Origin of the sequence: Photobacterium rosenbergii (assembly GCF_033022775.1) — a bacterium.
GTDB lineage: Bacteria > Pseudomonadota > Gammaproteobacteria > Enterobacterales > Vibrionaceae > Photobacterium > Photobacterium rosenbergii_A.
Genome location: NZ_JAWJZI010000001.1, coordinates 1 through 230,686 on the forward strand (window position 1 = coordinate 1; position 230,686 = coordinate 230,686).

207 protein-coding genes and 2 pseudogenes (1 of these 209 cut by a window edge) are annotated in these 230,686 nt (G+C 44.1%); 123 read left to right on the top strand and 86 right to left on the bottom strand.

Going from position 1 to position 230,686, the window contains the following annotated elements:
- Positions 1-402: 402 nt before the first annotated feature.
- From R2X38_RS00005 to R2X38_RS00045, 9 genes are all read left to right on the top strand, one after another.
- Entirely contained in the window at positions 403-1,977 is a 1,575-nt protein-coding gene (locus R2X38_RS00005) for a BCCT family transporter (protein ID WP_317519903.1), read from the top strand.
- Between the two features lie 384 nt (positions 1,978-2,361).
- The gene (locus R2X38_RS00010; protein ID WP_317519905.1) at positions 2,362-3,087 is read left to right on the top strand and encodes an IclR family transcriptional regulator; all 726 of its coding nucleotides are present in this window, start codon (positions 2,362-2,364) and stop codon (positions 3,085-3,087) included.
- A gap of 104 nt (positions 3,088-3,191) precedes the next feature.
- Positions 3,192-4,151 (top strand): tripartite tricarboxylate transporter substrate binding protein, encoded by a 960-nt coding sequence (locus R2X38_RS00015; protein WP_317519907.1) that lies wholly within the window; start codon positions 3,192-3,194, stop codon positions 4,149-4,151.
- A 62-nt stretch (positions 4,152-4,213) separates the two neighbouring features.
- Positions 4,214-4,660: a tripartite tricarboxylate transporter TctB family protein gene (locus R2X38_RS00020; RefSeq protein WP_317519909.1), complete on the top strand. Its 447-nt coding sequence runs from the start codon at positions 4,214-4,216 to the stop codon at positions 4,658-4,660.
- Between the two features lie 9 nt (positions 4,661-4,669).
- Positions 4,670-6,163 (top strand): tripartite tricarboxylate transporter permease, encoded by a 1,494-nt coding sequence (locus R2X38_RS00025; RefSeq protein ID WP_317519911.1) that lies wholly within the window; start codon positions 4,670-4,672, stop codon positions 6,161-6,163.
- A 158-nt stretch (positions 6,164-6,321) separates the two neighbouring features.
- Complete coding sequence (locus R2X38_RS00030; RefSeq protein ID WP_317519913.1) at positions 6,322-7,467, top strand: mandelate racemase/muconate lactonizing enzyme family protein; 1,146 nt, start codon at positions 6,322-6,324, stop codon at positions 7,465-7,467.
- Entirely contained in the window at positions 7,468-8,379 is a 912-nt protein-coding gene (locus tag R2X38_RS00035; RefSeq protein ID WP_317519914.1) for a 2-dehydro-3-deoxygalactonokinase, read from the top strand.
- The gene (locus R2X38_RS00040) at positions 8,366-9,004 is read left to right on the top strand and encodes a 2-dehydro-3-deoxy-6-phosphogalactonate aldolase (RefSeq protein ID WP_317519917.1); all 639 of its coding nucleotides are present in this window, start codon (positions 8,366-8,368) and stop codon (positions 9,002-9,004) included. Before R2X38_RS00035 ends, R2X38_RS00040 begins: the two co-directional genes overlap by 14 nt.
- A 30-nt stretch (positions 9,005-9,034) precedes the next feature.
- The gene (locus R2X38_RS00045) at positions 9,035-9,763 is read left to right on the top strand and encodes an SDR family oxidoreductase (protein ID WP_317519919.1); all 729 of its coding nucleotides are present in this window, start codon (positions 9,035-9,037) and stop codon (positions 9,761-9,763) included.
- 88 nt (positions 9,764-9,851) lie between these two features.
- Here the strand turns inward: R2X38_RS00045 and R2X38_RS00050 are convergent, their stop codons facing one another.
- From R2X38_RS00050 to R2X38_RS00060, 3 genes are all read right to left on the bottom strand, one after another.
- Positions 9,852-10,595, bottom strand: coding sequence for a 3'-5' exonuclease (locus R2X38_RS00050; protein ID WP_317519921.1), 744 nt, complete (start codon positions 10,593-10,595; stop codon positions 9,852-9,854).
- Between the two features lie 8 nt (positions 10,596-10,603).
- The gene (locus tag R2X38_RS00055; RefSeq protein WP_317519924.1) at positions 10,604-12,484 is read right to left on the bottom strand and encodes a DUF294 nucleotidyltransferase-like domain-containing protein; all 1,881 of its coding nucleotides are present in this window, start codon (positions 12,482-12,484) and stop codon (positions 10,604-10,606) included.
- Positions 12,485-12,592: 108 nt separating this feature from the next.
- Complete coding sequence (locus tag R2X38_RS00060) at positions 12,593-13,342, bottom strand: helix-turn-helix transcriptional regulator (RefSeq protein ID WP_317519926.1); 750 nt, start codon at positions 13,340-13,342, stop codon at positions 12,593-12,595.
- Between the two features lie 149 nt (positions 13,343-13,491).
- Between R2X38_RS00060 and R2X38_RS00065 the strand changes: the two genes are divergently transcribed.
- The 4 genes from R2X38_RS00065 to R2X38_RS00080 all read left to right on the top strand — a co-directional run bounded on the left by R2X38_RS00065 (position 13,492) and on the right by R2X38_RS00080 (position 21,185).
- The gene (locus tag R2X38_RS00065) at positions 13,492-14,001 is read left to right on the top strand and encodes an N-acetyltransferase family protein (RefSeq protein ID WP_317519927.1); all 510 of its coding nucleotides are present in this window, start codon (positions 13,492-13,494) and stop codon (positions 13,999-14,001) included.
- Between the two features lie 220 nt (positions 14,002-14,221).
- Positions 14,222-14,986 (top strand): metal-dependent hydrolase, encoded by a 765-nt coding sequence (locus R2X38_RS00070; protein ID WP_317519929.1) that lies wholly within the window; start codon positions 14,222-14,224, stop codon positions 14,984-14,986.
- Positions 14,987-15,319: 333 nt separating this feature from the next.
- A complete protein-coding gene (locus R2X38_RS00075; RefSeq protein WP_317519931.1) occupies positions 15,320-16,786 on the top strand; it encodes a methyl-accepting chemotaxis protein in 1,467 nt (488 codons plus the stop codon).
- Positions 16,787-17,024: 238 nt separating this feature from the next.
- Positions 17,025-21,185, top strand: coding sequence for a hypothetical protein (locus R2X38_RS00080; RefSeq protein ID WP_317519933.1), 4,161 nt, complete (start codon positions 17,025-17,027; stop codon positions 21,183-21,185).
- 414 nt (positions 21,186-21,599) lie between these two features.
- On the opposite strand, the gene R2X38_RS00085 is transcribed toward R2X38_RS00080, so the two are convergent.
- Entirely contained in the window at positions 21,600-22,511 is a 912-nt protein-coding gene (locus R2X38_RS00085) for a sensor domain-containing diguanylate cyclase (RefSeq protein ID WP_317519934.1), read from the bottom strand.
- A 448-nt stretch (positions 22,512-22,959) separates the two neighbouring features.
- On the opposite strand from R2X38_RS00085, the gene R2X38_RS00090 reads away from it, so the two are divergent.
- Entirely contained in the window at positions 22,960-23,829 is an 870-nt protein-coding gene (locus R2X38_RS00090) for a VirK/YbjX family protein (protein WP_317519935.1), read from the top strand.
- 144 nt (positions 23,830-23,973) lie between these two features.
- On the opposite strand, the gene R2X38_RS00095 is transcribed toward R2X38_RS00090, so the two are convergent.
- Positions 23,974-24,162 (bottom strand): hypothetical protein, encoded by a 189-nt coding sequence (locus R2X38_RS00095; RefSeq protein ID WP_317519936.1) that lies wholly within the window; start codon positions 24,160-24,162, stop codon positions 23,974-23,976.
- Positions 24,163-24,398: 236 nt separating this feature from the next.
- Here R2X38_RS00095 and R2X38_RS00100 point away from each other — a divergent pair, with 236 nt between their 5' ends.
- The gene (locus R2X38_RS00100; RefSeq protein WP_317519937.1) at positions 24,399-24,869 is read left to right on the top strand and encodes an OsmC family protein; all 471 of its coding nucleotides are present in this window, start codon (positions 24,399-24,401) and stop codon (positions 24,867-24,869) included.
- A 95-nt stretch (positions 24,870-24,964) separates the two neighbouring features.
- Here R2X38_RS00100 and R2X38_RS00105 read toward each other — a convergent pair whose 3' ends face one another.
- Positions 24,965-25,216, bottom strand: a complete 252-nt coding sequence (locus R2X38_RS00105; protein ID WP_317519938.1) for a hypothetical protein — start codon at positions 25,214-25,216, stop codon at positions 24,965-24,967.
- Between the two features lie 252 nt (positions 25,217-25,468).
- Between R2X38_RS00105 and R2X38_RS00110 the strand changes: the two genes are divergently transcribed.
- The 3 genes from R2X38_RS00110 (at position 25,469) to R2X38_RS00120 (ending at position 28,374) form a co-directional block, all read left to right on the top strand.
- Complete coding sequence (locus R2X38_RS00110) at positions 25,469-26,398, top strand: putative 2-dehydropantoate 2-reductase (RefSeq protein ID WP_317519939.1); 930 nt, start codon at positions 25,469-25,471, stop codon at positions 26,396-26,398.
- A gap of 139 nt (positions 26,399-26,537) precedes the next feature.
- Complete coding sequence (locus R2X38_RS00115) at positions 26,538-27,779, top strand: DEAD/DEAH box helicase (protein ID WP_317519940.1); 1,242 nt, start codon at positions 26,538-26,540, stop codon at positions 27,777-27,779.
- A 115-nt stretch (positions 27,780-27,894) separates the two neighbouring features.
- Entirely contained in the window at positions 27,895-28,374 is a 480-nt protein-coding gene (locus R2X38_RS00120) for a peptide-methionine (S)-S-oxide reductase (RefSeq protein WP_317519941.1), read from the top strand.
- An 85-nt stretch (positions 28,375-28,459) separates the two neighbouring features.
- Here the strand turns inward: R2X38_RS00120 and trmY are convergent, their stop codons facing one another.
- The gene (gene trmY, locus R2X38_RS00125; protein WP_317519942.1) at positions 28,460-29,056 is read right to left on the bottom strand and encodes a tRNA (pseudouridine(54)-N(1))-methyltransferase TrmY; all 597 of its coding nucleotides are present in this window, start codon (positions 29,054-29,056) and stop codon (positions 28,460-28,462) included.
- Positions 29,057-29,410: 354 nt separating this feature from the next.
- Here trmY and R2X38_RS00130 point away from each other — a divergent pair, with 354 nt between their 5' ends.
- Positions 29,411-30,058, top strand: a complete 648-nt coding sequence (locus tag R2X38_RS00130; protein ID WP_317519943.1) for an HAD family phosphatase — start codon at positions 29,411-29,413, stop codon at positions 30,056-30,058.
- A 114-nt stretch (positions 30,059-30,172) separates the two neighbouring features.
- Here R2X38_RS00130 and R2X38_RS00135 read toward each other — a convergent pair whose 3' ends face one another.
- Entirely contained in the window at positions 30,173-31,192 is a 1,020-nt protein-coding gene (locus tag R2X38_RS00135) for a lactonase family protein (protein WP_317519944.1), read from the bottom strand.
- A gap of 226 nt (positions 31,193-31,418) precedes the next feature.
- On the opposite strand from R2X38_RS00135, the gene R2X38_RS00140 reads away from it, so the two are divergent.
- The 3 genes from R2X38_RS00140 (at position 31,419) to R2X38_RS00150 (ending at position 33,378) form a co-directional block, all read left to right on the top strand.
- Entirely contained in the window at positions 31,419-32,255 is an 837-nt protein-coding gene (locus R2X38_RS00140) for an AraC family transcriptional regulator (RefSeq protein WP_317519946.1), read from the top strand.
- A gap of 86 nt (positions 32,256-32,341) precedes the next feature.
- Positions 32,342-33,064: an AzlC family ABC transporter permease gene (locus R2X38_RS00145; protein WP_317519947.1), complete on the top strand. Its 723-nt coding sequence runs from the start codon at positions 32,342-32,344 to the stop codon at positions 33,062-33,064.
- Complete coding sequence (locus R2X38_RS00150) at positions 33,061-33,378, top strand: AzlD domain-containing protein (RefSeq protein WP_317519948.1); 318 nt, start codon at positions 33,061-33,063, stop codon at positions 33,376-33,378. Before R2X38_RS00145 ends, R2X38_RS00150 begins: the two co-directional genes overlap by 4 nt.
- Positions 33,379-33,439: 61 nt before the next feature.
- On the opposite strand, the gene R2X38_RS00155 is transcribed toward R2X38_RS00150, so the two are convergent.
- Positions 33,440-34,840 carry an MBL fold metallo-hydrolase gene (locus tag R2X38_RS00155; RefSeq protein WP_317519949.1) on the bottom strand — a complete coding sequence of 467 codons (1,401 nt, stop codon included), beginning with the start codon at positions 34,838-34,840 and terminating at the stop codon, positions 33,440-33,442.
- A gap of 90 nt (positions 34,841-34,930) precedes the next feature.
- Here R2X38_RS00155 and R2X38_RS00160 point away from each other — a divergent pair, with 90 nt between their 5' ends.
- Together R2X38_RS00160 and R2X38_RS00165 are read left to right on the top strand one after the other, a co-directional pair.
- A complete protein-coding gene (locus tag R2X38_RS00160; protein WP_317519950.1) occupies positions 34,931-35,650 on the top strand; it encodes a class I SAM-dependent methyltransferase in 720 nt (239 codons plus the stop codon).
- 287 nt (positions 35,651-35,937) lie between these two features.
- On the top strand, positions 35,938-36,471 hold the full coding sequence (locus R2X38_RS00165) for a thioesterase family protein (protein ID WP_317519952.1): 534 nt from the start codon (positions 35,938-35,940) through the stop codon (positions 36,469-36,471).
- Positions 36,472-36,541: 70 nt separating this feature from the next.
- Here the strand turns inward: R2X38_RS00165 and R2X38_RS00170 are convergent, their stop codons facing one another.
- Entirely contained in the window at positions 36,542-37,342 is an 801-nt protein-coding gene (locus tag R2X38_RS00170; protein WP_317519953.1) for a Cof-type HAD-IIB family hydrolase, read from the bottom strand.
- Between the two features lie 324 nt (positions 37,343-37,666).
- On the opposite strand from R2X38_RS00170, the gene R2X38_RS00175 reads away from it, so the two are divergent.
- Positions 37,667-39,106 (top strand): hypothetical protein, encoded by a 1,440-nt coding sequence (locus R2X38_RS00175; protein WP_317519954.1) that lies wholly within the window; start codon positions 37,667-37,669, stop codon positions 39,104-39,106.
- An 85-nt stretch (positions 39,107-39,191) separates the two neighbouring features.
- Positions 39,192-39,752, top strand: a complete 561-nt coding sequence (locus R2X38_RS00180) for a hypothetical protein (protein ID WP_317519955.1) — start codon at positions 39,192-39,194, stop codon at positions 39,750-39,752.
- Between the two features lie 129 nt (positions 39,753-39,881).
- On the opposite strand, the gene R2X38_RS00185 is transcribed toward R2X38_RS00180, so the two are convergent.
- Positions 39,882-40,505, bottom strand: coding sequence for a DsbA family protein (locus R2X38_RS00185; protein WP_317519957.1), 624 nt, complete (start codon positions 40,503-40,505; stop codon positions 39,882-39,884).
- 404 nt (positions 40,506-40,909) lie between these two features.
- A complete protein-coding gene (locus R2X38_RS00190) occupies positions 40,910-41,785 on the bottom strand; it encodes a WYL domain-containing protein (protein ID WP_317519958.1) in 876 nt (291 codons plus the stop codon).
- Between the two features lie 142 nt (positions 41,786-41,927).
- On the opposite strand from R2X38_RS00190, the gene R2X38_RS00195 reads away from it, so the two are divergent.
- The 5 genes from R2X38_RS00195 (at position 41,928) to R2X38_RS00215 (ending at position 48,982) form a co-directional block, all read left to right on the top strand.
- Positions 41,928-42,692 carry a Wadjet anti-phage system protein JetD domain-containing protein gene (locus R2X38_RS00195; RefSeq protein ID WP_317519960.1) on the top strand — a complete coding sequence of 255 codons (765 nt, stop codon included), beginning with the start codon at positions 41,928-41,930 and terminating at the stop codon, positions 42,690-42,692.
- 10 nt (positions 42,693-42,702) lie between these two features.
- The gene (locus R2X38_RS00200) at positions 42,703-45,618 is read left to right on the top strand and encodes a hypothetical protein (protein ID WP_317519961.1); all 2,916 of its coding nucleotides are present in this window, start codon (positions 42,703-42,705) and stop codon (positions 45,616-45,618) included.
- Positions 45,611-47,041, top strand: coding sequence for a hypothetical protein (locus R2X38_RS00205; RefSeq protein ID WP_317519962.1), 1,431 nt, complete (start codon positions 45,611-45,613; stop codon positions 47,039-47,041). The genes R2X38_RS00200 and R2X38_RS00205 overlap by 8 nt, the downstream gene beginning before the upstream one ends.
- On the top strand, positions 47,028-47,639 hold the full coding sequence (locus tag R2X38_RS00210) for a condensin complex protein MksE (RefSeq protein WP_069501894.1): 612 nt from the start codon (positions 47,028-47,030) through the stop codon (positions 47,637-47,639). Before R2X38_RS00205 ends, R2X38_RS00210 begins: the two co-directional genes overlap by 14 nt.
- A gap of 65 nt (positions 47,640-47,704) precedes the next feature.
- The gene (locus R2X38_RS00215; protein WP_317519963.1) at positions 47,705-48,982 is read left to right on the top strand and encodes a hypothetical protein; all 1,278 of its coding nucleotides are present in this window, start codon (positions 47,705-47,707) and stop codon (positions 48,980-48,982) included.
- 172 nt (positions 48,983-49,154) lie between these two features.
- Here R2X38_RS00215 and R2X38_RS00220 read toward each other — a convergent pair whose 3' ends face one another.
- The 10 genes from R2X38_RS00220 to R2X38_RS00265 all read right to left on the bottom strand — a co-directional run bounded on the left by R2X38_RS00220 (position 49,155) and on the right by R2X38_RS00265 (position 63,748).
- Positions 49,155-52,961: a hypothetical protein gene (locus R2X38_RS00220; RefSeq protein WP_317519965.1), complete on the bottom strand. Its 3,807-nt coding sequence runs from the start codon at positions 52,959-52,961 to the stop codon at positions 49,155-49,157.
- 49 nt (positions 52,962-53,010) lie between these two features.
- Complete coding sequence (locus R2X38_RS00225) at positions 53,011-53,883, bottom strand: hypothetical protein (RefSeq protein ID WP_102555069.1); 873 nt, start codon at positions 53,881-53,883, stop codon at positions 53,011-53,013.
- 1 nt (position 53,884) lies between these two features.
- On the bottom strand, positions 53,885-55,540 hold the full coding sequence (locus tag R2X38_RS00230; RefSeq protein ID WP_317519967.1) for an AAA family ATPase: 1,656 nt from the start codon (positions 55,538-55,540) through the stop codon (positions 53,885-53,887).
- Between the two features lie 177 nt (positions 55,541-55,717).
- Positions 55,718-56,191 (bottom strand): hypothetical protein, encoded by a 474-nt coding sequence (locus R2X38_RS00235; protein ID WP_317519968.1) that lies wholly within the window; start codon positions 56,189-56,191, stop codon positions 55,718-55,720.
- A gap of 41 nt (positions 56,192-56,232) precedes the next feature.
- Entirely contained in the window at positions 56,233-56,826 is a 594-nt protein-coding gene (locus tag R2X38_RS00240) for a hypothetical protein (RefSeq protein WP_317519969.1), read from the bottom strand.
- An 11-nt stretch (positions 56,827-56,837) separates the two neighbouring features.
- Complete coding sequence (locus tag R2X38_RS00245; protein WP_317519970.1) at positions 56,838-58,421, bottom strand: TnsD family Tn7-like transposition protein; 1,584 nt, start codon at positions 58,419-58,421, stop codon at positions 56,838-56,840.
- Positions 58,422-58,425: 4 nt separating this feature from the next.
- Positions 58,426-59,340: a TniQ family protein gene (locus R2X38_RS00250; RefSeq protein WP_140358108.1), complete on the bottom strand. Its 915-nt coding sequence runs from the start codon at positions 59,338-59,340 to the stop codon at positions 58,426-58,428.
- Positions 59,333-60,736: an ATP-binding protein gene (locus R2X38_RS00255; RefSeq protein ID WP_317519971.1), complete on the bottom strand. Its 1,404-nt coding sequence runs from the start codon at positions 60,734-60,736 to the stop codon at positions 59,333-59,335. Before R2X38_RS00255 ends, R2X38_RS00250 begins: the two co-directional genes overlap by 8 nt.
- An 8-nt stretch (positions 60,737-60,744) precedes the next feature.
- The gene (locus R2X38_RS00260) at positions 60,745-62,895 is read right to left on the bottom strand and encodes a Mu transposase C-terminal domain-containing protein (RefSeq protein WP_317519973.1); all 2,151 of its coding nucleotides are present in this window, start codon (positions 62,893-62,895) and stop codon (positions 60,745-60,747) included.
- Positions 62,885-63,748 carry a TnsA endonuclease N-terminal domain-containing protein gene (locus R2X38_RS00265; RefSeq protein ID WP_317519974.1) on the bottom strand — a complete coding sequence of 288 codons (864 nt, stop codon included), beginning with the start codon at positions 63,746-63,748 and terminating at the stop codon, positions 62,885-62,887. The genes R2X38_RS00260 and R2X38_RS00265 overlap by 11 nt, the downstream gene beginning before the upstream one ends.
- 1,041 nt (positions 63,749-64,789) lie before the next feature.
- On the opposite strand from R2X38_RS00265, the gene R2X38_RS00270 reads away from it, so the two are divergent.
- Together R2X38_RS00270 and R2X38_RS00275 are read left to right on the top strand one after the other, a co-directional pair.
- Positions 64,790-66,808 (top strand): ATP-binding protein, encoded by a 2,019-nt coding sequence (locus tag R2X38_RS00270; protein WP_317519975.1) that lies wholly within the window; start codon positions 64,790-64,792, stop codon positions 66,806-66,808.
- Positions 66,809-66,900: 92 nt separating this feature from the next.
- Positions 66,901-68,412 (top strand): SEC-C metal-binding domain-containing protein, encoded by a 1,512-nt coding sequence (locus tag R2X38_RS00275; RefSeq protein WP_317519976.1) that lies wholly within the window; start codon positions 66,901-66,903, stop codon positions 68,410-68,412.
- A 137-nt stretch (positions 68,413-68,549) separates the two neighbouring features.
- On the opposite strand, the gene gcvP is transcribed toward R2X38_RS00275, so the two are convergent.
- The 3 genes from gcvP to R2X38_RS00290 form a co-directional block, all read right to left on the bottom strand.
- Positions 68,550-71,429 carry an aminomethyl-transferring glycine dehydrogenase gene (gene gcvP, locus R2X38_RS00280; RefSeq protein WP_317519977.1) on the bottom strand — a complete coding sequence of 960 codons (2,880 nt, stop codon included), beginning with the start codon at positions 71,427-71,429 and terminating at the stop codon, positions 68,550-68,552.
- A gap of 128 nt (positions 71,430-71,557) precedes the next feature.
- A complete protein-coding gene (gene gcvH, locus R2X38_RS00285; RefSeq protein WP_317519978.1) occupies positions 71,558-71,938 on the bottom strand; it encodes a glycine cleavage system protein GcvH in 381 nt (126 codons plus the stop codon).
- Between the two features lie 108 nt (positions 71,939-72,046).
- Entirely contained in the window at positions 72,047-73,342 is a 1,296-nt protein-coding gene (locus R2X38_RS00290) for a serine hydroxymethyltransferase (protein ID WP_317519979.1), read from the bottom strand.
- 571 nt (positions 73,343-73,913) lie between these two features.
- Between R2X38_RS00290 and R2X38_RS00295 the strand changes: the two genes are divergently transcribed.
- The 3 genes from R2X38_RS00295 (at position 73,914) to R2X38_RS00305 (ending at position 76,516) form a co-directional block, all read left to right on the top strand.
- Positions 73,914-74,549 carry a helix-turn-helix domain-containing protein gene (locus tag R2X38_RS00295; RefSeq protein WP_411184341.1) on the top strand — a complete coding sequence of 212 codons (636 nt, stop codon included), beginning with the start codon at positions 73,914-73,916 and terminating at the stop codon, positions 74,547-74,549.
- Between the two features lie 365 nt (positions 74,550-74,914).
- Positions 74,915-76,033 carry a glycine cleavage system aminomethyltransferase GcvT gene (gene gcvT / locus R2X38_RS00300; protein WP_317519980.1) on the top strand — a complete coding sequence of 373 codons (1,119 nt, stop codon included), beginning with the start codon at positions 74,915-74,917 and terminating at the stop codon, positions 76,031-76,033.
- Positions 76,034-76,267: 234 nt separating this feature from the next.
- On the top strand, positions 76,268-76,516 hold the full coding sequence (locus R2X38_RS00305) for a hypothetical protein (RefSeq protein WP_317519981.1): 249 nt from the start codon (positions 76,268-76,270) through the stop codon (positions 76,514-76,516).
- Positions 76,517-77,036: 520 nt separating this feature from the next.
- Here the strand turns inward: R2X38_RS00305 and pdsS are convergent.
- Together pdsS and pdsR are read right to left on the bottom strand one after the other, a co-directional pair.
- Positions 77,037-79,268, bottom strand: a complete 2,232-nt coding sequence (pdsS, locus tag R2X38_RS00310) for a proteobacterial dedicated sortase system histidine kinase (RefSeq protein WP_317519982.1) — start codon at positions 79,266-79,268, stop codon at positions 77,037-77,039.
- Positions 79,268-79,954 (bottom strand): proteobacterial dedicated sortase system response regulator, encoded by a 687-nt coding sequence (gene pdsR, locus R2X38_RS00315; RefSeq protein WP_317519984.1) that lies wholly within the window; start codon positions 79,952-79,954, stop codon positions 79,268-79,270. The genes pdsS and pdsR overlap by 1 nt, the downstream gene beginning before the upstream one ends.
- A gap of 254 nt (positions 79,955-80,208) precedes the next feature.
- Between pdsR and pdsO the strand changes: the two genes are divergently transcribed.
- On the top strand, positions 80,209-80,961 hold the full coding sequence (gene pdsO, locus R2X38_RS00320; RefSeq protein WP_317519985.1) for a sortase-associated OmpA-like protein PdsO: 753 nt from the start codon (positions 80,209-80,211) through the stop codon (positions 80,959-80,961).
- A gap of 10 nt (positions 80,962-80,971) precedes the next feature.
- Complete coding sequence (locus R2X38_RS00325; RefSeq protein ID WP_317519986.1) at positions 80,972-81,235, top strand: hypothetical protein; 264 nt, start codon at positions 80,972-80,974, stop codon at positions 81,233-81,235.
- A gap of 166 nt (positions 81,236-81,401) precedes the next feature.
- On the opposite strand, the gene R2X38_RS00330 is transcribed toward R2X38_RS00325, so the two are convergent.
- Positions 81,402-82,340 (bottom strand): chemotaxis protein CheV, encoded by a 939-nt coding sequence (locus R2X38_RS00330; RefSeq protein ID WP_317519987.1) that lies wholly within the window; start codon positions 82,338-82,340, stop codon positions 81,402-81,404.
- A 348-nt stretch (positions 82,341-82,688) separates the two neighbouring features.
- On the opposite strand from R2X38_RS00330, the gene fdhF reads away from it, so the two are divergent.
- From fdhF to R2X38_RS00355, 5 genes are all read left to right on the top strand, one after another.
- Positions 82,689-86,843 (top strand): formate dehydrogenase subunit alpha, encoded by a 4,155-nt coding sequence (fdhF, locus tag R2X38_RS00335; RefSeq protein WP_317520877.1) that lies wholly within the window; start codon positions 82,689-82,691, stop codon positions 86,841-86,843.
- 379 nt (positions 86,844-87,222) lie between these two features.
- Positions 87,223-88,671, top strand: a complete 1,449-nt coding sequence (gene focA / locus R2X38_RS00340) for a formate transporter FocA (protein ID WP_317519989.1) — start codon at positions 87,223-87,225, stop codon at positions 88,669-88,671.
- Between the two features lie 448 nt (positions 88,672-89,119).
- Positions 89,120-89,488, top strand: a complete 369-nt coding sequence (locus R2X38_RS00345; protein WP_317519990.1) for an NADH:ubiquinone oxidoreductase — start codon at positions 89,120-89,122, stop codon at positions 89,486-89,488.
- A 250-nt stretch (positions 89,489-89,738) separates the two neighbouring features.
- Positions 89,739-91,451: an HTH-type transcriptional regulator SgrR gene (gene sgrR / locus R2X38_RS00350; RefSeq protein ID WP_317519992.1), complete on the top strand. Its 1,713-nt coding sequence runs from the start codon at positions 89,739-89,741 to the stop codon at positions 91,449-91,451.
- 154 nt (positions 91,452-91,605) lie between these two features.
- Positions 91,606-91,728, top strand: a complete 123-nt coding sequence (locus tag R2X38_RS00355; RefSeq protein ID WP_317519993.1) for a hypothetical protein — start codon at positions 91,606-91,608, stop codon at positions 91,726-91,728.
- Positions 91,729-91,795: 67 nt separating this feature from the next.
- Here R2X38_RS00355 and R2X38_RS00360 read toward each other — a convergent pair whose 3' ends face one another.
- On the bottom strand, positions 91,796-93,010 hold the full coding sequence (locus R2X38_RS00360; protein ID WP_317519995.1) for a D-alanyl-D-alanine carboxypeptidase family protein: 1,215 nt from the start codon (positions 93,008-93,010) through the stop codon (positions 91,796-91,798).
- A 159-nt stretch (positions 93,011-93,169) separates the two neighbouring features.
- Positions 93,170-93,703, bottom strand: a complete 534-nt coding sequence (locus R2X38_RS00365; protein WP_317519996.1) for a hypothetical protein — start codon at positions 93,701-93,703, stop codon at positions 93,170-93,172.
- A 304-nt stretch (positions 93,704-94,007) separates the two neighbouring features.
- On the opposite strand from R2X38_RS00365, the gene nhaD reads away from it, so the two are divergent.
- Together nhaD and R2X38_RS00375 are read left to right on the top strand one after the other, a co-directional pair.
- Positions 94,008-95,396 (top strand): sodium:proton antiporter NhaD, encoded by a 1,389-nt coding sequence (gene nhaD, locus R2X38_RS00370; RefSeq protein ID WP_317520878.1) that lies wholly within the window; start codon positions 94,008-94,010, stop codon positions 95,394-95,396.
- Positions 95,397-95,629: 233 nt separating this feature from the next.
- A complete protein-coding gene (locus R2X38_RS00375) occupies positions 95,630-96,283 on the top strand; it encodes a hypothetical protein (RefSeq protein ID WP_317519997.1) in 654 nt (217 codons plus the stop codon).
- Between the two features lie 113 nt (positions 96,284-96,396).
- On the opposite strand, the gene ltaE is transcribed toward R2X38_RS00375, so the two are convergent.
- Positions 96,397-97,407, bottom strand: a complete 1,011-nt coding sequence (ltaE, locus tag R2X38_RS00380; RefSeq protein ID WP_317519999.1) for a low-specificity L-threonine aldolase — start codon at positions 97,405-97,407, stop codon at positions 96,397-96,399.
- A 292-nt stretch (positions 97,408-97,699) separates the two neighbouring features.
- Here ltaE and R2X38_RS00385 point away from each other — a divergent pair, with 292 nt between their 5' ends.
- A complete protein-coding gene (locus tag R2X38_RS00385) occupies positions 97,700-98,002 on the top strand; it encodes a hypothetical protein (RefSeq protein WP_317520000.1) in 303 nt (100 codons plus the stop codon).
- Positions 98,003-98,073: 71 nt separating this feature from the next.
- Here R2X38_RS00385 and R2X38_RS00390 read toward each other — a convergent pair whose 3' ends face one another.
- Together R2X38_RS00390 and nagA are read right to left on the bottom strand one after the other, a co-directional pair.
- Complete coding sequence (locus R2X38_RS00390; protein ID WP_317520001.1) at positions 98,074-98,961, bottom strand: LysR family transcriptional regulator; 888 nt, start codon at positions 98,959-98,961, stop codon at positions 98,074-98,076.
- Between the two features lie 173 nt (positions 98,962-99,134).
- Positions 99,135-100,259: an N-acetylglucosamine-6-phosphate deacetylase gene (nagA, locus tag R2X38_RS00395; RefSeq protein WP_317520002.1), complete on the bottom strand. Its 1,125-nt coding sequence runs from the start codon at positions 100,257-100,259 to the stop codon at positions 99,135-99,137.
- Positions 100,260-100,488: 229 nt separating this feature from the next.
- On the opposite strand from nagA, the gene R2X38_RS00400 reads away from it, so the two are divergent.
- Positions 100,489-101,919: an MDR family MFS transporter gene (locus R2X38_RS00400; RefSeq protein ID WP_317520003.1), complete on the top strand. Its 1,431-nt coding sequence runs from the start codon at positions 100,489-100,491 to the stop codon at positions 101,917-101,919.
- Between the two features lie 136 nt (positions 101,920-102,055).
- The gene (locus tag R2X38_RS00405; RefSeq protein WP_317520004.1) at positions 102,056-102,817 is read left to right on the top strand and encodes a DmsC/YnfH family molybdoenzyme membrane anchor subunit; all 762 of its coding nucleotides are present in this window, start codon (positions 102,056-102,058) and stop codon (positions 102,815-102,817) included.
- Between the two features lie 72 nt (positions 102,818-102,889).
- On the opposite strand, the gene R2X38_RS00410 is transcribed toward R2X38_RS00405, so the two are convergent.
- Entirely contained in the window at positions 102,890-103,429 is a 540-nt protein-coding gene (locus R2X38_RS00410; protein ID WP_317520005.1) for a hydrolase, read from the bottom strand.
- Between the two features lie 78 nt (positions 103,430-103,507).
- On the bottom strand, positions 103,508-105,052 hold the full coding sequence (locus R2X38_RS00415) for a glutamate synthase-related protein (RefSeq protein WP_317520006.1): 1,545 nt from the start codon (positions 105,050-105,052) through the stop codon (positions 103,508-103,510).
- A 229-nt stretch (positions 105,053-105,281) separates the two neighbouring features.
- On the opposite strand from R2X38_RS00415, the gene R2X38_RS00420 reads away from it, so the two are divergent.
- Together R2X38_RS00420 and R2X38_RS00425 are read left to right on the top strand one after the other, a co-directional pair.
- Positions 105,282-105,974 carry a VC0807 family protein gene (locus R2X38_RS00420; protein WP_317520007.1) on the top strand — a complete coding sequence of 231 codons (693 nt, stop codon included), beginning with the start codon at positions 105,282-105,284 and terminating at the stop codon, positions 105,972-105,974.
- 185 nt (positions 105,975-106,159) lie between these two features.
- Positions 106,160-106,486: a peptidylprolyl isomerase gene (locus tag R2X38_RS00425; protein ID WP_317520008.1), complete on the top strand. Its 327-nt coding sequence runs from the start codon at positions 106,160-106,162 to the stop codon at positions 106,484-106,486.
- 424 nt (positions 106,487-106,910) lie between these two features.
- Here the strand turns inward: R2X38_RS00425 and R2X38_RS00430 are convergent, their stop codons facing one another.
- Together R2X38_RS00430 and R2X38_RS00435 are read right to left on the bottom strand one after the other, a co-directional pair.
- Positions 106,911-107,285: a hypothetical protein gene (locus tag R2X38_RS00430; RefSeq protein WP_317520010.1), complete on the bottom strand. Its 375-nt coding sequence runs from the start codon at positions 107,283-107,285 to the stop codon at positions 106,911-106,913.
- Between the two features lie 54 nt (positions 107,286-107,339).
- The gene (locus R2X38_RS00435; RefSeq protein ID WP_317520011.1) at positions 107,340-108,668 is read right to left on the bottom strand and encodes a transcriptional regulator; all 1,329 of its coding nucleotides are present in this window, start codon (positions 108,666-108,668) and stop codon (positions 107,340-107,342) included.
- 315 nt (positions 108,669-108,983) lie between these two features.
- Between R2X38_RS00435 and R2X38_RS00440 the strand changes: the two genes are divergently transcribed.
- The 3 genes from R2X38_RS00440 to R2X38_RS00450 all read left to right on the top strand — a co-directional run bounded on the left by R2X38_RS00440 (position 108,984) and on the right by R2X38_RS00450 (position 114,272).
- On the top strand, positions 108,984-110,216 hold the full coding sequence (locus tag R2X38_RS00440) for an autotransporter outer membrane beta-barrel domain-containing protein (RefSeq protein ID WP_317520012.1): 1,233 nt from the start codon (positions 108,984-108,986) through the stop codon (positions 110,214-110,216).
- A 310-nt stretch (positions 110,217-110,526) separates the two neighbouring features.
- On the top strand, positions 110,527-113,832 hold the full coding sequence (pulA, locus tag R2X38_RS00445) for a pullulanase-type alpha-1,6-glucosidase (RefSeq protein WP_317520013.1): 3,306 nt from the start codon (positions 110,527-110,529) through the stop codon (positions 113,830-113,832).
- A gap of 167 nt (positions 113,833-113,999) precedes the next feature.
- Positions 114,000-114,272, top strand: a complete 273-nt coding sequence (locus tag R2X38_RS00450; protein ID WP_317520014.1) for a hypothetical protein — start codon at positions 114,000-114,002, stop codon at positions 114,270-114,272.
- Between the two features lie 145 nt (positions 114,273-114,417).
- On the opposite strand, the gene R2X38_RS00455 is transcribed toward R2X38_RS00450, so the two are convergent.
- Entirely contained in the window at positions 114,418-114,930 is a 513-nt protein-coding gene (locus R2X38_RS00455) for a hypothetical protein (protein WP_317520015.1), read from the bottom strand.
- Positions 114,931-115,029: 99 nt separating this feature from the next.
- A complete protein-coding gene (locus tag R2X38_RS00460) occupies positions 115,030-116,010 on the bottom strand; it encodes a GlxA family transcriptional regulator (protein WP_317520016.1) in 981 nt (326 codons plus the stop codon).
- Between the two features lie 156 nt (positions 116,011-116,166).
- On the opposite strand from R2X38_RS00460, the gene R2X38_RS00465 reads away from it, so the two are divergent.
- A complete protein-coding gene (locus tag R2X38_RS00465; RefSeq protein WP_317520017.1) occupies positions 116,167-118,017 on the top strand; it encodes a beta-ketoacyl synthase in 1,851 nt (616 codons plus the stop codon).
- A gap of 132 nt (positions 118,018-118,149) precedes the next feature.
- A complete protein-coding gene (locus R2X38_RS00470; protein ID WP_317520018.1) occupies positions 118,150-119,058 on the top strand; it encodes a PfkB family carbohydrate kinase in 909 nt (302 codons plus the stop codon).
- Positions 119,059-119,135: 77 nt separating this feature from the next.
- Here R2X38_RS00470 and R2X38_RS00475 read toward each other — a convergent pair whose 3' ends face one another.
- Both R2X38_RS00475 and R2X38_RS00480 read right to left on the bottom strand, forming a co-directional pair.
- Positions 119,136-120,428, bottom strand: a complete 1,293-nt coding sequence (locus tag R2X38_RS00475) for a DEAD/DEAH box helicase (protein ID WP_317520019.1) — start codon at positions 120,426-120,428, stop codon at positions 119,136-119,138.
- Positions 120,429-120,724: 296 nt separating this feature from the next.
- The gene (locus tag R2X38_RS00480; protein ID WP_317520020.1) at positions 120,725-121,429 is read right to left on the bottom strand and encodes a glycerophosphoryl diester phosphodiesterase; all 705 of its coding nucleotides are present in this window, start codon (positions 121,427-121,429) and stop codon (positions 120,725-120,727) included.
- Between the two features lie 259 nt (positions 121,430-121,688).
- On the opposite strand from R2X38_RS00480, the gene R2X38_RS00485 reads away from it, so the two are divergent.
- From R2X38_RS00485 to R2X38_RS00505, 5 genes are all read left to right on the top strand, one after another.
- Complete coding sequence (locus R2X38_RS00485; protein WP_317520021.1) at positions 121,689-122,474, top strand: HAD-IIB family hydrolase; 786 nt, start codon at positions 121,689-121,691, stop codon at positions 122,472-122,474.
- 479 nt (positions 122,475-122,953) lie between these two features.
- Positions 122,954-123,310, top strand: a complete 357-nt coding sequence (locus tag R2X38_RS00490; RefSeq protein ID WP_317520022.1) for a YibL family ribosome-associated protein — start codon at positions 122,954-122,956, stop codon at positions 123,308-123,310.
- 222 nt (positions 123,311-123,532) lie between these two features.
- Positions 123,533-124,111: a nucleoside triphosphate pyrophosphohydrolase family protein gene (locus tag R2X38_RS00495; RefSeq protein ID WP_107296631.1), complete on the top strand. Its 579-nt coding sequence runs from the start codon at positions 123,533-123,535 to the stop codon at positions 124,109-124,111.
- A 107-nt stretch (positions 124,112-124,218) separates the two neighbouring features.
- Positions 124,219-125,571, top strand: coding sequence for an MATE family efflux transporter (locus R2X38_RS00500; RefSeq protein WP_317520023.1), 1,353 nt, complete (start codon positions 124,219-124,221; stop codon positions 125,569-125,571).
- Between the two features lie 65 nt (positions 125,572-125,636).
- Entirely contained in the window at positions 125,637-126,446 is an 810-nt protein-coding gene (locus R2X38_RS00505; RefSeq protein ID WP_317520024.1) for an alpha/beta fold hydrolase, read from the top strand.
- Positions 126,447-126,549: 103 nt separating this feature from the next.
- Here R2X38_RS00505 and R2X38_RS00510 read toward each other — a convergent pair whose 3' ends face one another.
- The 4 genes from R2X38_RS00510 to R2X38_RS00520 form a co-directional block, all read right to left on the bottom strand.
- Entirely contained in the window at positions 126,550-127,050 is a 501-nt protein-coding gene (locus tag R2X38_RS00510) for a hypothetical protein (protein WP_317520026.1), read from the bottom strand.
- 90 nt (positions 127,051-127,140) lie between these two features.
- Positions 127,141-127,719, bottom strand: a complete 579-nt coding sequence (locus tag R2X38_RS00515) for a nitroreductase family protein (protein ID WP_411184354.1) — start codon at positions 127,717-127,719, stop codon at positions 127,141-127,143.
- The gene (locus R2X38_RS26760) at positions 127,611-127,868 is read right to left on the bottom strand and encodes a nitroreductase family protein (RefSeq protein WP_411184356.1); all 258 of its coding nucleotides are present in this window, start codon (positions 127,866-127,868) and stop codon (positions 127,611-127,613) included. Before R2X38_RS26760 ends, R2X38_RS00515 begins: the two co-directional genes overlap by 109 nt.
- A gap of 76 nt (positions 127,869-127,944) precedes the next feature.
- Entirely contained in the window at positions 127,945-128,793 is an 849-nt protein-coding gene (locus tag R2X38_RS00520; protein ID WP_317520027.1) for a lipase family protein, read from the bottom strand.
- 270 nt (positions 128,794-129,063) lie between these two features.
- On the opposite strand from R2X38_RS00520, the gene R2X38_RS00525 reads away from it, so the two are divergent.
- The 5 genes from R2X38_RS00525 (at position 129,064) to R2X38_RS00545 (ending at position 133,584) form a co-directional block, all read left to right on the top strand.
- A complete protein-coding gene (locus tag R2X38_RS00525; protein WP_317520028.1) occupies positions 129,064-129,735 on the top strand; it encodes a hypothetical protein in 672 nt (223 codons plus the stop codon).
- Between the two features lie 181 nt (positions 129,736-129,916).
- Positions 129,917-130,402 (top strand): acyl-CoA thioesterase, encoded by a 486-nt coding sequence (locus R2X38_RS00530; protein WP_317520030.1) that lies wholly within the window; start codon positions 129,917-129,919, stop codon positions 130,400-130,402.
- 126 nt (positions 130,403-130,528) lie between these two features.
- Positions 130,529-131,173 (top strand): SDR family oxidoreductase, encoded by a 645-nt coding sequence (locus R2X38_RS00535; protein ID WP_317520031.1) that lies wholly within the window; start codon positions 130,529-130,531, stop codon positions 131,171-131,173.
- A gap of 144 nt (positions 131,174-131,317) precedes the next feature.
- Positions 131,318-132,451 carry an acyl-CoA desaturase gene (locus R2X38_RS00540; RefSeq protein WP_317520033.1) on the top strand — a complete coding sequence of 378 codons (1,134 nt, stop codon included), beginning with the start codon at positions 131,318-131,320 and terminating at the stop codon, positions 132,449-132,451.
- A 230-nt stretch (positions 132,452-132,681) separates the two neighbouring features.
- Positions 132,682-133,584, top strand: a complete 903-nt coding sequence (locus R2X38_RS00545) for a L,D-transpeptidase family protein (RefSeq protein WP_317520034.1) — start codon at positions 132,682-132,684, stop codon at positions 133,582-133,584.
- A 74-nt stretch (positions 133,585-133,658) separates the two neighbouring features.
- Here the strand turns inward: R2X38_RS00545 and R2X38_RS00550 are convergent, their stop codons facing one another.
- Entirely contained in the window at positions 133,659-134,342 is a 684-nt protein-coding gene (locus tag R2X38_RS00550; RefSeq protein ID WP_317520035.1) for a hypothetical protein, read from the bottom strand.
- 273 nt (positions 134,343-134,615) lie between these two features.
- Here R2X38_RS00550 and R2X38_RS00555 point away from each other — a divergent pair, with 273 nt between their 5' ends.
- Positions 134,616-135,725 carry a 1-acyl-sn-glycerol-3-phosphate acyltransferase gene (locus R2X38_RS00555; protein ID WP_317520037.1) on the top strand — a complete coding sequence of 370 codons (1,110 nt, stop codon included), beginning with the start codon at positions 134,616-134,618 and terminating at the stop codon, positions 135,723-135,725.
- 81 nt (positions 135,726-135,806) lie between these two features.
- Here the strand turns inward: R2X38_RS00555 and R2X38_RS00560 are convergent, their stop codons facing one another.
- The gene (locus R2X38_RS00560; protein WP_317520039.1) at positions 135,807-136,223 is read right to left on the bottom strand and encodes an OmpA family protein; all 417 of its coding nucleotides are present in this window, start codon (positions 136,221-136,223) and stop codon (positions 135,807-135,809) included.
- A 227-nt stretch (positions 136,224-136,450) separates the two neighbouring features.
- Complete coding sequence (locus R2X38_RS00565; RefSeq protein WP_317520040.1) at positions 136,451-137,377, bottom strand: LysR family transcriptional regulator; 927 nt, start codon at positions 137,375-137,377, stop codon at positions 136,451-136,453.
- A 414-nt stretch (positions 137,378-137,791) separates the two neighbouring features.
- On the opposite strand from R2X38_RS00565, the gene chrA reads away from it, so the two are divergent.
- Together chrA and R2X38_RS00575 are read left to right on the top strand one after the other, a co-directional pair.
- Positions 137,792-138,940 (top strand): chromate efflux transporter, encoded by a 1,149-nt coding sequence (chrA, locus tag R2X38_RS00570; RefSeq protein ID WP_317520041.1) that lies wholly within the window; start codon positions 137,792-137,794, stop codon positions 138,938-138,940.
- Between the two features lie 210 nt (positions 138,941-139,150).
- Positions 139,151-139,447 (top strand): hypothetical protein, encoded by a 297-nt coding sequence (locus R2X38_RS00575; RefSeq protein ID WP_317520042.1) that lies wholly within the window; start codon positions 139,151-139,153, stop codon positions 139,445-139,447.
- 34 nt (positions 139,448-139,481) lie between these two features.
- Here R2X38_RS00575 and R2X38_RS00580 read toward each other — a convergent pair whose 3' ends face one another.
- On the bottom strand, positions 139,482-140,018 hold the full coding sequence (locus tag R2X38_RS00580) for a DUF1439 domain-containing protein (RefSeq protein WP_317520043.1): 537 nt from the start codon (positions 140,016-140,018) through the stop codon (positions 139,482-139,484).
- 487 nt (positions 140,019-140,505) lie between these two features.
- The gene (gene rpoS / locus R2X38_RS00585; RefSeq protein WP_317520044.1) at positions 140,506-141,384 is read right to left on the bottom strand and encodes an RNA polymerase sigma factor RpoS; all 879 of its coding nucleotides are present in this window, start codon (positions 141,382-141,384) and stop codon (positions 140,506-140,508) included.
- Between the two features lie 347 nt (positions 141,385-141,731).
- Between rpoS and R2X38_RS00590 the strand changes: the two genes are divergently transcribed.
- Positions 141,732-142,178 (top strand): NUDIX hydrolase, encoded by a 447-nt coding sequence (locus tag R2X38_RS00590; protein WP_317520045.1) that lies wholly within the window; start codon positions 141,732-141,734, stop codon positions 142,176-142,178.
- Between the two features lie 39 nt (positions 142,179-142,217).
- Here R2X38_RS00590 and R2X38_RS00595 read toward each other — a convergent pair whose 3' ends face one another.
- The 3 genes from R2X38_RS00595 to R2X38_RS00605 form a co-directional block, all read right to left on the bottom strand.
- Positions 142,218-142,574, bottom strand: coding sequence for a hypothetical protein (locus R2X38_RS00595; RefSeq protein WP_317520046.1), 357 nt, complete (start codon positions 142,572-142,574; stop codon positions 142,218-142,220).
- Between the two features lie 127 nt (positions 142,575-142,701).
- Complete coding sequence (locus tag R2X38_RS00600; RefSeq protein WP_170114874.1) at positions 142,702-142,854, bottom strand: hypothetical protein; 153 nt, start codon at positions 142,852-142,854, stop codon at positions 142,702-142,704.
- Positions 142,855-143,056: 202 nt separating this feature from the next.
- Entirely contained in the window at positions 143,057-143,509 is a 453-nt protein-coding gene (locus R2X38_RS00605; RefSeq protein ID WP_317520048.1) for a hypothetical protein, read from the bottom strand.
- A 430-nt stretch (positions 143,510-143,939) separates the two neighbouring features.
- Here R2X38_RS00605 and R2X38_RS00610 point away from each other — a divergent pair, with 430 nt between their 5' ends.
- Entirely contained in the window at positions 143,940-144,881 is a 942-nt protein-coding gene (locus R2X38_RS00610; protein ID WP_317520049.1) for a trypsin-like peptidase domain-containing protein, read from the top strand.
- A 154-nt stretch (positions 144,882-145,035) separates the two neighbouring features.
- Here the strand turns inward: R2X38_RS00610 and R2X38_RS00615 are convergent.
- From R2X38_RS00615 to R2X38_RS26765, 3 genes and pseudogenes are all read right to left on the bottom strand, one after another.
- Positions 145,036-145,394, bottom strand: a pseudogene (locus tag R2X38_RS00615) (ISNCY family transposase); the annotation flags it as partial.
- 176 nt (positions 145,395-145,570) lie between these two features.
- Entirely contained in the window at positions 145,571-145,705 is a 135-nt protein-coding gene (locus R2X38_RS00620; RefSeq protein WP_317520050.1) for a hypothetical protein, read from the bottom strand.
- A 15-nt stretch (positions 145,706-145,720) separates the two neighbouring features.
- Positions 145,721-145,834, bottom strand: a pseudogene (locus R2X38_RS26765) (transcriptional regulator); the annotation flags it as partial.
- Positions 145,835-146,214: 380 nt separating this feature from the next.
- Here R2X38_RS26765 and R2X38_RS00625 point away from each other — a divergent pair.
- From R2X38_RS00625 to R2X38_RS00730, 22 genes are all read left to right on the top strand, one after another.
- Positions 146,215-146,439: a helix-turn-helix transcriptional regulator gene (locus R2X38_RS00625; protein ID WP_317520051.1), complete on the top strand. Its 225-nt coding sequence runs from the start codon at positions 146,215-146,217 to the stop codon at positions 146,437-146,439.
- Entirely contained in the window at positions 146,436-146,987 is a 552-nt protein-coding gene (locus R2X38_RS00630) for a 3'-5' exonuclease (protein WP_317520052.1), read from the top strand. Before R2X38_RS00625 ends, R2X38_RS00630 begins: the two co-directional genes overlap by 4 nt.
- Positions 146,980-147,270 (top strand): hypothetical protein, encoded by a 291-nt coding sequence (locus R2X38_RS00635; protein ID WP_317520053.1) that lies wholly within the window; start codon positions 146,980-146,982, stop codon positions 147,268-147,270. The genes R2X38_RS00630 and R2X38_RS00635 overlap by 8 nt, the downstream gene beginning before the upstream one ends.
- A complete protein-coding gene (locus R2X38_RS00640) occupies positions 147,270-148,952 on the top strand; it encodes a hypothetical protein (RefSeq protein ID WP_317520055.1) in 1,683 nt (560 codons plus the stop codon). The genes R2X38_RS00635 and R2X38_RS00640 overlap by 1 nt, the downstream gene beginning before the upstream one ends.
- A 13-nt stretch (positions 148,953-148,965) precedes the next feature.
- Positions 148,966-149,133, top strand: a complete 168-nt coding sequence (locus tag R2X38_RS00645; RefSeq protein WP_317520056.1) for a hypothetical protein — start codon at positions 148,966-148,968, stop codon at positions 149,131-149,133.
- Positions 149,126-149,578 carry a hypothetical protein gene (locus R2X38_RS00650; RefSeq protein ID WP_317520058.1) on the top strand — a complete coding sequence of 151 codons (453 nt, stop codon included), beginning with the start codon at positions 149,126-149,128 and terminating at the stop codon, positions 149,576-149,578. The genes R2X38_RS00645 and R2X38_RS00650 overlap by 8 nt, the downstream gene beginning before the upstream one ends.
- A gap of 24 nt (positions 149,579-149,602) precedes the next feature.
- Positions 149,603-150,085, top strand: coding sequence for a hypothetical protein (locus R2X38_RS00655; RefSeq protein WP_317520059.1), 483 nt, complete (start codon positions 149,603-149,605; stop codon positions 150,083-150,085).
- A 59-nt stretch (positions 150,086-150,144) separates the two neighbouring features.
- Positions 150,145-150,747, top strand: coding sequence for an ATP-binding protein (locus tag R2X38_RS00660; protein ID WP_317520879.1), 603 nt, complete (start codon positions 150,145-150,147; stop codon positions 150,745-150,747).
- Positions 150,748-150,913: 166 nt separating this feature from the next.
- The gene (locus tag R2X38_RS00665) at positions 150,914-151,270 is read left to right on the top strand and encodes a DUF6864 domain-containing function (protein ID WP_317520060.1); all 357 of its coding nucleotides are present in this window, start codon (positions 150,914-150,916) and stop codon (positions 151,268-151,270) included.
- Positions 151,263-151,592: a hypothetical protein gene (locus R2X38_RS00670; RefSeq protein ID WP_317520061.1), complete on the top strand. Its 330-nt coding sequence runs from the start codon at positions 151,263-151,265 to the stop codon at positions 151,590-151,592. Before R2X38_RS00665 ends, R2X38_RS00670 begins: the two co-directional genes overlap by 8 nt.
- Before the next feature lie 344 nt (positions 151,593-151,936).
- Positions 151,937-152,770 carry a major capsid protein P2 gene (locus R2X38_RS00675; RefSeq protein WP_317520062.1) on the top strand — a complete coding sequence of 278 codons (834 nt, stop codon included), beginning with the start codon at positions 151,937-151,939 and terminating at the stop codon, positions 152,768-152,770.
- A 9-nt stretch (positions 152,771-152,779) separates the two neighbouring features.
- Positions 152,780-153,055 (top strand): hypothetical protein, encoded by a 276-nt coding sequence (locus R2X38_RS00680; RefSeq protein ID WP_317520063.1) that lies wholly within the window; start codon positions 152,780-152,782, stop codon positions 153,053-153,055.
- Entirely contained in the window at positions 153,055-153,207 is a 153-nt protein-coding gene (locus R2X38_RS00685; protein WP_317520064.1) for a hypothetical protein, read from the top strand. The genes R2X38_RS00680 and R2X38_RS00685 overlap by 1 nt, the downstream gene beginning before the upstream one ends.
- Positions 153,204-153,410 (top strand): hypothetical protein, encoded by a 207-nt coding sequence (locus R2X38_RS00690; RefSeq protein ID WP_317520065.1) that lies wholly within the window; start codon positions 153,204-153,206, stop codon positions 153,408-153,410. The genes R2X38_RS00685 and R2X38_RS00690 overlap by 4 nt, the downstream gene beginning before the upstream one ends.
- Positions 153,410-153,832, top strand: a complete 423-nt coding sequence (locus R2X38_RS00695; RefSeq protein WP_317520066.1) for a hypothetical protein — start codon at positions 153,410-153,412, stop codon at positions 153,830-153,832. Before R2X38_RS00690 ends, R2X38_RS00695 begins: the two co-directional genes overlap by 1 nt.
- Before the next feature lie 2 nt (positions 153,833-153,834).
- Positions 153,835-154,140: a hypothetical protein gene (locus R2X38_RS00700; protein WP_317520067.1), complete on the top strand. Its 306-nt coding sequence runs from the start codon at positions 153,835-153,837 to the stop codon at positions 154,138-154,140.
- Complete coding sequence (locus R2X38_RS00705) at positions 154,140-154,766, top strand: chemotaxis protein (protein WP_317520069.1); 627 nt, start codon at positions 154,140-154,142, stop codon at positions 154,764-154,766. Before R2X38_RS00700 ends, R2X38_RS00705 begins: the two co-directional genes overlap by 1 nt.
- Positions 154,763-155,539: a hypothetical protein gene (locus R2X38_RS00710; RefSeq protein WP_317520070.1), complete on the top strand. Its 777-nt coding sequence runs from the start codon at positions 154,763-154,765 to the stop codon at positions 155,537-155,539. Before R2X38_RS00705 ends, R2X38_RS00710 begins: the two co-directional genes overlap by 4 nt.
- On the top strand, positions 155,536-156,642 hold the full coding sequence (locus tag R2X38_RS00715; protein ID WP_317520071.1) for a hypothetical protein: 1,107 nt from the start codon (positions 155,536-155,538) through the stop codon (positions 156,640-156,642). Before R2X38_RS00710 ends, R2X38_RS00715 begins: the two co-directional genes overlap by 4 nt.
- A complete protein-coding gene (locus R2X38_RS00720; protein WP_317520072.1) occupies positions 156,639-157,157 on the top strand; it encodes a virion protein in 519 nt (172 codons plus the stop codon). Before R2X38_RS00715 ends, R2X38_RS00720 begins: the two co-directional genes overlap by 4 nt.
- 94 nt (positions 157,158-157,251) lie before the next feature.
- Positions 157,252-157,449 (top strand): hypothetical protein, encoded by a 198-nt coding sequence (locus tag R2X38_RS00725; protein ID WP_317520073.1) that lies wholly within the window; start codon positions 157,252-157,254, stop codon positions 157,447-157,449.
- Positions 157,450-157,763: 314 nt separating this feature from the next.
- Complete coding sequence (locus tag R2X38_RS00730) at positions 157,764-158,225, top strand: hypothetical protein (RefSeq protein WP_317520074.1); 462 nt, start codon at positions 157,764-157,766, stop codon at positions 158,223-158,225.
- A gap of 46 nt (positions 158,226-158,271) precedes the next feature.
- Here the strand turns inward: R2X38_RS00730 and R2X38_RS00735 are convergent, their stop codons facing one another.
- Together R2X38_RS00735 and yciH are read right to left on the bottom strand one after the other, a co-directional pair.
- Positions 158,272-158,754 carry a phage protein gene (locus R2X38_RS00735; protein WP_317520075.1) on the bottom strand — a complete coding sequence of 161 codons (483 nt, stop codon included), beginning with the start codon at positions 158,752-158,754 and terminating at the stop codon, positions 158,272-158,274.
- A 571-nt stretch (positions 158,755-159,325) separates the two neighbouring features.
- Entirely contained in the window at positions 159,326-159,649 is a 324-nt protein-coding gene (yciH, locus tag R2X38_RS00740) for a stress response translation initiation inhibitor YciH (RefSeq protein ID WP_317520880.1), read from the bottom strand.
- Between the two features lie 117 nt (positions 159,650-159,766).
- Between yciH and R2X38_RS00745 the strand changes: the two genes are divergently transcribed.
- Together R2X38_RS00745 and R2X38_RS00750 are read left to right on the top strand one after the other, a co-directional pair.
- Complete coding sequence (locus R2X38_RS00745; protein WP_317520076.1) at positions 159,767-160,372, top strand: HAD family phosphatase; 606 nt, start codon at positions 159,767-159,769, stop codon at positions 160,370-160,372.
- Positions 160,373-160,462: 90 nt separating this feature from the next.
- Positions 160,463-160,978 carry an ATP-dependent zinc protease gene (locus R2X38_RS00750; RefSeq protein WP_317520077.1) on the top strand — a complete coding sequence of 172 codons (516 nt, stop codon included), beginning with the start codon at positions 160,463-160,465 and terminating at the stop codon, positions 160,976-160,978.
- Between the two features lie 48 nt (positions 160,979-161,026).
- On the opposite strand, the gene R2X38_RS00755 is transcribed toward R2X38_RS00750, so the two are convergent.
- Positions 161,027-161,416 (bottom strand): DUF3319 domain-containing protein, encoded by a 390-nt coding sequence (locus R2X38_RS00755; RefSeq protein WP_317520078.1) that lies wholly within the window; start codon positions 161,414-161,416, stop codon positions 161,027-161,029.
- A gap of 169 nt (positions 161,417-161,585) precedes the next feature.
- Between R2X38_RS00755 and R2X38_RS00760 the strand changes: the two genes are divergently transcribed.
- Positions 161,586-162,557, top strand: a complete 972-nt coding sequence (locus tag R2X38_RS00760; RefSeq protein ID WP_317520079.1) for a tyrosine-type recombinase/integrase — start codon at positions 161,586-161,588, stop codon at positions 162,555-162,557.
- A 74-nt stretch (positions 162,558-162,631) separates the two neighbouring features.
- On the opposite strand, the gene R2X38_RS00765 is transcribed toward R2X38_RS00760, so the two are convergent.
- From R2X38_RS00765 to R2X38_RS00780, 4 genes are all read right to left on the bottom strand, one after another.
- A complete protein-coding gene (locus tag R2X38_RS00765) occupies positions 162,632-163,273 on the bottom strand; it encodes a putative adenosine monophosphate-protein transferase Fic (RefSeq protein ID WP_317520080.1) in 642 nt (213 codons plus the stop codon).
- Complete coding sequence (locus R2X38_RS00770; protein WP_317520081.1) at positions 163,263-163,436, bottom strand: YhfG family protein; 174 nt, start codon at positions 163,434-163,436, stop codon at positions 163,263-163,265. Before R2X38_RS00770 ends, R2X38_RS00765 begins: the two co-directional genes overlap by 11 nt.
- A gap of 106 nt (positions 163,437-163,542) precedes the next feature.
- On the bottom strand, positions 163,543-164,535 hold the full coding sequence (locus R2X38_RS00775; protein ID WP_317520082.1) for a D-alanine--D-alanine ligase: 993 nt from the start codon (positions 164,533-164,535) through the stop codon (positions 163,543-163,545).
- Between the two features lie 264 nt (positions 164,536-164,799).
- The gene (locus R2X38_RS00780) at positions 164,800-165,327 is read right to left on the bottom strand and encodes an SPOR domain-containing protein (protein WP_317520083.1); all 528 of its coding nucleotides are present in this window, start codon (positions 165,325-165,327) and stop codon (positions 164,800-164,802) included.
- Between the two features lie 418 nt (positions 165,328-165,745).
- On the opposite strand from R2X38_RS00780, the gene R2X38_RS00785 reads away from it, so the two are divergent.
- Positions 165,746-166,255 (top strand): DUF2301 domain-containing membrane protein, encoded by a 510-nt coding sequence (locus tag R2X38_RS00785; RefSeq protein ID WP_317520084.1) that lies wholly within the window; start codon positions 165,746-165,748, stop codon positions 166,253-166,255.
- A gap of 193 nt (positions 166,256-166,448) precedes the next feature.
- Positions 166,449-169,148: a bifunctional acetate--CoA ligase family protein/GNAT family N-acetyltransferase gene (locus R2X38_RS00790; RefSeq protein ID WP_317520086.1), complete on the top strand. Its 2,700-nt coding sequence runs from the start codon at positions 166,449-166,451 to the stop codon at positions 169,146-169,148.
- A gap of 259 nt (positions 169,149-169,407) precedes the next feature.
- Here the strand turns inward: R2X38_RS00790 and R2X38_RS00795 are convergent, their stop codons facing one another.
- Positions 169,408-170,304, bottom strand: a complete 897-nt coding sequence (locus R2X38_RS00795) for a LysR family transcriptional regulator (protein WP_317520087.1) — start codon at positions 170,302-170,304, stop codon at positions 169,408-169,410.
- A 179-nt stretch (positions 170,305-170,483) separates the two neighbouring features.
- Here R2X38_RS00795 and R2X38_RS00800 point away from each other — a divergent pair, with 179 nt between their 5' ends.
- On the top strand, positions 170,484-171,323 hold the full coding sequence (locus R2X38_RS00800; protein ID WP_317520088.1) for a DUF4344 domain-containing metallopeptidase: 840 nt from the start codon (positions 170,484-170,486) through the stop codon (positions 171,321-171,323).
- 350 nt (positions 171,324-171,673) lie between these two features.
- Entirely contained in the window at positions 171,674-172,030 is a 357-nt protein-coding gene (locus R2X38_RS00805) for a hypothetical protein (RefSeq protein WP_317520089.1), read from the top strand.
- Between the two features lie 109 nt (positions 172,031-172,139).
- Here the strand turns inward: R2X38_RS00805 and R2X38_RS00810 are convergent, their stop codons facing one another.
- Positions 172,140-173,417, bottom strand: a complete 1,278-nt coding sequence (locus R2X38_RS00810) for a divalent metal cation transporter (RefSeq protein WP_317520090.1) — start codon at positions 173,415-173,417, stop codon at positions 172,140-172,142.
- Between the two features lie 388 nt (positions 173,418-173,805).
- Between R2X38_RS00810 and R2X38_RS00815 the strand changes: the two genes are divergently transcribed.
- The 4 genes from R2X38_RS00815 (at position 173,806) to R2X38_RS00830 (ending at position 178,867) form a co-directional block, all read left to right on the top strand.
- A complete protein-coding gene (locus R2X38_RS00815; RefSeq protein ID WP_317520092.1) occupies positions 173,806-177,120 on the top strand; it encodes a YdbH domain-containing protein in 3,315 nt (1,104 codons plus the stop codon).
- A gap of 104 nt (positions 177,121-177,224) precedes the next feature.
- The gene (locus R2X38_RS00820) at positions 177,225-177,440 is read left to right on the top strand and encodes a YnbE family lipoprotein (protein WP_317520093.1); all 216 of its coding nucleotides are present in this window, start codon (positions 177,225-177,227) and stop codon (positions 177,438-177,440) included.
- 18 nt (positions 177,441-177,458) lie between these two features.
- Positions 177,459-177,782, top strand: coding sequence for a YdbL family protein (locus tag R2X38_RS00825; RefSeq protein ID WP_317520094.1), 324 nt, complete (start codon positions 177,459-177,461; stop codon positions 177,780-177,782).
- Between the two features lie 137 nt (positions 177,783-177,919).
- Complete coding sequence (locus tag R2X38_RS00830; protein ID WP_317520095.1) at positions 177,920-178,867, top strand: YeiH family protein; 948 nt, start codon at positions 177,920-177,922, stop codon at positions 178,865-178,867.
- Positions 178,868-178,995: 128 nt separating this feature from the next.
- Here R2X38_RS00830 and R2X38_RS00835 read toward each other — a convergent pair whose 3' ends face one another.
- The 3 genes from R2X38_RS00835 to R2X38_RS00845 form a co-directional block, all read right to left on the bottom strand.
- Positions 178,996-179,259 (bottom strand): hypothetical protein, encoded by a 264-nt coding sequence (locus R2X38_RS00835; protein WP_317520096.1) that lies wholly within the window; start codon positions 179,257-179,259, stop codon positions 178,996-178,998.
- Positions 179,260-179,363: 104 nt separating this feature from the next.
- Positions 179,364-180,665 (bottom strand): Y-family DNA polymerase, encoded by a 1,302-nt coding sequence (locus R2X38_RS00840; protein ID WP_317520097.1) that lies wholly within the window; start codon positions 180,663-180,665, stop codon positions 179,364-179,366.
- A gap of 3 nt (positions 180,666-180,668) precedes the next feature.
- Positions 180,669-181,052: a translesion error-prone DNA polymerase V autoproteolytic subunit gene (locus tag R2X38_RS00845; RefSeq protein WP_317520098.1), complete on the bottom strand. Its 384-nt coding sequence runs from the start codon at positions 181,050-181,052 to the stop codon at positions 180,669-180,671.
- A 311-nt stretch (positions 181,053-181,363) separates the two neighbouring features.
- Between R2X38_RS00845 and R2X38_RS00850 the strand changes: the two genes are divergently transcribed.
- Positions 181,364-181,774 (top strand): SPOR domain-containing protein, encoded by a 411-nt coding sequence (locus R2X38_RS00850; RefSeq protein WP_317520099.1) that lies wholly within the window; start codon positions 181,364-181,366, stop codon positions 181,772-181,774.
- A gap of 59 nt (positions 181,775-181,833) precedes the next feature.
- Here R2X38_RS00850 and R2X38_RS00855 read toward each other — a convergent pair whose 3' ends face one another.
- From R2X38_RS00855 to R2X38_RS00865, 3 genes are all read right to left on the bottom strand, one after another.
- The gene (locus tag R2X38_RS00855) at positions 181,834-182,370 is read right to left on the bottom strand and encodes a GNAT family N-acetyltransferase (protein WP_317520100.1); all 537 of its coding nucleotides are present in this window, start codon (positions 182,368-182,370) and stop codon (positions 181,834-181,836) included.
- The gene (locus tag R2X38_RS00860; protein ID WP_317520101.1) at positions 182,371-182,640 is read right to left on the bottom strand and encodes a DUF1778 domain-containing protein; all 270 of its coding nucleotides are present in this window, start codon (positions 182,638-182,640) and stop codon (positions 182,371-182,373) included.
- Positions 182,641-182,746: 106 nt separating this feature from the next.
- Entirely contained in the window at positions 182,747-184,168 is a 1,422-nt protein-coding gene (locus R2X38_RS00865) for an MATE family efflux transporter (RefSeq protein WP_317520102.1), read from the bottom strand.
- Between the two features lie 252 nt (positions 184,169-184,420).
- On the opposite strand from R2X38_RS00865, the gene R2X38_RS00870 reads away from it, so the two are divergent.
- Complete coding sequence (locus R2X38_RS00870) at positions 184,421-185,383, top strand: LysR substrate-binding domain-containing protein (RefSeq protein WP_317520103.1); 963 nt, start codon at positions 184,421-184,423, stop codon at positions 185,381-185,383.
- A 19-nt stretch (positions 185,384-185,402) separates the two neighbouring features.
- Here R2X38_RS00870 and R2X38_RS00875 read toward each other — a convergent pair whose 3' ends face one another.
- Both R2X38_RS00875 and R2X38_RS00880 read right to left on the bottom strand, forming a co-directional pair.
- Complete coding sequence (locus tag R2X38_RS00875) at positions 185,403-186,332, bottom strand: electron transfer flavoprotein subunit alpha/FixB family protein (RefSeq protein ID WP_317520105.1); 930 nt, start codon at positions 186,330-186,332, stop codon at positions 185,403-185,405.
- Positions 186,332-187,105, bottom strand: a complete 774-nt coding sequence (locus R2X38_RS00880) for an electron transfer flavoprotein subunit beta/FixA family protein (RefSeq protein WP_317520106.1) — start codon at positions 187,103-187,105, stop codon at positions 186,332-186,334. The genes R2X38_RS00875 and R2X38_RS00880 overlap by 1 nt, the downstream gene beginning before the upstream one ends.
- 155 nt (positions 187,106-187,260) lie before the next feature.
- Here R2X38_RS00880 and R2X38_RS00885 point away from each other — a divergent pair, with 155 nt between their 5' ends.
- Positions 187,261-188,892, top strand: coding sequence for an electron transfer flavoprotein-ubiquinone oxidoreductase (locus tag R2X38_RS00885; protein ID WP_411184581.1), 1,632 nt, complete (start codon positions 187,261-187,263; stop codon positions 188,890-188,892).
- A gap of 11 nt (positions 188,893-188,903) precedes the next feature.
- On the opposite strand, the gene rlmF is transcribed toward R2X38_RS00885, so the two are convergent.
- Positions 188,904-189,959, bottom strand: a complete 1,056-nt coding sequence (gene rlmF / locus R2X38_RS00890) for a 23S rRNA (adenine(1618)-N(6))-methyltransferase RlmF (RefSeq protein WP_317520109.1) — start codon at positions 189,957-189,959, stop codon at positions 188,904-188,906.
- 270 nt (positions 189,960-190,229) lie between these two features.
- Between rlmF and R2X38_RS00895 the strand changes: the two genes are divergently transcribed.
- From R2X38_RS00895 to pelG, 7 genes are read left to right on the top strand one after another with little or no spacing between them, the layout of a single operon-like run.
- Positions 190,230-192,959: an endo alpha-1,4 polygalactosaminidase gene (locus R2X38_RS00895; RefSeq protein ID WP_317520111.1), complete on the top strand. Its 2,730-nt coding sequence runs from the start codon at positions 190,230-190,232 to the stop codon at positions 192,957-192,959.
- 31 nt (positions 192,960-192,990) lie between these two features.
- On the top strand, positions 192,991-196,497 hold the full coding sequence (locus tag R2X38_RS00900) for a tetratricopeptide repeat protein (protein WP_317520112.1): 3,507 nt from the start codon (positions 192,991-192,993) through the stop codon (positions 196,495-196,497).
- 30 nt (positions 196,498-196,527) lie between these two features.
- Positions 196,528-197,052: a hypothetical protein gene (locus tag R2X38_RS00905; protein WP_317520113.1), complete on the top strand. Its 525-nt coding sequence runs from the start codon at positions 196,528-196,530 to the stop codon at positions 197,050-197,052.
- A 41-nt stretch (positions 197,053-197,093) separates the two neighbouring features.
- Positions 197,094-198,440, top strand: coding sequence for a PelD GGDEF domain-containing protein (locus tag R2X38_RS00910; RefSeq protein ID WP_317520115.1), 1,347 nt, complete (start codon positions 197,094-197,096; stop codon positions 198,438-198,440).
- Complete coding sequence (locus R2X38_RS00915; RefSeq protein WP_317520117.1) at positions 198,403-199,371, top strand: hypothetical protein; 969 nt, start codon at positions 198,403-198,405, stop codon at positions 199,369-199,371. Before R2X38_RS00910 ends, R2X38_RS00915 begins: the two co-directional genes overlap by 38 nt.
- On the top strand, positions 199,368-200,912 hold the full coding sequence (pelF, locus tag R2X38_RS00920) for a GT4 family glycosyltransferase PelF (protein ID WP_317520118.1): 1,545 nt from the start codon (positions 199,368-199,370) through the stop codon (positions 200,910-200,912). Before R2X38_RS00915 ends, pelF begins: the two co-directional genes overlap by 4 nt.
- The gene (gene pelG, locus R2X38_RS00925) at positions 200,893-202,266 is read left to right on the top strand and encodes an exopolysaccharide Pel transporter PelG (protein WP_317520119.1); all 1,374 of its coding nucleotides are present in this window, start codon (positions 200,893-200,895) and stop codon (positions 202,264-202,266) included. Before pelF ends, pelG begins: the two co-directional genes overlap by 20 nt.
- 76 nt (positions 202,267-202,342) lie before the next feature.
- Here the strand turns inward: pelG and R2X38_RS00930 are convergent, their stop codons facing one another.
- Both R2X38_RS00930 and R2X38_RS00935 read right to left on the bottom strand, forming a co-directional pair.
- Complete coding sequence (locus R2X38_RS00930) at positions 202,343-203,116, bottom strand: slipin family protein (protein ID WP_317520120.1); 774 nt, start codon at positions 203,114-203,116, stop codon at positions 202,343-202,345.
- A 42-nt stretch (positions 203,117-203,158) separates the two neighbouring features.
- On the bottom strand, positions 203,159-204,556 hold the full coding sequence (locus R2X38_RS00935; RefSeq protein WP_317520121.1) for a nodulation protein NfeD: 1,398 nt from the start codon (positions 204,554-204,556) through the stop codon (positions 203,159-203,161).
- 287 nt (positions 204,557-204,843) lie between these two features.
- On the opposite strand from R2X38_RS00935, the gene R2X38_RS00940 reads away from it, so the two are divergent.
- On the top strand, positions 204,844-205,938 hold the full coding sequence (locus R2X38_RS00940) for a substrate-binding periplasmic protein (protein ID WP_317520122.1): 1,095 nt from the start codon (positions 204,844-204,846) through the stop codon (positions 205,936-205,938).
- 98 nt (positions 205,939-206,036) lie between these two features.
- On the opposite strand, the gene viaA is transcribed toward R2X38_RS00940, so the two are convergent.
- Both viaA and R2X38_RS00950 read right to left on the bottom strand, forming a co-directional pair.
- Positions 206,037-207,485, bottom strand: a complete 1,449-nt coding sequence (gene viaA, locus R2X38_RS00945; protein ID WP_317520123.1) for an ATPase RavA stimulator ViaA — start codon at positions 207,483-207,485, stop codon at positions 206,037-206,039.
- Positions 207,486-207,499: 14 nt separating this feature from the next.
- Positions 207,500-209,155, bottom strand: coding sequence for an ATPase RavA domain-containing protein (locus R2X38_RS00950; protein WP_317520124.1), 1,656 nt, complete (start codon positions 209,153-209,155; stop codon positions 207,500-207,502).
- Positions 209,156-209,678: 523 nt separating this feature from the next.
- On the opposite strand from R2X38_RS00950, the gene R2X38_RS00955 reads away from it, so the two are divergent.
- Positions 209,679-210,548 (top strand): GGDEF domain-containing protein, encoded by an 870-nt coding sequence (locus R2X38_RS00955; protein ID WP_317520125.1) that lies wholly within the window; start codon positions 209,679-209,681, stop codon positions 210,546-210,548.
- A 105-nt stretch (positions 210,549-210,653) separates the two neighbouring features.
- On the top strand, positions 210,654-211,472 hold the full coding sequence (locus R2X38_RS00960) for a phosphate ABC transporter substrate-binding protein (RefSeq protein WP_317520126.1): 819 nt from the start codon (positions 210,654-210,656) through the stop codon (positions 211,470-211,472).
- Positions 211,473-211,534: 62 nt separating this feature from the next.
- Here R2X38_RS00960 and R2X38_RS00965 read toward each other — a convergent pair whose 3' ends face one another.
- Positions 211,535-212,386, bottom strand: a complete 852-nt coding sequence (locus R2X38_RS00965; protein ID WP_317520127.1) for a sulfurtransferase — start codon at positions 212,384-212,386, stop codon at positions 211,535-211,537.
- 217 nt (positions 212,387-212,603) lie between these two features.
- Here R2X38_RS00965 and R2X38_RS00970 point away from each other — a divergent pair, with 217 nt between their 5' ends.
- Positions 212,604-213,596 (top strand): lipid A deacylase LpxR family protein, encoded by a 993-nt coding sequence (locus R2X38_RS00970; RefSeq protein WP_317520128.1) that lies wholly within the window; start codon positions 212,604-212,606, stop codon positions 213,594-213,596.
- Positions 213,597-213,692: 96 nt separating this feature from the next.
- On the opposite strand, the gene R2X38_RS00975 is transcribed toward R2X38_RS00970, so the two are convergent.
- On the bottom strand, positions 213,693-214,517 hold the full coding sequence (locus R2X38_RS00975; RefSeq protein WP_317520129.1) for a DUF5718 family protein: 825 nt from the start codon (positions 214,515-214,517) through the stop codon (positions 213,693-213,695).
- A 322-nt stretch (positions 214,518-214,839) separates the two neighbouring features.
- Here R2X38_RS00975 and R2X38_RS00980 point away from each other — a divergent pair, with 322 nt between their 5' ends.
- On the top strand, positions 214,840-215,934 hold the full coding sequence (locus R2X38_RS00980; RefSeq protein ID WP_317520131.1) for a serine protease: 1,095 nt from the start codon (positions 214,840-214,842) through the stop codon (positions 215,932-215,934).
- A 90-nt stretch (positions 215,935-216,024) separates the two neighbouring features.
- Here the strand turns inward: R2X38_RS00980 and R2X38_RS00985 are convergent, their stop codons facing one another.
- Both R2X38_RS00985 and R2X38_RS00990 read right to left on the bottom strand, forming a co-directional pair.
- Positions 216,025-219,177 (bottom strand): multidrug efflux RND transporter permease subunit, encoded by a 3,153-nt coding sequence (locus R2X38_RS00985; RefSeq protein WP_317520133.1) that lies wholly within the window; start codon positions 219,175-219,177, stop codon positions 216,025-216,027.
- A 2-nt stretch (positions 219,178-219,179) separates the two neighbouring features.
- Positions 219,180-220,301: an efflux RND transporter periplasmic adaptor subunit gene (locus tag R2X38_RS00990; protein ID WP_317520135.1), complete on the bottom strand. Its 1,122-nt coding sequence runs from the start codon at positions 220,299-220,301 to the stop codon at positions 219,180-219,182.
- Positions 220,302-220,636: 335 nt separating this feature from the next.
- Between R2X38_RS00990 and R2X38_RS00995 the strand changes: the two genes are divergently transcribed.
- Positions 220,637-221,590 (top strand): siroheme synthase, encoded by a 954-nt coding sequence (locus tag R2X38_RS00995; RefSeq protein ID WP_317520137.1) that lies wholly within the window; start codon positions 220,637-220,639, stop codon positions 221,588-221,590.
- Positions 221,591-221,635: 45 nt separating this feature from the next.
- Here R2X38_RS00995 and R2X38_RS01000 read toward each other — a convergent pair whose 3' ends face one another.
- A complete protein-coding gene (locus R2X38_RS01000) occupies positions 221,636-222,115 on the bottom strand; it encodes a DUF1097 domain-containing protein (protein WP_317520138.1) in 480 nt (159 codons plus the stop codon).
- A gap of 408 nt (positions 222,116-222,523) precedes the next feature.
- On the opposite strand from R2X38_RS01000, the gene nagZ reads away from it, so the two are divergent.
- Positions 222,524-223,528 carry a beta-N-acetylhexosaminidase gene (nagZ, locus tag R2X38_RS01005; RefSeq protein WP_317520139.1) on the top strand — a complete coding sequence of 335 codons (1,005 nt, stop codon included), beginning with the start codon at positions 222,524-222,526 and terminating at the stop codon, positions 223,526-223,528.
- An 896-nt stretch (positions 223,529-224,424) separates the two neighbouring features.
- Here the strand turns inward: nagZ and R2X38_RS01010 are convergent.
- Entirely contained in the window at positions 224,425-225,339 is a 915-nt protein-coding gene (locus R2X38_RS01010) for a cation diffusion facilitator family transporter (protein ID WP_317520140.1), read from the bottom strand.
- 369 nt (positions 225,340-225,708) lie between these two features.
- Positions 225,709-226,161: a hypothetical protein gene (locus tag R2X38_RS01015; RefSeq protein WP_317520141.1), complete on the bottom strand. Its 453-nt coding sequence runs from the start codon at positions 226,159-226,161 to the stop codon at positions 225,709-225,711.
- Positions 226,162-226,519: 358 nt separating this feature from the next.
- Between R2X38_RS01015 and pdhA the strand changes: the two genes are divergently transcribed.
- From pdhA to R2X38_RS01030, 3 genes are read left to right on the top strand one after another with little or no spacing between them, the layout of a single operon-like run.
- Complete coding sequence (gene pdhA / locus R2X38_RS01020) at positions 226,520-227,608, top strand: pyruvate dehydrogenase (acetyl-transferring) E1 component subunit alpha (RefSeq protein WP_317520142.1); 1,089 nt, start codon at positions 226,520-226,522, stop codon at positions 227,606-227,608.
- Positions 227,601-228,584 (top strand): alpha-ketoacid dehydrogenase subunit beta, encoded by a 984-nt coding sequence (locus R2X38_RS01025; RefSeq protein WP_317520143.1) that lies wholly within the window; start codon positions 227,601-227,603, stop codon positions 228,582-228,584. The genes pdhA and R2X38_RS01025 overlap by 8 nt, the downstream gene beginning before the upstream one ends.
- Positions 228,581-229,744 (top strand): dihydrolipoamide acetyltransferase family protein, encoded by a 1,164-nt coding sequence (locus R2X38_RS01030; RefSeq protein WP_317520144.1) that lies wholly within the window; start codon positions 228,581-228,583, stop codon positions 229,742-229,744. Before R2X38_RS01025 ends, R2X38_RS01030 begins: the two co-directional genes overlap by 4 nt.
- Positions 229,745-229,845: 101 nt before the next feature.
- Here the strand turns inward: R2X38_RS01030 and R2X38_RS01035 are convergent, their stop codons facing one another.
- Positions 229,846-230,686 carry the 3' portion of a DEAD/DEAH box helicase gene (locus R2X38_RS01035; RefSeq protein WP_317520145.1) on the bottom strand. It continues 500 nt past the right edge of the window, so only the last 841 of its 1,341 coding nucleotides appear in the window; its start codon lies off the right edge, out of view; its stop codon occupies positions 229,846-229,848.

Consider the following 230,686-nt stretch of genomic DNA (forward strand, 5'->3'; position numbering starts at 1 on the left):
CAAATCAAGGACCGTTCGTATCAGTAAAACCCGCTATGTGGTTCGCTCCAAACATCTTAATTGATAGGAGTTAGCCTCAGGGCCGTTTTTTTTCGTTTAGGCACCAGGCAAGCGAAAGCAATAATGATTAGTTCACAAAATAATTTACCTGTTGGATTATGCTTTTGATGAGCATAAAACTAACATTTTTTGGTTAAATCTTGTGCTTTAACCGTTGATTTATAGCAAAACTTGACACTCTAGGGGTGGAAATGGTTTGATCTACGTAATGTTTGATTATTTACAGGGCTAACTATTTTGTGCCGAGGCGCGACTGAGACATTATCTGGCCCATCAGTCTAATCTTACTGATAGGGCAGATAATGCTTCCGAAGTGCTTCGGCATACTTGTAGGAAAATACAATGAAAAAAGTTGATAGATATAGCATAGACAATACGGATTATACGGTAGGGCAGGATAACATCCAGAAATGGGGCTTTGATGTTCATAACCCTGTTTTCGGTACCAGTGCTGGTTTGATTGTTCTATTCATCGTAGCCATTTTGGTGAGTGACCCAACATCATCAAAAGCGGCATTGGATGGCATTAAAAATGGCATCATCAACAACTTCGATGCTTTGTTCCTTTGGTCAGGTAACATCTTCGTTATCTTCTGCCTAGGCCTTATTTTCTCTCCTTTCGGTAAAATCCGTATCGGTGGTCAAGATGCCGAAGCTGACTACTCTCGTATGTCTTGGCTGGCGATGCTTTTTGCAGCGGGTATGGGTATCGGCCTGATGTTCTGGAGTGTGGCAGAACCTGTGGCTTATTACACAGGTTGGTTTGGTACTCCGCTGAATGTTGATCCCAACACGCCGGCTGCGGTCGAGCTTGCATTGGGTGCAACAATGTATCACTGGGGTCTACACCCTTGGGCTATCTACGGTGTGGTCGCGCTTTCTCTGGCGTTCTTTGCCTACAATAAAGGCCTTCCTCTTTCCATCCGTTCCATTTTCTATCCAATCCTTGGCGATCGTGTATGGGGCTGGCCGGGTCACATCATTGATATCTTTGCTGTGCTTGCCACCTTGTTTGGCCTTGCAACCTCACTTGGCTTGGGCGCTCAGCAGGCAGCTAGCGGTATCGAACATGTATTCGGTATCTCAGGCGGTATTGGCCTTCAAATCGCCGTTATTGCGATTGTTACATTGCTAGCTGTTATCTCGGTTGCTCGTGGTATCGACGGTGGGGTTAAGCTGCTAAGTAACATCAACATGCTTGTTGCTTTGGCGCTACTGGTTTTCGTTGCATTGGCTGGCTTCGCTATCTCAATGGGCACAGTACCAACAACTGTTGCGGGTTATGCGAAAAACTTCTTTGCACTGAGTAACCCACATGGTCGTGAAGACCAAACTTGGCTACACGGTTGGACTATTTTCTACTGGGCTTGGTGGGTTTCTTGGTCACCATTTGTCGGTATGTTCATCGCACGTGTATCGAAAGGCCGTACTATCCGTGAATTCATGGTTGCAGTGCTGATTGTACCAACGCTAATCACTACGCTTTGGATGTCAGTATTCGGCGGCCAAGCGATTGATCAAGTGATCAACGGAGTCGGTGTGTTGGGCGAAAACGGTCTGACTTCTGTGCCGCTTGCGATGTTTGAAATGTTCGAATCACTACCGCTAAGTACATTGCTATCAGTAACGGCAATCATCTTGGTCATGGTGTTCTTCATCACTTCATCTGACTCAGGCTCACTGGTTATCGATAACATCACTGCTGGCGGTAAGATTGACTCGCCAATGCCGCAGCGTATCTTCTGGGCTTTCATTGAAGGTGCTGTTGCTGCAGTTCTACTTTACGTAGGTGGCACAGAAGCTATTGAAGCGCTGCAAGCAGGAGCTATTTCGACGGCATTGCCATTTGTCTTTATCTTGTTGCTAATGTGCGTAAGCTTGCTGATGGGCTTTAGCACTGAGAAATACAATAAGTAAAGTTTCTTGGTGGCATATAAATGCTGTCATGAAAGTTGACTGAATATACAAAAGGATCTGATTACATCAGATCCTTTTTTTATTCCGTTTGCACGAGATTAATAATTTTGTCTTGCAAGCTATAAATAGCTTGATAATGATATATTACTTCTTTTAATTCATTCTGTTATCTATTTCCCCACAGTGTTCAACCCTTCAAAATAAAGTCTTATTGCATACCCCAATATTTATCTACCCAAACAAAGAAAGCGAATTACTGCTTCACTTCTTCTGAAAATTCCACAATGTGGGAACAGCATATTACAAAGTGGAACGTGGATATTGATCACAATATTTTAACTTCATGTCCGTTATATTTTTTCTCGAAGGTTTTAAGGAGTGTATATGCTCAAGTCAAAGGGTAATCAGGCATTAGCAAAAGCATTTGATGTAGTCGATGCGATAGCAGCGGGTGATCGTCAGCTAAAAGATATCTGCATACGACTCGGTTTACCCAAATCGACGGTACATCGCATTTTGCAGGGCTTGATCGAAGCACGTTACGTCCGCGAGGTGAAAGGGATTGGCTTGGTGTTGGGAACCAAAGTGATCCAATTAGGTGTTCGTGCTCAACAAGATATGCCACTAAAGGAAATTGCAAAGCCTTACCTACGGGAGCTGTCATCTGTCACTAAAGAAACGGTGCACCTAGGTATTAAGGATGAGGATCAAATATTCTATTTAGACAAAATTCCAGGTCAGCGCACCATACAGCTTCGTTCTCAAGTTGGCGATCGTCTGCCTCTTTCTGCTACTGGCATCGGCAAAGCGCTAATGATAGATATGCCGAAAACAGAATGGGCACGCCTGATAAACGCACAAATTCCACATAGTGTTAATTCAATGATGAGTAGGATGGAAGAATACTCAAAGCATGACTATAGCTATGACTTGGAAGATAACGAAGATTTAGTTCGTTGTGTTGCAGTACCAATTAGAAATAAATATCACAATATCATTGCGGCAGTTTCTGTAACCAGTGTTAAAGAATATATGCCAGAAGAAAGGATGAAGGAGCTAATTCCGTTAATTACTAAATATTGTAAATCGATATCGGAGCAACTTAATTAATATTCGTATTTAAATACGTACTCTACTCCATATACAAACACAACTACCATTACCCATGCCTATTTATTTTTTAAATTGGGTCGTGTAATAATAAGAGGTCAAAAATGAAAAAGTTAATTACCGCTGTCATGATGTCTGCTGTATTTGCGGCAACCAGTATTTCAACTGCCACGGCAGCAAATAATTACCCTGATGGACCAGTAAAAATTATTGTACCTTATTCAGCGGGTGGTGGCTCAGACAGTGTGAGCCGTGCATTAGCAGAAGCACTGAAGCCTGATTTTCCAAAAGGTATCGCAGTAGAAAACAGGACGGGTGGTGCAGGTTCGATTGGCATGTCATATGGCATGAACTCAAAAGCTGACGGCACCATCGTGACCATGATTGCACCAGAGCTGGTTATGCTTCCTCACACTGGTAATGGTGGCGATATTGATTATAAAAAATTCAAGCCTCTTGCCATGGTTAACTCAGGCTACGCGGCAATTACAGTGCCTTCCGACTCACCTTATAAGAATCTAGACCAACTTATTGAGGGCGCTAAAACAAATAACCTTCTATTTGGTAACTCGGGGACTGGCTCAATTTGGCACCTAGCAGGCGCAGGTATGGAGCAAGCTGCTGGGGTTGAGTTTACTCATGTACCTTTCCAGGGCTCATCAGCGGCAATTACTTCACTACTTGGTCATCACCTAGATGGTGTATCTGTTTCTTACGCTGAAGTCGCGTCTCATGTCGAAGCGGGCACATTAAGAGCTTTGGCTGTTCTTGCGCCAAACCGCCTGAAAGACAATCCAGATGTCCCAACAGCGAAAGAGCTCGGCTATGACGTAGTTATCGGTACATGGCGTGGTTATGCGGTTCCAGCGAATACGCCAGAAGAGACAGTAGATTTTCTAACTAAGTCGATTCTTAATGCGGCAGAGACAGAGACCTTTGTTAAGTTCATGAACAATACTAACAATGATATTGAAGTCATCGGGACTGAGAAATTTGCTCAGAAAATTGCAAACGAAGATAACTTCTATAAGCAATTAATTGAAAGTATTGGTCTAAATAAATAACTGGCACTGTGGGTCAATGGCACAGGGTTAGTGCCATTGACCCATGCAGTTAGGAAGTCATTATGAGATATGGAAAGCTTGTTATATCAGCCATGTTTATGGCGCTATCCCTCTTTACGATATATTTTGCAAACCAGTTACCAGATTCTAGAGGAGGAGTGCCTGGCCCTGGTGTTTGGCCAATATTGATTTCGGCAATCATGTTTGTAGCGGCATTTATTGTTGGTATTGCGGCGCTTAGAGAAAAAGAAAACCTGCCTTTAGAGCTTCTCGGAGATAATCAAATACGCGTATACATCACCATGGTGGCGTTAGTTGTTTACTTCGTTTGCATGAATGTAATTGGTTTTGTGGTATCTACTTTTGTAATGCTATATGGATTTATTACTTGGTTTAGCAATTACAAGTTACTTCAAAGAATAGGTTTTTCGTTAGTTATTACTACCGTGGTTTACTGCATCTTTAACTATGTTCTGAAAGTCCCATTTAGATTCGGTATTTTATTTTAGGAGTTAATGATGTTAGCTGAAGCGTTAAATTTGGTTCTGCAACCATCTATTATCTTATATATAATACTTGGCGTTGCTGGTGGGATGTGTATAGGGTGCTTACCAGGGCTTACCACAACCATGGGTGTTGCTCTGGTATTGCCACTAACATTCGGAATGGATGCAGTACCTAGTATACTGTTGCTGATTGGTGTGTATGTTGGTGCAGTTTACGGTGGTTCAATGGCGGCTATTTTACTTAATACCCCAGGAACACCAGCCTCTGCAGCCACCGCTTTGGATGGCTATAAAATGGCCTGCAAAGGTGAGGCGGGAAGAGCGCTAGGTATTTCAACGACAAGTTCGTTTCTTGGTGGTTTAATTAGCTGCATATTTTTGATTTTAATCTCTCCGATATTGGCGAAGTTTGCTCTCAAGTTCAGCGCCCCTGAATTCTTTATGCTGGCCATGTTTGGTTTGTGCATTATCTCCTCGATATCCGGTAAATCTTTGCTGATAGGGTTACTCAGCGGTGGACTAGGTATTTTACTTGCCACGATAGGTATCGACGACATTACGGGCAATATGCGCTTTACCTTTGACTATATGAACCTTTACAGTGGCATTAATTTTATCCCTGTAATGATTGGTTTATTTGCGATGAGCCAAGCATTGATTGGGGTAGAAGACATACTGAAAAAGCCAAAGTCAACGGGCAAGATCACCCATGTTATTCCAAGACGCTCTGACTGGGGTGTCATTATCAAAAACAGTATTCCTTTCGGTTCATTAGGCGCGTTTATTGGCACTATCCCAGGCGTTGGTGCAGACATCGCTTCGTTTATTTCCTATGGTCAAGCGAAGAGTATTTCTAAGCATCCTGAAAAGTTTGGTACTGGTGTCCCTGAGGCAATTTCTGCGCCAGAAGCAGCCAATAATGGGGTAACGGGTGGGGCATTGATCCCTATGCTGACCTTAGGTGTACCGGGCGATGCTGTAGCCGCCATTATGATTGGTGCGTTAACAGTACAAGGCTTACAACCTGGTCCACTTTTATTTGCCAATGATGCACCCACTGTCTATGCGATATTTATTGGTTTGCTTATCGCTAACGTTTGTATGTTAGTGCTTGGCTTGAACAGTGTACGCATTTTTACCAAAGTGTTGTCTGTACCTAAAGCTGCGCTCGTACCGATTATTTTCTTGCTCTGTTTTGTTGGCTCTTATGCTTTAGCCAACAACATGTTTGATGTTGTTGTTATGCTGTTCTTCGGATTTCTTGGTTACTTTTTCCAGAAGCTGGAAATATCATCGTCACCGGTTATTCTTGGGTTAATTCTTGGACCTATGGCAGAGAGCAACTTCCGTCGAGCGTTACTTATGTCACGAGGCGATGCAAGTACATTCTTATCGACAGGAATCTGTTGGGTTTTCTTTATTCTTATCTTGGTTTCCTTGTTCTCACCATTAATAAAGAAAAAGTTTGCATCAAAGGGCAAGCATACTCATGGAGAGCAATATTAATTTTTATCGATATATAGAAATTAAAGCCTAGTTAATTATCTAGGACCATTACCAAGCACATAGTCAATGTTTAGGTGGTTTAGCTTCATGGGAAGCTAAACCTCAGGGTTTTGTTGTTCTCATCAAACGTTATTTTAAGTTTCAAGCAAGGTTAGGTTATGAAGATTATTGATGTTAAACCACATGCTATTTCCGTACCTTTAGATACGCCTTTTTATTTTTCCCAAGGGTGGGTACACAATCGAAGTGCAATGATAATTGAAGTCATTACTGATGAGGGGATTACTGGTTATGGTGAAGCGCTATGCCATGGCTTACAAAGTCCACACATTGCTGCTTCAATTGTAGAGCACACCTTTAAACCATTATTACTTGGCCGCAGTCCTTTTGACGTCGAAGTCCTTTGGGAGGAAATGTACAACACGACAAGACCTTTCGGTCAAGCTGGCGCAGCGGTTAATGCAATCAGTGGTGTTGATATCGCGTTGTGGGATGTTATCGGTAAGAGTCTGAATAAACCTATTCATCAGCTTATCGGTGGGGCGTTTAGAAAAGAAGTGACGCCTTACGCAACTGGTTTTTATCGAGTAGCTGAAGGCCATTACCCCAATGATTCTGTCGATGAAGCTTTCCGATATATCGAAGCAGGTTTTACTGCATTTAAATTAAAGATTGGTTTCGGTGTTGATGAAGACGTTAAGCTGATTCGTTCAATACGAGAGGCGGTGGGAGATAATGTACGAATTATGGCTGACGCCAATGGTGCATATAATGCCTCAACAGCCCGCCGCATCATTAAAGAGACAGAAGAATTTAATTTGTTCTTCTTGGAAGAGCTACTCGCGCCAGAAGATATTGGTGGATATCAAGAGATAAAAACGATGTCTAAAACACCTATTGCGGCAGGTGAACAGATCTTTGGCAAAATGGGCTATCGACCGTGGCTGGAAAGTCGTGCTCTAGACATTATCCAACCAGATTTGTGCTCGTCCGGTGGTATTACCGAGTGCAAGAAAATAGCTGCTATGGCACAAGCTAGTCATATCAATATGATCCCTCACGTTTGGGGTTCGGGGATTGGTATTGCCGCTTCGTTGCAATTTATCGCCTCACTGCCGAGTTCACCTCTCTCGCTTAATCCAGAGCAGCCCATGTTGGAGTTTGATCAATCTTCACACCCGTTCCGCAAGGATCTTATTTTTGATGGTATCCAAATGGAGAACGGAAAAGTGCAAATTTCGACTAAGCCGGGTATTGGTGTCGATGTAAATCCGGATGTTATCTATCAATATAAGGTTAATTAAATGAATAATTACAAAACGATAGATTGGATAATTTTAGACTGGGGGACCACTAATTTTCGTGCCTTTGCCATGAGTGAAGACGGTGAGTTAGTGGATAGAGTTGAACATAAGCTTGGCTTGCTGCAAGTGCAAGACGGTAACTTTGCTGACCAACTTCAGGCGGTGTTAAGTGATTGGTTGGGCGAGTTTGAACATCTACCTATTTATATGGCGGGGATGGTTGGTTCAGCCCAAGGGTGGGTGAATGTTCCTTATGTCAGTACTCCAGTTAAATTGGAAAACTTAGCAAGAAATACGCATCAATTTACTCTGCCATGGGGCGCTGAAGCGACAATTATTCCCGGTATAAGCCATTGTGATGAAAGTGGTAGTTACGATGTGATGCGTGGCGAGGAAGTGCAGTTATTCGGCTTGCTTGAAATAACCGGCAAATCAACCATAGAGGCTGCTTTTCCAGGAACGCACTGTAAACACTTACAACTCACCGATAATACGCTGTCTTCTTTTAAAACCTATATGACGGGTGAGCTATTTTCCGCCTTATCCGACCACACCATTTTAGGACGAGGGCTTCCAGAGCAATATCCGTCTAAGGCTGCGTTTGAGCGCGGGATATTGGAAAGTGAGGCTGGGAACTTAACCAACCAGATATTCAAGGCTCGTACCCACCGACTGTTTGGCCTATTAGATGATTCGGAGGTACACGAGTACCTGTCAGGATTGCTGATCGGCAATGAAATAAGAGAACTGAATACGCAGCATATTTACCTTATCGGCAGCAAATCTCTATGTATGCGATATGAAAGAACCTGCCAATTACTTAACAAAACCAGTGAGCATATAAGTGGCGATGAGAGTTTCCTTGCCGGAATGCTGAAAATTAAAGAGGCGATGAATAATGACTATGTGTAGTTTTGATCTTGCAGCTGAGCTTCCTTTGGTTGCAATACTCCGTGGGCTTGAACCAAGTAACTGTGTCCGCATTACTCAGATCTTGATTGAAGAAGGCTTCACCATGATCGAAGTCCCGCTGAACTCTCCAGATGCGCTTACCAGTATTGAGATTTTGGTTAAACATTTCGGTAGTGATTATTTGATTGGTGCCGGCACAGTGACATCGCTCGATAAAGCCCGAGCAGTGATAGAAACCGGAGCAAATTTGATAGTGACACCAAACTTCAACCAAGAGGTGGTTGAGTTATCTGTGGCTGCTAACTGCGTTACTTTCCCTGGTGTAGCGACACCAACAGAAGCCTTTGCGGCACTTGCTGCAGGAGCGACGGGTCTTAAATTATTCCCTATTCAGAGTTTGGGGTTAGTTGGCTTTAAGGCGTTAAAGTCAGTACTGCCTAAGGAGACGATTTGCCTACCAGTTGGAGGTATAGGCCCTACAGAAGAAAGCATGAAACCTTACCTGGATGCAGGTGCCAATGGATTTGGATTGGGCGCCGCGTTATTTAAGCCAGGTTTAACCGACGATGAAGTTAGAGCAAACGCAAAACAATTTAAACAAGCTTTCGAATCAGCAAAGGGCTAGTTGAGCGAGCCAAAATACGGAGATAAAAAGATGGCAAAATACTTAATCACTGGTGCTAGTACCGGAATTGGCGCGGAGACTGCCCGAAAATTAGCACAAGGCAATGAGTTGTTTTTGGTTTACAACCGCTCAAAAGGTAAAGCCGAGGACTTAGCAGTAGAGCTAGAGAATCGAGGAGCCAAAGTACACCTATTTCAGGCGAACCTAACCAGTGAAGCGGCGTGTATCAAGCTGTTTGAAGAGGTAGGCGAGGTAACTGATACTCTTGATGCGGTAGTTAACAATGCGGGTGGTATGGTTCAAAGGCAGGGGGTTGATGAGCTTTCCTGGGATACAATGTTAGATGTGTTCAACCTGAACACATTCTCACTGTTCAAAGTGACATCACTATCTGTTCCGTTTCTTAAAAACAGCGATAAAGCCTGTATTGTCAATGTAACATCTATTGTTGTTCGTCATGGTGGGCCAACTGCTACGCTATATGGGGCCGCTAAGGGAGCCGTTGACACTTTTACTCGTGGTGCTTGCCGTGAGCTAGCTCCTCACATAAGAGTGAATTCTGTTTCGCCAGGTGTCATAGAGACACCGTTCCACGATAAGGTGTCGACTGATGAACAGATGAAAACATGGGCCGAGAACAACCCGCTGCAGCGTAACGGAAAAGCGAACAATATCGCCGATGCGATTCACTTCTGTATCGAAAATGACTTCATCAATGGAGAAAGCATCGATATTAATGGTGGATTATTTGTTCGTTAACGCGCCAAGAATAGAGAAAAAAGCGCCGTCTTCATGACGGCGTTTTTATATGGGAGGACAGTTTCTTTATGGGTGAAGCATAAGCCTTTTATAACCAAATTTCCGAGATTGGTGTATCCGGAGAGAAATGATAGGCAATCTGTGCCTGCAACAATTCCGCTGTGGCCAGGGCATCGGTCATGGCATGGTGGGGAGGGTAATCCGGTAAACCATAGCGCTGGCGTGAACGAGCCAAACGAACAGAGCCTGGACGGTTACCTTTAAGACGGTTAATTAAGCCACCGTGATCACGTTGCTGAATTGCCATTTCAATCGCCATGGTATCGACAACAGGAAAGTGTATTCCTTCTTTCAAGCGGCTGAGTAATGCTTGGTTCATGAACTCACGTTCGATCTTCTGATAGTGGACAACAACAATTTTTCCCGCGAGCGCATTTAATACACGCTCTAGGATTTTGAGTAAATCAGGGGCGTTCTCGACTTCGGAGTCGGTGATACCGTGAATAATCACTGACTCTTCATTAAGAGGACGGTGTGGGTTCACCGTCCATTGTGCTGATTCGCGGCAGCGGATGCGCTGCAGGCTGAAAGGCACGAGACCGATACTGATGATCTCATCTTTCTTTGGGTCGAGCCCTGTCGTCTCGAAATCAAGTGCCACGAACGGCACTTCGCTTAGGGGAGTATCACCACTGACCATAGGCGTGGAGTAGAAACTTTTTAGTCTCTCATCATTAGCTTTGTTAAGCAGCGTCTGGAAAAACGTTGGCCAATCCGGCGTACTGCGAGTATTCAGCAGTTGTCGATGAGATTTTGGTTTGTTAACGGTCATACTGCTTATTAACGACGGTTACCTTGGTAGCGGAATTTAATAAAGTTTTGTGCATTACTTAGAATTTGGAATGCCGCCTTTAGGTTACGGCGTTCAAAATCTGACATGTTTTCCGGTTCGATACTGTTATCGGCTTCAATACCTGCTTCAATATCCAATGCTTGGTGGCGGATACGCACCATGTAGATCAATTCCATGGCATCACGTAAATCCTGGCCTCGCCCTTTAGGCAAGATGCCGGCTTCGATGACATCATCCAAACGCTCAAATGAGTTCTGCGACCGCGATCCTACAGCTAACGCATGGACACGGATCAAATCTGCCAACGGGGCAGTACCACGGCGTTTAAGGTTGATCGAGTTATTATGTCTGCCGTCTTTCTCCATTACGAAGTCTTTGAAGAAACCTAGTGGCGGAGTGCGGCTGATGGCGTTGCGTGCTAAACAGGCCAAGAAACGGTTATTTTTTCGGGCTCGACGAACCACAAAGCTATTGAGTTGCTCAGCCCATTTTTCACGGCCACATACACCAGACAAATCAAAGAAAATAGAGCTGTTAAGAAGAGCCTGTGGCTTTGGATTATCAATCCATTCGGCAAAACACTCTTCCCATTGTGAACGGGTTTTACGCCATTCCGGGTTGGTTGCCATGATATCACCTGTACAATAGCTGTAACCACATGCGGCCAAGCCATCACAGACAAATTTGGCGAACTTCTCAAAGTACTCACCGTGAAGTTTTTCATCGTAGCTGTCGTCAAGGATCAATGCGTTGTCTTGATCAGTAACGATGAGTTGTTCGTCCCTTGCCATTGAGCCCATTGCCATTAAACAAAATGGGATAGGGGCTGGGCCTAACTCTTCTTGTGCCAATTCAGCCAAGCGTTGCTTGAAGCTGCGCCCAATAACTGAAAGTGCACTACCTATCATGTGGGCGTTGGCATCTTCATTAACCATTCGGACAAAACAATGCTTAACTTCTTCAGATACAACCTTCAGCTCTTCAACGGTTTGCTGTTGGAAAATGGTACTTACCAGCAAAAGGCTGTTTTGGGACTCATATCGAACGATATCGGTGAGCCCAATAATACCTATTGGGTTCTTATTTCTTAGTACCGGAAGGTGATGAACATTGTAGCGAAGCATAGTAAGCATGGCTTCGAAGACATAGGCATTATAATCGAGCGAGATAAGCTCGGTGCTCATCACTTCGGATACCGGTGTTGAAGTATCCAAGCCTTTGGCAATAACACGGGAGCAAAGATCACGATCAGTAATGATACCAACCAGCGGATCATAATCGTCATCGTCACTGTCTTCGTTGGGTTCAACAATAAGCATTGCCGAGATATTCTCTTCTGCCATGGTCATGGCTGCAGTTTGAATGCTTTCATCTCGACTGATAGTGACAGGATCGCGCGACAGTAGAGTACGGACTTTTGAGGTAGTCAGATCGTTCTCTTCGGCTTGGGTTGATACGACATTACGTAGCCTTGCACTATCTTCAAGCTCGACAAAATCAGCAAAGGAATCAAACTCATCACATAGTTTGTTGAAGATATCTTCAGCGATACAGTAAACCAGCGTATCTTCAATAGCACGGGCAGGCATCCTGACCTTGTTGTTCATCAGAAGCCCCATTTGGCCGAACAAGTCACCTTCATCAATCCGGTTATATAGCTCTCCCTTACGACGATAGATCTCGACTGCACCGCTACGGATGAGAAAAAGATCATGAATTTCATCGCCAAAGTTCAAGATCATTGAGTCAGCACGGTAATAGGCAACTTCAATATTTAGGGCGATCTCTTTTAAAGACTCTTCCGGGAGTAGCTTAAAAGGGGGGTATTGGCTGATAAAGTTGAGGATTTCCAGCTGTTCGGCTTCCATGGTTTGATCCGTAATGCTTATGGAGTATGGCTACTAGTATACCTAATTCAGTCAAGATTGCTTGTGCCTGGGGGTGTTACTTCTTACTATATCACTGAAAAACAAAGACTAGATGACCAGTTCAGTATAGAGTTTATGTAATAAATGGTTTTGGTGTTTGCAGTCAAGCTTGTGCAGTATGCTTTTGATTTGGGATTTGGTGGTTTCTTTGGAAACGCCTCTGAACTGGGTGATTTCACTGCCATCGTAGCCTTTAGACAAGAGCTGGATCACTTGCCGCTCTGCAGGGGTTAAATCATCGGGTAGTTGTATGCTGCCATGGTGAAGCGGGGTTGTGCCAAACTGGTCAATGAGTTTTTGCGTTGAAAGGTAGAACTGTGACCATGGAATGAGTTCATCCATAAATTGCTGTAGCTGGATTTGGCTGCTAGGTGCAAAAGGGGTTGAATAGCGATGAAAAGTAAGCGCTTGTACCTCGTGTCTGCTTATAAAGCTATAACCACTGATGGAATATTTGACTGAAAGGGTTGGCAGCATGACGTCCCGAAACCATTCATCCTCTATGCGTTTGATAGGCAGCATGGACTGCAGCGGTACCATTTTGCCTTGAAAATGATGGGTAGAATAATGCTTTAGGTAGGCATCGTTATCTGAATGGCGATGGTAAAAGTCGAGTAGCTTGTCATCGATGCCAAAATGGAAAGTATGACCTAGTCCAAATTTGGGGGAAGGGCCAATAAACAGCACGCCGATATCAGCACCGATAGCATGGCATATCTCAGCTAGCACGCTGTTGATATCAGAAGGAGACTGTGCGGCTTCGATGAGTTTTCTCACCCAAATATTAGCTAAAGCCATATCAAACCTAATCCGTTAAGTCTTATAATGATTTTTGACAATAAAGAAATTGATTACAAAAAAAAGCGTGCATCTTGTGATCCTGATAGGTATATACCTAAATTACTTGGTTGTATGTGTACAGTTAACGGTGTGGCGAATAACGAAGAATGGAAGATATGCGTATAACATACTGCTCTTATGAACAACATGCAGGCGAGATGCTAGACATCTTTAATGATGCCATTTTGAATACTACGGCATTATATGAGTACGAGCCTCGAACCATGGCCGTTATGGAGCAGTGGTTTGAATCAAAAACACAGGGTGATTATCCCGTTATTGGCGCTTTTGATGATAATGGCCGACTGATGGGCTTTGCATCATTTGGTAAATTCAGGGAGCAGCCTGCTTTTCAGTTTACCGTTGAGCACAGCATTTATGTTTCTGGTGACTTCCGTGGTCAAGGGGTAGCCATGGAGTTGATGAAAACGATAATTGTTTTGGCTTCCCGCCAAGGTTACCGCTCATTAATTGGTGCAATAGACTTAGAGAATATTGCCAGTTTGCGTCTACACCAAAAATTTGGCTTTGAAGAAGTCGGTGTGATCAAGAATGCCGGTTATAAATTCGAACGATGGTTAGATTTGGCATTTTATCAGTTGGCTCTCGATATCTGATTTGTCAACGCGATGTCAAAAGCGACTAAAAAGTGATCACGCAGCCATGATGTGGCATTAAAATACTGTATTTTATTACAGTAATTGCCTTGTAATACGATATACTGGTTATTTATCCAGTTAACGAGACAATGGCAGTTATCAACGGATACTACAATTAGATTTGGCCTCAAAATGGCCGGAGTATAGGTTGTGTAACTGTCTTGTATATGTGATTACAGTGGCTAATTTCAACACACATCTTGGAACAGCCGCACTTACGAGTAGTTTGGCGGCTACAGCCCTGTTATCGGCAGGGCATATTGTACCGATAACTGCGCTATGGTTGATGCTTCTCGGCACAATCGGCGGTCTTCTGCCGGATATTGACTCAGACAATTCGACATCAATGAGTACGTTATTCCGGTTTTTTGGTGGCTTGATCACTTTTAGTTTTGTCGGTCATGTTTATCAACTGGTGTCGATGCTAGAGCTCATCATTTATAGCGGCTTCTGTTATTTGACAATCAGGTACAACTTCAAATCAACACTAGAAAAAATTACAGTTCACCGTGGTTGCTGTCATTCTTTAGCTTTTATTGCTGTTGCAGGGCTATTCACCGTGTGGCTTGTTTATTTATTGGGCTATAGCGATGTCACCGCTTGGTTATCCGGCTCCTTTCTGTTTTTTGGCGGGGTTGTGCATTTATTGCTCGACGAAGTATACAGTGTTGACTTAGCAAACCGCCGTTTAAAGCTATCCTTTGGCTCCGCGTTTAAGTTTTTCTCACCGAAAAACCCTTTCATCAGTGCTTTTCAGTGTCTACTGATAGCCATGTTATATCTCCATGGCCCCTCAATTGATAATACATGGAAGCATGTGAGCAATTGGAGCGAGTTCCGATTTAAACCTGATTGGCTAAATCGTGATGAAGTGATGCTCTTCTTTGATGAAGTGATCACCTCAACTCGAGAGGCGATGAGCCAAAGCTCCAAAGAGGGGTAGTGATAAAAGCGGTGTAATAACACCGCTTTCTTTTTTTAGCAAAGGACATTTATTTGACGCTGTGCGTCATGAATTTTACGGTGTAAGCGTATTGATAAAAATCAAAAAAAGAGTGCTAATTCATGGTAAAGTTGCATTCTCATTACGTTTTATTTTTTATTTTTTCTCATGCTCATAAATATTAATAATATATCTGTCAGGAAGCAGGTGCTTGTTCCGGTCTTGCTAATATGCGTAATTATGGCGATTGCTTTTGCCGTAGTAACAAAGGAATCACGTTCACAGCGAGCACAGACAAGCGAAACAACCTTTTCAGCTTTGCAGCAAAAAACCATGTCTCAACAGATACTTGAGAATAGTTTCGCCGCTCGCGTTAGTGCTATTTATGCCCTGTATGATCCTTCGGCATTTAATAGCCTTGATAGTGCAGTTAAGCAAAGTTTCAATGCGAACAGGGTATTGCTTGATACGCTTTCAGAAACAGCGTCTCTCGCTCAAAATGTCAACGCAGTAAAAGCAAAGATGGCAAACTATGAGCGCTTTTTAAATAGTGACTTAAAGCCGTTTGTTGCTCGTAAAAATAGCATTGGCGTTACGATGCAAGAATCAGAAATGCTGGCAACGAATTTCAGAGTAGTAGGAAGCGAGTTGATTCAATCGATTGATGATTTAACCATTGCTATCGATCAGTATGTTGAACAAGAAATTGCAGCAGTAGAAGCGGAATACCGCCAAATGATGCAAAGTATCATGCTGATTATGGCGGTGATGGTCATCAGTGGTTTAGTCATTGCGTGGGTAGTTTCTGGCCGAATGGTGAAACCTATCCTTGAAGTACGTGAAGTGCTAAAGCAGTTATCCTTAGGTAACTTGACTGATCGTGTACATGTTTTAGGCTCCAATGAAATCGGTGAGTTAAGTAGCGACTTGAATAACACACTGGAAAAGATGCAAGACACTATCGCCCATCTAAACCGTATTAGTGAAGAAGTGGCCGCTGCGTCAACTGAGCTTGCAGAAGTAATGAACAGCTCGCAGGCAAATGCCCAGCAAGAGATGGCAGAAATTGAACAAGTGGCTTCTGCGGTCAATGAGCTTTCAAGTACTGCTGACAATGTAAGCAGTAATGCACAAGATGCAGATTCCTGCGCTAAGCAAAGCCAGAGAATGGTTGATGAAGGACGAAACGTCTTTACCCAAAGTGAGCAATCTAACCAGGTAACTTCACAGAAGATGTCTGAAGCGGCTGATGTTGTGATGCACCTTCGAGAGCAGTCCGATCAAGTCAGCAAGGTTATTGAAGTAATTCAGGCCATTTCCGAGCAGACTAACCTTCTTGCGCTGAATGCGGCGATTGAAGCGGCGCGAGCAGGTGAGTCTGGTCGAGGCTTTGCCGTTGTTGCTGACGAAGTGCGCATGTTGGCAGCACGCACCCAAGAATCGACGCAAGAGATCCAGGCGATCATTGAAGATCTCCAGCGCCAGTCTGCGAATGCTAACGATGGAATGCAACAGTCACTGCAAATGCTGAAAGAGTCCGAAGAGCTAACCGGGTTAGCCAATGAAGTATTTGAAGGCATTACTGATGCGATCACCTCTATCGGTGATATGAATACCGAAGTGGCAACGGCGGCTGAACAACAGTCAATGGTGACGCAAGATATCAACAAGAACGTGGTGAATATGTCTGAGCTTGTTAACCAAAACGTGGTTGGTATTAGCCAGAGTGCAAGTGCCAGTGAAGAGTTATCACAGCTGGCAGAACAGCAGCGCAAACAGCTGGCGTTTTTCCGCTATTAAGGTCTGAGTGTTATTGCGAATTAAAAAAAGAAGCTTTGGCTTCTTTTTTTGTACCTGCTTTTTGTTGAGCTATATCAAACCAATTGATTATTTACTGCTTCTGATTCGTTTTATCCCCCGTGCGGGTGATGCGAGCAAAAAACATCCAGCATATAACCTCAGTAACAGCTCATAAATGCACAAAAAAAATGAGAACAACCTGAGCTGTATTGTGTAGAGGATAGACAAGGAAGCATGTATGAAACGGCACCCCATAGCTGTCGCAGTAGGGTTAGGCACCTTATTGACGCTAGCGGCTTGCAATGACGATAACAATTCCAATGTCGAGCAGCCAACACCAGAGCCTACAACATCCATGAGCGTTAAAGCGATAGATGGATATCTCCATAACGCGTTTGTTTGGTTGGATATAGATAAAGACTACCAGTTTGATCAAGGTACTGAGCCTAGTGGCCGAAGTGAAAACGGCATCGCAGCGTTGGATGTTAGTGGTGTCGAAAACCCGCAGTTGTATCCGGTAGTGGTAAAAGCGATAGAGAAGGAAACCATCGACCTTGATAACCCTGATGTGACGGTATCGAAGAGCTTTGTGATGTCGGCACCGAGTGGTAGCACCGTGGTATCGCCGCTTACGACGATGGTTGACTTTAAGATGCGCCAAGAAGGGCTTTCACAAGATGAAGCGAAGGCGGATGTGGCGCAGATGTTTGGTGTCGAGCCAGAGTTGTTAGACAGAGATTATGAAGACAAAGAGGCTGTTGGCGCTAGTGTTGCTGTTAAGTTAGTTAAACAATCCGCTAAATCCATTGTGACCGCGGGTGTATTGCCTGAATCTGAAGAAGAGCTGGATGAAAATAGTATTGATGCCATTGTTGCCGAGGCGATAGAGGACGGCAATCAGGTCGGTAATGCTTTGATAACCGACCGTGGTGAAGAACTCCCTGATGATTATGATTTTGAACGTGTAGTTAGTGAAGAGAATAAAACCGTCGAGGCTGATACAGACAGTGACGGTGTCACTGATTCAGAGGATGACTTCCCGAAAAACAGCGCTGAATGGGAAGATTTAGACGGTGATGGCCATGGTGACAACCTAGCCGATAAGTTCCCCAACAATAAAGATGAATGGGAGGATAAAGACGGCGATGGATACGGCGATAATCTCGCAGACAAGTTCCCTGATGACAAAACCGAGTGGGCTGACTTTGATTTAGATAAAATCGGGGATAACAGTGATCCCGATGATGATAACGACAACGTTGACGACCATCTTGATGCCTTTCCTTTCGATAAGAGTGAATGGCTTGATACCGATGACGACAAAATAGGGAATAATGCCGACCCAGATGATGACGGTGATGAAGTTAATGATGAAGATGATGCATTCCCTTTGGATAGCACTGAATGGCTAGACAGCGATTCAGATAAAGTTGGCGACAATAGCGATATCTACCCTTATGATCCTGAAAAGTCAGTGGCAGATGTAGTCACGCATTACGTATATACCTCGCCTATGTTCATCGATATCTTGATGGATGTGAGGACTCTTGATGTTGTTCACGACATAACCGTAGAAACGTTGAATAACACGGATATTCGCAAGACTGAAACTATTGCCTATACCGACTCCGAGTCAGGCACTCTGTTCGGCGAATGGGAGAGCCATGCGACTTATAAAGAGGATGGGAGCTTTGAACGTCATAGCTTCGGTTATTACGATTACAATCTAGACGGTAATATCCAATATGAAAGCCAATGGTTAGATATTGGGACATATTCTGAAAGTCAGGAAAGCTTCTGGCGCTATATTGATGAATCAGATGCTACTTCAGAAGGTGGCAGCAACGGTGTTAACCGAATATTTGATGACATCGATATAGCTTCTAACGTTGCCCTTGAAAAACTCGACGGTATTGATGCTGTGCAATACCTGACTGTCTCTACTTCAGGTCCGCAAGACGTTGTTACTACGGAAACAACACTCGAACAGTATGATTTAACAAATTGGGTATTTGGCGATAAAGATGGTGAGCTTAACTATAGTGCACAATCGACCTCAACGGCTAGCAGTGGGGTAGTCGTCGATTATCAAGATACTCGTGACTGGCAAGCAAATGGGGTTATCAACACTTTAATTGGCTTCTCGGTGCTCAATGAACAGCAATATACCTTCAGCCACTTCCGACCTATATGGGCAGCACCGCAACAGCCATATTTTGAAGAATATGCCCAATATAGTTTTGTACCCGATAAAGCCGATATCTTAGGGAACTATTGGTATGAAGTAACAACTGAATACGATCTTGCTGCTAACACTGAGGTTGTAAAAGGTTATCGTTACCTATTATCCGGCAGTGAAGGAAAACTGATAGACGAAGCTAATCCTTATGGGGTGAGGTTTAACTCCTTCAGTTTGACAAAAACAGCAATAACAGAATCAGAATACAATGAATCTGTTAGCTGGAATCACACGCCTGTCTCGGATGAGTATTTTGATTCTGCTGAAAACAATTTTACTGCTCAGCAGCCTGACGTTGGTCAAGACTACAAAGTCTTTATCAAGGGCGACAACGGCTTGTGGGTAGGTCATCGCTTTGCTGAATGGGGAAGCCTGCAAGTTACCGATTTAGCCAGCCAAGTAGAAACCTTGCGTAACGGTGGTTACGGGTTCGATGAAATAGACGAAACGCTTCTTCCTGGGCTGAGTAACTACAATGGCATGCTGTTAGATAAATCATTCCAGTATGACGCGTCAGGCGCTCCAAGGCAGTGGTATGTTGTGACGAGTAATGACCTGCTGACGCCAAATCCAGATGGGGAATATCAACTTGCCTCGCTTCAGCTTGTCCACGATGGTATTCAGCCAAACTGGCGGGTAGATGATACGCAAAGCGGCACGCTGGTGATTTCTGTTCCTCATACAGATAACCCGTGGAATTGGTTCAATGCGTATTGGCGGGCAATGGTTAATGCTGATGAAATCGATTTGGTTTCAGGCGCATGGAAAAGCTGGCTGGGTGAGTTTTATCTTACCCAAGACGAAGCGGAAATGGCGATCACCCAACACGGTCGGATCTGTAATCTAGGTAATACCGAGTGGGATGCTGCTGGACCGATAGGTAAGCCGCAATATAGTGATTATGCCGATATTCTTGAACAGTGTGTTTATGTGCAAACGACTGAGATTGATATAGCCGGTCAGTCATATTATTTGTTTAACGGTCAAGAGCTACAGCAATGGCACTTTGATGAGCAAGGCAACGGTAAGGTTGTGTTTGGCGATGATAGCGCAGCAGACTTCACTTGGCAGGTAAATAGTGATGGTGTTATTGAGATCACCTACGACTGGGGACCTGTTGATTACTTCGCGATTACAGGCAGTGATGATCAATATGTTGGGTTGAAAATATATAGCCAGTGGGACGAAGATGGCGAGGATCGTTTCAATATCTGGGCGGCAAGGGTAACGACCTATCCGCCAATGATAACGAGTTGTCCGGTAGACCAACAGGGGGCAACTCTGGAAGATTTCTATCAGGCTATAGAAACCTGCGGCGGATATAATGCTATCGAGGATGATTTCAATAATACACTAGCAGGCATGACCTATGTTCGAGTGAGAAGTGATGGCGATACACGCGCTTATCAGTTCCAAGAAAACGGCCAATTTAATTGGATCCGAGCTGGTGATTGGCGCTCAGCAGAAGGAACGTTTTGGGATATCACCAATGAAGGCTTCCTGAAAATTGTATCAGACGAGGGAAATGCCGATGAGTTCATGCTGTTGGCCCATCAACAATTCTACGACAATCAAAGTAGCTTTGTTGTGTATGAACAATATCTAGAAGACGATGAACTTCAACGTGATATTTGGAGCTTCGTTTTCCGGGAATATGAACAAGGTCAGCCACTTTCAATGTGCGAAAAAGGTGATACCCCATGGAATGATGCAGAGGATCAGCCTGCCAGTTATGCGACCGAACAGGATTATCAGGACGCGGTACAGCAATGCCTTGTATGGACAGATAACCGGATGCTGAAATTTACCGAAGATATGCTGATTGGTAAGAATGCTGATGAGGAGACTATTTGGCGTATAACAACGGATGAAGATGGGGAAACGATCCGCTTTAGCCCAGACCATACCGGTGCATTCATTGATCCAGAAGATGGTGATTTCCCATTTGATTGGCAACTGGTCGATGGACAAGTACGTATCACCATTACTCACCAGGACTATATTGGTTCGTCTGAGATACTAGCGATCACTGAATCTGATGGTATTCAGTTTGTCATCAAGTCATTCTGGATAGATACCTCTGGTGAGTGGATTAACCCACCACCAGTAGAAGGTGAAGGGGAGATTTTGGGGTATATATTAGAGCTTGAAAGTAAATAGTAATTGAAATGGGAGCCACAAGGCTCCCATCTTTATTTGATACTTATATAAGCCATAAAATTTTTATGTAGTTACTTCTTTAGGCTGTTAGTTCTTTGGGAGAAGTTTTAAAGATATTGAATACTTCACCACCGAAGTCCTTCACGTGATCCAAAGCCCACTTGTACACCAGATATAACTTCGTGAGGGTAATAAAGACTAAGTAAGCTTTACCGTAAAGTGTAGTTAGAAAATACTTAATTTTACTCCAAAGACTTTTCACTTTACTTGCAACCTCGTTGTTTATCGGACGAGATGAAGTGTAGGAAAAATCAACTAAAACAATTTATCAATTCGTGCCACTGATTATCGAAAAGTGTAGTGATAAATTAATGTTTGTATTTGATTTTATCTTATATGATTGGTTTTATTCAGTTATTTCTCATTGGGTATGATTGTTTTTTCATAAGAGATAACCTGGTCTTTGCCATGACGCTTAGCGTAAGCCAATGCGAGGTCGGCTTGGTGTAATACGGTTGCGGGTGAAGTCGCGGCGTCAATAAGGGTATTAACACCAATACTGATAGTGAAATTGATATGGCCTTCTGGGATACGGATATCTAACTTACTGACACGTCTGCGTAATCGTTCAGCCAGTAGCAATGCATATTGGTGTGATGTGTGGGGAAGAAGAATGATAAACTCTTCGCCGCCCCAACGACCAATAAAGTCAGCTTGGCGGATACTTGATTTGCAGCATTGTGAAAATAGACGTATGACCTCATCACCGGCTTGGTGGCCATAGCTGTCGTTGATCAGCTTGAAGTCGTCGATATCAATATACAGGCATGAGACTGGATAGTTGAACTTTTGAGCTTTTGCTAATTCGCTGCTCAATATAGACTCAAATCGATTGCGGTTGGTGAGCCCCGAAAGAGAGTCAATTGATGCTTGCTGTTCAAGTTGGTAAAAGTCGTTGTATTTTTCGGTGATATCAATGATCGCCAATTGAATCGCCATTTCACCTTTCCATTGCACAATAGACTCAGCAGCCAAAACGTGAGCCACTTTGCCAGAAGGTTTGGTGACTTTGAAAGTTTGTACCCGAGGTCGTGCTGAACCGGCCATCAAACGGTGATAATGTGCCAGGGCTAGCTCTGGGTTGATATCGACGATTAAACTCAGCAGGTTAGGTAGAGACATGTTGTCAGGTACTTCACCTATACCAATAATGTTGCATAGGTTCTCATCGACATAAAGGATTTTGAATTCGTCATGGATCAATATGCCGAAATCTGAGGCAAAAGTGTTATCAGGGTCAAGATGGATCTGAGGAAATTCAATCATCTAAGTTACTACTACCGTATACATCCATGGTAAGACCTAAATGGGCCAATAACTGCTTTGAGAAAAAGCATCAATACAGACAATATGTGATATTGATTCCAATATTTCAAGCTAAATTGCATTTCATAAGCAAGTTAATTCAGATAATCAGAGCTTTATCATCTTTTGTATAGTGAAGTATCGCATAAATGCGAGATTGTGCCTCGCAAAGGGCTGAGGAAAGCTGTTATTGCTTTTGAAGTGGGTAAAGCCTTGATATTGGTTACCGTACCTTGGTTTCTGCTTCTGGTAGCAAAGATGGCATTCTTTACACTTCCTTGTGTTGTTGGAAAGCACTATCAGGAATCCCCTCAATACAAGGCAGTACAAAGTAGTACATCATTGGTATTGAGTCATCGTGATTTGGTTCTTACTCTCTTAAAAAATGCTGTTTTATTTTTGGTGTGTAATGACTTTAATACGCGAAGCTTTTAGTACTTATAAAAATACTTGTCGTAATAAACCTAAGTGTATTGCTAAATACATATTGCGGGGGGTGATTCATCACAAGCCGTTGAAGCTTTTAAATGACAACTTCAGACATGGCGAAAGAGCACAAGTTTTTCGCAACCAGCCTGAATTTGCGCTAAAGGCAATGAGACCGTATTTAAGAACGGAGCTTAATCGCATACAAGCTGTTCAAGTTGTTATCAATCACCATGATTGGATAGACTCGAATATTAAACAAGAAGCTAGACACATCATTTATCAGAATGGCTTAACACTCCATACATTCAATGTTGATGAAGAAAATTATTCGATAAAATTACTCTTTTTAGATAACTACCGTCGAGAGGGTGAGCTTACGTTAGCATTGTGCGACAGCAGTGGAAATCGGCGCTATGTGATTACATTTACTGTACACGAAGGTAATGCCTACATCGGTGGTGTGCAAGGGAGTGTTGACAAGGATAATTTTAGTAAGCGATTCACCAAAACGGTTTATGGTATTCGTCCAAAAGCGTTTGTGGTGGAAGCATTAAGAGTTGTGCTGAACTATTTTAGTATCAATAATTTGTACGCAGTAAAGAATTCAGCCCATGTGTATTCAGATACACGCTATAAGAAAAAGCTAAATTTCAACTATGATCAGCTTTGGCAAGAGCAAAGTGGTGCTGACTTTAATGAATGGTATTATCAATTGCCATTGCATAGTGAAAGAAAAGAGATAGAGTCAGTAAAAAGGCCAAAACGCAAGATGTACAGGGAAAGATATTGTTGGCTTGATAATCTCAATAATGACTTAATTAAAGAGTTAGATAACATTTCTATACGCTAAGTAACTATTAGCCGAGTTTTGTAATTTAGATTCCAACCAAACCTAAAGTTACGATTGACAAATCGCAACTTTAGGTTTTCTTTATAACTAAATCATGAGTCTTGTTGGTGAATATCTGTTTTGCTATCCAAAGCTTTTATGTATCTACGTTTTTTCTTTATTGATACATTCCTCAAAATGGCGCTGAGCTTGATCGAGCTCAGCCATAAAGAAATCGATATTATCGTGATTTCCCACTAAAATGGCTTCATATAGTTTGTTTCTACAATCAATAAGTTTATCTTTCGCCTCTCTTTTTGCAAAGAGATTGCGTAAGCTGTCCGCTTGATCCATAAATCAACCTCGTATCGCAAATAACTTATGATCAGTACGTCTGCGGATACCTCTAACGGTACAATACAGCGATATAGCGCCTTTATGAAAATGATAGCATATCAAAGGGGGTGTGCCAGCGATATCACGTGACTGTCATCACGGTTTTACTATTGGTGATTCGAATCTGGAATATTGAGTTGCGCTAGGTGTATTGTATGTTTTGATATTGTTGGAAAATTTTATTTGGGATGGTAATGGATAAGCTTACTTTTGAAGCAAAAGTCGATTGGACTAAAGGGAAAGAGGAGCAATTTGTTGATAACAATTTCAGCAGGGCACACCTTTGGCATTTTGATGGTGGCTTGAGTGTGCCTGCATCATCATCCCATCACATCATTCCTATTCCACTCTCCAACCCGGACAATATCGATCCTGAACAAGCTTTTATTGCGGCTGTATCGAGTTGTCATATGATGGCACTTCTTACTATAGCCTCAAAGCGAAAGTATGTAGTTGAAAGTTATAGTGACAAAGCAATTGGTATTCTAGAAAGGGATAATTCAGGGAGGTCATCAATAACGAAAGTGACGCTCCGGCCTGTTATTCGATTCTCTGGCGCGAACGTACCCTCAAAGGATAACTTACGGAAACTACATAAAGTGGCTCACGATAACTGCTTCATTGCGAACTCAGTTAAGGCTGAGATCACCGTAGATATTTTGTAAGGGCAACTCTTGAGTGGGTCAACTGTGTTATATGCTAACAGTGTTAGTTGAAGATGCCGCCTTTGGTGGGTGGCGGCATTGGTAGGAGTCACGTATCAGTGAAGTGGTTTCTTCGGACCGTTACGAACAAGATCCTTGCCATTTTCATAAACTTCGTCAGTGACCCAGCGGCCCATCAGGAGTTGATGGTTATCATCAAGGACAGCGACAAAGTGGCGGCCATCGGCATTGTTGGTGGCAAGGGCAATGCCAGCGACATTGGTTAGACCCAAACCACCGTTTTCAACGGAAATAAGGAATGCTTCTAGCTCAGCCAAGGTGGTGATAACGTCATTTTCATTGATCATAATATTTATCTTTACTGAAAGTTTGTTGATGCATTTTACAGAGGATAGAGGAGAAATTGAATTTAGGTTGATTTGGTTGCTTATTTTTAATTCGACTTGAAATCAATCAATAAGCTTTTCATAACGGCGGTCTTGCTGCATTGCTCAAATCCTGTACAGTATTTGTTATGAATGTACTCAAGAAGTATATGCAGTAACAATTTGCCATCAGTTAAATCAGTACGGACATTTACGGAAAGGAGCACCGATTTAATGGAAAAGAATACGTATGCGGTGATAGGCTCTGGTGCTATTGGAGGCTATTACGGGGCTAGGCTCCATCATAGTGGTCACAATGTGCACTTTCTTTTCAATACTGATTACCAGTTTGTTTGCGAAAACGGCCTGAAAGTGGACTCGCATTATGGTGATTTTTCGATATCAGCCGATCAGCTTAATGCCTATGATTCGAGTCAATCTATACCGAAAGTTGATGTTGTGCTCGTCGCTTTGAAAACGACACAAAACGGCCTTTTAGAAACACTGATACGACCGCTACTCAAGCCGAAAACACTGGTTGTGCTGCTACAGAATGGGATAGGCGCTGAGCAGGATCTCTCTGCAAAGCTTGGGCTGAAACATATCGCTGGTGGTTTATGTTTTATTTGTTCCAACAAAATAGGCCCTGGTCATATCAATCATATCGATTACGGGCGTCTGACCCTTGGGGTTTATGGTGAGTCTGGCTTGCCAGCTCTCAATGATGTTGCGAATGATTTTAGAGAAAGTGGCGTTGAAGTCGATGTTGAAAACAGTATTATGGATGCCCGTTGGAAAAAGCTACTCTGGAATGTGCCTTTCAACGGCCTATCCTCAGTATTAGATACCGATACCGCCCAGATGATGAGCTGTCCTGAAATGGCGCAATTGGCAAAAGCGATAATGCTTGAAGTAAGGCAAGCCGCACAAGCAACAGGATCCGAACTCGAACTGTCTTTAATCGACACTATGCTGACCAACACGGCAAAGATGAAGCCTTACCTGACTAGTATGCTGTTAGACAAGCGCAATAACCGCGAAATGGAGCTGCAGTATATGTACAAGAATGTCTTGGATATCGCGGCCGAGAAGGGCGTTGCAATGCCCAAAACGGAAGCCCTTTACCAGCAACTGTCCTTTATAAACCGCCTAGACGTTAGGTAGATAGACGTGAGATAGATAGAAGTAAGGTAGAAAATTGATTTATATGCTGCGCAGTGGGTAAGTGTCTTGTCTGACTATAAAAACATGTTGTGGGCTGGTAGACTGCGTATCCAATTTTCTACTGTGATAGTTAATAATCATGACTTTTGCTTCACTGCAGCTAAACAAGCCGGTATTGGGTGCACTGCCAAGCCAGCTTACCAAACCAACCGACATTCAACGCCTTGCAATCCCTTCTATCCTCAAGGGTGGCGATTTGTTGGCACTGGCACAAACCGGAAGCGGTAAAACCTATGCTTTCGGCCTGCCTATGTTGCAGCGAGTGAATACCGAGCTCAAACAGGTTCAGGGTTTGGTCTTGGTGCCAACCCGTGAGCTCGCCTCCCAGGTGACTGATTCCTTGAAAAGTGTTGGCGTTAAGTTGGGTATACAGGTAGCCATGCTATGCGGTGGTGTAACTCCTGAGTACCAACAAGCAGAGATAGAGCAGGGTGCGCAAGTTGTCGTAGCGACGCCAGGGCGTTTGCTGGACTTTCTCAACAAAGGACTGATTTCGCTAAAATCCCTATCACAGTTTGTTCTTGATGAGGCAGACCGCCTTTTGGAGATGGGGTTTTGGCCTGATGTTCAGAAGATCTTTTCTTTCGCTCCGGCTGCGAGGCAGACCTTGCTGTTCTCAGCAACCCTGCCCGAAACGTTAGAGAAAGCTGCATTAGGTTTAATGTACAAACCTGAGCGTGTTACGGCAAACCAGCAAAATAGTGTGGTTGAAGAGATACATGAGCAGCTTTACTTGGTCAATAAAGGTAGCAAGCCTCAAGCTTTGATTGCCTTGTTGAAAGAAAATAACTGGCCGCAAGTATTGGTCTTTGTTGGAGAAAAGAAAGCTGCCGACAATCTGACAAAACGTCTGTCAAAAGCCGGAATCAGTGTAGATGCACTGCATGGTGATAAAGAGCAAGTTACACGAGAGCAGAGCTTGGCAGACTTTAAAGCACAAAAAACGCAGGTGCTAATCACCACTGATTTGCTATCGCGAGGCATCCATGTTGATGCGCTGCCAGTTGTGATCAACGCTGATCTTCCTGAAAACGCCGCTGTGTATGTTCACCGAGTAGGGCGAACAGCTCGCGCAGGTAATAAGGGGCTTGCTATATCCTTGGTATGTCACGGTGAATCGCTAGCCCTGAATGCTATCCGCCAGCTTACCGGAAGGCCGATGGAAACGACAGAGCTTAAAGGCTTCCCTGTAACGGACAAACCTGCAGATCCCACATCAAACACAGAACGTAAACGGCCACCACGCGATAAAAAAGCAAACCGCCGTAGCCAGGCTAAGCGTAGTATTAAGCAGTTCAAACCCAAAAGTAAAACGAGCTAATTTTCTTATCAGTTAAATAATTGATTTCAGCTATTCCATTTAGGAAAGTTAGCCAAATCCTTGCTACTGAGTAGTCAGTGGTTAGATAATCAGCCGGACAACTCAGGAGACAGGAATGGAACAGATTTACTTTGCTGGTGGCTGCCTTTGGGGTGTTCAGGAGTTTATGAAGCACCTACCCGGTGTGATTGCTACCGAGGCCGGCCGAGCAAATGGCACCACACATACAACACAAAGTGATTACGACGGTTACGCCGAATGCGTTCAGATCCAGTTTGACGCCAAGGTTGTGAGCATTGAGCAGTTAATGGACTACTTGTTCGAGATTATTGATCCCTACAGTATAAACAAGCAGGGTGAGGATGTCGGTCAAAAGTACCGTACAGGCGTGTATAGCAAAGACCCGGCACATCTTCTGTTAGCCCAAGAGTATATTAATGCTCGCGAAGATAAAGACCGTATCGCTGTCGAAGTGCTACCTTTGACCAATTATGTCAAGAGCGATGAAGAGCACCAGGATAGATTGACGCGTTTTCCTAACGACTATTGCCACATTCCGCTGGATTTACTGCACAAATACAAGAATGCAAAATGAAAAACCCGAGCCAATCTGATTGGCTCGGGCTTATTGTTTAAGGTCTATGTAGTTTAAGGCTTATGTTGTTATTCGCCTATGATAGCTACTCGCAAAGATCCAATTCGTTATGGATCAGCACCACACATTGAGAAGCGAAGATCATTTTTGGCCCTAAGCTGATCTTCTGGGTGCCGAGGCGTTCCAAGCTTTTGAATGTTTTCTTAGGCATTGGAATGTGGTCGGTCAATAGGAAACAGGAGTTGCCGCTGAACTCTTGTTCGCGGATTGAAGCCCCTTTCTTGTCCATCATGTATAGCTGGTAATCTTCAGCTAGATCTTTCACAAGCTTTTCGAAGCTGAGCGTGCGTACGGTAATACCAGGCTCGACTTGGCGTTCTTGCTCTTTGCTCATCCCACGTGATGTATCGAGTGCTTTAGCCACTTTGCTTAGCAGTGCTTGCTCATGGAAACCACCGATATTGGTCATTTCATTGGCAACAAACGTCACGGTACGGGAGAAGTCCTGTGTGCTTTCCAGTACCAGGTGAACAATTACATCTTCACGGTGTGATTGCGCCACAAAGATTGAATTCATTAGGGTGTGGGCCAAAATTTCGGTGTGAGCTTCTTGGCCAACTGAAGCCAGTAGTAGCTGGCTGTCGGTAGGAGCGGATCGGGCTCGTAATACAAAGGCGCGCATTGAAGAATGTCCTACAGAAAAAATTTACTTTGAAACAGGGCTCTGATTACTAGTCGAGAATTCCCGGCAATCAGAGGTGCAAGATTATCGCACCTTTGCTGTGAGATGTAACTGAAATAATGCCTAGCGTGGACCTTATCTGCCATTGATACCGTAATAAGGATCACCCGGTGAGTATAAGTGCGGCAACAGTCGCACTGAGGATTATTGTTTTAGTTGGTTTCAGGCGATGTATTGAGTGACGTTATTGTGTATCGGGTTAAGGCATACAATAATGTTATTTCGCTAATATTCAGGAAAAAGTTGTGCGCTTATGTCAAAATGCGCCGTCTCCACCAAGAAATCTGTAATGTAATGAACTATCAAGCTGCTATTTTCGATATGGATGGTTTGCTTCTCGATACGGAACGCGTCTGTATGCGTATCTTTAAAGAAGCATGTGAGGTACAAAACCTTCCATTTCATGAAGATGTTTACCTTTCTATCATCGGTCGTAATGCGGCGGGAATCGAGGTGATTTTCCGCAAAGCCTATGGCGATGATTTAGACCGTCTGCATAACGAGTGGCGTACTCGTTACACAGCAGTGGTAAAGCATCAAGCAATCCCGGTTAAAGAGGGAGTGATAGAGCTATTGGAGTGGCTTAAATCGCAAGGAACGCCGATTGCTATCGCGACGTCTACCGCCAAAGATGTTGCCAAAACAAAGTTAGAACTAGCGGGTATTGCCAAGTACTTTGATAACCTCACTACGGGGTGTGAAGTGGCTAACGGTAAGCCTCACCCAGAGATTTACCAACTTGCGGCCAGTCGGCTTAATGTAGAGCCTGAGCACTGTTTAGCTTTTGAAGACTCAAATAATGGTGTTCGCGCAGCCGTTGCTGCGAAAATGAAAACCTACCAAATTCCTGATTTGGTCGAGCCTTGCAATGAAGTGCGCCAGTTTGGACATGCTATTGCCCCTTCGCTATGCGATGTGCTAGCGGAATTAAAATCGGCATAGTCCTAAGCCCTAAACCCAAAAAGCCTCTGTTTAAATAGAGGCTTTTTTTGCTCGGGGACCTTAATCATAGTTCGATAACGGAGGCTGGGGCAGTTAAGCTGTTTTTTCCGTCATTCAAATTTCAACTAGGCAAACAGGCGCGTCAACGCTGCACTGGTAGCCTGTTGGGATGATTTCTCCCGTTTCCTGGTTACGATGATAACTCACGATGTTGTTCGAATGCTGGTTGGCAACGATAAGCCATCGACCATCTTCGGACAGGGTAAAATCTCTTGGAAATTGTCCATGGCAATCATAGGCATTGAGATGCTTTGGTTGCTTGCCAGAGATATCAAAGGCACTGATTTTGTTCTGTGCTCGGCAGGAAACATACAGGTATTTCTCATCCTCAGAGAGGCGAATAGATGATGCCGCTTCACCACTTTCCACACCCGGTAATAGCTCACATTGTTCCGTTACCTGCCAACTATCGCCTTGCCTGTCTATAGTGATAAGCGTTTCAGAGAGCTCACACACTACGTAAGCGCGACTTTCATTGTGGTTAAATACCATGTGGCGAGGCCCAGAACCAGCTGGCATGGCAAGGCTTTGAACTAATTGGAAGGAGTGCTTGTTGTCGTATTGGTAAAACCGAATCCGATCAGAGCCGAGATCAACAACGGCCAGTTGATTAGAATGTGCTAAGAAGGTGACCTGATGAGCATGAGGGGCTGTCTGCCGGTCAGTATTTGGCCCACAGCCATCCTCGTATAAATTTTCAATAGCCTGTAGGGGCCTTCCGCGATCATCGAGCAGATAAACAGACACATTTCCTGAGCCGTAGTTTGCAACAGCAAGGTAGGGTGCTTTGGTATCTAGATGACATGGGTAATCACCTGCGATAGGTAAGAAAGCATTGCCGAGTTCTGACGAAAACTGAAGTGCCGCACCTTCTTCTTGAGATATTTCACTAAAGCTATAGAGGCCATTAGCCGTGGTGGCTAGGTAAGAAGGATTTCGAAGCGAGGTTAAATTGTCACAGCGGGTGAGTTCGCCCGATGCAGGGTCTAACTTAATCTGGGCAATACCAGTACTGGTACTTGGTGCATCGGTATAGGTGCCGACATAAAAGTGCAGATGATTGTGAGTTGTCATGAACAGCCTTGAAAAACAACTAAAAAACTGCCCATACCATGCCTTTTGACCACGTCAACAGCAATGAGTTTAAGGCTTAATAGCGCCAAAATGTGAAGCAGTTGACTGGTTTGGCTGCAAATATTGTTTGTTGCTTCAATTGAGATTGATTTGAATAGGGCAATTTTGTACAAAATTCACAAAGGTCGTTAAGCTAGACTGGCATCACAGGAAAAGTGAGTGAGCAATGTCAGAGAAAACAAAGAAATTCAAAGAGGATGCGAGTTTCTCAATCGCCGATGAACTGGGCGGCCTTGAATTATTGCAGGCAAAATACAAGCGCCAGAATTTTTCACGCCACAGTCATGAAGGTTACACCATCGGGGTGATAGAAAAGGGGGCACAGCGTTTTTACCGCACCGGTGGCAACCATGTTGCGCCCAAAGATCATATCATCTTGGTCAATGCCGATGAGGTACACACCGGCCATGCTGCAACTGAAGGAGGGTGGGAATACAGGGCGATGTACCCGCTGCCAGAACAGTTTGCCGCGATGACAGAGGGGATAGGTCCCCATCCGTCAGTGCCGTACTTTCCTGAGCCCGTGGTACATGACCCCGAAGTTGCGCAGCAGCTACGTTTGGTCTTTTCTACCCTAGAAAACTCTGACAATCGTCTATTACGTGAAACCCTAGTCTATGGTGCGCTGGTTAAGCTAATGGCTAGGCACAGCAAAACCCGCAGTGAGTTTGAACCGCGGACTCGTGGTCAGAAGCAAGTGCTGTTGGTGAAAACGTTTCTTGATGATTTTCCTCAAGCAGATGTGTCATTGGAAGAGCTCGCTTCTTTAGCTGGCTATAGCCCATATTATTTAGTTCGGGCATTTCAAAAAGAGTTTGGTCTTCCACCCCATGCATACCAGATCCAAAGTCGCTTACGCTATGCTAGGAAGCTGCTGAAATCAGGACATTCAATTTCAGATGCCGCACAGGAAGCGGGTTTTCATGATCAGAGTCACTTCCATCGCCATTTCAAGCGTGCGATGGGCATAACCCCCAAGCAATTCACCAGCTCGGCAAATTAGCGGTGAGTCGGGCAATTTTGTACAAGTATTGATTACGTTTTTTTGGCGATATAAAGACATGATTTCGAAACAAAGAAGAAAGAGACATGGTGGATACAACGTTAGTGGATGATTTAGCCCAAAATCGAAGATCGCATTTATTTGGTCAGGGAGCTGTGGCCATGTTGCCACTGAGCATTGCGGTAATTCCATGGGGACTATTGGCAGGGTCTTTTGCAATTGATGCCGGACTGAACCCTTGGGAAAGCCAAGCGATGTCAGCCATTTTATTTGCGGGATCGGCGCAACTAGTGGCGACAGGCATGTTCAAGGCTGGCGCTGGCCTGCTTACCATGATGCTGGCGACGTTCTTTATTACCTCACGGCACTTTCTCTACAGCGTATCGATGCGAGAGAAAATCAGCCCGTTGCCATTGCGATGGCGTTTGGGGCTGGGTTTTCTTTTAACCGATGAGTTATTTGCCATTTGCGGCCAGCAATCAATAAAGCAATTTAACCGTTGGTATGCGTTAGGTGCGGGTTTGAGTTTTTATTTGGCGTGGAATGCGGCAACGCTGGTTGGGATTGTCGCTGGCAGTTATATCCCAGCGCTGAATGAGCTAGGACTCGAGTTTGCTGTTGCTGCAACGTTTATTGCCTTGGTGATACCGCATGTCATTAACCTTCCAGTGGTTTTCGCAGTATTGATTGCTTTAGGCTTATCAATCACCTTGAACTATTTCGATATTGGTGGGGCATTAATGATCGCAAGTCTGGGCGGCATGCTAGCTGGCTACTTTGCGGAAAAATGGCGAGGAGAGAAGGGATGATTATTTTATCGATTTTAGTGCTGACGTCGCTGGTATTTTTGAGTCGTTATTTGTTCCTAGAGCCTAAACTGCCACTCAAAATTAATCCTGAATTGCAGCGTTTGCTGAAATACTCAAGCCCAGCAGTACTGACAGCGATTTGGGCACCCATCGTGTTTATGCCCGAAGGGGAAGGGTTGTGGCTTACTTTTGATAATCCGTATCTGTTATCTGCAATACTGGCCGCAATCCTTGCCTGGAGAACAAAAAATGTACTGCTGACCACTGTTGTGAGTATGGTTGTGTTTCTGATATTGAACTTGCTGGTGTTTTAGCCTGCAAATACCGGAAATTAGCCATTTGGTTCTGTGATTATCATTCCGATACTACAAGTACTTATAGAGTAATGACTTCGCCAAGGCTGGGGATATAAGCATCCCATTGATAGTCTTGGATTAATCGTTGTTGTAGAACATCCATGGCCTCAGGCTCACCGTGAATCAGGAACAGGTGTGGGCGTTTGGGCTGGAAATTGCTCGCCCAACGGATGAGCTGATCTTGTCCGGCATGGGCTGAAAACCCGCCGAGGGTATGTATTTTTGCCTTGACCGAGATTTCCTCGCCGTAGATTTTGACTTGTGAAATGCCGTCGACCAGTGCCCGGCCGAGCGTACCCTGGGCCTGATAGCCGACGATGACCACGTGGGTATTGGGGAGCCATAGATTATGTTTGAGATGATGCAGAATCCGCCCTCCGGTACACATTCCACTACCTGCAATGATGATGGCACCATCATTGAGCGTGTTTAATTCCATCGATTCTTCTGGGGTCGGTGTATAAACCAGGCCCGGCAGCCATCTGTCCCAACCCTGTTTGATGAACTGTCGGAAATCGGGGTCATCGTCGTTGAACAGGCTTTGGTGGCGGCTGTACACATCACTGACTTTGATGGCCATGGGACTATCGATATAAACCGTGTGGCTATCTAGGCCGCCCTCGCGTTTGAGCTGGCCAAGCCAATAGATAAGATCTTGAGTTCGGCCAACCGCAAAAGACGGAATCAGAATATTGCCTCCTTTGTTTGCTGCGGTTTCGATAACCTTCTTGAACTCCTCCAGCGTTTCGGAGAGTGGCCGGTGATTTCGCTCACCATAGGTCGATTCGAGCAACAGGATGTCAGCCTCTGCGATTACTTCAGGATCGCTGAGCAACGGAGCGCAGTCATTGCCGAGATCGCCTGAAAAAACCAGCTTACGGTTGCCTTCCTCCGCTGCGATCCACAGCTCCACGATGGCTGAGCCGAGGACATGGCCGGCATCCCTAAAACGCAATTGGATCTCCGGGCAGACTTGTTGCTTTATCCCATAATTGATGCCAACTATCAGCTGCAGGGCCTGCTCTACGTCTTCCATGTCATATGGCGGCGTTTCCGGCTCTTTGCCTGCCCGCAACAGACGACGGTTTTTGCGCTCATAGTCACTGAGTATCAACGATGCCGCATCTCGATACATGATAGGCAGTAAGTCCCGGGTTGCGGAAGTGGTGTATACTGGGCCGTCATACCCACTTTTTACTAATAGCGGGACCATGCCTGAGTGATCCAAATGGGTATGTGAAATAATTACGCTGTCTATCGTGCGCGGATCGAAGCTGAAAGGCTGCTCATCTTCATCATCTCGTCGATCTGTCCCTTGCCGTATGCCACACTCTAGGAGCAACCGATGTTCCCCAGTTTCAATGAGATAGCATGAGCCTGTTACCTGTTGCGCTGCACCGAGAAAAGCTAAGGTTGCCATTGTCTGTTACTCGTAGAATGTTTTTATTAAACTAGGACAAGATGAAAAGAGAATCAAAATAATGCGTGTAATTAACACCGAGAAGGTACTATGAAATCAAAGATGTATTCTACGTTCGCCAGTGAATACGACGAAGTTATTCAAGACAACATCTACAATGCCCACTTGGAGCGGCCGACCCTGCAAGCAATGCTGCCAGCCCTAAATGGTCTTGATGTGCTCGATCTTGGCTGTGGCTCGGGAGTCTATGCAAAATACTTGCTTGAGCACGATGCCAAACATGTCACTTGTATTGATTACTCTGAAGAAATGGTTCAGTTGGTCACGAGCAAGGCACAAAACGCAGAGCTAACCGACAAGGTAATTGCCTATGCACAGGATCTTTCCAAAGGGTTACCGAAGGAAAAAGATGCCAGCGCTGATTTGGTCATCTCTCCATTGATGGTGCATTACTTGGAAGATCTTAACCCCTTGTTCAGTGATGTGAATCGTGTCTTGAGAGCGGGTGGTTCGTTTGTGTTTTCAACCCACCATCCGTTTGCCGATTTTGAATGCACGCAAAGCGGCAACTACTTCGAGCGCGAATTAGTGCAAGAAGAGTGGAATACAGTAGGTAAACCGGTTCAAGTTAGCTTCTATCGTCGCTCGCTGACCGAAATAATGAACGCGCTAACCCAGAATGGCTTGGTGATCACCCAGCTCTCTGAAGGTGAAGTGTCAGAGAAGGTCAAGGAAATGGATTCTGGCCGCTACGAGTACCTATCGAAGAACCCAAACTTCATTTTTATTAAGTGTCAAAAACTCGCTTAATCTATAGCGATTGATTTACCATCAGCTACGATCTGGTTTGGCTTATCGCTCCGTTAGCCGTTCTTGGGGTGACAGTTGGCTTGATTGTTTTTCAAACGCCGTTTGAGTTTATGGCGATATTGGGTGTTGCGCCTTTTTATCTTCAAATTTGGGTGGGCATCGACAGTTTGGTAACAATAATTCGTGGCATTTAGATGTTTTGCTCTATAGTGGTACCTGCCGTTGTCACTATTATCCGATATGTCAGTGGTTTATAACAAAGATAACAGTTAAAGGAAGAGCTGAATATGTACCCGTTTATGCGTCTAGCAAAAGTAATGTGGCAAGCCAAGCGAAACTCACCGGTTCACATTACCGACAAAAGTGAAATTTCTTTCTCCTGTCGCCCTTGGGATCTCGATATTTTTAATGAAATGAATAACGGCCGCGTGCTTACCTTGTATGACTTGGGGCGCACTGAGCTGGGGATTCGCTGTGGCTTGATGAAAACCTTGGCGAAAAAGCGGTGGGCATTAGTGGTAGCAGGTAGCTCGGTGCGTTATCGAAAACGCATTCATATGTTTCACAAAGTGAAAATGTACTCACAGTGCGTCGGCTGGGACGATAAATGGTTATATGTAGAGCAATCTATGTGGGTAGACGGCAAACCGTGTTCGTCTGTGTTGATTCGGGCGGGTGTGACTTCTAAAAAGGGCTTGGTTTCACCTAACGAACTGCTTGAAGCCATGAACGAACCGGTGAATACACCTATCTTGCCACAGTGGGTGACCGAATGGATTGACTCCGAACAGCACAGACCTTGGCCTCCTATTGGTCAGTAGTCAGCTTAAGCCCTTAAGAAAATAAACAGCGGAGAGCATAGCAGGGCTCTCCGGCTAGTTTCAATCAAGCTTAATCGAGCAACTCGCGCTTGATTACTGTCATTACACCCGCATCGCGATGGCTTGGTGCTGCGAAACGCGCAATCTCTTTCACTTTCGAGTGGGCATTTTCCATGGCATAAGAGTGGTAGCTTGCTTTGAGCATTTCCAGATCATTAAGGTAATCACCAAAGCTCATCGTCTGCTCAAAACTAAAACCAAGCGTATTCTGCAAGTGCTCGATTGCAGCACCTTTCGAAGCGACGGCATTCATTACATCAAGCCAGATTTTTGCACTGACCACCACCTGGTGGCTTTGACCAAACTCGCTATTAAAGCTTGGGAATACATGCTCTTCAGTGCCATCAAAATGGCAGATGGCGACTTTGATAAAGTCATCATCGACGTCCAAGAGGTCTTCCACATACTCGCAGCGGTGATAGTACTTTGCGAACTCTTTGAGAGCCTGTGGGTCTTGGGTTTCAATGTAGGCTGATTGCGTACCACACAACACAATATGCGCGCCGTCGATAGTTCGCGCCTGCTGAATAATCGATGAGATAGATGCTTTGTCGATTTCACAGCGGTACAACTCTTTACCTTGGTGCATCACCATGGTGCCATTTTCAGCAATAAACATCATATCATCGCTGACCGGAGCGAATGTTTCCATCAAGCTGTAATACTGACGACCCGATGCCGCAGCGAAAATAATATCGCGCTGCTCTAGCTGCTGGTATACCGAATAGAAATCTTCAGGTAGCTGGCTATTTTCATCGAGTAGGGTACCGTCCATATCGACGGCAATGAATTTGATGTTATTAGTTGGCATAGTTGACCGAGCTGTTGGCAATACAATGGAATTTAGTATGACAAATTACATGAGTCACAATTCTCTGCAAGTTTTTTCTTCGTTACAGCCTTTAGCCAATCCAATAATCTCAGCCGTGCCATAGTGTTAAATGTCATTAGCGACGTTTCAAGCTGTACTGGTGCCCGTTGAAATACACTAACAGAGGTTAGTGTTTATTATATGACCTCCCTCTCAAAAATTTATTCACCCATAGTCTAGGTTTTTATGCAGTTGTTTCAGCATTGAATTTTAATTATCACATTTCAATGTCTCAAGCTTAACGTGTATGAAAGGAGTGATTACATGATTGTGATATTTGTACATGGATGGAGCGTTACAGATACCAATACATATGGCCTTTTACCAGAAGCGATGGCAAAACAGTCAACTCTCTATGGGCTTGATATTGAAATAAAACATCTTTGGTTGGGAAGGTACATTAGTTTTAACGATACTGTGAACATGGGTGATATTGTACGTGCGTTTGATAGCGCACTTCGCGATGTTATCCCAGAAGGTAGTGATCCAGAAGCTGGTGGTATAGCCGAGTTTTCATGCATCACCCATTCAACGGGAGGGCCTGTTGTTCGAGAATGGTTGGATCGCTACTATGGAAGTGCTAATTTGTCCCAGAGCCCTCTACGTCATTTAATAATGCTAGCGCCGGCTAACCATGGCTCACCACTAGCAGCGCTCGGTAAGCAGAGGGTAGGTAGAATAAAGGCGTGGTTTGATGGGGTTGAACCCGGTCAATTGATACTCAATTGGTTATCATTGGGAAGTCAGCAGCAAATTGATTTATCAACCTCATACCTTGACTACAAACCAGTCGCTAATCATTTTTACCCATTTGTCTTAACAGGCCAATCCATCGATAAGAAGTTTTACGACTTCGTGAATAGCTATCTAGCCGAACCTGGCTCAGATGGGGTCGTCAGGGTTTCTGGCGCAAACATGAACTTCACTAAAGTTAAGCTAGTTGAATCTGATACTACAGATACCGTTGTTCATGGAACAGAAGAACTGGAAGTTAACTTGCTAAAGTTAGTTGATAGTGCCCAGCGTCCGGAACCTGTTGCTCTTGGGGTAATTCCTAATGCCAGCCATTCCGGCAAAGACAAGGGGATAATGCGAAGTATCATCAGCGACAAATCGAAGAAGCCGCAACTAGCCGAAATCCTAAAATGCTTGCAAGTTGATTCTGCCGCTAAATATAAGGCCAGGAAGCAGGCGCTAGCAGCGCTCACTCAACAAACACAAAAGAGTACTAAACGTTACTCTAACTTGGTTTTTGTTTTGACTGATGATCAATCAGAGCCGATTACCGACTACGACATCGTGCTACTAGGAGGCCAAGAACGTGACCCAAACAAGCTTACAAAAGGTTTTTTTGTCGACCGACAGAAAAACGCTGCCAGCCCCAATCACCTTATTTATTACATAAATTATGATGTGATCATCAAGAGCCAATTAACAGGTATCAGGATCATTGCTAGGCCAACCCAAGGCTTTAGTTTCTATCATGCTGTAGAGTATCGATTTGAACAAGAAGAGATCAACACACTGTTACAGCCCAATGAAACCCTATATGTAAGCATTGAGATTCAGCGTCGTGTCGACCAAGCCGTCTTTCTTTTGGATGAGGCGGGCGACCCGAAATTGCGCAAAGAAGGCGTGATATTTAAGCATGAAACACGACATGATTTTAAAAACCAGAAAGTGATTAATAAGCAGGTTGACTAATATTGGGTGGACTAATCTAGGGCGGCGTAGGGATTTGGCGCGCTGCCCTTAAGGTTACAGCTACTTAGGAAGGGAAGAAATAAGTATGAAAAGGATTTTAATCGGAATACTTATTGTTGGTGTCCAGGGCTGTGCGAGTGATCCCGTAACGACAGCAAGCACGCAGGATCAAATGTGCGTAGGAACGACAAAACTTAGCCATGAACTGAGTGACAAATTTATTGAAGTTCAAGACGCTGCATTACTGAGCCAGACCATTGGTAAGCCTCTTGAAGGGAAGTTATGTCAGGGACAAGTATATCAAAGCACTCAAGAAGTAACGATTTACCGAATTTGGAATAGTACTAACCCCGGGAGCCAACTGGGGCAATGGTGGTCATTTACACGCCCTGCAGGTAAGACTGCAGGTTATAGAGAAGCTTATGAAATCTGCTATCAATGGTCTCCGCTCGACAAGCTTGTACGATGCACTTTAAAGCCAGGAACAAGTATTGTGCTTGGCAATGGGCAAAGCGCCAAATGTTCAGAGTATTTAAGCTACCCAGTATCGGAGAAACAGCAGGTATTTATTGCTGATGCATCTGAAGTGACTCAAAGTTGTGTGAATTACGACAGTGTAATGGCTTGGGAGCGTGTTGAGGACTAGGTACTAGCTGAAAAGCGATCAATGCAGCAATTGATGTCGTTGCAGACATAGTCAATGGTATTATCGGTTGGGATTTGTTCTAGATCAGACGTATACAAAAAGGCGAACCATTTAGCTCGTATTTTGTTTTCAGCTTACGGTGACCTTTCTGATCTGGCCAATGGTTGTTTCGGCATTTTGATAATCAATGGGTAATTGGAATATTCTTCCTGAGGTTTCAATAAATAATGAAGGGAAACTACTGCCGCCGATCGAGCGGGCAAAGGCAATCTCATCTAATAAACGCTGGTGAGTCTGCTCTGAAAGAAAGTCAGTGTTGAATCGAGCCATATCTAAGCCCATATCTTGTGCTAATTTTTGAAGAACGTCGTTATCACTCGGGTTTTTGGCGTTAAGGTAGTAGGCTTCTTGAATAGCATTTAACATTGCTAGTTCATCGCCTTGAGAACGGGCAGCGAGAATTGCTCTACAGGCGGGATAAGTTGAGCGGCGAGGGGTGTTGTTAGCCCAAAACTCATAATTGAACTGGGTGCCAAGATAGCCCTCGATCTTCTTCCAGTAAGCCATAATCTGTTGTTGCATGATTTCGGGCATAGGCTCGTCAGAATCAGGGGCAAGGCCGCCAACAACATAGATGATTTCTACCTCATCAGATATGGCTTGGGTAATTTGTTCCCATGCTGGCTTGTATCCCCAGCACCAAGAGCACATGGGGTCGTAAACGTAATACAGCTTTGGCTTAGATGAGGGCATGTTCTTTCCTTCCTTGGTTGGGTGTTACTCGCGCTAATAGCAAAAAAATGGACAAACCGAAGTTTGCCCATTTTTGATAGGTTAGTCCAAATTAGTATTTGGTTACTACAAACCTGTTATCTTCATGATCACAGATAACTAAGATGGAAACTTACCAGCTTTCTAAATCAGCCATCTGGAATACCTCTGAAAAATAATCAAGTTGCAAACTCCCTCCGCCTAATGGCAAATGAAGCCATCAGGTTTGTTTAACTAAGTTGAAAACTCTCTCTTCAATAGAACTCTCTCATTTAGAGTGATTGTTCAGTTCGTAAAACCCGAACCGCACTTTACGAACCGCGAGTTTGTAATGAATCAGCCGCTTGTTTGTTTAAGCAACTCAATATGCTCAGGGCTTACTTACCTCAAGCTTTATCATCTTTGTTCTGTATAAATCCAGGTACTAGGGCTCGAATAGAGTCAACATGCTCTAGCTCGTGTCTATTCATCAACTGCAAGTTGAAGGCATGCGGCGGCAAAGAAGCATTAGGCGTGCAGTCTACGTGGAGGTCATTGAGCACGTAACCAGCTAACGCTTCGTTGCTTGTAATGTTTCGCACGTATTGACCCTCCATACCAAGATCAATAGCTAGGTCATTTCTATTTTCATGCTTAGAGTGCGGTGCAACACTTAGGACAACGTCACGGTTCCAAAGAGTATCGTCCTCTATAGTCTTGTCGTATGAGCAGTCAGTTTGTTCAGCCTTAAGAATTCTACTTATTCTAAAGCACAGGAATTTACGTCTTTTACTGTCCCAAGCACGGATGTGCCAAGCCCCAAGCCCTTTGAATAGAGAATGAGGTGTCAGGGTTCTAGTCTCGGTGCTAGTTGAGGAACTGTACAGGACAGAAATACAGTGCTTATTAAGGATCGACCTTGTGACTTGAGAGACGATATCAATGGATAGTGAATCCAACACTGTCGCAAAGCTGCTTACACCATAAGTTGTTACTGGAATGGAGTTAAGCTCCTGACCCCATGCTATTAACCTCAGAGCTGCTTCTGGGTCATGCTCAAAAGCTGGGCTAAACGATGCTGACTTCATGTATGCTCGCAAGCTTTCGTTGAAAACCGTGTTGTCGGGAAAACGTTCTTTGTAAGCATTAAAAGAACGGCTTGCTGTAGCAACGGCAATATCACCATGCTGAATAAGGTCGGAGCGATTCACTTTCCCAAAGAAGCAGAGATAGAAATCAATAAGCCTTAGTCGTTTGGTTTGCGGAGATTCGACACAACGCATAATGATTACCCTTATCAAAATGAACTGTACTAATTTACTCTAACGAATCATTTGATTCCAGTGTAATATGACACTAGTTGATTCTAGCAATGTTGCTTGACGTGTTACTTATGGTATAAATTTCTGGCTGTTGAGGACTACAATGAACGTCAATGACTACTTATCCAAGATCGAAGAAGGCTTGCCGATAAACTTGAAGGGGTTTATTGAGAGGCTTAGTTTGAAAGACCCTGAACAGTGGATGTCCATCTATAAAGCAAAGCGTGTAAGCAAAGGACATGTGCTAAAGGTGTTAGATGAGGAACGTCACACCTCATTCTATACAAAGGATATTTCAAGTCGAACCGATGGCGCTAAGCAAGGCAAATCACACGCTATTAATACAAGTTTTTCTCATATCCTCTTACTTAACACGACTAGTTTTCCGAATACTCCATATGTGATTGTTTCATCAGAAGGTGGGGTGATTAGTTCTTTACCCAAGCTGAACGATCAAGCTGTGGTCATTGAGAACATAGAGAATTTTTATCGGTACATGTCTTTTATGGAAAGCATAGGACGTGAAGAGTTGATTGAGCACACTGACTTTTTGTTTGGTGCAGGGACACAAATCAATAATAGCCTAAATTTAAAGTTTCTTACGAACTACAAACGGATCTACGTAGCGGGAGACTTAGATCTAGGTGGTCTGAAGATTTTTAGAACACTAGCAATGAACGTGTCAGATTGCCATTGGCTTTCGCCAGTTGATTGGGGCAAGTTTGAAGCGTTTTTCAATTTGAAGCCCAAGTCTGTTTCTGAATGGCGACAAGCGATTTCTATTGCCAGTGAGTTAAACCTCGAACAAGAAAAACAATTGTTACATACACATAGAGCATTTTTGGAACAAGAAGCCCTACTACCATAAGGATAAGATGATGGAAGATTTTCGCATAAGTATTTCAAGATTGATTGTTGTCGACTCTGTGGGGGTGGCTATCGCAGAAATCGATCTTAGAAATGGTGGGATCATAATTGCGAAGGGGAATGTTGGTAAAACATCAATACTTAATGCGATTCGGTTGTTTCTACTGCCAGAGACAAACTTCAAGAAGAGCTTTCAAAAGTTTGGGTTCATGAATAACAAAGGTGAACCTTATACGGATGATGAGAGTTATGAGCATTATTTCCCAAGTAGATCGAGTTTCTTGATTTTAGAATGTGAGAATTTTCTTGGCGGCCCAGTTCCACACTGTCAGATTCTGTATAGAGGTGAGTCTAAGTCTTACAAAAGGATGTTTACATCTCTTCCTTACCAGAACATAAAAGATCTATTTTGGGATTCAAGTGTTGGAGAAGATGGTATAGGAGGCGCAGTACAAAACCTATCGATCGACTATGTTAAGAAAGCATTAAAAGAAAGAGATCCTAAGCACTTTAAGACTATTGAGCGTCCTCAGGCAATCAAAGAAGCGCTGTATGCAAATGATTTACTTGATGTAAATGCTATGCGTTATTGCTTATTTCCATTGAGCAAGTTAGATGATGCCAGTATTAACTCCTTTAAAGCGTTAGTTAAGCTCCTGTTTGATATGAAGACTGGTTCCGATGCTGTTAGGCTGGCTATTGCCAACATCATTGAGTCTACTAAGAAAGAGCGTAAAGATGAATTAAGCCTTGATATCAATGAGTTTTTGAATAGAAACCAGATGCTTGGCGATAAGGAACTTCATCTACAGAAAGTAAAAAATCTAAAACCAAAATTTGAAGAACTTTCTATCTCGTACGCCACTTTAACAGACAACCAAAGTGCAGAAACTAAGTTGCTGCAATTTGATCGTGTGCTTAGAGGGGAGTTGGACTCTAAAGCTAAAGAACACAAGTTGCTTGAAGACCAGATACATTTGGCGCTTGAGCAGAACAAGAATGACCAAAAGTTTCGCGATGACGCACAACGACACCTCAATGAGTTGAAGGGAGCCCTTAAACAGGAAAGTGCGAAATTGGAGAAACTACAACCTCAGCTAGATACAGCGAAAAGGATCATCGATGATTACTTTGGAAAGCCTATTTCTGAAATTGAAGAGATCCTTGCTGAAGAGCTTTATGAAGAGGTATCCAATCTCGACAACTTAAAAGATGCATCTAAAAGGAAGGTGCGTATTGATCAATTGAAGACGTTGATAGCAGATGAAAATAGGCACATTAGAATACTTAATCGAAGCTTAGAGTTAAAAGAATTTTTCTTATCAAAGCAGTTAGAGAATGGCGACTATCAAATACTATCTTCGATAAATAGTATTATTTCCAAAGCTAACCCTGGTCGTAGGCTAACAGAAACAGAGTTAGATCGTTTTAAAGGATTTTTAGCTCTTTTTGAAAGAGATAATCAGCAATATCGTTTCTTTGATAGAACTCTAAATATTGCTAGTTTGATTGAAGAACATTCAACAGAAGAAGAGCTTGAGCAGAGAACTAAGAACTTAGCTGCTTTTGAGGATGAGTTGCATGAGTTAGAGAAAATTGGCAACCAAAGCGATATCCTTACTCAAACTGAAATAGCTAGGTTACAGCGTAAACTAGAACGATATGACAGTGAACTTACCAAAGTTAAGAGCTATGAGTTCAACCTCCAAACCGCTAACTATGCCAATGAGGAAGTACGTTTTTTAACCCAACAAGTTGAAGAAGCTGAAAACTCATTATCTAAAGCCCAAAATAGTCTAGACATATCTCAAAGGGAGCTAGCTGAATCAAAGGAGAGTTTAAGTAGCTTCAACTCAAATTTAGAAAAACTTAAAGGCTTGAGCCAGAGAGTGAGTAATAGCCTAGCTCGACATCAACTTGTAGATTTTCCACTGGAGAAGCTAAGTGTTGAAAGCGTTGAAGTGTCGGAAGAGTTTTTTGAAAGTCTGGAAAATGCACTATTAGCAAAAGTGCGGGCGCGTAGTGGCGTTATATCCAATATACATTTTTTGGTTAAAGAAGGTGTCATCGACAATGATGACGACTTGTTTACCGCGACTCTTTCTGATGAACAAATTCGTCATACATATAAACAGATTGAGTCCAAGTTTGTACATGTGGATGAAGAGATAGCTAATCTGAAAAGGCAGTTTGTTGCCCTTAAGAGTGAGATTCATGGAATCATTACTGAACTTGAGAAAAACCGACAGCTAATTGATAGCTTTGAAGGGTTTATTAACACTGAGTTTAAGAAAGCGACCATAAATGATTTATCGGAAGTAAAAGCTAAAATCGGTGTTAATAGTCGATTCGAAGCACTATTGGCAGAGGTAGCACACATTGACTTATATGCCGATAGCCGACTTTCAAGTGAGTTTGTGGATCGACTCAAGACCTTTAGTAAAGAGTTTTTTGATGAAGGCACGGCATCAACTTTAACTATGGAAAAGATACTCACGGGAATCAACTACCATGTTAAAAAACAGGGCGCGAAGAGTCTTGAGACAAAATCTCAGTCCACTTCGACAGTGATGCTAATAAACATCAAACTAGTTGAAGTGTTACTAAAATCTGTCCAGCAATCGAGCTGTAAAGTATTTTTCCCATTAATTATAGATGAGGGAGCTTCTGTAGATCTCTCGCAATTTCAGTGGCTTTTGCCACAACTCAATGAGTCGGGTTTTAGAGTACTAAGTGCATCTACACATTCAGTATCTAGTGAGTTGATATTACTCTTTGGCTACTACTTCAAAATTGACTCGATGAAAACAAGTCTTCCTTATCATCCTGAGCGTCAGATTGCCTTTACTAGTGAACCTGAGTACATCATTAAACCAAGCGTAGCGAAGGAAGATCAGATGTGTATTTTTGGAGAGACTGATGAATAGCCAAGTTCTAGATACACTTCCGACATTTAAGTTAATGATGGAGTATAAAGCCATCATGCTTGAGTCGATAAGGTCAATGGATACATATGGTGAATCGTATGTACGCGAATACGATTTTAATGCAGCTGTATTTAAGTGTCTCAAAACGCTGGAAGGAGATACAACTCAGCAAAATGCTGTCAGAGTAGCTTTTTCAAAGGATAATCTGATTAATTCACATATTTTGTCTGATTTTGATCATTTCGAAGGTGCTGGGAGGCTGTTTTTCGATAAAGCAGTACTGGACATTTTTAGACTGTTTGATAGAAGCTTAATCCAAGAACTTACCCATATAGAGTTAAACACAAGGCTTGTTGCATTAAGGGAGCTAACTGATAGGTTTGACAGTGGTAGCCTTGATTTTAACCCCCAAGACTTGGACTACAAGGAGGCATTGGGAGCTTTGTTTCGAGCTCTTGCTGCTCTGCAAAGTCTAATTCGTAGAAACCTTACTCGCATGGAAGATGTGAATAGGGACTTGAGCGAACAGAGTGAGAAAGCCCTGAAGGCTACCAACCCTAATGTCGTACAAGCATTACAAAAAGACAATATTGAACATATATCAAACCTTTTGGTGAGACATATCCTACCCACTAGAGCTTTTCTGGATGAGAAAGTGGTGCTTAGAGATGGGGCAAATTTATTGGCATGTCTGGAAAAGCTTAAAAGGTTGTTTGAAGTGCATAGTTTAGATAGTGAAGCTTCGACCATGCTCCGATATGCAATTTCATTTAATGCTTATCATAAAGACATAAGTCGTATATCTACATCTATTGATCAGTTCTTAGCTCGCTCAAGGAAAAGGCTCACCCAGTTTAATGCAATCGAAAATGCATTTTCTGAGTTAGTGGAATATTTAAAAGAAACACAACAGGACTTAAGGCGTAAAAGAATCAGTTCAGATTTTGCTCAAACATCAGGTTTGTTTTGTGGTTTGATGAACCAGCCTCGTCCCAAAGACCTCCGACTGAGTGATTCACAGTCGTACTTTAATAATATAACCACGGATATCACCACGAAGCTTGAAGATTACAAACTTGTTAATCAGCTTGATTTATCTCTTTTACAGAGCTCTAAAGATAATAGTTTAGACACGCGCTTGGAAAGGGTGAAACAGGTTAAGCAACTAATGTATTCGATGAGATTCGAGCATTGTGATGATTTAATAAAAGTAGTGAGCGATAGGCTAGAGGGCTTGTTGGACGATTACCAAATACTTGACCTTCTTGAAGCCCTAATGACTCTAAATTCAGTAGGCCAGTTAAACCTTCACAACCATCTTCCAAGAGTTACTAATACTTTTCATGAGATAACGGTAGGTGGTTATGTGTTTAAGTACAGAAAAATAAAATTGGAGGTACGAGAGACTTATGCATACGACTAATAACCTAATATCTAACACTTTCGACTATGCTGACCTCGAACTCAGTCAGCAAGTCTACTCCCAGTTCTCGTCTGGCAAAGTGATCACTAAGCGCATTTATGAAACATATACTCAGCAGTTTATTGAGAACCCTTTGTATACAGAGCTATATAAGCATTTGGATAGCCATTATAGCCTCCTTTACAAGCACATTGGGTTTGAGCTGGTTTTTAACTCTGGAGGCGAATTTTTTCACATTCGTAAAGATGATAGTTCAGAAGATGCGGACGAAAATGCTACTAAGGTACAAGCATTGCTTTTAGTGATAGCTAGGTTTTGGACTGATAAAAGTTTCGATCTAGATGATTTAGCCAATGAACATTTTGGCCTTAAAGCTAAACATATAGATGAGATCAAACGAAATGAGCAGTATGACCGTATTCGAGGGGCACTAATGCCAAAAGATGACTGGGATGCATGCGTGCGCTTTCTCTTGAATCGTAACTTTATGTACCGATGCGGTGATGGGCATTATGTAGTGAGTTCTGCGGGTATGTTTTTTATTCAACACCATGTAAAAAAATACGAATCTTCTATAAGTAGCCCAGAAAAACCTTAGCAAATAGATCCTATAAGAAAACGCATAACCTAATCGAGATAAGTATTGTTGGTAAAGGACTTCCTATGGAAAAACGAAAGATCAAGAGTATCGAGGAGCTTGAGCAATATTACGAAGAAGGCGGAAATCCTTGGTTTGACGCAGAGTTTTCCCCTCTGTCAAAAAGAATTATTAGTTTCTTAGGTGCAAAGGGTATGCACATGAACAAATGGTGGGTCAGAACACCGATGGATTGGAAGTGTCCTTCATGCTCACGAAACAAAAGCCAAATAGCGAAACTAGACCATCGAGGTTTTGCTTCATGCCATTTACATGAACACCATGACCATATGAAAGATGTGGTTAGAAGAAAGTTTGAAGAGATTTCCTCTGCACGAGACAAGGTTGTTGCAACAACACTCGCTGAAAGGTTCGCTGTTCGAACTTCCTATGCAGTCTCTGCGTATGACAACACTGTTATTTGTGCTGATTGTAATAAGGCTGATGGTATTGCAAAGAAGATGATTGGAGCTCATGACGATTTTTCGTTTTCACCAGAGGAAATAGCAAGGTTCGTGTTGTCACAGCCAAATAGAGAACATGCTATTGACATTGAATTAGCCAGAAAAATATGGGCAGATGGTTATGAGACGTTTAGCAAGAGAATGAAATTAGCGGAGTACATTGCAGGCTTAGCAGCCAGCGACTCTCATTGGTATCAGCCATCGCGAACAACAGCGAAGCAAACAAAAAAAAGTGCAGAATTTAAGTTTTCAAAGTGTGGACTTGATGAACTTCATTACGAACCAGAAAAACTGCTATACACAACAGTCCCTTTTAAAGGTAGTTTTTCATCTTGGAGGCTGGCTCCTAAGCCTTCAAATAATAGAAAGCCCACACAAGGGCAAATCGCTCACTTATCCCAGACTCGGGGACGATATTGGAATCGCTACGATGACGATTGGCATTGTCCTTGTTGTAAACGCTCAAAGTATGACTGTTTGAAGCCTTCAAAGCGCAACCCTTGGGTTTTTGAAGTTAAAGGGGTACTAGCATTTGACAAAAATGTAGTTTCTTATTCTAGTGAAGTTAAAGTATGTAATGAATGTCTCAATACAGCAAACTTGTTGGGGCGAGAGGCTATTGAAGAGGCTAAAGCTGATATGGGCAATCGAGAAGTCATGTTCCCCCACTGCCTCGTGAGCCTAGAGGAACTACAGGCAGTGGTTACTCCACGGGCTAACTCTTCCCATTTAATTGATAATCAATTAGCAGATAAAGTGCTATCAGGTGCAATCAATAGAATTGTGATGGATGAGTATTACTATTCGTCTAAGCATAAAGCTGCTTTGAATATGGCGTAGATACTGCGCAAAAGTATGCAAATTTTGGGGTTTGATATGTTTCTATTAGTACATTTTATGTGTACCGATAAGCAAGAAGGCGAACACTAGTGTGTTCGCCTTCTTGTAAACATGTATATGTAGACAACTAAAGTGTTTTAGTTCAGAGCAGAACTCCTACAGTTGACCCATATCAGGGTACCCAAGCAACTCTCTTGTTTTCAGCCATCATTTCCTCAAAAATTTCTCTACGATTTGATAATATGTTATCTCTAATCTTCATAACCCGCTTTCTTTGATCTTCGCTTCCATTTAGTCTGATAAGTACATGGCATATGTAATCACACGTTTGGAAATGAAAAGGCGGATGTGCTTCAACTATCTCAACTGTACTGTCAATTATACCTCTTTCCATGGAGGTTCCTTGATCTTTCAGATTTTTGAATAAATTGAGAAGCAGGTTATCTGGGTACATATAATCATAAAACGAGTCTATGTATTCTGCTGGTAACCATTCATCAATCTCACTGATTGTGTCCAAGTATAAGCCAGACGTTTCGGCCATTTTGATTAGCCAAGAGTTCCGCATACTTTCATCTGGTGCGCTACCTAGCAGTGCAGCCCAAGCTAGGGGGCGGTATTCGCCACATGAGTAGACGGCATATGCGAGTAGAATTTCAAAAATCTGACTTAGGTACTTGGTACCAACGCATTTTATTGAGCTAGATATTATAAGGTCATTTTCCCGATATTTAATTAGATATCTGAAGCATTTTAAATATAGAGGGTGGGCTGGGTTATACAATATTGACAACAAGAGCTCATGCCAAACGTTTCTATGACTTGATTCAGTTGGAACGGAAGCGCCATTTCTATCGAAGTATGTAGTAATCAATATTTCCAGAAAGCTTGTATCTAGGCTTTGTAATTCTTCTAAAGATAGTTCTAGAACATTATCTTTCATTACTAGTTGTGTCAGTGATTTAGGTGCGTCATCCCGTACTAGCACGGTTGCATGTAACCACTTTTGGTCGTCTCTATTTACCAAAAGAGACTTTTTTATTAGGCTCCTCTCTTCCTCTGTTAACTTAGACCAAGATGCGATGAGTGTTGATAGTATGTCTGTAGAACGCTCTGTACTATTTACCCTGAGCAAGAGCTCTATATGCCGTTGCCGAAATTCACTATACACCTCTGGCAAGTCCATGATGTATTTAGTAACGGCAGTGTCATAACCTCCTCCGTCACCTAGGCTATCTTTTACTCTTATTAGTTCGACCCATTCACTAATTATTGGAATGATAGGTTCGTAGCCATAAGCCTCAAGTGCTTCATGAACTACATTATCTAACCTTCCAAAGCGAACAAAAACACCTCTATGAACATTCCTTAACACTGTAGGGAGCAAGCAAAAAAATATTTGCCAAGGAGGATTCGAGCCAGTTACTTCGACTCTATTGAACTGTAGCAGCTCGGGTAAAATTATCGCAGAAGCCAATGGAGACTCTACCATTACTTTGAGATTGGATAAGAGCTGTTTGCGGCGCACAACCTCTATGTCGTCCCAATTTGCCACAATCGTTTCGTACACAGCTTCTGCTACAGAAGGGTGTTTATCATTAAAAATTCGGTGTAGTACCGTTTCGTCATTAGCTCTGTTCTCTCCAAGCCAAATCTTTGTCGCCAATGCACGAATTTGACCTTCATCGAGAGATAACATTCGCATCATACCTATTGTATGAAGGTCTTTGGGGTTTCTTCTGCAATAGTTGAGAGCATCAAAGGCAACCTTCGGTGTAAAATCAAAAAATTGCTTGCTGTTTAAGCTTTCGAGGATGTCAGCCGTTTGTTCTGATACCTCAAATATCCCCAATGACTTAAAGACGTCTGTGTCGATTACAATGTCTTCTCCCATAGGGTACCAAGGATAGCCGTTGTGCCAATTGGCGTCAGCTAAACTACTGAATGATACAGAAGACAGCCATTCTGCCTGCTTTTCTAGGTGTTTCTTGTTTAATTCAGGGGCAACAGCTATTAAAGTGTCAAAGCAAACATCTCTTGTAGATGGGTAACTTGAACTTAAGCCTTCAATAGCTAAGTCGACGATCTCTTCTTTAAACTTTTGTTTGTCTGATGAATGGTAAATCCATCTTAGGTTTTTCGCAGTGGATGTAGATGTTGCAGGTGATAGACAAAAAATACCATTACTCAAGTGCGCGAGTAACGATTTCCAGTTACTTCTTGAGTTAGTATTAATAATCGATTCTGCTGCTGCACGATAGAATGGGTGTGTGAAAGAAATTTTATCGTCATCATCCCACTTAGTCATTTTCTTATCTTCTAGTTTATCTAAAGAACCAACATACTCTTCAGATAAGTCAGTATTGCTAGAATATACAGGGAACTGTTGAACATCTGTCTTCTTACTATTTCCAAAACTTGAACCAATCGCTAGTATTTTGGAATAACCATACTCTTTGTCTGCCTTGTTCTGTAAAACATACGATAACTCTGTTTCATGTATTGGATTCAATCCGTTAGTTGTAAGCGCTAGCCCCATTAGTAAGGGTTTGTGCCCTTCATCATCAAGGGCTCTACCTAAATCCGATGAGCTTTTACGCGAAAAACGCATTATTTCGTCAACGTTGGATGAAGGTTTTATTTTTTCGTACTCTGTTAAAAGGTATTCGAGACTGCCAAGCTCAATGTCGCTTAAACCGCTACTGAGATTAGTTAAGACGGTGAAGTACAGTTCTTCTGGTAGTTGTGTCCTTTCATTGGATTGTTCCCAGAACTTTTCTAGAAAAGACTCTGGGTAGGAACTCAAGTCGTTCCAACGTTTTGCTGCGACGCGTATGTCTTGTAATTGACTTTGCCCTGAAATTTCAAGCAACCGCTCTTGCCCCTGAGATATGATTATCTTTCTGTTGGTACTAGGGACGTAGGGAAGCTTATTCTTTAATTCCTGCCAAATTTGATGTGGATTGTTTGCTAAACGACTGCCACCTAGAGGATCATCAACTATTACCAAGCGAGGGCCATCAACTGGGTCTTCTAAAAAACGAAAAGCTTCGAAAATATCGTCAGTACGTTTGACTCTGTAACCTTGATCTTGGAATGATGCTGCGATCCACATAGCTGTATAACTTTTACCAACTCTAGGTTTACCCGAGAGTAGAAGGGAGTTCTCATGAGTCAGCAAGTTTTTGAGGATATTTTCATCACCTCTTTGAATATAATTGCTAGGCCTTAGGGAAACGCTAGAGACATTCTTTAAGTACTGAGTGATCTTAGCGATGACATTTTCTTGGGATTCTTTAGCTGCTTTTATGTATTCAGAGGACTTTCTAATAACTTCTTCGAAATAGTCATCAGGGATGTGGTACCTAGAGCGCAATGATATGTGAATGTTTTCTTTGACTAAGTTTTCACGTTCATTATCTATTATGATTAGCCTTTTCAAGGCGTCTCTGACTTCTTTTACATTAAAGTTTTTAATAATGCGTTGTGTATGCTCTTTTCGATCATTTTTTAGTTTCGTACCTCCAAAACTGTCTACTAGGCTTTGGAATTCAAGATTCAAAGCCTCAGCATCCTTCAACGTAAAGCTATGCTTATGAGGTGATAGATCCCACTCCCCAGTCGGCAAATATTTCAGTAACTGATCAGTTGCGCGGCCTGACATTACGAGTACTACACACAGGTTACTCTCTTTAATCAGTCTTTCAAAAAGGCAGTTTTCATGGCGACGGTCTGGGAAATGAAGTAAGCATTCGGCGACGAAATTAAGAGTCACCGCTTCCATTGCGCCTTTTACTTGTACTTCGAACTTTTTGAGCGCTCCGTCATTGCCTTTATACGTAAATGCAGCGTCTTCACCACCGTGAGGTTCGATAAGAAAGCTAATATCTTTTTCTTCTTCAGTTTTTAGTACAAAATCTAAGCATACTAAATCTTGGAATTCATATTTTTTAGGCCCGATTGTCGCGATTGTTGTCATTCTGCCTCCCTTAAGGTAGCTCGGTGCTTAGTATTGAGTTGGAAAGTGCCTAGACTAATGGGTCAATAGCACCGCTTTTAATGCCGTTGAATCTGTGAACTAACCAAGCCTTCACATCTTCAGAGCGGTAGATACCATGGATGAATATCGAATACCAATTGTTAGGAGTTTGATGTTCTTCATCTTTGTCCTCAAGCGTTTCAAGTAGGTAAGTGTCCAGCTCATCAATGGTTAAGTTAGCTGCTGTTCGTGGTATTGAGGAAATGATAACTCTCGGGTTTCTTCTCATGGATTGCCACTTCTCTTCCATCCAGTGAATAGCAGTTGACCTTTTAACCACAGTGTCGATATGGAAAGAGATTGTTTCTTCAGCGGTGCCTTCAACAGGAAGAGGGACAATATTGATAACAGGTTCTTCATAATTCCCGCTGTAATCCGTACTTATTATGCGTGATGTAAGGCAGTTGTCATAATAGGGATGCAGAACTCGTTGATTTTGAAGCTGACCTTTTACATCATTTCTACGCTTTGAATTGCAATCACATGCTGGTACTAAATTGCGAGAGTAAATAATCCATTCAGGATAGTCGGCTTGAGGAAGGAAGTGATCCAATGTGGCTGTTTTTAAACTACCACAAAACGGACAAACATCAGGAGAGCCTTTCGCTCGTAGCTCTTTGATATATTGTAAGTCTGAATAGGGGCTTTTGTAGTGGTACTCAAGTTTATTAGTTAAATCATTTGAAATAGTCCCACCAACGCACGCCCATGGGTTTCCATCGTTATTTGCATAGCGGGTATATTGAAGGCGCATTTGGTCATATTCATTGGTAATGAAAGGTTGACATGCAATTCCAGGAGAGTTTTTCATCGTTTCGAGAATATCAAGGTCGTTTACCTCTGGAAGTGGTAGTTTTTTCATATCATTGACTCACTAGTTTCACTTTAATACTTTGTAGCATCTCGGTAGGTAGGATACTCCCGTACTTTTTCTTAATGTCATCGTATGAAAGGTTCTTTATATTGGCTTTTCTTATGACTTTTTGTGATAGCGAATTGCCATAGTCCTCATCGAAAACAAAGTGAGAAATATCTCCGATATTTGCTCCAAATGTTTTTAGTCTAGGGTTCAATATTTGGATTTCTTCATTATTGAATTTTTTAAAAACATGCACTTGTTCTCTTGTAACTTCTCTAACGAAATAGGCTGAGTGAGTTGCAATAAGTGCGTATGAGCCAGTTTTCTCTAGGATGTTATCCAGTAAGGTAATGAAGTCAGATATCATGCTCGGGTGAAGGTGTGTCTCTGGTTCGTCTAGAAGTACGAAAGAACCATTTTCTATATGCAAACATGCAAGCAAAGCAAATTTAAAGAAGGATAATTGACCGCTACTAAGAGGGTACTCACCATCTTCCCCTGCAATGGTTGGTTCAACGTTATCTGAAATATTTGCCCAAATTTGTAGTCTTCGCTCTTCGTTCCAACCAGAATGGAGCTTTTTCAATGAGACGCTTTCACGCCCTTCAAAATCCTTTGCTAGAGGAACTCTTAGCTTATCAATAGGTAGGGTGGACTTGATCGCCTCAATGAAAATATCCCAGCGTTCCAAGTTGCTTATTGAATCGTCCATTCTGGCTAATTGAACAATACTTTTGCCTATTGTTCGGCTAGTTTTTGAACGACTATTTCGAGTCAATAGGAGCCTACGATAATGTAACTTAGGGTTCTTGATTGAATCGGTTGGATAGGTATTTGTAGTTTCACCTGGAGTTCCGATTGCTAGAAGACGGCTAATCATTGGTCTTTTAGATTCACTTGTAGGGTCAATCAGTTCGTCTAAATATTGGCGTTGTTGTAATGCGGCACGGACAAAATGATTGAGAGACTGGCTTTTACCCAATCCATTTTCTCCAATGAGAATATTAATGCGTTTTGGAACTAGGTCACTGTTACCAAATCTAAGTTCTAACTCATGTTCGTTCAAAAAACCGTCCAGTTTGAACTTTAAGTTAAGAGTATTTGATATGTAGTCTAGGTTTTCAAAGTCTAAGCCTTTGAGTATATCTCCCGCGTTGTAGAAAGCGAAGAATGGCTCTGAATTTCTCATAAATGATTTCTGAAATACTTCACTGTTTTGCGCTGCTTCGAGCCAGGGGGCATCTTTCTCTTGTTCATTTGTGTAAACGAGGTCATTAAGTGAGTTCAATATTTTCGAAGCCATTGGTACGCCAACGTCTCTAACAATATTTCGGTATTCTCCAATACTCGGAAGTAAGCTGAAGAAGAAGTCAGCTTTTGCGTTCTTGTCTGATATGGACGTAATCTGATTGCCAAGACCAGTATAACTAATATCATCCTTTTCCCGTTCATCTTGCACTGCGATTAGAACACTACCACTTATGATTTGGTCATCCTCCAGTTTAACAACGAATAACCCATGTGTTTTGTACTTAAAGTCATTCCAACCCTCGTCTGTGGGCCAAACGTAGATAATATTCTTGTCGTAACTGCCAACTTTTCTTTGCTTAGAGCTAAACTCAACTTTGAATGGTTTTGCTAGTGAATTTTCATTGTCCATATCTGACTAATCTGCGGTACGTGAGTTACTGGGATACTCGATTATACCATTGGTTTTATATTCGTTATCGTTATTCCTATCAAAAATTATTATGTTTCAATTATGTAGAGTCCAAGGTTAGAGTGGCGTAACGGGACTGTTTTAACGAAATATCATTCTCGTGAGAGTTTTCAATTGTTAGGTTTTTACCTTCGCGATTACTCTTTCATCTGACTTCAACCAGTCCTCAACGAACACCTCAAACAAAGGGTCATCAATCAAGTCACAGGGTTTGGCGGTTACGTATTTATGACTTTGCGCTTCTGCTGAGAGCAATCTCTCGTAGCCCTCTAAGTCGCCGTTATCTAGGTACTTGGAAACTAATGCTGGTGGAGCAACTGCTCGCTCCACCAATACCGATTTTTCGGAGATCATCCAAAGTAGAATATCAGTGTCGTCTCGGCCTTCTCGTATGAGGCTAAGATTGTTTTTGAGATTATCTATAAGATTAAAATGCTCATCGAACTGAAAGGACGGGTAGTACCTCCAGCCGTTCACATTGATACAAAGAGCGTTGTGCTGCTCTTCGGGTAATTCCTCATGAGAAATTAGTTCTAGGCCGTTGAGAAGCGAGACAATAGCTTTTAATCGCTTAGTTTCGAGCTTATTCATCAGATCTCCTCACAGCGATCATTGCGTTGGTCATCATACGGTTAATTTTCGTCGGTTGAGTCTTGGTCATCTTCCAATTTGTTACATTCAGCGATAACTTCTCGGTGACGTCTTTGTTTTTCTTTGTTTTCTTCTTTTTGTGCTTCAATACGCCTGATGTCTGAAAACCACACAAGCCATTCATTCAATGTTATAGATTTGCTCTCAACAGCGATTTGATTAAATGTGAGCATGTAATCACAGAACATGTTGAACACTTTCGCTTCATCGTCTCTTCTTAAGAGTGATGCAGGGCTAGCTGTGACATAGTTACGACTTTGCTCAAACAACTTTTCGGCTTTCATGTATTGCTTCATGCGTGCCTTGAGGAAAGCTGGGCGCCTAACAGGTACTTTGTAATCCCAAATTTGATAAGTTCTTTCAGTAAAGAACCACTTAACTGAGTTTTCTTGTTTGATGATCTTAATCAGGTCAAGACGTGGTGCTAGGTACGGATGAATGTCTCCATTTTCATCAAACTGCTCTCTCGGATAGAGTCTTGCATTATTAAGAGTCACAAACATCGCGATGTCACGTAAGCGAGGTTTGACTTCGTGTGCTTCGAAAACTTGTTTGAATGTACCGAGAAATTTCATAGTAATTGTTCCTAATTTTTGGATTTTGAGACGACTTTTTCCGCTTGCCTAACCGAAAGGGGTAGGCGTTTTCTGTTTTTGATTAATGAGTGTTGTGAGTCCACCTGCCTTTCGACGTGTGAAACTGAAGTAGCCGTCTTTACGTGTTGCTTAATTTGTTTAGCCAGCTTTTTATCTATCTGATTCCAATCAATAGATTGATGGTACTTAGCAGCCTCTCGTTTTGGTAAGTGCTGGTTTAGCCAGTCCTTGTCATATCGAAATAGCCACATGTAGCAACTGCTCGAATGTTTAATCTCTGTCCGAGTTAATGTTGGATTCTGGGAAATGATCTTCTGGAGTGTTTGACGATATTGATGTCGTTTTTGGCAGAACCAGAGTCGTTTTCTCCATGCGGATAATCCTGACATCGCATTTATTTGCTGTTCTACAGTACCAACGCTAACACCGCATAATTTGGCGATATCTCGTCTATGAATCCCGCGAAAAGCGAGTCTCAATATTTGGTCGACTAATGCATCGTTGAGTCTTTTAAATCGATGCTTGATTGTGACCCCATTGCGTTGCGCCATGGCTGCCAGAAAGCCAACCGAACATCCTGTCGCCTTGGCGACAGAACGAAGCGAGTTTCCTGAGGCCAACTCGGATAGAAAGACACGAGGCTTATGAGATTCCCGACTACAATAGTTCGAGACCTGAGCAGTTTGTCGAAAGTAACACTTGGCGTTCTTCGCAAAGAAAGCACCAACCAATGCATGCTGTATGTAATGGTTGTAGTGGTCGTTTAGGAGAAGGCACCTTAAGAAATTGAATTTATATAGCTTCGAAGGCAGTAGCTTTGCACCAGCAAATAGAGGAGCCCAAAAGTCTTGTAGACGATTGACGGCTTCTGATTGCCTGATCTGTCCTTTCGGAGTTAACAAATGGGTCTTAATCATCCAAGATGAGTGAGAGGGTGTAGCAATATGCTCGTATCGACGTTCGCATTCATAGCGATGCCAACTACTGATGAATTGCGATAACCTCAACGCTCGTTCTAAGCAAAGATCAGAACCATGGAAACATCTATCGTAAGGTGTTGGTGGTAGTTCGATGCGTTTGTTAAGGCCATCGGCATCTGTCGGTGTATATTGCAGCCAATAAGCATGCTTTGGACAAACGAACATACCGCAATACTGATGTACGGTACGCCAAATACCATGCCCCCATTTCAATGTGTCTTCCTCAAGGCATTGCGGACAGAACTTTAGTGCGCTGCTAAACCTTAACCGAGAAGAAGTAGTACGTGATAAGACCGCGATGTGACTGCCATCATTGCTCAACAGGTGCAATCTAAGTCTTGCTTTGCTTTTGTTATCTTGAAGGCAAGCGCCGACAACAGGGAAACAAGTACTGTTAAACAACAACCTTTCCGCATCTATTGAAGTCTGTTTGGCAACTTGTTCGAGCATGCAAGGAAGCTGGGGGTTAATGCGAACATCTGTGCGCCCTAGGAGAGCTCGGTTATTTTCGCGTAGCGAGCGTCTTGGTGAGGCTGCGTGGTGTCGCGCAACAAGGCTATAAAAGGCTTCACCAGCTATTTCGTGCAGGTACATAGGTCTATAACTGTCCTGTAGCAACCAGCATGAGAATGTAGATCAGTGGTGGACTAAATCTGTTTGTTGAAGTCGATAAAAATAAGCGTGTAGTCCTCATAGTGGGAGAAATTATGTGATCATTTACCTTCCTCGTGTTCGAGAAGTACTGCTCTAGAGCGCCTTTCCCTAGAGTCACGAAAATCTCTTTGTACCAATCGCCACAAGCTTTCTTAAAAGCCAACGTTTCAGTTTGCTCAAGCGTAAATCCGATGTGTGCCAACGTATTTTGTTGCACTGATTCAAGGCATAGGGTGAGCGTTTGATCATTTAACGCCAACATAAGCTGTTCAACTTTTAGCATTGTTTCATCATAGTACGCTCCCTGACTTGTCATGCTGGAACCACAGCTCGGACAGATTAATGCTGGGGTTTGCATTCGACTAAGATTCTTTACAGTGTAAGTGCATGAAGAACAGCTATTAATGAGCCCCGTTCCGTGTTTGTAGCAGTGAAAAACACCCTGTAGTTGGTGCTGTTGGTGAAAATATGAAATACCAACAGTATCTAAGTCTTCAGAAATGCAGTCTTTGCAGTAACGCCAAAAGCGATTATGTACCGTTTGGGATTGTGTGAAGTCGATGTCATATGGCTTTCCTTTCAAAAACAATGGTAGCTCGCGTTTCTCTCGCTCGTTGAGGAAAGACTCGATGACGTTACCGTGCATATGCATTTGCCAAATCGAACGATTGTCATCATTAAGAATATTCATCAGTATGGCGTCTAGGTCAGACATGACTGTAACTGGCGACGCACTGAAATTTGCCAGCCCTACACGTTTTGCTGAAGTAGCAAAAGTGCCAAAAGGGGACATAGTATGAACTCGGCTAAGGAAGCTTCTTAGGTGTTCGTTCGGTAGTAGGTACAAGATGTTATTCATACTTTCTAGCCTGCGCTAGTAAGGCTTCAGGAGTTAAGTTCTCTAGCATTTCTTGGTCTTTCTCAGTAAGGTTTGCGGCAGAACGAGAGCTTCTAATGGATTTCTTATAGACTTGGTTGCCGTCAATATCTGAGCCACTTTCAGAAAACAAATCCTGTTGAACCGAGTGCAATTGAGATAAAGGGTTGCAATCCTCATATTTATAAAATTGACCACGCTTTAGTGCCGTTAATGCGCCTGAGACCAAGAGAAATTGTTCTTTGAATACATGGTCTAGAGCAGCCATGCTTAGGTCTTGATTGTTTGGTGTTAGATAAGTCAGATAAGACAATGTGGCCTTTATTAGGCTGCTCGCGATAGCAGGGATCCCTGCTGATAAGTAGTGAACATGGCGTGTTAGAGTATCAATGTCAGTTGTCTGATTCTTAAGTAATTGTGTCGGGCACATTTGCTTAATGAAGCGTTTCCAAAACGAACTTTCAACATCACATTGCTCTAAGATTAGCGACCCTGTCTTTCCAATTCGCCTAGCGGCAGTCATCTCTTTAGAAAACAGATTAAGTGTTGATAGTGTCCCGACGAGTAATAGTGGTACACCAACCTTGTTAAACAACTCTTCCACGAACTTTAGTGTGGCGTTCTCGTTGTTACCGACTTTCTCGTACTGTCGAGTTTCAGATAGGTTCTGAGCTTCATCTAGAACAATAATCCCAACACCATGGATGAGTAGAGCCTTACGAACCGCAATCATTAGTGCTGTAACTGAGCTTTTCTGATGTGATTCGTAATAATTCTCACCAGTTACCGAATCGATGGACTCAAGAATCCTCCAGAGTAGTGCACGCTGCCCGCGAGCTGTTGGGATATCGATCTTGAGCCAGACAATCTGTTCGTAGATGAACTTTTTTCCTTGGTACTCTTGATGTGAAATGACTTGAGGAATGGCAGACAAGATGCTTTCTACCATCGCTGACTTTCCGCGACCTGATAGACCTGCTACCAAAAAACTCTGCTGATTTGCTGTTTGCTTTAGAGTGCGCTCTTGCCCTTCAGGTATTTCAATAGAGTCGGCAAATTGCAATTGTTTAATATCGCCATACACCAAAGGGTTGCGATAGATATAGCCTCGCTCAATCATGCGAAATACGGTGTCATAAAGGCGTGGGGCTTCATCCTGAACAACATAGCACTCAGATAGGTTATCAATGAATGTTCTGGTGTAGTAACCATGATGCTCAGTAGGGAGCGAACTGACATCAATCATCATGTCAGGAGATAGTGTTGTTGCCTGGATAAATTGTTTAGGTAGCAATGGCATTCCAAGCGCTTCAATCAGAGGATTTTGTGCCATCTGAGAGTTAGGGTGAGGTATATAATTAGCTATCATCTTGTTCATCATCAAAGTCAAAAAAAATCAGGTGTTTCCAAGTGTTGGGTATTCTTTTTAGCAGTGGAGCTAGCGTTATCTTCGGAACTTAACGTTGCTGCTATTTGCTCAGATTGTTTGCTGCGTTCAATAGAAGAGACGATACTCTTTCGTTCTTTGATACCTGTCTGGATAGACTTTGCTGACGATGTTTTTAAGTATCGAGCGTCAGCTTTTGCTTGTTTATCGATTTCATCCAGTTTGTTTAAGAACTCAATTTTGTTAGCGAATGAATGTTCTTCATGAAGGCTTTGTTTTTGTTTGGTTAATTCGATTTCATGAAGGGTCGATTGCCAAATTTGATTACGATACGCTTCAGAGCGATCAGTGAGTTCTAAAGTAATTAGTTCGTTAGACTCAGGGTCTTTACACCAAATAAAGTTCGTTGAATTTTGGTCGTATCGAACTTCCACTGTGTATCGGCCAAAATTACGAGCTTTGTCTAACCATTGTTTATGAATGATTTTGTTAGCGCTGTAATACAGCCCCTTAAAGTAAACGCCCTCCATTCTCACAGTCGCCTTGTCAGCAGGTAGCAATGCGAAACGAAGTCGCTCTTCAGGAATCTGAGCTGGCGGTATCATCATTTCTTCTAGCCCGTAGAGATATAAGTCTCTAGGAGAGAAACCAACATCATCACGAGACATCTCGAAGTTATGGTTGTTCTTTCTAAGGCGGTTGTTATTGGTATAAATGATTGTCCTTATGAGCTTTTCCATGAATGCTTCGAAGGACATCGACGCTTTTCTAGAAGCGTGTTGCTCTTCCTTGCTGGGTACTTTCATGACTTGACCAGGCACAAATCGAACAGCATTTTGATGAAAAATATCAAATGCTTTCTCGACAGTTCCTTTACAATCCCCGCGATGATACGGAGCGAAACTGGCGATTGATAAGCCAATTTCACCCTTAAGCATGCTTTCAATGTTACGGTCTGTATACTCGGAACCTCGATCCATGACTAACTGTGAGCAGACATGGTGGCACGGCCATTCGTTTTCAGTAATTTCAACGCCATAGCGTTTAGCAAACTGGACTTTGTTGGTAAAAGCATTGAAAAGGGCTTGTGATGCTCCCGTCCAATCTGGGCCGTGAAAACAAGCATGAGTGCCAACAAACATGCCAGACCACGTATCTACAACTAGATAGATCACAGGGCGTCCCGTGGCTAACTGATTGGTTTTGTCGTAGGGGTAGCGTATGTATTGATCAACGACTGTTGCATCTATTTCATAGCGGCTTGTGGGGCCACGAACACCCTGTCGAGCGAGGCCTGCACGGCCTCGGAAGTCTTTTTGAAAATTGGTCGTGCCGACAGCCTTCCTTATCAATTCAAGTTGATCTACGTTTTGTTTAAAATGATATTTAAATGCATTTCGTGAAATGAGTTTGGCCCTTGGAACAGGTAAAGCTATCTCATGTGCTTCTTCAATCATTGGTTTAACACGTGCATACATGAACTTGCGTGTAAACTGATCGTAAAGGTCACTCAGCCTAGCTTTGCCACCGTTTGGAATGGTTTTAGCAAATCGTCGAATATGTTTAATGTTTTGCTGAGTGACTCCACGATAAGGACTTCCATATCTGGTTTTCGGGCCACTTTTGCCTAACTCAGGGTCTTGGTCAAATGACGGTGCTTCAGGTAAAGACTGATTCGTTCCGCAATTTCTCCACAGAGGGAGTAGAGCATTGACATGAGAACCGTAATACCAGTAACGATTTAAAATTTTTGCTACATAACTGCGGCTGCGACCTGATGTTTCTATCAATCGATGTAAGATTGAACAGCTATCGATAAAAAGATAGTTGTAACGTAGTTCGTCGTTATCGATTAACGGGGCAATAATGTTGAAGCTGCTATCTCTGCGTTGTAACCACTTTCTGCGCTTCTTATCCTTCAGTAACTCTTCGTCCGACATGTATAGGTAAGGGCTAAAGGAATGCTCTAGCACTTTCCATTTGCCCAGTTCTATTTGGCTCAACGTATCACTTAGCATAATCGTATGAGGCCTTTTAGGTCGTTCAACATTGAGCTGAGTGACAGCAATCAGGTCGAGGTCTTGGCAAATATCTACGATAAGATATTCAAGCCCTTTTTTGTCATCGACCAATTTTTGATTAATTCTCATCGTGTTGCGTAATCATCATTACAGGGCGAAAAACTTCTATGCGCTCATTCAGGTCAACGTCTAGTTGACCTGAATACGCAAGATGTTGAAAGATCTCCAATGCAGCAAGTTCGGTTACATCGTGTACTAATGATGCGTGATTCAAATGCTGCTTTAGAGTTTTCTCTGGGGTGTTTATAAGGCTTCTGGTTAGAGTGTTTAACATCCCTTCGCGCAGTGGGCCTTCGATTTGACTCTCGCGTATATGATGGTAGGTCTCTCTAAGCCATTGAAGGTTGTATGTTTTGTTGGGGTTTAAGTCTTCATCTGTTATTTGCGTTAGATGATGGTTATAACGCCCCCAGTACATCTCTTCAATTTTGAACTTTTGTTGGGTTCGTGTGACTTTTTGGGGAGACTCAAATTCAGTACTTAGAGCTGAGCTCGGTTTATAGTTATACGGCTGAATGCCAAGCTGGTCTCTCGTCGCATCATACAAGGTGACAACGAAATCCGTGGTCATGGTTGCAGCAGGAATATCTTTACCATCCCTTTCTTTGTATTTAGCAGGGTGCCGATAATTCAGATGTTTAGCCCACTTGAGAGTTTCATTTATCGGTAATGGGTATTGTTCTTGTATATCCAAGACTTCAGGATCGTGCTCAAGATGAAAGAATAGAGCAAGCTCACCTAAGCTGAATAAGTGATGGCAGCGTTTCGTCTTGTGACTGAAAACAATATGAGATAGACCGACACTATTTGAACGTCGAACTGTAATATATGGCTCGTACTCACCATTCTTAATCTTCTTTAGGTGTTTTTCTAATTTTCTGAGCTCATAGTTTGTTATGTATGGTTGCTTAACTATTTTCATATGCCTAACCCTCACTTACTAATATATTGTTAGCAGCCTTTCTAGGGTTTGTCTAACTGGTTGTGCGTCTAAGCTGCTGTAAATAAAGGATTTATTATAACTTATATAATTAGATTAGAGCTTAGGGAGCTGAATTAGAATAGCTTGTAATTCAATGTGATATTTGAAGGTATACATGGAATTTGCAGTTTTTCATTAGGCTTATTTATTATTCCTTATATAAATCGATATAGAATATAATGTCCTTATATTTCATTGCTTTAAAAAAGAATTGTTCACGGATCGTACATTTGGAAATCTGACTCAAAAAGAACTGATAAAACATGCAAATTTATTGGTCTGGTTGCTTATTTTCGACAGAGTTAGATATCTTTTTTAAAGGGGCTAATATTACAAACGTGTGATGATTAGTTAGGCTTGGTTATGGTTAGCGCAGAAAGATTTATCAGTATGGCATGGGAACTAGAGCTCACCATCTGCTCATTGATAACTGAGCATACACCAGAGGGCTACTTGGATGTGTGTAGAGACCGAGCTAAGAGTAGAGGCATAGATGTCTTTAATCTGAACTTTAATGAGTATGAATCCCCCCTAGCTGCTTTCGCAGCAGAAGAGAATCGAGAACTGGTTGCTACTTTGGAAGGTTGTAGACGCAAGACACTTGTCATCTTTGAAGGAGCTGACGCGCTGGCACCTTTGGAGTGTAATGAGACGTTTTGGTTAAGATCTTTTCTGGTTAATAGCGATGCTAGTGAGCTTGTTGTTATTTTCTTGGTTACAAGTGAGGGGAAGGTAAGGTTGTTTCAGGATACTGAGGGAGCGTTCTATCGAGATTGTGTACGTTTAAACTAGATAACAACCCAATATGACTTACTTTTAATCATTTAGTTTGAAGCCTTTAGTTTGAAGCCTTGGACATTTTTCACATAGCCAGAATTGCTAAGTGTAAACAAAGCTTATTGAAGTTTGACTACATGCAAATATTCATCAGAACTCATATGTTATCATGGAGAAATAACGACAAATTAGGTAGTTGGCAGAATGAGTTATAATGAGTTTGTTGGCACGGCTGAGATAACAGATCAAGGCATACGTAAACATTTTACTAAATGGAAGAAAGTTCCTTTACAGTCGGTTATTGAATTAGTCGCAAACGGTTTTGATGCTAATGCTAAAACTGTCCATGTAGACATAGAATACAGTGAAATGGATGGCTTGGTGTCGGTATCGGTACTCGATGATGGCACTGGTATTGATATTGGCTCCTGTGATGAACACTTTTCTAGGTTTTACGAATCATCCAAAAAAGACGATGATGATTTACAAGGAGCCCATGGTCGTGGACGTTTAGCGTTTCATCTTCTATGCAATGATGCTATTTGGTTTACCAAAAGAAGTGAGGGCAAGAACGCTAAGATCTCAATTCAAAACGGAACTTTAAGAGAGTTTAGAGCAGCAGAGTTGACAGAAAGAGAGCAGATTGCGGCGTTACAAAACTCTGAACATGGGACTTATGTTCAACTCTCTAACTTCACGACCAATTTGCCTACAATAGATGTTATTACCGCTAAGCTTCAGTGTGAGTTTGGCTGGCGATTAGCCCTCAATAAGAACAGAAAGTTATATCTCAATGGTGAGGAAGTTGAAGTCCCTGATAATCAATTGGTTAAGAAAAAATTCCAGATAGAGGATGAGTCTTTTTACGTTTCTTTTGTCCGCTGGTTTGATAAACCAGGTGTTGAGAAATCGTACAATTACTTAGTCAATTCTGATGGAAGAGTTGTATTTAGGCAGCTTAGCAGCTTTAACAAGAAAACTGATTTCTATTTAAGTACATACACATCCTCTAAATGGATTCGCACTTTTGATAAGTATTCTAGTAGTCTGAACTTTACCAATGAGCCTTTAGCTAACCCTAATAGCCCAATCTATAAGGAGCTTTTAAAAAGAATTTATCAGGTTAGTTCAGAGATCTATGAGCAGTTTCAGATAGAACAGGTTGAAATGCAGATAGCCCTATATGAAAACAAGGGCTTCTTTCCAGAGCATAGTAACCTCTCTGATGACGAACGAGCTTGGCGTCGAAAAAACATTAAAAGCGTTGTTCGAGAGATCTACGTAGCTGACCCAACTCTTTTTAGAAACTTAAAACCTAAACAAGCGAAAATCCTCATAGCTTTGTTAGATAAAGTTCTAGTTTCAAATGAAAATGATGATCTTCTGGATGTTTTAGAGTGTGTTCTAGGACTTGAGGGTGAAAAGCTAAGTACCTTGTCTAACCAGCTCTCGAAAACATCTTTGGAGAATGTGATTGCCACCATAGAAGTGCTTCAAAAACGTGATATGGCGGTTTATAAATTGAGAGAGTTGATGGTTAGGCATTATAAGGAAGTGCTTGAAACACCTGATTTGCAACAGATCATCGAAAAGAACACGTGGTTGTTCGGAAATCAATATTCATTAATTGGAGCCGAAGAGGCAGATTTTCAGAAAATAGCAGTAGAGTTGAGAAACCACGTTAAGGGAATTAATACTCTAGATGAGGAAGATTTCGAACACAAAGACCTTGAAGAAGGACTCAATGTTGAAGGTGTGAGGCGACAAGTAGACTTATTTCTTGCCCGTAAAATGATGGCATTCGACTCCTCCAATCGTCCTTATTTTAAATGCACGATCATTGAAATTAAAAAGCCTAGCGTAGCTCTGAATCGAAAGCATTTAAATCAGATAAAGGACTACGCAAGGATCATTGCTCAACATGTCGGTTTCTCAGACCAAAAGATGAAGTTTGAGTTGATTCTTGTGGGAAGAAAAGTATCAGATAGTGATTACGACATCCCTTCTGCACTTGAAACCGCTGAAGAGAAAAATGAACCAGGGCTAGTATTTAGCCAAGATAAGGGGCGGATTAAAGGGTTTGTAAAAACGTGGGCAACTATTTTCGATGAGTTTGAATTATCGAACCACTATTTGCTGGAAAAACTCAAGCTAAAGAGAGATTCCCTAGAAGGCGAAACGTCAGTCTCGTTAGTCTCAACTCTTCAAGAGGAAGAATCCTGAGAATGAGCATGTGAGTGTTGAATAGTATGTATAGTTTTCGATATATATTTGGCTTAAAGCTAATATTATCAGTAACTTAATGTAGTCTAAAGATGTTAAAACCAATTATAAAAGAAGATGGTGTAACCACCAGAGAACGATATTTAGCAAAGCTAACTTCATCCAAGTTCTTTGGGCTATGGTCTTATCCAAATGTTTATACAGATGAAGGGTTGTCTAAAAATGGGCAGGGTAAAGAGCTTTGTGACTTGTTAGTCGTCTCAGGCGATACTGCAATAATCTTTTCTGATAAAGACATTAAATTTAGTGTTGAGAAAGGGGAAGACGTTGCTTGGAAGCGTTGGTTTAAAAAAGCTGTGACCAAGTCTGCACAGCAGCTATATGGGGCGGAAAAGTGGCTATTGCAACATTCGACTAGGGTTTTCTTGGACAAACAGTGTACTAGCAAGTTCCCTTTAGAGCTAAGTTCTATAAAAAAAATACATTTAATTGCTGTTACGTGTAATACAGCTAGCTACATAAAGCGAAGTTTTAACAGTCGCAGTGGGTCTCTGATTCAACAGTATCATATGGATACTCATAAGTGCATGGAACAACCTTTTCATATAGGAGATTTATATCCTGATAAAAGATTTATTCATGTGTTAGATGAAGTAAGTCTTGATATTGTGCTGACTGAAATTGATACGATTACTGATTTCATACACTACTTAGATGAAAAAGTACGTGTAATCAGGAACAAGGAGCTATCTTGGGCAACTGGAGAAGAGGAAATAGTATGTGCGTACTTACGAAATCGTTATTCTTCGCAAGAAAACAATTTGGGGAAAATAGCACCACCAGTAGAGAGTGACAAAAAATTAGGAATGGCTTTATGTGATGGATTATGGGATGAGTTTAAGAGCTCGGATATCTATTCCGTTACCAAAAGCTACTTTAAACAAGGCAGTACACTGGATACTTTGTTAGAGCGTTTTTCTTCGCATATTCTTGAGGGTAATGTCGGTATTGCAGCAGACAAGCCTTTTAGCACACATGAACAAGCTGTTAGAGAGCTAGCTTTAGAACCTCGTATGTCTAGAGCAAAGTTATCACATGCTTTTTCAGATAAATTGATGGAAGTACCTCAGGACAAGAGAAGCTCTAGGCTAATTCGGTCAGATTATTTTGAAAAAAAATTATACGTTTTCCTGTTTTTGCCTAGAGATGATGAACAAAGTGATATTGAGTATAGAGATGAAAGGCAGCAGTTCAGTAACGCGTATGCTCTAGTAGCTAAACTAATACACCCTCACATCACTAAGGTTGTATTAATTGCTACTGATACATATGGCACAGTTAGAACATCTGAAGATATTTATTGTTTTAACTTCGATAGACCATTGGAAACGGAAGAAAAAATACTAGCTCGAAAGCTTCAAAAAGAAGAGGGGATTCTTAAAAAGGCAAAGACTGGATTCAACAGACCTAACTGGCTTAAGGCAATAAAGAAAAGCACACGCAAAGATAGCTCTAAGAACTACAAGAATGTAAAACCAAAGCGTAATGAACCTTGTGCATGTGGTTCAGGTAAGAAATACAAAAAGTGCTGTATGCCAGCTTGAAAAACATAAGGCGAATCAAGAACAAGAAAGGCGAACCATTTGGTTCGCCTTTTGTTATTCAAGTTAGTTTCCAACTTAGTTATCGGTTTCCAACTCGGTTATCACAGTTTCCAACTTGGTTATCTGTGATCATCACTCTAGTCTTCGATGTAGTTCTCAATGCCTGGGCAAGAACAAACTAGGTTACGGTCACCGAACACGTTATCAACGCGGTTTACTGTTGGCCAGTATTTCGCATCTTTAGTCTGTGCTGATGGGAAGCAAGCAAGTTCGCGGCTGTAGCTGCGGTTCCATTCAGCGTCCATCATGTCAGCTTGGGTGTGCGGGGCGTTAACCAGCGGGTTGTCTTTCAGATCCCACTCGCCATCATGAACACGGGCGATTTCATGGCGGATAGCAATCATGGCGTCGCAGAAGCGGTCTAGCTCTGCAATGTCTTCAGACTCCGTTGGCTCAATCATTAGCGTACCCGCAACTGGGAACGACATGGTTGGCGCGTGGAAGCCGTAGTCCATCAAACGCTTAGCAACATCTTCTTCAGAGATACCTGACGCTTCTTTGATTGGGCGAATGTCGATAATACATTCGTGCGCAATGCGGCCGTGTGTACCACGGTATAGCACAGGGTAGTGCGGACGTAGGCGTTCCATAACGTAGTTAGCGTTCAGGATGGCCAGCTTGGTTGCTTCCGTCAAACCTTCTTCGCCCATCATCGCAATGTAAGCGTAAGAGATTGGTAGGATTGACGCAGAGCCAAGGTCTGCAGCAGATACTGCGTATTGTGGCTGTTCAGCTTCAGTGTTCTCAACGTGACCCGGTAGGAACGGAGCAAGGTGAGATTTAACACCGATAGGACCCATACCAGGACCGCCACCACCGTGTGGAATACAGAAGGTCTTGTGCAGGTTAAGGTGAGAAACGTCAGAGCCAATGAAGCCAGGGCTAGTTAGGCCAACCTGTGCGTTCATGTTTGCGCCGTCTAGGTAAACCTGACCACCCGCTTCATGAACAAGCTCACATACTTCCTGTACGGCTTCTTCATATACACCGTGCGTAGACGGGTAGGTGATCATGATGCAAGACAGGTTGTCACGGTGCTTTTCGATCTTCGATTTAAGATCTTCTACATCGATGTTGCCCTGGTCATCACAGCCAACTACCACAACTTTCATTGAAACCATTGCCGCTGATGCTGGGTTAGTACCGTGCGCAGAGCTTGGGATCAAACAAACATTACGGTGTGCGTCGCCATTGGCTTCGTGGTAACGCTGGATTGCGATAAGACCTGCATATTCACCCTGAGCACCAGAGTTTGGCTGTAGAGAGAATGCATCGTAGCCCGTGATTTCACAAAGCATCTTGGACAGGTTGTCTGCTAACTCAGCATAACCTTTCGCTTGGTCTGCAGGCGCAAATGGGTGCAGGGCACCAAACTCTGGCCAAGTTACTGGAATCATCTCTGCAGCAGCATTTAGCTTCATGGTACAGCTACCCAGCGGGATCATGCCATGAGTTAGCGAGTAATCTTTGTTTTCCAGTTTCTTCATGTAACGCATCATTAGCGTTTCACTGTGGTACTGGTTGAACACTGGGTGAGTCAGGTACTGGCTGGTACGACGGCAGCTTTCAGGGATAGCAGCAAACTCGTCGCTAGCAATGTCGGCTGTGAACATTGATGCTTTCAGGTTTTCACCGCTGAATAGAGCCAATAGCTCTTCGATGTCGGCAACCTTGGTAGTTTCGTCAATGCTAATACCCAACTGAGCGTCGTACTTACGAAGGTTGATGCCAGCATCAAGCGCCTTGTTGTAGAACTCAGTCGTTTTCTTGCCTGTGTTCAGTGTCAGGGTATCGAAGAAGCTGTCGTTGGCTAGTTCGATGCCTGAGTTGCGAAGACCTGCTGCAAGGATAGCGGTTAGGTGGTGTACACGGCGGCCGATTTTGCGTAGGCCTTCAGGGCCGTGGTATAGCGCATAGAAGGCTGCCATGTTGGCAAGTAGCGCCTGAGCGGTACAGATGTTAGACGTCGCTTTCTCACGGCGGATATGCTGCTCACGCGTCTGCATTGCCATACGTAGTGCTTGGTTGTCACGGGAATCTTTAGACACACCGATAACTCGGCCAGGCATAGTACGCTTATGCTTGTCTTTGGTAGCCATAAAGCCAGCGTGTGGACCACCAAAGCCCATAGGTACGCCGAAGCGTTGTGCTGAGCCAATAACTACGTCTGCGCCCATTTCACCCGGTGCTTTTAGCAGGGTAAGGGCCAGTAGGTCTGAAGCAACCGCTACCAAGGTTTTCTTGGCGTGGGCAGCTTCGATAATGTCTGTGAGATCTTGTACGTTACCGGTAGTACCAGGGTACTGAACCAATGCACCGAATACGTCGTGCTGGTCAAGATCTTGGATATCACCGCGAATGATTTCGATACCGATGTAACCGGCACGAGTCAGGACAACATCAACGGTTTGAGGGTGCAAGTCGTTAGATACGAAGAACGCCTTGCTCTTGTTTTTGCTCGCGCGCTGACACAGGGTCATGGCTTCGGCTGCTGCTGTTGCTTCATCCAGAAGTGATGCGTTAGCCAGCTCCATGCCGGTCAGATCCATGATCACCTGCTGGTAGTTAAGCAGTGATTCTAGGCGGCCCTGCGAGATTTCTGGCTGGTAAGGAGTGTAAGCCGTGTACCAACCTGGGTTTTCCAATACGTTGCGTAGAATAACGTTCGGAGTAAAGGTGTTGTAGTAACCCTGACCGATAAAGCTGCGGTTGATGATGTTTTTGCTGGCGATAGCTTTAAGAGAGGCCAGCATGTCCGCTTCGCTTTGTGGCAGGTCGAGCTGCATTGCCCCTGGTAGGCGAATTGCAGCCGGAACCGTTTCATCGATTAGCTGATCGACGCTTGAAGCGCCAATGGTTTCCAGCATGATTTTTTGTTGTGCCGAATCCGGGCCATTGTGACGACCTGCAAATTCTTTATCGTCACTTAGAGCATTTAGAAGAGTCATGTCGGTCATGGTTCTTTCCTGAACAGTTACTACCTATTGCATTGAGCATATTGCAATAGCTTTGGGTCATCGAGTTGTTGAGCGAGTATCAGTGTTAAATGGGCTTTCAGGTATTTAACACAGAAAGCCCGGCTCAATCAGTCTTCTTCGATGTTCGCTAGGTATTTCTCAGCGTCGATCAGGTTGGAGAGTTCTTCAACATCCTGAATCTTGATTTTAGCAATCCAGCCGCCTTCATACGGTTCTTCGTTTACAAGCTCAGGGCTGTCTTCCAGCTCCTCGTTCACTTCAACGATTTCACCTGTAATAGGCGCGTAGATATCAGAAGCAGCCTTGACTGACTCAACCAGAGAGAAAGACTCGCCAGCTTCTGTTGAGTCGCCAACTTCCGGCAGGTCAACAAATACAACATCACCAAGAAGACCCTGAGCGTGGTCAGAGATACCCATAGTGATAGTGCCGTCACCATTGTCTCGAACCCACTCGTGGCTTTCAGCGAACTTCAGTGTATTTTCCATTTGTAACTCCTTGCGCAATCTTTCCGCAGATTTTATTAGTTGTTTCAGCGACTGGCTTTACCAGCCGCTAGGTTTATATCAGTGTGTTAGTAAACTTTATTGCTCAGCTTATTGGTAAAGAGGGAAGCGGCTGCAAAGTTTTTGCACCTGCTGCTTCACTTTCTGTTCAACGGCGCTGTTGTCTTCTGGGTTTGCTGCCAAACCGTCAAGTACATCGCCGATCCATTGACCAATTTGCTTAAATTCTTCAGCACCAAAGCCACGGCTCGTACCCGCTGGTGTACCGAGGCGGATACCTGAAGTGACCATTGGTTTTTCAGGATCAAAAGGTATACCGTTTTTGTTACAGGTAATGCCTGCACGCTCCAGTGCTTCTTCAACTTGGTTGCCTTTCAGGCCTTTCGGGCGTAGGTCAACCAGCATCAAATGTGTGTCGGTACCGTTAGTGACGATATCGCAACCGCGAGCTTGCAGTACTTCTGCCAAGACTTTCGCGTTGTTGATCACATTCTTGATATATAACTTAAATTCAGGCTCTAGTGCTTCACCCAATGCAACCGCTTTACCAGCGATAACGTGCATTAGCGGGCCACCTTGAAGACCAGGGAAAACCGCAGAGTTGATCTTCTTATTGATATCTTCATGGTTGGTCAGGATCATACCGCCACGAGGACCGCGAAGCGTTTTGTGTGTTGTGGTCGTAATAACGTGGGCATGAGGAATTGGGCTAGGGTGTTCACCTGCAGCGATAAGGCCTGCGATGTGCGCCATATCAACCATTAGGTATGCGCCGACTTCATCCGCAATCGCACGGAATTTAGCAAAGTCAATCTGGCGAGGGATGGCTGAGCCACCCGCGATAATCATTTTCGGCTGGCTTTCGATAGCAAGTTGGCGAACCTGCTCGTAATCAATCTCACAAGTCTCTTTATCTACGCCGTATTGAACCGCATCAAACCATTTGCCTGACAGAGCAGGGCGTGCCCCGTGCGTTAGGTGACCACCCGCATCAAGCGACATACCCAAAATTGTGTCGCCTGGCTGAAGAAGAGCTAGCATCACCGCACCATTAGCCTGGGCACCTGAGTGAGGCTGAACGTTGACGTATTCACATTGGAAAAGTTGCTTGGCGCGGGCAATAGCGATGCGTTCTACTTCGTCGACATGCTCACAACCACCGTAGTAACGGCGACCAGCATAACCTTCAGCATACTTGTTGGTTAGACAGCTGCCTTGGGCCTGCATTACCGCTTTAGACACAATGTTCTCTGATGCAATCAACTCGATCTGCTGGTTTTGGCGTGTTAGTTCTGCAGCAATACCTGCGTTTACCGCCCCATCAACCTCTGCAAGATGGGTTGAGAAGAACACTTCTAAATCGTGGTTTTGGTATGAAGCTTTCATTTCACGTTATCCTCTAATCGCGCTCTTAAAGGTCATCCCTTGTTCCGAGCCAAAGCGTGTATCGTTGTTATGGATATTTGTCGTTACACGTTGCTGATTACCAGTAATACGCGTTGAGTAAACGTATCACCTAACAACTGCATAACATGCCTTACTATAGATAGCCGATTAAACGAAAATTTCCAATAGTGGAACATCATGTACTTTAATACTCACAATCTTACGCAAACGTTTGCCTTTTGCAAACTAAATTTCTAATATGGTGTTAACTTTTTTCTAAAGAGTGGCTTGGTGCTAACTGTGTAGAAAAGGTTAAATTTGTATGCCAACCCTTGTTGTGTAAGGGATTATGACGTTCTACAACGTATTTGCAAAGGTGCTGGATTTAACTTAGTTATGCATTTTAATGTGTGATTCAATGCGAGAGGAACGTTTGATTTTTGTTCTGTTTCCTTTTGGAAACTAAATTTCAAATATGATGCATTGGTCATATTTTTTTTACCTATGTACTTTTATGTTTCCGAGTTGCTATGCCAGAATGAAGAAAGTGTCGTTACCAGGGAGGGAAGTAATGAGTGACGAACAGCAGGTTGATGTTTATCCATCAATGACCGTCGTAAAAGAGTTCGAGTCCGACAAGGCAGATAAGATTGAGCCAATGCAACTAGGAAAGCGGCTCAAAGAAATTCGTATGGCACATGGCCTGACTCTTGAGGAAGCCAGCAAGCGGACGGGGTTGGCTCGCTCGACATTATCAAAAATAGAAAACGAACAAATTTCTCCTACCTTTCAAGCAATGCAGAAACTAGCAGGTGGGTTAGAGATTGATATTCCACAGCTTTTTGCGCCACCTAAACAGCTAAAGGCTACGGGGCGTAGGGATATTACCCGTAAGGAACAAGGTAAGCCGCACCCGACAACGACGTATGAACATGAGTTATTGGCAACCCAGTTAACCAATAAGAAGATGATGCCTTTTAAATCAAAAGTACGAGCGCGGGCTTTTGAGGATTACAGTGATTGGATTCGTCACGATGGCGAAGAGTTCTTGTTGGTGCTAGATGGTGAGATCACCTTTTATTCAGAGTTCTATGAGCCAGTGAATCTAAGTGAAGGGGACTCTGTCTATTACGATGCCAATATGGGTCATATGTTGACATCTGTCAGTGAAGAGGATGCATTAATACTGTGGGTTACCGCCTCTTAAGTGACCGTGTAACTTTAGGGTTTTGAGATAAGATCGCCAAGGAAACTACTTTGTACAATAAAGAGTTCTTTGTTGATGATGTTTTGCATGGTTATTGAATATCACCAAATGGCCTTCTGATTGTTAAAGCTATTGAGTGATTTAACAATTGTTGACTTGCTTGGGAAGAAAGGGAGCTTACTGTGAGGCTCCTTTTATTTTGAAAAAGTGTTAACTCAAGATTATTTGCCTATGATTCAAATGTGTGATGTAGCACGGTTGAATGATAGGAAACTTTGTTTACTATAAGAAACCATCTATAACATGGTTGTAACAGCTGATATGGAGTATCGCCGCATTGCTCGCGGTGTATGGAGTAAAATCGTATGTCACAAGAATTACTGGTAACACCACTACACGCACTACACATTGAAATGGGCGCCAAGATGGTTCCTTTCGCTGGTTATGATATGCCGGTTCAGTATGCGCTAGGTGTACGTAAAGAACATATCCATTGCCGTGAGTCGGCTGGTCTATTCGATGTATCACACATGGGGCAACTTCGCCTACACGGTGCAAACGCAGCAAAAGCGATTGAGTCACTGGTGCCTGTTGATATTATCGACCTGCCTGAAGGCAAGCAGCGTTATGCGTTCTTCACCAATGAGCAGGGTGGTATCCTTGATGACTTGATGGTGACTAATTTCGGTGATCACCTGTTCGTCGTCGTGAATGCGGCATGTAAAGAACAAGATATTGCTCATATCAAAGCGCACCTTCCTGAAGATGTCACACTGGAAATCATTGAAGACCGTGCTCTGCTGGCACTACAAGGCCCTAAAGCTGCGCAGGTATTGGCTCGCTTAAACCCAGTTGTTAGCGACATGATTTTCATGGATGCGGCAAAAGTTGAATTATTGGGTGTTGAATGTCTAGTCAGCCGCTCTGGTTACACTGGCGAAGATGGCTATGAAATCTCTGTGCCTTCGGATAAGGCAGAAGCGCTAGCACGTGAATTGCTAGGACAAGAAGAGGTTGAGTGGATTGGTCTTGGTGCTCGTGATTCGCTGCGCCTTGAATGTGGCCTATGTTTATACGGTCATGACATCGATACGACAACAACACCAGTCGAAGGTAGCCTGTTATGGGGCATTAGCAAACCTCGCCGCGCTGATGGTGAGCGTGCTGGCGGTTTCCCTGGTGCTGATATCATTCTTGAGCAGATCAAAACTAAAGATATCGCTCGAAAACGTGTCGGCTTGGTTGGTCAATCAAAAGCGCCAGTACGAGAAGGCAGCAAGTTGTTTGATGCCGATGATAATGAAATTGGTGTTGTAACATCGGGTACTTTTGGCCCAACGAAAGGAGCTCCGGTCGCGATGGGTTATGTCAAAACAGACCTAGCAGTTATCGGTACTGAGATTTTCGCAGAAGTTCGTGGCAAGAAACTGCCAATGACTGTTGAAAAAATGCCCTTTGTTCCTCAAAACTACTACCGTGGCTAATCAATAACTTTTCAATAAAACATTGGAGTTATTAGATTTCTTCATCGATTTTAAAAGGAGCCAGCAAGGCTCCTTTTTTGTCTCATTTTGTCTCAAAGTCAGGCTGGAAAAAAAAGCTGAAATCAACTTTGCTTTAGTTATGGCGGTGCCAATTAAGCTGAGGTTGTTATGCAAGTTGTTTGTTTAGTGAAGAACGTTAGCTCACTTAAGAATCGAGCATCGAGGTATATCTCGATGGTTGTTTTGGCTATGACCGTGTCATTTGGCCTTTCAGCCGAGTCTTTGTTGATGGGGTTCGATGAGTATATGGATAGGTGCATGTCCTCTTATGGTCAGGACAAGGTCACACGCTCCGTTTGTGAAAATCAATATAGAGCTATTGAGAAAAAAGAACAGGAAATATTTGCTCAAACCAATGATTTTGAAAATGAGATATGGCGAGAAGATAATAAGAACGATGAAAAAGTGCGAGAAAATAATTAATAACTTTTTCAATACTGTTAATGAGTTCAGCTTGATGAGTTCAGGTGGTTTCTTTTCGCCTAGCTTTTCCTGCTAATCTGAAATCCTTTTCTGAATGAAAGCTGTCTGCTTGGTCGATTTATTTGTAAATTGACATACAGTACAAGTCTGTTTGTGTCTGTGATAAATCAACAAGTTAACATATTGATTGTTATCAATGGCTTAGGGTGATTCCTTCCGTTTCAAAACTCAGAGTAATTTATTGTATGCAATTTAACTGTTCAGCTTATATTTAGCCGATAGGCGTACTATCTATAAGGTAAATTAAACACCTGATGACAGTTCGGTTTATTTATCATGGTTACGATAAATAAATTGCTTTCATTAACCCTTGTGAGTGTATGGTTATGCGGCATTATTTGACTAAGTTTCCATTGTTTGTTCGTGAGCAATTAAATATGCGAGAAATGTTATTCGAGATCCTGTTAGTGATTGTAGCAATATCTGCGGCAATTGGTTTGTTTACCGCTGCTGTTATGGCCTAGTTGCTTGATTCTTCCTCTAGCGTCACTGTTGGTAGCATGACGCAGACTTCAACACCCAGATTATCTTTGCGATTCCTTAACAGAATCTTTCCCTGATGGTAGTCCGTTATCAAGCGAGCGATGAACAGCCCAAGCCCCAGATGTGGTTTATCATGCTTACTTTGACTGCGGACAGACACCATAGAGTTCAGCAGTTGATCGCCCATCTCTTGTGGAAGTAGTGGACCTTTGTTACTGACTATCAAGCAAGCTTGGTTATGGGTGTGTGACAGTGTCACATTGATAGGATCATTATCTTGACTAAAGTCGACAGCGTTTGAAATTAGCTTGTCGAGTAATTGGGCTAGGTAATCCGGTGCGCCATCAACCATTACAGGCTCAGTACCAGCATCAATATTAAAGAGCTGATCTTTGTACGCCATTTGGTAACCTTGCATACACCCCTCCACAAGTTTGTTAAGCGGGAAAAGTTCTTTTTCAGCACCTTGAAGACTCTGCTCTATGCGGGTGGCTTCTGTCATGCTCGACAATATCGTGTTTAACCTCTGAACACCTTCCTGGGCTCTATCTATGTATCGCTTGGCGTCTTCATCTTGTTCATGCATTGATAGGTTTTCAATGGATGAACGAACAACAGCAACCGGAGTACGTAATTCATGAGATAGCCTTGATGAAAGGTTCTCAAGATAATGGTTGTATTGGCCTAGGCGATTAACCATACCGGCTAGGCTACGACTCAGGTCGCCAATCTCATCACTTTCACTCGTAGCTGTAATGGTATGTTGTATTTTACCTTGGCTGTCGATGGCACTTTCAGCTTCATTACGAAGCTTTCTTATACGGCGCGAGATATTAGAGGCAAACAAGAAAAGCGTCAGGGTCCCAACCACAATGATGGCGATCAGTGCGTTGAGTAGCTTCTCAAGGGCACGATTACGCAATGTTTGGATACCGATGGTCGACTCTTCTGCAACAACCGCACCCATTACGTTGTCACCTAACCAGATCGGGTAGGCGGCAGCCAGTATCATTGCTTTACCATCACTTGAATGTCGCCAGTGTGAATAGCCGCGCCCTTGTAGCGCCTGCGATATATGGACGCCTTCGACTCTAGCGGCATCTTTTAGAGAGTCCTGGAATTCGGTTGGCTCGTTGATGAGGTAACGGTAGTAGAGGGGATGTAGCCATTTTTGTTCTAATGCCGCCCACCAAGAGTCATTGTCATCGCCATATTTAACTGATGATGACCAAACCCCGTTAGAGTCCTGGATGTCGCCGGTTTGGGCTAAGACGCGTTGGTGCCGGTCTATTACCCAAATCCGTGAGCTGGTGTGGCCCATACCTTTAAGGATATTTTCAATCTCCGGTGAGGGAATAAGCACAGTGCCCAGTTTGCTAACCTGATTGGTGTTCGAGGTACCGATAATGGTTTCAATTTCACGGTTGCTGGTGTTATTAACATCGTAGAAAGCAAAGCCTAGCTTGCTACCTAGCATTTCCACGGGGATGCGCAGCTCAATGTTATAGCCAGTATCAGTGGTATGCCAATAACCCTGTATTTGGCTCTCAAGTGCCAAATCGGCAGGGTTGGAGATCTCTCCATTGATATGCCAAGCATTAAACCAACCGTCTTCGTACACTGAGACGACATAGCGTTGGAAATCACCGCTGGGCGTTGTCATTGCAATGATCAGATGATCATTGCGATCAACTCTTGCTGAACCTTTCCGTCGCATAACAGGCTTCTTGTCATTGACTTCAAACATGGCGTAGAGGTAACCCTCATATTTACCGACCATATGATTGAAATGAACACTGGATCTTTGGTAGGGCCAACGACTGAATTGAATATATTCGCGATCATAGTTAACAACTTGTTCTGTGTAGTCGGCCCAGTCATTGATTTTCCCATCCAGCTTAATGGCTGATGTCAGTTCGTAGGCATAAAGATCTCGCCCTTTTTGTACCGATTGCAAAAAGCTGGCCTGATCACTAAACAGGTTTGGACGCTCGTTAAGTGCGGTTGCAACTGCCCTAGTCGTACCTACCAAGGTTTGCTCTTGGCCTTGACGAAGCAATTTCTCCATCTCAAGAATGTAGTTATAACCAATCCAAGGTAAGGTCAGTAGCAAGCACGCGATTAGGGTGATTTTTGTACGCAAACCAAAGGATGGCTTTAGTCTTGTTAGTTCGAAATCGGGCACTAGAGCCATTAAACGTTTGAGCATTAAGCCCCCCAGCGGTAGCCCATGCCATAAACGGTATTGATACAGTCGAAAGAAGAGTCAAACTGCATGAACTTCTTACGGATCCGCTTGATGTGAGAGGTGATAGTGCTGTCATCGACAACGACTTGGGCTTCGTCCATTAAATCATGGCGGCTTTTCACGTGCCCAGGGCGCTTGGCAAGGGCATAGACCATCCAGAATTCAGTCACAGTAAGCTCTACCAGGTTTTGCTGCCAGAACACTTGCATCTTGTTTTTGTCGATGGAGAGATCGCCATGCTGGATCAGCTCTACTTTATCGGTTGGTTGCTGCATCAGATCGCTACGACGGAACAAGGCCGCAATGCGGGCAATCAAATGCGGCAGGCTGATATCCTTTGTGAGGTAATCATCAGCGCCCATGCGTAAACCACATACCGTATCGAAATCGCTGTCCCGTGCAGTGAGAAAGATAATAGGCAGGGTGGGTGATAGCGCCCTTAATGATTGACATAAGGTAAAACCGCCGTCTATTTCATCTTGCAAGCCGATATCGATAATGGCCAAATCGGGCAGTTCGTTCTCAAAGGCCGCTTGGGCATCAGGGCGATTGTCAAAGCCTTGCACATCGTAGCCGTGTTTTTTCAACACATCGATGTAGTTTTCACGGATGGCTTTTTCATCTTCGACAATGACAATTTTCTTCATGACCTATTACCTATACCGCTATTGGTAAAATATTGTGAACAGTATTAATGCTGTGACTATACAACAATCTAGCTGATAGAAAAGGCTTGTTGGGGCAATCAGGGCAATTGCCATTTTTTTGCCACAATTGATCATTACATTGCCTTTTTTTGCGCCCCGATTCGCCAGATCGGTTTGCTTTAATAACCTCATCGAAACGACACAGCGACTCAAACAGTTTGTCGGAACACAATACATTAGATGAGGACATCACAATGAAAAAGCAGCTTATCTCAACACTAATCGCAACAACGCTAATGGCCTCTTTGGTATCTCCAATCGCGACGGCCAATGACAACACAGACGATAGCTACAAAGTGGGTGAACAAGAACAGCTTATTGGCTTAGGTTCTGGTGCTGCATTCGGCGCCATTGTCGGTGGGCCAGTCGGTGCGGTAGTCGGCGCTATGGTGGGCGGCATTGTGGGTACTGCGGTTGGTCAAGACGAGCAAATCAAAGCTCAAGATGAAGAGTTGGGTGAGCTGGTTGCCCGCAATACTGAGCTCGAGCGAATCAGCCGGAAATATAATCAAGCTCAAATTGAAATTGCCCGATTAGAGCAAGATAAATACGACCTGATGAACCACCAAGACCGTCAGCTAGACTTAGCGCTCGAAATGAATGTTCACTTCAGAACCGGTTCTGCAGAAATCGAACCTCTGTTCAAAGCACAGCTAGACGAAATCGCCGAGATCATGAAGCAGGCACCAGATATTCGCTGGGAGTTGTCAGGCTATTCTGACCGCCGCGGAAGCACCGAACGCAATCTTGCTTTGTCAGAGCAACGTGTAGAAGCGGTTAGACAGTATTTAGAAACCCAAGGTGTTGAAGGCGTCCAGCTTTATGCAAGTGCCTATGGTGATCAAGAGCCGCTAAAGCATGAACAAAACTTCGAAGGTGACTTCTTTGACCGCCGAGTGACCTTGCGTAGTTCAAGTGACAATGTCAGCACGGCAAAAAGCCACTAAGAGGTGAGTAATGACAGAACAACAAAAGCTGAAAGTCAAAGAGGAGGCACCTAGCTGGGTGCTTTCCTTCCTGATCACTCTGTTGCTCACCATGCAACTGACCGTTAGGGCCGATGATATTACCGCTCAAAAGATTGATATTGTTGGCGGAGAAACACTCTATGCTTGGGATGAAAACTGGCAGGAAGTGGATACCGAGCAGCACATACACCGCTTACCTAACAAAACTGAAAGTACGCTTGGAATACTGTCAAAAGAGGTAGGGCAGAAATGATGAATGAAATCGTTTGGTATGAACTGTTACTTAAAGTCTCATTACTTCATTTCAGCCTTATCTATTGCTGATACAAATGAAAAGAAAAGGAGGAAAACGAACCGGAGATAGTAATGATATGCTCGCCCTTGGCTTACAGGGAATTCTCAAGGGCGAGCTTATGTGGTTAAAGGATCTGTTTCAGCCGGTCTTGAACCACTTCGACGAGAAGGTCGGGTTGAAACTTGGAGATGAAACGGTCACAACCGACTTTTTTCACCATTGCCTCATTGAAATTACCACTTAGTGAGGTGTTTAAAGCAATATGTAAATCTCGCATTCTTGGGTCATTGCGAATTTCATGGGTCAGTTTGTAGCCGTCCATTTCGGGCATTTCAGCATCGGTGAACATCATCAGCAGTTCATCGTTAAGGTTGATGCCTTTGTCACACCAACTTTTCAGCATATTCAATGCATGCAGGCCGTTATGCGCCTCAATAACCTCCAAGCCTAGCTGGGAAAGGGTTTCTCTTATTTGCCCGCGAGCTGTCGATGAGTCATCCACGATTAACACTTTACGACCATTGAAGTGGTTGAGCAGAGATTGATCCAGCACCTCTTGGGAGATTTGCGTGTCGTAATCAATGATTTCTGCCAGCACCTTCTCGACATCGATGATACTGACTAAGCGCTCTGCTTCGTCTTTTTTGATTTTGGTTATGGCCGTCAGGTAGTTGTTTTTTCCAACCTGGCTTGGCGGCGGCTGAATATCTTGCCAAGTCATATTCATGATGTTCATCACTTGGCCCACAAGGAAAGCCTGTACCGAACGGTTGTATTCGGTGATGATGATATTACTCTCTTCATCGCAATCACCATTTCGCATACCAATCGCCCTGCGTAAATCAATCACAGGAATAGAAGCGCCGCGAATATTAGCCACTCCGCTGATATTAGGGTGTGAGCCTGGTAGTTGGTTTAACCTTGGGCGTTTTACGACTTCTTTTATCTTGAACACATTAATGGCGAACAACTGAGAGGTGTGAAGCCGGAAGATGAGTAGTTCTAAGCGGTTTTCACCAACGAGGTTGGTTCGCTGGTCAACAGAGTCGAGTATATTGGTCATTAAATGTGCAAGAAGTCAGTAATATTAAATTTATCAATATATTATCTCAGTGTCATTGTCTTGTCTAAGTCAGAGTTATTGAAAGCAATAAAAAGCTAGAACAGATCCGACTTCATTAATTAATTTACGAAATAAATACCCGAAATGTTTCAAATCAAAGAATTTGATTCTGCGGGCAGATAATCTGGCCTAATAACTAAAAAAGATGATCGACTAAACCCAATATAAAATTACTGGTTATCATCCTGAGTGCTGTGCTGCTTCTCCCTATAAACAAGAAGTTAGCTATTTAAAGAGCCTATGAAACTCATAATAAAGGCACAGTGCCAGCAACAGAAAGAGGCAACTATGAGCAATGTCACGATAGACGGTCAGGTTCTGGCTACTGACGGTCAATTGTCAATTCTTGAACTCGCTCAACAGTTCGAGATTGAAATCCCATCTCTGTGTGGGCTTAATAAAAATGGTGAAAAAGTACCATGTGATTTGTGTGTGGTAGATATTGAAGGCCAAGGTATTCAGCGTGCATGTGAAGTGACTGCGACACCTGATATGGTGATCACGACGCAGAGCGAAGTACTATCTGAGCGCCGCCGCCAATCACTTAACCGTATTATGTCAGATCACTATGCAGACTGTGAGGCTCCTTGCCAAACCGCATGTCCTGCTGGTGTCGATATTCAGTCCTATCTGTACCATATTTCCCAAAACGACCATCAGAAAGCCGTCGAGGTGATCAAGCGCACCTTGCCGATGCCGCTGTCTATCGGTCGTGTTTGTCCTGCATTCTGTGAGACTGAGTGTCGTCGTGGCATTGTCGATGAGCCAATCGCAATCCGCCAACTGAAACGTCACGCTGCCGATATTGATCTTGAAGCGCAAGAGCAGTACGTACCACCGCGTAAAGCTGATAAGGGCAAGAATGTTGCCATTATTGGTAGTGGACCAGGTGGCTTGAGCTGTGGTTATTATCTCAGTAATGAGGGTTACAACGTCACAGTTTTTGAATCGATGCCAAAAGCGGGTGGTTGGCTGCGTTATGGTATTCCCGAGTATCGCCTACCAAAAGCGATTCTTGATAAAGAAATTGAGCTTATTTGCCGAAATGGTATGAAGGTAAAAACTAACACCAAACTAGGTAAAGACTTCTTGTTGTCTGAGCTTACTACACAGTATGACGCTGTTTGTTTGGCTGTAGGTGCATCCCAAGCGGTTGAAATGAACTACCCGGGTAGTGATCAAGACGGTTGCTACCTAGGTGTCGATTACCTTAAAGACTATGTAACGACACAAAACTACACCACGGGTAAGAAAGTCGCCGTTATTGGTGGTGGTAATACTGCGATTGACTGCGCGCGTACCGCGGTACGTGCTGGTGCAGATACCACCCTGATTTACCGTCGAACCCGTGATGAAATGCCAGCAGAAGACTACGAGATTGTTGAAGCTGAGCACGAAGGCGTGAAGTTCCATTTCCTGACCAACCCGGTTGAAAACATTGCTGATAGTAATGGTCGAGTCACGGAAATCAAACTCGAAAAAATGGCATTGGGTGAGCCGGATGCGTCAGGCCGCCGCCGCCCGGAAGCGACGGGTGAGTACTTTGTTGAGCATTTTGATACAGTAATTTCAGCAGTATCGCAAAAGCCGGATCTGTCTTTCCTTGACAATGACACCATTGAATTACCGGTTACTCGCTGGCTAACCCTTGAGTCAAACGACAGCACCATGCACTCCGGTGTGGAAAACATCTTCAGTATTGGTGACTTCCGTCGCGGTTCGGCGACGGCTATTGAAGCTGTTGCGGATGGCCGTGTAGCGGCAGAGGCGATTGACCGTTTCTTTAATGGCGATATGGAGCATATTCCTGTTAAGCCATATAACTCGCAGAAAGCGGCCAAGGTTAAAGATGTGGATCCTAAGCAGTTTGAAGGGATCCAGAAGGCCATGCGCTCGATCATGCCAGAGCTTACTAGCGAGCAACGCCAGCTGAACTTCGCTGAAGTTGAAACAGGCTTTGTGAACGAAGAAGCGATGCGTGAAGCCGCGCGCTGCCTGGAGTGTGGCTGCCAGGCCAATACCGACTGTAAGCTCCGTGATTTTGCGACTGAATATAAGGTCGACAAAGATGAGCTGGATATGTCTAGTTGCCAGAAGTTCGCCGTAGATGACAGCTCTGAATTTATTGTCTTCGATGCCAATCGCTGTATCAGTTGTGGCCAGTGTGTTGATACCTGTAACAACAAAGCTGTTCACGGTGTGCTGGGCTTCATGAAAGACGCTGAAGGCAATAGCGCCAAGCGTCCAGAGTGCCGTCCGGGCTTTGAAAACGGCTACAGCATGGGCGACTCAAACTGTGTTCAGTGTGGTGCTTGTGTACAGGTCTGTCCGACTGGCGCATTAACCGATGCCCGTGATAAGTCACAGGGCCGTATCGAAATGCTTAAGCCGGTCGATACCATTTGTACTTACTGTGGTGTGGGTTGTAAGGTCACCATGTATGTGGATGAGCTGACAGATAAGATCCGCTACGTTCAGGGTGCAAAAGACTCGCCAGTTAACCAGGGCATGCTTTGTGTTAAAGGTCGCTTTGGCTTTGACTTTATCCAAAGTGAAGAGCGTCTAAGCCAGCCGCTGATCCGTAAAGACGGTGAACTGCAGCCTGCTAGCTGGGAGGAAGCGATTTCACTGATTGCCGATAAATTCTCTTCAATCAAGAAAGAGTCGGGCGGTAATGCATTGGCTGGTTTCTCGTCAGCGAAAACCACTAATGAAGATAACTTCGCCTTCCAGAAGTTTATTCGCCGTGAGTTTGGTACTAACAATGTCGACCACTGTGCGCGTTTGTGTCACTCCACAACGGTGACTGGCCTAGAGGCTTCGCTCGGCAGTGGGGCAATGACCAATGATATTCCGAGTATTGCCCACTCTGATCTGATCTTCATTATCGGTTCGGATACGACTTCAGCTCACCCGATTATCGCCTCGCACATCAAGCAGGCGCTTCGTAAGGGCACTGCACGTTTGGTCGTTGCGGATCCTAAGAAGGTCGATATTGCCGATCACTCAGAGCTATACGTTGCGCATCGCCCGGGTACTGACGTGATGCTGCTAAACGGTATCATGCAGCAAATCATCAAGAACGGTTGGCAAGATCAAAGCTATATCGAACAGCGCGTTGAGGGTTATGAACACCTTAAAGCTGAAGTAATGAGTGACGCTTACGCGCCGGATAAAGTTGAACTGGTCACCGGTGTGAAACAAGCTGATTTGCTCAAGTTAGCGGAGGCGATTGGTACGGCCAAACGTACGGCGATTTACTATTCAATGGGTATTACCCAGCATACGACGGGTCACGATAACGTACGTTCGATTGCGAACCTACAGTTGTTATGCGGCAACATTGGTATTGAGGGTGGCGGTATCAACCCGCTTCGTGGTCAATCGAATGTTCAGGGTGCTTGTGACATGGGTGCGTTGCCTTGGGATTTCCCTGGCTATCAGAAGGTGACCAATAAAGAAGCACATGCCAAGTTTGCCAAAGCATGGGATCGCCCAGACTTGTCTGCTGAGCTTGGTTTGACCCTGACTGAGATTATCGATGCAGCCTGTAAGAAGGAAGTGCGCGGCTTGTATGTGATGGGTGAGAACCCTGTGTTGAGTGATCCAGACCAGAAACACGTATTGGAAGCTATCGAAAAGCTCGATTTCTTGGTCGTGCAGGATATTTTCATGACTGAGACAGCCCAGCTGGCGGATGTCGTGCTTCCTGCATACTCGTTCGCTGAGAAGGCTGGTCATTTTACCAATACCGAACGTCGTGTGCAGCGCTTAAACCCTGCTGTTAATGCGCCGGGGCAGGCAATGGAAGATTGGAAGATCATTCAGAATATTGCTAATGCGATGGGGAGTGACTGGGCTTATCAGTCGGTAGAAGAGATTACGGCAGAGATTAATGCGCTAACACCGCAATATGCTGGCATTACATGGGATCGAGTTGGTAAGGACGGTCTGCAGTGGCCGTGCCGTGATGAAAATCATCCAGGTACTCGAGTAATGCACCAAGAAAAATTCGTCCGTGGTGAAAAAGCAGAAATGGCTGCCATACCTTTCTTGTATGCAGCTGAGCTCCCGGATGAAGAGTATCCAATGGTACTGTCAACGGGCCGTTTGTTGGAGCAGTTCCATACCGGAACCATGACACGTAAAACCAAAGGCTTGGATAATCTTGCAGGTCCAAGGGTGATGATCTCTGTATTTGATGCAGAGCGGTTAGGTGTGTCAAACGGCGAAATGCTGACTTTATCAACCCGACGTGGTTCGATTAATGCGCCGGCATTTGTCACCAAGCGAATTCAGCCAAATGTTGTATTTGTGCCATTCCATTTTGTGGAATCAGCGGCAAACAAACTGACGGTTTCAGCCACAGACCCATACGCCAAGATCCCTGAATTCAAGGTTGCAGCGGTAAGGGTTGAGAAAGCGTTAGAGCTTGTCGAATAAGCCATTCACCACATAACATAATTGAAAAGCACTCATTTTTTTGAGTGCTTTTTTTTGCTTGTGAAAATCAAATGGTGATATATCTCACAAAAAATGCATGTGAGAGGAGTATCATATTCTTATCGGTTATGTTGATTCACTACATCCTTCTCTTGTAATAAGAGATCTTTTATAAACATTTCAAATCATTGCTACTCCCTACGAAATTGTAATCATACATTGCAAATTTTTAATATAAGAAAAATTTGTTTGGCATTATAATGCTATCAGTTTTTTTTATTCACGCATTTATTCACTCTTTGACCTGCCAGATTGAGCTTACAGCTCTATCCGATGGTGACTCTTTTTTGGATAAAAATGCGTAACACTTGGGGTAAGCATGAGTTACGGAGATACCAGCAATAATCAACTGTTCTCGCCTATGGAAATGATGGCGGAAGCGGAGAAGTTTGCTCTTAGCAAAGCAAAGAAGACCAGCAGCATGACGCTGGGATTAGCGATGATGGCTGGCGCATTTATCGGGTTGGCATTTGTATTTTATATCACTGTAACAACAGGTAGTGCGTCTGCTGGATGGGGCCTGAGCCGCTTAGTCGGTGGTATGGTTTTCAGTATGGGGTTGATTCTCATAGTGCTCTGTGGTGGTGAATTATTCACAAGCTCGGTACTTTCCAGTATTTCATGGGCAAACCGACAGATCACATTAAAGAAAATGTTATCGCTTTGGGGCAAGGTCTATATCGGTAACTTTTTCGGTGCCATGTTCATGCTTATGCTTATCACTGGTGGTGGTCTGTTTCTATTGAACCATGGTCAGTGGGGTCTTAATGCCCTTAACATTGCCCAACACAAGCTTCATCATACCCCTATTCAGGCATTTACCTTGGGCGTGCTGTGTAATTTACTGGTTTGTTTAGCTATTTGGATGACTTTCAGTTCAGCAAACGCATTAACCAAAGCCGTGTTGATGATATTGCCCGTTTCCATGTTCGTCTCAAGTGGTTTTGAGCACTCCGTAGCCAATATGTTTATGGTGCCGCTTGGTATTGTTATTCAACACTTCGCGCCTGAGCAATTCTGGCAAATGGTAGGGGCGGATCCGCAACAGTACAGTGATCTGAATATCAATAACTTTCTGTTTGCGAATCTGATACCTGTTACCCTCGGCAACATTGTGGGTGGGGCAGTATTGGTCGGGCTAGCTAATTGGTGTATTTTCCGTCGTCCTCAACTCAAAGCGACCAACGTAACATCAATTTCCCAAAGTGTAGAACTCTCAATTGCCAAGGAGGTGGACATGCTCTCACATGTAACGGTAAAGGACCTGGTTGATTTACATCCACTTACATTATCGGCTGATCTATCGGTGCCGAAAGCCGTAGATTTAATGACAGATCAACAGTTATCAGGAGCTCCTGTCTGTGATGTCAATGGGCACTTGATTGGATTCTTATCAATGTTCGATGTTATGAAAGAGCTCTGGTACAAGGATTATCAACCAGCCAAAGAAACTAAAGTAGTCGATTTGATGAGTAGCGATGTGGTTGCTGTAGATATCAATGATCGTCTGGTCGATTTGATTGAATACTTGTGTATTGATAAAGACTTGCTTTACCCAAGCTCTGACATGGGGATAGCAACCAGCGTGACGTCCTTATCACTAGAGGAGCGCGTAAAAGCATTGAAAGCCAGTAAGCCCCGTGTTCTACCTGTGCTGCAAGATGGTCAATTTGTCGGTGTGATTACACGCGATGGTCTAATGGCAGAATTACGCAAGGTATACCATGATGTCGCATTGGCTGAAGTGAAAAAGCTTGAGATCGCATAAATCTATACACTAGATGTGTGAAATTTATGATTGATAAAACACCCAGTTTTACTGGGTGTTTTTTTATATCCGTCACAAAATGAAGCGTCACATAACTGCAAGATTAAATTCCATATTTAATGCTAAATGTTTTTAATTAACGAAATTGAACTCTAAGATTTCAACAAAGCGGGGCGGTAAGTTAGATGTAACCAATGAAACTTGGCCTGTTGACACTATTTCTTACACTTTTAATGTTTTGTTACGTGATTTTAACAAGTCAACAGTAAACTCATATTTGGTAGATACTTAGGGTGTTACAAAATGTAAATTAATGAAAGTTAAGGTTAAATGCTATGTGCTACAAAGCGTCAGGGTGTATGCATTTTGATCGTAAAGTGGGAAAATGCACGTATTAGCTTAAAGTACATTGAAAGGACGCAATTCTAACTTTCTCAAAGAGGTGTCTATGAAGTTCGGTTTGATTTTTTTGTTGTCTGCCGTTGCTGGTGTTCTATCTGGTGAGCATTTTCACTCTTTTCTAGTCGGTTTTGGCGTTGCCTCGGTGGCTGTCGGCGCGGGCTATTGGCTTGCGTTTCGTTGTTCTACGCGATATCCACAACTTGCTTTGCTGATGCTTCTCATGGGGCTGATGGCAAAAATAGGTGTCACGATTGCTGGTGTGATGTGGGGGCTGGAATCGGATCTTATTAACTCTCCATTTGTATTCTCATTATCGTACCTATTCTTCTCTGTCGTAGTGACATATATGTACGCCAAATGGCGAGAATTTCAGATGTCACGTACGGCTGTAACGCTGACTGCTAAAACTGCCTAAATCAATACGTAAAGAAAAACGGGCCTCGGGCCCGTTTTTTTGTGTCTGGGAGTAGCGTTTAAGGGATGCTAGGATTAGCTTTCGCGAGGGGGAGGCGGCATAGAATCACTCAGGAGCTATTTTTTGGGGGTTCTACAGAGTAGAGAAATAACTTTACTATGCCGCCATGTACCTATTGGGTACAAAGATATTTTTACGCTAAAATAGGAAACCTAAAACAGAAGAAACAATAAAAATAGGTTCCTCTTTTATGAGTGGTCAACGTCTAAAAGTCCAATTCCAACGTCTGTACAATCACTTCTCGGGTCAAGATGCCGATACCAACCTTCAGGACATTGCTGAAGTATTGTTTTGTACGCGTCGAAACGTGCGTATGGTCATTAATAAGATGGTCGACAAGGGGTGGATCGATTGGAAGCCGGCTGTTGGTCGTGGTAAGCAATCAAGGTTGACCTTTTGTAGTACCGACAATGAATTGCAACTCATGCATGCAAGAAAGTTGGTGGCAGAAGGAAAGCTGGAACCCGCGCTAGAGGCCCTAGAGCACAATGCTGACAAACTTGCCCAGATCATCCAAGAGCAGTTAGGCCATACCACTGCACACGGTAAACAGATCGTGCGGCTGCCATACTACCGCGCCTTCAGTAATCTTAACCCGCTGCAACCGCTGCGTCGCTCCGAGCAACATTTGGTGCGCCAGGTCTTTAATGGCCTTACAAGAATAAACGAGGAAAAAGAGGAAGTAGAAGGCGATTTAGCCCATCATTGGGAGGCATTAACACCCCGCCATTGGCGCTTTTACATCAGGCCCTCAGTTCGCTTCCACGATGGCCGCATATTAAGCAGCGACGATATTATCGCTACGTTCCATCAGGTTAAACAGCATCGCTTGTTTAATCATATTAAAGATATCCAAGCGCCATTCACCCATACCATTGATTTCTTTTTAGCTGAAGATGATCACCGCTTTCCAGATCTGCTCACCAACTTGATTGCGATGATTCAGCCTGCAGATGCCGATATGAATAACCCAAATGTGTTGTTCCCGATTGGTACTGGCCCTTATAAAGTGATCCAGAATGACAGTAAGCGTTTCAAGCTGGAAGCGTCTGATCAGTATTTTGGCTTTAGGGCACTGATTGACATCGTCGATATCTGGATGCTGTCTGAAGTGGCGTCGTGTTATCTGCAACCTGCCACTGATGCCAGCCAGCTAGGTGGGGTAAGTGTATCCACTCGATTGAAACTCGATGAGGGGTGCAACTTCCTTTTATTTAACCGTAATAGTGGACTACCTGCCGATCCTGAGTGGTTAAAATACCTAAAAGGGCGTTTAACGGCACTGCAGTTGTTACAGCGGTTGAATAAAGATCAAATCGGCGATTTCCGCCTGACGAATGCTTATGGGATCTTGCCAGGATGGACGCATGTTCCTCTGCATTCGGAACCGGTTCAGTCTCCGCCTTCTAAGCGTATTGTGACGATTGCTTTTGCATGTCAGCACCCTGTCTACCCTCATGTCGCCAAAGCCATCCAAGAGATCCTGGCTGAGGACGGTATCAAATTACGTATGATTGAGCTAACGACCACAGAGATAGCGTTGGGAAAACATAGCCAGAAAATTGATTTTTGGTTGGGTGGGATGAGCCTGATGAACTACCGAGATGACGCTCTACTATCTTGGTTTTTTAACTTTGACCATATTGCCAGAGCCATGCCAAAAGAGGAGTTTCAACTTCTAGAGCAGGAAGTTATGAAGTGGCGGGCTAATCCTGATCAACCTTCTCCTTGCCAAGATCTCGGTGCTAAACTCGTCGAGTTTGGTCAAGTCATGCCACTGTTCCATAACTGGTTGGGTGTAGATGACACTGGAGCAGTGCAGGGTATGCAGTCTAATTCTATGGGCTGGTTTGATTTCAAGTCAGTCTGGATGAAACCTGACCATGAAGAAAGTGCCTTTTAGTGAGGTGTTTTTCATCCAATTGAATCTTCATATATCTAACACTTTTCATTCATAGTTCTGACATCCGTACTGATTACAAAATAGCAATACCTTATCACTTCTGTTACAGCAATGGAGTGGCACGGTATCGTTATTACTAGCATGGAGAGTCACAATGTTTGAGTTTGATCCGAATGATATTGAGCTTAACGACAGCGAACTGTGGGACGAAAATCAGGATGAGATAGAATTTGACGACTGGTTTGAGTCTGAAGATCTAGACGATGATTACGAGTAGCCCTAATTAACAAACAGAGAACAGGCCGGTGTCTGTTCCCTGTTTAAACGCTACGTAAATCATTTTTCTAGGTTTGATTAACCGTGGCTTTTAACGTTTCATTTTGGTCACTAAACCATTGATTGATTGGCCGCCAAACCACATCAAACATCGATTTATACCATGGTGCTTCTTCAACCGCTCCTTTCGACAAGAGGGGTTGCTCGGCGATGATTTCATCTTGTATGTACCAGACTACTTTGCCGACTTCCTGGCCCTGGGCAATGGGTGCTTCAAGGTTGTCGTAGTGGATGCTGTATTCCACATTCTTTCTCTGTCTACGAGGAATGGTAACCTTGCCACCCGATGCAACTTCTACCTCTACCGTTGACGGACTACCGTACCAAACACGTAGGGGCATGAGTTGATCTTGGCTGAAGTTTGGTTCGATATCTTGATAGAAGCGGAAACCCCAGGTTAGAAGCTTCTTGCTTTCAGTACGTCGCGCGTTGGCACTGTCTGTACCGAGTACAACCGCGATCAAGCGTTGGCCATTTTGCTCTGCTGAAGAGACAAGACTATAACCGGCTTGCTTGGTGTAACCGGTTTTGACGCCATCGACATTGATAGTCGTATCCCACAGTAGGGCATTTCGATTACCTTGCTTTATTTTGCCAAAGGTAAAAGACTTTTCTTTGAACAGTAAGTACATGTCAGGCAAATCAGTAATTAATGCTTTGGTTAGCAATGCCATATCATAGGCTGTCGTTTGCTGTTCAGAGGAATCAAGTCCATGCGGGTTAGTAAAGTAGGTGTCCTGCATACCTACTTTTTCCGCGTACTTGTTCATCATTTCAATGAATGCAGATTGATGGCCAGCCACATGTTCGGCGAGAGCAACAGTGGCATCATTACCTGATGAGATAATGACGCCCCGGTTGAGATCATCGACGGTGACCTGATCGCCTACATTGAGGAACATTTTTGATGAGCCGGGGAATTTCTTGCCCCATGCATTTTCACTGACGACGACCATATCATTTGCAGCAATATGACCCGTTCGAATTTCTTGACCAACCACATAACTGGTCATGATTTTAACTAAGCTGGCAGGGGCATGTGGTGCATTGATGTTCTCGCCGGCGATAACCTGGCCGGTATCGTAACTCATCAATATCCAAGACTGGGCGGCAACTTCAGGTGGAGAGGGAAGATAATCGGCATAACTGTGAGAGGCGACTATTAATGAAAAGGCACTCAATGCCAGTCTGCGGCAAGCTTTCGCTATGGAAGGAAGTGTCATTGGATAAACCCCGTTTCTGCTGCATAGTTGCACTTTTCAGCATAGTAAAAATCTACAGATACGAACTATTTTGATTCATTCCATACGAGGTTTTTATGTAATGTCTCATCGCTGAGACTTCGTAATTCTGTTTTACACCAACACATTAGAGTGTAAATCTCAGTGAGAGGCTCTGATTACTGAACCCAACGATAAGTTTTGGTGGTTTATTGACTGCATAAAATGCACATGGTCATTGATTAGGTGCTGACTTTCTTCTTGCCATGATGATTTGGCTTGTTGCTGACAGAATTCCAGCATGCTGATGATCTGTAACTCGAGTTTCTTAATACACCAACGTTTAACTGCTTCATCTTGCTCAGGTGCAATCGCGAGTGTTTGAATTTTACTGTAGCAAAACTGTTTGTATCGAAAAGCAAGATTGCTATCACCAGATTGTTGGTAGAAGTGCTCCAATCGCTGGCAGAGTTCAACCCAATATGCAATGGCTTCGTTTTGGCTGTCGGTAATGACGGGGCCAAACATGACTTGTGGCGCATCATTGAGTAGCTGGATTGCTGGGTGAATACCATTTATCGAGTTCAAATCTAATTTGCTGACTTTTTCCAGCCAACCATCAATGCTGTGATTCTTCTCAAGGTCGGTATTTTCAAGGTCACAGTTCTCAAAATCGTCGCTTTCAAGGTCAGCCATGTGATTGCGTCCTATTTTTTCTTCAAGACATCACTATCACTTTAGTAAAAAAGACGTAATGCACGAGTGGTGGCAAGGAAGTGCGATGGATTACATGCAAAATAATACTGAAATCTGACTCAACTCACGTATGTTTGTTTGATGTTAACTGTCTGTTGTAATATTTACTAACATATTGGATTGGTTCACGTAAATGTCTTCAAGGAATGTGTAGACTATCGCTAGATTAATCACTCAGGGAGTTGAGTCGCGAATGAAATGGTTACGAGGAAGTATGTTAATTGGGGGTGTTGCAGTAGCCCTAATGGCATCAAGCAGTGCTTTTGCTGCGGTATCGGGCACTGATCTAACCCAGTCTACAGTGGGTTATGCCTCATTGATTATTTTTGGTCTTGCCTATTGCCTAGTGATGGGGGAAGAATACCTTCAATTGAGAAAATCGAAGCCGGTGCTATTAGCCGCAGGCATTATTTGGCTGATGATAGGTTTTGTTTATCAACAGCAAGGGCAAATTGAACTGGCAAAATCGGCATTAGAGCACAACCTATTGGAATATGCTGAGTTATTGCTGTTCTTACTGGTTGCAATGACATATATCAGTGCGATGGAAGAGCGTCGTTTGTTCGACTCGTTACAAGCTTGGATGGTCAGTAAAGGTTTTAACTTCAGAAGCTTATTTTGGCTGACTGGTTTCTTGTCTTTCGTTATCTCACCCATCGCCGATAACCTAACAACAGCACTGTTGATGTGCGCAGTAGTAATGAAAGTTGGGGGGAGTAACCTTCGATTTATCAATATTGCCTGTATTAATATTGTTGTAGCGGCTAATGCAGGCGGGGCATTTAGCCCCTTTGGTGATATCACGACCTTGATGGTATGGCAGGCGGGCTTGGTGGCATTTACCCAGTTCCTCGATTTGTTTATTCCAGCATTGGTCAATTACCTTATCCCTGCGCTTATTATGTCGTTCTTTGTGCCTAAGACGCGACCTAATACGACCAGCGAGTATGTAGAATTGAAGCGAGGAGCAAGACGTATTGTGTTCCTATTCATCATGACAATTGCAACGGCTGTTAGTTTCCATGCCTGGGTCCATTTCCCTCCGGTGATTGGCATGATGATGGGTTTGGCTTACTTGCAGTTCTTCGGTTTCTACCTTCGTAAAACCCTACCGCGTTCACTAGAGAGGAAAACGGCACTGGCGATAGCGAACAACGACGAAGAAGCTTTGAAACGTATTGGTTCAGTAGTGCCGTTTGATGTCTTTAAGCGGGTATCGCATGCCGAGTGGGATACATTATTATTTTTCTATGGTGTCGTGATGTGCGTGGGTGGCTTGAGTTTATTAGGCTACCTCGGCTTGGTTTCTGAGGTCATGTATTCTCAATGGAATCCCGTCTGGGCTAATGTGATGGTCGGATTATTGTCCGCGATTGTCGATAATATTCCTGTGATGTTTGCCGTATTGACGATGCAGCCGGAACTGTCTTTGGGCAACTGGCTATTGGTGACTTTGACTGCCGGTGTCGGTGGTAGCTTACTGTCGATTGGTTCTGCAGCAGGTGTCGCCCTAATGGGGGCCGCACATGGTAAATATACTTTCTTTGGGCATTTGAAGTGGATGCCCGTAATTGCACTAGGATATGTGGCAAGCATCTTATGTCACTTATTGATAAACAATCATTTATTCTAAAAACAGTAGCCTAATTTTGCTCATGAAGTGGAGTGATTAAATATTGCACGAGGAAGCAAAAGATAGTAATTAGAAAGTGTGTAGAACATCACTAAAGAATAATGAAATGTAAGCCCAGCATTTGCTGGGCTTTTTTTTGGGTAATTGTCGTGCTTAACTATATATACCCAAGTTACATCTATCTTGAAGTAGCTTGGGTATATTATAAGCTGTAGTAGTCATAGGAATGGCGCATGAAGAAATATGGATGTTATGTAGTTGGCGCATTGACGCTTTGTTCGGGATCTCTTGCCCATGCAATGGACTTGGAAACCTTTTTTAGGGTGCCTAGTGTAAAATTAGGTGTCGCAAAAAGCACAGGTAATGTCGATATATCCAAGGACGGAGAGTTTAACGACATTCCGTTTAATTCATCAAATTTGGTCACACCCGTTATCTCCCTTATACAATCGCCGTATTTTTTCTCTGAAACGACCCGCTGGGGTTACCACACAGAGTTATCAGCAAGCTACTTTGATCTTGATTATGATGACGATGATGATGACCAATTTAATGGCGGGGATTATAAGGGGTATTCAGTTAGTTTTACGCCGGTGCTGTTTTACCAATGGGGCGATCGTAAACTCTGCTCAACGTGTAAAAGTTGGCGCATAGAGCTTGGTGCTGGTGTTCATTATCTCAATGCTGATGGGAAGTTAAAAAATGCGGATAATAGTCAAATTAAGTTTGACTCATCTGGCTTTGGATTCAACTCCCATCTAGGGACGGTGGTTAACTACAAGAAGTGGGAACTGGGACTGAGATTAGTTGCACCAACCAGAGTGGATGATGGTGACATCAAGGTAGAGCACGGCATCTCATCTGTCAGCCTTGGCTATCGGTTCTAGCAATACGTCACACTTAAACATTACTTTAACAATGGTTTATACAAGGCGCTTAATGGTATTAACATTAAGCGCCTTTACATTTAGGGAAGAGTTACACCCTCAAGCTCTGCTAATTAAGCTAGGGCAATATCCAGCTCTTTCAGGAAAGTATCAATATCGTCACCAGAAATATCAATATGGGTGACCAGTCGCATTGGGTTTCCAGGGGTGATAATGATGTCCTTTTCTTTTAGCTTTGCAGCCAGTGCCGGTTGGTCGATAGTTGGATCGACTTTGGCAAACACAATGTTGGTTTGGACAACATCGGTATTGACCTTAAAGCCGGGGACGCGATTAAGGCCTTCAGCTAGTGTTTTCGCGTTGGTATGATCATCAGCCAAACGATCGACGTGCTCAGTCAATGCGATTTTAGCAGCAGCGGCCAAGATGCCAGCCTGACGCATGCCGCCACCTAGCACTTTTCGCCAACGTCGGACACGTGAAATAAAGGCTTTGTCGCCGAGTACCAGAGAACCAATGGGTGCACCTAGTCCTTTAGACAGGCAAACTGTCATAGAGTCAAAGTACTGGCTAATTTCTTTGATATCGACTCCAAGAGCGACTGCCGCGTTATAGACCCGAGCGCCATCCAAGTGCAGCTTGAGGTTATGCTGGTTTACAAACTCTCTTGCTTGAGCCATATATGACAAAGGCAGTACCTTACCATTAATTGTATTCTCAAGGCTCAGAAGGCGGGTACGCGCGAAGTGCGCATCATCCGGCTTAATGGCAGCTGCGAGTTTAGTAAAAGGAATCGTACCATCCTTTTCGTTTTCAATAGGCTGAGGCTGTATTGAGCCGAGAACAGCTGCACCACCACCTTCAAACATATAGTTATGGGCCTGCTGGCCGCATAGGTATTCATCACCGCGTTCACAGTGTGCCATTAGCGATAATAAATTCGCTTGTGTACCAGAGCTGCAAAATAGAGCACTTTCAAAACCATGACGCTCTGCTGCCCATTGCTCTAGATCATTAACGGTAGGATCGTCACCATACACGTCATCACCAACCAGTGCATTGGCCATTGCATCACGCATGGCTTGTGTCGGGCGGGTGACGGTGTCAGAACGAAAATCTATCATGGCTACTTCCTTGGTTTATACAGTTTGCGTTTAACACTTTGCCAGAAACAAAACAAAGTGAATAGAAATCTATGCCATGATTTTGCTCGGATAGCGAAAATTTGATACCGAGCAAGAAAATGATTGAATAATTGTTATCCTTTCGTGAATTTTCATTTTCTGCCTGCTGGTTTAGCTAGACTTAAGATGAAGCAAGACTGGGGGCGTTGCTTTGCAGCGTTATTCAGCAATTTTACGTTGTAGGTTTGCTGGAGCGAAGATCCATGGCGTAGGTCAGATAGGAGGCTGTCATATGTTGGCTGAGCATAGGCATTTCATTTTACCTGGAGAATCAAGATTGCATGCGGATGTCACCGTAAGTCCGGTTGGCGAACTTGAAGTTAATATTCTTGAACAAAATAGCCATTTGAGTGGTGAATTTGATCAGCTCTATTTCTATTCGGAAGGTAAAAAAACGGAACTTGTTTGCAAAAGTCAGCAGCAAAAGGATGATGTGCAATGGCACTTGCCTTTGTCGAGTGCTGATGCACGAGAACTCGCCAAGTTGATAGAACTTGCTGAGGAAGAATATGAAATTTTGATGCGTGATCTATAGCGAGTTATCTACATTAGGTGTGACGACTTTTCTTTTAATCCTGCTTGGAAAGCAGGATTTTTTCTTGGCGTTTAATCCTGACTCAGTAGCAGGGTAATGGTCGCGATAATATGCTGATAGCGTTTAGGAAGAGGACGGTGTTGTTTCCTGAGTAAATACAACTCTTGTTTAACAGTGTTAGCTAGAGGGAGCGTTTTGATTTTATCTTGATAACTAAACTGACTAACCGCTTTTTCTGGCAATACAGTAAAGCCAAGTCCTTTTGAAACCGGTAGTAGGATTTGATTGAGCTGATTGATATAACCTGATTTTGTAATCTTGTTAAAGTCAAAATGACTATCAGTGAAATTTGCCATATGTACCTGTTGGAGATAGTGCTTTCCATCAGGGTGATTAATGAACCCAAACGAGTAGAGAGATTCTTTGTCTAACTTCTCGTCTGGATAGTTGGCAGGCACTACGAGGCAGAGCGCTTCTTGTCCTATTTCCGATTGTTCAAAATACGGATCATCCAATGAATGAGTAATGATCCCGATATCAAATTGGCTACTCTTGATCCCTTCTATGATCCTATGATTCGGTGCTGATTCTAGATGAATACTGATAGCAGGGTGGTTTTGTTGGTGATGAAGTAAGTGGGGGTAGAGAAACATAGCTAGCGAGCCCGAGCAAGCCACGTAGCATTCACCACTTAAAGGATCATCTGCCAATAGTTGTCCCAGTAATTGTTTTTCATCTTCTTGTCGTTTTACACCGTACTGGTAAAGCTGTTGACCCGCAGGTGTGAGTTCAAATCGTTTACCTACACGCTTGATAAGTGGTGTACCGGCCTGCTCTTCGAGCTTTTTGATGTGCTGGCTGACGCCCGGTTGGGTCATGAAGAGTTTTTCTGCAGTTTGTGTGAAGTGGCCGACTTCAACCAAGGTAATAAAAGTATGCAGCCATTGGGTATTTAGCATGGCAGATAATGAACTGTGAAAGATTAAGTTAGTTGATTAGTACCATTTGATTATCAAGCACGTCAAGCAGATACCCAGACAGGTATCTGCTTGACGTGTTAAGAAAGGGCTTTGATATTAGGTCAGAAATATAGCTTTAGTTATCTAGTGTTAATAAATCTATGAGGTCAGTGTTACAAGCGTTTGGTACCCATCTGGTAGACAGCGCATACCTCATTGTGATCGTTTAGCAACGTGATGTTGGCTTTATAGCCAGGTGATAGCAGGCCATACTGGTCGTCAATACCTGCGGCTTTTGCAGGGTATAAGCTAGCCATACGAAGGGCTTCTGCACGACTGAGTCCTACATGCTGAATGAGGTTTTTGACCCCTTCAATCATTGTGATAGCTGCACCTGCAATGGTTCCATCGGCGTAATGACACTTTCCGTCAGTGACATAGGCGATGGTCCCGGCCATGTTATATTCCGTCATGTCAGTACCCGCGGGGGCCACGGCGTCGGTAACCATAAATAGTTTTTCACCTAGTTGCTGGTGGGCAATCCGAACGGATGCATACGAAGAGTGAATACCATCGACGATAATGCCAGCATGGGGCTTTTTATCGAAAATATAGCCGACGGTACCAGGCTCACGGGAGCCGAGAGGAGTCATGGCATTATATAGATGCGTAGCCATTTTGAGGTTATTCTTGGCTGTTAGCTGGTGATAGTCGGCATTGGTGTGACCCAGTGAGACAGTGATTCCCGCATTATTGAGAATATCGATAACTTCCTGGGACGTGTTTTCCGGAGCAAGAGTAACCACGGAGATATGCTTGGCATTATCAGCTAAGTAGTGTGCCGTTAACTCATCCAGGATACGAATGTGGCTTTCGTCATGAGCGCCTTTTTTTTCTTTGCTAATAAATGGGCCTTCAAGGTGTAAACCGATGATGCCTTCGTTTTCATGATTCTCTATACCAGCAACCAGCTCTACTGCTTTGCACATTGTCTCATGCTTGCTGGTGATCAGCGTTGGTAAGTATTGTGTGGTACCACTCTGAATGTTGGTTTCATTCATTGTATCTAGCGTTTGCTTTGAAATATCGACATTTAGCATTACGCCACCACAGCCATTGAGCTGCAGGTCAATAAAACCCGCTGTTGCAGTCAGATTCTGACCATCATGCACCGTTTCCGGTAAGTTAGCATTGTCCATTGGAACGATGGCCTCAATGGTATCGCCATTTACAATAATTGCTTGGTTCTCAAGGATATCTTGGCCGTTAAAAACATTAATATTTGTGATAGCGTACATAGGCGTCCCAACTCTTGAAGCGGTATAGAATAAGTGAATGCGTAACCTGGCGAATAAGCAAATCTGTGTAAGATTGCTCTAACTTATTTTTGTTTAAAAAATAAGTTAGAGCAATGGATGGCGTTTGTCAATGCCCTGCGAGATATTAATGAGAGCTTATGCTCCATAATCTTCTGTTTTCGTAATCAAATGTTTGATTTATCCTTGTGGCGCATTCATAGGAGAGCATATGTCGCCTAAAACGATTTTTGCCAGCGTTGCATTGGTTATTGCGCTGGGTTCATTAGAGAAAAGTATTGTTACAACACCACTGCCAATTATTGGTGAAGAGTTAGGAGCCGGACAAGCCCTGACCTGGGTAGTCACCGCCTATTTGTTGGCAGCAACGGCGGTATTGCCCGTTTACGGGAAGTTGAGTGATATTTTTGGCAGGGTCAAGATGCTCAATATCAGCGTGGCATTGTTCTTGTTGGGCTCCGTTGCCTGCGCGATTGCCCAAGACTTGCCAACCTTGTTGGCGGCGAGGGTATTACAAGGCATTGGTGGTGGTGGTCTGATTGCGCTGGCATTCACGGTTATTGCAGACTGTATTCCAGCCCGTGAAGTCGGGAAGTACCAGGGCTATATCTCAGCAGTGTACGCTGCGTCGAGTATTGCAGGGCCGCTGTTGGGCGGATACTTCGCCGAACATCTCAGTTGGCGCTGGGTTTTCTGGATTAATCTACCTCTTGGTGCCGTGGCCTTGTGGATGATCAATACTAATCTCAAGCATTTGAGCAAAGGGCGGGATAGCCGCTTTGACTGGGCGGGTGCCGGTTTGTTGATGACCATTACCACATTGTTGCTGTTGTTGATGTCACCGGATATTGCGATCAGCCAAGCTAGCTTAATTATTGCAACAGTTGTTGTCATGATAATGTTCATGGTTGTAGAGAAGCGGGTATCCGATCCTATTCTTCCTGCACGTTTGTTTAACCTTCCCGGATATCTTATCAGTGTGTTGCTCATCATGTGTTCGCAGCTTCTGATGTTTGCGGTATTGGTGTATTTACCTCTGCAAATGCAATGGCAGCATGGCATGACGGCGTCAGCAAGTGGTCTTATCATGATGGTGTTTATGATGAGCATTACCAGTGGGGCATACCTAGGTGGTAAGCGAATAGCCAAAACGGGCTTGTATAAATCCCTGGTGGTTTTGGGCTTTGCGCTGTCCGTTGCTGCAGTTTTTCTCCTCTATCAAGGTTTGTTGATGACGGTTGCATTGGCATTTGCCGGATTGGGCTTGGGACTGACATTGCCGAGCTTGAATGTTGTGGTGCAGAATGTACTCCCTCCTCAGGATCGGGGGATAGGGCTTTCTATGTTTGGTTATGGCCGTGAATTCGGTGGTGCGATTGGTGTTGCATTTTGTGCAGCGCTATTTCATATCAAAGTACCTGTTCTTGTAGGTGAAGGAGGCACGGATGGCCTTGCCCAATTTGATTCAATCGCCCTGGGCCAAGGCTTTACTATGACCTATGGCGGTTTGGTGATTGTTGCTTTGGTTTCTTTGGTGGTGGCGATGGTATGTTTGAAAGCTCAGCCGCTGTCTAATGATGTCGCTAAGCCCAAGCGTTCCTATAAGCCAGAGCGGTCAAATAAGCCAGAGAGCTTAGACTAATCCCACCATTCATATCGATTTGATAGCCCTGTTGGCCTGCTAGCAGGGCTTTTTTGTGGACAAATTATTGCTGTCAGGCACAATACGCCGCCTTATGTTTTAAATATCGTCACATAGTGTGGCGACGAGGTGAGTCATGGCATGGTTTGAGTGGCCATTAATTCTTTCTAGTGTGTTAACCCAATTGGCAATTGGTGCATTTATTGTTCTAGGTATAGCGCTGTTTTCGGGCAAGCTGTGTTTCGGTCAAGCAGATAGACTTCATCGCACCATGCCTGTTTTATGGCTCATGCTATTTTGTGCACTCTTGCTGCGCGAGCTCAATTTGATGCTTGCGAACCCCGCTGATGGTTACAGCCTTGGTTTTGAAGCACTTATAGCTATCACATTTTTTGCCTCCGCTTTGATGTACTGGTTTGCTGAAAAAGCCTTGGTAGGCTCAGAGGCTTTTCGTAAATGCTGTTTGGCCCTAGCCGTTGTTGTAGGTACTGGCTATTTGCTTAATGGTTTGATGATGCGCAGTGAGCAATGGCTTGTCGCCTCGCACTTTTTGGCAACAACACTATGCGGGGGGACGCTACTTGCCCATGCCTGCCTTATCAGAGCTAAGCACAAAGTCGTTGAGTTTGATCGGGTTTTCCCCCTTGCCGGCGCAGTTACCGCAATGATTTGTTTGCTGACAGGTTTGCCGCAGCTAGGGGAGCTATCGAGTCAAATTGAAACGGGTGGGGCAATCATGCCTTTCATTGCTCAAGTGGTGAGTCTGGGCTTATTGCTGGCAGCCGTGGGGGTTTGGTATATGCCTATTGTTACAAAGAGCAAGCCTGTTATGAGTGTAATGACTTTTGCGTTGGCTTTGATTGGTTTCTCGTCATATTTTGCCGGGGTTGGTTATTAGCGAGCCAAAAAGAAAATCGCGATGTCATTATTTACACTGGCATCGCGGTTTTTGTATTTACAAGCTAAGTAGCTATTTCACAACGCTGAGAATTTCCCTAAATCGCTCACCTTCGGCAACTTCCTGAAGTTCAAAAATCAGCATTTCAGCAGTCGTCAAAGACGCACCAAATTGTTGCATCTTCTGTAGGGCGACCTGTTTATTCGTTGGGTTGCGTGACGATACAGCATCGGCAACAACCTCGACATGATAATCTGCTTCAAGTAGTTGGCGAACCGTTTGGTAAACACAAATATGGGCTTCGATACCGACGACAACAACGTTCTTACAGCCTGATGCTGCTAATGCTTCGACAAATTTAGGTTCGCGATAACAGCTAAAGCTATTTTTTGCGATTGGGGTGTGATCATGGAGATGATCTGAAATCTGTGGAATCGTTGGTCCTAGCTTATGTGGAATTTGTTCAACCCAGATAATCGGGATATCCAGAATCTTGGCGCCTTTGACAACGGTTTCCAAACTTTTGAAAAGCGTTTCTTTGTTATCCATAATTTGAGCCAGTTTACCCTGGACATCAACTATCACAAGTGCTGTATCGTTTGTTGTAAGCATATGAATATCCACTCATTAGTTAAGCTTTTACCATATAGGAATTTCTGCGAGATTGAAAAGGCCACCTTCGCAAAATTCCTATTCACGTTGTTTAAAGCCTGAATATTCAATACCTGCAAGCTTGGCCATGTCACTATTCCAAGTGGCTAAATCATCTTGGTTGAACTGGTTGAGATGATGATGACCGCAGGCTCTGGCCATTACTTGCATTAATTCCGTTGATGCAGTTAAGAAGTTAGCAAGCTTGGTAGCGGCAATGTTGGGGTCGAGCTTTTTACGAAGCTCTGGGTTCTGGGTGGCAATACCGGCAGGGCAGTTGTTGGTATTACAGATCCGCGCGCCAACGCAGCCTATTGCCTGCATGGCGCTATTCGCTAGAGCAATACCATCAGCGCCAAGGGCCAAGGCTTTGATAAAATCTGTCGGTGTACGCAAACCACCCGTAATGATGAGTGTTACGTCGCCAGTCATGCCTTGTTTGTCGAGGAAATATCGAGCCCGGGCTAAGGCGGGAATGGTAGGCACACTGATATGATCGCGGAAAATTTCAGGTGCGGCACCGGTACCGCCACCGCGACCATCGAGAATGATGTAATCAGCACCTGCTTCTAGTGCAAATCCCATATCTCGTTCAATATGGTTTGCACTGAGCTTAAACCCAATAGGGATCCCGCCAGTGATCACTCTTACATTTTCAGCAAATGCTGCAAAGTCACGGGGAGTTTTGAGATCTTTAAATGTAGGCGGGGAGATTGCATCCGTCCCTTCTTCTAGGCATCGGGTCTTGGCTATTTTACCGGTATTTTTAATCGCAGGGAGGTGACCGCCTGTGCCGGTTTTTGCACCTTGTCCGCCTTTGAAGTGAAAGGCTTGGATTTTCTTCAATAAGCCTTCGTGATAGCCGAACATAGCGCTGGCAAGCTCATAGAAGTACCTGCTGTTGGCTTGCTGCTCCTCTGCGAGCATGCCACCTTCGCCTGAGCAAATCCCAGTGCCAACTTTCTCAGCCCCCATTGCCAGCGCTGTTTTGGCTTCTTCTGACAGTGCACCGAAACTCATGTCCGACACGAAAAGTGGCATACTTAATACCAGTGGCTTTTTCGCTTTGGGACCAATGACTAGCTCTGTGCCCACCTTGGCATCTTCCATCAGTGGTTTACTGGCCATTTGTGCCACCATGATCTGTATATCATCCCAATCAGGCAGTTTATATCTAGGTACCCCCATGGCGGTCATCGCGCCGTGATGGCCAAGATTAGTTAAGCCTTCTCGGGCGAGTTGATGGATGTATTCGACGGTGGGTTCTTCTTTGGTCGCTATGGCAGGAGGTAGTTCATCAGCACTGGATCTAACGCCGGGGCCCTCTTGCCCAATGTCAGTATCTCCGAATTGCTGGTGGGTTCCATCGCAAAAAGGGGCGTTCCCAGTATGCTTGCAAGCACAAAGGAAAGCATCGCCATCTTTCTCCGCTTTGAAGCTCATAGGCTTAAAATCAGTGGTTTGATGAGAACCATCACAGAATGGCTGCTTTGAAGAACGTCCACAGGTGCAGAAGTAATAGGTTTGACCTTTTTCCAGGTTAACTTTGCTCGGCTTGATATTAGCAACCACGGGCTTACTCATCTAACGCTCCAACAAATATAGGCACAAGGATGCTCAAAGTATGGGAGACGATAGGCATATTTGCATAATTGGCAATGGTGCGGAAAATGTTCTATCAATTGGAAATACACGATAGCTTTGCTTAAATCGAATAGGGGATTTAATCTTTTGTAACGGTCAGCTACTTTACAGTTGACGCATTTCACGGAACAATGCAGATGTTTACGTTTAGAGAACTTTGTAAAATATTATGACGGAAAAGAAAGCTAGCCCTTTTAACGATTTGATTTTTAATGTCATCGTGCCTTCAGTTGTACTAATGAAGCTCAGTGGTGATGAATACCTTGGCTCTGTTGGCGCACTTTTAGTTGCTTTGGCTTTTCCGGTTGTACTGGGTGGCTATGAGCTGATTAAGTACAAAAAGTTTAACTTTATCTCGTTGTTAGGTTTTGTCAGTGTGTTGCTGACTGGCGGTATCGGCCTTTTGCAACTTGACCCGAAATGGTTAGCAGTGAAAGAAGCGTTGATCCCAGGCCTTATCGGTATCGGTGTGTTTGCTTCAACATTCACTAAATACCCAGTTGTTAGCAAGATGCTGTTTAACGAAACGGTTTTGAATCTCCCTCTTATCAATCAAAAGCTGCATGAGTTCGGCCGAAAGAGTGACTTTGACCGCCGTTTACTGACTTCAAACTACTTGTTTGCAGGAACCTTCGTTTTTTCATCTGTGATGAACTACGTGTTGGCTAAGATGATTGTGACAAGCCCTGCAGGTACTCAGGCCTTCAATGAAGAGTTGGGGCGTTTGACCTTGGTAAGCTATCCGGCGATTGCTATTCCATCAATGCTGATGATGATGGGCATTTTCTTCTATATGTGGCGTCAGATACGTCAGATGACGCAGCTAGAAACTGCAGAAATTCTCAAGACTGAACAAGAATAGCAGTCAGTTTTGGATAGAAAGCCAGCACATCTGCTGGCTTTTTTGTACCTGAATAAATCCCAAGTTGGTTGCAAAGCAAGAGACGTGTATAGTTCAGGCCAATCGCTTTTACGTATATTGCTGTATGTAAGGGCAAGATAGATTTAGTCGTGCTGCAATGGCAGCATTGAATGATGAGGTAGTCCATGGCTCGCACAGCGCATGCTTTACATATCTTGGTGAAACACAAAGAACTGGCTGAGGATATTCTTCAGCAACTGAAGAAAGGTGCCAAATTTCAGGCTTTAGCGAAGAAGCACTCAACGTGTCCATCTGGTAAGAAGGGCGGGGACTTGGGCGAATTCCGTAAAGGCCAGATGGTGCCGCAGTTCGATAAAGCCGTTTTTTCGAATAAAGCGATCAGCACCAGTGAAGCACTTAAGTTGAAGTCGCCTGAGCTTCGAGGCGTGATCCCAGAAGTCGTAAAGACTAAATTTGGTTGGCATGTCATCAAGGTGCTGTACACAGTTTAGTGCAGTGTTTAGTTGAAAAAAGGCGCATTGTGCGCCTTTTTTGTGGCTTGTCAGTTATCTGATTGGCGAGGAAACTCAATGACTGCAGCTTTACTTTGACGAGTGTCTGACCATCTTAAAATAGCCGAATAGTAATACCGAACGAGAGTGATCCAAAGAGCCGTTATAATACAGCCTGCTAACACCAAGCTTCCCTCAACTAGTGTTGCTGGCGATTGGATTAAGATCACAGAGAGGAGCAAACCTACAGTGATGAGACCGAATAAAGGTTTGAACGTAAGCTCAAAGAAAGTCCTAAGATGGTAGAAAAAAAGATATATACCTTGTTTTATATGCATTAATTTTCCCCTTCCTTGAATAACACTGGCCACCTGTAGTTTTGTTAACATAGTATTTACATTTTGCATTCACTGCAATAGTGTTATCACTCACTATATTCGGTAGAAGAAGGTAGCGATTGTGCAGATAAAGGGTTGGGGCACTTGGTATCAAGTAGTCTTAATGTTCTATCGTGCAGTGTGACATCTTTAGCAATGTCTGGATACAGCTGACGAAAATACTCCAGACATAATGTGGACGCGTTGATAGTGGCCATCATCTCATCTTGTGACCTTGTCACTTTATCTAGATCATTAGATGCTTGTGCACCATTAAGTTGACGTAGAGATTTTTCAGCCTGTTGGTAGGGTACCTCAAGGCAGAAACAGATTTCATCGGCAGCTTTTTCGAGCTGGCTGTTAGCCTGTGAGTGCATTGACAAGAGTCCGAGAAGAAATAGCACATTAGTATCGCTTATCATACAACCTCCTCTCAGAGTGACCTGGTAATTATATACCAACTTGAAAAATGGTGTTCAGGGGCAGGCTGGCTTGTTTTCAAAAACAATTGACAGCTTAGAGCATTTATCTCCGAGGATGAATCGGTTGAAAACATTGTCATTACTTCCTTCTTTGATAAACCAATGGAATCCATAGCCTTCAGATAGCCACAGCTGGAGGTGGGGTTGGCGGTAAAGCAGGTAGCTAATGTATTGTTCAACATCTACATAAAAATCATTTGTCAGTGTCTCTAGCGGGCCGGGTGGTTTTATACCGAGTTTGGCTTTATCTGCTGAGCTAAGTACCCAATAGAAGTACTCTGGGTAATTGGTTACTGTAATGAGGAAGGGCATTTTACTTTCAGATTCCATAATTGCACGTCCGCCACGGAAAGAGGCTGCAATGTATTCACTTTGATCGCTATTAGGACGGTAGTTAATTGAGGTAAATAGCCAAGTGGAATCGTCAACTTGATTAACGAAGTGGTGTGATAGGTTCGTAGTAAAGTAACCATCTTCAAGGAATATATTATAGGACTTAACACCAGATTGCATGGTGGTATTATCCTTTAGTACATTCATTGCCGCCAATGGTGGTACCTGTGGGAGGTATTTATCAAGTAGCTCCCATAATGTACTGAGCTCCGAGTGTTTGAAGCTAATCGCGTGTGCTGTATCAATATCACAGCCATCTGGTGTTTTAGTGCAAATGGCAATAGAAAACTCGTCATCAAGTTTGTGGATGAACATTAGCTTATTATCTAGATTGGCTGGCTTGAAAAAAAGTTCATTGGCTTGCAGCAAGTAATCAAAGTCATCTTGTTTCATTGACAAAAAGATAATGGTGTTGTTTTTGTTGTCATTTATCAGCTTGTACTTATATTCAGTTGGCCAGTTTGTATAGAGCAAAGCAGCCAATACGCCAAAGGCGGCAATGATTAATCCCGTGATCAGATAACGCTTGTTATGTAAATACGTTTTCTTTCTAACTGGCTTTGGAATATCTGTAATGCCGCAAAGCTCTTCATTCGACACAAATCGCTGGATTTTAATTTGATAACCTAAGCGAGGAACTAATTCAATGACTTGACCAACTTCTTTTTCTTTGAGTTTAATTCGCAAAGTCCGAATGGTTTGAAAAAGGGAAGTCTCGGCCACCTCTTTTCTTACCCAGCCCGCAGAGAGTAATTCTTTTTTGCTGACCATGTTCGGTGCCTCAATGATCAGTTTGTAGAGAACACCTTTTTCTGCTCTATTTAGAGAAATACTACCAACCGTTGTGAATAGCGTTTTTTTTTCGCAGTCAAAGAAATAATTCTCTGAAATTTGTGCTATGTGAGCCGTAGCTTTAACTTTCTCAGACATGAAGTGCACTCAGTGTCATAGTTGTCTAAATAAAAGGAATATTAAAAAGTAAATATTGATATAAGTCTCTATTTATTTGGGTGATTTTGCCACACATCAAGATTTGCGACCACTTAAAAAAACATAACTGTACTCATCAAAAAGACAAAATCCCTCAAAGATAAAAAGTTTTAATATCAAAAAAAAGAGAAGTGTTTATTTTTTGCGACTAAAGGTTAGTTCCTACTTCCCGCCGCCATCCGCTAACTACACTGAAATCATAGCCACAGAGCAGTAAAGAAAACAAAGTGGCATGAAATTTTTTGGGGGCAAAATATGTTTGCGTCAGTCAATAGGGCACCATCCAGCCTGCCCGTCATTTACATTGTACTCGTAGTAGCGTCAGGAAGCGCCATTGGCTCGGATTTTTTTGATGGAACAATTACCAAAAAGCTATCTGCTGAAGTCGATACGGCAATGGCTGAAATCAAAGGTATGGCTAGCCACGTACGTGGTGATAAGGTTGATAAAAAGTACCGATCTTTAAATAATTACGCCACGTCACCGGGTGTCAGGCATTCGGTCTCTAGTAATCGCAATTCATCCACTTATGTTCCTTTATACAGTAATGATCCGCTTTCTGGTTACGCACCACCTGGTTTGCCTGAACAATCATTATCTGATTCTGGAGTATTCGGAAAAGGAGATCACTCACAGCTAGCCGGTTATATCCGTGTCGATAATACTATACTCGGTGATAATGCCTCGTTTAATAAATCGTCTGAGCAAGAACACAGCGGCTATTCGTTGACCTTGGGTGGCGATTACCTATTCCAAAACCAATATCTTTTTGGTTTAACTCTTGGATTGCCGTTCTACAAACCCATGGCTGAGGGAAGTGATACCGAAATCGATGGGCTGATTGCATCAGGGTATTTCACCTATTTTCAGGACTCATGGTTTGTGGACTTCAATGCCAGCTATGCGGTGATGGATAATGACATCGAACGTCAAGTAACGTTATACACTGATCCTGTGATCAACAATGCTAATGAAGCAGATTCAGATATCTGGGTGTTTTCAGTAGGAACAGGTTACATCTTTGACTACAACTACCTGCACCTGGCATTTGAAAGTAGTTTGCAATACACGCTGTCTGATACCGATCGTTATGAAGAGAGGTTAGCGCTCAGCAATTCGAGTTATCTTTTCTCCAAGATTGAAGATGTTGACGCGCTGGAATCTACTATGTTGATCACCGGAATGAGCATTTCTCATCCTTTCCGGACACCGTTCGGCGTTTTCCAGCCCTATGCAAAAGGTTATCTACATTATGATATCGCTAGTGGCAAAGAGCGGATAATATCCCAATTAAAATCCAACTATTCAGGCAGTATCTTACCCATTGTTGTTGAGTCTAATGATGATGTATATGGACGGGTGCATTTGGGGATATCTGGTGCACTGAGCAAGGATTGGTATGGGTATGCAGAAGCTAGCCAACTGGTGTGGCATGATGACTTATCGGCTTATACCATCTCTGTCGGGTTGAGTATGGCGTTGGATTAGAAAACAAAATTACGTGAAATACTATCCACCCGGCGCTTGCCGGGTTTTCTTCGTCTAAGCTGATATTTTTTTAATTTCAATGCATTACAAATGGTAAGCCTAATAGTGTAGTGTGACTCTCCGCATATTATGCAGGCTATACAAACAGTGACATTAAGCCAAGATGTTATGAACTGTTGTTAATAAACTACATTTTGGTGCTTTTGATCACAGAATGCAGAGCCTGAGATTCAGTATTGTTCACGTCATAATTAAAACTCAAATTTTATACTTCCCCCCATAAAATTATGAGTATAAAGGGAAAAATCTCGTGAACTTTAAATTATCAACGGTTGCCAAGGCCGTCATACCGCTGTGCTCTACGTTTATGTTCATTGGCTTAAGCAGTCACAGTATCGCATCCGAAGATGTAAAATTTGATACGACTAAGCCACCGAAGATCAAAATTAAGCTACCTAAGACAGATGGACCTACCGCATTTCTGCCTGAAAGTGGTTCAGTCGAGGAGCCGATTCAAGCCGGAGATAATGAAGCCGTTATTTATATGGTTGCCAGAAACGGTGAGAGTAATTCACTGGGTAATTATAGTGGTTACAGTCTTCATGTCTGGAATGACGGTAATTGCGACCGCGCAGCAGAAGTCAATTCAGGCTGGGGTGACGCATCAATTACACCGGATGGCGAAGATGAGTTTGGTCCTTACTGGAAAATGCCGCTAAAAGATGGCAATACAGAATGTATCAACTTCATTATTCGGGATGAACATTTGAGCAATATGTCGGGTAGTGATGCAAAGATTGATTTTGTTGAAATTCCCGATAGAACTGCTTCCTATGTAACAGGGAGCCCGACAGCTTATGATGAGCGTGGTGATGCTTACGTTAAGCTGTTCGGCGTCGCTAATGCTGAAGCGCATTTAGTTGAGGGGCACACTCTGATTTGGGATGGTGCAGATTCTGCTGATGAAGTCAGGCTGTATGTAGAACTAGACGGTGGTTTTTCACCTGATAGCGACAATGAATATAATGCTGACTACATCGTACTCAAACCAACAGTGCTGAGTGCTGAAGTCAAAGCTCAATTCCCACACCTTGCTGACAAGCAAGCCTATTCGATCGATAAAAAGGTCGACATGCGTCCAGTGATAAAAGCGGAATTGGCCGCGCTAGCTGTCGATGAAACAGGCTTAGTGCTAAATGGTACTAAAGTCCAACCCGCAGGTGCATTTGACCAGTTGTTTGCAAAGCATGCTCAGAAAGTCGACTTTGGTGCCACAGTAAAAGGTCGCCATACTACGTTTAATGTTTGGGCACCTTCGGCTCAAAATGTTGTTGCCGTTCTGTTTGATAGCAACAAAGAAGAAATCGGCCGACTTCAGATGAAATATAAAGAGAAGTCTGGTGTTTGGTCACTCAAAACAAACAAGGCGCCAAGCGGTACGTATTTCCGATACCTTGTTGATGTTTTCCATCCGGTATCCGGCAAGGTAGAAAGTTATCAAGTTACAGATCCTTATTCACTGAGCTTATCGATGAATTCGGAGTTTAGTCAGGTCATTGATCTTGATGATCCTGCTCTGAAACCTAAAGGTTGGGATGATCTGCAACGGCCGATTGATCAGTCTAACCCAGCACAATTTGTGATTTATGAATCGCATGTCCGTGATTTTTCAGCGCAAGATGAATCAACAGCAGATAACGCCCGTGGTAAGTTTGTTGCGTTTACCCAGCAAGATTCAGTTCCAGTCCAGCATTTGAAATCTTTGAGTGAAAATGGGGTTACTCATTTGCACCTATTGCCAATCTTCGACATCGCTACCATTAACGAAGATCCCAACCAGGTAGCAAACATCGAAGACTCCTTTGCCAAACTATGTGATGTCAACATTGACGTGAAAACGTCGAAATTCAGTGGTTACTGTTCAAGCGACATGAAGATTGCTGAAGTATTGGCAGAGGTTAAACAGGACGATTCTCCAGAGAACCCTGTGGTACAGGAGCTAAACCGCTATGTATCCGATGTCGATAGCTTTAACTGGGGTTACGACCCATTCCATTACACAGTGCCAGAAGGGTCTTACTCGACTAACCCGGATGGTCCGCAGCGCATACTTGAATTGCGTGAAGCCGTTATGTCAATCAAGAATGACATTGGTATGAATGTGGTGATGGATGTGGTTTATAACCATACCAACTCAGCGGGGCCTGAAGCACGCACCTCAGTACTTGATAAGCTTGTGCCTTGGTATTACCAACGTTTGAATCCTGTAACTGGCAATGTTGAAAATTCTACCTGCTGTTCAAATACCGCTCCTGAGCGAGCTATGTTCGAGAAGATGATCAGTGATTCGCTGGTGGTGTGGTCGCGCGATTATAAAATCGACTCATTCCGGTTCGACTTGATGGGTCATCATCCATTGGATCAGATGCAGCGTTCTTTGCTCGAAGTCCAGAAGGTTGATCCGAATACTTACTTCTACGGTGAAGGCTGGAACTTCGGCGAAGTAGAAAATGATGCATTGTTTGTCCAAGCGACCCAACCGAACCTCGGCGGTACAGGTATCGGTAGTTTTTCTGACCGCTTGCGTGATGCGGTTCGAGGCGGTAGCCCGTTTGACAGCAAAGAGGGTATTCGCAAAACCCAAGGGTTTGGTAACGGCGCTTATGTTCAGAAAAATGAAATCAGCGAAGTGACTAAAGAAGATGCGTTCCATTTAGCAGATCTAACTCGTCTAGGAATGGCCGGTAACCTGAAAGATTTCAAGATGATTGATTCGACAGGGGCTGTTATCACCGGAGAGCAGCTGGATTACAACGGCGCACCTGCAGGCTATGCCGTTGATCCAACGGAAATACAGAATTACGTGTCTAAGCACGATAACCAAACGCTGTGGGACAATAACCAATACAAAATTGGTTACGCTGTGACAACAGAAGAGCGTGTGCGCATGCAGGCTGTCTCGTTAGCGACTGCAATGCTGGGTCAAGGCATGCCATTTACCCACATGGGTTCTGAATTGCTGCGTTCGAAATCAATGCAGCGTGACTCTTATGATTCTGGTGACTGGTATAACTTAGTCGACTTTACCCTCAATGATAACAATTGGGATAAAGGCTTACCTCGTAAAGACAAGGATGGTGATAACTACGAACTGATTGAGCAGGTGATTACCTCTGCTGGAGATAATGCTCAGCCAAGTCATGAAGATATGGCCAATATGGTTGAATACTTCAAAGAGCTGGCACTGCTCCGAAAATCATACCCAATGATTTCATTGGGTACTGGTGAGGAAGTGAAAAACCGTGTTGATTTCCACAATACAGGGAGCTCACAAACGCCAGGCTTGATTGTTATGTCTATTGATAACGGTGTTGCTTCTGGTGCTGATCTTGATAGCAAGCTTGATGGGCTAGTGGTTGTGATTAATGCTTCACCGGCTGAGCAAGAAATCAATTTGGCAAAAGAGCTGACGCTAAGCCCATACCATACTTCGGACTTAAGCTCTGATGTGACTGATGGCGATATTGCGAAGGTACCAGCTTGGACACCTGCAGTGTTTGAAATTAAACGAGAAAACGGTGTTCGTGGAACAGGTATCCCTGTAGCCGCAAAATAATAAATATTTAAATGTTAATCTAAGGCCCTCTTTTTAGAGGGCTTTTTTTCTTATATTCGTATGGCTAATGACTTTAAGTACAAAGATAAACACATTGTTCATCATTGGTTCATTTTCGCTGCTATACACTGCAAAGCATGAAAGTACGATAGAAAAGAAGGTTAGCGATGAAAAATACACTTACCAGCATTTTTGCTTTAGTACTGGGTTTCTTTACTGTGACATTCGCGGCTGTCATGGGGCTATTCATCGGATTGGGTACACTGATTGCGAGACCGTTTATCAGAAAGAAAATCAACGCTGCTTATGAAGAAGCGTTGAAACAACAGGGATATACCCAGCAGGACTTCAGTCAGGCACAAAGCGGTTCGACTATTGACGGCGAATATGAGGACATTACCCACGAAGCACCTCATGGCTCGAAGCAGTCAATTGCTTGAAATAAATCGGCTTGAAATAAATCAGATTAGAAGAACGCCAGCTTATGAAGCTGGCGTTTTTTATGAGCGCTATTTTTCGTTATATCAAGGACACTTCTTTTGAGGGCGCTATATTTCTAGGTTATTTTTATCAAGGTCTTTGCTTTCAAGGTCTATGGTGACTTTTGACGCAGGCGAGAAAGTCGGCTACGTCCTTTTCATTGGCGTTAAACCGATACTTCTTTTCATTACCGCGTAACTCAAAGTGGCCATTATCTTCTTTAATCAAGGTTGCGAAGACATCGAAGGCTTGTTTGTCACTGGTACCTCCCAACATGACAAACCTTCCCACAGTATGTTTATTGCCGTTGTTACGCCAGTTGGTGGTGAAGACTTCAACAGGGCTGCCAGAGCGATAGTAGTGGATGTTCTCAAAACCCGTAGGGTGTTTGATATCTGTTTTCAGATCGACATAGCGATGACGCATCGTGTTATTGGTTATAACGGCTATCTGCAAATCAGGGGTGAAGGTATTTTGCTGGCTTTTGGTAAGGTGGTACATATCAAGGCGGCACATGCCTTCATTGTTGAGTGTTCCACTGGTAGGTTGGATCTTGGCACTGACTCCAGCACTAGCTAGGATTGAAATAAGCAAAAAAGCGAATGTGAGATGCTTCATACAACTGCCCCTGAAAACGTCTTTTCAAAGCATAGTGATTCATACTCTTTGCCCCCTGTCTTAATTTAGCTACAAACATAAAAATCTTTCTATCTTCATTCAAGGGTTGTAAATCTTGGTCTTCACCATTCTTCGGTATTGGCTCGGGCTCATGCTGAAGTGTTGCTGGAAACGAGTCGAAAAGTGGTATGCATCTTTGTATCCAACTTGTTCGGCAACCTCTTGTACCGACATGCCAAAATCTCGCAGCAATTGCTGAGCTGCATCCATTCTTAATCGCTGAAGGTGTTGATGCGGTGTTTCACCGACTTGGTCTTTAAATTTGCGATTGAATGTTCGCAGCGGAACACCACATTGATCAGCGATACTTTGTGCAGTGATTGGGCTGGTGAGGTTTCGCTTCATCCAATCTTGCGCAAGGGCTATCGACTCGTCGAACTGTAGTTGTCCGCCAATCTGATAAAACGGTTGCTGTGTGGATTTAGAAATTTCATGACCAAAATGGGTTTCAATAGTTTGCGCTGTTTTTTGGCCGAAATACTCAGTGATCAGGTAGAGGATCATTTCCGATTGTGAGTTGATACTGGTTGTACAGTAAATACCGTCGGCTGCGGTAATCGAAGCCTGGCGGTTTAAAATCACCTTAGGGTAGCGATTTGCAAAGGTATCAAAGAAGTACCAGTGAGTTGTCGCTACTTGTCCGTTGAGTAATCCCGTTTCAGCTAACCAGGCCACACCGGTGCCAGTAGCAACCAACTTGGCACCTTTTTGATATTGAGCTTTCAGCCAGGGAATGATCTCTGGCGATCGGCGAATAGACTGCTGTGGATTTCCCCACATTGGAGGCAGGATCAATATATCGAAGGTGTGCAGATCGTCATCATAAGTAATATCAGGCTGAAGTTTGAGCCCTGCCGTGACTTTGGTGGGTTCTAACCTAGGTGCAATGAGCTTGATTGAAAATGGCTGATCTCGCTGTTGTCTTCGAGATCGTAGACTCGCCGCAGAGCTAAGCATCTCGGCTGCTAGGGAGATACCTGTTATTAAAGCTCGTTCGTAGAGGAGAAATCCAATTTTCATTTTTATCAGGGGCCTATCAAACAAATAAATAGTGATGATTTGGCTAAGCTTAATATTATTTGGCATTTATGTCAGATAAATTGGCATAAATGGCAGGTGAATGAACAGTGTAAATTGGTAATCTATGTGCTCTTCAATTTTGAGAGCAGGTTCAGGATGTCAAAATTACCGCTAATTGTAGGCTTCGGTGGTATCAATGCCGCTGGTCGTAGTTCGGGTTTTCATAGCTATAAGCGCATGGTTTCAGATGTGCTTACCGACCAAGATATGGCGACTACTTGGCAGGACCTTGCGAACCGTATGGGGCTTTCTGAAGGTTCAGCATTCGATCCAGAAATTATCGAGGCAATTAAAGCGGGTACGTTGGTTAGACGTATTGAATCGTTTGACCCTGATAGCTTGCGCTATCAATACAAAGCGGCGCTAAATGGCGGCCAAGAAACGATCTCGTTCACGTTACGCAAGTCAAAATTGCCAACACGCATTCCTGAAAACTGGCAAGTGGAAGAGCAGGGTAGCAAAGTAACGATCACGGTAACGGGTGAGCTGAATGCTTTGCTTGAAGATCGTGTTTCATTTCCGGTTACCAGTGGTGGCAACATTCCTCGTGGTTTTGACCCAGCTCAGCTTTATAACTCCCGTTTTCATCCCCGTGGCCTGACTCTAACGGTTTATGGCGCGTCAGATGCGCTGAACTCACTGGGTATGGATTGGGATGAAGTGCTCAAGCATATCAAACCGGATCAAGTTTCTGTCTATGCGGGTAGTGCGTTAGCGCAGGTGGATGATAACTCATTGTCTGGCATGTTAGCTGCACCTTTGACTGGCGGCCGTGTCAGTTCAAAAATGATGGCTTTATCGCTTGCGGAAATGCCAGCTGACTTCATCAATGGGTATGTGATAAACAGCATTGGTACCACGGGTACGAGCATGGGGGCCTGTGCCACATTCTTGTATAACCTGCGTCAAGGCATGCTGGATATTCAGCAAGGTAAGTCGCGAGTGGCTATTGTTGGTAATGCTGAAGCACCAGTAGTTGCTGAGATCATGGAAGGTTTCCGTGTGATGGGCGCATTGGCTGAAGATGCCCAGCTTAAGGCTTTGGATAACAGTGATACTGTTGATAATCGACGTGCTTGCAGACCTTTTTCTTCGAATGCAGGTTTCACCATGGCAGAATCAGCCCAGTTTGTGGTGCTGATGGATGATGAACTGGCACTCGAGCTTGGTGCAAGTATTTATGGTTCAGTAGCAGATGTGTTCATCAATGCTGATGCCAATAAAAAATCAATCTCTGCTCCGGGTGTGGGTAACTATGTCACTGTCGCCAAAGCAGCGGCATTAGCTAAAGCGATCCTTGGCCCTGATGGTGTTAAGCAGACTTATGTGCAGGCGCACGGTACAGGTACTCCACAGAACCGAGTTACTGAAAGCCATATCCTGAATGAAGTCGCGAAGACGTTCAGCATCGATAGTTGGCCAGTGACAGCGATTAAGTCATATGTTGGTCATTCAATGAGCTCTGCACCTGGTGATCAGCTGATAGCATCGTTAGGCGTATGGCAATACGGCTGGATCCCGGGGATCAAAACGATCGACCATGTTGCTGAAGATGTACACCAGTCGAATTTGAACATACTGACTGATCACCATTTCGCAGGTGAACATGGCGAGGACTATAAAGCAGTGATCCTTAATGCCAAAGGCTTTGGTGGCAACAACGCTTCCAGCCTTGTGCTTTCTCCGCAGCAAACGATGACAATGTTGGCGAAGAAATACAGCAAGGATAAAATTGCGGCATACTGTTACAAGAATGAGTCAGTCTCTCTTCAGGCGGCTGCAAATGATAAGTCTGCTTGTGAGGGTGAAGAAAACATCCGCTACCACTTTGGTGAGAGTGTCATGGACGAATCATCCGTTGAGATGACAACGGATTCGGTAAAGCTTTCCGGGTTTGCTGAGTCAATTCCACTAGCGACGGTTAACCCTTATGCCGATTACAGTTAATTCACTACATCGTTTGGAAGTTAACCAATAAAGTGGGGAAGTTAACGAATAAAAACCGCAGTTCATACACTGCGGTTTTTTTATGATAGTTTGGCAGATAAGAGTATTACAACAATACAGGAGTCATAAACGTTGGCTAATGTTATGTTGGTTGCTAACTTGAACTGTGATCGGGTTTTGCAACTTAAAGAACCACTTCAGGCTGGTGGTAGGCACCATTATCAGGATTTAGGCCGTCGTTTAGGTGGTGGAGGGGCAAATACTGGCTTAGCGCTAGTGTATGCCGGCCATCAAGTATCATTGGTTAGCCAAGTGGGACGTGACGAAACGGCGGATTGGCTACTTGCTGAGGCGAGCTTAAAAGGGCTCAATTGCTCTCTGTTACAGCGTAACGATATTGTCACTCCAGAACTGATGTTATTGATGACACCTGACGGTGAACGTACGATTATCCGCCCTGAACGACCGGCTTTCACTTTGGGTACTGCACCAGACTTTACCAAGTGGGATGCTATCTACATTAATTCCAGTGCTGATGGCGTAGCACTATGGGCGAGGAAAGCGCTTGAGGCGAACAAAAACAAGCAAAGTTTAAAGAATCGTCAGGTTTTGGTTGTTGCTCAACTACCCAAAAGTCTCGATCCTCGTCCATGCCAAGTACTTATCACCTCACGTTCGGATCTAGAGGCTCATCTTTTATCATCGGGCGATGCAGTAAAGATCAGCGATATTTCTGCTTTTGATTATGCAAGAACGGTTGCCGGTGAAGCGCTTGAGTTTTTTATTGTGACTGATGGGGCAAACGGCACGACTGTTTACACAGAGTTTGGGCCAGAGTTTGTTGCAGCTCAAGCAGTGGATGTAGTCGATACTACCGGTGCAGGAGATGCCTACGCTGCAGGGGTGATTCATGGCTTGCTTGCCAGCTTAAGTATTACCGAGTCGATGGCAGTAGGTACACAGTGGGCATCCATTGCGGTAGCAACAAAGAGTTCTGTACCAGGAGATGAATTTCAAGCTTATTTGGCGCAGAGCGAATAATCGTAGATTCGTGTTAAATGGAAAAAGAAAGGGTTAGCCATTGGCTAACCCTTTTAGTCTTGTTGGGTGAAAACTGATTATTTTTTCAGTTTTGTCACTCTAGACTTGTTCAGTACGGCGCGGCGCAGTCGAGCACGGCGTTCTGCATCAGACTGATCCGCTGGGTTATTAGTACGACCTTTGCGATCACGGAATGCCGCTTTGTTGTGGATTTTATCCAGCAGTGCATCACGGCTTTTCGGCTCATAACCCGTAAGTTGAATACGTTTAATGCGTTGTTTGATCAGGTTTTCAACCTGCTGAAGTGTTAGTTCTTCTTCACGACTAACAAAAGATACAGCATGACCTTGAAGACCTGCACGACCAGTACGACCAATACGGTGAACGTAGTCTTCAGCCAAGAAAGGCATGTCAAAGTTAACTACGTGCGGTAGGCCTTGGATATCCAAGCCTCGTGCTGCCACTTCGGTTGCCACCATCACACGTGCTTTGCCTTCCTTGAACTCATCCAGGGCACGACGACGGGCACTTTGTGCTTTATCACCGTGACAAAGGACTGTTTTGATGCCATCAAGCTTAAGTTCTTTCACCAGCTCATTGGCTGTTTCTTTGTAATTAACGAAAACCAGCACTTGCTTCCAGTTTTTCTTACCGATCAATTCAGACAGCAACTCGCGCTTGCGATCTTGGTCAACAGGGTAAACAACGTGAGCAACCGTGTCAGCGGTAGCATTTTCTGGGCTAACTGAAATACGCTTTGGTTTGCGGGTAATGTCGTTTGCCAGCTTATTCATCTGTGCAGAGAAAGTCGCAGAGAACAGCATGGTTTGTGGGTGATTGCGGATGTCACCCATTATCACTCGAATATCAGAGATGAAACCCATATCCAGCATACGGTCAGCTTCATCAAACACTAAGAACTCAAGGTTAGCAAGTGTGACATTGCTTAGTTCCATGTGCTCAAGCAGGCGGCCTGGAGTGGCAACCAAAATATCCAAACCCGGTTCAAGCTTTTTCTCTTGAGAGCCCATCTTGGTACCACCGTAAACAGCAGCAACCGAGATGTCTGTATATTTGGTGTAGTCCTCGATGTTCTTGGCAATCTGAGCAACCAATTCGCGGGTTGGTGCCAAAATAAGTGCACGAACATTGAAGCGGCTACGCGGCTTAGGGTTGTCCAGAATTTGCTGGATGATCGGTAGAGAGAAAGCGGCTGTTTTACCGGTACCTGTTTGGGCATTGGCAAGAATATCGTTTCCTCGACGAGCGTGTGGGATCGCTTGTTGTTGGATTGGAGTTAATTTCTCATAGCCGCACTCGGTAAGTGCGCGAACAATATCCTGAGAAAAGTTTTGTGATGCAAATGACATTCTTCTTTCCTAAAGCAGACGGCTGAGCCTGACAAAAATATGGCCGAAGATTATAGATGAATATTAGACATATGTGGGGACTAATTTGGAAAAAATGATGTTAATTTCGGCAGTTGGTGTGTGTTTAACGAGGGTATAGCTTGATGATCTTGCTGGAACTGACCTCTGGCTAGGTAGATTTCGCTGTTCTCATGGGCTTCCAGAATCAGGGCTCGGTGGGCGAGGAGCTGGTTTTGGCGGTGATTTAATTCCATTTTTAGTACCAATTATTATATTCAGCAATCATGTTGAGATGATTAATACCTATCCGGTGCATCGGTAATGATGTTGTCTACACCCATGTCAAAAAAATGCTGTGCTTTATCGGCCTTGTTCAAGGTCCAGATATTTAGCACATAACCGCTATCTTTGATGCTTTTAGCAATAGCAGGCGTCAAAATGCGGTGATCGATATGGACACTATAAGGCTGGCTTGCTGCAATAGAGGTCAAGCTATAGTCGTTCCACACTTCACAAATGAACCCTCGACGTACTTCAGGCATTTGCTGTTGGCATAACTCTAACGCTCGCTTTTGAAAGCTGGAGAAAAGTAGCTTTTCGATTGGAAAAGCTTTTTCTTTAATCAAAGCAACAACAGCATTAACAAGAGGCGCGGTGTGTTCATCATGATGGATTTTCAACTCAAGGTTGAGGGTCAGATCATGCGCTAAGCAGGTATCAAGAACCTCGCTGAGTGTCGGGATTTTCTCTTTTGAGAATTCTGTGCTAAACCAGCTTCCCGCATCGAGAGATTTCAACTGCGCTAGAGTTAAGTCAGCGATATTGCCTTTGCCGTCTGTGCAGCGGTTGACTGTTTCATCATGGAAGACAACAGGAATACCATCAGCACTTAATTGGGTATCGATTTCTACCCAGCTCACGCCGGCTTCGGCTGCTTTTTGGATACTGATAAGCGTGTTTTCGGGAGCTAGGGCTGCGGCACCGCGATGACCAGTGATCATGATATACCTATGTTGAATGTTGATGTTCAATTGAAAATTAGTATATACCCAAGCTACTTCAAGATAAGGTAACTTGGGTATAACAGTATTCGTCTAATGTGACCGTATTCTGACTTTCAATATTCGTTCCGTTATTTGGATATTTACTGTTGACTAAACTTGTTGGTTATATGGCCAGATGTTCTTGCAGAATATGCTGTAACTCGATTCCCTTGCTAAATCAATGTCTAGGGAATCACCTATAAAGATTGAGGTTTATATGAATTCGCAAGAGATAGTGCTTTCACCAGAGTGGAAAGACATTGAATGGGTACTGACGGATGTTGATGACACCTTGACTTGGCAAGGGCAACTACCACCTGAAGCGCTAATTGCCCTGCAAAATCTGCGTGAGGCAGGCAAGAAAGTGATTGCGGTTACCGGTGCATGTGCTGGCTGGGGCGATCATATTGCCCAGCTTTGGCCTGTCGATGCGGTACTGGCTGAAAATGGTGCCGTGATCATGGAGAAGAAAGATGGCTTTTTGACGCTTCGATCCGACGTACCTATCGAAGATATTCGCAACACGCAGCAGCGCCTTAAAGTAGAGATTGAGGCAATTCTTACTGACTATCCTGAGTTGAATCTGACGCTGGACCAAGCATACCGTATTTGCGAAGTGGCGATTGATATCGGCCAAAATCGTCCTAAGGTGGATAGTGAAACGGTGAATCAAATTGTTAGTCGTATTCACGCCTTGGGAGCCAGTGCGACTGCAAGCTCTATTCATATCAATGCATGGTATGGCGACCATTCAAAGAAAGACACAGCAACGGCTTTTTTAAAAGATAAAGGTTTGTCGGATCAACAGATCAAGCAGACTGCTTGCTACGTGGGTGATTCGATGAATGATCAGTACATGTTTGAGTTGTTGCCCAAAAGCGTTGGGGTGGCAAATATCAAACATTACTGGGATCAGCTGCAGTTTAAGCCAAAAGTGGTGATGTCAATGCCAGGCGGTTTTGGTTTTGCAGAATTCTCTGAAAAGCTCCTCAATCTGAAATGATTAAGAAAAACAGGCCATTAGTGGCCTGTTTTTTTTACTGGTTGTCCGTTTCTTTACTTCCACCAATCGCAATGAATATCTTTCGTTTGCATTTGGGGCAGTAAAACTTGTATTTGCTTTTATGAGTTATATGGCGCTCTATAAAGCTCCGCTTTATTCGGGTGTTTGCAATCTGCATCCCACAGTCTTTACACATATCCTTATGTTAACCTCTACCGTCGTTTTATTGGCTTATTGTCCAAATTATTGACACTGTGAATATGAGAGCAAAATACCGCCGATATCGCAATGCACTCTGTATCAAAAATAAGACACATAGAGGGAAAGCCTTGTTAGGAACTCTTTGAATACCCAAACAATGAAGACATTTTTTGTCAGATTCTTCGCCCAAAGTGTGACGGTTGTTATATAATCAGCGGTCAAGCAATTTACCCACGCATTTTGTGAAAGGGTCTTGCGAAGAAAGATAAGGTAACTACATGAATTTAAATAAAGAGCTCCAGAGTCTAAATAACCGTTTAGATAAACTTCGTCGTAAGTTGGCTGGAGCACAAGAGCGCGGTGATCAGGCGATTGCCGGCCAGGCGACACAAGAAATCGAGACCATTACCAAAAAAATTAATAAAGTTAAGCACCAGACCAAGCGTCAACTTAACAAAAAAGGGTCTGATGTGAAGTCTCTGCCTTTCAACCGCCCACTGACTAAAGCTGAGCAATCCGACATGGGTAAGCTTAAGAAATCAGTGAAAGGCCTTGTTGTTGTTCACCCGATGACGGCTCTTGGTCGTGAAATGGGTATCACTGTTGTTACTGGTTTCGCACCGAAAGAGTTTTAATCGGCTTAACAAGATTTTTGTCTATCAGCTTGAGTCATCTCGCTGATAAGCATATAGCTAGGGAGCTACAGGCTCCCTTGTTCTGAATTTTTCCAATCCTAACAAATTACTGGATGTCGCCTATTATTCGTAAACTGGATGCTATCAGGGTAGAAGGCACTCAGTATTACCGTTAATTATTCAGTAGTTTATGTGGGTTACACTGACTTAAAGGAAAGTTGCATGAAGCTGTCTGTTTTGGATCAAGCACTGTTCGATCACCTTTACCGTGATATTCGTGAATTTCGTAATACCTTTGACTTGGATATCGAGTCGCCTTCCAGTTTGAACGAACAGGCTGATGCACTACACACATCGCTGGCTGTTGAAGAGCTGACCGAGCTTGCTGAAGCGGATTCTCTTGTAGAACAAGCAGATGCAATTGTTGATTCGGTTTATGTACTGATGGGCCGTTTGGTTCACCTAGGTGATGATAAGGTAGAATCAAATGTTGGTATCAGCTATCTGATTGACCTGCTACTTCAGATTGCTAAGCGTCTAGGCTTTGATTTTGTTTCTTGCTGGGATGAAGTGCATTCGAGCAATATGAGCAAAGTATGCCGTAACGAAACTGAGTTCGAAGAAACTAAAGCTTTCTATGCCAAACAAGGTGTAGAAATTGTCGGTAGCCAGAAAGGCGAGTTTATCATCGCTAAGTGTGCTAAAGATGTTGATCTTGGTGGCAAGCTAGTTCGCCAAGGTAAAGTACTGAAATCAGTCTACTACCGTCCAGCAGATCTAGTTAAGCTGGTGACAGCGTAACTTAAGTCGGCAACAATAAAGCTCGGTAAGGTGAGAACAACGTATTCTTACTGCCGAGCTTTTTTGTACATAGACTTTAATAATCCAAAATAAAGATATTTAACACTATGCCTTCAAAATCAGAAACTCAGCCTTCTTCTGAAACGTCTCTAGGCCGTCAGCTTTTCGATATGACTTGGCCAATGTTATTTGGCGTACTCTCTCTGATGAGCTTCCAACTGGTTGATAGTGCTTTTATTGGTCAGTTAGGTGTGTTGCCGCTTGCTGCTCAGGGCTTTACGCTGCCGATGCAAATGGTGATTATCGGTCTTCAGGTTGGTCTTGGCATTGCTACCACGTCCTTGATATCGCGAGTGTTGGGAAGTGGTGATTACCACCGCGCTAAACAATTGGGTGGGCTAGTGGTTATTACTGGTGCCCTCAGTGTTTTGCTAATCTGCCTATTTATCTGGCACGCACGCGGAGGCATCTTGCAACTGCTAAGCGCTCCACAAGATGTATACCCAGTGATAGATAGTTACTGGCCTGCATGGCTGGCAAGTTCATGGAGTGGTGCCATGTTGTACTTCGCTTACAGTTTGTGTCGTGCCAATGGGAATACCATGCTGCCGGGAATCATGATGGTAGTAACCAGCTTACTGAATATGGCACTTGATCCTTTGTTCATCTTTACCTTTGATATGGGGCTAGTTGGCGCCGCTTGGGCAACGGTTGTTGCCTTCGGTGTCGGTATGATTGCGGTGTACCCCAAGGTAATACAACGCCACTGGTTGAGCTTTGAATGGAAGGGCTTGGATATTTTCGCCTCGATGAAAGAGTTAGTGAATATCATGGCACCAGCAATGCTCAGCCAATTATTGCCGCCTGTATCGTCAATGTTGGCAACCAAATTAGTTGCAGGGTTTGGTGCCGCGACCGTTGCTGCTTGGGCATTGGGTTCAAGATTGGAGTTCTTCTCTATCGTCATTATCTTAGCGCTGACCATGTCCATGCCGCCAATGGTTGGCCGATGGTTGGGCAAAGGTGAGATTGCTAAGATTAAGTCATTGGTTTCACTATCGGTGAAGTTCGTTTTGGTATGGCAGTTGGCAATAGCCGTTCTTCTGTTCATCACGCTTGCACCTTTGACGGATCTACTCACCAGTGAAGATGCGGTCGGCGATATTCTTGCTATTCATTTAACTTGGGTACCGCTGAGTCTTGGTCCCTTGGGTATCTGTATGTTGATGGTTTCTATCTGTAACGCACTAACCATGCCAATGCGCGCTTTGGCGATTTCGGCACTTCGTCTGTTTGTTTGTTTCTTGCCGCTACTTTGGGTTGGTGCGGAATATGGCGGCATTCAGGGGCTATTTATTGGTGCTATGATCGGCAATGTGATGGCAGGTGTTGTAGCTTGGATTGCCTATCAGCGAGGCATACGCGCAGTAGAAACTAAGTTTGCTAACAGCACGACGTAATAACGTAATATGCCCAAGTAATTAGGGTATAAATTATAACGAAAACAAAAGTTGGAATGGAACGTATGAAAACTTTTACTCTTAATGCGCAGACAATGCATTATCAGGATATCGGTGAAGGCCCTGTGCTTGTGTTCGGGCATAGTTATTTGTGGGATAGCACTATGTGGGCGCCGCAGGTGGAAGTGCTCAGTAAGTCCTATCGTTGTATCGTGCCGGACTTTTGGGGGCATGGTAGCTCTTCAGTTGTGCCAGAATCAACTCATACACTCAGTGATTATGCCAATGATGTTCTGGCACTTCTTGATCATTTGGACATTGATACGTTTTCCCTCATTGGTTTGTCTTCCGGGGGAATGTGGGCAACCGAGCTTGTGATTAACGCCCCGGCACGGGTTAAGAGCTTGGTATTGATGGATACCTTTGTTGGTCTAGAACCTGAAGTCGTTCACACCAAGTATCTTGCCAAGATGGCCGAAATGGAAGAACACGCGGCACTGACTCCTGATATCGTTCAGTTCTTTGATGAGCGACAGTTTGCAACATTAGACAGAAACCATCCAATTCGCCATGGCTTCCGTGAAAACCTGCTATCAGCCACGAAGGATAAAGCGCATGCCCTGGCAAAGGCTGGTCGAATGGTATTCGGTCGTCGTGATATGTTCGAAGATGCAGAGATGTTTGCGTTGCCAACGTTAATCATGGTTGGCGCACAAGATGCGATGCGTCCAGTGCTAGAGTCTCAGCTTATGCATGATGGTATCACTGGCAGTGAGTTTGTTCTTATCCCGAATGCTGGCCATATCAGTAACCTAGAGCAGCCCGAATTTGTCACTGAAAAGTTGGTCGCGTTTTTATCCAAGCATGCCGGCTAACATGATTTAACTCGAATAGTTAACTCGAACAGGTAGATACTAAAGAGCCAGTCATTATTGACTGGCTCTTTTTGTAATAGATATTTTTGCTGGCAGAAGAATATTAGTTCATTTGCTCACAGTAAAGCGGTTGGCTTACTGCCTTGGCTGCCAAAGCCTGCTGCATCTCACTGATCAGTGCAGATTGATTAGGTAAGGGAAGTGCAGCTACATCGCAAATCAAACTGCCGTGCTCGTCATCATGGAAGATCATACCACACGCTGCCGGTTTACCTTTGAAGAAGCCGACAAATAACTGCGCAGGTGAATTTTCTTCAAACATGATTTGTGTAAGGTATTCAATCAAGGCTTCTTTGTCAGATTCGTTTTGCCAACGGTTAGCAAGAACAAGCGAGTATCGAATTGTGAGAGGATGGCAGTCTACTGGGTAGATGGTCAGTGACAGTGAGCTTTCGGATTCAGGGGGTTGATAAGGACCAAAATTTAATGATTCCTGGGCTGCATGGTATAAGGCAAGACCTTTTTCACTGAGTGGGGTTGGGAACTCCGCATCGGTGATATGGCTTGCCATCCACCGGTTTTTTCGTTCGATGAGTTGTTTCATCTGGACTACTGACCGTTCTTTTTGCTTTGATTGCCAACACCATACCCCAAAAGGAACCTTCTGGGTATGGCTTGAGATGTATTTGCTTAATTAATGACTGATTATAACCTCATCGTTGGCAACACGATGTCTTTCGCTATAAATACCATCATCAGCACGTTTGCCGCAGCTTACGATCATGGTGATTTCAGCGTCCTTATGTAGTCCTAGAAGCGCTTTAGCGCGCTTGGAATCAAAGCCTTCCATCGGGCAGGTATCATATCCTTCGGCTCGCATTGCTGTCATAAACGTCATGGCCGCCAGGGAACTGCTTTTGTGAAGGCATACGCGTACATCTGCTTTGCTGACTTCGCGCACCATTGGCTTGTTGAAACCAAGGACATGACTGAGGATCTTTCTGCCAAAACCGAAGATCCCAAAGCGATCATTGTTATAAACGAAAGGGATCAACTTTTCATAATATTTCAGCGCTCGCTTTGATGTGGCATCCTCACGACCTTCGAAAGCCCCTCGGATTGTTGCTGCATTCATCTCTGCTCGGCCTTTCCACTTATGTGGTGTCACAACAAAAGCGACCAGTTCATTGGCTGTTTTGGCAGCGTTTTGTCCCATGCAATATCGTGCAAGTTGTTCACGTTTGTCTTCGCTAACGACACGTGGAATTCCCATAATTGCATGTTTGAGCTATTGGGAGAGAGAATAGCTAACTCAAGAGAGCGGGTAACTGCTTGATGGTCGAATGGTGCTGATTGGTCGTATTTACGCACTGAGCGTCGCGAGTGGATGATTTCCGATAATACAGTAGTTGATTCAGACATATTGGTTGATAAAGTAAAAAGCCTGCTCTCACTATACCTGTTTTATCAACCTCTCCAAAGTTGATGCCATCATTTACTAGTGTTTATCAAAGAAGTCTTTGTTCCGGATGTACTTATTCATGTAATGGTAGGTAATGGGCCTGAGTAACCAACTCACAATAGAGCGGTATAACCTCGCCATGGTGGGTGTATCTTCATAAATCTTGCCATTATGAAGCCAAAGGACTTTTCCAACATGCCAAAACATGAAGGGAATAGGCGGAAGAAAGGTCACAATGTCCAAGTCACAACATATACGGTACGTGCGTGTAGCTAGTGGGTAATGCTGTTTGAAATTCCAGAAACCGGTAGCGGGTTGGCCAAATGTCACAATCCGTTTAATTGCGGCGGGTTGATGTTGGTATAGCCGGTGTGCGACTAGAATTGCCATTGCGCCTCCTGAAGAATGACCAGTGAAAGTTATTCTTTTACCCTTCTGTATAAGGGGAAGTAGCACGGATTCTATCTGCTCATACAAGGTAAGCGCAGTTTGCTTTAGTTTTTTTTCGCTAGCCTGCATGAACTCAGCGTTCATGGCGTCACTTAAATGAGGATTTGGCTTGATGGTGTTGGCTTTGCTATGCTGCTCAAGCAAAGAGTAATACCCCCAGTGAACATGACACTCTCGCTCACCGGAACGAATCTTTTTTGGGAAAAAAGCCAAATTGATCAACCAGTCCCAAACGCTTTGAGACCCTTTGAACACCACGACAACTTCATTTCTTTCTCCCCATAGAACACGAATGATAGTGCGGCCCCAACGGTCTGTGATTTCATGGCGACCATTCTTATCGAATCCATACAAGGTGTGGTTAAAGGTTGTGGGGTACGCGAGGTTACAAAGAATGGCATAGCGTTCATATTGATATCGCTTCAAAGGTTTCATTAAACGCTGTTCCTCACCGCATAGATGACTAAAACATATAGCTTAAGTATGTGACATTTCTAATAAGGATTCGGCTTGATAATGATCACTGTGTGAAATAAAAACTGTCATCCAAGCCTTGTAAGATGAATAAATCATTGCATATAGATCAAATTTTATGAAATACCTTGCTTAATATTTGTCCAATGGCGTAGCAATTTGATATAAGAATAGATGGCTGGATTTTCATGCTTTTTTAACTATTTAGTAGATACATGGCAGGAACACATGATGGATTATGATGTTAACTCTCACCCCTTTATGAAATTTAGCGAAGCGGCTCAACCTGAGGCGTTCGTTAAACACTTTCAACAAATGATGTTAGCTGGCAAAGCGATCGAGACCATGACGGTTGATAGCACTAAGCGTATGCTTGAACAAAGCTATCAGCAAAGCCTCAAACTGATTGAGGAGATGGATAAGCAATTTGTTAGTAAACAAGATCAACAACAATCCTTGTGCTTCCCTTTTGATCTTATGGATCAAATGACAAGGAATATGACCGACCAATGGAATGCGTTAGCGGGTTTACCAACCAGCGCGAGTGAGGTTTTTGAACAAGAGTTAGAACTGGCCAAGGCAAAAGAAGCTGACTTATTGGCTCAGTTATCTGCTCAGGAAGGAAAAATCGAATCAATGACTACCTCCTTGGCTGCAAGCGAAGAGGCCGTAACCAAAGCGACAAGAGCAAAGCAAACAGCACAGCGTAATGCGCGCAAAGCTAAAGCCGAGCTAGAAGCGGCTACAGAAACAACTAAACAGCTTGAGGAGCAAGTCAATTTGCTTGAAGCTGAAAAGGTAGTTGCTCATCAAAATAATCAATCACTTAATAAACAGAATGCTGAATTGAAGCAACAAATTGCGAAATTACAAAGCCAGTTGGAAGCCGTTAGCCAAAGCTAATGATCGTTTTGTTTATCGTATACATATAAAGCGCCTTCGGGCGCTTTTTCTTTTTAAATCAACAATACTTAATTCGTGAACTATCTATGTGTTTCTTGTTGTCTTTGTGTTAATACTAATAACAATAATACGCAGTTAATTGAAGCCCTTGATAAAGGCTTAACAAGGGAAAGGAGATACTATGAGTAATAGACAGCGGGAAGTCACACTACGTTTTTTGGCCGAGCCGGGTGATGTTAATTTCGGCGGTAAAGTGCATGGTGGCGCCGTAATGAAATGGATCGACCTGGCCGCTTATGCGTGCTCGGCGGGGTGGAGCGGCAAATACTGCATAACGGCTTATGCTGGTGGCATTCGATTCGTAAAGCCTATTCATGTAGGCAACCTTGTAGAAGTGACTGCAAAAGTCATTTATACAGGGCGCTCTTCTATGCATATTGCGATAGATGTTCAGGCGAGTGATCCAAAAGAGCTGAAAAACCAGCTGACCACCCATTGTATCGTGATTATGGTTGCCGTGGATGAACAGGGCCAGCCTGCAGATGTTCCTGAATGGGTTCCGCAAACCGATGAAGATAAAGTACTTAGAGAATCAGCTATTAAATTGATGAACATGCGTAAGGAAATCGGTGAGGAAATGGAAGCGCATGTGAAGTATATAAAGTGATCAAACGGATAATGTAAATAGGCTATAGAACTTGGGATAGATCAACGAATTGATTGGAAATAAAGACAAAACAGTAATGATAGTTATAATCATTACTGTTTAATTTGTTCGAAATGGAAGTAATCAATGAATCCTGTTGTTTTGTTTGGTGCAAGCCGTGGCCTTGGCTTTGAGGTTGCTCGTTATTTTCGTGAGCAGGGCGTAGATGTGTATGCAATGGTCCGTAAACCAGAAAGTGCATCAGCGCTCGAAGCTATCGGTGTAAGTGTTGTTCTGGGTGATGCGCTTGAGCAAGCTAGCGTCAATACGTTGTTGGATTTGGCACCAGAAAATGCAGTTGCTGTATCTACGATGGGGAGCTTTCAAGCCGAGGTACCCGTTGATTATATCGGTCACCGTTTAGTGATTGATGAATTGGAACAACGAAATATTCGTCGATTCGTTATGGTGACTTCACTGGGATGTGGTGATTCGTGGGCTTATTTGTCTGATAAAGCTAAAGCCGTATTTGGTAAAGCAGTTCGTGAAAAGAGCCTTGCTGAATCATGGTTATCAACAAGCCGATTGGATTTCACCATACTTCGTCCAGGCGGATTGCAAGATGGGAAAGTGACTGAGCAAGGTCATCTTTCACAAAATGGTGAAGTGCATGGTTTAATCACTCGTGCTGAAGTGGCCCGGCTCATTTATCAAGTATTATCTGATGAAGATGCAGTTGGACAAATCTATTCCTGTGTTGACCCAGTTTTCACCAGTAACTTTAAGCGATAAACAATTTTATTCGAGAGAGTTGAACTTCAAAAGCCATCAGTAATGATGGCTTTTTTTGTTGCTAGATGTTTAACCAATTGACGTAAAAGTTAATGAAGGCTATTCTGGCTTACAGTTGTACGCTCAATGGATAGGATCAAAAGGATGACCTCTACCAAACCTCCTGTATTGTGGTTAAATGTTGCAATTTTCACCGTTACATTCCTTATTGCTATTATAGCAACCCCTCTTCATGCATATTTTGTCGGCTTTGATGCTGCACAATGGCTTATGTTGCTATTTGCTTTCTCGTTTTGTGGCATGTCTATAACGGCGGGTTACCATCGGTTATGGTCACACAAAACGTATGAAGCCAATGCTGTTGTCAGGTTTATTTTTGCTATTGGCGGTGCTTTTGCTCTGCAAAACAGTATTCTGCACTGGTCTTCGGATCATCGCATTCACCATCGTTATGTTGATAATAATGACAAAGACCCATATTCCGCCAAGATGGGCTTCTTCTATAGCCATATCGGCTGGATGCTAAGAGAGTATCAAGCAAGCCGATACAGTGATTACTCAAATTGCCGAGACTTACAGAAAGACAAAATCGTAATGTGGCAGCATAAGTATTATGTACCTTTGGCCATTGTGACTAATTTTGGCATACCTTTCGCTTTTGGCCTGATCCATGGGGATGTTTGGGGGGCGTTATTGTTGGTTGGCGTCGTGCGTTTGGTGCTGAGTCACCACACGACGTTTTTCATTAACTCATTGGCGCATGTATGGGGCTCTCAACCATATACGGAAAAGAATAGTGCACGTGATAATGGCCTGCTGGCCTTGCTGACATTTGGTGAGGGTTATCATAACTTCCATCATATCTTTGAAAATGACTACCGCAATGGTATTCGCTGGTGGCAGTTTGATCCGACAAAATGGTTAATCAAATCTTTGTCATGGCTTGGCGCAACGAAAAACTTGCGAACTAGCCCAGAGGATCGGATTGAAAAAGCGAAAGCCAGAATGCTTCACAAGCGTGTTCAAGAGACGTTGATGGGCAGTGTAGAAAGTAAAGCTACTGAGCTGAAACTGGCTCGGCTTGATGAAGAATACGAATTATTGCTGAAAAAAATTGCCGATTATTATGGGGCTAAAAAGCGCTTAATTGAGCTCAAGAAGAAGAAATTGCTTAAGAGTTATGAGAATTTTGAATTTTTACAGCAATATAATGAAATGAAGCGAATGCTCGAGGAGCAGCGAAAATCCTGGCAACAACTAACTGCACAATATGTGTGAAAATAGTTAGATAGCTTGTAAAAGGCGGGGAATTTCCCCGCCTTTTTTTGACTTGTTGATTGGTCACAAGTTAAGCTCTCAGGAAATCATTGACGTTTTGTTGACGTAGCGATGCAAGGTCACCAGTAGAATTGTCAAAAGTTGTCTCATTTTTGCAAAGGCAGTTATTCATAGAATTAAGCAGAATGGGATTTGCCATAATTAGGGGATGTATAGATGGAGGTACTGGTGTGAGACGCTTGTTGTTAATGCTACTCGCTGGTGTAATGTCGTGCTCTGTTCAAGCGGTTGAATATCAAAAGCCGGATGCCGACAGTAAATTAGTTGGCGTTATGGAGTACTACCAGGTCGTCAGAGGTGACAGTCTGCTGGATATTGCCAACAAATATAATATTGGCTTATTACAGTTGATGGCTGCTAATCCAGGCGTGGATCCATTTTTACCTACGCCGGGGTCACTGTTAACTGTTCCTATGCAACTGGTACTGCCTAATGCGAAGCGGCAGGGTATAGTGATTAATCTAGCTGAGCTTCGTTTGTACTATTTTCCCAAGGACAGCGAGAAAATGTACGTATTTCCTATCGGGATCGGTCGTGTAGGGCGTGAGACGCCTAAGATGACGACGAGTATCAGTCAAATGATTGAAAACCCGACTTGGACGCCGACAGCAAACATTCGAAAAGAATACCGTGAGAAACACAACATTGAGCTTCCAGGGGTTGTGCCGGCAGGCCCAGAAAACCCGCTAGGTGAGTACGCAATGCGTCTTTCATATGGTAGTGGCCAATACTTGATCCATGGAACCAATAAAGACTTTGGTATAGGTATGCGAGTAAGTTCAGGCTGTATCCGCATGAACCCATGGGATGTTGAATGGTTATTTACTCAAGTTGGTCGTGGTACTCGAGTGCAGATCATCAACCAACCGGTGAAGCATACGGTAGAGCCTGATGGCAGTGTGTATGTCGAAGTGCACGAACCACTATCGAGAAGTGAAAACCAAAAAGGTGAGTTTAAGACTGTTAAAGCACCTGATAGCCTTAAAGCTGAAGTGGCGGGAAGTGATGACGCTTACCAGAACCTTGAAGTTGCTTTGCTTAAGCAGTCTGGTGTACCTCAGAGATTGAATTAATCTCTTCTGAGATTCGATATTGATAAAAAGCCACCGCAAGGTGGCTTTTTGCTTATGGAGTGATGCAATACGAATTACAGCGCCTGGCCTAAAATAGGCGTGGCTAGCGAAGAAATCATCTCTGGTGAGGTGTTAAGTGTCTCGGCGATTTGAGGTAGCTTTCGGCCTGAACGAGATAACTTAAGTGCTTCACGCAAAAGGACACAAGCCTCAATTTCTTTTACTGAGAACCCAGTATAATTGGTGATCGCTTCTAGTGCTTTGTTGTCTGTGACCTTGTCACCTTTAAGCAGTGAAGTCATGCATAATTGATGGTGACCGTTCAAGGTTGGGCTGGTCGATTTGCTGTTTACTTTGAGCTTAGCAACCTGATCGGCCAATACTCGCAAAAGATTGCCGCTTTCGCCTTCTAGTGATACTTCATTACCCATTTTTAGCCATTTGTTGAGCTCTTTTGAAACTGCAGAAATAAGCGGTGTGATTCTAAAGAAACCCGCTTCACGACAGATAGGCATAGTTAGACGTGGTGAGAACTCAACCTTGTTATAAGTTGAGCCAGGCATGATAGTCACAGCGTGAAGACAGTCAAACGGGATAAAGAAACCGTTGCTGGCAGTCACTGTGTATTCGGCTTTGCCTAAACGAACAAATGCGCACCCTGAAGTCATGATAAGCATGTAGGCAGTATGACTTTTTTTCCTAGAGCCGACGTCTAAAAAAGTGTGTTGATGCAGTGAATAATCAATAGCCTGTTTCATAGTAAATCTCTAGCAAATTAGCTGACACATGTTGTGCGCTTTTATTGTAAGCGTCAACTGATCGCTTGATTTTAACAGATAAATGGTGGTTTTTTGGCAAGAAATGCTAGCAGTTAGGCAGACTTTGCTTCATCTAAAGGGTAAAGTGCTTGAATATAATACAGTTTAATCTGGTAGGACCTCCAACCATCATGTTGTTTGGGGTATGTCATTGGGTAAATCTAATAAATCTGCGTAAAATGTCGCAGTTTTTTCAACATATGAAGCATTACAGTGCAGTCTAATAACGATATCTACAAAGAAATTCGCCCGTATAATGACGATGAAGTCAGTGGGGCTATTACGCGTCTGGTAAACGATAAAGAATTCATAAATGCCATCCTTAACTACCGTTTCCCGCAATTATCAGGTGTGTTTGGGTGGCTGTTAACGCCGCTAATTAAACGATTCCTTATAAGTAAATGGTCGAACATCAAAACTGTCGATGATGTACAACGCCAAATAGCGAAGTATATGCATGCGACGATTGATCATTCATGTGACGGCGTCACCTTTAGTGGGTTGGATAACTTAGACCCTAACAAGTCCTATCTCTTTGTGTCGAATCACAGGGATATTGCCATGGATCCAGCCATGGTGAACTGGTGCCTTTTTAACAATGGGTTTAATACCGTTCGCATTGCAATCGGTGACAACCTGCTGAAAAAACCATGTGCCACTGAACTAATGCGACTGAATAAGAGTTTCATCGTTAAGCGCTCTGCCAAAGGGCCACGCGAGATGATGAAAGCATTAGGTTTGCTTTCAAGCTATATTTCGCACTCATTAGAGACAGGTAATTCGATCTGGATAGCGCAAAAGGAAGGTCGTGCGAAGGATGGTAACGATAAAACTGATCCTGCTATCTTGAAGATGTTTTACATGGACGGTCGTAAACAGAAGATTGATTTTTCTGAATATATGTCGCAGTTGAACATCGTACCGGTCGCTATCTCTTACGAAAACGATCCATGTGATGTCGCTAAAGCTAAAGAACTCTACCAGAAAGAAACTGAAGGTCGTTACGAGAAAGGTGAGTTTGAAGATATTGAGAGTATCATCCAGGGCATTGTTGGTCAGAAGCGACGTATTCACGTAAGTTTTGGTGGTGTGATTGGAACTGGCTTTGAAACACCAGAATCTTTGGCTGAAGAAATCGATCGCCAAATCACGACCAATTACCACCTTTTCCCAGCCAATTACATTGCTGCGGGCATGTCTGATAGTTCTGTGAACGAGGCTGAAATTGCTAGGTTTAACGAAAAGTTCGTTGATCTGCCAGAGGGCGTCATAGCCATTCTTAAGCAGATGTATGCAATACCCGCCCAGAAAAAGCAGAAGTAATTAAAAAAGCAGCCAACAGGCTGCTTTTTTAATGCCGAGAGAAATTCTTAGACTTAAGTCATTTGGGTATAGCGGCCTGAGTTAGAATTTCGCATCATTGGTTGGACTAAGTGTTCGCACTATCGATTTTGGTGACAAGACTTCGACACGGCGGTTGCGTTGCTTATCGACAGGACGGGTACCTGCGGTTAGTGGCTCTGTACTTCCTGCAGACACGATTTGGATTCTTTCTTCTTCGACCCCAAAAACAGATGATATATAAATCGCTACCGTAAATGCCCGCTCGTAAGATAGCCCGACATTATCGTCTTCATTGGTGAAATCATCGCCGTGCCCGACAACAATCACGTAGCTGTCAGGATGCTGGCGTAATCTAACGGCAATAGGGTCGAGGAGTAGCTGACCTTCAGGGGTTAAGTCGTAACTCTCCATATCAAAATAAACAGTGGTACGAAGTTCCGGTAATTCAGTTAGCAGAATTTGAGCATTAGGTACCACATTTTCACTAGTACTCGATTGTGTTGAGGGAGGGGGCGCGACGCTGTCACTACCATTGCCGCAACCTAAAGCAAAACTTACGAGCACAAAGACGAGTGCGCGAAGATATGAAGTGATAGACGATGCTAGTGTTTTCAAACCAACTAAACCTAATTCTAAAGTCATATATGTTAGGTTTAGCTGATTTGAAGCGAATCACAACTGCGAAAGTAAGATATCGAGGCTGATCAACGAGCTAAGGGGTTCGGTGTTCGGTAAGGAGGAACAGACATACGATCAGCCATGAAATCTATAAATGAGCGAACCTTAGGCGCGAGGTATTTTCGGCGGGGATACACAGCGTAAATTGGCAGCTCAACATCAGCTTTCCACTCTGGGAGTAACTGCACCAATTTACCAGTCTCAATTTCATCGGTGATCAGGTAAGTCGCAAGATATGCGATCCCAAGGCCTGACATTGCAGCATCAAGCACTGCAGGTGCATTATCAATACGGTAATTACCACGAGCACGGATTGATTGCCTAACACCATCTCTGGTGAACTCCCAGTTGATATATTTTCGCTCACGGCTTTGATAGGTAATACAGTTATGTTGGCGTAAATCCCCAGGTACTTTAGGCGCACCATGCTCTTTTATATATTCTGGGGAAGCCACTACTGCAAAGTGACAATCTGCAAGGCGGCGGGCAACCATCCCTTCGGGAGGATGTTCATGGATTGCGACCCAGCAATCAAAGCCTTCTTCGAGTAGGTTAGGGCGGTGATCAAAAAGACTCACCTCTAATTCCAACCCTGGATGTTCTTTTTGAAACTCGGCCAATGCAGAAGTGATGTGGGGGTTGCCGAATGACTGAGCGATACCAATTCGTAATACACCCTTAATTTCATTCCTATAACCTGCAACAAGCGCTTCAGCTTCATTTACCGTATCTAGTAGTTGTTGACCGTATTCAGCATATTGAAGGCCTATCTCGGTTAGAGCGACTGTGCGTGTACTGCGCTGTACAAGCTGACAACCGAGTCGCTCTTCCAAAAAGCGGATTTGCTTACTGACTTGAGATTTTGAAATCCCGAGGCGTTCTGCAGCCCTTGTAAAATTTTGCTCATGGCCGACAGTGGCAAGGATCACCATTTGTTGCAGATTTTCTAGCATAGCTCAGACCAACTTCATGTTAACAAAAGGATTATACCACTGAACGCTAATAGTGAGAATCACTGTAAAACTCATGTGACGATGGTCATTTAAGGTTTTGAACAGTTGGTCGTGAATAGAGATATAGATATCTATTTGACACATATGACTGGTGTGGATCGTTGAAATAATATCAAGGGTTTAAAAATCTAGATTATAAACACGATAAATCAATTGGTTATCACTTATTGTTTTCATGGGTGGATAATGGATTGCAAGAGTAAACGATACAGTTAATGTTATATGATCTTGAATCGACAGATTAAAGTTTAGGCAATTTTAGAATAATTAATGAAATAGATGGGTGAGATTAAATTGAACGATTTTATTCATTTAACGAGTGGCTATATTATCTGAACCTCATTAGGAGGTTTTATGTTCAAAGTAATGTGGCAGTTTTTTCTGCTAGGTCTTTATAGTTTCGGCGGCCCTGCTGCTCATATTGGCTATTTTCAACGAGAGTTCGTGCAGAACAAGAAGTGGCTGACCGATCAAGACTTTACCCAAGCCGTTGCCTTGTGTCAGTTCTTACCCGGACCGGCTAGTAGTCAGCTAGGAATGTTTGTTGGTTTTAAGAGAGCTGGCTATTTGGGGGCTCTAGCGGCATTTGTTGGATTCACATTTCCGTCATTCTTATTACTGACCTTTTTGGCAATTGGTAATCAGCAGTACAGCGATGTAGCGTTTATTGACACGGTTATCCAAGCCGCTAAGTTGTTAGCTGTTGTTGTGGTCGCTGATGCTATGTGGGGAATGGTAAAGAAAAATATCACCAGCAAACTAACAGCTGCTGTTGCAATCGCGACGGCGATTAGTGTTTTTGTCACTTCAGGTTTACTTGGCCAGATTGTTCCTATCTTACTGGCGGCTTGCTTGGGCTTTGTAATTTCACTTCAGAAGCAGCAGAACCTTGATGGTAAGGTGAGTCAACCAATAATAAAACCTCATCTAAGTATTGTCGGTGTTTTTGCCATTTTGCTCTTAGGTTTACCGTTGCTTGCTGGACAATCAGAACTACTTAACCTAATCAATGTTTTCTATCAAGCGGGTAGTTTTGTTTTTGGTGGGGGGCACGTTGTTCTTCCGCTCCTGGAGCCAATGATGGAAGGTATGGTTGAACCCGATACCTTCTTGAGTGCTTATGCGTCTGCGCAGTTAGTACCTGGGCCGATGTTCACCATGGCAAGTTACCTAGGTGCATCAACTATCGCAGATAGCCCGTTTATTGGTAGCCTACTAGCAACCATAGCGGTATTCTTGCCAGGAAGTTTGTTACTTTTTGCATTCCTGCCGGCATGGAGTGCATTGTTCAAACACCAACGCCTGCAAGAGTCGATTCTATTGGTCAACGCATGTGTTGTCGGCTTGCTGGGCAGTGCATTTATTCATCCAGTTGTTTCAACGTCGATAAGCTCTTTGTTTGATGTAATTGCAGTTCTTGTCGGCTTCTATCTGCTTAAGTATCGCAAAATTCCTGTTTGGGGGGTGATCATATTGTTGGTGGGTTACCAATCCATAATGTAAGCAAATAATAGTGATCTAAAGAATACACAGCTTTCGGGCTGTGTTGTTTTACCTTCTAACGCACTATAACTTTTAATCTGTAATTGAAAAACAAACATACATTACAGACAATATGGCCAAATAGGATGTTTAATGCTGATTAAGGTAAAGTTAAGAAACTGCTGATAAAGTAGCATCAAATAATTATTACGCATTGGTCAAGTTAACCATATGAAAAATCAAAGAAAAATAAGGCCAAATCTTACAAATTATGATGTTATAGAAATTCTTGAAAGGGAATTGCGCGAGGCTGAAAAGCGCATATTTAAGAAAACAATTTTAGCGGTAAGTGCTGGGGTTGTTTGCTTAATTCTGTTTATAACCATTTTCGTACGTTCAAACAGTACAATAATCAGGGATTACGCTGCTGAAGCAATGAGGAAATCATTCGAAGCAGAGCGAGCAGTACACATCATCGATGAAGCAGCCGGCACTCATTTTTTAGAGCAGGCAAAAGAGAGAAATTAAAAGGAGAGCACCAGAGAAAGGTGCTATTCTTTCTTTATATCTGTATCACCAATTCGTGATTTTTAATCAGTAATTCAGGGCGGGCCGTTTTGAGCATTGACTGCTTAAAGTCCTCATCACTTAACCGATAAACAGGCCTTGTCAGTAAATATTGCCCAACCATCTCAATAATTGGAGATAGCAATTGTTTACTTGGCAGATTTAGCTCATTCGGCTGAATGTCGATTTCTTCGACACTTAAATCATTAAGAAAAATAGCGCCTTCCTCTTTGTCGTAGTAGGGAATGGCACTAAAACTCACTTTAATTTGTAAATCCTGAGTGCTTTGGCCCTGGATCGAAATCTGTGCTTTTGAGTCTGCATCAAGGTTAACTCTATCACTTGAGACTCGTCCGATACCTACTTTTACATTTTCGAATTTAATGTTGGCATGAGCGAGCCCTTTAATACCAACTGTTCTTTCAAAGCCACTTCTATCATCAAGGTAATCCTGAATCTCCCGCTCAGTGACACTGTAACTCGCACACGAAGATAAAATCAGTGATAGAAATAGGGCATAGATGATTTTCACAATAGAGCCTCACACCTTTATAGTATCCATAAAAGCGTATCAGAGAGTGATTGTATCAAATGTGCATAACCGAGATTATCCTCGGCTATGTCTTCGCTTAGAAGCAAGTTTTGAACTGGTGCTTGTATAATTTATTCAACTGCTTATGGTACTTAGCACCTTTCTGGGATGTATAACCACTGCGCATTTCTTTCTGAATTGACTCAATTTTTTTAGTCACTTTCTTGCACTCTTTGCTTTTCTTAGATGCAGAGTGAGCAAATCCGCCATAACATAAAATGATTAAAGAGATAACTAATAAAGTTTTTGATTTCATATAGCCAACAGATTAAGTTCTAAAGTTGTTGACACTATATGGTAAGGATAACATCGTTAAAATGTTTGGTTTTAATGACTAGGCGTTGAGTCGAAGAAATGTGAAATGATTTTACTGACGATTACAAATAAATAAGCCCTCTGTAAGGAGGGCCTATAAGCCTCGGTAGGGCTATGCTGTTTCTGCAAATAGTAACTCTAAGTCGTAATTTTCACGACTTAGCGTATTTTTAAGCTTTTTCAGTGAGCTGACTTGAAGTTGTCGAATACGTTCGCGTGTTAGGCCTACTTCATCAGCAACTTGCTGAAGTGTTTGTGCTTCATAGCCTAACAGCCCGAAACGGCGGCATAGGATCTCTCTATCTCGTTCGTTTAAGCTTTCTAGCATTGCTATTGCAAGCTTGCTGATGTCTTGTTTATCAAGTTCGTTCTCTGGTTTTACTCCGTCATCATCGGCAATAAATGCTGAGATGGTTTGAGAACCTGAATCATCAGAAATTTGTTGGTCGATAGAAACGACAGGGGCATCATAGGCAAGCACGTTTGAAATATCTTCAACGGAGCGCTCTAGTTTTGCCGCTATCTCTTCTTGGCTTGGTTCCTGATTCGTCGTTTTCATCAACTGCTTGTGAGTACGTAGAATCGTGTTGATTTCTTTAGATACATGAACAGGTAGTCGGATAGTTCGTGCCTGGTTGTGGATAGAACGCTCTATGGTTTGCTTAATCCACCATGTCGCATAGGTAGAAAAGCGGAACCCACGTTCTGGGTCAAACTTCTCAACCGCAGTGATTAAACCGATATTTCCTTCATCGATGAGATCACTTAGTGACATGCCGCTATTACGGTACTTTTTGGCAATGCTGACAACGAGGCGCAGGTTACTTTCAATCATTGTTGCCTTAGCAAATGTATCGCCTCGGAGGCATTTTCTGCTGTAAAGAATCTCTTCTTCTTTGGTCAGTAAAGGTTTGTGCGCGATTTCTTGTAGATACAGATGAATAACATCAGCATCGAAACCATTATTTAGTTCTTGTGATTTGATATCCATATCTTACCCCTAACAATGACAACCCAAAATGTTATGTGTTTGTTTTAATTTGTTACATCTACACACTAACATGAACAGTATGCATATGCCATTGAGGTATGCTGAGTTTTGATATAAAAGCAAGAATATGTCGCGTTATTCTATTGACAAAGTGTTTTCCTTTGCTAATGAAATACCTTAAGGTTAAAACCTCCAAGGCGAAAACTTAGATCAGAACATATACTGACTATTGTCCAATTAATCAGTATGTTGTGCACATATAGTTGACGTTGTTAGCCCCTTTGTTCATAAAATATATCGTAAATATAACTCACTTAAGTCTTTCAAAATGTCTCAGAGAGGTCAGTATGGAACTGAAAACAAACCTGGTGTCAGGAGTCGTTTTGAGTATACATAACAGCCAAGTTATGATGTTAATGTTAAAACGAAACTATGATGAATACTGGTGTAATGTCGCAGGTAAAATCGAGCCAGGAGAAAAGGCACCTCAAGCTTTCTTACGTGAGCTTTCTGAAGAAACTCAACTTTATGCATCTGAGCTTTATAACGCCGACTATATACAACAATTCTATTATCCAAAAACCGATCAAATCATCATGGCGATTGGATTTGTTGTCTTTTGCACATCCGAGCTAGAGGTTATGTTGAACCATGAACATACTGAATACCGTTGGTGTTCATTAGAAGAGGCCATAACTTTGGCACCGTTTCCCAACCAGCAGCAATTCTACAGACATGTGTGGAAGCACTTTGTAAATGCAGTGCCATCACCACAACTTAAAATAGTTCTCTAGAATGACTCAAGATTTTGACCGTCACTCCGTGCCATTTGATTAGTCATCAGCGCAAGTGGATGTCCAAGGGATAATTTTCAATCGTTCGAATGGGATAGGGTTGCCGGACTTATCGCTGACTCCATAGGTTCCATGTTCCATATGTGATAAGGCTCTTTCTATCAATGACAAGGTTTCAGTGTACTGTTCCACAAGCCCCATTGCTCGGTCAGCTTCTTCTCGAATATTTGCTGCAGCAGCAACATCTGTCACTGAGCAGTCTTCCTTCTTCGCGATAACTTGGTTAAGTTTGATGATCTCATCTTTAAAGTGAGACTTTTTTGAGAGTAAGTCTTCATGCAGTTGCATCAGTTTATCATCATCAAGCTCAGAGTCGGGATGGAAGGCAATACCCATATGCTAATCCTTTATTCATTAATTAAGTTTACAATGAATGTAGCGTGTATATGTAAGTATAGATTTTTATAATTGAAACGAAAAAAGGTAGCCGTAGCTACCTTTCTGAATTTTTTGAGAGCATGAATTATGCTTTTTTAAGGTCTTGTGCAGGGTAAGTCAGTGTCATGCCATCAACTTTAACATGAATGTAGAAGCCGCCACTGCTAATGCCAGTAACAACCATCTCACCTAGCTCAATACCTTTAGTTGCAACTACACGATCTTCTTCAGCAAACATTATAACACCTTGTTTATTAACAATAAGATTGAATTATCTATGGCGCTATTAAAGCAGAGTACCTATGTTTCAACTAATCGATTTTCTACTTGTGATGATAAGATTATTTGATGAAGATGAGATGTATGGCCGATGATTAATTAAACACATAGACAACACAATGGCACTATGCGTGAATGGACCTACAATAAGAAATTCACACTTAATAGTCGCTAAGACAAATCAAATATGATTCGTAGGCGTCGTATAGCTTGTCTTCTAGTAACGTGGCTATGGTTTCAGTGTGTAATAGCGTTTCGTTTTGTTCCGTGACTTTGCCAGCGAGCACAGGGTTATCAATGGTAATGAGAATCTTGTCATCCACTACTTGTGATTCCAGCTTAGCGGTGAATGATTCATTACCTGTACTCAGTTTTATGCTGGAATTAAAAGATAAAGCCCAGGACTGAGTTAAGTCAGAAATATAGATGAACGGTTGGTTTTGTGACGGAACAAAAAATAGCTCACTCGCACAAATTTTTGATGCCTCATACGCGGTATAAGAATCACCAATGATCGTTTTTGAAATAGGCTTTACTGGCGTTGTTTGCAGACTCGCGCCAGCATAAGCCGAAATTGAGGAAACGATAATGGTTACAATGGTTAACTTATTCATTGAGTACCTTGGTAAGCAAATAAACCGCTTGAGGATGTGGGCTCGATAACCTCAAATAGTCGATGATAAACAGTTGAATTGTAGATATAAAAAAAGCCATTTCATATCCTACGAAATGTGCTTTGGGCTACTGATCACAACTATTGTAGTTTGAACCAGTATCTTCAACTCATCCTAACAATCAGCGGTTGTAGAGTAGGGAAGTCATGATGAGAGCCTGTTACGAGCAGTTAAGGCACATGAATCCGTACTGGATGAGTTTTAGAAGATATTAGAATAGCATGAAAAACGTATCCTCAAGCTTGAATGACTGAATGATAAAACCGATGTAAATTGATAACTACCACATTTTATCTTTATTAAACATGATATTATCGAGTTAAAATGCATAGGGTTTTATAATAGCACTCATATATTCACGTGGATAATAATGAACAATAAATCATTCAAATATGGCATTGTAGCAATGTCGGTAGCTTTGATAGCAGGATGCCAAACAACGGTAAGTAGCGCGGATAACCTTTACAACCAGTATAGAGCGAAGCCAAATAATAAAGCATTTGCTATCGGGACAAATAACGTAGCAGGCGCAGCTTGGGGGTCACCAACAACATCCGAAGCAGTAGCGCTTGCGAAGAAGACTTGTGTTGATTCAGGTGGTAATAATTGCAGTGTAACAGAAGTTAATGGTAATCCAGTTTCTACACAAGCAGAGGCATCGACGGTCAACAATTTTAATATTGTTTCACAAGGTACTGTTTATAGAGCCAATACTTATAAAAAAGGGTCTGGTTTTTTTGTCAATCACGTTAACATCTTAACAACAAGTGACATGATCGATGATTGTGCAAAAATTAATTATGAGCGCTCAGGTCAATTACTTGAAACAACAGTTGTCCGTGTAGATAAACGTAACAATATTGCTGTACTTAAAGCACTAACACCAAACGAATCTTACGCGACAATTAGCTTGAATAAGCAAACCATTCAAGGTGATCGTGCTTATACCTATGGCTATGTTCTTTCAGATGTTGTGAATGCTAAGACACCAACATACCAAGGCAAAATCACTGACGGCATCATTAGCTCTGCATCAGGAAGCAAGAATGATGTAAGAATTATGAAAACCACAAATTCGGTTGATCAAGGTAACGTTGGTGGCCCGGTAATTGCCGAGAATGGCGCCGTCATTGGACTGGTTACAGATGACATTAAGAAAGAGTCTATTAAATCTTCGATGTTTACAATTTTCCTAAATGAATCAAGCATTGACTACAAAACGACTTCAGATAAGAAATCTCTACCACCTTCGAAGATTGCCGAGAAGAGTAAGCAATTTTCTGTACCGTTAGTTTGTCTGAATCAAGCCTAAGATATTATGCCCGCAATCGCGGGCTTTTTTACGCCTGAACAAAAAAGGCTAGGGAGCTGATGCGCTGCGCCGGGCAATGAGTTTTTCCCTTGCTTTGCGACAAGCTTTTTTGTCTTTGGGTACGGTCTCTTGTTGAGGCTGCCTAAAGCGGCGTACTGCGACCTTCGAACCAGTCATGGGGGGAACCGTCGATTTGAATCAGCTCTCCCAAACAATCACGCCGGTGACGAGGTTGATAAACTCGCGGCTTGCGTTTGGTATGGGGAACCCAAAGACCATCAGCGATCATCCATTGGCGTAAGGTCTCCAATGAAATTGAATTCCATGATGCTCGCTGAGTTTTTCGTGGGCTAACGTTGGACCAAAGTCAGGGTATCTCAGATTGAGCAAACTCAAACAACGGTGTACCTGACGAACGCTGAGTGAAAGGATACGTGCAGCATCGGAACGACGAATACGGTGTTCACACACATCGCGGATAGCACTCAGGCGTAAAATCTCTTTATCATTCATGGTTACCAACATCTTCAGTTCATCTCACACAGATCAGACAGGGTCTGATCAACATAGGAAAAACAGGACATTTTCACTTTGTAGAAAAGAGACACTTTAGCTTTGTGGCTACATCAATCTTTCAATCTTCTGTTAGTGCGCATTATGTATAGTAAGGTTAAGTTGCTAAAGCATTTCTATACAGCACTTTTCTCACTTAACGCATTGATGAAACGAGGGTTTTCATATATGTCTTTTAACAATTCATGAACAACTTTTTGATCATCAATTTCAAGTAAATCAGCAACTTGGAAAGCAATATCCCAATCCATGTGAGACTTCCTTTTCATCCAATTACTGACTCTGGCTGTACTTACGCCCAATTTCTTAGCAAGTTGGTAGTCTGAGCCCAGTTTATACCTAGCTTTCACCATGTTAAGCAATTCAATTGTGTAAGTCATAAGTAACGCTTTTTTAACCCTTAATTTGTTAAATAATAGGCGAACATAATGTCATTTCCCACAGCAACAGCCTGTTGTCAGTAACAAGAAATTACTAGTAACCTATTCCCACGAAATGCAATTACTTGCTTATAGGGATACTAGCAAATGGATACTTCAACTTTAACAACTCGCAACCCAATACATCGACCCTGTCCAGATATGGCAGGGTGCATTGACCCAAAACCTGAGCTGACAAAACGATCACTCGATACGGTTCGTCAACTTCGAGAGAAGTTTGGCTTCAAAACCTCCAAACAACGCGCCACTGAGCAGAGACAGTACCTCAAACAACTAGCCGTCTTTCAACACAACCGTGATTTGATGGCAGGAGGTGCAAGATGATTACTAAAGAAAAGGCCATGAAAACTTGTGCCGAGATATTGAAGAAGGCCCGTAAACAATCCGGTATGAGTCAGTCTAATTTTATTAAGCATTACAAACTGAATATTAAACAAGGAACATATTCACGTTGGGAAAACGGTACTTATAAAATTCCTGCTTATGTCCTGTTACGTATTGGGGCTATTCAGCCCGTTGATTTGAGTGATGGGGGTGAGAAATGAAACCTATTAGCCTAGATAATGCCGTAATTCTGGATACTGAAACCACTGGCCTTAACGACTTTGCCGAAATCGTTGAGCTATCGGTGATGGACGCTAAAACAGGTCAACCGTTGTTAGATACATTGGTGATGCCAGCCCAGCTAGTACCCGGCGAAGCAATGGCAATCCATGGCATTACTAACCGTATGTTGGTTGGCGCGTCTACGTTCCCAATTGTATATAAGCAATTAGCTCAAGCCATCAAAGGGCGTGATGTTCTGATTTATAACGCCGCTTTTGATGTTCGCCTAATCCGCCAAAGCCTCAATCGTTATGGCATAGATTTACTGCCATTTAAAACCCAATGCGTAATGGAGTGGTATGCAGAGTTCTTTGGGGAGTGGAATGAATACCACGGTAACTACAAATGGCAAAGTCTGACAAACGCCGCAGTTCAACAAGGCATTGATATTTCAGACTTGAAAGCCCACCGAGCAATGGCAGATTGTGAAATTACACGCAGGTTATTACTTGCAGTTAATGAGCAGCTCGGAGGCAAACATGACTAATTTAAACCTAATCCCTAAGCAAGTAGCCAAAGCCCCCAAGTTGGGGGCGGCGGTTTCTTCTATGCCGTTGCACGAAGTTGCAATCCCATTGGATAAACCTGTAACTGCCGACTTCATGTCTAAACACGCTCTTGTTGAGTGGCAGCATTCTATGAAGATGGTGAAGCACCATCGACGCTTGGGCGATAAAGAAGGAGCTGCATTCTTTCTTAATGATGCTGCCGAGTTTCGCCGCATTTATGTAGCGTTCCGGCGAGCTGTCAATGATATGGGAGGGCTTTGATGCTCCCCATAAACGATCTCTTGTATGTGGCTGGCGCCGTCCAGCCACATGACATTACCCAAAAGAACATTGCCAGCCATGAAGCTGGTTTTTTTGGTTCCAATTCTGCCGAGTGGTTAAAACACGAGCAGCAAAAACTTAATCAGTTTGCCCAACTTCACTATGTGCGCACTAAAGGTTTCGCCAAGCAAGGGCGTGAATTATACGCTGAACACACCCGCGAAGCGGCGGCACGAAGTGACGGAGACAATAGGCTTGTCCAAGGGCGCAAAAGTCCGACACACCCGAAAGTGGTTAATTTATCCAGCCGTGTGGGCAGGCTACGCAAGGCACAGCGCCGTGATATCGAATTGGTTAGCACCGAGTCCCACTACAACCATGAGCGCCTGTATGATCTTCCTGATGCGCCTTCGGACAAGCGATTATCAACCGTCCGGCTGATGCACCGTGAATGGTCGGGCAGCTACCGCATTTTGCACCATACCCAAACCCGTCCGGGCGATGCACCAGACCCACAAAGCGGGGAGCGCTATACAGAAAAATTAACCCAGCGTGCCGTCACTAAAATTTTTGAGTCAGGCGCTTATGTTGCCGCATGCGAGGGCGGATTTACCACGTTCCTGACCCTAACTTTCACCATGGAACAACGCAACGCTATCTTTGGTGGTGAAACCACGTTAGGCCGTGAAGTCTCACGCTTTCTTGATGGCATCAAAAAGATGTTCCAGCGTGGCTGGCAAGGGATTGATGCCGACGGTGAACAGTTCGAGCTCGACGGCATTGAAGAGCCATTCCATTACATATGGGTGGCCGAGTGCCCGGCCAATGAACACGGTGAACCCAACCCGCATGTTCATCTCATTATGAACTGGCAGGTTGATAAACAACATTTTCAAGCCTGGTCCGAACGGTTAGAGGGGATTTGGGGGAATGGGTTCGCCCACTTGGAGCGAATCCGCCAACCCAAAGCGGCCGGCTCTTACATTATTAAGGCCGTAGGCTATGCCGCCAAAGGCGAGAACGCCGACCAAGGGCTTATCAAAGGCAACCGCTATAACATTGCCCGTTGTAGCCGGGCTCCCGGTTGGGATTGCTTGGCAAATTTTGAAGCCCACAACATGGCCGCGATCATCAAAGAGTGTGGCTATCGGTTGGAACATTGGAAAAAGCCACTGCAGCGCAGTCTTTACCGCCTCGAAAAGAAAAAAGAGCAGGCTATCAAGGCCAAAGCCATTGCGAAAAAAGCCAAACGGCCCAAGGCAGCAATCCAAAAGCTGACTGCCTTAATTGCCCGGCTTGAAGGCCAGCAACAAGCCATAAATAACCAAATCAAAGACCGCGGTATCCATGCCAGCACTAAGAACCGTTTTTGTCTGTCGTTCGAAGGCGAAGAGGCCGAAGACAAAGCCTATGACTTTCTGCTTTGGGCGGCAGGTGCGCGTGGCTGGTCGATGCAATCAACAGACGATGACCCCGATTATCACCAAAACGTATCCGAGGCCCGAGCAACTGCCCAACGAGAGTACCGCCAACAGTACCAGCGCTTTTTGCTCAAACAGGCTTATTGGAAATCCGTCTTGAATGACCCGCTTGCTCCAAACAGGGAAGAACCAACCGAACTTGAACTATCAGCCGCTAAAGCTGATCTCGAGTGGTACCAAAATCAGCAACTAGCCGCGTAAAGGACGTTAACAAATGGAAGAACTGAACCAAATCACTGACCAGCTTAAAGGCGAAGTAAACAAGGCGGCGAAAAACCCGTTCGCTAGCAAAATCATGTCTCCGCTTCGTTTGGTGCTGGTCTGGATGAATGGCGTAAATCAAAAACTCATGGAACTAGAGCAAAGGGGGAAACATGGCTGAATCAATGCCCGTTCGTGCGTCGGCCAACAAAGTAGAAGGAGTTAATCGGTGTGAGTGCGGCAATGTCCGCACCATCCACCGGGCGAGGGGCAAACGCTCCAAGTACCTGTATGCGATTTGTGACGACTGCGGCACCAACCAGCAAACCGGAAAATATTGGCAGTCTCGCTTTGAGCAGCATTACCCAAGTATTGAAGCGCTGCACCAAGCCGAACAAGCCGCGCCAGTTGTGGAATCGGAAGGCGAACCCGAGCCGAATATCGAACCGGAACAAACCGAGCTTGATGCCGAAATACTGCAAGCAGTAATCGAGGCTGAACCACAACCAAGCCAAACCGAATCCGAACCAGATACCCAACCGGATGCAAAACCGTCCGGTTGGAAGTCAGTGATTGCGGGGGTTGTGCTTGGCGCGCTTACTGGCGGCATGATTGCCCGCTTTTAACCTAAACAAACCGAGAGATATAGTATGGATACCGAAAACCTAGCCGCCAATGATGACGAGCTAAATACTGATGTAGGTCTGGAAAGCCACAACGAGCAAGACGAGAAAGATTTCATCAACAGCTTAGATGATGACTTTGATCCAACCGCCGCCGATACCCAAGTACAGCAGCAGGAAATTGAAACGCAAGCCGCTGGCGCGATGGTCTTTGTCGGCTTGATGACCATCGAGCAGACCATGAAAACCATGGTTCACCCACGGTTTGAATTTGACCCAAAGCAGGCCGAAAGCGTAGCCGAAAAGATTGCACCGCTAATAGTAAAATACGGCGGCAATCCTCCACCGTGGCTGGCGAAGTACATGGATGAAATCATGGCCGTGGCCGCGATTGGGATGCTTTCGCTTTCCAGTTACATGCAGGTGCGAACCCTCAAGGCCGAAGATATCGAACTGGCTAAAAAGGCTAAGAAAGCGGCCAATGATGACCAACAGCAGGAGGCCGCTTGAAACTACAACCTATCAACCAAAACAATGCGCTGAGTAATCATCATGTCTATGTGGTTGGTATGTCTGGCTGCGGGAAAACCTCCGCAGCCAAAAAGCTGTTTATCAAACCGACCGACCAAGTTGCCATCTTTGACCCACTTGGCGACTACGAAGGCGAACTGGCCGGGCGCAAGGTTCGCAGCTACGCCACATTGAAAGCCTTTGCTGCTGCGCTGATTGCTGGGCGTAAAACCAACCAGGGTTTCAAGATTGCGTACTATCCAAAGCATGAAACCACTGAGGAAGATTTCGACAAATTCTGCATGGTGGTGTGGGGCGTGGGGAACGGCAAGCACAAGAAACCACTAAAGGTGATCTGCGAAGAAGTAGCCGAACATACTAGCACCGCAGGCAAGGCGACGGGCTACCACGGCAAAATCTTGAGGCTAGGGCGCAAGTTTGGCCTGCATTCCATCAACATGTTTCAGCGTGGGCAGGAAGTCTCGAAAACCATCATTGATAACTGCCAATTCGCGTGTGTGATGATGCAAAAAGCCGATGATAGTGCGAGGTACTTGCAACAGAAAACGGGGATACCGGCGAATGAGATAGTTAGTCTAGAAAAGCTTGAGTATGTGCTTCAGGACGGAAAGAAGTGGGAGAAAAATACAATTCGGTGGTAATAAACCACAACCTGTATCATTCCTTATAAGTGATAAATTAGATAGCGATATGTTGAAAAATTCAATATATCGAGCTGTTTGGGCTCTAGATTTACTTCATGTACTACTAATGGCTTGTATTTATGGTATAACTCATTCGGATAGAAATTAAGGCTTTGGATAAAAAATGAACAATCACGATATTCCTGTATCTGTTTCTACTAATGGGTTAGAAGTTATTGCGTCAGGCTTGGTGCACCTTACTACTCCTGATGTCTCCTTTAAAGTTGGAGACTTAGATATTCGCTTTATATTTCAGAATGATAAAGGTGAAGGGCGATATGAGGGTAAAGTTGAAAATGGTATATTAACCATCAACTTATTTAACTTTAGTAGTGCGATAGGAGAGGGTAACCCTGTTCCTCTTTCTATAGCAACAATCAAAGGTCGTGAGTTATTTGTTACATATTATGTTAACACATTTAATAATGGGCCGTTGCGAGAATTTCACTATACATTCATGTTAGGGGGCACAAGTGAGTGAGGAGCAGACAAAATTCACATTTGAGCAACCTGATATAAAACCTTTATCGACAAAAAAGGATGTTCAAGTAACTGATCGCCCGCTTGTTGGCAAAATCGCGAACCAAATTGGCACAGGCCAAAATGCTAAAGATTCATTCATTTGGATGACAATAACGTGGAGTTTTTATATTTCTACTGGCCTGTCGCTTGCTTTTTTCTTTCGCTCCTTGCTACCCGGTTTTGACGGTGTTGAAACGCTTGAAAGTATAAAAAATATTTGGTCAATTTTTACGCCAATTATAACTTTAGCCCTTGGTTACGCTTTTGGTAAAGGGCAGTAAAGCCCAAAACAGCCAAGCGTGACGCATTACACTAAGCTGTTTAGGTTTGTCTTGGTGATTTCATCGTGGCAAATTTTATAGTGGCAATAGTTTAAAACCAATCACATTTTTAAAAGCCCGCTAACCTATAGCCTTAGCGGGCTTTTTTGTGCTTGCCTTAAAACCAAATCGCTTGCTTTCCTGTTGGGGAACTTTTGTTAACCAACAGAGAGCAAACATCATGAGTGCAAAAACTAAGGGCTATGTGATCACTGGCGTGATCGCGTTAATGGTCGCTGGCGCGGTTGTCTGGGCATCGAATAACGTTGATGCCGTCGAAGACGCAATCGGGTAAGGGGCGCATTATGGAATTAGTGCAAACCCCATTCGCGCCACGTCCCAAAGAGCTAGACCCGGTAGAGGGTGTAGGTTGGGGCAACCGTGCATCGCTGCGTCTGGTATCTGGCCCGACGTATCACAGCATTGAGCTGGTTACGGATATTACTGATCCAACCGACATCGAACGAGTTGAAGTGTCGTTGAATGGTTCGGCCAAAATCAATGTAACAGGCGAAACGCTGGTTAAACTGCAAGCCCACCGCAAGAACTACGCCCAAGATGGGCGCTATGTCATTTCCTTTGGTGATGCCACGCTGCGCACCAAAATTGGTGTACGCCAAACCGACCTTGTCACCTTGGGTGGCGAAATTTGGTTTGTGTATATCACCCTCAAGTCAAAACCAGCCGGAACCACACCGCCAAGTATCCGCGCCCGTGCCCATGTGCTGCCTGCACAATCGGTGCGTTACTACATGCCGCGTATTTACGAGCTAACGTGGTTTGCCTCGGCAACAGGCCGCACCCCTTTTGATTTCTCCGAGCGAAGCCCGGCACTGAACCTCAAGCGCATTCATTTCCTTGATGACTCGGTTGAACGCGTTCGCGTTTTGCGTGACAGCTTCGAAGAAATGAACGTCACCAAAGAAGATAACGCCTACGACTTAGCGCAGGCCAAGAAAGAGCAAAACCCTGAGTGGTTCAGCCTCGACTTCATCCGTTATGGCTTTGGTGCTGACGGCATGTTGAATACTGCCGCCCGCAGCCAGCTCGCTTTCGAACTGGATAAATCCGCCGTTGGTAGTGTGCCGGTAATTGTTGAAGCCGTCGAACAGGTGAACGCATTGCCATCCAAAGGCTAAGGGGGCGCGATGAGTCTACTCGATACAGTCGGTGAAACACTGGGCGGGATTTGGGATACCGCCAGCGATGGTGGCGAAGCCTGGTTAAATTCTTGGTTCGATAACGAGGCTGAAAAAGTCTCGTCAGCCGCACCGGAAGAAAACCGCACGCCGCAGCACAAAGAGCCAGCCCAACAACCAACCGGGCAGCCGATCTATACCATGATGCCGGGCAATACCTCGATGATGATCATGGGCGGAAGCATTGCCTTGCTGGCTCTGGTCATGCTGCTAAGGGGAAAATGATGCCGTTTCTATTTTGGCCTCTATTGGCAGGCACCGTCGGCTATATCTCCGGGTTATTTACCGGGGAAAAAGTCGGGCGCACCGTGCGCATATTGGCGGCGGTGATCATGGGGCTGTGGCTTTATGACATTGTGATGGGGAAGAAAGCATGATGAATATTCCCGGTCTAACCAATTCCGGCAGTATGCCGATTAACGCGGGCGGCGGCGCAGCGGGTCCATCAGGCGTTCATAGCCAAAATGAATCCGCCTTGCGTGTTGGGGGGATCAGTATGGGCGGTGGTTCGCTGCCTATCTGGCTGCTATTCGCTATTGGGGCAACCGCTTTGTGGCTGCTTATCAAAGGAGGTCGGTAATGTACTTTCGATTGATACGCCCATCAGCACCCGATTTTCTTGCCCACCTTGACCAAATCAAGCCTGCATTTGCGGGCTCTGATACACCGAAGGCGGAATTTGACGAGGTGAAATCCATGGTTCGTGCCAAGGAAGTCAGCTTTTACCTGTTGACGGGTAAAGGGGTCAAGCTGTGGTTTATCAGCCGTGTGCAGGATGGCCGCTATCACATCATTGCCATGACTGGCCGAGGGTTGGGAGAAGCAGCAAGCCATATCATCGAGCGTGTTGCAGCCTGTGGCTATGCGGCAATCACCTATCACACCTACCGCAAGGGAATGCGGCGGATATTGGATAAGTTTGGTTTCAAGCAGGTTGAACAGGTCAGGGAGTTCAACGGCACGCAGGAAACCGTCCATCAACTTGATATTGAGGGAGCATAGGGATGGGTAAATCATCAGTAAAAAGTGCCAAGGCTCCGGCTACTAAGAAGCCGACGACCAAAGCCCCGGCAGTGACTAGTAATGCCCGCCGTCCCCGCCGTGGGCGTGCCCAAGCGACCCGGGTTACAGCACGGCCAAGCGGTGGCAAGGGAAGGCGCCCCACCTTGGCCGAAAACTTCCGGGGCAAATCCGGAGGTGGTTCATCAAGTGGGGCAAAAACAGCGAAAGGGAATCTGGCGAGGCGTGAAAACATCTCGGAATTACGGACAACCAGCCTGTCCAAGACAAAGCGTATGCGGAGGTCTTAATGGGTAAGGGAGGAAGGAGTTCCAGCTCTAACACAACCACGAATACCAATACCAGCGGCCAGAACGCCATCGACGGCGATAACCTTGGTGTATCTATTGCGGGCGTCAATGATTCCAATGTTAACGTTTCGATGACTATGACCGACCACGGCGCCATGCAACGGGCTTCTGATTTGTCAGAGTTGGCACTGCTCAGTAATGCCGATGTGACCGAAGAAGCCCTTTGGGGGATGGCTGATGTCAGTGAAGCCGCGTTGGAAATGGGAGAGCGGTCAGTTGATAAAGCCCTTGGCTTTGGACAGGACGCTATGGACGAAGCCATGAGCTTTGGCCGTGACTCTCTCGAGGGGGCATTGATGTTTGGCAATGAAGCCATGCAGCTCAATGCCGAGGTGAGCAACAACGCCATTGATGAAGTGAGCCAAGCGCACCATGAAAACCTGCAGATGATCGCCGGACTGGCAGGAAACCAAGCAGCTCAAAATACCGAGAACTTGGAAGCCTTAAAGGGATTGGCAGAAATGAACGCCGATGGCGGCCAAGTGGCAACCAGCCGCCAGATGACCATTGTTGTTGGTCTGGTCATGACATTCATGGCGATCATGATGCTTGGAGGTAAGCGATGAATTTTCACCAAGTGATGCAACCGCGCCAGCGTTCGCAGTTCCAAGCCGTGGGCGAGTTTCTGTATGTCGAGGCGTGTACAGAGTCGGTCTCTATCACCACCGAGCGCGGCGATTACCGCCTGAAGCAGGGCGCTCAGATTATCGACCCACAACTGACAGGCCGTGTGACCGTGGAGAACATGGGTGAGGCGGGCACGGTGACGATTATCTGTGGTTTTGGCCGCTATATCCCGCCGACAGACGGGCAGCAAGTGGCGGTAACCCAACTGCCTTCAGTGACCCTGTCACCCAATCAGCAGGTCAATATCGGTCAGTTGCCACAAGTGGCATTGGTTGACGGGCAGGCGGTGGTGGTGTCGCAACTGCCGAAGGTGCAGCTTGAGCCCGACCAGTCCGTGACCGTGTCACAACTACCAAGCGTATCGTTGGCTGAAGGCCAGCAAGTGGCGGTGACGGAACTCCCACGGGTGAAGTTTGAGAGTGGGCAGGCGGTTCGCGTCTATGCCACCACGCCAATGCTCACCAAGCCCGTGGGTGGCGAGAGCATGACAACCAGTGAGTTGGCCATTACCGAGGGCATCGCAGAACTGATTGCCAACACGTCACGCTGTCACGTTTTACTTAAAGCCAGTTCAACCAACGCCGATGCAATCACGCTCGGTACTGGCTGGACATTGGCAGCAGGCGAACAGCTCAAACTTGAAACCACCGCCGCCCTGAGTTTTGCGGGCACTGACGGTGATGCAATCCAAATTATCGAGGTCACACGATGACAGATAAAACATTAAAAGAACGTCTGCCCGTTGGCAGCCCACGAAACAAAGTTGAATATCTGGCGGACGAGTTCGAAAAAACGGCGAATGATTTGTACAGCCGATTGGGTGATAAGGCGGTAAATTTGCTTTCTAACCCCAACTTTACTGAGTTTCTAACGAAGTACAGACCATCTACGGTTGAAGCGAATACACTCATTACTGCAAGCAATGTTCCAGATATATCTCGTGGGACTAAAAATGGTAGGGGTTCAACATTACTCGCTCCATATTGGGCGGTTGAGCATCAAGTAGATGAGTATCTAAGTTTTAATCACTACATTCAGAGAGGCGGTGATGAAATAAAGCCTCACCTAAACCCAGAATGTGGAGAGCTGCATCTTAGTGGTGATACTACGCTATATCAAACTCTAAATATTCCGCTTGGTGGTTCTCTTCACAATGAGGTTAAAGCTAGGGTATCACTCTTTAATCTATCCCCGGGGACTAAAATCACGGTGGGAGTGCGGGATATTAACCTTGAGAATAAAGGACCGTTCTTAGACGGTAATGTTTTCCATTGGTTTGAGACGATTGAATATAACGATGAGTTTGTCGCTGACACTCCAAAAACCTTCGATTTTGAGCCATTCCTTGTTGGCTATCATGGGTGGTGGTTCAATCCAACAAAGGTCTTTTATATCAGAATAGAAAACCCTAGCTCTAGGCTATATGCTATTGAAAGTGCTCAACTATGGCATTCTAAAATTTATGGGAAATCCCCAGATTCCTTTACTCATAATCATGCCCCAAATGCTTATTACGACTTTCCAGCAGAAAGCCCGATTGATGTTTTTTACGACTTACCGATAGAGTTTCTAGGTAATAACAAAATAAGGTTTTCTCGCTCAAGGCCAATAGATGCGCCCTATGGTCTTTTGAACCATATGATATTCACTGGAGAGAGGTACGACTCTGAATTTAGGGTGCTCGAAATTGATCCTTCGAGTGTAACGATACAGATTAACTCTGAACAGTATGAGCACTATCGAGAGCATGGAGAACATATCCTGTATTGCTGTCAGTACAGCAAAATGCCTATAGGGCTTGGGTTCTACGAATGAAATGGCTGATAGCACTAGCCATGGTGCTGTTATGGCTCAACAGCCGCAAGGGGCTGGTTAGCGCAAGTGACCAGCCACGCCAACCGACGAACAACACAGGAATGAACGAAGACATGACCACAGGCATGCCGCGGGGTATCCGCAACAACAACCCGCTGAATATCGAATACAGCAAGCACAACAACTGGCGCGGCCAAGTGTCCAGCGATGGCCGATTTGTGATTTTCGAAGATGATAAATGGGGCTTCCGTGCGGCGGCTCGTATCCTGCGCAGCTATCAAAAGCGCGGGGTAACGACCATCAACGAGATTATCCATACCTTCGCGCCGAGCCATGAAAATGACAGCGACCATTACGCCAATATGGTTGCCACGTGGACGGGCTACGACAAATACCAGGTTCTGGATGCGACCAACGACAATACGGCGGCGGTACTGATTCAGGCCATGGCCCGGATGGAAGTTGGCCGCCAATATCCCATCAATGAAGTGATGGAAGGAGTCGCACTGGCATGACAACTAAGAAAGCCGCTACTTCGGTAGCACTCAGCGTTGCAGGTGTCGTTATCGGTGCCTACACACTCAAATTTCTACGTAAAAAGGGATGGTTATGATTGATTTGAAACAGTCCAGTACCAAAACAGGTTTGATGTTACTTGGCAGTGCCACCGTTGGTTTACTAACAGGTAATAGTGATTTGGTCACCGTGACAATCGGTGAATCTGGTGCGCAATTGGGCGGTACAATTCCCGCCATAGCCGCGATGATGATCGGTTTATTCGACACGGTTCGCAAAGAAAAAGGTTAGGGGGTTCGGATGGGTGAACTGATAAAATTATTTAGTGAGTTGGGGGTAACGCCTCCAACTTTGATCATCTGCTATTTGTTATTTCGTTCTGTTAAAGCGCATGAATCAGTGTTGGGTGAGTTAAAACACATGATAGCCCAACATGAAACGCGAATTCTTAAGCTTGAATGGGAAAAAGAGTCATAATTTCATTACTATATAATAAGCGTGTCAAAATATTGATGTGGAAATTAGCCTTGTTGATAAATTAGTTGTACGTTTAGCTTGTTGATCAGATAGTCAGCAGATTAGCTAATTTATAAAGGATGATATTCATGTATAAAATAATGGGGATATTAGCTCTATCAATATGTTTCAGTAGTACTGCAAGAGCAGAAGTAACTGAACTGGATGTATTGAAAGCTACACCTGCAACCAAGTACGAACTTGGTATGTTCCAACTACAGCTCATGGCACAAGCTTTTAACCATAAGTATTCGGGTGAAAGAGTTAATGGAACAAAGTTCGACATTAAAGATCTTAATGTTATCGAGAGTAATGATAGTTTTGGGCTAATCTTTAGCTACGAAGGCCGCTCAAAATACATGACGGTGGAAAATTGCATCTACATTCATGATGAAAAGACAAAGAAAACATTTTCACCTGCTTTAATTGTCGAAAAACTATGGCCATCATTGAGCAATAAACAGCATGAACAACTTATGAAAAATGTCTCTTTAAGCACACAGTTAGTTGATGAGGACAATGCAAGCTTCACGCAGACTTGTGGCAGTTAATCAGGATTAGCCCGCAACTGCGGGCTTTTTTACGCCTGAGCAAAGGCTAGGGAGCTGATGCGCTGCGCCGGGCATTGAGTTTATCCCTGGCTTTGCGGCAGGCTTTCTTTTTGTCCTTGGGAATGGTTTCTTGCTGGGGCTGTTTGATTCTGCGGCCGCCACGAAACGGCAATGGTGTAACCACATTGGTTCGCACCGGGACATAGTCCAGCTCATACATCCGGCACAAGGCATGATAGCGATCATAACGGAGTGCCCAAGAGTCCAGTTCTTTGGGGCTGAACTGGCGGCCTTCGGGGGTAATGATGATGCAGCGGTGCTCATCAATCCGAAAACCTTGCCAGCGGGTATCATCGGGCAGATAGCCACGGGCTTTAATGATGAGAAGTTTTTCGGCCATCGGGTTCACGTCGATTTTTCCCGTGAGCCATCGTTTGACAGTGATTGGCCGGACGTGAAACCACGCGGAAGCCTCAGCGATGTTGTCGAAGTGACGCCAGAACAGCTTGACGAAGGATTCATGTAGCATGATGTGCCTCGCAAAATTTATCGTTTATAAAAGTTATTTCCGATTAATCAAACGCAGGTTGATAGAGCACGCCGATAATACCTAGCCAACAACAGCAACCGGGCGAAACCCAGCGTTTGTGGGCACAGGACGGTACCGAAAGTTGAGCGGGATAAAAAGCGAGAGGTTTTGATTTAATTAACTGTTTCCAAAGCATTTTGAGACTCCTTAAAGTGAAGTTTCTAAGCTGACACAAATGTCCTAAATCAAATGTTAAAAAAACACCACTCAGTACGTATTATGTATATTATGTTAAATTAGGTATCTATATATAATGCCTTTTATTGGTGCGTACAGTGTTTCCACTGTTTCTAACCCACTCTTTGCTATCAATTTAAATTTCTCTTTTCAATGACACTGTCACTTCGAACCAATTTAACCGTAATGCCGATTTACCATAAAGTAGATAATTTGCAGATAAGCAAAATGTCTTTCGCAGAATGCGTTCGTCAGTTTGCTTTCGTGAAAATTATCTAAGAAAAAGCCCCAAGCTCTGCTTAGGGCTAAATTCGTGGTAATGCCGACAAATGAATTAGCCGCCAGCCAGTTTTACTGTGTGGCCTTTTTTCTCAAGCGCAGCTTTGATTGCATCACGCTTATCGCCTTGGATTTCGATGTTGCCATCTTTAACTGAGCCACCACAGCCACACACTTTTTTCAGTTCGGCAGCTAGCAACTTCAATTGTGCATCTTCTAAGTCTAGGCCCGTTACGATACAAACTCCTTTACCTTTACGGCCTTTTGTCTGGCGTTGAATTCGGACAATACCATCGCCTTTAGGACGTTGCGGTGCTGGTTTGTCTTCTTTAATGCGACCAGTTTCTGTTGAAAATACCAAGCGGCTGTTGTCGTTCATGGGAAAATCTCGTTTAATTTCTTGGATCTGTGAACCAGGTAATATCTTGCGATTTCTCATTTGAATCTCACCTGAACCAGAATACTATCAATAATAGGTACTGTAACGGAAACAGTTATGATTAAAAACGTTATTTTTGATTTTGGCGCTGTACTGTTCGAATGGAACCCTGCAAAAATTGTCTCGACATTTACAGATTCTAAGGACGAACAAGCACTATTACTTGAACACGTTCTCAACCATCCAGACTGGCTTTCGCTAGACCGTGGGACCATGCTTATGGCTGAAGCCATTCCACGCTGTGCAGCACGAGTTAATCTACCTGAGTCTAGGATGGAAGATTTCTTCGAACACATCCAGAGCAGCCTTCATTTGATTGATGAAACGTACGATTTAGTCAACCAAGTCTTGAGCCTTAATTTTTCTGCTTACTTTCTCACAAACATGAGCAGCGCCTTCTTTGAAAAGCTAAATGAGCGCCATGGTCTGTATCAGCTTTTTGATGGCGGCTTGGTCTCGGGCAAAGAGCTTACCATTAAACCGGAAGCCGAGATTTTTGAATTGCTGTGCCAACGATTTGATATTGATCCGAGCGAATCACTCTTCATTGATGATCAACCGAAAAACCTCGATGCCGCTAAAGCATTTGGTTTTGAAGTGTTTCAGTTTAAATCACCTCCAGAAAGCTGTACCAGTATTCGTAATTTGCTAAATATTAACTAGAATTTTTCTTAACAGGATGAAATTCATTTAACATTCATCTGAAAAATGGCATATTGCCTCTTAATTTGTACCTAATAGTCAGGAGTTTTCGTGAAAAGACTTTTTATCCCAGCAATGTTGTTATTCTCTGTTATGGGTTCCAATCTTGCCTTGGCTGAATCAAAAAGTGACGATTCGAAATCGATTGTAGGTCAAGTCGAAACAATCAAAGTTTATGATTTAGATATCGATTATCTCGCACGAATTGATACTGGCGCAGCAACAACCTCTATTCATGCCAAGGATATTAAGGTGGTTGGTGATGAAAGCGACAGTGATAACATGCGCGATCACCTTGGCCATACCGTTGAATTCACTTCTATCAATGAGAAAGGTGAAGAAGCAACCTATAAAGGTAAAATCGTTAAAGTCAGCAAAATCCGTAACGCACAAGGCGTTGAAAGACGTTATGCCGTCAAGATGGACCTGGGCTGGAACGGTGAGCATAAGACTGTTGCTGTGAACCTTCGTGACAGAAGTAAATTAGAATACAAACTCCTTATCGGTCGTAACTGGCTAGAAGGTGACTATTTAGTCGACGTTGAGAAACTCGATGAAAACGATTAATTGATTTGCAGCGAGCTTATAAAAAAACGCCCTACTCTGGGCGTTTTTTTATTGCTGCTTGTTCTGCTGCAGCTTAGCGATTACCAAGTCTAAATGCTTTTTTATTGCTGTTGGAGAACCTTTCAACAGCTTGCTGCCTAACATGACATACCAGCCATTTGGTTCTCCATTATCATTGATCAACTTAAAGCCTTTGTACTCTTCTATTCTCTGATCAACGCGTTCAGCTTTATTCCCAGCAAGAAACTTTTCAGGTGGCATAAATGTTTGCATGTCATACCACCAATCAATGCTTTTCTTCACAAGCGTAAGCTTATGGATAATCGTATTTCCATTAATGGTTGTTTTCCAACCATCCGGTGCTCCCGAGGCGTTTTCAATATTGTGGCCTCTATGGAACAGTCTTTTTTTCATTTCTGCCTCGTTCGGTTGAGCCATAATGAGCCTTATGTTTTTCATAAGATTTTTTAATATAAGCATCAAATCTTAGGTTTGTCTGCTGTTAAAGCTCATTAGTGTTACATTTGTGCGATTATATATGAAGTTTTGGGATATCTATATTAGAATATGATAAGCAATAAATTATAGTGCATTAGAAGGGTAACCTATGGCTAAAGAGATTGAACCAATACAAGACGAAATCGAATGTTTGATGAGTATTAAGCGTTTCAATCAGCCATTAGACTCTGTTGAAACCATGAGAACCTTAACACAGGATCAATACGCTTCAAATACTCTCATTTCATTCAAAAATGATTGGAATAATTTCCTGGCCTTTTGTTTCGCGGAGCATATCCCTGCACTTCCGGCAAAAGCCGACACTGTTCGCCGCTATATTGAGCAGATGGCGAAAGTGAGAAAGTTAGCTAGCCTTAAACGTTACATCGTCACAATATCACTTATACACCGCTGTCATAATCTGAGCGATCCTTGTGCTAAATCCGAAATTCGCTTAGCCATGAAGAAGCAGCAGCTCGAAAAGCATGACGACTATCAAAATGCCGCCCCTTTTAGAGATGAACACTTACAACAATTGATTGATAGCTTCGAGATTTCCACAAAGCCTAAAGATATCAGAGATTTGGCGATATGGGCAGTGATGTTTGAAGCTATGCTCAAACGCAGTGAACTCGCCTCCCTTTCTGTTGAAAATTTATACGTGCATAGCTCAGGGCTTATAGATTTAGATGTAAATCAGACCACAATTTCACTCAGTAGTATCGCATCTAAAGCTCTTCAGCGTTGGTTGGTTATTGGCATGATTGAAAACGGTTTTGTTTTCAGACGTATCGACAGGCACAGTAATATCGGCGATAAACCATTAGATCATTCGTCAATCTACCGTGTTTTCCGTCGAGCTAGTGACGAATTAGGACTAGGAGATACCTCTCTATTTTCAGGCCAGTCTCCACGCGTTGGTGCGGCCAAAGATCTCTCCGATGCCGGGTTATCTATCATCGAAATCCAAGAGCAAGGCCGTTGGAAGAGCCCCGCAATGCCGGCCCAATATGTAGGCAACACTGATAGGTACAATAAAGAAGTCAGTAAGTTCATCAAAGCTAAGCCCTGGGAAAAATAGGATTTATCTTGGTGTAGAATAATGTGATATCAAGGGCGATATACAATAAATTATAGTGCGTTAGGTTTGCAGTTTCACTCCCTTTTCGGCTCATCGGTCCAATGGTCTTCGTAACCAACACTTAAATCGATTGGATAAGTAATTCTTGCGAACAAGCTCCTTAGAGGCTCCATGTTTCCAAAATACCCTGCCTGATTCGCATCAACCCATTCGTTTAGTCCGATACCTTCCCAACACACCTCATAGCCTGCATTGATAGCCAGTATCTCAAAAAAGATGCGTTGAACCCGACCATTACCTTCTCGAAACGGGTGAATGACATTGAGTTCGCAATAAAAGAAAGCCAACTTATCAATAAACTCAGCTCGCTCAAGTTGGCACAAATTGTTTAGTCCTGCCAGCTCTTCGAGTAGCTTGTTTGTTTCACGCTCTATGTTTTCCCAATGGCAGAAATGCGTTTCACCCTTGGTGATATCAACGCTTCTCGGCACCCCAGCCCATGAATATAAGTCTTGAAACAAAGTTCTGTGAATTTGCTTTAGGTACTCGAATGAAAAATTATTAAAGACAGGCTCAAAATGGCTAGCACGTACTCGGGTAAAGTCACGTTCAGCCGCCTCAAGTTCATCTTCATCTCGAATATTGAGTAAGTTAATGAGAACGGTACTTTCTGGATAACAATCCGGGTCTCTATCTACCCCATACCTATCTGGCATAATGTCCTTTTAACTGTCTGATCTGTTCAATTTCAGTCAAACCACTTTCTGAGTTGGCAGACTCTTCTTGCTCTAAGTGGATACCTTCTAATCGCAAACTTGCACGATAGTTTTTAGCTTGCAGTTGCTTAAAGCGCCGCTGCTTTTCATCATCCGTTAACATTAAAAATCTTGTTGCCTCATCATTGTTATAGTTTCTGGCGTACATGAAAAAGTATAGCCACTTTGCATTAGGTTGAAAAAAGCCGGGTCTGAAACCCGGCTCTTCATCACTTCACATTGTTCTTTATTGCCTGCTCCAAAAAACCTTTGAATGTATGGCCATGGTGCTCAAGCATTTTAGGGAACATTGAAATTGGCGTCATTCCTGGGAAGGTATTGATCTCATTCAGCAGGATCTCGCCATCTTCACTCAAGAAAAAGTCAATCCGAGACAAGTCTTTAAGCTTCATATGAACAAACGCTTTACGTGCATAATTGCGAATGTCCTCGATTTGTTCTTCAGTCAGGTTGGAAGCTTCCACTGCAGTTGTAGAATGGCTATCCGCACTGTATTTCTCTTCATAGGTATAGAACTGATCATCAGGGCAAGATACTTCACCAGGTTTGGTGATGATGAGTTCACCGTTGAATTCATAAGAAGAGATTTCAAGTTCGCGAGGCTTGATGGCTTTCTCTATCAACACTTGCTCTGAATAACCAAATGCAGCGTTGATGGCCTCTGAAAGTGCTGCCTTTTCGGTGACACGGTAACAACCTACCGATGAACCTTGACTTGCTGCCTTGACGAACACTTTCCCCCACTTATCAAAAGCGTCTTCTGCTTGTTGATGGGCCTGTTCATTGTTTTCACTCAGGAAAACATAAGGCGTATTTGGGATGCCTAACGCATCGAACCAAAGCTTCGTAGTGATTTTATTGAAGCAGTTTGTGCTAGCCTCTGCACCACAGCCTAAATATGGCAGTTTTGCCATATCAAGAAATGATTGAAGATCACCTGTTTCACCTGGGAAGCCATGGACACATGGGATCACATAATCAACCTTCTGCTGACCATCACCTTGGTGCAAAGTACGGTCGAGGTTAAGGTGGCAAAGCTGGTCATCTTGATTGAACCAACCATCGGACTTCATTTCAATTCGGGTATACGTAATGTCGTCAATCTGCTTGAGCTGCTGTTCAATGTAATTGGCAGATACTAGAGAGACTTCGTGTTCGGCGCTTCCACCGCCACAGAGTAATAAAACGTGGATTGAGCTCATTATCATCCCTTGTGTAAAATTCTTCCTTAATAGTAATAAAAAAAAGGTGACTATTGCACCTCATATCTATAGTTATGGAGAATTCTTTCGAATATTTGACAAATACCAGTCCAAAAAGCCAAATCTCGCTCAACTATCATGATTTTGATTTACCTAATGAACAAAACCCACAACCTCAAGTAAAGATTGTGGGTTCATTATTACGGATAATTTACGCTGCTTCTACTGCAAACTGATTTCAGATTCTATTTGCATAAGCAACAGTTAGTTCAATCGAGTCAACTTAGGCGTTGGAGAAGCCTTGACTTCATCTAGATCGCGGATGAAAGGCCCATATGTTTTCACATCATTAGGCAGCGCATCTAAGGCTGAACGCGCTTGCTCTTTTGTTTCAAATTGACCATAAAGCAAGGTATACCAAGGCACACCATTGATTTTCTTCACATTCGTCCAAACTGGTTTGTCCGACGGAAGCTTGTTCATATAGGTTGTGAATCCCTTATTATGACTTAGCGCCAACACCTGAATAGAATAGCCTGATTTAGACAATTCAAGATTCGAAGAAGCATTCTCTTCCGCGGCCTTTTTGATGACCTCTGTTGCTGTTGCTTGATCAGCACCATCATCAACATCAGAAATTGTTGTTTCATCTAGCTTTGCCAGAGTCTCAGACTCCATTTTCTCTTGAACAAAAACTTCTTCTGTTGAGGAAGTGATTATTTCAGTATTCCCTGAATCAGATGCACACCCTGAAATCGCCGTAACTACAGCCAATACGGCTAGTTTTTTCATTATTTCTCTGCCAGACAAAAATCTAATCACATTGTGCCGCCGGAAATTCCACCATTCAAGCCTAAGTTTAAGATAGATCAATAACTATCTGCCCTGCATCACAGGAATTACAGGTAATATATATACCCAAGTCACCTCAATGTGCATGTTCAGCGAGAATTTCTAAGCTTATAGACAAGGCATTGTTTTGAAGATCTAGTGGTTCTAAATCAAGAAACAATAACGCGGTTTAGAAGCTTAGAAAACTCGCCCTCCGGGAGGGTGTCAGCCCATTCACTCCTTCGTTGAAGCTTTTTGAAAGGGAGTGCCATTCCTGCAAACCTTCGCCTTGCATTGAATGCGCTGACAACCCTCTGAATCCTGCAGCTTGAGGTAACTTGGGTATAACAGCATTCTTTCTTTTTCATTGGAGCCCATCATGGCCGATCCTCATATTCAGAGCGAACTAGATAATCTGGATAAATTTACGGTAATCTTATATCGAACAGCTCTGACAGCCGCTGCTGGCATTATGTCTATCCTAGCTTGGGAAATCGATGTGGGCACCACAGCCCTTGTTATTGCCGCAATATTAGCTACAACAACGGTGCACATATACGATAAGCGTTTCCGTTGGCTAATTCTTGGCAGTGCTCTCTTTGCTGTCTGCTGGTTATTGGCTGATCTATGGACACCACTGGCGCTTGGCGCAGCACTGTTTTCTTTTAGTGCCCTGGCCATTAAAGAGTATTTTTGCTTTCAATTAAAACCACTATTACTCACACCTCTCGCTTTGGCGGGATTCTGGTTCTGTTTGGTGTTCAACCAGACTCAGATCAGTATTGCATTTAGCATGACCGGCGCCATCTTGTTGGCTGTAGCGGCATTTTCTAAATGGCGAATGCCAATGCACTACGACATCGGCGACAAGTCAAAATATCAGATCTAATTTTCGCACTTAAGTTGATCCTTGTGGCAAAGGACCTGCCACTCCCCCGGCCTAACAACCCCGCTAAATGACCGCTCTTCTTCTTGCTAATTGATTGATATTAGGCATTGATCACAGCTCACATACTTTTGCCAGAAACTCAGTAGCGGTTTAGTTACACTCAGTGAAAAGTATTGGCAAAAAGAGTTGTGATATGGACGGATTAGACAAACTGCTCAAACCCAAGTCAATCGCCGTGATCGGTGCCTCCGATAGCCCTAATAGAGCCGGTAATGTGGTGATCCGCAACCTCCTATCAGGATCCTTCCATGGCCCTATCATGCCCGTCACTCCAAAATATGATGCAGTTGCCGGTGTCCTTGCCTATCCAACCATAGACAGCCTACCCCGAGTGCCAGATTTAGCCATTGTCTGTACCAATGCTCACCGCAATGTCGAGATCATCCGTCAGCTTGGTGAAAAAGGTGTAAAAGTTGCCATAGTGCTTGCCGCGGGGATGGCCAACATCGTTACCGATGGACAAACTGAGGAGCAACGCATGTTTGACGTTGCTAGACAGTTTAATATGCGCTTGGTCGGGCCGAACAGTATGGGACTCATACTGCCCTGGATAAACCTCAATGCGTCTTTTTCGCCCATTGCCGCCAATAAAGGCAATATCGCCTTTATTTCACAGTCTGCTGCCGTGTGTACCACAATCCTCGATTGGGCAAAAAATAAGAATGTTGGTTTTTCTACCTTCCTTTCCCTTGGTGACGCCTGTGATATCAACTTCGCGGAGCTTCTTGATAACTTATGCCGCGATAGCAAAACCGAAGCTATTCTGCTCTACATTGATTCGGTGAAAGATGCACGCAGGTTTATGTCTGCGGCTCGAGCTGCTGCACGAAACCGCCGGATCCTTGTGGTAAAAAGCGGTAGAACCCAAGCAGGCAGTGCTGCCGCTTTCTTGCACACCGGCTCGCCTGCTGGCTTAGATGCTGTTTACGATGCTGCGATACGTCGTTCGGGGATGCTGCGAGTAAACAATACCCACGAGCTGTTTGCTGCGGTCGAAACCCTTGCCCATTCTGTCCCTTTGCGCGGAGAACGCCTGGCGATTTTAACTAATGGCGGAGGCCCTGCCATTATGGCAGTCGACGCACTTGCTGATCGAGGCGGTAAACTGGCTCAATTAAGTGATGAGACCACCAGCAAACTGTCTGCCATTTTACCGTCATGCTGGTCCAAGGCTAACCCGATCGACATCATCGGTGATGCAGATATCAATCGCTATGAGCAAGCCGTTAAAATTCTATTAGACAGTGATGATTTTGATGCACTGCTAATTATGCACTCACCATCTGCAATAGCGGCGGGCAACGAAACAGCTAAACGTTTAGTGGAAGTGTTAAATTCCCACCCAAGAACCCGTAAGTTCAATATCTTGACCAATTGGGCGGGCGAAGATGAGGCCATTATTTCACGTAAGATTTTCACCGAAGCTGGCTATCCGGCTTATCGTACACCTGAAAGTGCGGTTTCGGCTTTCATGCATTTAGTGGAATACCGCAGAAACCAAAAGCAACTGATGGAAACCCCGGTTTCTTTCGGCGAAACAAAAGCCAACCCCCAACATGTCCATGACGTGGTTAACCACCTACTCGCACAAGGTGTTACCCAACTTGAAACACATGATGTGAGGCCGGTGTTGGAAGCATATGGATTCACAACCCTTCCAACATGGATAGCGAGTGATCCTGCTGAAGCCGCCCATATCGCCAACCAAATTGGTTACCCTGTTGCTGTTAAATTGCGCTCACCGGATATTCCCCACAAATCAGAAGTGCATGGTGTACTGCTGTATTTACGTACAGCCGAAGAAGTCGCCAACGGCGCGCAGGCTATTCTTGACCGGGTGTCATTGGAATATCCAAATGCACGAATTGATGGCTTGCTAGTACAACGGATGGCTAAACGAGCTGGCGCTCAGGAATTACGTCTATCAGTCCATCACGACACGACTTTTGGCCCTGTTATTTTACTGGGAGAAGATGCCGGCGATTGGGACATCCATAAAAATGCTGCGGTTGGCATCCCGCCGTTAAACATGGCACTTGCGCGCTATATGGTGATCAATGCGATTAAAACCGGCAAGATTACGCAGCGAAATTTACCTGAAAAAATTGATATTCCCGCGCTTTGCCGCCTATTGGTAAAGACATCTCAGCTCATCATTGACTGCCCGGAGATAGAGTCGTTTGATATCCACCCGCTGCTGGCTACCGGTGATGAAATGACCGTCATCGATGCGTCAATGACACTTCGTCAGTTTAAAGGTAATCGACAACAACGCTTGGCCATTCGTCCTTATCCCAAAGAGCTTGAAGAAACTGTCGCACTTAATAATGGCGAGCGCATTTTGCTGCGGCCAATTTTACCAGAAGACGAACCACAACACGCTGAGTTTATCGCTAAAGTCTCGGTTGAAGATCTCTATAAGCGTTTTTTCTCTGATGTCGGTGAGTTTAACCATGAAGCGTTGGCAAATCTTACCCAGATTGACTACGACCGTGAAATGGCGTTTGTTGCCGTACAGCATTCAACCAATAACAAAGGTGAGCCGGAAGAGTCCATTGTCGGAGTTACCCGGGCCTTGTCGGACCCTGAGAATATTGAAGCCGAGTTTGCCATCCTTGTGCGCTCGGATCTTAAGGGGGTCGGCCTTGGCAGTATATTGATGAATAAGATCATCCGATATTGCCGGGAGGCCGGTTTACAACGAATTACAGGTATGACAATGCCCTCTAATCGTGGAATGATCATGCTTGCCCAAAAAGTTGGGTTCGAGATCGATATTCAGATGGAAGATGGAATCGTTGAGATGTTACTCCCTCTTCCTTCAGAACGATAACCGTCGATAGCAGGTTCTGGGCGAAATCGATAGCAACATCCCAATCCTGCTCATCAATAGCGAATTGAAGATCGGCCATGAAGGTCTTTAGATATTCACAATGGTCAAAGTCATCTGAAAATTCGGTGGTATTTAATTTCATGTATCCTCCTAATTGGAGGTTGCATGATATAAATTACAGGAAATGTGACTTACCTTTTTACGCCACCTCACCACAAAGCGCTCAAAAAACAACCAGCAATAAGGTCTTGAGGACGAATTATTGCTTAGCCTGCTTTTTCCAAAGTGAGGTAATATGCTGAATACACCAGGATTTTGCCTTACCCATTCGACTTCTATTCCAAGCAATCACTAATTCAAGCTCATAAACAGGATCATCTCCAATCACCACCAGCTCCCCACTATCAATCGCTTCTTTTGCATAACTGTATGACATAGTTGCAATGCCGAGCCCTGCTTTCAAAGCCAGCAACTTGTCATGCATTGAAGACACGGTCAGTAATGGCTGGTCATCGAGAATATTGTAGGTTATAGGTGGTAGGTTCCTTGCCGTATCAGCAACTGCAATGCCGCGATACTGCTTTCTAATCATAGGATCCAACGGGTATTTATGTTTATGGATCGGATGGTCTGGATGCGCAACCCATATAGTATCTATGGTTCCTAGTGTTTGAATCTTAGCTTCAGGGGGAGCAACCGTAGGTGCTGGGGCAATAAGGATGTCAGCACGGTCTTGGGCCAACGCCTCCCAGCAACCGGCTAAGATCTCTTCATGGAAGCGGACACGGGTTTTGCTCTGTTGGGCCAACCCTTCCACCAGCGGAAATAAGGCATCCACTTTGACCAAGCCGTCATAAGCAATCGTGATATCCAACTCCCAACCATGTGCCAACGCACTGGCATCGGCAATCATCTCATCTGCCGCAGTGAGTAGCATCCGGCCTCTATCAAGCAATAGATGCCCAGCCTTAGTAAATACGGCTTTGTGACCTGAGCGATCAAAGATCACTAAATCCAAATCTTGCTCGAGTTTTTGAACCTGATAACTCAAAGATGAAGGCGCTCTGCCTAATTCTTCCGATGCCGCAGCAAAACTTCCTCTTCGCTCAATAGCGTCTAGCACCATCAAAGCTTCAAAAGACAATAGCTTGTTCACCTTCTCTCCTTGTTTTTATAATCATCAATAAATAGTTATTGATATTTCACCTTATCGATCCTCGCTTAGCAAATCCATAAATTATTGCTCATTTTTCATGTAATAGCGTTAAGATCACTCTATCACTTATGCTGATGAGTCATACTCACCACCGTTCAGTAAACAGCTAGGATTTGTACATGAATTTTTCAACCAGTATTCACAATCGCAAAAAACTGAATAGTTATTGTCTTATGTTTCTACTGCTATTGGTTTGTCTTATTAGTCTCTTTTCCAATCGAGGCATGAGTAATGAACTTCCTACTATTCGCTATGCATTCATTCCTAGCTTAGATGAGCTTGACCAACAAACTATTCAAGAAATAAGACAGACTGACACCCTAAACACAGTCCAAGAGCTATCCGACTCAGTATTTAATCTCGCCGAGCCCGTGAATATTGTTTTTGGTACCGAAGATGGCCCCTTATACGATCCCGAATCCGATCAGATTGAAATTCCTTATCACTTTTGGCGAGAAATGATTGACAATTTTTCCGCTGATTTTCATGACAATACAGAGCAAGCTAAATTATCCCAGGAAGACAGCCAGTATGTTTACCAGGCAGCAGAAGGTGCTCTATTACACACTCTACTTCATGAAGTTGGACATGCCTATATTGCATTGAACCAAGTCCCTATAGTTGGCAAAGAAGAAGACGCGGCAGATAGTTTTGCCAATGTTCTCATGCTTAACTATTTGGAAGATGGTGATAGCCAAGCGATACATGCTGCAACCCTATTCGCTATTGAAGATAAACAAATCGACAGTTTTGATGATTTAGATTTTATAGATGAGCACAGTTTGGATATTCAACGCTACTATTACAGCCTATGTTTGATCTACGGCAGTGATCCCGAACAGTATCAGACCCTATTCCAAGATCTAGAATCAGAAGTTAAAACTGAACGCGAAGAAATATGCATTGAGGAATTTGATCGTGTGACGGCAAGTTGGACAAGCTACTTCAAAAACGGTTAAATCAACCAAAGTGGAATCCTCTGATACTTCTGGCACATCAACTGGCGTGTTGATATAAAACGCCTTATTCACGCTACAGAATATTCATTCAAAATCTTTTGTATTTCCCCGGTAAAATTTCATACTAAGATGATAAGTTAGTCATAAAAATGACTAAACCTTTCCTATCATAACTCTTTGTTTACGTTCATATTGATCTAAGCCAAGTTCTCTCTTTTCACACTGATTTAGATTGCTATTAAAGCTAAAGCAACGTTTTAACAACCCCTTTATGCAAAGCATTGCTCATCAATAACGGACCTCATCATGCATATATGGCGATACATGATGAAACATCAAGGAGTTTTCGGATGGATAAACCCTCGCAGTCGCTAACCCAAACCCTCTCATACTTAAAGTTATGCACCTCTCAAATTATCTCTAGCCAACTTTCAGTTACTCAGCCCAGTTCAGCAAGGCACATCAATGACCTTATTTCATTGGAATCTATTGAGCTGGATCATGCCAATGAACAAGTTATCGAACTTCAGAAGGTGTTATTTAGGGCATTGCATGCGCTTGAGGCTGGCCAGACTGATATTGTGCATAACGCACTGATTGAAGGGATTAAGCAGATTAACCATGAGCTAACTGTACCGAAGAAAAAACACCTTGCTCAAACTAGTGGTAAAGAAGAAATTTTGAGCGACCCAGCTCTAGCTGGATAAAACCCTACTCAAATGTTAGACAAACGCATTTTTATAGCTATAACTCACCAACCAATGTGGAATCTGCCGGATACCTACGTCCTGTCTGTATCCGGCTCTTTTTTTATGCTTACATCAGCCATTTCCACCAAATGAATACGGCCAAGAATCCAAACAAGTATGTCAGGCCAATCCAAGACAGAGCTTTCATTCGCTTCGACCATTGAAGGGCCACGGGCAGTTCTGCTTTAGACACTAACTGGTAGTTCAGTAACGCAAAAATCGGTGTCGTCATGAATGCCAATATCATGGCGAAATCAAGCATCGGCATCAAAGCTGAGCTAAAGAACATGATGATCCCCATCGCTGAAACCGCAATAAATACCATCCAGCCATTGTGGAATGAACGCTGTCCAACCGGTTTTGATTGTAGAAGCGATTGTGCTTCTGCCAATGAACGAGCGTAACCATCAATAACCGTAATTGTACTGCCAAAAATACAGAAGAAAGCCACAACCGCAATCAGGTATCGAGACCACTCACCAATGGTGGACGCATACATACTCACTAATTGATGAGAGAATCCGATACCCGATGCTTTCAGCTCAGTACCATTACCATGCAAAACAAGCGCACCCAAAGAAAGGAAAACGATAGCAAGCACAGCGGTACCGATATAACCGACATTGAAATCAAACAGTGCAGAATCAGCCGTCACTTGCTGCTCTTTGCGCTGGCTCTTGAGCCACAGTGACGTCAGACATGAAATCTCTATAGGTGCCGGCATCCAGCCCATCATCACCACAATGAAACCAATAGAAGCAATGGACCATGCAGAAGGGGCTTCGAAGTCTGCCGGAGCGACACTACCCTTACCTGCAGCAATCACCACAGCAGAGAGTGTCGCAATAACCAATACCGCCATTATGATCTTGGAAAGGCTATCTAGAGCTTTATAGTGGCCAGCCATCAAAATCACCAAGCAGGCAATAACGACAATGCCAGATAACACGGGTAGCGATAGGCTGAATGGTAAGAAGTACCCCAGTAAGCTTGCACTAAACAATAGCAAGGCAGCGGTATTTACCACACCGGAAATCAAACTTAGCCCTGTAAACACCCACAGGTAACCGCGTCCCATACCATCATACCCTTGGACCAAGCTGTTGCCTGTTCCCATAGTGTATTGAACGCCAGCTCGGAAAAATGGGTATTTCAAAAGGTTTACCAGCAAAATCAACGCGGCAAGCTGCCATCCGTATATTGCACCAGCCTTGGTAGAGGCGACTAAATGGGAGCCACCGACAGCTGCGGTTGCCATCATTACACCTGGGCCTAATGAGCGTATTAACTTGCCCAATGAGAGAGATCCCGAGGGAGATGGCTGTACTGGAGAGGTTTCTGACATAATCACATCCTGATGATTTTCTATTATTGTCCTCACTTTGTCTCAGTTTTGTCACAAACAATCAACCTATCAAAAACAACCAATCAGCCACTTCCTCTTTATTAGCGAACAATTCCAGTTAATAACTTCAAATACACACCATCAAACATCAGTGATATCAGGCAAAAACTGACAAAAAAACAATAAAAAAATCACAAGATTTCAGCGACTTCAGAGATTGTCAAAATTTTATACTGGATGAGTAAACTTACTTACATACAGTAGAATCAACCACACCAAAATTAACCTTGAAGTGCTTGATTTATACAATATTTATAACAACTTTCTACCTAGCGGTTATGCTTAGAATTGTCACATATCATTTATGTTGGTCAGATAAAAAAGCCATATGAATAATGCTGTAGGCAACAATAACAATCCAACGCGCTCAAAGCCCAGCCGATACCGGTATGTGCGCATGTTTATCTATGGCCTGTTTTTTGTCGTCTTCGCCGTTGTCATGCTGGCCATTTTCATCCCTCCTTGGCTGGCCTCTAAAGGAATTGAAATCAATGCTGTTTCTGGTATCCACATAGGAAAACGGATTCAGATAGACGAGCTCTCCATTGCTGTCAATAAAACGGCGATAACCATAAAGAAGCTATCACTGGAACATTTTGCCGATGACAAAAGCGCTATCTCTACCTCATCTTGGCGTTTACTGTCTCCTTATACCGTTGTGCGTCTAGCGCCGGATATCCAAAATGCGATAAAACCCCACGGGCTTGCACTTAATGACATCATTTTCAATGACATCACCTTTAACCTTACTGACCTGTCCGCCCCTTACGTGTTCAGTGCTCACACCGAACAAGCAGCTGTCACTATTGAAAATACAGTCGGCACCCATATACCTCAGGTAGTCAATGACTTACAGCTTGTCCTTACAACAGACCCGTTTGTTACCCTCACAGGTATTATTGGCTCCACTGATTTAGAGTTATTCCTACCTCAAGATATAGGTCAGAACATCTACCCTGTCGGTTTCACTAACGGGCATTTTTCACTTAGCTGGCAAGGCAATAAGATCCCATTAGCCGTTCATATAGATTCGCTGGTACCGAAATGGCCTACGGACGTTGAACGTTTTCAACAACAAGGAAGTGACATCGCCTTAACTGTTGACCTCAACCAGCCCACTAAAAGCATGCGATTGCTGGCAGAGGAGCTACGCTTTACCCAGCCAACGGAACTACCCGAATTCCTTGAAAAACCAGATGAAACTCACGAAGGCTTACACTTAGGGCACGCTATCGCCAATTTAGCGCAACTGCCGTTAAAGCATTTAAAAGTCAGCCGCTTCACTTATGGCAACTTAATAATGGATGCCAAACTGGTATTGGATACCCCTAGAGTCCGCCAAAACCGGCCGGATAAACAAGCCAAATTGCAATTAATAGGAAAAGCCCTTGGCCCGGATAACCCATACGATATCAATGTATTAATCAAACACCGTACACAGGAGGGTGCGGATTTTACTGGGACAGTTGTTGGCCCCAAAGGCAACAAACTTGACTGCAAAGCGGATATCAACTTCATCAGCCCGTTACCTAAACTGTTTCACTGCGAAGCAAAGTTCAAGCGAACACAAGATCTCACTGATCGACTAAAACTGTATGATATTCCCAGCGCAGAGCTAACCAAACCTATTGTGATCTCAGCTAAGCAAACATCATTGGCTTTTAAGGAAAACGGCTCAAACAAACAAGGCGACCCATTTCACTTTAAAGATGTTGAACATGCCAGTTATTCACTAGAAGTCAGCTTACCGGAGAAGGTGAACGTAGAACTAAACCGCTTTGCCTTCCAGCATAAGGTGATGAACCAAAACAAGGGTTCAAACTCTGCTATTTCCTTGCTTAAGCTCAACACTGATGGAGCGTTACTGTTTAATGCGGACTATCATGATGGCAATATCGCGTTAAGCCTCGGCAGAAACAGTGAACGGCTTCACTTTCGCAATGATAAATTCGGGTATGATTTCGCCATTGACCTTTCTCTCCTACAATGCCAGATCCCCTTTCTCAACCGCGATCTAGCATTACAGTGTCACGCGAAAAGTAATATCAACGTTATGATCCCTCAGTTATTTCCCAGCCCCACGATCAATATTCAGGACACCCAATTGCAGTCTGTGCTTTCTGGTAATTGGTCTGATAATACGCTTGACATGCAAATAATCGATAGCCAAGTCAACATAGGTAAAATGCGTGTTCAACATCAGGGGGAATGGATAGAAGCAGAAGCCGATAACGTCAATATAAAAGCAGACCTCATCAGATTTGAGCAACATTTCCGGAATGAAAAAACGACAGCCCTATCCATATTCACTGATAAGGAAAGTGACATCGTCATCAATGCTGATAATCTTTCAGCGCTAAAACTAATCACCTCAGATGATACCTCCGAGTCCGAAATCGCCGCGATTAGACGAAATAAAAACATCAATCAATTACCAGTTCAACGTTACAATGGTCAACTGTCCTCCGTCTTTTCCAAACTTGATTTGCACCTGGATTTTTCACCTGATAACGATATAGCATTCACTCTGAGCTCAGGCTATCAAATTCATCTTTCCTTAAATCAAAATAACCAGCGCCTGCCTGAGGTCATTACGGAAGGGAAACTGAACTTCACTCCAGCCAAAGCTCGATTCCAAGGAGATTTACTGAACAGACACCATACAAAATTGTTTGTCTATACCGTTGATTATTTGATACCGCGGCAACAAACCAATATTGAGTTACACCGTAATGATATTCCATTCTCCAGCAAGCAATCCTTGAAGAAATACTATCTGCCAAAGTTGCCAGTTGATCATGATATCTATGCAGGCTCATTGGGGTTCGATGCAAAAATATCTATAAAAGAGAACCAGTGGGAAGGTGAGGTTGGTTTATATACGCACAACTTGAGTGGCTATATTCATGACATCCATTATGCTGACCTCAATGTCTCGCTCACTGTCGACATTTCCAATCACGGTATTCGCTCACGTCAACCAATCAGCCTGCATGCCAGCTACTTACATGCAGGCATTCTGTTAGAAAACCTCTATGCCCTGCTTGAGTTTGACACTCATAAACCTTTCTACAAACTCCACCGAGCCAAGGCTTATTTGCTTGGTGGTGATATTAGCTTGCACAATGTGGTCAGTAACTCACTGTCAGAAATACCCGCTAGCCCAATTCAGGTTCATGGGCTTAAGCTTGAGAAGTTGATTGAGGCAATAGAAGCTAAAGATATCGAGATGACCGGCATCGTTGATGGCGTGCTGCCTTTTGGATTAGAACAAAGTGCCCCAGTGATAAAAGCAGGCAAGCTTCATGCTCGCTACCCTGGCGGGATCCTAAAATACAAAGAAGGATCAGCCATTGATCAGAACGTAGAAGCCGCTGGTGAGAATAGCTTGTTAGTTGTGAGCAAAATTCTCAAAAATTATAACTACCACTCGCTCAAGGTTAATCTAGACTATTCTAAAGAAGGACAACTGAGTGCCAGATCACAGTTTAAGGGGCGCAACCCAGATGTTTTATCCGGTCGCCCGATTAATCTGAATCTCAGCATAGAAGAAAACATTCCAGCTCTACTAAAAACGTTGAATATGATAAATGCATCAAAGCTGGAAAATATGTTCTTAAAGCAGATTGGTGTGGATAAGTAGCATTTTTGCGCTTTAATTTAAAAAATCAAATGGCTGGACGCGCCTATCTCCATGTCTTTTTTACTCAGGCAGATGGGTATGAGGTCCACAAAAGGTTGTAACCAATGGATATCCAACTTAAGCTGTTTTATATACCATTTTTTATCGCCATGCTTTCGGTATTGTCACTTACAGCACTATCTGGCTGTACACCAACGGTACAAGTTACCGCTTCAGAAAAGCCGATAGAAGTTAATTTGAATGTCAAAATAGAACACGAGATTCGTATTAAAGTTGATAAGGAAATCGATGAGTTGTTTAGTGATGATGATGTCTTTTGAGTTGGCAGGGAGTATGCCATGACGCGAGTATTGCTCTTTTTCCTATCATTCTTCCTTGCTTTTAGTGCAATTGCTCTCGATCTTCAGCAAGCCAAGGATCAAGGCCTTGTCGGCGAAGCGAACACCGGCCTTATTGCCCCTATTACGGCACTCCCTTCCCTAGAAGTAAGACAATTAGTATCTGATGTAAATACACAGAGAAAAAAGGCATTTAACCGTATTGCCGTTTCACACGGGCTAACAATTCGGGAAGTGGGCCTCATCGCCCACAAAAAAGCCGTCGAGCGCACATCTCCAGGGAATTATTATCAAGACTCATCGGGTAAGTGGATCAGAAAGTAGGTGTGAAGATACGTATCAGTTCAATATCGCCGAACAAGATGTTAAGTAAAACTTAACCCCGGCATAAAAATATTATAATTATCCTTATCCCTCATTGCGCATATACTCCTGCGACGATTTACTCATAATTGAAACCAATGTCTGCAGTTCACTCTTTTTTCAATAAGCTTTCCAAGACCGATGGTATCTTCATTGCAGTCGCACTGCTGTGCCTGTTTCCCGTTGTCAGTTCTCCTATAGCACTTGTACTGGGCTTCACATTAGCAACATTTGGCCTAGTGCCATCCCAATTTAACTTGGCGGCTTTGACTAAAAAGCTCCTTTCCTATTCCATCATTGGCCTAGGTTTTGGAATCCAATTAGATCAAGCCATTGAAGCCAGTAAACAAGGATTAGGGCTTATTGTTGCCTCTATCTTCTGTACGCTATTGCTTGGCTATGTTCTGACTAAATTACTGCGTATTGAGCAGAAAACTGGCCACCTGATCGCCTCAGGTACAGCGATTTGTGGCGGTAGTGCTATTGCTGCTGTTGCTCCGGCAATTAACGCCAAAGACGACCAAACCTCACTGGCTTTAGCCACGGTGTTTGTTCTTAATGCTATCGCTTTATTTATCTTTCCAGTCATTGGTCACTATCTAGAGATGAGCCAACATGCATTCGGTACATGGGCGGCAATTGCTATTCATGACACATCTTCAGTGGTAGGTGCCGCAGGTGCCTATGGTGATGAGGCGTTGAAGACAGCAACGACATTAAAACTGGCCCGCGCCCTATGGATTATCCCAATCGCTTTTCTGAGTGCTTTAATGTTCAAAGGCAACAGTAAGAAAATTGGCGTACCATTTTTCATCTTGTTTTACTGCTTAGCTATCGGTGTGGCCTACCTGCTACCTGATTTCCAACCGCTCTACACTGCTATATTCTCGATGTCTAAGCGCGTTCTGGTTGTTTGCCTGTTCTTGATCGGCTCAGGTATCACAATCCAAAAGCTTAGAGCGGCAGGTATCCAGCCTTTGTTGCTCGGGGTATTGCTCTGGGTTTGTATCGGTGGTGGCTCATTAGCCTATATACAGCTAAGCTAGAAACCTACAGGCTTCCTGCCTTTTTATCTCGAACAGCGAGCTTCAAATGACAAAACAGCGAATTCACTCTGAATTCGCTGTTTTTTAATATAAAAGCGGTTTACCGTGACTGACACTACAACCCGACGTTACGGTGTAATGTCTATTCTTCCAGAAACGCTATTGATTTGTTTCACTTCGACTTTAAAATCAGCGCTGGCCTGATTGTGTTGTACCTCATCACTAGCCTGTTGCTCTACAGGGCTTTTATTTTTTTTCTTTGCATTTAGCCGCTTGATCCCCAAGCTTAAAATAATAATGAAGGCAGAAAGATCTAACACAGCACTCATAAGCCCGGTGGTGAACGATGAGGCGATCAGAATGCTACTCACTATCCCTATCCAAACAAACATCCTAACCTCTTATCATTCATGATTCTGTGAGGATAATTATTAACTAATTGTCTGAATTCAGAAATTCGCTTTCACTCTATAACATTCACATTTGTTATATGACATCAACACTTGGCAACTTGCAGCTCATCGAGGCGTGTTGTCCATCGATTGGAACGAAAGGCCTGCCGCATGTGCCAGTTGGTTGAGCCAATCACTGAGGCGGGCTTTACCCCATTCTTGAATCTGGCATTCATCTGATCGGTGATAGCCATTAGATCTCTGCGCTTCATTTCATCTAGTGCACTGGTATCAAACATATCAAATTGGAACTGATCATTGTTGGAATCGGTCAATCCGTCCAGAATGACGCCGATCTTCTGATAGGCGTAACCAGGGCGATAAATAGACTCGAGCTGTTCCAAAGCAATATCAAGAAACTTATAACTGTCCTGACTTGGGCACATAAGTTCCCTAGCACTACTGATATTATGTTGTGGCAAGTCTTTATACCGGTTGGTACGAAGGAATACACCCACGACATTCGCTTGGCTATGCTGGCGCCGCAACTTTTCCCCCGCTCGCTGACAATGAAAAGCGAGGGCTGATTTCAAATCGTCCAAATCACTGATATCTGAACCAAAACTACGGCTAGACAGAATCTGCTTTCGCTTCTCATCAATATCACCAGGATCGATACAGGAAACCCCTTGCAGCTCTAGCGCTGTTCGGGCCAACCCGACATTCCATAACCGACGCATATCGGCTGGATTCTGCTCTGCAAGTTGCAATGCCGTACTGATCCCACTGGTTTGCAGGCGAGTCGCGGTCTTAGCGCCTACTCCCCAAATATCCTGAACTGTGCATCTGTCTAACAACCATCGGCGTCGCTGCTCGGTGTCAATTTGAATAACACCACGAACCCGTTGCTCATAGTGTTTAGCTGCCTGGTTGCCCAGTTTGGCCAATGTCGGGCTTGAACCTATGCCAACTCTGACTGGCAAGCCAAGGTGCGAATAAATGGTGTCTCGGATTTCTTTGCCATACTGGGTGAGACCATCTAACTTGAAGCCATCAAGCCTGACGAAAGCTTCATCAATGGAATACTGCTCGACATGTGGCGAGAATCGATGCAACTCTTCTATAAACCGGCGGCTCATATCGGCATACAACGTATAATTTGAGCTTCTTACCTCGACACCCATTTTCCTGGCTTCACGCTCAACCTTAAACCAAGGCGCGCCGCGTTTTATGCCTAGCGCTTTGGCCTCTGATGACAATGCAACGCAACACCCATCATTATTGGATAACACCACTAATGGCTTGTTGACCAACTTCGGATCAAACAGCTGTTCACAGGCACAGTAAAAGCTTTTCGCATCTACCAATGCCCATACTTGATCACGGTATCCATCTAGTGCTGCCATTGCTTAGCCCAATAAGTTATGTACGTTACGAGTCACTACGCCGAAGATTTCAGAGTCTTCTGGCATAGGAAAAGGGTTAAAATTCGGGTTTTCGGCAATCAACCACCATGCTTCCTCATGACGCATCAATCGCTTGCAGGTAAACTCATCATATACGCGGGCGATGACAATTCTCCCCGGAACCACAGGCTCTGCTCTGTCTACCACCAACAAGTCGCCGTCATAGATCCCCGCACCCACCATTGACTCACCCGATGCCCTGAGAAAAAAAGTCGCATTCGGGTTTCTAATCATATAGCTCTCTAAATCGAGCTCTTCCTGATGGCCATCTGCGGGTGATGGAAAACCACACTTCACACCTTCGATAAAGTAAGGAAAAACCTTCATCTCCAACGCTCTTTAATAAACTGTATATATATACAGTATAATGATAAATCGCTAGAATAGTCACACCTTAGTTTCAACTTTTAGGATAAGTGAAGTTTGAGCAAGCAAATCAGACACTTTATATACAATTTCAACAACCTAGCAGCCTTGTGCTCTGCTGCCTGACGCTATTGGTGATAATTTCGGCATGTATTGCTGGCATCTTCGGCAAACAGCCAGTTATCAACGAGTAATATCAAACATCCCCTTATCATTGTTGATAAAATTGTCGCTTATAAAAATAAAATTCATGGATTTACCAAGGAGTTTTAATGCAAAAAATTTTTGCAATGTTAGCTGTGCTTCTATTGGCCGGCTGTTCAACAACTGAAAATACACACACTGACAGCCAGTGCATCGGCCAAATGACAACAGAAGAAGCCTATGGCCACCTGAACCCAGATCGCTTCACCATTCAGGTGCTGGCTTTAACAGAAGAACGACAAGCTGACGTTCGCAACTACATCAATCATATTCAAGGCCAACAGCCGATTTGGGTGAATTGGAAGAAGAGCCAGAGTGGACGCTGGTATGCCGTGATTTACGGAGACTTCGCCACCAAACAAGAAGCGAAAGCAGTGATCGACCGCCTACCGGAAGCAGTTCGCCAACAAGGTCCTTTCATTAGAAGCTTCGCCGAAGTAAAAAATGACCAGCAAACCGACGTTTTCCGTTTGCGATGATCAAAAAAGCCGGAATTTTCATTCCGGCTTTTTCGTGATATTCGGTGGCTGCTGGACGATCAGCGGCCTTCAAACAACAGACCGACCGTTTTCATCGGTATAAACATCCTCACCCGGCCATTGTGCTCACACAGGACTTCAAAACCATACTTGGTATAGAAGGATTCCGCTTCAACGCTCAAGCAGTCCACAACGATAGCATACGCCCTCATGTGGGCATTGACCTGCCATAGGTACTTCAAGGCTTTTACCAAGCTGACTTTCCCCAAGCCATTTCCGTGGTACTCATGATGGACAGCCAATTGAGCAAGTAAGAATACTGGAATGGGATATTTTGGCAGTTTTTTTGCCATTTCCGCAGGCAAGTTATCACGACAGATAGAGCTCGGGGCAATGCTGTAGAAAGCACAAATAGGTAACTTTTGATTAGGCAGTGGAAGTAAGGCAGGTAATACCATGGTCCGGCTAATACCTGCCTGCATATGCTTTGCCGCCTGAGTCTGAATGAAGTTGTTTAGCTCCGGCTCACCACAATCAAACGATGTACGATCATGCTGCTTTTTATCTAGCTCGATAAACTCTTTTGACCAACTCACTTACTTAAAGCCCTTCTCTTCAGCAAAGTCTACTGCATCGAGCAACGCTTTATTCGGCGCTTTGGCCTTATCGCAAGCATCGACAAACCGGTCAAACACATCACCATCCACGGTGATACTTTCATGCTGAGCAATCACCTGAGTGGCATCTTCATCCATAAGACGAACCACATACTCCGTCAAACTCTTCAGCCCCAGCAACGCTGACGCTTTTTCGGCTTTAGCTTTAATCTCTTCATCTAAACGCAGGTCTAGTCGCGCTGTTGCCATATTAACCTCCATAAGTACGGAAACCTTCCGTACATATAGAGTATAACCTTTGACCGCCGACACAGCAAATCGTACGGAAGATTTCCGTACGATTTGCTAAAGGCTGTTAAGAAGATATCACCGCAGCGCCATGCTCTTTAGTACTGAGATTTTTATTACTGAGTTCTTCATTGCTGAGAGCTTCATGGCTTTGTACATGACGCCCTTCAAGTTTGCGAAGTTCGCGCAGCAAAATGAACAGCAGCATCAAACCAGTGGCTGCCAAGCCTACCGCTAGGCCACCCCAAACGCCTTCCAAGCCAAACAGATTCATCAATACCCATGCAGATGGCAAGCCAATAAGCCAGTAACCAATCGCTGTTGTTACCGTCGGCGCTTTAACGACTTTCATACCGCGCAGAATGCTGATAGCAGACAACTGCCAAGCGTCAACCACAAAGCAAGCTGCCACCATAATCATCACACTCGGTAAGGCAGCAACTAACTCTTGTGCGAGCGCATCACCCTCAACATTGAAAACGAAAGTCAAAAACTCTGGTTTTGCAATCAAGAAGGCACCAAATACAGCGCTGGTAACCGTTACCAACAACAAACCCTGCTTGGCATAACGCTTAACCATCACAGGCTCTTGCTGGCCGACATGTTGACTAACCAAAATAGATGCTGCTTGGGACAAACCAAATGCGACGTTCCATGATAAGTTCAGACACTGCATAGCGATCTGGTGTATTGCCAATGACACCGCACCTAAGGTACCCGCCAACAAGGCTGCTGTCGAAAACAAAGCATGCTCCATCAAGGTCGCAATCATGATCGGCACGCCAATGGCCATCAACGGGACAAGGATGCCTAAACGGTACTCATGCCAATTGGTAAACGGATTGTAGTGACAGTACTTGTTGCGAGTGAATACCCAGTAGCCATAGCCAAACATCACAATAAAAGCAGCCAATGCAGTACCGTAGCCAAGACCTGCCAGACCCATTTCTAGCTTGAAGGCCATCAAATAGCTCAAAGGTACATTCAGAATTACCGTGACAATAGACATCACCATCACAGAACGGGTATCACCGAATGCACTGACCAAGCTACGTAACACCAACAATACTAGGGTTGGCAACATCGCCCACTTCAACGCATCCAAGTAATCGACTGCCAGCACGACCGTTTCAGGATCTTGATTCGCTTTAAGCAGCAAACCATCCATCCAATAGAAAATCGGCAACAGGGTCACTGTCAGAATAACCGAAAGCAATAGGCCACTCTTGAGTGATATGCTGACTTCGGCATCACCTTTCTGGGTATCTTTCAACCTTTTGCCATATGCAATTGCAATTAAGTTAGCGACACAACCTACGGTGCTACCCGCCACAGTGAAGACTATTGAGTAGACTGCCGCACCAAGACCGCCGCCAGCTATGGCGAGGATACTAAGTTGGGCCATCATCCACACATCGGTAAAAACCAATAATTGAGCAACCAGCTGAGAGATAATTAGCGGCACTGCCAGGCTGATTAATTTTTTCATTATTCACCACAAACACTAAAGCATTGCAAAACAGACAGGGATCTCAGAGATGGCAGAAAAGGCGGCCTACTAACAAAGTTTCAAGCAAGAAAAAGTAAGCTAAAAGTGCGATACAGCCATCAAACTGCAGAGATATCACTAATGTAAATTTTCCCCATTTGTGTTTCAAACGACATTTATAGTACCTTAGCATTCATAAAACTCATGCAAGAGTGTTATTGAAAGCATTTTCCTTTGCTCACGAGGCTGACAATGAAAAAAAGACACAATTTACTGCCGTCTTCCTTGAATGGACTAAGAGTGTTTGAAGCATCGGCAAGGCACCTTAGCTTCACGCTGGCAGCAGAAGAATTAAGCGTGACGCAAAGTGCGGTAAGTCGCCAAATCAGGCAGTTAGAAGAACAACTTGGTTTTGCATTGTTCATCCGCCACCACCGAGCATTGGAGCTTTCTGCTCAAGGGAAAGAGATTGCTTTGTTGCTCACCCGTCAATACAGCGAGCTAAACCAAACCATACGCCAGTTGAAGGCCAAGGAGACAGGAACATTACGAGTACAAGTTGCCATGAGCTTCGCCGTACGCTGGCTGATCCCACGTTTGCATTCCTTTAAATCACTCAATCCTGATGTCAATATTGTCTTGTCATCAAGCATGGGCCATAGCAATGAACTGTTACAGTTGGAGGAGGATGACTGTGATATTGCGATATATAATGTGCCTGAAATCAGCAAAAGCACCAATATGCCCACTTTCTTCAGAAAAGAATATCTCGCCCCTGTCTACTCCGAATTATTAACCAAAACCGAAGAGCCAATATCTGTTGATGAATTGATTGCCAACTACCCGCGCTTGCATCCAACTTCTGATCAATGTGATTGGCGCGAATGGCTCACCCGTAATGACCGGACTGACCAAATAAACAAAAATGGATTGACCTTCAATACATTGGATATGGCACTCACATCCTGTTTTGCCGGACAAGGAGTAACCATTACAGACTTGATGCTGGTAGTACACGAATTACAACAGGGTTATTTAAAGCTGCCCACCGAGGCAACCATCGTCACAAACAGTACCTGGCAGTATTATTATCAAACTGTTAGCAAAGGTGACACCGTCACTCGCTTTATTGACTGGATGGTTCAAGAAGAGAAGAAAGATTGGGCCGCGCTAACCCATATGGCTGAGCTGCACGGCTGGAAAATTATAGATTAAGCAAATCGGTACAACGTGTTTACACCGAGTCGATAAGCTCAGGCAGGATTTCAAATAAATCACCGACCAAGCCATAGTCTGCGATCTCAAATATAGGTGCTTCAGGGTCGCTGTTGATTGCCACAATAACCTTGGCATCTTTCATTCCGGCAAGGTGTTGGATCGCGCCAGAAATACCCACAGCAATGTATAATTCAGGGGCAACTATCTTGCCTGTTTGACCAACTTGATAGTCATTGGAGATAAATCCTGCATCAACGGCTGCCCTTGAAGCACCGACAGCACCACCGAGTTTGTCGGCAAGCTTTTCAATCAAAGCAAAGTTTTCTTTACTTCCTAGTGCCCTGCCTCCCGAGACGACAACGCGTGCAGCGGTTAGCTCTGGCCGTTCACTTTCAGACGCCTGCCGCTCGACAAACTCACTCAGCACATTGGCGATAGAGATATCGAGTGACGTTTGCTCCGCCTGACTATCTGACATTTGAGCCGCCTCGAACGCCGACCCACGCGTCGTCATCAAAATCTTACTGTCTTTTGAGCGTACCCGTGCTAATGCATTCCCCGCATATATCGGCCTTACCACGGTATCAGCACTCTCGATCGCTACGACATCAGACAGCATACCGACATCGAGTAAAGCAGCCACCCGCGGCAGCAGGTTCTTACCGAACGTCGTGGCTGGTGCAATGATATGGCTATGTTCAGCTGAAAGTTCCGTTATCAACATGGCACTGTTTTCAGCCAGTTGATACTGGTAAATAGAATTATCCGCCATCAAAACTCGGTTGATCCCATCGATACGCGATACTTCATCAGCGACATTTTGGCACTGGTAACCCATCACCAAAACGTCAATGGGTAAATGTAATGAAGATGCCGCCCCAACAGCCTTGAGCGTTTCTCCTGACAGGCGCTGATTGTCATGCTCTGCAATTACAAGTACTGTCATCAGATCACCTTCGCACTGTTTTTGAGTTTATCGACAAGCTCTGAGACAGAGTTCACTTTCAGCCCACCAGAGCGCTGCGCCGGTGCCATAACCTCAAGAATTTCCTGATGGTTATCGATAATCACACCCAAATCGTCAGGGGTGATGATATCCAATGGCTTTTTCTTGGCTTTCATTATATTGGGCAAAGAGGCATATCGGGGTTCATTCAGACGAAGATCTGTACTCAGTACTGCAGGTAAAGCTAGCTGTAATGTTTCAAGCCCACCATCGACCTCACGGGTGGCTTTAAGTGTGCGTTGCCCACCACCTGTGACACCGTCACTTGAAATATCGATATAAGATGCAAAAGTACCTTGAGGATAACCAAGCAAAGCGGAAAGCATTTGAGCAACCTGATTGTTATCGGTATCAATGGATTGCTTACCTAGAATAAGCAAATCTGGCTGATCTCTTTTTGCTACTGCTGCAAGCAGCTTCGCTACAGACAAAGGCTCAATGACAGCATCACACTCTATGTGAATTGCCCTATCCGCTCCTAGTGCTAAGGCCGTTCTCAACTGCTCTTGGCAAGTAGCATCACCTGCAGAGATGACTACAACCTCATCAGCATGACCGGCTTCTCGCAGACGAATCGCTTCTTCCACAGCGATTTCACAGAAAGGGTTCATTGACATTTTCACATTGGCGGTTTCCACGCCAGAGCCATCATTTTTCACCCTTACCTTTACGTAAGGATCAATGACACGTTTGATCGCAACATACACTTTCACAGGCACTTCCTTATCAAACCAAGGCTTTTAAACCTTGCAAATGATTTACTCTTTGAGCCTAGTTGAGTTTACGTTTACGTCAACTGGACTATATTTTAACCAAGCGCAGTTCAGTAAGGGATTGAAGCATGAGTTCAGAGCAACAAAGAGAAAGCATGTCATTTGATGTTGTGATTGTTGGTGCTGGCCCTGCCGGACTATCCGCCGCCTGTCGGCTGAAGCAACTGGCTAATGAGAATGACGTGTCTTTATCGGTTTGTGTCATAGAGAAAGGTGCCGAAGTCGGCAGTCATATCCTTTCGGGTGCATTATTTGAACACAAAGCGCTGGATGAACTCTTCCCTGACTGGGAGAGAATGGAAGCACCGCTGCACACCGCAGTGTCTGATGATAAATTCTGCTATTTAACAAATGAGTTCAACTACATTGCTGTTGCTGAACCACTTGTCCCCGAAACACTGCAGAACATAGGTAATTTTGTAATTAGCCTTGGTAACTTCTGCCGCTGGCTGGGACAGCAAGCTGAAGCGCTTGGTGTCGAAATCTTCCCCGGCTTCCCCGCCAATAAAATTCTCTATAACAGCCAAGGTATGGTCGCAGGTGTCATCACCAAAGACATGGGGCGGGATAAGCAAGGGGAACAGAAAATCGCTTTTGAGCCAGGCATTGAGCTACATGCAAAATATACGATTTTTGCCGAAGGCTCACGCGGGCACTTAGGAAAACAACTTATAGAGCAGTTTCACCTCGACCACGGCAAACAACCTCAGCATTACGCCCTTGGCCTCAAGGAACTGTGGGAAATTCCACCGGAACACCACAAACCCGGTCATGTGATTCATGGTGTTGGCTGGCCATTGAGTCAAACCGGCACCAATGGCGGCAGTTTTTTGTATCACTTGGAAAACAACCAGGTCGCTGTTGGTTTAATTGTCGATCTTAACTATCACAACCCGTATCTGAGCCCTTTTGATGAGTTCCAGCAGCTCAAGCACCACCCCTTATTCAGCCAACATCTAGCAGGAGGTCATCGTATTGCCTATGGTGCAAGAGCCATTACCAAAGGCGGTCTTTCATCACTTCCAAGACAACAGTTTCCCGGAGGAGTGTTGGTAGGTTGCGATGCAGGCACGTTGAATATGGCCAAAATAAAAGGCAGTCACACCGGTATGAAATCTGGCATGATTGCGGCCGAAGCTGTCTTCCATGAATTCAAGCAAGGCTTGCATCAAACCACACCAGGGTATGACAAGATATTTAATGATTCTTGGTTATTTGAAGAGCTGCATGAATCGCGTAACTTTGGCGCGGAGATCCACCGCTTTGGAACGTTAATTGGTGGGACACTGGCCTCTATCGAGCAAAAATGGTTTAGGAAATCCTTCAAGTGGTCACTTAAAGACGATAAACCCGATCATGAGTGTCTTGAGCCTATTAGCGACCACCAGCCTATTGAGTATCCAAAGCCTGATGGTCAGCTGAGCTTTGATAAACTCTCATCGGTGTTCCTGTCAGGTACCCAACATGAAGAAAATCAGCCCTGTCATTTACATCTAACTGACTGTGCTATTCCTATCAACTTGCACCTTGAGCGCTTTGATGAGCCAAGTCAAAGGTATTGTCCTGCGGGGGTATATGAAATAATCGAAAAAGAAGGAAAACCTGCTTTTCAGATCAATGCCGCCAACTGTGTCCATTGTAAAACCTGTGATATTAAAGACCCTTCACAGAATATTACCTGGGTTCCACCAGAAGGCGGTGGTGGCCCTAACTACCCCAACATGTAGTTTTCCAACAGTTATTTTGCCCAGCGAGTCTTGCGCCACAGCGCTTGTTGTTCTTTAGACAGGAATGTCCAAGCAACAACACGTGTTAGTTTCTGCCCCTGAGCCATACCTATGGTTTTGACTTCAACTGCCCCAGCCTTTTTCAGCTGCTTATAGATTAAAGACAGGTTGTCTTTTTTCGATACCAAAGTAGTAAACCAGAAGCATTGATTGGCCTTCTCAGTACTTTGGTTGATCATTCGCTTGATAAAGGCCGCTTCTCCTCCAGGGCACCACAGCTCAGCCTTTTGCCCACCGAAGTTTAATACTGGCTTTTTGCTACTCATGGCGTGAGACTGAACTTCTTGCTTCGAACCTTTATGGGGACTTTCTTTTTTTAGCCCGGCTTTGTTATGTCCACCTTTCTTTTCAGAATTCGCTTTTAGGTTCTTAACCTTGCGCGCACTCCCTGCCATGGCTTCCTCAAGCGAGGTATGGAATGGCGGATTACATAAAGTGAAATCAAACAGATCATTGTCGTTGATCATACCGGTAAAAATATGATCTGGGTTTTTCTGCAAGCGACACTGGATCCCACCTTTCAACGTAGGATTAGAATCAACGATGAACTTGGCCGATTTAACAGAGATGGGATCAACATCAGCAGCAACAAATTGCCAGCCATAGACTCGGTGACCAATAATTGGGTAGACGCAATTGGCACCAGTTCCGATATCAAGCCCTTTGATAGCCTTACCTTTGGGGATCTTGCCACCGTTTGAATCAGCTAATAAATCAGCAATATAGTGCAAATAATCAGCCCTACCAGGGATCGGCGGACAAAGGAAACCTGCCGGGATATCCCAATAGGAAATTGAATAAAAGTGACTAAGCAACGCGCGATTGAGCATTTTCACAGCTGCAGGGTCACTGAAATTAACCGACAAGTCACCATAAGGGTTCTTCTCAACAAATGGCGACAATTCCGGACAGCTTTGGAGCAGCTTGTCAAAATCATAACGGGCTCGGTGAGGGTTTCGTGGATGCAGCCCCTTACCCGGCGCTTTTTGCTTATGTTTATGTGACATATCGCTTTCTATATAGAGTTTTGCTCGGCCTAAAGCCAAAAAGAAAAGTATCCTACTTCAAACTGTAGCGCCTTGGAACCGCCAAAGGATTAACTTTGGTTAAAAATCACCCCAATAAACTGCCAACACCTTAAATATGCCACTTGATTCAAAAATAATTCGTGACAACCTAATATAAAATTGTACATTTTCATAATCTTAACTTTACTATTACATATGAAGCATTAACAATGCTGTTAAGGACTAAGCGGCTAAAGGACGAGGTTGCACATGGATGTCATCAAACGCACATTACTCATTTTACTGCTATTCGTCCTACCTCTGTGTAAGGTCCAAGCCAGTCAGTCAGTCGCTTTTTACTACAACAATATAGATTCAGTAAGGGAGTTGATTAACTATGACCGTGTCGTTGTCACCCCAGCCCTAATCACAGATAAACAAATATCTACCCTACAAAAAGCCGATTCTTTGGTATTCGCCTATCTCAGTATTGGTGAGTATGATGGCAAAGAACTACCAGAAAAGCTCCAAGGACTATCTCCGCTTATCAATCCTAACTGGTCTAGCCATGTAATGGATTTATCGACAAAAGAATGGCAAACCTACCTTATCGAGCAAGCAGCAATGCTTACTAAGCGCGGTTTTGACGGGATTTTTCTCGATACACTCGATAGCTATACCTTATTTGCAAAATCTCCCGCAGAAGCCAAGAAACAACAAGCCGCACTTAGTCAGATCCTTGAAGGATTAAATGCCCTACCGAAAAAGCCATTGCTTATTTTCAACCGCGGCTTTGAAGTTATAGACCAACTAACCTTCAAACCTTATGCTCTAGCCGCCGAGTCGATGTACAACAGCTATGACCCGGTAACAGATAGTTATCAGCTCGTACCCGAGTCAGACCGGACATGGCTTACTGGTAAGTTAAACGAGGTGAAAAAAGCCGGTGTCGAAGCTATTGTCATCGATTATCTGCCAGCCAGCGATCGTGAAGCCCAAAAACGAGCCGCCAAACGCTTACTCGATGAAGGATATACCCCATATATCAGTGACGGGTTACTTTATGAATTCGGTGTCAGTACGATAGAGCCGATTGCAAAGCGCGTGCTCGGTTTCTATGACAGTCGGTTTGGTCGCATGATTACGTCAGAGTGTCACCGAATGATGTCGATGCCCATTGAATATTATGGTTACGTGCCAGAATGTGTGGATGTCCGCACAACCAATTTAAGTGACATCGATATTACCCGATACGCAGGCTTCTTTTTTTGGTTAGAAGAAGCGAGTTATCAACAGGTGCCCACACTTCAAAGCTGGATTATCTCTCTAGTGGGTAAAAGCCCGGTTCTATTTCTCAATGCGTTACCAACGAATCAAACCCTGCTATCCAAACTCGGTATTGCTCTCAAAGGAGAATTATCAGGCGATATCGCTCAACAACAAGGTCAGAGCTGGACTAAACAGTTTTACCCTGCTTCATTTAGCCAATTTGAAAAACATTCTATTTGGCAACCTACACAAATAGGTGTAAACAGTGAAATTGCTTTTGGCAATAGAAGCGAGTCAACAACAGTTTTATTTAAAGCGCCGTGGGGGGGCGCAGCTATATCCCCCTTCCCGGTTATGAGCCTCGCGAATGGCAGAGAAACCTGGATCATTGACCCCTTCCGGCTGATCAATGAGCTCTTCCCTTTACCTCCTATTCCCGCAGCCGATGCAACAACAGAGTCCGGCCTGCGTATTCTGACCAGCCACGTCGATGGTGATGGGTTCCCTTCCAAAGCATGGTTTCCGGGTAAACCCTATACTGCCGAGGTGCTCAATGACTATGTATTTAAAAAATATGATATCCCACAAACCGTGTCAGTAATTGAAGGCGAAGTTGGCAAGCGGGGTTTGTACCCAGAACAGAGTGACAAAATGGAAGCCATTGCCCGCGATATTTTTCGTCTGCCAAACATAGAAATTGCTTCCCATACCTTTAGCCACCCATTCTTTTGGGACTTTTCCGCCAATATCCAAACCAAGCAGTATGGCGATAACCTTCCAATCCCCAACTATGCCGTGGATTACCACAACGAAATTGTGGGCTCGATAAACTACATCAACAAAGAGCTTGCCCCTGAGAACAAAAAGGCAGAACTGATTTTATGGTCTGGACGGGCTGATCCAACAGAAGAGATCCTAGCAATAGCTGAACAAGCCAATGTGCTTAACGTTAATGGTGGAAATACCTATGTCGTTCGGGGTAATAGTAACTTCACCCAAGTTTCTCCCACCATCGTTTGGTACCCAAGTGCAGTGCAGGTTTATGCACCAGTCCTAAATGAAAACCTGTACACCAATCTTTGGACAGAGCACCATGATGGTTACAGCCGTGCAGTCGAAACTTTTGAGATTTTAGGCAGCCCCCGCCGTCTAAAAAGCATAAGCATATACTACCATATGTATTCAGGTGCTTACCCAGCATCCCTCAATGGCCTGAAGAAAGTCTATGACTGGGCCTTAATTCAAGATACGACACCGCTTTATTTGAGCGAGTACGCCAAAAGAGCCAGTGCACTTTATGAAACAGGCGTTGCACGAACACTTGATGGGCAATGGCAGGTAACCAGTACAGGTATTGCCAGTGTGCGTCTGCCTGAGTCATTGGGCTACCCAAGAGGACATCAATTTGCAGGTTGGAATGCAGGGCCTGATGGAAAGTTCATGATCCTTAAGCAACCCAAAACCCGCTTTACTACGGCGAATACGCCAGACAATGAGCTACAGCTCAAAAGCAGTAACGGCAAGCTGATAACGTGGGATGTAACGGAAAACACAATCGGCTGGTCTGTGTTGTCTCATGTTCCGCTTAAGATGGTCATAAGAGGGGCAAAAAGTTGTCAAAGCCTCAGTGGCGTTAAATTGAACACCAATAAACGTGGCAAGGGAAATATCGAATTATCAAGCTCACAAAAAGGCTTGCTGGAAGGCACCCTAAAGTGCCAATTACTGTAGAGCAAAAGTGACGAGGAATAATCAATAAGCAATGGCAAAAGATAAGAAAAAGCCAAGGATTAGGCTCATCAACAAATTCACCCTTGTGGTGTTAACTGCAACCTCATTATGGGCGTTGTGGTTAGTTGCGCCGTCTAAGTCCATGCTTATCCAGCTTATTGCCCGGTCCTCTTCACCTGAAGTGTCACTGGCGTTTCTAGAACAACTCTATAATGACGACCCTAAAAACCGCGATATTATCAAACAAATCGTGGATAACTATGCCGCGACAGGCCAACTGGAGGGTGCCTCCATACTGCTAGAACAGATCCTCAAGACAAAAGATGGCGATGATGACTGGGAGGCCATTGGGCGTTACCTTACCCTACTGCTAGAGCAAACTTATCAAGACAACCCGGAACTGAAACAACAAGCTAATGATGATCTACTGGCACTGTTAGAAAAGATTGATTACGTGCCTCAGGCAGAGCTGGCAAGGAAATTTGCGGATACGGCAATTTCTCTGTCGATGCCCGGCAAGGGTTTCAGTTACCTCTACCCCCACCAGCAAAGTGGTGAGACTTCATACGATGAGTTAGTTTCGCTAGCTTTACAAAGTGAAAACTATGATGACTCTCTAAAAGTAAGGCTTGATGCATTTCGTGAGTTTGAAGATCTTACTCATGCACAAAAGTTATTCGACTTACTGCTAATAAGTGGCCAGTCGCAACTAAGCCATGATTTCCTTACCAACTACAAAGGCAAACTCTATAACAACCCGGACTTTCTAACTGCTGGAATAAATCACTCCAAGCAAATCGGTCACCTTGATGTCGTCTTATCGCTATCGCGCCATTTGTTAACCATCGCCCCAACGGCCGAGTTATTCTCACAAACGGCGCAAGCTGCTATTTCTTTGGGCGAACTGGAACTTGCAGAAGGGCTGTTGTTAGAAGCAATCGCAATATCACCCAATCAGTATGATTACGATTTGCTTCATCAGATATATCGCTGGCAAGGTGAAATCAGCAAAGCTCAATCTGTTAGTTTAGAGCTAGTCACACTAAATCCGAGTGCTAAGCATCTTCGTGCTGGTATTGATGAGTCCAGAGCGCTGGGTGACATCCTTAGCGAAGGGCGTTTATTCAAACAACTCGCCGCTCATAACCTCATAAACCCTGCTGAATATAGTGCTTGGCTAAACGCTCTCGAAAAAGGACAAGGGACCCCTGCTGCTTTTCGAAGCCTGCTTTCCTTACTTGCTAAACGGCCTTATGACACTGATTTATTGAGCCACACCATCCGCTTATACAGTTACCGCAGTGATCACCAGTCCGTGATACGTTATGGTAGTCGGCTTAAACAAAGGCGTCCTCTTAACTTCGTCGAAGCTGAGCGCATTGCCAATGCCCACATTATGCTGAATCAACCCAAGCTGGCCTTAAATACATTGGTCAACCCGACAGGCTGGCAGCAGGCTGACGATGATTATCTCGAAGCTATCTCTTCGTTAGCTTGGGAGACCAATAACCGAGCTATCTCAGTCACCTCACAAACAGAAATGGCCGCGCGGGGCAGCACGAACATTGATACCTATCGGTTTATCAATGTTATGTCTCCGCTAGATAATGAAAAACTCGACCAGCTGCTCGCGCTATATGACAAGACCCAAAGCCCACAGTTACTGCTTGCTGCCGTCAGGCACGCTGTCAACAGAAAAGATGAAGCTCTCCTGTCCGAGCTTATCGAGCTTGGCAAACAAAACCCGGATTTCAGTGAGAATAGTGAACTGCTTACCTATCAAGCACTGTTGGCAGAATGGCAAGGTGATCCCGACCAGGCTAAGCAACTGTACCTGGCTGTTTTACAGTTAGATCCACTGAATACTTCGGCCGTCGGCAATCTAATTTGGTTTGCTCTCAATGAAGGTGATACAGAAACCCTTGAACGCATTTATCTTCGATACAAACCCGTTTTGGCTGCCGAGCAAGATCTCTGGCTAGCCTTTGCCAGTACAAGCCAGCAACTAGGGCTAAACCAAGAGGCTGATATATGGTATCGACAACTGCTAATTAACGACAGCTCACCCGAACCATCAGTTTTACTCAATTATGCTCAATTGCTAGAGCAACAAGGCAATGGTGAAAAAGCATACCAATTACGCCGTTACTTACTTCAAGACCAAACGGAAGAATTGCTCGAAGCCCCTGATGGCGATATCAGTTATCGCTCTCTCGTAAGAATGCTCATCGGTGAACGTATAGCCACTCAACTAACTGAAGAAAACGCCTTATCTAACCCATCAGACAATACAGTAAGTGAGTTGTATGGGAACTATCTCGCCTATACCCACGGTGAAAAGATCCTTTTCTGGCAACAAAGAACCGCACTTGGCAAATATAAGATCCCTGAATGGCAGCAACTCTCGTTGGCACTTCAGAAAAAGGACCGAATGGAGGTCGAAAGGATCTTATCCCATGCCGTGAACTTGCCAAAAGCCGATGAAAACGCTGCATTGCAGTATATTGGCAAGCATCAAGAAGCTTGGCAGCAGGGTCAGTCCAATGTTGGTCGAATGGCGGATAAAACCGCTGAAAACCAACTGCGCCGTGTGCATGTACTTCAGCACCCAGCGAAAACACACAGCATTCGCGCACAGCACACCCAAATTATTCACTGGAATGTCGACCGTTCCAGCTTAGATTATTACTCACCACATTATCATGGCAATTGGCGGCTGGGCATGGATCATCAAAAGGCCGGCGCTCCAGATCAATTATCCAATACAAACATTGATGACGAATTTCGCTTACGGGGCCGCTACCAGCATCAATTGAGCGAAAGCTATTGGGCATTAGGATTTGACCTTGCCGATGGTATCGGTGATCAACGACTCGGTATTAACGGGGAGTACCAATTTGCTGTCGATGACTATCTGCGCTTGGGTGTCCGGTTTGGTCTCAATAGCCACATCGAAGCCAGTCAGTTGCTGAATATTGCAGGCCAAGACAACTTGCTTGGTTTTAACCTTGCATACCAACCAACGGCAAGGGAGTCCATCGCCTTCCAATTTAACCTGCATGATCTATCAACACGTTTTGATGATGATATCGGTCAAGGTTGGGACTTAAATCTTCGTGTGGCAGAACAGTTCTTTTTTTCCTATCCGGCTTGGCAGGTCTACGCCGACGTTACTATGCAAGACGTTAATCTCAGCAATGACCCACTAACAGGTATAGACCACTGGCACAATGAAAACACCCCGCTAACCAGCAGTGACTTTATTGAGGACAAATACCAACGTGTCGGTATCGGACAGCGGGTTTGGCATGGTGACCCGGGCCAACCCGGCGCAACGGTGCCTTCCCCTAGATATTGGTTCGACAGTTCGCTGGGCTATAACTTCTCAAGTTCGCAAGTCGATGTCACGTTAAGCGCGGGCTTAGGCTGGCGCATCATCGGCAATGATGAACTTTACGTAAGTACAGACTGGCAGAGCCAAGACAGAAATGGCGATGAGTCGTTAAAAGTATCATTAGGTTATTACTACGGCTTTTAACCTATATCGAATTTAACAAGGATGACCATGATGAAAAAGACACTAACCCTAGCCAGCCTCTTAACGCTGAGTGCTTGTAGCAGCTACCAAGTCACAGATAGCAATCAGTTTCCATCAGATAGCAGCTGGGCCATTATGCCGCTGTACAATCACTCAAGTACCCCGCTAGCGGCTGAAAAAGCAGAGCAAATATTAAGTAGTCAGTTATTCGCAAAAGGTATTGTTGCAATCAAATATCCCGCATCTGCTGCCAATGACTTGCAGAGCATTCTTGATGATTCAGCCAAGCAGAAACAAGCACAAACCTGGCTTGCTACCCAACCTGTCGATTATGTGATCACTGGCTCTGTTGAAGAATGGCATTATAAAAGTGGCCTTGACGGTGAACCTGCAGTAGGCATTACGCTAGAAGTGAAGTCGGCCAAGAGCGGCAAAACATACTGGCAAGCATCAGGTAGCCGTGGCGGTTGGGGGCGTGAAAGTGTCAGTGGTACTGGGCACATTGTGATTGAAGAATTACTCAGTGGCCTGAATGTTGCCTCAAAGGATGACTAGTCTTTAACCGGTTATTTTTTCTAACATGATGGTTGTTTTATATGGATAAGAAAACCAAAAATAGAGCTTTTCTCGGTTTTTCTAGAAGTCGCTATGTGTGGCTCGAAACCCTTATCATAGCGATTATCTCTATTTATGTATGGGTCGAATCAGATTCTTTTGCCCCGACATCCACCGAACATAATTTTTTCTGGCCGCTCTTTGGCCCACTGCTTATTGCGTTGCGTTACGGCTTTGCTAAAGGTTTTATTTGCGCATTGTTCACCACTGCTGGACTCGCAACCATTATGAATGCGTCGGGTATGTTGGATTATTACCCACTATCACTCGCTGTTGGAACGATTTTGGTGGCGATGATCGCGGGAGAATTTCACGACTATTGGCACAACATCAATAAAAAACACATTCTTGATCATCAATACATGGCACAAAAGCTCGATAGTTTCACCCAAAACTACCACTTACTAAAAGTGTCCCATGATCAGCTAGAACAGCGTACTGCAGGTCAAACCGTCAGCCTCCGGGCCAGTATCAGTGCATTACACAAAATCGCAGCTAAACATGCTGAACACCGATTGGAGTACCTAGGGCCCCCCTACCTTCATCTCATGGCCGACATCGGTGGGCTTGAGGTCGCAGGTATCTATAAAATTACCGACGGAAAAATTGACACAAAAGCGGCAGCCACTCTCGGAGATCAACACCATTTAATCGAAAACGACGCCATGCTGCAGGATATGTTAGCCACCAAAAAACTATTGTCGCCCGCCAAGCTCGAAGTCAATCAAGTACATCAGTCCCGTTATCAACTTTGTATTCCTTTAATGGATACTCGCGGAACGCTTCAAGCCGCTATCATTGCTGAAAATGCAAAATTCTTTATGCTCACCCCTGCGAACGTGGCATTACTTTCCCTTGTCGCCAACTACGCCGCAGATCTGCTCAGTGATGAAATCATTACGCCTATTTTGCAGCCACACCAAAATGACTTATTTATCAATTACCTCAAGCGAGCCAGTTACAACAAACGTCACTATGGCGCTGACAGCTCGGTAGTCGTCTGTGTCGACAGTTCCGGAAGACACCACCAAGAGCTCGATAACTCAATTAGTTATCGCCGAGGTGCCGATGTTTATTGGTCATGCCGGACGAAAAAAGGCAATCCTGCACTTGCAGTATTATTACCACTGACCACAGCCTACGACGCCCAGCAATATATCGTCAGGTTACAAGAGTTACTCAAAGCCCAACTCGGTGAGGATATTAACGACATTGACATTATTGGTCCGCTTTCTATGTCAGCAAATAGAACTGAAATCAGAAAGCTAATGGATGAGCTTGGAGCATACGATGAAGACATGGTTATTTCTTCAGACCATAGCCTTTGAGTGCTCTGGTTTATACATCATCATTACCCAACCAATGACACCAGACATGTGGCTAGCATTTGCCACAGTTCATGCTTTGTCATGTTTGAGTTTTTCAGGACTCTGCTGGCTCGTGTTACCCAGAAAATACAAAATACCAGTTACCAGCTCTTTTGCTTTCCTGTTTGTCTTTAACTACCTTTTGCCTGTTGTCGGAATGATTGGGACGAGTTGCTCATTATTGATTGCACTCTACTTGCCGAGGCAAAAATCCAACATCACCTGGCAGGTATGTGAGAAAAGCGAACTTCCGCAAAGCCCTGGTGAAGTCATTGGCACACAATTTGGTTCAGGTGCTCTGCGGGAAATTCTTCTGCACAACCAAGACCCTGAACGTCGACTAATGGCCGTCAGCGCTATCAGGCAGTTACCTCGTCAACATGCCGTCCCCCTGCTACAACTGGCACTGAAAGATTTGACTGACGATGTTCGATTACTCGCTTACGCTTCTTTGGAAAACATCGAAACACAAATCAATGAGTCTATATCGCTATTAAATAAGCAATTTGAGTATAACCCTTCAGCAGCAAAAGCCTTCGATATAGCTCAGCAATACTGGGAGCTTTGTTACCTAGGCATTGCTGAAGGCATTTTACGCAGCCACTATTTAGAGCAAGCTGAAAACTACCTCAACAAATCAATCAGTATCAAGATAACCGCATCAGCCAATTTACTTCTGGGGCGAGTCATGCTCGAGCAGAAACGTCCTGTTGATGCCCTGCCGGCTCTTGAAGCAGCTATGGATGGAGGGCTGCTTTTAAAACAGGTTGCACCTTATCTGGCTGAAGCCGCTTACATAGCGGGCGATTATAAATCAGCAAAAGAGTACATAAACTATTTCCCAGAGCAGCAAGGAAACAAGCTCAGCCAAATTAAGGAGTACTGGGGATGACATGGCTCAAGCACAATACCAAGGCTGTCGACAATGACGTCGATGTTTGCCTACTGCTAGAAGGGACTTACCCATATGTACGCGGAGGTGTATCAAGCTGGGTCCACCAGATCATCTGTGGATTACCTGAATACCGGTTCCACTTAATTTTTCTAGGTGGACACCCTGACTTTTATGACCAACCTGCATATGAAATGCCCAAAAACGTCGTTGGCTTCGAGGTCCATTATTTATTATCTAATCAAGGCCATATAAAACCGTCAGCGCGCTCAGGGAAAAGTAAGCTGTTTAATATATGGAGTCGTTTCCTCTCTTACTTTGAAAAGAAAGGAGAGCCAATCCCCGGTGATCTACTAGCCGAGGTTTCAGAATTTCTCGATACAAATGGCAAGCTAACACTCTCTGATTTTCTGTACAGTCGAGCCTCATGGAAAGTACTCACAGAAAGATATTTGAAATCAGCCCCAAGGCAATCTTTTGTCGATTACTTTTGGACTTACCGAAATATTTACCAACCCCTATTCGTGTTATCAAAAGTGTCGCAAAACCTCCCTAAGGCAAAGCTATTTCACAGTGTGTCTACTGGCTACGCAGGATTTTTAGGCGCCATTAGCCGAGAGAAAACCCAAACTCCTTTTATTTTGACCGAGCACGGCATCTACACCAAAGAGAGAAAAATCGATTTGTCGCAGGCCACATGGATCAAAGACAACCACAGTGTCATTGATATTTCCATGCATAAAGGAATGGATACAACCCGCAAGACCTGGATTCAGTTCTTCGAACAGCTAGGCTTATCAGCTTACCACCAGGCCGACCACATAGTCGCTTTGTTTGAGGGAAACCGACAACGCCAGCATACCGATGGCGCACCGACAGATAAAACTCGCGTTATTGTAAATGGCATTAATACCCAGCGCTTCGAAGAAGCCTATCAAAGACGGCCTAATAATCCACCGATGGTCGTTGGATTGGTAGGCCGGGTCGTTCCCATCAAAGACATAAAAACCTTCATCCGTACGATACGCGGTGCGATAGAAACCCTTCCTACACTGCAAGGTTGGATAATCGGGCCAACAGAAGAAGACCGGGATTACGTGAGAGAGTGTGAGCTACTGATTGAAAGCTTAGGCCTGAAAGATAACGTAAAAATGCTTGGTAGCAAGAACGTAGCGGAAATTATGCCTGAGCTCGGAGTCATGATGCTAACCTCCATCAGTGAAGCTCAGCCATTAGTGTTACTCGAGGCCATGGCCGCCGGTATTCCCTGCATTGCAACTGAAGTTGGCGCATGTCGCGAAATCATAGACGGTGCAGCCGGCGAAGATGCAGAAATAGGCTCAGCAGGTGAAATCATTCCCATCGCAAGTCCTGTAGAAGGCGCACAAGCCATTGTTAAGGTACTGAGCAATAAGGAAAGGTGGCTTGAAGCGGGTGATATAGGCCGTATTAGGGTCAAACGTTACTACGACGAACCCATGATGTACGGTGCTTACCGTAGTTTATACAAGGAGGCAATCAGTGGCCGGCATCGGATTTGAATTAAGGAAAATTCTAAAGAAAAACTCACTGTTATCTATGCTGGAAGCATATGGACTTGCAGGCTTGATAAGTTCCGGACCTTGGGTGCTATCAATTCTGGCCTTGCTGACCATTGGTATTATCAGTGTTGGGGTGGTCTTTCCCACCTATGTTATCGTGCAATTTCTGGTCATTGTCACCTACATGATGGCTGGCTCATTAATTATCAGTGGCCTGTTTCAACTACTGCTTACCCGATTTATCTCTGACTTATTATTTGCTGAGCAGGATCATCGTATAGTCCCTAACTTATTGGGCTCTATGTTGGTCACAACCATGATTGCTGCAGCATTTGGTGGGGCCGTTCTCGCAATCTGTGACACCATTGCTCCCGTAGAAAAATTGACTATTTTCACGTCATTTATTCTGCTCTGTAATCAATGGCTAATCATCATCTTCCTCAGTGGTATGAAAGAGTACTACCGGATTTTTTTCACCATGATGTTCTGTTACGGCTTGATGGTGCTTATGAGCATTTTCTTACCACCTTTCGGTTTACTCGGATTACTGTTGATTTTCTGCTTCTGTCAGGCCATTTTAACCTTTGCTTTTCTATATCATGTTATTCGTGATTTCCCCGCTAACCAATTAATCTCGTTTGAGTTTTTAAACTTCAAAAAGACCTTTTTCTCACTTATTTTATGTGGTTTTCTCTACAATCTTGGTGTATGGCTAGATAAGTTTGTGTTTTGGTTTCGAGATGAAACCTCGCACCAGGTTATCGATGTTTTCAGAGCATCTTTTATCTATGATCTACCCATCTTTATTGCTTACTTGGCTATTGTGCCAGGCATGGCGGTATTTATGCTGAGAATGGAAACCGATTTTGCCGATGCTTGTCTAAAGTTTTATGACGCTGTCCGTGAAGGCGCAACACTAGATTCTATTTATCTGCTTAAGGATAAAATGGTGCTTGCTTGTCAGCAAAGTATCTATGAAATTTTCAAAGTTCAGGGGCTAACATTGGCGCTATTGATTCTTTGGGCAGAAGATATCCTAAATTTTCTGAACATTGACCTTGCCTACTTACATTTACTCTATGTCGACTTGGTCGGCGTCAGTCTGCAAGTGTTGGTCATGGCCATCCTTAACGTCATGTATTATCTCGACAAGCGCTATTCCGCCCTGTTCTTGACGTTATTGATGGCGGTTGGAAACCTTGTTTTGGCCTATATCAGTATCGACATAGGACCAACATTCTACGGTTACGGTTTTGCTGTCACTATGCTGGTGACAACCATCACAGGCCTTATCATGCTAGATAGACAATTTGATGATTTAGAATATCAAACCTTCATGCTTCAGCGCTCGTAACGTACATCGCCCCTCATCATTGATTCAATGGTGAGGGGCAATTAGATCCAGAAACCTCAAGACCAGATTACAGCAATTACTTTTCGTCTTTAGGCTTCACCGATGCCATGACATCAGTGAACTTCTCGACTAAATCTATTGGCATGGGGAAGACGATAGTCGTCGTCCTGTCATTCGATATTTCGGTGAGAGTTTGCATGTAGCGTAATTGCACCGCATTGGGCGACTGGTTCAGCACTTCTGCCGCTTCTCGCAATTTAGCTGAAGCCTCAAGCTCCCCAGTGGCATGGATCACTTTAGCCCGACGTGAACGCTCAGCCTCTGCTTGGCGGGCAAGAGCACGAACCATACTGTCATCCAGATCAACATGCTTGATCTCGACATTAGCCACTTTGATCCCCCAGTTGTCAGTATGTTGATCTAAGATCCCTTGCAGATCTTTGTTCAGTTCGTCGCGGGCAGATAGCAGTTCATCGAGTTCATGCTGGCCCAATACCGAACGCAACGTGGTTTGCGATAATTGGCTGGTGGCTTCGAGATAGTTTTCCACGTTGTTGATTGCCATCTTGGGATCAACTACTCGAAAATACACGACCGCGTTAACTTTCACCGAGACGTTATCGCGGGTGATCAAATCTTGCGTAGGTACATCCAAAACAATGGTTCGCAAATCAACACGCACCATTTGTTGGATAATTGGGATGATAATGATCAGACCTGGCCCCTTTACCTGGTAGAAACGCCCCAGTAAAAAGACAACCGCACGCTCGTACTCTCGCAGTACTTTGAACATGCTAACAATAAGCACGAATACCAGAACTATTATCGTCGCTAATGAGTATGTGATCATAGGATTGATCCTTATTAAAAGGTTATGCCAAGCACGTTAGATTTATTGCGTTCTTCGGTTTACTTCCAAACACAGGCCGTGGATTTGCACCACAATAACCCTGTCACCTTTATTGAGAGGAGCATCACAATTAGCCTGCCAAATTTCCCCTTCCACCAGCACTCGTCCGCTTCCGGGAAACCCGCTAACCACAACAGCTTCCTGCCCTAGCAAAGCTTCCATACCAGTGGTCACAGGTTTACGCCGTGTTTTAAGCAACAAACTAAGGATAACAAAAGTAAACAAGGCCGAGACAACGGTCAGGCCTACGATTAAGGGAATCGCTATTTGATAGCCCGGCGTTTCAGTGTCCATCAACATCACCGACCCTAGTGCAAAAGCAACTATACCTCCCAAGCCGAGTATGCCAAAGCTAGGACTGAAGGCCTCCGCAATCATCAGTGCAATTCCGAGAAGCAGTAACCCTAACCCTGCGTAGCTCACAGGAAGCATCTGCAACGAGTACATCGCCAGCAATAAGCAAATACCACCCAGCACCCCAGGCAAGCCAACACCTGGGTTATAGAATTCAAGCAACAGGCCGTAAATACCAATGAGCATCAGGATATAGGCGACATTGGGGTTGGTAATGACAGACAGTAACTTGAATCGCCAATCTTGTTCTCGCTCGACATAAGCAACATCTGAAAGCTCTATTGTTGCTTCTAGCCCGTTGATAATCACGGTTCGGCCGTTAGACTGGCTGATAAGGCCATCTAAGTCTGAAGCAAGAAAGTCAATGACATTTAGCTCGAGAGCCTGTTCCGCATCGATACTTGCCGCTTCGGTGACCGCGGTTTCAGCCCACTCCTCGTTGCGACCGTGGAGCTTGGCCAACCCTCGGATGTATGCGCGGGCATCATTGATGACCTTTTTTTCCATGGCTGTTTTAGCGCTGACCTTGTCACTATCTTCGGCATTATCGGCTTGCTCGTCTGTGTCTTTGCCAGCTTCGGATTCTTTATCTTTCTTGGGTGCAAATGGATTGCCTCCAGAGTCATCTGGATCATTCCCGCCTGGTGCGGTCAGGGAAACGGGTGTCGCCGCACCAAGGTTGGTTCCGGGCGCCATGGCCGCAACGTGGCTGGCCAGTAGGATATAAGTGCCGGCACTGGCAGCTCGGGCACCGGCAGGTCCGACCCAAGTCGCAACGGGTAAAGGTGATGTGGTGATAGCTCGAATGATATCGCGCATTGAGGTATCTAACCCTCCCGGGGTATCGACTTTCAAGACAATAAAACTGGCTTGCTCTTTGTGCGCTTGCTCAATTTCTCTCGACACATAGTCACTGGTTGCTGGTCCTATTCCACCCGAAATTTCTATCACCCAAACATTTTGAGATAACGCCGGCAGACTAAAACACCAGATGCAAAATGCAGCGAATACAGCCAACACTCTCATACACCCCCCTATATATGGCCGATTCCGCCCGTTATACGAGCACTTTCAAATAGCCATTGATGCAACTCAGGTAATAACCAATTTGTTAATAAGCATAGCTCATTGACTTCATTGACTATGCCTCTTCGTCTATTTAAAGCCTTAACTTGGCAAGCTTTGTTGACAGAAGGCGCGACATTCCCATCTTTGGGCTAGAAGGTTTGAATGACAGGCTTGTGAAAGTTTCATGATGTTTATACTTATACCCATGGCTACACCGGAGTCTTCTTATCGAGTAAGGTTACCCAATGAGAGCTGTACATCACCCTATTCTCTGCCTCTTTGCTTTTCTAGCTTGCCTCCTGGCAACGTCCGCCACGGTGTGTGCCGCCAATGAACACACCGTGCAGGTAGGCACTTATCATTGCCCTCCTTTCGTCATAGAAAATGGCACTAACGCGCCATCGGGGTTGAGCATCTACCTCTGGCAACAGATTGCCGCAGAGCTCGGCGTCAATTATGAAATCAGCCATCATGAATTAGGCGAACTGTTAGAGCAGGTCAGCACCCAAAAGCTCAATATCGGGGTGTCATGTATTTCCATAACCCCGGAGCGTGAGGAAATCCTCGATTTTTCCCACTCCTTTTACGAAACCCATCTCGCTATCGCCGTCAAGCAGCAAGGCTATTTGTCATCAATCAAGAATATATTCACCAATACAAAGCTATGGCTCGTGTTAGGCATCGCATTTATTGCAGCAGCAATTGTAGGCGGCATTTACTATCTGCTGGAGCACAAGGTCAATGACAAGCTTTACTCCATGCGTTCAAACAGGGCACAAATGTTAGAAGGCTTTTTATTGGGCCTGCTGTTCATCACCAAGGGGCCATTCAATTATTTCGAATTCAGGACACTGACAGGTCGGGTACTGACGGTATTTCTGGCCATTTTTACTACTTTTTTTATCGCTAGCATTACCGCGATATTAGCCAGTACCTTTACCCTTGGGCTGCTAAGTAGTGACATTCGAGGGCCGAATGACTTAGCCAACCTGTCTGTTGGGGCCAAGGAGAAATCCACCTCATCTCTATTTTTGACCAATCACAGCATTGTTCATCGCAGTTATGAATCGACCAATGACCTCCTCGAAGCACTGAACAACAATGAGGTAGACGCGATAGTCGCAGATGATGCCGTGCTCAAATACCTCATCAAAAAGGCAAAAGAAATAGGAAAATACGAAAGTCTTTCGGTTTTACCCTATCAATTTGAAAAACAGAACTACGGCTTGGTGTTAGAAAATGATAGCCCGTACAGAGAACAGCTAAACCGAGCCCTGTTGAAAGTGCGTCATAGCCCGGAATGGCGCCAGACACTCAATCAGTACTTTGCCGAAAAATAAAAAAAGGGCGCTCAGATGAGCGCCAAAGCCAAGACAACTAAGTATATGTAGTATTTCTATCTAGAGATTCAGGTCATGTGGCATCACTTGATAATCGCTTATCGCCACTGGAATAACCGGCCTAGTTTAGAGGGGTGGTACGACCAGCAATGGTCAAATACCGTCATTAACTCTGGGTTGCCGTATTTCGACAAATTCACGGCATGGAATCGATTTCTATTTTCCTTCAATTTTGCAATTCGCTTCATCATTTCATCGGGTTGAGACGGCGCAATAAAGTCCGAGAGCACAATCAAATCGGCATTTTGATACTTCTCACTCAACATCAATTCTATAGATTGATCCAGCACGGGACCTAAATCCGTGCCGCCATGAAATGAATAAGACAGGAAGTTAAGCACTTCGCTCAATCCATCCTGCTTGGTCAGCTCATAGGTGATTTGCTGTGTTGAAAACATAATGACATAGCAATCCCTGTCTTCTGCGAGTGCAATTTGCGTCAAGCCATACGCTAAGGCCTTGGCACACTGCTCAGGGAAACCATTCATCGACCCCGAAGCGTCAATACAAACAATGAACGGGCCCTTTTCCTGCTCAACCTGTTTAGTCTGTCGTTTGTAGGCTTTCACGCGCCGCAACTTTCGCTGGGTACCCCGTACCTTGTAATTTAGCAAGCGCTTGTCGACAAGGTGTTTGTAAAAGACAACCTCCAGCTCCGGATAAGCGAGGAACATGGCCTCATTAGGCAGCAGCTTGGAAAGATCATCGCTTTCATGAATGCCCACGATATCGTCCGTAACGTTATCACTTTGCTCCTCGACCATTTTTAAGTCTTCAGAGCGCACCCGCTCTTTGTTCGGATCGTCCACCTCATTGGCCATGCGCCCAAGTTTTTCAGCAATTTCTTTCAGGCCACTATTTTTTTTCAGAAATTGGGCCATTGACTTAAGCGTACTGACATCGGTTTTGGTCAGCTTGGCTTGAGCCATATCCCATAAGCGACCGGCTTTCTTCTCATCTCCGGCTTCGGTCACTGACTCCATGTGTTGCATGGTTTCAATGCGTTGGTATAAGTCCGCTAACAGCTTCTCTTTGTGTTGTTCAAGCTCAATTTGCTGAGCTTCAGTTAATGCCAACGTCAGATACTTATGCCACTGGCTACAAAAATAGCTCTGGAACATCGGGTTGTGTTTTTGATGTTCCCGCTCGAGCAGTGTCTTAGCTTTAAAAAAGAAAGACGAATGCCCTTCTAGCTGCTTCACGACCTCATCGACGTGATCCAAGAATGCTTCTGTATCCCATTGGCAAGTTTGCTGATAAAGCTCAATCTCTTGCTGGAAACGCTCCTCAACACTGACATTGGTGATACGTTGTTGCACCTGTCCCCGCCATTTCATGATCTGCGTTTTCATTGCAGACTTAATACCGGGGTTTGACTCTGCGGCAATAATCAACTTCTGCTGCATCATCAATTCATGCACTGCATTGTCGATGATGCCCGATTCAGCTAGCATCATCGCCAAGTTTAACCCTTCAGAAACCGGCATAACTGGCTCTCCCGCTAGGCAAAGTATTCAGTCAAATGACTGATACGGAATACATTTTTATCAACCGTTATTTTCAGGTCATGCACTGAATCCGTTGCTTGCGATAAACTCTGCTCAATCCGCTCAGGTAATTGGGGGTCGATAAAGTTATGAGGCAATGCGCCGTGGAAACTACTGCGGGACATTTTCAGGCTGTGCTCAGCATCTAGTACTTTGGAGGATGCTTTCTCTGCCATCGCCACCCAGTGGGCCTGTTGCGCCTGTGAAATCCCCCCCTCTCCGGCTATACCCACCAGCACAGAGCGGTTGGCAATATCTTTGATCACCAATCGTTGCTGAGCATCCACTTCAAACTGAAGCCGACACAGGTGAGCATTCTTGTTCACAAACCCATAAATGTCGCACTGGCCTGTCTTGATTTTTTTCTCAAAATCGTCACCGTCAACATACACCCAGCGGCCATCACCTTTTTCCTGCTCGGAGACAGATGGATTTTGTTGCAGCATAACAAGCTTAATCATGCGCGAATTGTGATTGACGGTATAACGCTTCGCACCGCTCAAATCGCATTTGAACCACTCCTTACGCATCATGGTTTCACGACTTAAGGTGACCGCCAATTCACTCGCAACTTCTGAATTTACATCATCAATAATGGTTTGTGCATCAGTCGCACTGATCTGCGCCGATTCCTGATTGAATGCTTTTTCTATTGCAAAGTCACTGACAATATTTCTGATCACATTACGAGACTCTGGGCTATGCCACATACAGTCTTGTAACAGCAACAAATCTAGCGGGTTGATGGCATCACGCCCATTATAGAAAGCACTCGCTTTTAACAGCCTAACTGATTTTTTCCAACGTCGGTCAGAGATGTAGAGCTCACTTTCATGCTCGTCAATGTGTTCAACACCTTCAGCCCGCTGCTCAATCATGGTCTTCAATTGATAAATTTTCTCGAAGATATCCTCAGATAATTTGATATCTTCAATATGGGCCTGCCAATCGTCGTATTCTTCATCAGTGATCGCTAAGCCAGGTTCGAGTTCCTGAATAGAAGGGCCCTCTCCCATTAGCATGGCTTTAAAGTTTTGTTTTTCCTGAATACGGTTAACAAACACCCTTACCAACATCCTGTCGTACAATGCCTCTAAGCCACTATCTTCTTCAGGCAGCTCGTTGGAGGCGGTAACTAGCAGGCGCATTGGCACAGGTAGTACGTCTTGACCGTTTTTGAATGTACGCTCATTGACCACGGTAAGTAGTGTGTTTAGAATTGCCGGGCCCGCTTTCCAAATTTCATCAAGGAAAACGACTTGCGCGGTTGGTAGGTAGCCATCCACTAAGCGTACGTATTTGCCGTTATCTTTGAGTTCCTGAATAGAAAGTGGACCAAACACCTCTTCAGGAGTGGAGAAACGGGTCATCAAGTAATCAAAAAACTGGCTGTTGTCGAAAGCTTGAATCAAGCGCTTTGCGATTAAACTTTTTGCAATGCCAGGAGGCCCAAGTAAAAACACGCTCTCACCAGCAAGCGCAGCAAGAAGGCACAATTTAATTGTTTCTTCTCGCTCATAGACGCCATTAGATAACGCTTTAATTAATTTCTGAATCCTTTCAGAAACTAGCGCTTTATTTGGCTGCGCTCTTTTCGCCATTGTCAGCATATTTCCGACCTCTCAAGTTGTCATATCCCTGTACTTTCGTACTTATTATGAGGATAGACACAAACCAGCAAATGTTACAATATTGTAAATTGAAATACTTTGTTACAGTATTTATATATCAAAGAGTTCAACCCGCCACCAGAGCTCAATCTTTGTTTTCATAAATGGGACAGGCTTAACACAATAAGGTGTAGTTATAAGGAAAAAACATGACAAAACGCATAGAAATGCAAACAACGTGTATTTGCACCTCTTTTCTCCACAATATTCACAGGTAATTTAATGCAAGGTGAGTAATTATTTCTTTCTAGCACCGGTTACACGTTTGGTATATTAAACAGATTCAGTAACAGGCACACACGGCCAGTAAAGGGGTCAAAAACAACTCAAGCAATACTTCTATGCAGTAGAAGAGCTGACCTGAACTAAACTTTCATTCTCCATACGGAAAACCTTTTGTGGCTATGTACTGTCTTTGCAAAGATAAGATCTACTGCACGATATAGCTAATGAATTACCCATCATGAGCACGCTCTCTAAATTACCAACCCGTATGACCATCATTGTATGCCTCGGGATACTGTTATCCGCTCTTGTCCCTTCAAGCGGCAAGCTTGATATCGTCGTTTCGATTCTAACTTTGGTTCTTATCATCATGTTACTTCGTGAAGACATGGATCCCGGGATGAGGGGGTGGATGAAGCTAGCCCTTGGTACGTATGCCATTGGGGTAACAGCCGATCTTCTTGATGAAATTCCCGAATTTAATGATCACTGGTTAATTGATACCAGTGACGATATATTCCTCCATATAGGCGTATTTTTAATCTGTTTTTGCTTTATCAAAATGCTCGATATTCACCGCACTTTGATTTCAAAACTTCATCATCAAATTGAAGTCTCTCAAAAATTAGAAAAAAACCTCAGTCGACTGGCATTGGAAGATCATCTTACTGGACTTAACAATCGCCGTGCCCTATTTCGCCGTTTCGACGAAATGGCTATCAATGTACAACGAGGCATGCTTGCATATATTGACTTGGATAACTTCAAGCAAGTCAACGACAACTTCAACCATCAATGTGGCGATGAGCTTCTCATTCAAATAGCTAACTATCTCAATGAAACTGTGCCTAAGGGCAGCCATATTTATCGTATCGGCGGTGATGAGTTCGTGGTGTTGCTGCCTTCAGATAACCCCGAGCTATGCCAGGCTTGGATAAACAGCCTTTACGATGCGTCGGCCTCCACTCGACAACAATTTAGTATTGATATCAGTGTTGGCCTATCCCCCTACTACCCGGGCAACCTCAGTGATCCAGATTCTATTCTGGCTAAGGCTGACCGAGCCATGTATCAAGAAAAACAAGGTAAACGAGCAACTTACGTCTAATTAAGTCGTTGATGCACTCTATTAACATGCCCATTTTTCACATTAGTGTCATAAAGCCGTAATAAGATGAGCGCCAACCTTTTCTGGTGTTATTTGGAGATTGAAATGCTTACCAGAACCACGCTTTGCGCCCTGCTGACCAGTTTGGCTTTTTCAGTACATGCCAATGAGACTGTTACGGTGACAGGCTCGACCTCAGCCAGCCACATCGTTGAAGTGCTTGCAGAAACTTATAGCAATGAACAGAAAGATACCCATATCGAAGTTCAAGGTATTGGCTCATCGGCAGGCATCACTGCTGTAAAACAAAATGTCGCTGACTTGGGTATGAGTTCTCGTTATCTGAAAACCGAGGAAATCAACCCTGACATTGTTACAGTGACGATCGCCCATGATGGTATCGCACTGGTCGTCCACAAAGATAACCCGGTAGCTAACTTGACCAAAGAGCAAGTTGAAAAGATCTATCACGGTGAAATCACCAACTGGAAAGAAGTAGGCGGCCCGGACTTGAAAATTGCGGTAGTCAGCCGCGAAAACGCCTCCGGTTCACGGTTTTCCTTTGAAGACTTTATGGGGCTTACACAGCAAATCGATGGCCAGACGGTATCTGACATCAACCCACAGGTACTCGTTGTTAACACCAATGGCACGGTAAAAAGCCTGGTCTCACGCAATAAACATGCCCTTGGTTATGTATCATTGGGGTCGGTTGATAACTCTATCAAAGCGCTAGATTTTGAAGGCGTTTCTCCAACGCTAGATAACCTAGAGTCTGGTAAATATCAGATTTCCCGACCTTTCTTGATGCTGTATAAAGAAAGAAAAATCAAAGACAGCGCAAAGGCGTTTGTTGATTATGTCACTTCTGCATCCGGCCAGAATTTGATTGAGCAACGTGGCTACGTATCTGTTCTGGATTAATCTTTGTAATCGTCAAATTTTCAGGCATCAGGCACAGTTCATAGAAACTGTGCCTTTTTCTTCTATTGGACAACTGGGTATTTATAGGTTGAGCCCCACTCCGTCCAAGAACCATCATATACAGTTAATTGCTTTCGCCCTGCCAGCTCAGCTGCTAAAGCAAGAATACAAGCCGTCACCCCGGAGCCGCAGCTAAAGATTAACTGTTGATCATTATCACTCACTGCATCAAAACGCTGCTGTAATTGTTCGCTGGGCAAGAAGTGCCCGCCCTGGAGCAGTTGTCCAAAAGGTAAACTCTTAGCACTTGGCATATGTCCACTCCTTACCCCTTGTCTTGGCTCAGGTTGCGTACCATAAAAACGTGCAGCCGCCCGGGCATCAAGCACTTGAATACTGGGCTTGTTGAGGCTTTGTACCAAAGTATCGCCGTCAATAACCCAGTGTTCTTGGTATACAGATTTAAAATTCCCTGGCTCAAAAGGCTGTGGCTCACCGCTTTCTAGCGCATGGCCTTTAAGCTCCCATGCAGGTAAGCCTCCATCCAAAACCGCGACTTGATCATGTCCCATTGCTCGGAACATCCACCACACTCTCGGGGCAGAAAAAATCCCTTGGCTATCGTAGACCACAATCTTGGTATGATTTGAGATCCCAAGCGCTTCCACCTCTCGGGAAAAGTGTTCAGCCTCAGGTAGCATGTGAGGAAAAGAAGCATCGGGATGGGCAACTTTTTTATCGAAATCAAAGAAACGCGCACCAGCAATACGTTTTTGCTGCCACTCACTTCTTCCATTTCTTTCTGAGCCGGGTAAGAACCATGACGCATCAAGAACAACCAACTGCGGATTGAGTAAGTTTTGCTCCAACCATGAAACGGAGACAAGTGGCGATGAAATTTTGAGCGCTAACATTAATAATCCTTAACTAGTTTCTTATTCACAAAGATTTACGCTTAATATTTAAAATCGCTAGCGAAAAATCTCTTCCTTTCGATATCATAAGTTAATCATTGGATGAACGCATACATAAAGCGCCCACTGGCATGTAGCGTTTTATACAAAAACTAAAACATGCGCTGTTCACATCCACTTTGTATAGTCTTCCTGTTGTTGTACCAAAGGATTATCAATGAAACAATTTTCACCTGTTTTTTTCGCTTGCCTTTCTGCCCTCGCTCCCAATGCTTGGGCATATAACTCAGGCAGCTTTTCCTTTTCCATGGACAATGATGGGATAGTTGGTACCGACCAAAATTACACTAATGGTGTTTTCCTTGAATACAATTCTCCCTACACGTCAGACCTAGCAGAATCAGCCCCAACACCTATCCGTCAGTTAAGTCGCTACTTGCCATTTGAAGATGGTACTAAACAAGGCTGGAGCTTAACTCTCGGTCAACAAATGTGGACACCGGAAGACATTGAGTCGGTTGAACCACCCGATAATGAGCGCCCTTACGCAGGCCTATTGTTTATAGAAACCAGCGCATATCAATACTCGCCAACTTTTGTCGACAAGTTTAGCTTGATGCTAGGTGTTGTTGGTCCTAACTCATTCGCAGAGCAAGGCCAGAAATTCATTCATGATATCGTGGGCTCAGATGAGCCAATGGGCTGGGATTACCAGATTGAAAATTCGCTAGTCTTCAACCTCGGCTATCAAGGCCACCGACTACTTACGCGCAAACAGGCTTATTGGCTCGATGATTACGATTTAAGTGGCGTAGGCCGAATAAACGTCGGTAACTACCAAAGTGAATTAGCCGTTGGGGGTGTGGCTCGCTGGGGTAAAGACCTGGCGGGTAATTTTGGAACAACAGGTTTCTCTCCTGGCAATTTCGTTGATATCGGTGTGTTATCCTCCAGCTCATCCGGCTACTTCCTGTTCACCGGCATTGAAGGTCGTTATCGTTTCAACGATATAACCATCGATGGAGATCGCCCTAGTGAAGTACCCAATACCAAAGTTGATCACTGGCAGGCAACAGCCGTCATCGGCGGGGTTTACTATCAGCCCAAATGGGGCCTTAGCCTAAGTTTTGCAACTAATACTGCCGAATTTAAAGAAGCCAAACATCGTTCAAACTCAAACGGCTCTTTAGAAGTATTCTGGCGACTCTAGTCAGCAAGCATCGCCCCTATTCGTCACCCTGTAACTTATATAGTGAAAAAGCACTGTTTTTACAGTGCTTTTTCTTGTTAATCGATGATTAACAATCTAAGCAACAGATTGCACCAGAGCAGAGATGCCCTGCTCTTTGAAAGTCTGGGTTTCCGCCATCGCTGCGATATCTTCAGGGCTATAGACCGTCCCGTCATAGACAACAACCATGCTGACATCACCCGACTTCAAGAAAGTGGTCTCGCCAAACTCCGTATAACGTGTCGCACCAATACTGATGACTGCCTGTGAAGGATATTCCGCTGCAGCAAGAAAGTCTGCAATGTTTTCCGTCGGACCCACATCTTGTTGGTGATTCATACGATCAACAATCCAGTTCAACAGTTTTTCATGAAAGTAGCTGTAACCCACAACAGGGCTATCTTCACCGTAACGCGTAATCGTTTCGCCTCGTTTGTGGAAGCTCGCGATACGGAAGTTATCTAGTTTGCCACCCTCACTTAGGTTATCTACCGAAATTACTTGAGATGAAATCCCTTTGGTATTCGGTCCCCAATTTTTCTTCTCGCTGATCTTCTTCGCATTAGGTTTGCGGATTGAGCAGTCATTATAGGCAGCAAAAGCCTGAGGCTTGATCGCAACAACTTTATTGTCCTGATATTCGATATCACAAATCAGCGCGACTTCAGGTTCAATTTGCAGATTATCAGCATCATTAGGTGGAATGATGGCATCAGAAGATAACGGGTAAGTCGATAGGAACCCAGCTTTGTCTGATGGGACATAAAATGGAAAAATAGCTTTTGGCTGAACCGCTTCTTTAACTTCAACCGCTAAAAAATCTTTGTCTTCACCAGCTTGCTCTAGGTGACCAGCAAAATTACCCGCCACCCCGAAACCAATAACGTGCTTGTAAGTCATAAACTGCAACTCTTTGTTATTACTCAATATCAGACTGCAGTATAACGTGCTACATCATTGATCACGAACAGTAGATGACAAGGGTTTGCATTAGATCAATATTCTACTTTTTAGACCCAACCAATTGAACGAGAGAATGAAATCAAAGACCAATATCACACAAAGCAATTTTTTGATTGGAATAACAGCGTAAAGTGATTACCATACGCCAATAAAAACAATGTTCATTAACTTATTGGAAGCTCATTGAACAATCATTTCACCATTACTTTAGATAGAGTCATTCAATGACTATCACTATAAATAAGAATAAAAGGAACTTATGAAGAGTCAATTCACCCCGGTTGCGCTAGCCCTGGCTGTTGTATTCACCACACCAACTTTTGCCGAAGAACCAGAGATCATCACCAAGATACTTAATGGCGAGGAAGCCAGCAAGTTAGCTGATAACCTACTATTGCCATGGCAAGCCGCTTTCCTCACAGAGCCACAACTCGATGATGGAACATATATTACATCAGGCTGTGGTGCCGTCGTAATTAGCGAGTTTTGGGCCGTAACGGCAGCGCACTGTATTATTCCTGAAATGAGTAACACATTGATAGTAGGAACGAATGTAATCAAAAACAAGGCGCATACTGCCGATGATATTGATGCAAACTATAAGTTCACTATCACAGAAAAAACCACACATTTCGGCTACAACGGTTACTATGATTTAGACCACGATATAGCTTTGTTGAAAGTAGATCGCTCTATGCTTGAAGTGGCTACGCCAATCAAAATTGCAACTCAGGAAGAGCAACAGACTGCTAATGACCAATTCGCTAACACCTGGAACGCCAGCGGTTATTCCAAGGCGAACCTGATTGCGTCTGGTTGGGGGTACATGGAACCTGATTTCAATCAACCGGATGAGCTGATGGTCGTCAAGCTAGGTGGTATCCCTATGAGCGAATGCGATTACGGCGAATACCCGCTTAGCAGCCGTTCTCATTTTGTCTGTGCCGACAGCAACACGCCAGACATTAAAAAAGATGTATGCCGCGGTGACTCAGGCGGCCCATTGGTATGGCAAGATCCTGCCAAAGTGAATGATAGCGATTTTGGTCTTCGCGTCATCGGTGTGACAAGTAATGGTCCATACTGTCATGAAAAAGAAGCGGGCAACCCTAATTCCCAGCAAAATGGGCTATACACTGAGCTCGCCACTTATTATGACTGGATTCAAGTAATAACAGGCTTGGACTTGGGTTCACAAAGCACGCCTACTTTCAACATCGATCCATTTACTAAAGTCAGCGACCCACAAAGCAGAAAAGGTTCCAGTTCCGGCGGTTCAGGCGGTGGTAGCTTACCTCTATCCGGGTTACTTGGCTTAGCGGGCCTAGCCTTACTTCGCCGTAAATATCTGTAATTTCAAACTGTCTCTTTTCCAACTCGTATAAAAAAGCTCCCAGTTTTGGGAGCTTTTCAGTTACGCGCAACGTCGTATTACATTGCCAAATTACTCATCATCAAGCGGAATCAACTTGGTTGAACCACCGTGGAATTTCTCGCGGCGACGCTGCACCAGTGCGAAGAAGCCAGGGATCAGGAAGGTACCTGCCAGCAACACACATAGCAGACCACCGGTTAGGGAAATACCCAATGAGTTCTGGCTGATGTGACCTGCACCGTTAGCAAAGATCAAAGGTAGGATACCCAAGATAAACGACCATGAGGTCATATTTACCGCACGGAAACGCAGCTTACCACCACGTACCGCGGCTTGTTCGATATCCAGTTCTTTCTCTTCGCGCTCAATCTTAGCGAACTCTACAATCAAGATGGCGTTCTTAGCTGCCAACGCAATCAAGAGAACCAGACCAATCTGCGCATATAGGTTCAACGGCGTACCTGTCAATGCCAGCGCCAAGAATGAACCCAAGGTCGCTACCGGTACCACCAAGATAATCGCCAGCGGGATACTCCAGCTCTCGTACTGTGCCACCATGAACAGGTAAATAAACACAAGTGCTAGCGCGAAAGCATAGATAGCTTGGTTACCTGCTTTCACTTCCTGGTAAGCCATACCCGTCCATTCGTACTGGTAACCCTGAGGTAGAACTTCTGCAGCAACACGCTCCATCGCCGCGATAGCATCACCACTTGAGTAACCCGGTGCTGGACTACCCTGGATAACAGCAGAACGGTACATGTTGTAACGCCATGCAACGTCTGGCTCAAATACCTGTTCGACCGAAGTAATGGTACTTAGCGGGATCATCTCACCCGAAGATGACCGTACGTGAAAACGCTGAAGTGCATCTAGGCCATCACGGTAGTCACTGTCTGCCTGTACTGTTACACGGAAATTCTTACCGTATAGAGTAAAGTCATTCACATACATTGAGCCAAGGTTACCCTGTAGCGTCTGGAAGATTTCCGTCAGCGGAATTCCCAGTTGCTTGGCTTTAACACGGTCAACATCAATGTAGTAATGAGGTACGTTGGCACGGAATGTACTAAAGGTAAATTGGATCTCAGGTTGCTGGTTGGCAGCCTGGATCATTTCACCCATGACATTTGCAAGATCTGTTCGGCTTCGACCCAAGGTATCTTCAAGGACGAACTCGAAACCATCGGCTGCACCCATACCCGGTACCGCTGGTGCCCCCATCGCAAAGACAATCGCTTCAGGGAGTTCCATTGCCGCTCGGCCATTCACACGGTTTGAAATGGCAAACGACGAGTGATCCCCTTCCATCGCATTTCGTTCATCCCAATCTTTCAACTTAATGAACAGAGACGCACCGTTTGAGGCTGCAGCACCGGTCATGAATGCATAACCGTTTGCAACGGTAATACCTTCAATACCTGGCTCGTCAGCTAGGATTTCCTGAAGTTTTTCGGTGGTTTCTTCTGTACGTGACAGAGATGCCGAGTCTGGTAGCTGGACGTTAACCAGCAAGATACCCTTATCTTCAGTCGGTACGAACGCCGTAGACGTTGTTTTCGACAGGAAGGTTACCGCACCAACAGCAAGCACAAAGAAAGTCACTAGCAGTGCCACTTTGCGTACCATGAAGCCAGCAATGGCACCATACTTCAAGGTTACCTTTTCAAGGCCACGGTTGAAGACTTCGAACCAACGTGCAGTGTTACCACCACCCTGCTTAAGCACTAGCGAACAAAGTGCCGGTGAAAGCGTCAATGCGTTGATAGAAGAGATGATTACCGAAATACAAATCGTTAGTGCAAACTGACGATACATGATACCTGTGATACCTGGCAGCATGGCAACTGGAACAAATACTGCCAGAAGTACCAGCGTTGATGTCACAATCGGACCTGTCACTTCTTTCATCGCAATCAGCGTGGCTTTAGCTGGGGTCAGGCTTGGGTCACGCTTCATGTTGGTATCGACCTGCTCGATAACCAGAATCGCATCATCCACCACGATACCGATGGCCAGTATCAAACCAAACAAGGTCACGGTGTTGATAGTAAAGCCAGCCGCCAGCATGATAGCGAATGTACCGATAAGCGATACAGGGATCGCGACAACCGGGATCAAGGTCGAGCGTACGCTACCTAGGAACATGTATGTTACAGCAATTACCAGCAAAATGGCCTGAATCAATGTAACCACAACACCTTTGATAGATTCAGCAACGAACAGAGTTGTATCGTAACTGGTCTCGTATTCCATGCCTTCAGGGAAGTCAACGCTTAAACGCTCAAGAAGGTCCATAACCGCTTGGCCACTTTCCAATGCATTGGCATCGGACTGAAGGTTTAGCGCAACGATAGAAGCATCCTGACCACGGAACATACCGTTACCGCTGTAGAACTTCTTACCCAGTTCTACACGTGCCACATCTTTCAGGTAAACCATAGAGCCATCGTTGTTGGCACGAAGAACCACGTTCTCGAACTCTTCAACAGTCTGTAGTCGGCCTTTGGTTACAAGGTTGAACTGTACTTCCTGCGGGTTGTTGTATGGCGCTGCACCAACTTGACCTGCTGCTACCTGAACGTTCTGCTCAGAAAGCGCTGCATTGACATCAGAGGTTGTCAGGTTCAGGTTGGCCATTTTCTCAGGGTTTAGCCAAACACGCATAGCGTATTCACCACCACCGATTACGTTAACCTCACTGATACCCGTCACACGTGCCAGCTGATCTTTAACATTTAGGTTAATGTAGTTGATCAGGAACTGATCATCATACTTACCGTCAGGTGAATAGAAGTTAAGTACCATCAGCAAGTCAGGCGAACGTTTCTTAACCGTCACACCTACCATACGTACTTCCGCAGGTAGTTTAGACTCGATCTGAGAAACTCGGTTCTGAACGTTAACCTGTGCCATATCAGGGTCGGTACCGATATCAAAGGTCACGTTCAAGTTATATGAACCGTCGTTGGCACTCTTAGAAGACATGTAAATCATGTTTTCTACGCCATTGACCGATGCTTCAATCGGGTCGGCTATCGCCTCTTCTACGGTTTCGGCACTTGCGCCAGAATAGAAAGCAGTTACACCCACCGACGGTGGACTGATTTTTGGATATTCTGCCACAGGCAAGTTAAGTACGGCTATCGCACCTGCTAGTGTCAGAATAATCGAAATGACCAGCGCAAACTTAGGGCGCTGGATAAAAAAGCGACTTAGCATGATTACTCTTGCGCCCCTGTTTCTTCAACTCGGACAGTCACACCGTTACGGACACGCTGAAGACCTTTAGTCATAACCACGTCATCATCGTTGATACCTTCAGCGATGATGATGCCATGCTCAGTTTGTGGGCCTAGAACGACATTGCGACGCTCAGCAACATTGCCGTCAGCCAAAACCATGACATAATCACCTTCCAAATCACTTTGAACGGCACGGCGTGGGATCACGATACGCTTAACAGGCTCTTTTTCACGAAGGAAGACTTGAACGTGTTGGCCAGGAAGCAGAGATTGCTCTGGATTACCAAAGCTTGCACGCATTGCAATAGTACCGGTCTGAAGATCGATACGGTTACCAATGAAGTCGACTTTACCTAGCTCGCTATATTCTTTGCCATTTGTTAGCGTCAAGACGACTTCGACATCGCCCTGGCCTTCTCCAGCACCGTCTAAGCTATCAATACCAAGGTTTAGACGCTCACGCTCACTCACATTAAAAGAAGCTTGCATTGGGTCTAGGCTAACCAGAGTGGTCAGTACACCTGAACTCGGTGAAACAAGATCACCAATACTGGCCTTGCTATCACTGATACGGCCAGTAAATGGTGCGGTGATCTTAGTAAATGACAAATCAACTTCTGCAGCCTTCAACTGGGCATTGGCTGATTTTAGCTGTGCTTCAGCACTTAGCTTTTCTGCTGTTAGGCGGTCAAATTCTGATTGGCTAATACTGCCCTTAGGCAGAAGGTTTTGACCTCGTTTCCAATCAAGATTTGCACGCTGCAAAGTCGCCTCTGCTTGAGCGATTGCAGCAACAGCACTAGCTACACGTGCTTCATATGCAGCAGGCTCAATTTCAAATAAGACTTGCCCTTGCTGTACAACCTCACCTTCATTGAACGAACGCGCTTTAAGGTAGCCTGAAACTTGAGCTGTGATGGCCACATCTTCAATTGCTTCAGTCCTACCAACAAATTGTTTCCCCTGTTGGTAATCAATCACAGTGACAGGTTGTACTGCAACCAGTGGGACCATTCCCCCTGCTTGACCAGACGACTTATCGCCACAGCCAACAAGCAAGCTCGTGCTTATCAGTGTCGCTATCATAAGTTTTTTATTCATATTGCCGACCATCTTAAATTTATGTAAAAACTACGCTTAAAATTTGTTATATTCAATCACTCAGGATATCGCTAAATGATTAATCATTCGAATGAAATCAGAGTTATTTGAGGTTATTTAAGGTTTCAAAAAAAACTAACATTATAGTTCGCATAAACTAGCATTATGCCTTTAATCCAAGCTGAACAGTTATGTGTATTGAAACATTTTCACCAAGCAAGTGTTTCAAATTATTTCAAACCTTGTAATTTTGTGTTTTCATAGTAGCGATAAAAAGATATCAATACAAGTCAATGACTTAGAGACAGAGCATATACCCAGATAGAATATCTCATATGGACTATTTCCCGATTTTCCTCTCTGTTAAACAGAGAAAAGTAACAGTTATAGGCGGTGGAGAAGTAGCTTGTCGAAAAGTTGACTTACTGCGTAAAGCTGACGCAGCCATTACCGTTGTATCCCCTAAACTCCACAACCATTTAGCCGCATTAGCAAACAATGGTCATATTCATTGGAAAAATAAGTTCTACGAAAAAAGTGATCTAGTGGGGGCTTACCAAGTTTGGGCAACAACGAATAGCCCTTCCCTAAACCACCAAGTCCATAAAGATGCGACAGAACTCGGTATCTGGATCAATGTCGTCGATGATAAGGATTACTGTGACTTCATTACCCCTTCGATGATCGATAGGAGCCCGATTCAAGTTGCCGTATCAAGTGGTGGAGCTTCTCCGGTACTCGTTCGTTACCTGCGGGAAAAACTGGAAACGCAGCTACCGCATAACTTGTCCCTTCTTGCTAGTTATGCCGGGGAGCAACGGGAACGAATTAAAAAGACTTTTTCTACCGTTGATGAAAGACGAAAATTCTGGGAGCTATTTTTCCGTCATGCGGAGGTTGAGCATGCCACAACGAAGGATGAACTCGAACAAGTCTTTGTGGAACTGCTTCAACACAATCAAAAGCCACAGGCGGCTTTGTATTTGATAGAAACTGGCACAGATACTGAAATGCTAACGTTAAAAGCATTGAGGCTAATGCAGCAAGCTGAATTTGTTCTTTATCCTGGTGAAGCTGAAAGCTTGGAAGGCGCTGATGATGCTTATGTCGATTTATGCCGAAGAGATGCCGATCGCGAGCCGTATAATAAAGATTCATTAAGTACTCAGGTAGAGCATCAGCTAAATAATGGCTTAAGGGTATGTGTTCTCGGTTCTAAGTCACAAGCAGCAACCTGCCTGAAGCCACTTATCGAAAAGTTCAACGGCCTATACGTCCCTTGCCTATAATCAAAAAAAGCCGCTAATGCGGCTTTTTCTAATTGATCTTCTTGTTTACTCTGCTGTCGCAAGTCTAGTCTCAGGTTTAGCTAATTTTTGCTGAAGCCACAGACCTGACGCTTTCATTGTAAAACCAAATACAATACCTAGTACTAACGATGGGACAACCAACTGCCAGTCTCCAGCTGCGGCAAATGTTGCACAAGAACCGATAAAGGTACCAGGGATGAAGCTCAGCCAAGCTTGTTTTGCCTGAACACACATAAAGAAAGCAACGACAGCTGTGATGACATAGCCGATGATCTCAATACCCACTGAGGTAGAAAGATGAATAATCACCATTGCCCAAAAAACACCACTCATTGTGGTCGCTAGACTCAACAATAGTCCTTTTAGGCCATCTTTCGGGGAAGCAAAATATGCCGTACAACCGAGGAAACCTGCCCAACTTAGTAAACCGAGAGATACGGCAACCCATCCCCATATCCCTGAGAGAATTCCAGTTGTAATAGCAATAGCGACCAGGGTAGACATCATTCATTTCCTTTATTGGACTGTTAAGGAAACAGTTTAAAAAACAAATGAAGGCATTAAAGTGTCACTGATCACATTTTTAGTGCAACAATAAATCGTTACATTGAAAGCAAATATGGGCGCGCAATATTCTCACATTATTTCAAGTATTTACAGTTCTAATGGTAAAGGTATCGTTGCTTATGCAATGGATTACAAAACTCAATGTTTCCATTGGGAAACAAAGGTAACTATCCAAAGCGCACACTATAGTGAGAACAATACGGTTTCGTCCCCTCAATATAGGTGCAGCTTTGCTAATACTGAGTCAAATTTTTCTATAATTAAGCGTGTTTAGTATGGTAATCCCTGAATATAGGGCATAATTATCTGGTTGTAATTATTAGATAAATTCCGTAAGGAGAATTCATGGGCCCTCTGATGCTTGATGTAGCTGGCTATGAGCTAGATGCAGAAGATCGCGAGATCATCCAACACCCCACCGTTGGTGGGATTATTTTTTTCGCACGTAACTACCATGATCGTGAACAACTTCGCGCCTTGACCAAAGATATCCGCAATACGGCTAAGCGCCCTCTCCTTATTGCTGTCGATCAGGAAGGTGGCCGTGTGCAGCGCTTCCGTGAAGAATTTACATTACTTCCACCAGCCAAAGCTTTTGCCCAAAGTAATGAAGGTAAATCTTTAGCTTATGATGGCGGATGGTTGATGGCCGCTGAACTGCTTGCTATGGATATTGATCTTAGCCTTGCCCCGGTGTTAGACCTCGGCTTTGACTGTAAAGCGATTGGCGACAGAGCATTCTCAGATGATCCACAGCAAGTGATCAAGTACGCCTCCGAATTTATCAAAGGCATGAAGTTAGCCGGTATGGCAGCAACAGGTAAACACTTCCCTGGCCATGGCGGTGTCATAGCTGATTCTCATCACGAGACACCAGTCGACCCACGCGATACTATCAAGCAACACGATATGGTCGTTTTCCAGTCTCTGATCGAAGCAAAACTTCTCGATGCCATGATGCCAGCGCACGTTATCTTTGATCACTACGATGATTCACCGGCAAGTGGCTCCAGCTACTGGTTGAAACAAGTCCTTAGAGAAGACATGGGGTTCAAAGGCGTTGTCTTCTCTGACGATCTTAATATGAAAGGTGCAGATGTTCTGGGCAACTACAGCGAGCGAGCTATCGCAGCCCAACAAGCAGGCTGCGATATGGTCATGCTTTGTAACAACCGTGAAGGTGCCATCGAGGCATTGGATGGTCTGCCTCAAACACAGGTTCCTTTGCTTGAATCACTTTGCAAAAAGCCAACAGGGGAATATCGTGACTTGATCAATACATCGAAGTGGCAAGAAACCGAAAAGCGAATTTCACGGTTACGTAATGAATGGTTAGAGAAACAAGCTTAGTTACTTGTTTTTTTAGATACAAAAATCGCCCTATATTGTTCACACATCATATAGATGCAGCATAATATATGGGCGATTTTGCATTTCAATGCTATTTCAGAAAATAGCTATCTATACTGGCAACATCAAAAAACCAGTAGATTACTCTATTAAAAATATGAATTACAAAGAGTTTCGAGAGTAATCAACTTCCTTGGTACATTTCTTCTTTTCTCGGCAAATAATGTAGAAACCACCAATGATGAAAGCAATAACCAGTAATGTTTCCATAGTCACATAAACCTATGATTTATCTAAATGTGTGAATACGATTCGCATCTAAATGCAGCCTGTAAGTCTAAAGATTACCACTAAATCTAGAAGCAATTTTTAGACTGTGGACAAGATACCCCAACAGAACAAAGAATGCACTAAAAAGTTTGCATAATATTCGTGCTAGTAGCGTGTAGATCAAGAAATAACTTAACAATACTATCCAAGCTAATTATTTAAAAACAGTAACTTAAACATGAATATTATATTTGCAACGTACACTACGCTTGCCATTCATCATTTTATTGATGAATTAATGAGTATTTTGGGGTGAATAAGTCAAAATAACCAGAGCATTTTTGGCTAAAATTTTTCTCAGCCCAGATTAGATATACTTATACCCGGGCTGACACCCTCCCTAAGGGCGAGTTTTCTAAGCTTCTATACCGCGTTATTGTTTCTTAATTTAGAGCCACTAGATCTTCAAAACAATGCCTTGTCTATAAGCTTATAAAATCTCGCTAAACCAGCATTTTGAAGTAGCTTGGGTATATCAGTATGAGGATAATTGGAAATAATAATTTATGCAGAAATAAAAGGGCAATTACTGCCCTTTTATAGATAAATATTCTAGATCGTACCTATCAGAGCCACCTTGCCTGCCCCGTAAAGCTAACAGATAGCCAGGTATCCCCTAGCTCATCAGACAAGGCCTCCCAAAGAATAAGCCTGATTTGGTCCTGACGTTTCGCCGTCCAGTATGTATCGTCCTTTACAAGGATATTCACTTCAAGATCGTACTGTCGGCCTGTCTTCGCAAAATGGTGGGTATAGTCATCAAAGTGATATTGTTTAGACAACTTGGCGATAACACGGTCAACACTCTCCTGCACATCATCCTGAGGCGCTACCAGCAATACCTCTCTAAGGTTTCGTCGCAGCACCTTGATAGGCAGAACTACCGCAGCAAGAGATAACGCAGAGACCAGTATTGGGTCGACGTAGCGATTCCACTGAGAATAGCCGTAATGATCTAAGACCATCACAACAATGAAACCGACCAAAATTGACGCACTCAAAATGCCATCGATGAGCCATTCTTGCGAGTCTACTCTTACCAACTCTGATTGCTCAGCTTTAGCTATATAAGTTTCAGTAAAATAGATAGAGAAACAACAGATTGTGGAAAGTACTGCATACAAAATTGCATGCTCCAGTACAATCTCGTGGCCGCCGTTGACAATGGTTTGCACACCACTAAAAAAGGCAAACATACATGTGAGTAAGATGAGCAAGCCATTGACGACGTTGATTAACGGTTCAATGTGCGCATATCCGAATTGGAAGTATTGATCATCGGGTTTGGAAACGAGGTAAGCGGTATATAAACTTAACCCTGTCATTCCCATACTGAGTAAGGAGAACATGCCGTCTAGCAAAATGGCGTTGGATCCGACATATAACCCATAGCCAATACCTAGCGAGGACAGTACAACAGTGCCGGCTAGGGATAATTTAAGCGCTAAACGCTCCTTACTAATTTTACGGCTTGTAGCCATAATTTCCTCCTTATTTCATTTTTTTGATTGTTTAACATACACAGATAGCCCAAATAGCCATCCACACTATACATTTAGCACAGTTACGCTTTTGTGATCAAATTGATAGTGAATCTGTTAACCACTCTATAAGCTCATTCTTTCGTAAAGCAGTATTGAGCACCGCTTGCTGGCGATTGAGCCACCGTAGTTGTCACTTTTTTGCCGTGGGACTTTGAATAGAAAAAGAAGCCACTTCATTTTGCTCTAGCGTAGAATTGGCGGATATTAGCAGAGATTATTTGCAGTTACACTCAAAATTGAATGTGGTAGAAATCACTCAACTCAATCGATAATACTTGATCCAAAGCGTATTATCTCTAAAGGTTACTATGGTGACTGCTGAAGTTCCAACCGTTCTATATCACTGAAAAAGTTGATTATTTTCGCCCGACTTACACTGTATTCAAAGTCAGTACCATCACAAAACTCATTATTTGCTTGCAGAGATGGTGTCTTAATCTGAATAAACTCACAGGTGGCATGTTGCTCACAGGCCTGATTTCTTTCAGTTTGTAGCTGATCCCAATACGTCACGAAATGCTTTAAGGCATAATCGAGCTGATCATAATTTTCATCACTTAATGAAGCCCGTAAACCGCCTAATTCTTCTTGCCTATCAGACATAAAGGTTTTAAACGCATCATTGAGTGCGCTCTCTTCGTTTTCATAACACTCATTTTGGATGTACTGAGTCTTCTGCTGGGCTATTTCACTCACATTTGCCTGTGATGAGCATGCAGATATCACTATCACCACGGCCAAGCTGCTATACCATTTCATACTGTTATCCCCGCAAGAAACAGCTCAACAATTCAATACATCACAACCGTGTGGCATAAGATGTACTCTTTAAAACAAACTTAAGTATGTCCGATAGCCTGAGCATTGCGCGGTTAACTCATCAGGGTCTTAACACTAAAACACTCGTCTCGAAATCTTCTTACTGACAAATCAATCAAGTGTACCGATAAGTTTACTCTCCCAACAAAAAAGACCACGCGCGAATGTTAACAATTTGATTACACTTAGTACTATTGAACGTTGCCTATCACTCTAATGATATTTTCCACTGTTCCAACCGGCACGTTCTAGATTTTGCTGTCCGCCTCATTTGAGGCAGCACCAGAAGGAGCTAACGATGAATGTTCTGGCTATGCCGATGCATCGTTTCATCGATCATCGCGGTAAGTTGGTTAATCCGCTCCCTGAATGGGCTGATCTTACAACCCTGAAAGGCTTCTATTGCGACATGGTATTAACCCGCACATACGACAATAAAGCTGTCGCCCTACAACGTACGGGCAAATTGGGGACATACCCTTCTCACCTCGGGTCCGAAGCAATTGGTATTGCGATTGGACGTGCGCTAAAAAATTCTGATGTCTTTATCCCTTACTACCGCGATCTACCCGCTTTGTGGGCTCGCGGTATTGGAATGGAAAAAAACCTCCAATACTGGGGCGGTGATGAACGCGGTAGTGATTTTTCTCCTGACGATGCCCATTGTCGAGACCTGCCATTCTGCGTTCCTATTGCTACACAATGTACTCATGCGGTAGGTGTGGCTGCTGCGTTGAAAATTCAAGGTAACCACCAAGTCGCCCTGGTTACATGTGGTGATGGTGCGACATCCAAGGGGGATTTCCTCGAATCATTGAACTGTGCCGGGGCATGGAACATTCCATTGGTATTCGTCATTAACAACAACCAATGGGCAATATCAGTCCCTCGATCAATCCAATGTGGTGCAGAGTTACTTTCTGACAAGGCCAAAGGCGCCGGTATCGAAGGCATAACGGTTGATGGCAACGATATCGTCGCCATGTTCGATATCGTGGCAAAATCGTTAGATCACGCCAGAAAGGGCAAAGGCGCCACTTTGATTGAAGCGGTTAGCTATCGCCTAAGTGATCATACAACCGCTGATGATGCCTCTCGCTACCGCAGTGACGATGAGCTCCAGCAAGCATGGGAGTACGAACCCGTCAAACGCCTGAAAACATTCCTAATTGAACAAGGTGCTTGGTCTGAGCAAGATGATCTTAATTGGTTAACCCATTGCAAGGAAGTTATTGAAAAAGTTGTTGAAAAGTATCTCAACACAACACCACAAGCACCTGAAACAGCCTTTGATTTCTTATATGAAGAACTCAGTGAAGATTTACTGAGCCAACGCGACACCATCATCAACAAGGCAATGCGTATGCAAGGAGGTCGTCATGGCTGAATTAACCCTCCTCGATGCCGTGAACATGGCTCTGCATTACGAAATGGCACATGACCAAAGTGTTGTTGTCCTTGGTGAAGATGTCGGTGACAACGGTGGTGTCTTTAGGGCAACTGTCGGTCTAAAGGAAAAATACGGCTGTAAGCGTGTCATTGACTCCCCACTCGCAGAAGCTCTTATCGGTGGTGTCACCGTCGGCATGGCGACTCAAGGATTACGCCCTGTAGCTGAATTTCAATTCCAAGGCTTCGTATTCCCTGCGATGGAGCACCTCGTATGCCATGCGGCAAGGATCAGAAACCGTACCCGAGGTCGCTTGACCTGCCCTGCCGTCTTCCGAGCACCATTTGGCGGTGGTATTCATGCGCCGGAGCATCACTCAGAAAGTGTAGAAGCACTGTTTGCCCATGTCCCAGGCCTCACTGTGGTCATCCCTTCTTCGCCGCAGCGTGCTTATGGTTTGTTGCTAGCCGCAATAAGAAGCAACGACCCCATCATGTTTTTTGAGCCTAAACGAATTTATCGTACGGTGAAATCCAACGTTGTTGATAATGGCGAGGCCCTGCCACTCAATACTTGCTTCACATTAAGGAAAGGCCGCGATCTAACTTTGGTAACTTGGGGGGCATGTGTTGTTGAATCACTCCAAGCCGCTCAAGCTCTGTCGGAAATAGGGATCGAAGCTGAAGTGATAGATTTGGCCACTATCAAGCCACTTGATATGGCATCCATCATCAAATCTATCGAAAAAACGGGACGACTACTGGTTGTCCATGAAGCGTGCAAAACTTGTGGTGTGGGTGCGGAGATCATTTCAAGAGTTTCTGAACAAGCCATGTGCCTGTTAAAGGCCCCCCCTAAGCGCGTTACTGGTACCGATACCATCATGCCTTATTACCGTAACGAAGATTATTTTATGATTCAGGAAGATGATATTGTTGATGCAGCGAAATCGCTGGTGGAGGGGTGGAAATGAAATCATTTAACTTACCCGACTTAGGCGAAGGGTTAGCTGAATCTGAAATTGTGCAATGGCATGTCAATATCGGGGACTATGTCGAAGTGGATCAGGTCGTGCTCACAGTCGAAACAGCCAAAGCAACGGTCGAGGTCCCTGCCCCTTACAGCGGCACCATTGTTAATCGCTATGGCGAAGCAGGCGATGTTATTGGCATCGGCAGTTTATTGTTAGAGATTGAAGAATCCACAGCCTCTGTAGCAAAAACAAAAACAGTGACGACAAAAGAAGCAACACAACAGAGGTCCGATGCAGCTACTGTCGTGGGCACCGTGGCACAAGAAAGCCACGACATCAACGTCGATGAGTTTTGGGTGGGAAACACCCATCAAGAAAATAAAGAGCATCCATTAAGTGCGATGCCCTCGGCAAGGCTACTTGCTCAAAAGCTAGGTGTAGACCTCAATGCAATTAAAGGTAGCGGCCCTGACGGCGTTATTCTTGATAGCGATGTCTATAATGCCTGTGACAAACAACTGCCTGGCACGGAGGTTCTTAAAGGGGCTCGTCGTACCATGGTGGGGGCAATGGCCGAATCTCACCACAATATAGCCGCCGTTACCATAACAGAAGAAGCGAGCCTTGCGCACTGGCTTCCAGAGCAAGATATTACTTGTCGGCTGGTCCAAGCAATCGTTGATGCCTGCCAGAGGGAGCCTGCACTGAACGCTTGGTTTGATGCAGAAACTATGACCCGGTGTTTACATCACACGGTCAATATCGGAATTGCAGTAGATAGTAAGCATGGCCTTTATGTTCCTGTGTTACGCCATGCGGATGAATTCAGCAGCAAAGGGATTCGGCAATGGGTGGATAAAACTGTCGCGGGTATTCGTGAGCGGAAAATTGGGCGCGAGCAACTTCAACACGCCACTATTACCCTATCAAATTTCGGCGCTATTGCGGGTATATATGCCACACCTGTCGTAACCCCGCCTCAAGTGGCGATCATCGGTGCAGGAAGAATCATTGAAAAGTTAGTTCTCGACAACGGCAGTGTTAAAGCCGTCAAAGTCCTTCCTCTGTCTATGACCTTTGACCATCGAGCCTGTACGGGGGGAGAAGCCGCAAGATTTGTAAAAGCATTGGTCTGCCACCTTCAGCAACCATCAGTTTAACTTCACATCACTTGGTTCATACAAAAAATGCCAGTCACTGACTGGCATTTTCATTAATTATTCGACTTTAGCAAGCTGTGTTGATTTTACTATAGCTGGTATTAGTCTTCAGCTGATGGGCTAGCTGGCTTTTTCTTTTTAGGAATAAAGACGTTATCACCAACAGCCATGTTGTCATAGAAGCGTTTGTCCATTTTCTTCTTAGCCTGAGGCTTCGCTTGAGTTTTCTTAGCCACTGGCTTCGCAGATGTCGGCTTCTTCTTGGTAAACTTCTTCTTCGGCGCAGGTTTCAAGCCCTTAAACTTACCTTCAAGACCTTCGATAGTCGTAAAGCTAATTGATTGTTGTAGGAAAGCTTCAACGTTCTTAAAGCTCTTCCAGTCTTTAGGGCCAACCAAAGAAATTGCGTCACCTTTGTTACCCGCACGACCAGTACGACCGATACGGTGAACATATTCCTCAGCATGCTTTGGCATATCGAAGTTGATAACGTGCGATACTTTTTCGATATCCAAACCACGTGATGCAACATCAGTTGTCACCAAGATCTTATGACAATCGCGCTCGAACTGACTCATAATGGCATTACGCTGAGTCTGGTTCATATCACCGCTCAATGCGACTGCCTTCAGTCTACGCTCATTCAGCTCATTGGTTAGACGATCGGTATCTGCACGGGTCGCCGTAAAGATAATCATCTGATTGTAGTTTTCGGTTTCCAGAATCTTATCCAAAAGAGCTTGCTTGTGATCAAGGTGATCACATAGGAAAAAGCGCTGAGTAATATCGGTGTGTTCTTCTGCCGAGTGACCGATTGAAATACGTTTTGGCGCATTCAGCATATCGCTGGCAATATTCACAACATCAGTATGATCCAATGTTGCCGAAAACATCATGGTCTGGCGACGACGGTGATTAGCCGCTTCATGGATACGGCGAAGC

Bases quoted from the DNA above. Each gene is read 5' to 3' on its own strand.
- R2X38_RS00005 (WP_317519903.1), top strand. From the start codon at position 403: ATGAAAAAAGTTGATAGATATAGCATAGACAATACGGATTATACGGTA.
- R2X38_RS00010 (WP_317519905.1), top strand. From the start codon at position 2,362: ATGCTCAAGTCAAAGGGTAATCAGGCATTAGCAAAAGCATTTGATGTA.
- R2X38_RS00015 (WP_317519907.1), top strand. From the start codon at position 3,192: ATGAAAAAGTTAATTACCGCTGTCATGATGTCTGCTGTATTTGCGGCA.
- R2X38_RS00020 (WP_317519909.1), top strand. From the start codon at position 4,214: ATGAGATATGGAAAGCTTGTTATATCAGCCATGTTTATGGCGCTATCC.
- R2X38_RS00025 (WP_317519911.1), top strand. From the start codon at position 4,670: ATGTTAGCTGAAGCGTTAAATTTGGTTCTGCAACCATCTATTATCTTA.
- R2X38_RS00030 (WP_317519913.1), top strand. From the start codon at position 6,322: ATGAAGATTATTGATGTTAAACCACATGCTATTTCCGTACCTTTAGAT.
- R2X38_RS00035 (WP_317519914.1), top strand. From the start codon at position 7,468: ATGAATAATTACAAAACGATAGATTGGATAATTTTAGACTGGGGGACC.
- R2X38_RS00040 (WP_317519917.1), top strand. From the start codon at position 8,366: ATGACTATGTGTAGTTTTGATCTTGCAGCTGAGCTTCCTTTGGTTGCA.
- R2X38_RS00045 (WP_317519919.1), top strand. From the start codon at position 9,035: ATGGCAAAATACTTAATCACTGGTGCTAGTACCGGAATTGGCGCGGAG.
- R2X38_RS00050 (WP_317519921.1), bottom strand. From the start codon at position 10,595: ATGACCGTTAACAAACCAAAATCTCATCGACAACTGCTGAATACTCGC.
- R2X38_RS00055 (WP_317519924.1), bottom strand. From the start codon at position 12,484: ATGGAAGCCGAACAGCTGGAAATCCTCAACTTTATCAGCCAATACCCC.
- R2X38_RS00060 (WP_317519926.1), bottom strand. From the start codon at position 13,342: ATGGCTTTAGCTAATATTTGGGTGAGAAAACTCATCGAAGCCGCACAG.
- R2X38_RS00065 (WP_317519927.1), top strand. From the start codon at position 13,492: ATGGAAGATATGCGTATAACATACTGCTCTTATGAACAACATGCAGGC.
- R2X38_RS00075 (WP_317519931.1), top strand. From the start codon at position 15,320: ATGTCTCAACAGATACTTGAGAATAGTTTCGCCGCTCGCGTTAGTGCT.
- R2X38_RS00080 (WP_317519933.1), top strand. From the start codon at position 17,025: ATGAAACGGCACCCCATAGCTGTCGCAGTAGGGTTAGGCACCTTATTG.
- R2X38_RS00085 (WP_317519934.1), bottom strand. From the start codon at position 22,511: ATGATTGAATTTCCTCAGATCCATCTTGACCCTGATAACACTTTTGCC.
- R2X38_RS00090 (WP_317519935.1), top strand. From the start codon at position 22,960: ATGACTTTAATACGCGAAGCTTTTAGTACTTATAAAAATACTTGTCGT.
- R2X38_RS00095 (WP_317519936.1), bottom strand. From the start codon at position 24,162: ATGGATCAAGCGGACAGCTTACGCAATCTCTTTGCAAAAAGAGAGGCG.
- R2X38_RS00100 (WP_317519937.1), top strand. From the start codon at position 24,399: ATGGATAAGCTTACTTTTGAAGCAAAAGTCGATTGGACTAAAGGGAAA.
- R2X38_RS00105 (WP_317519938.1), bottom strand. From the start codon at position 25,216: ATGATCAATGAAAATGACGTTATCACCACCTTGGCTGAGCTAGAAGCA.
- R2X38_RS00110 (WP_317519939.1), top strand. From the start codon at position 25,469: ATGGAAAAGAATACGTATGCGGTGATAGGCTCTGGTGCTATTGGAGGC.
- R2X38_RS00115 (WP_317519940.1), top strand. From the start codon at position 26,538: ATGACTTTTGCTTCACTGCAGCTAAACAAGCCGGTATTGGGTGCACTG.
- R2X38_RS00120 (WP_317519941.1), top strand. From the start codon at position 27,895: ATGGAACAGATTTACTTTGCTGGTGGCTGCCTTTGGGGTGTTCAGGAG.
- trmY (WP_317519942.1), bottom strand. From the start codon at position 29,056: ATGCGCGCCTTTGTATTACGAGCCCGATCCGCTCCTACCGACAGCCAG.
- R2X38_RS00130 (WP_317519943.1), top strand. From the start codon at position 29,411: ATGAACTATCAAGCTGCTATTTTCGATATGGATGGTTTGCTTCTCGAT.
- R2X38_RS00135 (WP_317519944.1), bottom strand. From the start codon at position 31,192: ATGACAACTCACAATCATCTGCACTTTTATGTCGGCACCTATACCGAT.
- R2X38_RS00140 (WP_317519946.1), top strand. From the start codon at position 31,419: ATGTCAGAGAAAACAAAGAAATTCAAAGAGGATGCGAGTTTCTCAATC.
- R2X38_RS00145 (WP_317519947.1), top strand. From the start codon at position 32,342: ATGGTGGATACAACGTTAGTGGATGATTTAGCCCAAAATCGAAGATCG.
- R2X38_RS00150 (WP_317519948.1), top strand. From the start codon at position 33,061: ATGATTATTTTATCGATTTTAGTGCTGACGTCGCTGGTATTTTTGAGT.
- R2X38_RS00155 (WP_317519949.1), bottom strand. From the start codon at position 34,840: ATGGCAACCTTAGCTTTTCTCGGTGCAGCGCAACAGGTAACAGGCTCA.
- R2X38_RS00160 (WP_317519950.1), top strand. From the start codon at position 34,931: ATGAAATCAAAGATGTATTCTACGTTCGCCAGTGAATACGACGAAGTT.
- R2X38_RS00165 (WP_317519952.1), top strand. From the start codon at position 35,938: ATGTACCCGTTTATGCGTCTAGCAAAAGTAATGTGGCAAGCCAAGCGA.
- R2X38_RS00170 (WP_317519953.1), bottom strand. From the start codon at position 37,342: ATGCCAACTAATAACATCAAATTCATTGCCGTCGATATGGACGGTACC.
- R2X38_RS00175 (WP_317519954.1), top strand. From the start codon at position 37,667: ATGATTGTGATATTTGTACATGGATGGAGCGTTACAGATACCAATACA.
- R2X38_RS00180 (WP_317519955.1), top strand. From the start codon at position 39,192: ATGAAAAGGATTTTAATCGGAATACTTATTGTTGGTGTCCAGGGCTGT.
- R2X38_RS00185 (WP_317519957.1), bottom strand. From the start codon at position 40,505: ATGCCCTCATCTAAGCCAAAGCTGTATTACGTTTACGACCCCATGTGC.
- R2X38_RS00190 (WP_317519958.1), bottom strand. From the start codon at position 41,785: ATGCGTTGTGTCGAATCTCCGCAAACCAAACGACTAAGGCTTATTGAT.
- R2X38_RS00195 (WP_317519960.1), top strand. From the start codon at position 41,928: ATGAACGTCAATGACTACTTATCCAAGATCGAAGAAGGCTTGCCGATA.
- R2X38_RS00200 (WP_317519961.1), top strand. From the start codon at position 42,703: ATGGAAGATTTTCGCATAAGTATTTCAAGATTGATTGTTGTCGACTCT.
- R2X38_RS00205 (WP_317519962.1), top strand. From the start codon at position 45,611: ATGAATAGCCAAGTTCTAGATACACTTCCGACATTTAAGTTAATGATG.
- R2X38_RS00210 (WP_069501894.1), top strand. From the start codon at position 47,028: ATGCATACGACTAATAACCTAATATCTAACACTTTCGACTATGCTGAC.
- R2X38_RS00215 (WP_317519963.1), top strand. From the start codon at position 47,705: ATGGAAAAACGAAAGATCAAGAGTATCGAGGAGCTTGAGCAATATTAC.
- R2X38_RS00220 (WP_317519965.1), bottom strand. From the start codon at position 52,961: ATGACAACAATCGCGACAATCGGGCCTAAAAAATATGAATTCCAAGAT.
- R2X38_RS00225 (WP_102555069.1), bottom strand. From the start codon at position 53,883: ATGAAAAAACTACCACTTCCAGAGGTAAACGACCTTGATATTCTCGAA.
- R2X38_RS00230 (WP_317519967.1), bottom strand. From the start codon at position 55,540: ATGGACAATGAAAATTCACTAGCAAAACCATTCAAAGTTGAGTTTAGC.
- R2X38_RS00235 (WP_317519968.1), bottom strand. From the start codon at position 56,191: ATGAATAAGCTCGAAACTAAGCGATTAAAAGCTATTGTCTCGCTTCTC.
- R2X38_RS00240 (WP_317519969.1), bottom strand. From the start codon at position 56,826: ATGAAATTTCTCGGTACATTCAAACAAGTTTTCGAAGCACACGAAGTC.
- R2X38_RS00245 (WP_317519970.1), bottom strand. From the start codon at position 58,421: ATGTACCTGCACGAAATAGCTGGTGAAGCCTTTTATAGCCTTGTTGCG.
- R2X38_RS00250 (WP_140358108.1), bottom strand. From the start codon at position 59,340: ATGAATAACATCTTGTACCTACTACCGAACGAACACCTAAGAAGCTTC.
- R2X38_RS00255 (WP_317519971.1), bottom strand. From the start codon at position 60,736: ATGAACAAGATGATAGCTAATTATATACCTCACCCTAACTCTCAGATG.
- R2X38_RS00260 (WP_317519973.1), bottom strand. From the start codon at position 62,895: ATGAGAATTAATCAAAAATTGGTCGATGACAAAAAAGGGCTTGAATAT.
- R2X38_RS00265 (WP_317519974.1), bottom strand. From the start codon at position 63,748: ATGAAAATAGTTAAGCAACCATACATAACAAACTATGAGCTCAGAAAA.
- R2X38_RS00270 (WP_317519975.1), top strand. From the start codon at position 64,790: ATGAGTTATAATGAGTTTGTTGGCACGGCTGAGATAACAGATCAAGGC.
- R2X38_RS00275 (WP_317519976.1), top strand. From the start codon at position 66,901: ATGTTAAAACCAATTATAAAAGAAGATGGTGTAACCACCAGAGAACGA.
- gcvP (WP_317519977.1), bottom strand. From the start codon at position 71,429: ATGACCGACATGACTCTTCTAAATGCTCTAAGTGACGATAAAGAATTT.
- gcvH (WP_317519978.1), bottom strand. From the start codon at position 71,938: ATGGAAAATACACTGAAGTTCGCTGAAAGCCACGAGTGGGTTCGAGAC.
- R2X38_RS00290 (WP_317519979.1), bottom strand. From the start codon at position 73,342: ATGAAAGCTTCATACCAAAACCACGATTTAGAAGTGTTCTTCTCAACC.
- R2X38_RS00295 (WP_411184341.1), top strand. From the start codon at position 73,914: ATGAGTGACGAACAGCAGGTTGATGTTTATCCATCAATGACCGTCGTA.
- gcvT (WP_317519980.1), top strand. From the start codon at position 74,915: ATGTCACAAGAATTACTGGTAACACCACTACACGCACTACACATTGAA.
- R2X38_RS00305 (WP_317519981.1), top strand. From the start codon at position 76,268: ATGGTTGTTTTGGCTATGACCGTGTCATTTGGCCTTTCAGCCGAGTCT.
- pdsS (WP_317519982.1), bottom strand. From the start codon at position 79,268: ATGCTCAAACGTTTAATGGCTCTAGTGCCCGATTTCGAACTAACAAGA.
- pdsR (WP_317519984.1), bottom strand. From the start codon at position 79,954: ATGAAGAAAATTGTCATTGTCGAAGATGAAAAAGCCATCCGTGAAAAC.
- pdsO (WP_317519985.1), top strand. From the start codon at position 80,209: ATGAAAAAGCAGCTTATCTCAACACTAATCGCAACAACGCTAATGGCC.
- R2X38_RS00325 (WP_317519986.1), top strand. From the start codon at position 80,972: ATGACAGAACAACAAAAGCTGAAAGTCAAAGAGGAGGCACCTAGCTGG.
- R2X38_RS00330 (WP_317519987.1), bottom strand. From the start codon at position 82,340: ATGACCAATATACTCGACTCTGTTGACCAGCGAACCAACCTCGTTGGT.
- fdhF (WP_317520877.1), top strand. From the start codon at position 82,689: ATGAGCAATGTCACGATAGACGGTCAGGTTCTGGCTACTGACGGTCAA.
- focA (WP_317519989.1), top strand. From the start codon at position 87,223: ATGAGTTACGGAGATACCAGCAATAATCAACTGTTCTCGCCTATGGAA.
- R2X38_RS00345 (WP_317519990.1), top strand. From the start codon at position 89,120: ATGAAGTTCGGTTTGATTTTTTTGTTGTCTGCCGTTGCTGGTGTTCTA.
- sgrR (WP_317519992.1), top strand. From the start codon at position 89,739: ATGAGTGGTCAACGTCTAAAAGTCCAATTCCAACGTCTGTACAATCAC.
- R2X38_RS00355 (WP_317519993.1), top strand. From the start codon at position 91,606: ATGTTTGAGTTTGATCCGAATGATATTGAGCTTAACGACAGCGAACTG.
- R2X38_RS00360 (WP_317519995.1), bottom strand. From the start codon at position 93,010: ATGACACTTCCTTCCATAGCGAAAGCTTGCCGCAGACTGGCATTGAGT.
- R2X38_RS00365 (WP_317519996.1), bottom strand. From the start codon at position 93,703: ATGGCTGACCTTGAAAGCGACGATTTTGAGAACTGTGACCTTGAAAAT.
- nhaD (WP_317520878.1), top strand. From the start codon at position 94,008: ATGGCATCAAGCAGTGCTTTTGCTGCGGTATCGGGCACTGATCTAACC.
- R2X38_RS00375 (WP_317519997.1), top strand. From the start codon at position 95,630: ATGAAGAAATATGGATGTTATGTAGTTGGCGCATTGACGCTTTGTTCG.
- ltaE (WP_317519999.1), bottom strand. From the start codon at position 97,407: ATGATAGATTTTCGTTCTGACACCGTCACCCGCCCGACACAAGCCATG.
- R2X38_RS00385 (WP_317520000.1), top strand. From the start codon at position 97,700: ATGTTGGCTGAGCATAGGCATTTCATTTTACCTGGAGAATCAAGATTG.
- R2X38_RS00390 (WP_317520001.1), bottom strand. From the start codon at position 98,961: ATGCTAAATACCCAATGGCTGCATACTTTTATTACCTTGGTTGAAGTC.
- nagA (WP_317520002.1), bottom strand. From the start codon at position 100,259: ATGTACGCTATCACAAATATTAATGTTTTTAACGGCCAAGATATCCTT.
- R2X38_RS00400 (WP_317520003.1), top strand. From the start codon at position 100,489: ATGTCGCCTAAAACGATTTTTGCCAGCGTTGCATTGGTTATTGCGCTG.
- R2X38_RS00405 (WP_317520004.1), top strand. From the start codon at position 102,056: ATGGCATGGTTTGAGTGGCCATTAATTCTTTCTAGTGTGTTAACCCAA.
- R2X38_RS00410 (WP_317520005.1), bottom strand. From the start codon at position 103,429: ATGCTTACAACAAACGATACAGCACTTGTGATAGTTGATGTCCAGGGT.
- R2X38_RS00415 (WP_317520006.1), bottom strand. From the start codon at position 105,052: ATGAGTAAGCCCGTGGTTGCTAATATCAAGCCGAGCAAAGTTAACCTG.
- R2X38_RS00420 (WP_317520007.1), top strand. From the start codon at position 105,282: ATGACGGAAAAGAAAGCTAGCCCTTTTAACGATTTGATTTTTAATGTC.
- R2X38_RS00425 (WP_317520008.1), top strand. From the start codon at position 106,160: ATGGCTCGCACAGCGCATGCTTTACATATCTTGGTGAAACACAAAGAA.
- R2X38_RS00430 (WP_317520010.1), bottom strand. From the start codon at position 107,285: ATGATAAGCGATACTAATGTGCTATTTCTTCTCGGACTCTTGTCAATG.
- R2X38_RS00435 (WP_317520011.1), bottom strand. From the start codon at position 108,668: ATGTCTGAGAAAGTTAAAGCTACGGCTCACATAGCACAAATTTCAGAG.
- R2X38_RS00440 (WP_317520012.1), top strand. From the start codon at position 108,984: ATGTTTGCGTCAGTCAATAGGGCACCATCCAGCCTGCCCGTCATTTAC.
- R2X38_RS00450 (WP_317520014.1), top strand. From the start codon at position 114,000: ATGAAAAATACACTTACCAGCATTTTTGCTTTAGTACTGGGTTTCTTT.
- R2X38_RS00455 (WP_317520015.1), bottom strand. From the start codon at position 114,930: ATGAAGCATCTCACATTCGCTTTTTTGCTTATTTCAATCCTAGCTAGT.
- R2X38_RS00460 (WP_317520016.1), bottom strand. From the start codon at position 116,010: ATGAAAATTGGATTTCTCCTCTACGAACGAGCTTTAATAACAGGTATC.
- R2X38_RS00465 (WP_317520017.1), top strand. From the start codon at position 116,167: ATGTCAAAATTACCGCTAATTGTAGGCTTCGGTGGTATCAATGCCGCT.
- R2X38_RS00475 (WP_317520019.1), bottom strand. From the start codon at position 120,428: ATGTCATTTGCATCACAAAACTTTTCTCAGGATATTGTTCGCGCACTT.
- R2X38_RS00480 (WP_317520020.1), bottom strand. From the start codon at position 121,429: ATGATCACTGGTCATCGCGGTGCCGCAGCCCTAGCTCCCGAAAACACG.
- R2X38_RS00485 (WP_317520021.1), top strand. From the start codon at position 121,689: ATGAATTCGCAAGAGATAGTGCTTTCACCAGAGTGGAAAGACATTGAA.
- R2X38_RS00490 (WP_317520022.1), top strand. From the start codon at position 122,954: ATGAATTTAAATAAAGAGCTCCAGAGTCTAAATAACCGTTTAGATAAA.
- R2X38_RS00495 (WP_107296631.1), top strand. From the start codon at position 123,533: ATGAAGCTGTCTGTTTTGGATCAAGCACTGTTCGATCACCTTTACCGT.
- R2X38_RS00500 (WP_317520023.1), top strand. From the start codon at position 124,219: ATGCCTTCAAAATCAGAAACTCAGCCTTCTTCTGAAACGTCTCTAGGC.
- R2X38_RS00505 (WP_317520024.1), top strand. From the start codon at position 125,637: ATGAAAACTTTTACTCTTAATGCGCAGACAATGCATTATCAGGATATC.
- R2X38_RS00510 (WP_317520026.1), bottom strand. From the start codon at position 127,050: ATGAAACAACTCATCGAACGAAAAAACCGGTGGATGGCAAGCCATATC.
- R2X38_RS00515 (WP_411184354.1), bottom strand. From the start codon at position 127,719: ATGGGAATTCCACGTGTCGTTAGCGAAGACAAACGTGAACAACTTGCA.
- R2X38_RS26760 (WP_411184356.1), bottom strand. From the start codon at position 127,868: ATGTCTGAATCAACTACTGTATTATCGGAAATCATCCACTCGCGACGC.
- R2X38_RS00520 (WP_317520027.1), bottom strand. From the start codon at position 128,793: ATGAAACCTTTGAAGCGATATCAATATGAACGCTATGCCATTCTTTGT.
- R2X38_RS00525 (WP_317520028.1), top strand. From the start codon at position 129,064: ATGGATTATGATGTTAACTCTCACCCCTTTATGAAATTTAGCGAAGCG.
- R2X38_RS00530 (WP_317520030.1), top strand. From the start codon at position 129,917: ATGAGTAATAGACAGCGGGAAGTCACACTACGTTTTTTGGCCGAGCCG.
- R2X38_RS00535 (WP_317520031.1), top strand. From the start codon at position 130,529: ATGAATCCTGTTGTTTTGTTTGGTGCAAGCCGTGGCCTTGGCTTTGAG.
- R2X38_RS00540 (WP_317520033.1), top strand. From the start codon at position 131,318: ATGACCTCTACCAAACCTCCTGTATTGTGGTTAAATGTTGCAATTTTC.
- R2X38_RS00550 (WP_317520035.1), bottom strand. From the start codon at position 134,342: ATGAAACAGGCTATTGATTATTCACTGCATCAACACACTTTTTTAGAC.
- R2X38_RS00565 (WP_317520040.1), bottom strand. From the start codon at position 137,377: ATGCTAGAAAATCTGCAACAAATGGTGATCCTTGCCACTGTCGGCCAT.
- chrA (WP_317520041.1), top strand. From the start codon at position 137,792: ATGTTCAAAGTAATGTGGCAGTTTTTTCTGCTAGGTCTTTATAGTTTC.
- R2X38_RS00575 (WP_317520042.1), top strand. From the start codon at position 139,151: ATGAAAAATCAAAGAAAAATAAGGCCAAATCTTACAAATTATGATGTT.
- rpoS (WP_317520044.1), bottom strand. From the start codon at position 141,384: ATGGATATCAAATCACAAGAACTAAATAATGGTTTCGATGCTGATGTT.
- R2X38_RS00590 (WP_317520045.1), top strand. From the start codon at position 141,732: ATGGAACTGAAAACAAACCTGGTGTCAGGAGTCGTTTTGAGTATACAT.
- R2X38_RS00595 (WP_317520046.1), bottom strand. From the start codon at position 142,574: ATGGGTATTGCCTTCCATCCCGACTCTGAGCTTGATGATGATAAACTG.
- R2X38_RS00600 (WP_170114874.1), bottom strand. From the start codon at position 142,854: ATGTTTGCTGAAGAAGATCGTGTAGTTGCAACTAAAGGTATTGAGCTA.
- R2X38_RS00605 (WP_317520048.1), bottom strand. From the start codon at position 143,509: ATGAATAAGTTAACCATTGTAACCATTATCGTTTCCTCAATTTCGGCT.
- R2X38_RS00610 (WP_317520049.1), top strand. From the start codon at position 143,940: ATGAACAATAAATCATTCAAATATGGCATTGTAGCAATGTCGGTAGCT.
- R2X38_RS00620 (WP_317520050.1), bottom strand. From the start codon at position 145,705: ATGGATTGGGATATTGCTTTCCAAGTTGCTGATTTACTTGAAATTGAT.
- R2X38_RS00625 (WP_317520051.1), top strand. From the start codon at position 146,215: ATGATTACTAAAGAAAAGGCCATGAAAACTTGTGCCGAGATATTGAAG.
- R2X38_RS00630 (WP_317520052.1), top strand. From the start codon at position 146,436: ATGAAACCTATTAGCCTAGATAATGCCGTAATTCTGGATACTGAAACC.
- R2X38_RS00635 (WP_317520053.1), top strand. From the start codon at position 146,980: ATGACTAATTTAAACCTAATCCCTAAGCAAGTAGCCAAAGCCCCCAAG.
- R2X38_RS00640 (WP_317520055.1), top strand. From the start codon at position 147,270: ATGCTCCCCATAAACGATCTCTTGTATGTGGCTGGCGCCGTCCAGCCA.
- R2X38_RS00645 (WP_317520056.1), top strand. From the start codon at position 148,966: ATGGAAGAACTGAACCAAATCACTGACCAGCTTAAAGGCGAAGTAAAC.
- R2X38_RS00650 (WP_317520058.1), top strand. From the start codon at position 149,126: ATGGCTGAATCAATGCCCGTTCGTGCGTCGGCCAACAAAGTAGAAGGA.
- R2X38_RS00655 (WP_317520059.1), top strand. From the start codon at position 149,603: ATGGATACCGAAAACCTAGCCGCCAATGATGACGAGCTAAATACTGAT.
- R2X38_RS00660 (WP_317520879.1), top strand. From the start codon at position 150,145: ATGTCTGGCTGCGGGAAAACCTCCGCAGCCAAAAAGCTGTTTATCAAA.
- R2X38_RS00665 (WP_317520060.1), top strand. From the start codon at position 150,914: ATGAACAATCACGATATTCCTGTATCTGTTTCTACTAATGGGTTAGAA.
- R2X38_RS00675 (WP_317520062.1), top strand. From the start codon at position 151,937: ATGGAATTAGTGCAAACCCCATTCGCGCCACGTCCCAAAGAGCTAGAC.
- R2X38_RS00680 (WP_317520063.1), top strand. From the start codon at position 152,780: ATGAGTCTACTCGATACAGTCGGTGAAACACTGGGCGGGATTTGGGAT.
- R2X38_RS00685 (WP_317520064.1), top strand. From the start codon at position 153,055: ATGCCGTTTCTATTTTGGCCTCTATTGGCAGGCACCGTCGGCTATATC.
- R2X38_RS00690 (WP_317520065.1), top strand. From the start codon at position 153,204: ATGATGAATATTCCCGGTCTAACCAATTCCGGCAGTATGCCGATTAAC.
- R2X38_RS00695 (WP_317520066.1), top strand. From the start codon at position 153,410: ATGTACTTTCGATTGATACGCCCATCAGCACCCGATTTTCTTGCCCAC.
- R2X38_RS00700 (WP_317520067.1), top strand. From the start codon at position 153,835: ATGGGTAAATCATCAGTAAAAAGTGCCAAGGCTCCGGCTACTAAGAAG.
- R2X38_RS00705 (WP_317520069.1), top strand. From the start codon at position 154,140: ATGGGTAAGGGAGGAAGGAGTTCCAGCTCTAACACAACCACGAATACC.
- R2X38_RS00710 (WP_317520070.1), top strand. From the start codon at position 154,763: ATGAATTTTCACCAAGTGATGCAACCGCGCCAGCGTTCGCAGTTCCAA.
- R2X38_RS00715 (WP_317520071.1), top strand. From the start codon at position 155,536: ATGACAGATAAAACATTAAAAGAACGTCTGCCCGTTGGCAGCCCACGA.
- R2X38_RS00720 (WP_317520072.1), top strand. From the start codon at position 156,639: ATGAAATGGCTGATAGCACTAGCCATGGTGCTGTTATGGCTCAACAGC.
- R2X38_RS00725 (WP_317520073.1), top strand. From the start codon at position 157,252: ATGATTGATTTGAAACAGTCCAGTACCAAAACAGGTTTGATGTTACTT.
- R2X38_RS00730 (WP_317520074.1), top strand. From the start codon at position 157,764: ATGTATAAAATAATGGGGATATTAGCTCTATCAATATGTTTCAGTAGT.
- R2X38_RS00735 (WP_317520075.1), bottom strand. From the start codon at position 158,754: ATGCTACATGAATCCTTCGTCAAGCTGTTCTGGCGTCACTTCGACAAC.
- yciH (WP_317520880.1), bottom strand. From the start codon at position 159,649: ATGAACGACAACAGCCGCTTGGTATTTTCAACAGAAACTGGTCGCATT.
- R2X38_RS00745 (WP_317520076.1), top strand. From the start codon at position 159,767: ATGATTAAAAACGTTATTTTTGATTTTGGCGCTGTACTGTTCGAATGG.
- R2X38_RS00755 (WP_317520078.1), bottom strand. From the start codon at position 161,416: ATGGCTCAACCGAACGAGGCAGAAATGAAAAAAAGACTGTTCCATAGA.
- R2X38_RS00760 (WP_317520079.1), top strand. From the start codon at position 161,586: ATGGCTAAAGAGATTGAACCAATACAAGACGAAATCGAATGTTTGATG.
- R2X38_RS00765 (WP_317520080.1), bottom strand. From the start codon at position 163,273: ATGCCAGATAGGTATGGGGTAGATAGAGACCCGGATTGTTATCCAGAA.
- R2X38_RS00770 (WP_317520081.1), bottom strand. From the start codon at position 163,436: ATGTTAACGGATGATGAAAAGCAGCGGCGCTTTAAGCAACTGCAAGCT.
- R2X38_RS00775 (WP_317520082.1), bottom strand. From the start codon at position 164,535: ATGAGCTCAATCCACGTTTTATTACTCTGTGGCGGTGGAAGCGCCGAA.
- R2X38_RS00780 (WP_317520083.1), bottom strand. From the start codon at position 165,327: ATGAAAAAACTAGCCGTATTGGCTGTAGTTACGGCGATTTCAGGGTGT.
- R2X38_RS00785 (WP_317520084.1), top strand. From the start codon at position 165,746: ATGGCCGATCCTCATATTCAGAGCGAACTAGATAATCTGGATAAATTT.
- R2X38_RS00790 (WP_317520086.1), top strand. From the start codon at position 166,449: ATGGACGGATTAGACAAACTGCTCAAACCCAAGTCAATCGCCGTGATC.
- R2X38_RS00800 (WP_317520088.1), top strand. From the start codon at position 170,484: ATGAATTTTTCAACCAGTATTCACAATCGCAAAAAACTGAATAGTTAT.
- R2X38_RS00805 (WP_317520089.1), top strand. From the start codon at position 171,674: ATGGATAAACCCTCGCAGTCGCTAACCCAAACCCTCTCATACTTAAAG.
- R2X38_RS00810 (WP_317520090.1), bottom strand. From the start codon at position 173,417: ATGTCAGAAACCTCTCCAGTACAGCCATCTCCCTCGGGATCTCTCTCA.
- R2X38_RS00815 (WP_317520092.1), top strand. From the start codon at position 173,806: ATGAATAATGCTGTAGGCAACAATAACAATCCAACGCGCTCAAAGCCC.
- R2X38_RS00820 (WP_317520093.1), top strand. From the start codon at position 177,225: ATGGATATCCAACTTAAGCTGTTTTATATACCATTTTTTATCGCCATG.
- R2X38_RS00825 (WP_317520094.1), top strand. From the start codon at position 177,459: ATGACGCGAGTATTGCTCTTTTTCCTATCATTCTTCCTTGCTTTTAGT.
- R2X38_RS00830 (WP_317520095.1), top strand. From the start codon at position 177,920: ATGTCTGCAGTTCACTCTTTTTTCAATAAGCTTTCCAAGACCGATGGT.
- R2X38_RS00835 (WP_317520096.1), bottom strand. From the start codon at position 179,259: ATGTTTGTTTGGATAGGGATAGTGAGTAGCATTCTGATCGCCTCATCG.
- R2X38_RS00840 (WP_317520097.1), bottom strand. From the start codon at position 180,665: ATGGCAGCACTAGATGGATACCGTGATCAAGTATGGGCATTGGTAGAT.
- R2X38_RS00845 (WP_317520098.1), bottom strand. From the start codon at position 181,052: ATGAAGGTTTTTCCTTACTTTATCGAAGGTGTGAAGTGTGGTTTTCCA.
- R2X38_RS00850 (WP_317520099.1), top strand. From the start codon at position 181,364: ATGCAAAAAATTTTTGCAATGTTAGCTGTGCTTCTATTGGCCGGCTGT.
- R2X38_RS00860 (WP_317520101.1), bottom strand. From the start codon at position 182,640: ATGGCAACAGCGCGACTAGACCTGCGTTTAGATGAAGAGATTAAAGCT.
- R2X38_RS00865 (WP_317520102.1), bottom strand. From the start codon at position 184,168: ATGAAAAAATTAATCAGCCTGGCAGTGCCGCTAATTATCTCTCAGCTG.
- R2X38_RS00870 (WP_317520103.1), top strand. From the start codon at position 184,421: ATGAAAAAAAGACACAATTTACTGCCGTCTTCCTTGAATGGACTAAGA.
- R2X38_RS00875 (WP_317520105.1), bottom strand. From the start codon at position 186,332: ATGACAGTACTTGTAATTGCAGAGCATGACAATCAGCGCCTGTCAGGA.
- R2X38_RS00885 (WP_411184581.1), top strand. From the start codon at position 187,261: ATGTCATTTGATGTTGTGATTGTTGGTGCTGGCCCTGCCGGACTATCC.
- rlmF (WP_317520109.1), bottom strand. From the start codon at position 189,959: ATGTCACATAAACATAAGCAAAAAGCGCCGGGTAAGGGGCTGCATCCA.
- R2X38_RS00895 (WP_317520111.1), top strand. From the start codon at position 190,230: ATGGATGTCATCAAACGCACATTACTCATTTTACTGCTATTCGTCCTA.
- R2X38_RS00900 (WP_317520112.1), top strand. From the start codon at position 192,991: ATGGCAAAAGATAAGAAAAAGCCAAGGATTAGGCTCATCAACAAATTC.
- R2X38_RS00905 (WP_317520113.1), top strand. From the start codon at position 196,528: ATGAAAAAGACACTAACCCTAGCCAGCCTCTTAACGCTGAGTGCTTGT.
- R2X38_RS00910 (WP_317520115.1), top strand. From the start codon at position 197,094: ATGGATAAGAAAACCAAAAATAGAGCTTTTCTCGGTTTTTCTAGAAGT.
- R2X38_RS00915 (WP_317520117.1), top strand. From the start codon at position 198,403: ATGAAGACATGGTTATTTCTTCAGACCATAGCCTTTGAGTGCTCTGGT.
- pelF (WP_317520118.1), top strand. From the start codon at position 199,368: ATGACATGGCTCAAGCACAATACCAAGGCTGTCGACAATGACGTCGAT.
- R2X38_RS00930 (WP_317520120.1), bottom strand. From the start codon at position 203,116: ATGATCACATACTCATTAGCGACGATAATAGTTCTGGTATTCGTGCTT.
- R2X38_RS00935 (WP_317520121.1), bottom strand. From the start codon at position 204,556: ATGAGAGTGTTGGCTGTATTCGCTGCATTTTGCATCTGGTGTTTTAGT.
- R2X38_RS00940 (WP_317520122.1), top strand. From the start codon at position 204,844: ATGAGAGCTGTACATCACCCTATTCTCTGCCTCTTTGCTTTTCTAGCT.
- viaA (WP_317520123.1), bottom strand. From the start codon at position 207,485: ATGCCGGTTTCTGAAGGGTTAAACTTGGCGATGATGCTAGCTGAATCG.
- R2X38_RS00950 (WP_317520124.1), bottom strand. From the start codon at position 209,155: ATGCTGACAATGGCGAAAAGAGCGCAGCCAAATAAAGCGCTAGTTTCT.
- R2X38_RS00955 (WP_317520125.1), top strand. From the start codon at position 209,679: ATGAGCACGCTCTCTAAATTACCAACCCGTATGACCATCATTGTATGC.
- R2X38_RS00960 (WP_317520126.1), top strand. From the start codon at position 210,654: ATGCTTACCAGAACCACGCTTTGCGCCCTGCTGACCAGTTTGGCTTTT.
- R2X38_RS00965 (WP_317520127.1), bottom strand. From the start codon at position 212,386: ATGTTAGCGCTCAAAATTTCATCGCCACTTGTCTCCGTTTCATGGTTG.
- R2X38_RS00970 (WP_317520128.1), top strand. From the start codon at position 212,604: ATGAAACAATTTTCACCTGTTTTTTTCGCTTGCCTTTCTGCCCTCGCT.
- R2X38_RS00975 (WP_317520129.1), bottom strand. From the start codon at position 214,517: ATGACTTACAAGCACGTTATTGGTTTCGGGGTGGCGGGTAATTTTGCT.
- R2X38_RS00980 (WP_317520131.1), top strand. From the start codon at position 214,840: ATGAAGAGTCAATTCACCCCGGTTGCGCTAGCCCTGGCTGTTGTATTC.
- R2X38_RS00985 (WP_317520133.1), bottom strand. From the start codon at position 219,177: ATGCTAAGTCGCTTTTTTATCCAGCGCCCTAAGTTTGCGCTGGTCATT.
- R2X38_RS00990 (WP_317520135.1), bottom strand. From the start codon at position 220,301: ATGAATAAAAAACTTATGATAGCGACACTGATAAGCACGAGCTTGCTT.
- R2X38_RS00995 (WP_317520137.1), top strand. From the start codon at position 220,637: ATGGACTATTTCCCGATTTTCCTCTCTGTTAAACAGAGAAAAGTAACA.
- R2X38_RS01000 (WP_317520138.1), bottom strand. From the start codon at position 222,115: ATGTCTACCCTGGTCGCTATTGCTATTACAACTGGAATTCTCTCAGGG.
- nagZ (WP_317520139.1), top strand. From the start codon at position 222,524: ATGGGCCCTCTGATGCTTGATGTAGCTGGCTATGAGCTAGATGCAGAA.
- R2X38_RS01010 (WP_317520140.1), bottom strand. From the start codon at position 225,339: ATGGCTACAAGCCGTAAAATTAGTAAGGAGCGTTTAGCGCTTAAATTA.
- R2X38_RS01015 (WP_317520141.1), bottom strand. From the start codon at position 226,161: ATGAAATGGTATAGCAGCTTGGCCGTGGTGATAGTGATATCTGCATGC.
- pdhA (WP_317520142.1), top strand. From the start codon at position 226,520: ATGAATGTTCTGGCTATGCCGATGCATCGTTTCATCGATCATCGCGGT.
- R2X38_RS01025 (WP_317520143.1), top strand. From the start codon at position 227,601: ATGGCTGAATTAACCCTCCTCGATGCCGTGAACATGGCTCTGCATTAC.
- R2X38_RS01030 (WP_317520144.1), top strand. From the start codon at position 228,581: ATGAAATCATTTAACTTACCCGACTTAGGCGAAGGGTTAGCTGAATCT.